Below are 226657 nucleotides of genomic sequence, written 5' to 3' on the forward strand. Positions count from 1 at the left end.
CCGCTGCTCTGCCAGTTGAGCTAGAGGCCCTCAGGTGGTGTGGGGAACAGTGTGTCAGGTTTGGTGGGGGAATGCTTGGTGGGGGTGGGGGGTTGTGGGGGCGTCAGGCACGGTGGTATAGATCGGAATTCGCCGCGGGGGGGGAACCGACGGTGGGTTGGGGGAACGCTGTGCGTGCTGTGTTGGGGGCGGTTGTCCTTGTGCTGGTTGTTGGTGGGTGTGGGGCAGAGGCGGGTGGTGAGCCGGTGCGGGTTCTGCAGGGCAGTGCGTCGCCGATGCGTGCGACTTCGCCTCTGCCCACGTTGCCGACGTACACGACGGGCTCAAAGCCCACGTTGACGGTGACGGCTCGGCCGGTGGTCACGAGCAAGGAAGTCGTGGAGTTGCGGGTGATTCCGTTCAAGAAGAAGACGGTGACGGACGGGTCGTTGGCGAAGGGGGAGACGGCGGTTCGTACGGCGGGGGTGAACGGGACGCGCCGGCTGGTCTATCGGGTGACGTATGTGAACGGCGTGCAGACGGCAAAGACGTTGGTGCGGCAGGAGGTGGCGAAGGAGCCGCGGTCGCAGGTGACGGCTGTGGGGACGAAGGTGGAGTCCCAACAGGCCGGCGAGTGCGACCCGAACTACAGCGGCTGTGTCCCGATCGCCAGCGACGTGGATTGTTCGGGCGGTACCGGCAACGGGCCGGAGTATGTCGCCGGCCCGGTCGAGGTCGTCGGGTCCGACATCTATCGTCTCGATGCCGACCACGACGGGATCGCCTGCGAGTAGCCCGTCAGGCGCGGCGCGCGGTGACGTCGAGGTCCAGTACGACGTCGGGGCGGATCAGGGCCGTCGTAAACGAGTTCCAGTTGGCGTTCCAGGTGTGCCGGTTGATGGTGCGGGACGCCGTGAAGCGGAGCTCGTCGCCGCTGTCGGTCACCTCGAGTGGCACGGTGAGCGGCGACGTGGTCCCGCGGATCGTCAGGTCGCCGGTGACCTCGAAGCGACCCGGCGCGCTCGGCGTGATGGCGGTGGCGACGAACGTCATCGCGGGGTACGTCGGCGCGCCGAAGAAGTCCTGGCGCAACTGGTCGTCGCGACGGCGGTTGCCGGTGTCGACGCTCGCCATCTGGACGGTCAGCCACCCGGACGACGCGGACGGGTCTGCCGCCTCCACCTTCACGGCGCCCTCGAACGTCGCGAAGCGGCCGTGCACCTTTCCGCCCACGCGATGCGCGGCCACGAAGCCGATCCGGGTCCGGTCCGCGTCGAGCACATAGTCAGTCATACCCGGTACGACGAGACAGCACGGTGGACTGTCAGCCGATGACGCCCGTGGTGATGCGCCGCGGGGTGATGTCGAACATCGCGTCCTCGGGCGGATCGGCAACGTACGCCGCGCGCGCCTCCTCCGGCAGGTACTTCTCCACTGTCGCGTTCAACAGGTCGGCGTCGAGTGGAAGGAAGCGCGCCACACCCTGCATGTTCACGTACTTCGCGGTCGCGCCCTCGACCGTCTGGATCGAGAGCGACAGCGCGCCCGTGCCGGTGCGGTGCAGTCTGGTCTTCTTCGACTTGGTCGGAGTCATCACCTGGAACCGGCCGGAGTCAGGCAGGTATCTGAACCAGACCGGTGTCACATGCGGCGACCAGCCGGGGTCGTCGATCGCCAGCACGGCCACCAGCGGCTGCGCCAGGAACTCGGCCATCTCCTCGGTGTGCATGATGCGAAATCCCATACCTCCGACCATCCCAGGCACCACCGACAGCCTGTCGATTTAGGATCTGCCTACATCGACGAAGGGATCGGGGTGCTCACCTATCAGCTGACGTCGCAGGACCTGGCGGACGTCCGGTTCGCGGTGTCGCCGGTCGCGGAGACGGTGCTGTCGCTGCGCGCCCTCCGGGACCCTGGCCGCTTCCCGCTGCAGCTGGCGTGGGTCCGGGCGGTGCAGCCGTACGTCGCGGGGCTCGACTGGGACGTACTGCGATGGCTCGTCAACGACACCATGGGCAGCCCGGACTTCTTGACGCCGCGCCCGTCCTCGCCGCTCACGCAACTTGACGACGAGCTGAACCTGATCGCCGCCGTCGACCAGGCGACCTTCGAGCGGCAGATGATCGCGGTGAACGGCGAGCTGCCCGCGGAATGCACGATCGACAAGGTCGTCGAGGCGCTACGGCAGTACTGGGACGCCGTCATGGCGCCGTACTGGAGCCGTATGCGCACGCTCCTGTCCGCCGACATCAGCTACCGCGGCCACGTCCTCACGCAGCAAGGCACCGGCGCGATGCTCAACGGACTGGGCCCGGCCATCACGTACGCCGACGGGCTGCTGAAGGTGGACCGTGTCGCCGAGCAGAGCCGTACAGAAGACATCGCCGGCCGCGGGCTCGTACTGCAGCCAACGCTGTTCGGCCCGCACGCGGTCATCCCGTTCGATCCCGGCGCCGAACCGCTGCTCGGCTACCCGCCACGCGGTCAGGCAAATCTGTGGTCCGTCGTCGAACCGCCATCGCGGCACGATCTCGCCCAGTTGATCGGTACGCCGAGGGCTCACATCCTCGAGCTCCTCACCCATCCCCGGACGACGACCGACCTGGCCGGCGAGCTGAAGGTGACGCCGTCCGCCGTGAGCCAGCATCTCCAGCTCCTTCGCCGAACCGGTCTCGTCGAGCCGGAACGCACCGGCAAACAGGTTCTGTACCGGCCGACCGAGCTCGCCGCCCTGCTCACCGGCGCCACCGTCGACTGACCCGTCAGCTATAGTCGAACCGTCCGCGGGAGCTCGCAGGGAGTGGGCTGAGAGGGTGACTGGGCTGTCACCGACCGCTGAACCTGAATCGGGTAATTCCGGCGTAGGGAGGAAGCTGTGGAATCGGTCTGGGTGAACGGTACGGCGGTCGACGGGCCGGCCGGCCGGTCTGTCGCCGAGTTGATCGCGGAGTACTCCGATCGCACGACGGGGATCGCGGTCGCGGTGAACCAGAACGTGCTGACCAAGGCCGAGTGGGCCCTGACCACGCTCGAACCCGGCGACCGGGTCGAGATCGTCAGCGCGACGCAGGGAGGCTGACATGGACGACCCACTGGAGCTCGGCGGCCGCACGTACACGTCCCGGCTGATCATGGGGACCGGCGGTTCGGCCAACCTCGAAGTCATGGAGGAGGCATTGATTGCCTCCGGCACCCAACTGACAACGGTCGCGATGCGCCGCCTCGGCACCGGTCACGAGGGTTCGGTGCTCGACGTGCTGAAGAAGCACGGCATCGACGTCCTGCCGAACACGGCCGGCTGTCACACCGCGGCCGAGGCCGTGCTGACCGCGAAACTCGCCCGGGAGGCGCTGGAGACCGACCTGATCAAGGTCGAGGTCGTCGCCGACGACCACCTGCTGCTGCCCGATCCGGTGGAACTGCTCGACGCCGTGGACGCCTTGGTGGCCGACGGTTTCACCGTGCTGCCGTACACCAACGACGACCCGATCCTGGCCCGCCGCCTGGAGCAGGCGGGGTGCGCGGCCGTGATGCCGTTGGCCGCACCCATCGGTTCGGCGCTGGGCATCCGCAACCCGCACAACATCGCGCTGATCGCCGAGGCGGCGAACGTCCCGGTGATCGTCGACGCCGGCATCGGTACGGCGAGTGACGCCGCGCTCGCGATGGAGCTCGGCTGTGCCGCGGTGATGCTCGCGACCCCGGTGACCCGCGCGGAGAAGCCCGCCCTGATGGCCGCCGCGATGCGCGATGCCGTCTCCGCGGGCCGGAACGCGCGGCTGGCCGGCCGCGTGCCGAAGCGCTGGCAGTCGGCGCTGGCGTCGTCGCCTACAACTGGTCTGCCAACGTTCTAGCCTCCGCCGCGTCGACGGCCCGGTCCAGCAGGAGCGCGGTCAGCGACAACGTCAGCTCCTGGTTGGGCTGCAACGTCAACGGCTGCTCCCACGCGAGCGCCGGGCACGCCCCGACGTACTCACGGGATCGCAGGAACCACGGCCACACCTGATCCGGCTGCACCAGCAACAAGCTGACATCGCCCTGGACGAACGCGAGCCACCGACCGACGGATCCGAACGCGGCCTCGAGTCCGTCGCCGGCCGCGCTCAGGACGGTCGTCGGGGCGGAGGGCAGGCGCCAGAAGATCCCGCCGTACCCGGCGCCCTCGCGTCCACACGTCGCCGGGCTGTCGATGCGGATCGAGCCGTAGCGCGCGGTCAGCACGCTGTGCCAGTCAAGGCGCCAGCCGCCGAAGGCGAGTGCCCCGGTGAGGCGCCGGCGTTCGACCAGTTGCGGCCGCCCCTGCTCGTCGTACCAGGTGATGTCGTCGACCAGCTCGCGATCGTCGACGGTCACACCGCGGCTGCGTTGCTGACCGTGGTTCGTGAGGAGGGTCGGGCCTTGACCGCGGACGTAGGTCCGTCCGCCCCAGTGCGAGGTGCCGTTGACCTGGGCGACCGACAGCGAAAGTCCGTAGTGGTGCCGGTGGTCCACCGGGTTGACCTCGGTCAGCGGATGCCCGCCGAGCGTCCGGACCGGATGCAGGTACGGCCGTGGCGCGTGCACCTGCGGCATCCGGCGGCCGAACTCGTACCGCGCGAGCAGCCCCGCTGAGCTCCCGAGCGCGAAGATGTCGCCCTGCTGCTGCCACGTGATCCGGTCGGCCGCGTCGTCCCCGTCCGGCTGCGGCTCCTGCGGCACCGGCCCCGTGCTGGCCCGCACCGCCAAGCGCAGCTCCGGTACGCCGTCGACCGCACCGGACGGCCCCGCGATCGCCGCGTGCAGCCGCTGCCACGCGAGTTCGCCGAGGTCCTTCTGCGGCACCCGGACGGTCGTCAGCGACGGTACGGCGAAGCGCGCCAGCCCGATGTCGTCCATGCCGGTCACCGACAGGTCGACGGGTACGGCGACGCCGACCTCGTTGAGCCGCGCCAGCAGCCCGAACGCGACGAGATCGTTGAACGCGACCACCGCGGTGGCGCGCGACTCGAGCACCCGCTCCACCGCGGCGTATCCGTCCTCGATCGACCAGCCGCACTCGAGCCGGACCAGCTCCAGACCGGGGATCTCCCGCTCGGCGACGTCGAGCGCGCACAACCGCAGCCTGTTGGACGCGCTCGCGGCCGGGCCGGACAGGAACGCCAGCCGCCGGTGTCCGAGGCCGACCAGGTGATCGACGACGATCCGGACGGCGCGGCCGTAGTCGACCACCACCGACGACACCTCCGCCGGGCCCTGGCGGTTGACCAGGATCACCGGCTGCACCTGCGGCAGCAGCTCGAGCAGCTGATCCTCGTCCATCCGCGGCGAGACCATGATCAGCGCGTCGCAGCGCCGCCGGGCCTCGATCGCGATCGCCGCCTCGGCATCCGGGTTCTCGGCGGTCTCGGCGACCAGCACCTTGTAGCCGGCGGCCGCGGACGCGTTCGTGATCCCGCGCAGGATCTGCTGGAACAGCGGGTTGCCGAGGTCCGGCACGACCAGCGCGACCATGTTCGTCCGGCCCAGCGACAGGCTGCGCGCCAGGTCGCTCGGCCGGTAGTTGAGCCGCTCCGCCGCGGCGCGCACCCGGGCGACGATCTCAGGTGCGACACTGAGCCGACCGTTCATCACCCGGGACACGGTCGCCCGCGACACCTCCGCCGCCCGCGCGACGTCGGCGATCGTGATCGAGTCCTTCGGTGTCCGTCCCACCCCCGTATCCTCTCCCGATGGAAACCGGTTTCTCAACCCTCTCGAGCAGATCTCCCGGAGTTTGAGCAAGCGCTTACCGCCGGCAGCCGGACTTCGAGGGTGGACCGGCCGGTGACGCGGATGGCGCCCCGGTGGCGGTCGACGATGCCGGCGGCGATCGCCAAGCCGAGACCGGCGCCGCCCGCGCCGCCCGCACTGCCCGCGCCGCCCGCGCCGCCCGTGTCGCCCAAGTCGCCCGCGCCGCCCGAGTCGCCGATGGTGCGGGTCCGCGCCGCGTCCAGCCGGACGAAGCGCTCGAACACACGCTCCCGGTCCGCGGCCGGGATCCCGGGGCCGTCGTCGGAGACCGTGAGGACGACGACACCGTCCGCCTCGGCGACGCCGAAGCTGATCCCGGTGCGCGCGTGCCGCGCGGCGTTGCTGCCGAGGTTGCGTACCAGCCGGGCCAGTTGCGCCTCGTCGCCGCGGACCTGACCGGCCGACACCGCGGTCGTGTCGACCGCCACGCTCGTTGCCGCGCGCAACGTTTTCGCCTCGGCCAGAACCAGGTCGTCGAGGTCCACCGGCAGATCCGGCGGCGCGGACCGCTGCTCGTCGGAGCGGGCGAGCTGGAGCAGGTCGTCGACCAGGTGCTGCATCCGCAGATCCTCCGCGAGGACCGTGGCGGCGAGCTCGCCGACCCCCGTCCGCTCCGGGTGCGCCAACGCGACCTCGGCGTGCTGCCGGATCGCCGCGATCGGCGAGCGCAGCTCGTGCGAGGCGTCGGACACGAAGCGATTCTGCGACTGCTGCCCCCGCTGGAGCCGGTCGAGCATCCGGTTCATCGTCCTCGCCAGCCGGCCGATCTCGTCGGCGCGCGTCGCCGGAACACGCCGATGCAGCTCGGTCGCGGTGATGGCGTCCACCTCCCGCCGGATCGCCGTCACCGGCGCGAGCACCCGCCCGGTCACCACCCAGGTCACCCCCGCGACGATCGCCGCCATCAGCGGTACGCCGACCACGAGCACCCGGCGTACGAACCGGGTCGAGTCGAGCACGTCCACCAGCGGCCGGCCGACGACCACCTCGCCGCCGGACGGTACGACGGCGGCGGCGAACACGAAGTCCTCACCGTGGCCGGGCGGCTCGACCCTGACGCACCCGGTCCCCGGCGAGGCGAGCCGTGACCCGCCGCCGGTCACGTGCCCGGCGCGATCGATCACCTGCACGATCTCGGTCGACGAGGGTCCGACCACGACTGCGGGGGCCGCGGCGAGCTGAGCCGCGCGGTCCTGGGCGGCCCGGCAGACCTGATCGGTGAGCACCGAGCCGAGCAGCGCGACCAGCACCAACGCGCCGGCCACCAAGGCGAACCCGACGACCAGGACCGCGGCCAGCGTCACCCGGATTCGCATGACGGCACCTCCCTCACGGCTCGGCCAGGCGATAGCCGGCACCGCGCAGGGTCGTGATGAACTGCTCGCCGAGCTTGGTGCGGAGCCGCCGGATGTAGACCTCGACGATGTTCGGATCACCGTCGAACGCGTCGTCCCAGACGTGTTCCAGAATCGTCCGTTTCGACACGACCTGACCGCTTCGCCGGACCAGGAACTCCAGTAAGGACAGCTCGCGCGCCGTCAGAACCAGTTCGTTCTCGTCGAGCCAGGCCTTCCGGGCGGCCGGATCCAGCCGCAGCGCGCCGGTCTGCAACAGGCACGGTCGCTCTGCGGCGCCTCGTCGTACCAGGGCTCGGAGCCGGGCGATCAGGACCGCGTACGAGAACGGCTTGGTGAGGTAGTCGTCGGCGCCGGTGTCGAGCGCGCGCACCTGGTCGGTGTCCGCGTTCCTTGCCGTGAGCATCAGGATCGGTGTCCATACGCGCTCGGCCCGCAAGGTCGCGCAGATCTCGAATCCGTCGACCTCCGGGAGCATCAGGTCCAGGACCACGACGTCGTAGCCGTGCTCGCGGGCGAGCCACAGCCCGTCCGTCCCGGTCAGTGCGACGTCGACGGCGTACCCCTCGGCCTCCAGGCCGCTCCGCAGCCCCGTGGCCAGCCGGGGCTCGTCCTCTACCACCAGCGCGCGCATCACCCACCTCCAGGCGATCCTCCTTCATTGTGGCTGAATCCCCGCTGAATGCACCCGGTTCAGCGAGGGTTCAGCAGCGCGGGCCTAGCGTCGGACCATGGCGACGATCGAGGCGAGCCGGCTGACCAAGCGGTACGGCGGACGCACCGCGCTCGACGGGCTGACCTTCACCGCGGACGCCGGGCAGGTGATCGGGCTGCTCGGGCCGAACGGCGCCGGGAAGACAACCACGATCCGGCTGCTCACGACAATCCTCGAGCCGACCAGCGGGACGTTCGCCGTGGCCGGCGTACCCGGCGACCGGCCCGGCCGGATCAGGCAGCGGATCGGCGTACTGCCGGAGAGCGCGGGCTACCCGGGCCGGCAGACCGGCGGCGAGTACCTGCGCTACGCGGCCCGGTTGTTCGGCCGGAGCCGGCGGGACGCACGGGCAGTCGCCGATCGGTTGCTGACCGAAGGCGGCCTCGGCGACCGTGCGGACGCGCCGATCTCGACGTACAGCCGGGGCATGCGCCAGCGACTCGGGATCGCCCGCGCGCTGGTCAACGATCCCGAGGTCGTGTTCCTGGACGAGCCGGCGCTCGGCCTCGATCCCGCCGGCCAGCGGTCGATCCTCGAGACGATCGCGGACATCGCCGACCACCGCGGCGTGACCGTGGTGCTGTCGACGCACACCCTGGTCGAGGTCGAGCAGGTCTGCGACAGCGTCCTGATCCTCGATCAGGGCAAGCTCCGGGCGGCCGGACCGATCGCGGAGATCGTCGCCGGCACCGGAGGCCTGAGCGCCGCCTTCCTGGAGCTGACCGGTCATGAATGAGTGGAGCGTGGTGGCCCGGCAGGAGAGCCGGGACCTGTGGATCGGCGGCCGCGGACCGGTCTTGCTGTTCGGCTTCAGCGTCCTGCTGAGCACGATCACGTACCTCGCCGCGACCAACCGGGCGATGAACTTCCTCGAGCAGCGTGAGGCGGTCAACCTCACGGCGCAGGTCGGGCTGGCCGTGGGCGTCCTGCTGACTGTCGTGACCAGTGCGGACGCGATCAGCGGCGAACGGGAACGCGGCACCTTGGAAGGGCTGCTGCTCACGCCGGTCTCGCGGCGCGCGATCGTCGTCGGCAAACTGGCGGCCGCGTCGACGATGTGGCTGGGCTGCCTCGTCGTCACACTCCCCTATCTGTGGGTCCTCGGGCACGGGGTCGCCGGCGCGACACAGGCGGCGGTGCTCGCTCTGACCGTCGGCACGCTGGTCGCCGTCGGTCTCGGTGGTGTCGGAATGCTGTTCAGCGGGTGGACGAACTCCAACAAGACCAGCTTGGCCTGCGGATTGCTGCTGCTCCTCGTGCTGTTCGCCCCGACCCAGTTGCCGGCTCTGCCGAAGACAGGCTTCGGTCAGCTGCTGACCCGGGTCAACCCGATCGGCTCGGCGCTGCACTACACCTCGCAGGTGCTCGTCAGTCGTCGGCCGTGGACACATGACCTCAGTTACCTGGCCGCTCCGGTCGTGGTCGCCGTACTCGTCCTCGTTGTCGTGGTCGCCGCCGGGCCACGACTCGTCCGACTCACCGCGGGGTCACGATGATCCTCCTGAGCCTCATCGCCACCGTCGCGCTCGCCAACCCGACGATCACCATGGACCACGACCAGCTGACGGCCCAGATCGGCCAGACGCTCACCGTCGAATCGGTCGTCCGGTCATCCGTCCCGACGATCGCGCACTTGAACGTGGTCAGCCTCGACGGCGTGTACGTCGACCTGGAGGACTGGACGCAGGACGTCACCCAACCGGTGCCCGCCGGGCCGGAAACTCCGGTGGACTGGGAGTTCCAGGCGGTCAACCCCGGCCACATCGTGGTGTACGTCGTCCTGGTCCCCCGCACCGGTCCGCTCGTCGCGGGGCCGCCGGTCCGCATCACCGTGTCGCCCCGCCAGACCCTGGACACCGCGGGTGCGTTGCCGGTCGCGATCGCCGTACCGGCAATACTCGGTACCGTCGTTCTGGCCGGCCGAGCGAGGATAGGGCGACGACTCACGAGGAGGACGACGTGACACTCGACTATCCACAGCCCGAAGGTGTTGCTCCAGGCAACGGGTACAGCCACGTGGTGACCGGAGCCGGCCAGTGGGTGGCGATCTCCGGGCAGGTCGCGCTCGACGCGGACGGGAAGTTCGTCGGTATCGGGGACCCAGGGGCCCAGGCGGAGCAGGTGTTCGCGAACCTGGAGCGCTGCCTGGCAACCGCCGGCGCCACCTTCGAGAACGTGGTCAAGCTGACGTACTTCGTGACCGACATCGGCTACCTGCCCGCGGTCCGCACGGTCCGCGACCGGTACATCCCGGGGCCGAAGCCCGCGGGTACGGCGGTCCAGGTCGCCGCGCTGTTCAGCCCGGACGCGCTGCTCGAGATCGAGGCCTTCGCGATCGTCTAGCGCAGCAGGTCGACCGCCACCCGCGCGGCCTCGCCGATCGCGGCGTCGACGCGCGGCTGGCGGAAGTCGCCGCGGGCGGCGAGCGTGAGGACGGCGATCGCGAACGCCGCTCCGCCGGGCAGCGTGACCACGCCGGCCTCGTGCCGCAACGCACCGAACGTCCCGGTCTTTCCCGCGACACGGACGCCGTCATGCGGGAAGCCGGAGGCCAGCCGGTGCAGGAAGATCTGCCGATGCATCGTCGCCTTGACGAACTCGGTCTGCCCGGCCGACAGCAACTCCCCCGCCCACAGCCGGCGCAGCAGGAAGGTCAGGTCGCGCGCGCTGGCCGCTGACCCGTTCGCCGCCTCGTACACCCCGGCCGGATCGGTGCGGTCGTTGTCCGCGAGTACGGCGAGCGCGGCGTCGGCGTTGTCGGCGCCGGTCCGCCGTTGCAGGTCCCGCAGATTGCCCGCGGTACCCCGGCGGACCCAGGTGTGGCGCAGGCCGAAGGACTCCAGGATCCCGGCCAGCCGGCGCAGCCCGACGATGTCCAGCAGCGCGTCGGCCGACGCGTTGTCCGAGACGGTCGCCATCGACAGCGCCAGATCGCGCAGCGACACCGTCACCGGGTCCGCGAACACGGACAGCCCGGTCGGTCCGGCGGTCCGCTCCGACGGTTCGAGTGTCACGCGCTCACGCGGATCGAGGGCGCCCTCGTCCACCAGTCTGCAGAACCCGGCGAGCAGCGGCAGCTTGTAGACCGAGGCCAGCGGCACGACCACGTCGGCGTCGTGCTCGACGGTCGCTTCGGGGTCGTCGAGCGAGACCGCATGCAGCCAGCCGCGGACGCCGGCGTCGTCGAAGATGCCGCGGATCCGCGCGTTCACGCCGCCAGTGCTTCCGTGAGCTGCGCCATCACGTCGTTCGGTCGCAGGAACGGCGTACGCGTCCTCGACCAGACCAGCCGGAGCCGCAACGGCAGCGGATCGTCGGCCAGTCGATGCCGTGCGACACCCGGTGCGATCAGGGCCGGGTCGGCGGTCACCACGATCGCCTGACCGGCTGCCGCCATCGCCAGCCCGGCGCGCTCGTCCGTCACCACGACCGTGCCGCCGTCCGGCCGGTGCAACGCCAACGTGTCCAGGAACAGGTCCCGGGCCGCCGGCGCCTCGGCCCGCGGCCGGACCGCGACCGGCAACCCCTTCAACTGTCGCAAGGCCACGACCTCGCCACCGACCATCGATGCAGTCACGGTCGACGCCGGCACCAGGGCCCAGGTCGGCAGCAGCGACACCGGGCCGGCCTCCAGACCGTCCAGCACGGCGGGATGCAGTACGGCGGCCAGCGTCAACCGGCCCGTACCGACCTGGTTGACCAGCGAGCTCGTCGGCGCCGTCACCACCGTCACCCGGCTGCCCGGAATGACCGCACCGCAGGCTGCGGCGACCGCCGCGCCCGCCGACGGCGGCACCTCGGGCGCCAGACCGAGCCGGATCTCGGGCCCCTCGGGATCGCGGGCCACGGCCGCCTGGTGCAGCTCCTCGATGGAAGTCAGGGCACGTCGCGCGTACGGCAGCAGCGCGGCGCCGGCGGGGGTGAGCTCGACCTGACCGGCACCGCGTTCGAAGAGCTTCGCGCCGACCAGCGCCTCCAGCCGGCGCAGGCCCTGGGACAGCGGCGGCTGGGTGATGCCGACGACCCGCGCCGCGTCGCCGAAGTGCTGCTCCTCGGCGAGGGCGATGAAGATCTGCAGATGTCTCTCGGTCAGCATGGACCCGACTGACCTGCGGTGATATCTCCAGACAATCGACTCATGCGTAAGAGCATATTCGACATCGCCGAAGCGCTCGCCTTGACTGACCGAAACGAGAGGAGACAGCGTGAAGGTGAGTCGGAGAGGAATGCTGGCAGGCGCGGCGGCGGCCGGAGCCGCGGGCGTGGCGGGCGCGATCGGACTGGAGGGCCGGAGCGACGCGGCAACAGCCGGGCAAGTAGGTGAGGCTGGTCAGGGCCGGGCTCAGCGGGAGCCGGTGGAGCTGACCTGGTTCGGGACGCATGCGTGGCAGATCCGCTGCGGCAAGAGCGTCGTACTGACCGATCCGTGGCTGACCCGGTTCCACACCGGAACGTTCACGCCGGAGGGCGCCGACCCGAAGTCCAAGCTGGTGATCAAGCCCGACGTCATCGACAAGCACCTCGGCGCCGCCGACGCGATCCTGGTGCACCACGGCCACTACGACCACATGGCCGACGTCCCGTACGTCGCAAAGAAGACGCAAGGCACCGTGCTCTGCACGGAGACGCACGCCAATCTGCTGCGGGCGATGAAGACGCCGAACGAGCTGCTGTCACCGGTGCGGGGCGGTGAGTACCTGCCGTTCGAGGGCTTCACGGTCGAGGTGTTCCCGTCGCTGCACTCCTGCGGCGGCAAGCGGCACACCTACGCGTACCCGGGCTACCGGTACGACGTCCCGCCGCGCCCGCGCGTGATCGAGGACCTGGTCGAAGGCGGCACGCTCGCGTTCGTGATCACGATCGGCGGCGTGCGCATCCTCAGCCTCAGCACGGCGAACTTCGACCCGAACGCCCTGCGCGACCTCCAGGTCGACGTCGTCCTCGCGGCACCGGGCGGCGAACCGGGGATCACCGACCGTCTGCTGCGGACGATCAAGCCGGTCACCAGGGTCGTCGCCACGCACTGGGACGACTTCGACAAGCCGCTCGACGAGCCCGGCGTCCCGTGGACCGACCTGACCCCGTTGCGCACCTCGGTCGAGAAGACCGGCGCCGAGTTCGTCGTCCTCGATCACCTGCAGCAGATCACCCTCTAAGAACCTGCCGCGCTGGGAACACCCGCCGGGGTCTAGGAACAAGCTATTGCCTGTTCCCAGACCCCGGCACATGTCGTCAACGCGCAACTCCGCGATTACCCGATCGAGCTGGGGAGGATCTTCTACCTGAATCGGGAAGAAATCCTCCCCAACCCCGGACGACCTCCGTTGCCGACGCATACACAGCAGAGGCGCCGGTCATCTACTGAACTGAGCGTCACCGCCGCGCCTGCAGCCGCATTCAACCGACCAAAGGGCGGACGCGGTAGTGGTAGCGCGAGACGGTCTGGAAGCCGAGGCGGTTGTACAGAGTTCGGGCGGGGGCGTTGTCCTCCAGGACGCTCAGCCAGACCCACTTCGCTCCACGGTCTGTTGCCGCTTGCAACAGACCGTGGATCACCGCGGACGCCAGTCCCCGGCGGCGGAAGTCCTCGTCGACGGCGAGGCAGTAGAGACCGGCGGTGTCGTCGACGAGCGCGAGCCGGCCGATCGCCTGCGCCCGCCGGTCGTCGGCGACCGTCGCGTAGAGCGCGTTCCCGCGGACCAGGATCTCCTCCGCGGCCGCTCGCGTGTCGTCGCCACGGCCGTCGACGCTCCACCAGCAGTCGGTCCAGAGCACGGACGGCGCGGTGGATATATTCACCTCAGGCGTCGTCGGTGCCGGCAGCTTCGCGAGGACGTCGGAGATCGGCGCGCACTGCACCAGCGTCGGGTTGCGGACCTCGTAGCCGCGCGCCTCGAGATGCGCGTCGAGATCGCTCGGCTGGACCGCCGGGCTGATCTGGAACGACGGCCTGATGTCGTGCGCGACATACAGATTCTCGACGTATTCCAAGGCCTTGTCGAGGTCGAACGGCGCACTCGCGGGCAGCACCGAGTTCGCTCGGAGGGTGACCCCGGCGTTGCGCCGGACCAGCCAGCCGTCCAGCTCGGTGCTGTCCGCGGCCTGCCAGCCTTGGTTCATCAGAGCGTCCATACGCGCTTCGGCGATCACTCCACCAAGAGTAGAACCGCCCGGATCGAATTGCAATGAATTGGATACTTATTCATCGGCTGCGGATCTCCGCGACCACGTCCGCGAGCAGATCGATGCCCTCAACAACTTCTTTCCGGGACAGCGAGCCGTACCCGAACACCAGCCCGGCCGGGCCGGCCCCGGAAACCCAGTACGGCGCGAGGCCGTACACCCCGAGCTCACGCTTCAGCGCCGCCTCCCGCAGAGCGTCCTCGCCGAGGTCCGGCGGCAACCACGTCAGCACGTGCAGCCCGGCCGAGACCCCGACCGGCTCGAGCTCCGGCAGCCGCGCCGCCAGCCGCTCGACCAGCGTGTCCCGCAGCGCCCGGTACCGCGGCCGCATCCGCCGCAGATGCCGGTCGAACTCACCCCGCGCCACGAAGTCCGCGAACGCCAACTGGTCGAACACCGGCGACCCGCGATCGTCCATCAGCTTGGCCTGGGCCATCGGCTCGACCAGCCACGCCGGCAGGATCAGCCAGCCCAGCCGCAGCCCCGGCGCCAGCGTCTTCGAAGCCGTCCCCGCGTACGCAACGCAATCGGGCGCGAGTCCTTGCATCGCACCGACCGGCTCCCGGTCGTACCGGTACTCGGCGTCGTAGTCGTCCTCGATCACCAACCGGTCGCCGCGCCCCGCCCACGCCACGAGCGCCGCCCGGGTCTCCGCCGACGTCACGGCCCCGGTCGGGAACTGGTGTGCCGCCGTCACCAGGACGACGTCCGCCCCGGACCGCTCCAGCGCCGCCACGTCGACCCCGGACGTCAGCACCGGTACGCCGACCGTCTCCAGGCCGGCCGCTGCCGCGACCTCCCGGAGATCGTTGTCGGACGGATCTTCGACCGCGAGCCGCCGGCGCCCGGCCGCCGCCAGGACCTGCAGCAGCAACCGCGATCCCTGCGCGAAGCCGTTGCAGATCACCATGTTCTCCGGGCGTGCCGCCGTACCGCGGACCCGGTTCAGGTAGTCGGCGAGCGCGGTGCGGAGCTCGATCGTGCCGCGGCCGTCGATGTAGGCCAGGCTGCGGTACGGCGTCTCGTTGAGGACCCGGCGTATTGATCGGAGCCAGGCGGCGCGCGGGAATTCGGAGACGTCCGGGCGGCTGTAGCGGAAGTCGATCCGCGGCGGGCCGGCAACTGCGGCCGGGGCGGCCGTCGGCGAGACGACGGCGATGTCGGCGACCTGCGTGAACCCGCCGCCGCGGCTGACCAGGTATCCCTCGGCGACCAGTTGCTGGTAGGCCTCGACGACCACGCCGCGCGACAGCCCGAGGTCCTGCGCCAGGGCGCGCGTGGACGGCATCACGGTCTCGGCGCGCAGCAGGCCGGCCCGGATCCTGGTCCGGATCCCGCTCTCGAGCTGCTGGTGCAGCGGCACGCCGCTGTCCCGCTGCAGCTCGACCAGGAGTTCACCGGTTCCGGAACTGGTCCTCATTCGGCTCACAGAACTGGACCTTATCGGCGTACCGCTGCGCTGTCAGGGTTGTGGAACAGACCAAACACCCCAGGAGAGCTGAGATGACCGAGTTTCTGCGCACCGGCGACGCCGGGTACGACGAGGCCCGCACCGTCTGGAACGCCATGATCGACCGCAGCCCGGCCGTGATCGCCCGGTGCGCCTCGACCGCGGACGTCGCCGAGGCGGTGCGCTTCGGACGCGCGGCCGGCCTGGAGATCGCGGTCCGCTGCGGCGGACACAACATCGCCGGTCTCGCGGTCCCCGAGGACGGGCTGATGATCGACCTGACGCCGATGAACGCGGTCCGGGTCGACCCCGACGCGCAGCGGGCGTGGGTGCAGGGCGGCGCGCTGCTGGGCGAGCTGGACAAGGCGGCGCAGGAGCACGGGCTGGCGACCACGGCCGGCAACGTCTCGCACACCGGCGTCGGCGGGCTGACGCTGGGTGGTGGGATGGGCTGGCTGGCACGGCGGTTCGGGCTGGCCTGCGACAACGTCGTGTCGTACGAGGTCGTGACGGCTGACGGCACCGTGGTCCGGGCGAGCGCCGACGAGAACGCCGAGCTGTTCTGGGGCCTGCGCGGCGGCGGCGGGAACTTCGGGATCGTCACGTCGTTCGAGTTCCGGCTGCACCAGGTCGGGACGCGGGCTCTGATCGTCGAGTTCAGCTATCCGCTCTCGGCAGGCTTCGAGGTGCTGCGCGGATGGCGGGAGCTGAACGCCGACGCGCCGCGGGAGGCGACGTTCACCGCGAACATCACCGGGGACTCCCTGACGGTCGGGTACGTGTGGGTCGGCGCGGGCGGGTACGACCTGCTGCCGGCGTTCCGCGCGCTCGGGCCGGTGAGCGACGAGCTGATCGAGGAGACGACGTACCTGAAGCTGCAGACGCGCGACGACAACGTGCAGGGGCACCGCTTCCGGCGGTACTGGAAGGGGCACTACTTCAAGTCGCTGCCCGACGAGGCGATCCGCGCGCTGCTCGACAATCCGGGCGTGGGCGCGAGCCTGCAGGCGTACGGCGGCGCGATCGCCGACATCCCGGCGGACGCCGCGGCGTTCAGCCATCGGGACACGCTGTTCGAGTTCGTCACCGCGACGCGCTGGGAGGACCCGGCCGAGGACGCGGAGCGGATCGCCCGGCTGCGCGGGTACGCCGCGACGCTGGCGCCGTACGCGAGCGGGGCCTACGTGAACACGCTGAACGAGGACCCGATCCAGCGCGCGTTCCCGCCCGCGACGCTGCGCCGGCTGGTCGCGCTGAAGACGGCGTACGACCCGGCCAACGTGTTCCACCTGAACCAGAACATCCGCCCCGGCGAGCCGAGCGCCGAGTCCGCCGCCTGACTGGTACCCCTGGAGGATGGACTTCGAGGCGGTCTTCGCCCACGTCGCCCGGGTGATCGAGGGCGCCGGCGTGGTGATCATGGCCGTCGGGCTCGCCGTCGTGCTGATCCGCTACGCGTACGACGTCGTCCGCAAGGGCTCCGGCAGCTACCAGCAACTGCGGGTGAGTCTCGGGCGGGTCATCCTGCTCGGGCTGGAGATCCTGATCATCGGCGACATCATCCGGACGATCATCGTCGACACGTCGCTGGAGAGCGCGCTCGTGCTGGGGCTGATCGTGGTGATCCGGATCGTGCTCAGCTTCGCGCTCGAGGTGGAGATCTCCGGAACCTGGCCGTGGCGGGCCCGCCAACCCGAACGCGGCATGATGGACACGTGACCAGCCAACACCTTCCCCGCCCCACCACCCCGGTCGAACTGACCCCAGAACTAGCGGCGACGATCGACGAAGCGTTCGCGCGGCGGGACCGGGCCAACATGGGGCCGACGATCGCCTTCTTCGAGAAGCTGCTGACCGAGCACCCGGACAACCCGTACGTGCTCTACGAGGTCGGCGGGTCGTACGACACCGCCGGCGACGAGGAGAAGGCCGTCGGGTACTACGAGCGCGCGCTGCCCGGGCTGACCGGGGAGACCCGCCGCAAGTGCCTCCTGCAGTACGGCAGCACGCTGCGGAACCTCGACCGCTTCGACGAGTCGCTCGCGGTCTTCAAGGACGCCTGCGCGGAGTTCCCGGAATCGGACTCGCTCCGGGTCTTCAAGGCGCTGACCCTGCAGGCCGCCGGACATCAGGACAAGGCGCTCGCGACACTGCTGCTGGTGATCGCGGACAAGGTCGACTCCGCCGAGATCAAACGCTACGAAGCCGCCATCCGCGGCAACGCCGACTACCTGGCCGGACTGGGTTAGGACTTGCGCGCGACGCCGCCGTAGATGGCGTCGCGGATACCGGGCTGGGGGTCCTCCTCGACGCGGCCGCCGGGGACGTGCCAGTCGGCCAGCCGGACGACCCCGGGCTCGAGGATCTCCAGCCCGTGGAACAGCGACGAGATCTGCTCGACCGAACGGAACGCCAGCGTCGGGAACGCGTCCTTGACCTTCGCGAGGAGCTCGGTCACGAGCTGGTCGACCGGGCCGCCGTCGCCCGGGTTGCACGCGTGGGTGATCGCCAGGTAGGAGCCCGGCGGCAGCGCGTCGACGTACTGCCCGGCGATCGCCAGGGTCTCTTCGTAGTCGTGGATGTGGTGCAGCATCAGCGCCATCACCAGCGCGACCGGTTGACCGTCGGCCAGCAGACCCGCGACGGCCGGATCCGCCAGCACCTCGTCGGGCCGGGTGAGATCCGCCGCGGTGAACTGGGTCCGGTCGTTGTCGAGCAGCAGCGCCCGGCCGTGCGCGACCACGGACGGGTCGTTGTCGATGTACACCACCGAGGCGTCCGGGCTGATCTTCTGCGCGATCTGGTGGGTGTTCTCCGCGGTCGGCAGGCCGGAGCCCGCGTCGATGAAGCGCAGCACCCCGGCCTCGTCGGCCAGCCAGGTGATCACCTGGCTGAGCCAGCGCCGGTTCGCCCGCGCCCAGGCCGGTGTCTCCGGCGCGATCTCCATGATCTGCCGGTACAGCTCGCGATCGGATTCGTAGTTGTCCTTGCCGCCGAGGGCGTAGTCGTACACGCGGGCGACGCTCGGACGCGTGGTGTCGATACCGGGTGCGACCAGCCCGCCGTCGTACCTCGGCTGATCCGTCACACTGTCTCCTCGCGTCGGCGGTTCACTTCGAGGGTAACGCACGGAGAGTCAGTGTTTCACCACGACGAGTTCGAACTGTGTTAAAACTCAACACGCACAGGGGTTTCAGCACGCGCAGGCGACGCCGCGCGGTGCGGTCAGCGGGTCGGCCGGCCGCCGTTCGATGCCGTCCGCGGTCTCCACCGGCAGCCCTTCACGGACCCAGTACTCGAAGCCGCCGATCATCTCCTTCACCGAGTACCCGAGCTTCGCGAACTCCAGCGCCGCGCGCGTCGCGCCGTTACACCCCGGTCCCCAGCAATAGGTCACGACCGGGACGCCGTCCGGTACGACGGCCGTTGCCCGCGCCGCGATCTCCCGCGTCGGCAGGTGGACGGCGCCCGGTACATGCCCCTGGTCCCAACTCTCCTGGCTGCGACTGTCGATCAGCACCCACCCGGTCACGCCGGCGCCGATGTCGGAGGCGACATCGGACACGTCTGTCTCGTACGCCAGCCGTTCCGCGAAGTGGGCGACGGCGGCCTGGTCGATCTGCTTGGTCATGGAGCAAGCGTCGACGACCGGGCGACGCGACGACAGTGGCAGAAATGTCCTAGTACATCAAGATTCAGCCACGGCGGATCTTGGATCGCGCCCGGGCCACCTTGATCGCCTGCTTCAGCGTCTCCACGTCGTACGCCCCGTAGTGCCGCTGACCGTTGACGAAGAACGTCGGCGTCCCGGAGACCCCGCTCGTGTCCGCCGACTCGACGTCCTGCGCGACCCGCGCCGCGGCGACGTGCCGCTTCACGTCGTCGTGCAACCGATCGGTGTCCAGACCGAGCTGTTCCGCGTACCCGATCAGGTCCTTGGGCTGGAGGTTCTCCTGGTTCGCGAGCAGCAGGTCGTGCATCTCCCAGAACGCACCCTGCGCACCCGCCGCCTCCGCCACCTCCGCCGCGATCTGCGCCCGCGGGTGGACGTCGGACAGTGGCAGGTGCCGCCACACGTACCGCAGGTCGTCGTCGTGCAGGAGGTCGCGGACGACGGGCTCGGCCATCCCGCAGTACGGGCACTCGAAGTCGCCGTACTCGACCAGCGTGACCGACGCGTTCTCCGGGCCGCGGATGTGGTCCCGCTCCGGATCCACCGGGTCGGTGAGGTCCACGAGCTGCTCCGCGTCGCCGAGCAGCGCCAGCGCCTTCTTCGGCGGCGACAGCAGCTTGGCGGCGCGGAACACCGACCAGGTCAGCGCCGACGCGACGATCACCGCGCAGAGCAGACCGACCTTCGCCTCGGCCAGCTGCGGCCCGTCGAACGCGATCGTCGCGATCAGCAGGGACACCGTGAAGCCGATGCCGGCGATGGTCCCGCTGCCGGCGACCGCGGCCCAGCCGACGCCCGGCCGGATCCGCCCGCTGCTCAGCCGCTCGACCAGCCAGGACACCGTCGTCACCGCGAGCGGCTTGCCGACGACGTACCCGATCAGGATGCCGAGCGTGATCGGCGACGTGAACGCCCGGCCGAGGAAGGCCATGTCGATCGTGACGCCCGCGTTCGCGAGGCCGAACAGCGGGACGATCAGGTAGCTGGTCCACGGGTGGTACAGGTATTGCAGGCGCTCGTTCGGCGAGATCGTCGTGGTCAGACCGACGGTCGCGGACCGCGCCAGCTCCGGGGTGGGCTGCTCGCGGAACAGCCGGAACAGGCCGGTCGCCTCCTCCAGCTCCTCCCGGCCGGGCGAGTACGCCGGCGCCGTCAGCCCGATCGCCAGGCCGGCGACCACCGGATCCACGCCGCTGCGCAGCAGCGCGGCCCACATCAGCACGCCGAGGATCACGTAGATCCACGCCTTGCGGACGCGCAGCAGCGACAGCGCCAGCACAACCGCGAACGCGACGATCGCCGCGGTCAGCGGCATCAGCTTGATGTCCTCGCTGTAGACGACCGCGATCACCACGAGCGCGAGCAGGTCGTCGACGACGAACACCGTGAGCAGGAAGACCCGCACCCGGTCCGGCACACCGCGGCCGACCAGCGCGAGCAGACCGAGCGCGAGCGCGGTGTCGGTCGACATCGCGACACCCCAGCCGTGCGACCCCGGACCGCCGGCGTTGAAGGCCAGGTAGATCAGCACCGGCACGACCATCCCGGTGACCCCGGCGAGCATCGGCAGCACGAACCGGCTGCGTTCGCGCAGGTCCCCGAGGTCGAACTCGCGCCGCGCCTCCAGCCCCACCACGAGGAAGAACAGCGTCATCAGGCCGCTGTTGATCCACTCCTGCAGATCCAGCCGCAGCACGTCGGGCCCGAGCCCGATCGACAGATCGGTCCGCCAGACCTCGTCGTACGTCTCCGGCGACACGTTCGCCCACAGCAACGCCACCACGATCGCGGCCGCGAGCACCCCGGAGCTCCCCGCTTCGGTCCGCAGGAAGGCCCGCATCGGCGCCGCGAACCCCCGCCGCCAGACGGTCCGCCCACTCAACAGACCAGACAAGTCCGCCATGGCGGACACTGTAAACCGCGCCCGCTCCGGGCACCCGCGGCGTCCGGATTTCCGACGTTCGACGGATGGCTAACGGTTCGGGGGGCTTCGGCTGCATTATTGCCTTGCCCTGCCGCACGACATGCCCTGGAGACCCCAGTGACCGAACCCGAGACCGTCAACTCCGCGGACACCTTCGCCCGGCTCGCGATCGAGCTGCACGACGCGCCAGGCGTCGAGGAGACGATCGAGGCCGTGGTGCAGTTCGCCCTGCAGGCGTTGAGCTGTACGTACGCCGGTGTGGTGCTCTCCACCCGGGGTTCGCAGGCCGAGGTCGCCGCGGTCACCGATCCGGTCGTCGCCGACGTCTACGAGCTGCAGATCACCACCGAGAACGGGCCGCTGGTCACGGCGCTGCGCGACCGGACCACAGTGCTGATCCGGGACACGGGCACCGACGACCGCTGGCCGGAGTGGGCGGCGAAGGTCGCCGCGCTGGGAGTACGCAGCGTTCTTGACGTACCGCTGGCGACTGATGATGCAGCGCGACGGACGGTCGGAGTGCTGGGACTGTACAGCCCGGAACCGGACGCTTTCAGCGCCGACGACGAGGCGATCGCGCACATCCTCGCCCGGCACGCGACGGTGGCGGTGGCATCCGCGCGGCACGAGGAGACGATGGCGCAGGCGGTCGACGCGCGGAAGCTCGTGGGCCAGGCGATGGGCATCCTGATGGAGCGCTTCGACGTGGACGGCGACCGGGCGTTCGCGATCCTCAAGCGGTACTCCCAGGACACCAACACCAAACTGCGCGACGTCGCGCAGCAGCTGATCGATACGCGCAAACTCCCGCAGTGACGACAATCTGACACCGTTGTCCGGCCGCCATCTCCGGCGATCCGTTGCATACTGCCAGATGAGCCCGACGCCGGGACTTGTGCGGCCAGTACCGCGGACCGGGTCACGTCCCGGCGTCCCACTCCTCGCTACGGCGCTGGATCACCAGCCAGGGCCTTAAGCTGACGCAATGGGTGAGTGGCAGCCGTTGGCAGGGCCATCGAGGCAGGTCGCTTTGGAGATCCTGCTGGACGGTCCGTTGTCGCGGGCCGAACTGTCACGCCGCGTCGGCCTGTCCCCCGGCAGCCTGACCCGGTTGACGAAACCGATGGTCGAGTCGGGGCTGCTGGTCGAGGTCGAGGCCGGTCCCACCGACGCCCGGGTCGGCCGCCCGTCGCAGCCGCTCGACCTGGACGCGAACGCCCATCACTTCGTCGGCATCAAGCTCACCGGCGACTCCGCGATCGGCGTCCTCACGACGCTCCGCGCGGACGTGCTGGCCAGCGTCGAGCGCCCGATCCCCGACCCGACGCCGTCCGCGGTCGCCGACCTGGTGCTCGACATCACCGACGAGCTGGCCGTCCAGGTGCCGCACGGTACGGCGATCACCGGGCTCGGCGTCTCGCTCGGCGGCCGGGTGGCGAATCGCTCCGAGGTCCGCTGGGCCCCGTACCTGAACTGGGTCGACGTACCGTTCGGCGAGATCCTCGCCGCGCACACCGGCGTCCCGATCGTGGTCGCGAACGACTTCACCTCGCTGACCGAGGCCACGCACTGGTTCGGCGCCGGGCGGAACTCGCACCGCTTCGTCCTGCTCACGATCGGCGCCGGCGTCGGCTACGGCCTCGTCGTCCACAACCGGATTGTCGACAGTCCGGACATCACGCTAGGTCTGGTCGGCCATCACCCGCTGATCCACGACGGCCCGCTCTGCGATCGCGGCCACCACGGCTGCGCGGTCAGCCTGCTGACGGTCGGCGCCGTCACCTCCCAGGTCGCTGCCGCTCTCGGCCGGCCGGTGGGGTACGAGGAGGCGCTCGATCTCGCCGCCAAAGGCGATCCGGCGGCACGCGAGGTGATCGGCCGCGCCGGTCGCGCCTTCGGCAAGCTGATCGCTGCCGCCGCGAACTTCACCACGCCCGAGCTCGTCGTCCTCGGCGGTGAAGGTGTCCGGCTGGCCGAGGTCGCGCACGACGAACTGCTGGCCGGACTGCACGCCGACCGGCACCCGTCGGCCGCCGAGCTGCCGATGGTCCTGCAGCCCGCCGACTTCGGCGAATGGGCACGCGGCGCCGCGGTGGTCGCGATCCAGACCTTCGTGCTGGGTATCGAGTAACTGGCTATTTCTCTCTAGACAGTTACACTGCTGCCATGATGAGGCGATGGCTGGAGGGCTGGCGGCTGTGCCGCGGCCTGGAGCCGGTGATCGAGGACGACGACGCGTACGCCGCCGTACTGCGACTCCCCGGGCGCGACCGTGAACTGTTTGCCCGCACCGACGACCCCGCGACCGTGGACCGGCTCGCGCGCGGCCTGACCGCGGACACCTGGCTGACCGTCACCACGCAGCACGGCGACGAGGTAGCGCGCCGCCTCGCGGAGGCCGGCGCACAGCCGTTCGAGGAGCAGAAGACGCTGATGTCGATCGAGCTGCGCGACCACCCCCGCGCCTCGGCAGAGGTCGAGACGGTCGGGCCTCTGGAGTACGTCAAGGTCGTGGTGGACGGCGTGGTCGCGGCACGGGGCATGGCGGCGATCGTCGGAACCGATGCCGTCATGCACGACATCCACACCGATCCGGCGTTCCGGCGGCGCGGTCTCGGGAGCGTCGTGATGGGCACGCTGGCCGCGCGAGCACTCGATCGCGGTGCGCGGACCGGGCTGTTGATGGCTACCACCGACGGCTACCACCTCTACCGCAAGCTCGGCTGGTCGGCGGAGGCCACGATGGTGACGGCGTCAGGAGCTCCGGACCCGCGCCCGGTGGGCGGCGACCTTGGCGCGGTTCTGACACGCGGTTGAGCAGAACCGCTGGTTTCCGTTCCGGGTCGCGTCGAGGAACAGGTCGTCGCACCGGGCGGCCTCGCATCGGCGGACCCGTGCGGCCTCGTCGCTGCCGAGCAGCATCGCGACGGCGGTGGCGAACTCGGCCAGCCAGCCGGTCGCGTCGTCGGGGCTGCCGAAGTGCAGGTGCCACGGGGCCCCGATCTCGCGGGTCAGCTGCGGCGCGGCCTTGGTTTCCCTGAGCAGCTCGTTCACGAGCTCGACTGCTCGGTCGACGTCGGGGAGATTTCCGAGCGCGTCGTACAGCGTTTTCCCACCGGCGGCGTAGTCGCCGGGATCGACCACGGGCGGGCGGTTCGTGGTCAGCCGCAGGACGGCGTCGACGGCCGCCGCGTCCGGCGGAACGGCCGGACGGCCCTGCCGGTCCGCGGATCCGAAGGCGTTGGCCAGCGCGATCGCGGCGTGCAGTGAGGCCCGCAGATGATCGGTGGCTTCCACCCGTCCAGTATCCCGGTCCGCTCGTCCTTGCGGAGGAGGTGGGTCATACCAGGGTCGTAGGCGGACATCCGTCCGCGCTCCGATGATCGTGATCGTTGCCGGAAACAACAATGACGGTATGCACCTGGTCCAGTCCCGCCGCCGCCCCGGAACCCGGGGGATCACCGGATTGTCGGAGGCCGTCGTCGACCTGTCCGCGGTCCGCGACAATGTCGAGCGTTTCCGAAAACGTGTTCCGCAACAGGTGCTGGCCGTGGTCAAGGCCGACGCCTTCGGGCACGGCGCCGTACCGGTGGCCCGGGCGGCCGTCGAGGCCGGGGCGACCTGGCTCGGGGTGGCGCGGGCCGACGAAGCCCTGCAACTGCGGGCGGCCGGACTGACCGTCCCGATCCTGACCTGGCTGTACGACGCCACCGAACTCGTGCTGCTCGGCGACCTGGACGTGGACGTCAGCGTCTCGACGGTCGCCGAACTGCAGCACGTCGCAGCCATCCCGTCCGTCCACTCCGTGCATCTGAAGCTGGACACCGGATTGCACCGAGCCGGCAGTGCACCTGACCAGTGGATCGAGCTCACCCGAACGGCGGCACACTACGAGGCGCTCGGCGCCGTCACGGTCCGCGGGATCTGGTCGCATCTCTCGCACGGCGACTCCGCCGACGCCGCGCAGAGCATACGGCAACTCCAGCCCCTGCGGACCGGTGTGGGCCTCGCGCACCGAGCCGGTCTGCGACCGGACGTCGTCCACCTGGCCAACTCGGCCGGCGCGCTCACGCTCGACGCACCGGACACGAACCTGGCGCGGATCGGCGCCGGCCTGTACGGCATCGACGAGCTCGGGATCGGGCTGCGGCCGGCGATGCGGCTGCTGAGCAAGCTGACCCAGGTACGCCGGATCCGTGCCGGCGAAGGGGTTTCGTACCGGCACGATTTCGTCGCGGACCGGGACACCACGATCGGCCTGGTCCCGATCGGGTACGCCGACGGGGTGCCGCGGGCCGCCGGACGGCAGGCGAGCGTGCTGTGCCGCGGCGTCCGGATGCCGGTGATCGGGCGGATCGCGATGGACCAGTTCGTCGTCGACGCCGGCGAGCTCGCGGTCGAACCGGGCGAACCGGTGACGATCTTCGGCGACGGCTCCGCGGGTGAGCCGACCGTGGCCGAGTGGGCGGCCTGGGCCGGCACCATCCCGCACGAGATCTACTGCGGGATCGGGTCCCGGGTCCCCCGCCGGTACGAGGAGGGCAGCCGATGAAGGTTGCGGTGGTGATGGGCGGGGCGAGCTCCGAGCACGACGTGTCGCTCGCCAGCGGGAAAGGCATCCTAAAGGCCGTCGAGCTGCTCGGGCACACGGCGATCCCGATGCTGCTCGATGCCCAGGGCAACTGGTCCGACGGGCAGCACGAAGCGATCGAGATCCTGCAGGCGTGCGACGTCACGATCCCCGCGCTGCACGGCGAGGGCGGCGAGGACGGCCGCCTGCAAGGATTTCTCGAGCAGCTGCACGTGCCGTACGTCGGCAGCGGCATCGCGGCCAGCGCCGTCGGGCTGGACAAGCACCTGACCAAGTCCGTCCTGCAGGCGCACGGCATCCCGGTCACGCCCGGCGTCACGCTGCGCGGCGCCGAACTGACCGACGCCGAGGCGGCGCTGCAGAAGCTGAAGGCGGCCGGCCTGGACTTCCCGCTGTTCGTGAAACCGGCGAACGGCGGCTCGAGCTTCGGCGTGGCCCGCGCGACGAACCTGCCGACGTTGCTGGCCGCGATCGCGGAGGCCACCGAGTTCGACGCGCACGTCCTGGTGGAGCGGGAGATGACCGGCCGCGAGATCGACCTCGCGGTGCTGGAGTTCCCGGACGGACGGGTCGAGACCGCGCCGGCGCTGGAGATCCATCCGGACCCGGACCAGCCGTTCTTCACCGCGGCCGCGAAGTACGACAGAGACGCCACGCGGTTCGTCGTACCGGCGCCGCTCGATCCCGAGCTGGCGATGCGGCTGCGGCGGATGGCGATCGACGTGTTCGAGGTGCTCGGCTGCGCCGGGCTGGCGCGGGTGGACTTCTTCGTGCCGCGTGCCGGCGAACCGGTCGTCAACGAGATCAACACGTTCCCCGGTTTCACCCCGGCGTCGCAGTTCCCGCGGATGTGGGCCGCGGGCGGGATGTCGTACGCCGAAGTGGTCGACACCCTGATCCGGACGGCGGTGGCGCGGCCATGACCGTACTGCAGAGCACCGTCCTGCTGAGCGACGACCGGATTACCGGCATCCCTGCGATCGAGAGCGGCGAGCCGCTGGTCGACCTGTTCACGCGGGACGTGCTGACCAGCGGGCAGCAGTTCGCGCGCGAAACGGTCGCGGACCGGCTCGCGCTGGCCGACACGTTCCTGCCGGCCGGGATCCGGCTGCACGTCGTCGAAGGACTGCGGCCGGTCGAGAGCCAGCAGGCGATCTGGGACGGGTACCGCGCCGAGCTCGAGCACCTGCATCCCGGCCTGGACGCGCACGAGGTGGATCGCCTCGCCAGCCGATTCGTGTCGCCGATCGAGGTCGCGCCGCACGTGGCCGGCGCGGCGGCCGACCTGACGCTGGTCGGCGCGCACGGCCCGCTCGACCTCGGTACGCCGATCGACGCGACACCCGAGCAGAGCAGCGGCGCGTGCTTCTTCGCGGCCACCAACATCAGCCGCGAAGCCCGGACGAACCGGTCCCTGCTGGCCGACGTCCTGACCGCGGCAGGCCTGGTCAACTATCCGACCGAGTGGTGGCACTGGTCGTTCGGCGACCGCTACTGGGCCTTCGTGGAGGACCGCCCGAATGCGCTCTACGGGCCCGCCTACAGCCTGGCGTGATAGCTGCTGCCTATGAGTTGATAGGCAGCATTGCTTTGACCGTGCCGCAGTGGCGACGGAATGTTGTATACATGACGAGTGAGGTCGTGGCCGCCGCCCCTGTCCCGGTCCCCGGGCGAGCCCAGCGCGTGCGGGAGCTCGCGGAGGACCTCCGCGGTCTCCGCGGTGCGCTGATACCGATCCTGCACGCGGTGCAGGAGGAGTTCGGGTACGTCGATCAACCCGACGTCGCGGTGATCGCCGACGTCCTGAACCTCGCGGTCGCCGAGGTGCACGGCGTCGTTACGTTCTACAAGGACTTCCGGCGGACCGCGGCCGGCCGGACGACCGTCGCGATCTGCCAGGCCGAGGCGTGCCGCTCGGTCGGCGCGGTCGAGCTCGCCGAGCACGCGCGACGCACCGTCGGCTGCGGCTTCGGCGAGACGACGCACGACGGCCGCATCACCCTCGAAGAGATCTACTGCTTCGGGAACTGCGCGCTCGGCCCGGCGGTGCAGGTGGCCGGCAAGCTCCACGGCCGAGTCACCCCCACCCGCCTCGACGCCCTGCTGGGTGAGGCCCGATGACGCCCCGCCCGGCTCCCGCGCGCGGCGTCACGCGGGTATTCGTGCCGCGGGACTCTGCCGCCTGCTCCGTCGGAGCGGATGAGGTCGCCGAGCGCATCTCCGCGGCCGGTGTGAAGGTCGTGCGTACCGGGTCCCGCGGGATGTTGTGGCTCGAGCCGTTGGTGGAGGTCGAAACGGCCGCGGGACGGGTCGGATACGGGCCTGTTGCGCCGGAGGACGTGGACGGGCTGATCGCGGGTGGGATGCTCGACGGTGCGGGCGCCTCGCTCGGGTTGGTGGAGGAGCTGCCGTGGATGAAGCGGCAGCAGCGGTTGACGTTCGAGCGGGTCGGTGTGGTCGATCCGCTGTCGACCGTGGACTACGTCGCGCACGGTGGGATGGCTGGGCTCCGCGCGGCGCTGGCGTTGTCGCCGGCCGAGGTGGTGGAGACCGTGGTCGACTCGGGGCTGCGCGGGCGGGGCGGCGCCGGGTTCCCGACCGGGATCAAGTGGCGGACGGTGCTCGACGCACAAGCGGATCTCAAGTTCGTCTGCTGCAACGCCGACGAGGGCGACTCGGGGACGTACGCGGACCGGATGCTGATCGAGGGCGACCCGTTCACGCTGATCGAGGGGATGACGATCGCGGCGTACGCCGTCGGCGCCGCGGAAGGGTACGTGTATCTGCGGTCGGAGTACCCGGACGCGGTGGCGACGCTCAGGGACGCGATCGGGCACGCGCGCGACGAGGGCTGGTTGGGGCCGGACATCCTCGGCTCAGGGTTCGGCTTCGACCTGCACGTCCGGGTCGGTGCGGGTGCGTACATCTGCGGCGAAGAGACCTCGATGCTGGAGAGCCTCGAAGGAAAACGCGGCATGGTCCGCGCCAAACCTCCGATCCCTGCTCTGGAAGGGCTTTTCGGCCGCCCGACGGTCGTCAACAACGTGTTGTCGTTGGCAACGATTCCGACGATTCTCGCGCACGGTGCCGCGGCCTACGCGGCGTACGGCACCGGGCGGTCGCTCGGCACCAGCGTGTTCCAGCTCGGCGGCAACGTCGCCCGCGGCGGCATCGTGGAAACCGCTTTCGGAATCACCCTCGGCGAGCTGGTGAACGACTTCGGCGGCGGTACGTCGTCGGGGCTGCCGGTGCGGGCGGTGCAGGTCGGCGGCCCGCTCGGCGCCTACCTGCCGGTCGAGCAGTTCGACCTGCCGATGGACTACGAGGCGTTCGCGGCGGCCGGCGCGATGGTCGGGCACGGCGGGATCGTGGTGTTCGACGAGACCGTGGACATGGCGGCGATGGCGCGGTTCGCGTTCGAGTTCTGCGCCGCCGAGTCGTGCGGCAAGTGCACGCCGTGCCGGGTCGGCGCGGTCCGCGGCGTCGAGACCGTCGACCGGATCGTCGCCGGCGAGAACCTGCAGCAGAACCTGGTCCTGCTCGAGGACCTGTGCGAACTGATGACCGACGGCTCCCTGTGCGCCATGGGCGGCCTCACCCCGATGCCAGTACGCAGTGCCGTCCGCCATTTCGGAGAGGACTTCAACGCATGACCTTGCTCAAGGAACCTGACTTCGGTACGCCGGCCCGCGCCGGAGCCGCGACGACAGAGCTGACCGTCGACGGGGTGACGGTGAAGGTTCCACCCGGTACATCGGTGATGCGGGCGGCGAAGGAGGCGGGGGTCGACGTACCGAAGCTGTGCGCGACCGACAATCTCGAGGCGTTCGGGTCGTGCCGGTTGTGCGTGGTCGAGATCGACGGGGTGAAAGGCACTCCCGCGTCCTGTACGACGCCGGTCCGCGAGGGCATGGTCGTGCGGACCCAGAACGAGCGGCTCGGGAAGCTCCGCCGCGGTGTGATGGAGCTGTACATCTCCGACCACCCGCTCGACTGCCTGACCTGCTCGGCGAACGGGGACTGCGAACTGCAGGACATGGCCGGCGTCACCGGGCTGCGCGAGGTCCGCTACGGCTCCGGTGTCGAGGCCGGCGCCAACCACCTGGATCTGCCGACCGACTCCTCCAACCCGTACTTCGACTTCGAGGCGTCCAAGTGCATCGCGTGCTCGCGGTGCGTGCGCGCCTGTGACGAGGTCCAGGGCACGCTGGCGCTGACGATCGAGGGACGCGGGTTCGACTCGAAGGTCGCGGCCGGTGCCGGGGTGTCGTTCTTCGACTCGGACTGTGTGTCGTGCGGTGCGTGTGTGCAGGCCTGCCCGACCGCGACCCTGCAGGAAAAGTCGGTGGTCGAGCTCGGGATGCCGACGCGGACCGTGCTGACGACCTGCGCGTACTGCGGTGTCGGATGCTCGTTCAAGGCCGAGCTGCGGGGTGACGAGCTGGTCCGGATGGTGCCGTACAAGAACGGCGGCGCGAACGAGGGGCACTCGTGTGTGAAGGGCCGGTTCGCGTTCGGGTATGCGTCGCATCCGGACCGGGTGCTCGAGCCGATGGTCCGGAACACGCTTTCGGAACCGTGGCGGAAAGTGTCCTGGGAGGAGGCGATCGGCTTCACCGCGCGCCGGCTGCGGGAGATCCAGACGGCGCACGGCCAGGGCTCGATCGGTGCGATCACCTCGTCGCGGACGACCAACGAAGAGGTGTACGCGGTCCAGAAGATGGTCCGCGCGGTGTTCGGGAACAACAACGTCGACACCTGCGCCCGGGTCTGTCACTCCCCGACCGGGTACGGCCTGAAGCAGACCTTCGGGGAATCGGCCGGAACGCAGGATTTCCGTTCCGTCGACGACTCCGACGTGATCCTGCTGATCGGGTCGAACCCGACCGACGCGCACCCGGTGTTCGGCTCCCGGATGAAGCAGCGGCTCCGGCAGGGCGCGAAGCTGATCGTGGTCGACCCGCGGCGGATCGACCTGGTCCGGTCGCCGCACGTCGAGGCGGCGTACCACCTCGAGCTCGCCCCGGGCACGAACGTCGCGATCGTCAACGCGCTCGCGCACGTGGTCGTCACCGAAGGGCTGGTGGACCGCGAGTTCGTCGCGAGCCGCTGCGAGGACTTCGAGGCCTGGGAAGCGTTCATCGCCCAGCCGGAACACAGCCCGGAGGCGGTTTCGGAAATTTCCGGAGTGCCGGCCGAGAAGATCCGCGAGGCCGCCCGGCTGTACACGACCGGCGGGAACGCGGCGATCTACTACGGCCTCGGCGTCACCGAGCACAGCCAGGGCTCGACGATGGTGATGGGCATGGCGAACCTCGCGATGGCGACCGGCAACATCGGCCGGCCTGGTGTCGGCGTGAACCCGATGCGCGGGCAGAACAACGTCCAGGGCTCGTGCGACATGGGCTCGTTCCCGCACGAGCTGCCCGGCTACCGGCACGTGTCCGACGACGACGTCCGCGACATCTACGAGAAGTTGTGGGGTACGCCGATCCTGAACGAGCCCGGGCTGCGGATCCCGAACATGTTCGACGCGGCCATCGACGGCTCGTTCAAGGCGCTGTTCGTACAGGGCGAGGACATCGCGCAGTCGGATCCGAACACGCAGCACGTCTTCGCGGCCCTGGGCGCGCTGGAGCTGCTCGTCGTCCAGGACCTGTTCGTCAACGAGACGGCGAAGTTCGCGCACGTCTTGCTGCCGGGGACGTCGTTCCTGGAGAAGGACGGGACGTTCACGAACGCGGAGCGGCGGATCAACCGGGTGCGGCCGATCATGGCGCCGCGGACCGGCAAGCAGGAGTGGGAGATCGTCTGCGAGATCGCCCAGGCGATGGGATACCCGATGCACTACGACTCGGCCGCGCAGATCATGGACGAGATCGCGCTCACCACGCCGACGTTCGCCGGCGTCTCGTTCGCCAGGCTCGACGAGCTCGGGTCGATCCAGTGGCCGTGCAACGTCGAGCATCCCTCGGGCACGCCGATCATGCACGAGGACGAGTTCACCCGCGGCAAGGGACGGTTCATGGAGACCGTGTACGTGCCGACGTCGGAGCGGTCGACGCGGAAGTTCCCGCTGATCCTGACCACCGGGCGGATCCTGTCGCAGTACAACGTCGGCGCGCAGACCCGGCGGACGGCGAACGTCGCCTGGCACGCCGAGGACGTGCTGGAGATCCACCCGCACGACGCCGAGGTGCGCGGGGTGTCGGACGGCGACCTGGTCGCGTTGTCGAGCCGCGTCGGGCGGACCGAGCTGCGGGCGCGGATCTCGGACCGGATGCCGGTCGGGGTCTGCTACACCACGTTCCACCATCCGGTCAGCGGCGCGAACGTCGTCACCACGGACAACTCCGACTGGGCCACCAACTGCCCCGAGTACAAGGTCACCGCGGTCCAGGTCGACCTCGTCCCCGAACCGGTCGCCGACGAGGCCGCCCGCGAGGCAGTCGTTGCCGGGGGCAATCGATGAGCGGCGGCGTGCCGCCGTACGTCCGGCTGGCGAACGAGATCGCCGCCCAGTTCGCCCACCGCACGCCGGACGAGGCCGCCACCGCCATCGCCAACCACCTGAAGGCGGTCTGGGATCCCCGCATGAAACAGGCCCTCATCACCCACGCCAGCTCCGGCGCCACCGACCTGGACCCGACCGCGGCGCTGGCCGCCGAGAAGCTCCAGGCGCCCTCGTGACCCCAGGATCGGCGTCCGGGCTGCGGGATCGGTTCGACAAGCCGGGGCGGGTCGGAGAGGGTGGGCCTGTGGAGGACGGGCGCACACCTGGAGTGAGCCGTGGGCGTCAGCGGCGCGACGACATGCCGTGGGATGTGGCTCGGCAGCTCGCGCATGCCGCGGCGCGGCCCGGTGCCGTGGTGACGCGGACACTGGCCGAGGCCGACGGGTGCGTGCTGGCGACGCCGCTGGTGTCGCCGGTCGCGGTGCCCCCGGTGGATCGGGCCGCCATGGACGGGTACGCCGTCCGCGGCGCTGGGCCGTGGCGCGTGATCGGGCACGTGCACGCAGGGTGTGCGGACTCCGGAGCGCTGGAGGACGGGCAGGCGAAGGGGATTGTCACCGGCGCGGCGGTGCCGGCCGGGGCAACCTCCGTCGTACGGTCCGAGGACGCCGTCGTGACCGACGGGTCGCTCGAGGGGCCGTCGGAGGACGGTCGGCACATCCGGCGCGCGGGCGAGGAGTGCCAGCCCGGCGACCAGCTCCTGCCCGCGGGCGTGGTGGTCGATCCGCCAGTTCTCGGCCTCGCCGCGACTGTCGGCCTCAACCGCCTCACCGTCGTTCCTCGACCGACAGTCGCCGCCCTCGTCACCGGCGACGAACTCGTCCACCGTGGCCAGCCAGGCCCGGGCCGGGTCCGGGACGCCATCGGCCCGATGCTCCCCGGCCTCATCACCCGCTCCGGCGCGGCGCAGGCCGGCGTACGGCATCTGCCCGACTCGCTGGAGGAGCTGGTTTCCGCCCTGCAGGAGACGTCGGCGGACCTCGTCCTCGTCTCCGGGTCGTCCGCCTCCGGGCCGGCTGATCACCTCCGGCCGGCGCTCACCGCGCTCGGCGCCGAACTGGTCGTCGACGGCGTCGCCTGCCGGCCCGGCCACCCGCAAGCCCTGGCTCAACTCCCCGACGGCCGGCTGGTGCTCGGTCTGCCGGGCAATCCGTTCGCGGCCCTCGTCGCGTTCCTGACGCTCGGCGTCGCGGCCGTCCACCGTCTGCGCGGCCTCCCCCTCCCCGTGCTGCCCCAGGTCGCGGTCCCCGGCGGCATCGCGTGCCACCCGACCAGCACCCGACTCGTACCGATCCGCCTCACCCCACAGGGCGCCGTACCCGTCGGCCACGGCGGGGCTGCCATGCTCCGCGGCCCGGCCACCGCCGACGCCCTCGCCGTCGTGGCCCCCGGCCCCGCCGAAGCGATCGCGGCCCGTCTCCTCCCCCTCGACCCGGGATCCCGTCCATGGGCCGGCTGATCGCGCGACGGCCGGTCGTGCGGATCACGCCGGCGGGCCGGCGTTCCCGGCCGGACTCGATCGCGGTCGAGGAGCCGCTCGAGCTTCGCGTCGACGGCAAACCGCTGGCCGTAACCATGCGCACTCCGGGCCACGACGTCGAGCTCGCGCACGGCTTCCTGCACACCGAAGGAGTCATCGGCAGCGTCGACGACATCCGCGACGCGCGGTACTGCGACTCTCTCGACGACGAGGGCCGCAACACGTACAACGTCCTCGACATCGGCCTCGCCCCGGGCGTGCCGGCGCCGGTCACCGGCGTCGAGCGCAACTTCTACACGACCTCGTCGTGCGGTGTCTGCGGCAAGGCCTCGCTCGACGCGGTCCGCACGAAGACCCGTCACTCCCCGGCCGCCGACGACGTCACCATCAGGTACGAAGTACTCGCCGGCCTTCCCGACGCGCTCCGCGAACGGCAGCAGGTCTTCGACCGCACCGGCGGCCTGCACGCGGCCGGTCTGTTCACCCCGGCCGGCGACCTGCTCGTCGTCCGCGAGGACGTCGGCCGCCACAACGCCGTCGACAAGGTGGTCGGCTGGGCGCTGCTGAACGGGCGGATCCCGGCCCGCGGCCTTATCCTCATCGTTTCCGGGCGGACCTCGTTCGAGCTCGCGCAGAAGGCGGTGATGGCCGGCATCCCGGTCCTCGGCGCGGTCTCGGCTCCGAGCTCGCTCGCCGTCGACCTCGCCGACGAGGCCGGCCTGACGCTGGCCGGCTTCATCCGCAACGGCGCCATGAACCTCTACAGCCGCCCCGAGCGGGTAAATGTCGAGTCCGCCGAGGTGCGTACGACGTCCGGGGCATGAACGACTACGGAGTGACCGGTGCGACCACCGGTGTCGAGGTCCTGATCAAGCTGCCGATCCGCGAAGTCTGGTCCGGCATCACCGCGATCGACAGGTACGGCGAGTGGAGCCCGGAGTGCATCTACGGAGCCTGGCTCGAGAAGGAAGCGCGGTTCGAGGCGCGGAACCGGTTCGCGGACGGGTTCGAGACGTACGTGACCTGTACGGTCACCGCCTTCGAGGAGCCGAAACGCTTCGGCTGGGACGTGTACGGCGACGAACCGGTCCCGTTCGCGCACTGGGAGTACGAGCTGGAGGACCGCGGCGCCGCGACGCTCGTCCGGCAGTCCTTCACGCACGGCCCGGGCGACAGCGGGATGCGCTTGGGCGTCGTACAGCATCCGGCCCGAGCAGCCGAGCTCATCCAGGGCCGCCTCGACCAGCTGGCCGCGAACATGGGCTCCACCCTCGCGGCCATGGAGTCAGCGCTCAAAGCTTGACCCTCACGCCACGTCAGGTCCCATAGTCGGTCCCGTGGACGATCACTGGACCGTGGGACGCGTCGCCGACCTGGCCGGCGTGAGCGTCCGGACGCTGCATCACTATGACGACATCGGGCTCGTTCGGCCGTCGGCGCGAACGGCCGCCGGGTACCGGGCCTACTCGGCGGCCGACGTCGAGCGACTGCGAGAAGTCCTCGCCTATCGACGGCTGGGCTTCGGGCTGCGGGAGGTCGGCGAACTGGTCGGCGACCCGTCCACGGACGCGGTCGCGCGCCTGCGCCAACTGCGCGGGCTGCTCGTCGAGCGGCGTGATCGGGCCGACGCCATGGTGCGGGCGATCGACAGGGAACTCGAGACGCGGGCGAAGGGACTGACGGTGACACCGGAGGAACAACTGGAAGTGCTCGGTGCGCAGCTGTACGACGTGATCGGCGGCGCCTACCCGGCGACCCGGCGTACCGAGCCGCGGATCGCCGCGCGGATCTGGCAGGCGCTCGGGGACGCGCAGACGGTGCTGAACGTCGGCGCGGGCACGGGATCCTACGAGCCGGCCGATCGCGACGTGACCGCGGTCGAGCCGTCGGCCGTCATGCGCGCCCAGCGGCCGGCCGGCTCGGCGCCGTGCGTGGCGGCCGCCGCGGAGAGCCTGCCGTTCGACGACGACTCGTTCGACGTCGCGATGGCCGTCTCGACCGTGCACCACTGGGCGGATCCGATCACGGGGCTGCGCGAGATGCGCCGGGTGGCGCGGCGCGTCGTGGTGTTCACGTTCGACACCGACGAGCCCGGCTGGCAGGACCGGTTCTGGCTCACCCGGGACTACCTGCCCGAGTTCGCGTCCGTGCTCGAAGGCTTCCCCTCGATCGCCGGCATGGGCGACGCGATCGGCGCCCGCGCCGAGCCGGTGCCCGTTCCGTGGGACTGCGCCGACGGGCTGTTCGAGGCGTACTGGCGGCGGCCGGAGGCCTACCTGGACAACCGCGTCCGCCGCGCGATGTCGGTGTGGACCAGAGTGGGGCCGGAGGCCGAGCAGCGGGCGGTACGACGCCTCGGCGACGACCTCGCCTCCGGCCGCTGGGCTGAGCGCAACAGCGAGCTCGTCGGCCTCGACGCGGCCGATCTGGGGCTCCGTCTGCTCGTAGCCTGAGTGCTCAGGACGCTTCGCTGGCCGCCTGTGCCGACGGTGTCACCCACAGGCAGTCCGCGGTGCCGGCGTCCACGTGTTGCTGGTAGATGTCGACCTTCCAGGTGATGACGTTGAGGCACTCGTTGAGTTCCTCGATCTGCGTGCGGACATGGTCCTGATGGCTCTTCAGCAAGGCCAGCCGGTCCGCCTCGTTGCCCGATCCCTGCCGGACCAGCTCCGTGTACTTGCGGATGGTGTCGGCGGCATCCCGGACGAGCGGAACTTGATGCACATGGTCAGCCAGTCGACGTCGTCCTCGGAGTAGACGCGGCGCCCGTTCGACTCCCGTCGTACCGGATCCGCGAGTAGGCCCTCCCGCTCGTAGAACCGCAGTGCGTGCACACTCAACCCGGTCCGCTCCGCCACCTGCCCGATACTCAATCCGCCCATGTCCGCACCATAGCTCCGACCTAGATCAACGGCTTCAGCGCGGAGAGAGCCTGCTGTACGTCGGCACGCGTGGTGTAGATGTGGAACGACGCGCGCAGCCGGCCGTCGCGGACGGCGGCGCGGATACCTGCCGCCGCGAAGGCCTCCTGGGCGGCGGGCAGGCTGGTGCTGACGATGGCGCTGTTCGACGGCTCGAGGCCCAGCCCGGCGCGGAACTCGTTCGCCAGCGCGAGGTTGTGCCGGTTGATCGCGTCGACGCCGATCTGCTCGACCAGCTCGAGCGCCGGCGCCGCGCCGACGAAGCTGAACCAGGCCGGCGACTGGTCGAACCGCCGGGCGCCGGGCGCGAGCTCCATCACCGGCCCGTAGTACGAGCCGTGGACGTCACGTCCGGCGTACCAGCCCGCTGCGGACGGCCGGCAGCGTTCCTGCAACCGCGGGGACAGGTACCCGAGGGTGGCGCCCCGCGGCGACATCAACCACTTGTAGGCGTGCACGACCAGCGCGTCGACATCGTCGACCGTGATCGGATGCCAGCCGACGGCCTGCGTCGCGTCGAGCACCACGAGCGCACCGATCTGCTTGCTGGCGGCAACTACCGCGGGCAGGTCCAGGACCACACCGGTCGACGACTGCACCGCGCTGACCGCGACCAGGTCGATGCCTGGCGTGATCGCCGCGACCAGCTCGTCCCCCGGTACGGCGATCACCTCGACGCCGCGGTCGGCGTGCACCTGCCACGGGAACACGTTCGAGGTGAACTCGACGTCGTCGGTCAGCACCTTCGCACTGTCCGGCAACGCGGCCGCGATCGGCGCCAGCGCCGCGGACACCGTGCTGCCGACGAACACGTCCGCCGGGTCCGCGCCGACCAGCCGCGCGAACGCCGTACGGGACCGTGTCGTCGACTCGTCCCACGGCTCCCAGCTCGTCGCACCGACCCGCCAGTCGGACAGCGCCGCCTGCAACGCCTCCCAGGCGGGCTTCGGCGGCAAGCCGTACGACGCGGTGTTCAGCCAGCCCGGCTCGGGATCCCACAGCCCTGCGATGTCCATACGCCCACCCTAGGCCGGACTTGACTTAGACAGCGCTCTAGCTTCTAGCGTTCCGGGCAGCGAACAAAGGAGCTGCACAGATGCGGTATCGCACGTTGGGTGGAACCGGGATCGAGGTCAGTACCCACTGCCTCGGGGCGATGATGTTCGGCGCGGTCGGCAACCCCGATCACGACGACTGCGTCCGGATCGTCCACCACGCACTGGACCAGGGGATCAACTTCGTCGACACCGCGGACATGTACTCCGCGGGCGAGTCCGAGACCATCGTCGGCAAGGCGCTCAAGGGCCGCCGCGACGACGTCGTGCTCGCGACCAAGGTGCACTTCCCGCTCGGCGAGGGCCGCAACCGCAGCGGGAACTCGCGGCGCTGGATCACGCGCGCGGTCGAGGACAGCCTGCGCCGGCTCGGCACCGACTGGATCGACCTTTACCAGATCCACCGGCCGGACCACACCACCGACATCGAGGAGACGTTGTGGGTGCTGAGTGACCTGGTCAGCGCGGGCAAGATCCGGGCGTTCGGGTGCTCGGCGTTTCCCGCGGAGGACATCGTCGAGGCGTACCACGTGTCGGAGCGGCGCGGGTACGGGCGGTTCCGGTCGAACCAGCCGCCGTACTCGATGATGGCGCGCGGTATCGAGCGCTCGATCCTGCCGACCTGCCGGCGGCTGGGCATGGGCGTGCTGACCTACAGCCCGCTCGCCTTCGGGTTCCTGTCCGGGAAGATCCGCAAGAACCAGCCGCTCGACCTGTCCGCACGCGCGGCGCTCACCCCCGACCGGTTCGACCCGGCACTGCCCGCGAACGCGGCGAAGTACGACGCGGTCGAACAGCTGGTCGAGGTCGCCGACGGCATCGGTGTGTCGCTGCCGGAGCTGGCGATGGCCTTCGTCACCACGCATCCCGCGGTCACGTCGGTCATCGCCGGCCCCCGCACGATGGAGCAACTGGAAGGCCTGCTCAAAGCCGCCGACCTGACCCTCGACGACAAGACCCTCGACCGCATCGACGAGATCACCCCACCCGGCACCGACCTCTACCGCGCCGACGCCGCCTGGCAACCCCAATCCCTCACCGACATCACCCACCGCCGCCGCCCACTCGCGGAGCGCTGACCAGCCCGGACCTGGGGAGGATTTTGTACCGCATCGGGCACAAGATCCTCCCCAACTCGCCGTCCTACTTTCCTGACTGGAGGGCTGTCCAGGTGACTGGGCCTACTACGCCGTCGACTATCAGTTGGTGGGTGGATTGGTAGTCCTTGGCTGCGGTTTCTGTTTGGGGGCCGAATTGGCCGTCGATGGCGACCGTTCGGGTCAGGGCTGCGGTGAGGGTTCGTTGGAGGCGGCGGACGTCTGGGCCGGTGGCGTTGAGGCGGAGGGTTGGTTGGGTGCCGGCGGCCAGGAGGGCGGTCCAGGTTTTGGGGCCGATGGCGCCGTCGGCGGGTAGGCCGACCTTGGCCTGGAAAGCCTTCGTGGCGTCCGTTGTCGCGGTGTCGAAGGTGCCGGACGGTTCGTTGGTGCCGCCAAGGAGACACTGCGCGGCCTTCACCGCGGCGCCGGTCGAGCCGGACTGGATCGTCGGGTACGCCGTGAAATCCAGACTGGTACTCGCACACGTCTGCGTGCTGTTCACAAACGCATTCGCGGCCGCCTCACCCTTGCTCACCGCGTCGGCCGCGTTCTCGATCGGAGCCGACGTGACGCCCGGGAAGAGGATGTACGTGACGACCGCACCATCCACCCCGCCGGACGCCGGGTTCGGGTTGATGCCGAGCTGCTGCGCGAGCTTGTACGACCCCTCGCCGATGATCCCGGTCGGCCCCTGATCGCCGACGACGGCGTACGCGACCTTGTCCTGATACACGACCGCGGCCACGGTCGCCCCGCCCACCCCCGCCGTACGGTAGTCCCAGATCGAGCTCGGCAGCGGTACGACGATGAACGGCAGCCCGGCCGAATTCAGCGGCTTGCCGTCGGACTGGTGCCACGACGTGTCCGGCTGGAACGACGGATCGGTGTTCTCGTTGCACTGCGTCGTCCGCTGCCCGTCACAGTCGATGTCGAGGTCCGCGGTCCAGTGCACCGCGTCGCCCGACCGGCAGACCGCGGCGGTCCTGGAACCACCGGAGTCGTGGGCGTACTTCCCGTTCGACAGCTGCGACTCGCACGACGCCCTGGCGCGCAGCTGGTCGGCGGTCGGGCCGGCCAGCTCCTCGGCCTGGGAATCGCGGAGCGGGACCAGCAGCGCCAACCCGGCCAGAGCCAGGGCAAGACAGGCGAAACTCACGCGGCGAACCATCGCAACCTCCGAGGGGCGGAACGGAAGATGAAGGTTTTCGCCCAACACAGTACAGTCAGTGGTTATTAATTCACAGTTCCTGAGCGCGCACCCGGCATGACGTGACTACCGGGTCGACCGCAAGGCGTTCAGGTCCGCGCTCGACACCTGGTGCACCACCCGGCACTCGTTGTCCACGGCGAGCTGTCCGGCGGAAGTCCGGATGAAAGTGATCAGGTAGCGTCCGCACCCGGTGCAGTGCACGATCGCGCGGGACTTCTTGATGCTGATCGGTTCCGTCTCATTGAGCTGGTACCGGCCCAGCGAGGTGATCTCCCCCGTCGTGAGATCGATCGACAGCTCGGCCAGGCATTCGACGCAGACGTGGAGCAGAACCTGACGGCCGTCCGTGACGCGTGGTGGGATGCTCTCACCGCAGCGCGGGCAGGTCAGGGTGCTGAAGGCAGTCCAGACCTGTCGGTCCCCGGCCGTAGTCGGTGAGACAGTTGCCTTCGGCGCCAGAGGCTGAACGGTGCTCGCAGCGGGACGGCGGCTCGGGCCGAACACACTGGCCGGCGTCACCCGGACCGAGTCGTCGGCCGCCAGTTTCGCGGCGACCGTCCCGGCCATCTCGTTGTCCGCGTGCACGGTGAGCCACCGTCGCGCCAACGGCCTCAGAGCCGGGTGCCGCTCGGGAAAGATGTTCCACGAACGCCGCCACAGGTACGAGAACTCCGCCGGCTCGATGTCGGCGTTCATCCGCTGCAGGCCCAGCTGCCAGGCGTGCTCGGTGGGCGACTGCGTCGCCAGGTCGAGCCAGGTCGGCAGCCAGGCGGGAGCGTCCCGGGGTGCGGCCGCCATCGTCTCCCAAAGGGCGTCGACGAGCTCCGGATACTGCTCGGCCGACCTGGCGAGAGCATTGGCCACCCCGAAGCTCCGGTCCTTGCGCATGTCGGCCCGTAACGCGGCCGCGACCGTGTCCATGTCGGTGGGTTCCGCCGAATGCGTCTCCAGCCAGATGTGCCACCACGAGCGTTGCCGGGCATTGCCGAGCAGCCAGGCGTTGACCCCGCCACGAAACGCCGGGTCGTGCAGCAGTTCTCGATTGGGCCCTTCCTCGAGCACGACCCGCCAGAGAAACCCGGCGGTGCTGTCTGCCCCCGTCTGCGCGGCGAACCAGGCACGGGCGAGCTCTGCGACGTCCGCGTCGTCGAGCACCTCGACCACCGCAGCGAAGACCGCTGCCCAACGTACGTCGGTGAACTTGGTCATCAGCCACGGCAGAGCGATCTCGGCAGCACGCCCCTGATCGACGTGCGGGAAGAGATCGAGAAAGACGTGCGCCCAACCCAGCCGGGGTTCGCTCAGCCAGCTGATCACGTCGGCCGTGACCCGTGCCCGGGAACCGGTGGGCAACGTCGCGTTGAGGGCGGCCCGATTGACGTAGCTCGCGCTCTGGGAATCGGGGTTCTCCAGTGCCCACCGCGTGAACTCAGGAGCGAGTACGGCGGCCTGGTCCTCGGAGGCTGAACGCATCACCGGTATGGCCATCTGCCCCCAGCCGGCCACTTCGGACCAGTGCTCCAGCATCCAGGCCGCCGCCCTCGGCGACAGGTCGGCCAGCTCCGCCTCGGACCCGACGAGGAACAGTACCGACATCGTGTGACCCGCGCTGGTCGCGTCCGTCATCAGCCACACCTGGCGATGGCCGACGGCGTACAACTCCGGGTCGGCGCGGTTCGTCCCGAGACAGAGATGGACGTAGACCCGGCTCCAGGCGATGGAGTCCCGGTTCCGCGACAACCACCGCAGGGCAGCGGCGCGGAGTTCGGCAACGCGCACGTAGCGCGGCGGCAGCGGGGTGTAGCCGAAGGACCAGGCCGGGACGGCCGCCTGGTAGAGCGTGGCGAGCTTCTCGACGATCTGCGGGTCGACGGAGGGATCGCGACGCAGGTGCTGCGCGAGCGCCTTCTGCATCGGAGGTCTCGACAGCCTCGGCCAGGTCAGGAGCGCGATCACCGCCACCTCCGACCCGGTCTCGGTCGGATGTGTCGTGAACCAGGCCTCGAGGTTCTTCCACAGATCCAGCGGCAGCATGCCGAGCCGGAGCGCCTCCGCGAAGACGATGCCGTTGCAAGGCCGGACGGCGGACCGCAACCAGGCCAGCGCGATGTCACGACTCGCGCCGCCGATGCCGAACAGTGCCGCCGAGAGCATCGCCAGCGACGGATCGCCGCACAGGCCCTCGACCACGACCTGTTGCGCCAGGCCGACCACCAGCTGATCGGCCGGGCAACTCGAGACCGCGCTGGCCAGCAGGAGCGTCGCGTCGTCGTCGTCGAGATGCTGCTCGACCACCTCGACGAGGACCTTCGTGTGCTGCAGGGTCGCGGGTCTGCCGACGACGGACTGGGCGACGGCCAGCCAGCCTCTGTGCGAGGTGTTGCGCTCAAGGTAGTTCCAGACCGCCTGGTCAGCCTCCGCGGCACGAACCTCCACGAGGGTGGCGAGCAACGCCGGTAGGCCGAACTCATTGCTGGTGAGACCGTTCAGGCGGCTGATCGCCTCAATCAACGGAGACCAGTCCGTGACGCAGCGCCGGTCCTGCTGCTCGATCCTCACCCACAGACTCAGCGACTGGTTGGACAGGCGCTCCGGCTGGACGCTGGAGGCAGCGGTCCGCAGGGCTCCCCGGACCTGGCCGGGCTCGACCCGGTCGTAGCCGAGAGGCGCGGCGACCGGGTTTAGGTACGTCAGCACCTGCTCCAGCAACGGGAGACTCGCCGTACCGGCCGGGTCGGCGCCGATGGCGTCCAGGAGAGCAGCGGTCAGATGGGCACCGCGCTGGTCGTGGTAGGCCTCGGCGGGGAACCACTCCTCGTAGATGAGGTTGGCCAGATGGGGATGGGACAACCAGTAGCCCGGCCTGGTGAGTGCAGGGCGGTCGACGTGCAGGTCCAGGAGGAAGGCCGACAGCGCGTCCATGGACTCCGGAGGCAGCATCCGGAGCGCCGCCGATGGGTACCCGACGTACAGGCGGTTCACCGCCAGCAGCCGGTCGAAGAAGTCGTTCAGGGCGGGGAGGTTTCGGCTTTCAATCCGCTCCCGGAACCGCCGGGCGAAGGCCCGGGTGCCTTCGCCCTTCCACCACTCGAAGAACAGCTGGGCCGGAAGCAGTACGCCGTCCGCTCCGTCACGCGGGACGACGCTCCCGGTGCGGTCCTCGTACCACTGCCGTAGGTGATCGGTGAACTCCTGGCGGTAGGGGTCGACGACGTACCTCTCCATGATCAGCTCGCCGGCGTGGAGGCTGCGGAACAGGTCGTACTGCTCCGACGGCGCGCAGCAGATGAAGACCGGGAGCGAGGTCGGCGACGATGTCTGACGGCGGCGGCTCATCATGTCGAACGCCGTGCGCCACGCCTGGCGTCCGCCGTAGCTGGTCAACGGGTCGTCGACGCCGATCACGATGTGGCGCTGCCGGCTCTCGGGGAGAACCTGTTCGACCGCCGTGCTGAGGTGTTCGCCAACGCTGTCGGGCAGCAGGACGGACACACCGGCCCGGCAGTTCAGGCGGGCAAGGAGTTGAAGCAGCAGGATGCTCTTGCCGGCGCCGGAGGGCCCGGTGATCCAGAATGTCGGCAAGCTGCCGCTGCGGCGGTGGGTGACGTCCATGACCTCGGCGCGATACCACTGCCAGTACGCCTGCTCGATCTCGTCCAGGTCCGAGGCCGGCGCGAAGTACCCGTGCCGTAGGTGATTGAGCGTGGGCTGCTCGTTCACGAGGAAGCCGTTCGTCTGCTGCTCAAGCTCGGCGGGCTCGACGTCGTTAGCCTGCAACATCGTGCCTGCTCGAGGCGAGGCGTTGTCGAAGCAGACCTCGAGCGCCTTGGCCAGGTCGCCTTCCGGAGGTGACAGCAATAGACGCGTCAGGGCTTTGATGGTCGGACCGGGAGCGGCGGTGGTCCACTCGCTGTTCGACAGGCCGGCGAACAGGTGACCGAAAGGATCCTGCTCGGTGCTGATCTCGATGCGGGTGACGACGCCCTGGGCGAGGATCGGGTCGGCGGTCGACCGGACCCAGGCCACGAGCTGCCCAGGCAGGTCGGCGATGTCGACCGATGGTGCGGACAACCGGTACCGGAGCCGGGACACGGTGGCGCCGGGCAGTCGGGTCGTCGCAACCAGGTGGACCGAGAAGAGCTGCTCGAGTGCGGTCACGAGCGACTGCTCGGTCAGTACTGCGGCCGTGCTGAGGTTGTACACCGCCGTACCGGGTGCGATCGCCGGGTCGCGGGTCGCCGCGGGCAGGTCGGCCGCCATCCGGACAAAGTCGGGCGCGCCGAATTCGTCGAACACCGCGCACAACGCCTGGTGGGCCTGGACGGCAAAGGCTCCGCGGTCGGTCAGATGCGCCGGCAGGCGTGGATGGAACGCCACGAGCTCATCGGCCAGAGCGTGCAGATCGTCGATCCAGACCGCACCGGCCCTCGGCGCGGGAATGACCGGGAGCCGCGCCGGATCGTCGACGGCCAGCACGTCCCACCAGGCTCGGGCTCCGGGAACACCCGGACCCCAGCCCGGCCACTCTGGGGTAGGGTCGATCATCGTGACCGGTGTCGCGGCCAGTACCGAGCGGCCAGTCTTGGCCGAGTGCTCGGTGACGAGTGCGATCAGCCGGCCGTCGACGATCAGCGGCGCGCCTGAGATCCCGGACCACTGTGAGCGGACATCAGGCTCACCGATCAGTTCGGGCGGCTGGGCGCTGAGCGTGACGTCCACGAGCCCGGAGTCGGCCGAGGAGAGCAACGACAGCGTGCCCTGGTCGTGGAACGGGTGCCGACGGCCCCCACTGTCCTTGAACGTCGGGAACCCCGCGACCTGAACCTCGGCGAGCGTCCTCAGCTGGCGGGTGTGCCGGTTGAGCCTGGCGATCGGGAATCGATGGCGACCGACGCCGAGACCAGGCACTCGTACAATCGCGAGATCCGGCCCCTTCGTCGGCGAGGGCCCGGCAGGGTCGCCGGACAGCACTGTGTCCTGCGTGACCACGACCTCGAAGGAGGCACGCTGCAGGTCGGTGACCGTGATCGTACGCGCGCCGGCAACGCCGTGCGCGGTCGTGAGAACCACACCCTCCCGGACGACGAAACCCGTCGAGTGACGGTACGGGCCGGGCTGTGCGGCAGTGCCCAGATCGGCGCGTACCTTGACGACCCGGTCGCCGGCCGGCCCTGTCGGCGAACTCGCCACGACTGACCGGCTGTCAGTCGAGCGGGACTTCGCTCAGCCGCTCGACCCGGACCGGCTCGCCGTCACCGTCGACCGGCGGACCGAACTCGATCACGACCTTGTGCGTCGCTTCGCGGCCGTACCCGCCCTCGACCCCGAGCTCGAGGTCGATCACCGGTACCTTGAACCCCGCTTTGCCCTGCCCCTCTTTCGTCACCACGAGTTGGAGCTCCACGCTGACCGACTGGATCGGGAGCTGGACACCGGCCCCGACGGCATTGGCTTGCGCTGTCTGCAGTTCGTTGCGGAGCTCCTCAATGGCATCAGCCAGCCCCAGGTCTTTGCTGTTTCGCACTGCTCCCCCTGACCTCCGGTCCAAACCACAAGCATCGCAGACGAATACGCTCCGTGTCAGGACCCGGGCGGCTCGATCTGCGGCCGGGCCGACCGGATGCAAGAGCCTTGACCTGAAGCTGACCCGAACCTGCCTTTCGGAAATACGCCGGGCGGCCGAGCCTCGCGGCGTCTTTCGCCAAGCAGCAGGACGCGGTCGCGCAGCCGCCGGTGCAGCCGGTCGTCGTACCGACGCAGCTGCCGTCCATCTTGCCGACGCTGACCACGCCGCAGCGCCCGGCGCCGACGTTGAACCGGCCGCCGAAGGGCTCCAAGCCAAACGTGACGGTCACGAGCGGCAAGCTCGGTGTCGTCCCGGGGCCGGCGACGGGTGGCCAGGGGCGGTCTCGAACCGTCGACCTTTACTTCTCAGTTCGACAGCGGTCCACAGCCGTACGCTGGTGGCAGCGACAACTGTCAGGGAGGGCGCGATGAGCTTCGACAGGCCGGGCCTGCCGCATCCGGGTCACGAGCTGGATCCGGCGGTGGAGGACACGCTCCGCGAGGAGGGCGTCGAGCTGAGCGGCGACGAGCCCGACATCCCGGAGCACCCGGGCAGCCGGTCGGCCGGCCCGCAGCCCAACCCGCCGCGGCGCCCGCCCCACGACGCACCCGCCGCCGACTGACCGCCCATGCACCGTGCACTACCGTGGCTGCCCATGACGGGGATGACGCCATGGCGGTGACGATGCGCGACGTCGCGCGCGAGGCGGGCGTGTCCCCGAAGACGGTCTCGAACGTGATGAACGGGTATCCGTACATCCGCGAGGAGACCCGGACCAAGGTGCTCGCGGCGATCGATGCCCTCGGCTACCGGATGAACCTCTCGGCGCGGAACCTGAAGTCCGGCCGGACCGGCGTGATCGCGCTCGCGGTCCCCGAGCTCAGCAACCCGTACTTCGCGGAGCTCGCCGACGCCGCGATCGCCGCCGCCGGCGAACACGGCCTGACGGTGATGATCGAGACCACCGGCGCCGACCGCGAGCGGGAGCTGACCGCGCTCGCGCGGCCCCGCGGGCACCTCGTCGACGGCCTGCTCTACAGCCCGCTCGGACTCGGCCCCGAGGACGTCGACCAACTGCGCACGCACACGCCGATGGTGCTGCTCGGCGAGCGGATCTTCCACGGACCGGTCGATCACGTGATGATCGACAACATCGACGGCACGAAGGCCGTCGTCCGGCATCTGCTCGACCAGGGCCGGCGCAAGATCGCGGTGATCGGTATCCGCCCCGGCGAACTGGTCGGCACCGCGGCGATCCGGTACGGCGCGTACGCCGCGACGCTGCAGGAGTACGGCGTCGCCGTCCCCGAGAAATTGGCGGTGTCGGGCGGGAAATGGCACCGGTCGAGCGGCGCCGACGCGGTGGCGGAGCTGCTCGCCCTGGGGCACGACTTCGACGCCGTCTTCGCCCTCAACGACACCCTCGCGCTGGGCGCGATCCGGGCGCTGGCCGCCCGCGGCGTGCGGATCCCGGACGACGTGGCGGTGGCGGGCTTCGACAACATCGACGAGGCCAGTTACAGCAGCCCGACCCTGACCACGGTCGACCCGGACCGCGTGCACATCGCCCGGACCGCCGTCGACCTGCTGGTCGAACGGATGGCCGGCGACGTCTCCGAGCACCGCGAGATCGTCTCGCCGTACGTGCTCCACACCCGCGAATCCACCCTCGGCGCAAGCTGAGGCCTTGACGGTCCGGGAGCCTCCGGGCATCCTTTCTACACCGATGTAGTACATCGGTGTAGATCCGTGCTCCACTCCGCCTGGAGGACAGATGCGCCCAGACTCCCCTCCCTTCCGTCCCGGGCGTCGAGCAGTACTTGGTGGCCTGCTCGGCGCCCTCGCTCTGACCGGTTGCGGCACCCTCCGCGGCAAACCCAAGGTTCGCGAGTGGAACCTGTTCGGCGGCGGCGACGGTGCCCGCCTGCTGCAGATCCACCAGCAGTACGTCGCCGAGCACCCGGACGTCGCATTCGAGGCCCACACCCTCGCGTGGGGCCCGCCGTTCTACACGAAGCTCGCGATGTCCGCGGCCGGCGGCCGGGCGCCCGAGGTGGCGACCCTGCACCTGTCCCGGCTCAAGGGGTTCAGCCCGACCACGATGCTCGACCCGATCCCGGTCGAGCTGCTCGCCGACGCGGGTGTCACCGAGTCCGACTTCCTCCCGACGTCGTGGAACCGCGCCGTCGTGGACGGCAAGCTGTACGCCGTACCGCTGGACACACACCCGTTCGTGCTCTACTACAACACCGAGATCTGCCAGAAGGCCGGGCTGCTCGAGGCGGACGGCCGCATCAAGACCGTCAAGGGCGTCGACGCGTTCCTCGAGATGCTGAAGGCGGTCAAGGACGTGACCGGCAAGTTCGCCGCGTCGGTCGAGACCACGAACCCGTGGCGGCTGTGGTGGACGTTGTACGGACAGCTCGAGGGCAAGTTCTTCGACGACACCGGCACCCGGCTGATCCTCGACGACGCCAAGGCGCTGGAAGCCCTGAACCTGATGGCCAAACTCGCCGCCGACGGTCTCACGCCGCGGTCGTCCAACTACTCGGCCCTGGTCGCCCAGTTCAGCAACGGCGACGCCGGGCTGAGCTTCAACGGCGAGTGGGAGGTGACGACGTACCAGACCGCCAAGATGCCGTTCAGCATGGCGCCGTTCCCGGTCGTGTACGACGTGCCGAAGTTCGCCGGTGACGCGCACACGTTCGTGCTGCCGCACCAGAGCAACCGGAACAAGGCCGACACCAAGGCCACCGTCGAGTACATCGCCTGGATGCTCAAGCACAGCGCCGACTGGGCGGCCGGCGGTCACATCCCGGCGTACCAGCCAGTGGCGAAGAGCCAGGACTACCTGGACCTCAAGCCGCAGGCGGAGTACCGCAGCGTGGCGCCGGACGTGCTGTTCGACCCGGACGCGTGGTTCAGCGGGTCCGGTGCGCAACTGCAGAACGAGGCCGCCGCGGCGTTCAGCGGCGTGTTCTCCGGTCAGGCGACGCCGAAGGCCGCGCTCGCGCAGTTCAAGGCCGCAACCCAGAAGCTCCTCGACACCCCGTCACCGGTCTAAGGAGTCGGTCATGGCCGTAGAGACACCCTCACGCCTCACCACCGGTACGCCGCCGGCCGCGGCGAAACCGGAGACCGGGCAGCCGTGGAAGGAACGCTGGGGCGGGCTGTTCTTCGTCGCACCGTTCCTGCTGCTGTTCGCGCTGTTCATGCTCTGGCCGATCGTTTCCGGTCTGTGGAACAGCTTCTTCAACACCAGTCTGGCCGGCGTCAAGCACGAGTTCCTCGGCCTGCAGAACTGGCGGGACCTGTTCGGTGACCCCGCTGTCTGGTCGTCGCTGAAGAACACCCTCGTCTTCACCGCGATGAGTACGCCGCCGCTGGTGATCATTGCGCTCGTCATGGCCCTGCTGGCCAACCGGCGCGGCGTGCTGGGCTGGCTGTTGCGCTTCGCGTACTTCGCTCCGTTCGTGCTGCCCGCCACGGTCGTGACGCTGATCTGGGTGTGGATCTACCAGCCCGGGTTCGGCCTGGTGAACGGCCTGCTGACGGCGGGCGGGTTCGCCGAGATCGACTGGCTGAACACCGAGAACCGGGCGATGCTCGCGGTGGTGATCACGACCGTCTGGTGGACGGTCGGGTTCAACTTCCTGCTCTACCTGGCCGCGCTGCAAGGGATTCCCGCCCAGGTCTACGAGGCGGCCGCGATCGACGGGGCGAACGGGCGGCAGCAACTGTTCCGGATCACGCTGCCGTTGCTCGGCCGGACCACCGGCCTGATCATCGTCCTGCAGCTCGTGGCATCGCTGAAGATCTTCGACCAGATCTACCTGATGACCAACGGCGGACCGAACTACGCGACCCGGCCGATCATCCAGTACATCTACGAGTCCGGCTTCACCAGCTACCGGATCGGCTACGCGTCCGCGATCTCGTACCTGTTCTTCGCGGTCATCGTGATCGTCGCGGTGGCGCAGTTCAAACTGTTCTCCGGCCGAGGGGAGGACGCATGACGAGCGCAACGTTGCCAGTAGCAACCAGAACGCCGCGCCGCAGGCAGCAATGGACCTTCCCGAAGGCCGCGAGCGCCGTCGGTGCGGTAATCCTCGCGGTGATCTGGCTGGTTCCCTTGCTCTGGGCTCTCGACACCTCGCTGAAACCGGAACCGGAGACGACCCGGGCGCCGATCACCTGGTTGCCGGAGGCACCTACCACCGGCGCCTACCGGAGCGTGATCGAGCAGGGCGATCTGATCCGCTGGTTCCTGAACAGTACGGTCGTCTCGGTGCTGGTGACCGCGTTGACGCTGGTCGTCTCGGTGCTCGCGGCGTACGGCTTCTCACGAACCACGTTCCCCGGCCGGCGGGTGCTGTTCGGGCTGATCATCGCCGGCATCCTGGTGCCGCCGCAGGTGCTGATCGTGCCGCTGTTCCAGGAGATGACCGGCCTCGGCCTGGTCGACACCTACTGGGGCATCGTGCTGCCGCAGGTGGTCGCGCCGGTGATGGTGTTCGTGCTGAAGAAGTTCTTCGACGGCATCTCCCGCGACTACGAGGACGCCGCCCGGGTCGACGGCGCGTCCCGGTGGCGGATCGTCTGGAGCGTGATGGTCCCGATGTCGCGACCGATCCTGGTCGCGGTCGGCATCTTCACGTTCATCGGGGCCTGGAACAACTTCCTCTGGCCCTTCATCGTGACCACCGACCCGTCAATGATGACGATCCCGGTCGGCCTCGCCAACGTGCAGGGATCGTACGGCCTGCGCTACGCCCAGATCATGGCCTCGGCCGTGCTGGGCGGTCTTCCTCTGCTGATCGTCTACGCCTTGTTCCAGCGCCACGTCGTCCGCGGTGTCGGCGACGCGGGGATCAAAGGCTAGCCGCTGCGGCTGATTCACCACGACAGGAGCCACCTGGTGCCCACTGCCCATCTCACCATCGATCCCGCGTTCACGATCGCGCCCGTGAACCGCCGGACCTTCGGAACCTTCGTCGAGCACATGGGCCGGTGTGTCTACACCGGCATCTACGAGCCCGGCCACGCGACCGCGGACGAGGACGGTTTCCGCAAGGACGTCCTGGAACTGACCCGCGAGCTCGGAGTTTCCGTGGTCCGCTATCCCGGCGGAAACTTCGTTTCCGGTTTCCGCTGGGAGGACAGCGTCGGTCCGCGCGCGGAGCGGCCGCGGCGCCTCGACCTCGCCTGGCACAGCGTCGAGACCAACGAGTTCGGTCTGGACGAGTTCAGCCGCTGGTGCGTCAAGGCCGGCGTCGAGCCGATGATGGCGATCAACCTCGGGACCCGCGGCGTCCAGGAGGCGCTCGACCTGCTCGAGTACGCGAACCACCCCAGCGGTACGGCGCTGTCCGATCTGCGCGAGCAGCACGGCGCGGCGCCGTACGGCATCAAGCTCTGGTGCCTCGGTAACGAGCTCGACGGCCCGTGGCAGGTCGGGCACAAGACGCCGACGGAGTACGGACGGCTCGCGGCGGAGACCGCGCGGGCGATGCGGATGATCGACAAGGACCTCGAGCTCGTCGCCTGCGGCTCGTCGTCGTCGCGGATGCCGCTGTTCGGCACCTGGGAGCGCGACGTGCTGCGGGAGACGTACGAGTTCGTCGAGTACATCTCCTGCCACGCGTACTACGGCAACGACGACGGCGACACCGCGTCGTTCCTGGCGTCCGCGGTGAACATGGACCACTTCATCGACTCCGTGGTGGCGACCGCGGACCACGTCGGAGCAGAACTCAAAAGCAGCAAGAAGATCGGCATCTCCTTCGACGAGTGGAACGTCTGGTACGGCGACCGCTCCCGCCGCACCGACGGACCGGGCGAGGCGTGGGAGGTGGCGCCGCGGCGGATCGAGGACGAGTACAACGTCACCGACGCGGTGGTGCTCGGCAACCTGCTGATCTCGCTGCTGCGGCACAGCGACCGGGTCGGGGTGGCGTGCCTGGCGCAGCTCGCGAACGTGATCGCGCCGATCATGACCGAGCCCGGCGGCGCGGCCTGGCGGCAGCCCACGTTCCACCCGTTCGCGATCACCTCGCGGCTCGCCGCCGGGCGGGTGCTCCGGGTCGAGACCGACTCGCCGCTGGTGTCGACGGCGAAGTACGGCGACGTGCCCGCGGTCGACGCGGTGGCGACCTACGACGACGGCAAGATCGCGCTGTTCGCGGTGAACCGCTCGTCCGAGGGCCCGGTCGAGGTCACCGTCGACCTCACCCGGGCGGGCGTGACCTCACTCGACGAGGCCGTCATCGTCCACGACGAGGACCCACTCGCGACCAACTCGGCCACCCAGCCCGACCGCGTCACGGCCCAGCCGTTCGAGTCCGCCCGGCTCGCCGACGGCAAGCTGACGATTACGCTACCGGCGATCAGCTGGACAGCGCTTTCTTTGTCGACGAACTGAACCTCGGGCCTCAGACTGTGGGCCGTGAGCACACAGTCCGACCTTGCCGAGACGACCCGTCTCGAAGCCTTCAGTGACGGCGTCTTCGCGATCGCGATCACCCTCCTCGTCCTCGAACTGCACAGTCCCGAGCTCGAGGAGGGTGAGCGGTTGTGGCCGGCGCTGCTGCACGAATGGCCGCAGTTCGCGGCGTACCTGACCAGCTTCGCGATCCTCGGCATCATGTGGGTCAACCACCACTCGATGTTCCGCCAGATCCGGCGCGCGGACCGCGGGCTGATGTTCCTCAACCTGCTCCTGCTGCTGTGGGCGACGCTGCTGCCGTTCCCGACCAGCCTGTTCGCGGAGCATCTCGAGGACGAGTCGAGCAACTCGCACGTCGCGGCCGCCGTCTACAGCACGAACCTGACGCTGGCGGCGATCGCGTTCAGCCTGATCTGGTGGTACGTCCTGCGCAACCACCTGGTCGACCACGACATGTCCAAGGCGGAGGTCCGCAAGTCGCTGCTGCGCTACTCGATGGGCACGGTCGTCTACGGAGCCTGCATCGGCATCTCGTTCGTGTCCGCCCAGGTGACCCTGCTGATCGTGTTCCTGCTGGCGCTGTACTACGGGTTCGAGCAGGTCAGGACGCGCGGCGGAACTGCGTGATGTAGATGCCGGGAGCAACCTCTACTTCGCCGACCGTGGCGTAGCCGCGCGACTTGTAGAGGTTGACGGCGGGGATGTTGGCCGAGCCCGTCGACACCAGGCTGACCGCGCGTGGTTCGATCCGGTCGAGGTGATCCAGGAGGGCTCGGCCGTGTCCGCGGCGGGCGTGCGCGGGATCGACGATCAGGCGGTCGATCTCCACGGTGTCCGCCGAGATCTCATAAGCAACCGCCCCGACCAGCGTGTTTCCGTCGTACCGCCCGAGCCAGTGTTCGGTCGACGACATCAGGCCGTCGAGGTCCTCGCGGAGCGGCGGGATGCCGTCGAAGCCGATCAGCTCGGCCTCCACGGCGTACGCGGCGTGCTGGATCGTGAGCAGTCGCTCGGCGAGCGTGCGGTCGGTGACGTCGAGCGGCGTGATCACAGCCGCCAGGTTACGCGGCGGCGAGAATTGCGGTTGTCTCGAGGGACAGCTGCCGAGTAAGTTAGCGCAGCCTAACTTGACTGAAGTGGGGGCTGCTGTGAACGCGAGGGTGTTCCGGGACACGTACGGCGTACCGCACCTGCAAGCCGGGGATCCGCTCGCGTTGGTCTACCTGCAAGGCGTGAACGCCGCGCGGGACCGGGCCTGGCAGATCGAGCTGGAGCGGCGGCGGCACCTCGGGACGAGCGCCGCGTTCCTCGGGGCCGAGGCGGCGGCGTGGGACGTGTTCGCCCGCCAGGCGCGGCTCGCGGACACGGCGCGGCGGTGCTTCGAGTCGCTCGACGACGAAACGCGCGAGTGGGTCACGGCGTACGTCGAGGGCGTCAACCACGGGCTGCCGGGCGGGGCGGCACGCGCGCCCGAGTTCGCGGAGACCGGGCTGACGCTGCAGGAGTGGGAGCCGTGGACGCCGCTGGGGATCTGGCTGGCGGTGCACATCCTGTTCGCCGGCTTCCCTTCCAAGCTGTGGCGCACTCATGTCGCGGCCCAGCTCGGGGAAGCGTCCTTGGAGCTGTTCTCGTCGGAGGGACCGCACGGGGCCGGCAGCAACGGGTGGCTGATCCCGGGGTCGCACACCGCGAGCGGTCAGGCGATCGTGGCGGGCGATCCGCATCGCTTCATCGAGAGCCCCGGCGTGTATCAGCAGATCCGGCTGACCTGCCCCGAGTACGACGTCCTCGGGCTCGCCGTTCCCGGCATCCCGGGGCTCGCACACTTCGGCCACACCGGGTCGGTCGCCTGGTCCATCACCAACGCCATGGCCGACTACCAGGACCTGTACGCCGAACAACTGCGCCGGACCGGGTCAGGAGTGGAGGCCTTGGGGCCGGACGGCTGGCGACCGGCGTCCTTCCACACCGAGGTGGTGGAGGTCGCCGGTGCGGCGCCCGTCGAGGTCGAGGTGATCGAGACCGACCGCGGTCCGATCATCACGCATGGCCCGGAAGGCGCGGAAGGCGCTGCATCGGTCTCGCTGCGCTACCCGCCCCGGGTCACCGGACGGCTCGGGTTCCAGGTGATGCGTCGGTTGCTTCGGGCAACCGGCGTGGGCGATGTGGACGCCGCTTTTGACGAGTGGGTCGAGCCGGTCAACGTCGTACTGGCGGCCGACACCGCGGGTGGGCTGCTGCATCGGACCGCCGGCGTGGTGCCGCGGCGCGAGCGGGCGAACATGCTGCGGGTCGTGCCGGCCTGGGATGCGACGTACGGCTGGGACGGCTGGCACGAGATGGCGCGGGCAGCGGTGGACGGGCCGGCGGTGATGGCGAACGCCCGCGGGCTCGCGACGCCGCTCGGGGTCGAGTTCGCCGCGCCGCACCGCGCCGACCGGATCCGCGACCTCGTGGAAGCCCGAGACGACTGGACGGTCGACGGCATGCCGGGCATCCACCAGGACACGTACCTGGGCTCGGCCGGCTCCCTGCTCGACCTGCTGACCGGTCTCGGCGACCTGTCCCCGCAAGCAGTTGCCCTCCGCACCGAACTGTTCGCGTGGGACCGCCGGATGGACGCCACGAGCACGACGGCCTCGTCGTACGCCGCGGTCCGCAAGGCGCTCGTCACCCGCCTCACCGACCACTTCACGATGCTCGAGAACGCCGACGTCGCCGCGGTCTTCACGCCGTGGATGGAGCCGCTCACCCACGTCTCGTACGCGCTCGAGAACCTCCTCACCACCGACCTGCTGCCGAACGTCGACGTGCGCTGGCTGGCCCGCGAGGCACTGGAAGAGGTCGCCGCCAACAGCCCGCGCCCGCCATGGGCCGAGACGCATCAGCTCGCACCGCTGCACGCGTTGCGCGGTCCGGTGTTCGCGGCGAACGAGACGCCGCTGGACCTGGGCCTGTCCGGCGACCACCACTGCGTGATGTCGACGTCGAGCCTGCCCGGGCTGACGGACGTCTGCATCCGCGCCTCCGCCGCCCGGTACGCGTGGGACCTCGCCGATCGCTCCGCCAGCCGGTGGATCGTGCCGCTCGGCGCGTCCGGCGTCCTCGGCGATCCGCACCACCACGACCAGCTGGCGTCGTGGTTGCGCGGTGCGCTGGTCCCCGCGGAGGGTCCGGCGGCCCGGGAGGATCGCACGTACTCGGCGGCCGTCGACGGGTTCGGGACGGTGCGGATCGAGGAGGCGGATCCGGCGCGCGATCTGGACCTCATCCACGGGTGGGTGACGGCCGAGCGGGCGACCTACTGGGGCATGGGCGCGCTGTCGCGCGACGAGATCGAGGCGACGTACCGCTTCCTGGACTCGGTGCCGACGCATCACGTGTACGTCGTCCGGCTGGACGGCGTACCGGTCGCGCTGCTGCAGACGTACGACCCGCAGGCGGATCCCGCCGGCGCGGCGTACGCCGTCGAGCCCGGTGACCTCGGCGTCCATCTGCTGATCGCGCCCGGGGACGCCCGCGCCGGATTCACCGGTCAGCTGATCGGCGCGCTCGCCCGCTTCGTCTTCGAGCACCTGGGACACCCGCGGATCGTGGTCGAACCCGACGTCCGGAACACCCGCGCGATCGAGCGGTTCCACCGCAGCGGCTTCACTCTCGGCGCGGAGGCGAAGATCGTCCAGCCGGACGGCTCGACCAAGACCGCCCGGTTCGCGTTCCTCGCCCGGCAGAAGCTCCCGGGGTAATCGGTCCCGCCGGAACGGGCGCTTCCCTGGCGTGTGGACGAGTGGTACCGCTGGAGCATGAACCTCTCTGAGAACAAGACCGTCGTGCAGGAACTGGACGAGCTCGGCAACGGCAGCGGTGACCTGTCCCGGCTCGACGCGCTCTGTACGCCGGATCTCGTCAACCACGCGCTCGCCCCACACATGCCGCCCGGGATCGAGGGCACCAGGCAGTTCTTGGCGTCGGCACGCCGAGACCGGTATCCCGGACGCTGGGTGGAGTCGTTCGTCGTCGCCGAGAACGACCTGGTCGTGCAGTTCGGCTCGCGCGAGTTGCACTGGCCCGGCGGCGGGTTCCGCGGTTTCGACCTGCGCGAGGGCTTCTGCACCAGGGACGTCGCGTTCGCGTACCGGCTGCGGGAGGGCCGGATCGCTGAGCGCTGGGCGATCCGGGACGACCTCGCAATGGTCCAGCAGCTCGGTGGCCTCGGGCAGTGACCCAACCACGGTCTCCCGAAACCTCGTGCCGACGAAGCGTCAGTTCTTGACGGCGAGGACGGCGGCGATCAGGCGCTGGTAGTCGGTGAGGTCGTCGGGCTCGCTGGGGTTGCGCCATCGGCAGGCAGGAACCAGGCCGGGGGCGAGCACGGTGAAGTCATCGCCGAAGAGGGCGAGGATCTGGTCGTCGGTGCGCCAGCGGCCGCGGCCGAGCGAGCCTTGCAGGACCTGCTCGAGCTCCTGGCTGCGGGGGTCGTTCTCGCTGCGGAAGTGGCTGATGAAGAGGTGGCTGCCGGAGGCGATCCGGTCCTTCCAGAAGCGGACGATGCCGGCCGGGTCCTCGTCGTCGTTCACATGGTGCAGGGTGGCGCTGAAGATCACGCCGACCGGCTCGGAGAAGTCGATCAGGCGCACCGTGTCCGGATGCTCGAGGATCGCCTTCGGCTCCCGCAGGTCGGCCTGGATGACCGTGGTGTTCTCGTTCTCGGCGAGCAGCGCGCGGCCGTGCGCGAGCACGATCGGGTCGTTGTCGACGTACACCACCTTCGCGTCCGGCTCGTATCGCTGGGCGACCTGGTGCACGTTGTCGGCGGTCGGCAGCCCGCTGCCGAGGTCGATGAACTGGCGGACCGGCGTCGTGGTGACGATCTCGCGGACCGCGCGGATCAGCGCGCCGCGGTTGTCGTAGGCGATCACCCGGGAGCCGGGCAGTTCGTTGATGAACCGGTCGCCGAACGCGCGGTCCACCGCGAAGTTGTCCTTGCCGCCGAGCAGGTAGTCGTACGTCCGGGCGATACTCGGCTTGGTCGTGTCGAAGCCCGGGAACGGCGCGCTCTGTGTCACCTGGTCGTCTGCGTCGGCCATCACCCGGATCCTTCCTGTCGGGACAACCGTCACTCTATGCGACCCGGAAGCCACGCCGCTCGCTGCCCCGGCGCGCGCAACCGTGACTGCGGCTGGTCCGGGCATGCCACAGCGGCCGTCGGACGACAGCCGCTGTGGTCAGGTCGGTGGCCTGGTCTGGCGGGCCCTGCCACCGGTGCGCGTCAGTTGAGCGTGTGCTTCGGTACGTCGCGAACGGCCGCACGACGCTCGTGGACGGTGGATTCGCGCACCGCATGGTCCGGGGTGCGTGGTGCCGGGCAGACCGGGCCGCGACGGATCGGGCCGCCACCCAGCTTCCGGCTCTTCCACTGCTTTTCTTCGTAGTCGTAGTAGGTGTCGACGCCTCCGACTGTCATCCGGTCCTCCCTCAAAACCCCCCGTCCCCTGCTGGCCCATCAACAGTCCGCCACGACCACCCCGGCAGACAAGCGATTCCGGAAATCACCACGGATCAACACACTCGAACGCCGCGTTCTGTTGGAATGGCCTACAAACGTGACCCTTTGGAAAGTCTCAGACGGCCACGATCGCGACGCCGTGACCAGGCAACCAAACCCCGCCGGTAGTCAGGTCTCCGCCGGCGAACGACATCACGAGGTACTTCGGGAGCTCCGCGAGCGGCACGACCGCGTCCGCACCACCGAGGTTCGCCACCACGCGCAGGCTGCCGCGGGACACCACCAGCCAGGCGCCGGCGGGGTCGAACGCGACCTCCGCGGACGCCAGCCGGTCGTCACGGAGCTCGGGCATCCGGGCCCGGAAGGTGAGCAGGTGCCGGTACCAGGCGAGCAGCTCGCGGTGCGGCGCCTCGTCCGGCTCGGACCAGTCGAGCACCGAGCTGCGCCAGGTCTGCGGGTCCTGCGGGTCGGGGATCTCGTCCGCGTCCCAGCCGAACTCGGCGAACTCGTGCCGCCGGCCGGTCCGGACCGCGTCCGCCAGGCCGGGTTCGGTGTCGTCGGAGAAGTCCGTGAAGAACCGCCACGGCGTCGAGGCGCCCCACTCCTCACCCATGAACAGCATCGGCGTGTACGGCGAGGTCAGCACCAGCGCGGCGCCGATCGCGAGCTGCCCCGGGGTCAGGTTCGGCCGGTCGCCGAGCGCCCGGTTGCCGATCTGGTCGTGGTTCGACGTGTAGGCGAGGAACTCGCCGCCGCGGTGGCTGCGCGGATCGACCGGGCGTCCCCAGTCCTTGCCGCGGAATGTCGAATAGCCCCCGTCGTGCAGGAACACCCGCGTCAGCGTCTTCGCGAACACCGCCGGGTCCCCGAAGTCCACGTAGTACCCGAACCGTTCACCGGTCAGCAGGGAGTGCAGTGCGTGGTGGAAGTCGTCGCTCCACTGGGCGGTCATCCCCATGCCGCCCGTGGACACCGGCTCGACCGTGCGCGGATCGTTCAGGTCCGACTCGGCCACCAGCCCCAGCGGCCGCCCGAGGTCCTTGGCCAGCTCGGCGGTCTCGGTCGACAGCTGCTGGAGCAGGTGCGTCGGGCTGTCGTCGACCAGCGCGTGGACGGCGTCCAGCCGCAGTACGTCGAGGTGGAAGTCGCGGAACCAGCGCAGGGCGTTGTCGCAGATCCACCGTCGTACCTCTGCGCTACCGGCGTCGTCCAAGTTGACCGCAGGGCCCCACGGCGTGGAGTGCCTGGTGGTGAAGTACGGACCGAAGCTGGACAGGTAGTTCCCGCTCGGACCGAGGTGGTTGTAGACGACGTCGAGGCACACAGCCAGCCCGGCGTCGTGGCAGCGGTCCACGAACCGCTGCAGGGCTTCCGGGCCGCCGTACGGCGCGTGCACCGCGTACAGGTCCACACCGTCGTACCCCCAGCCGTGTACGCCGGGGAACGCGGCGACCGGCAGCAGCGAGACCACCTCGACCCCGAGCACGGCCAGGTAGTCCAGGTGCTCGGCGGCTGCGTCCAGCGTGCCTTCGAGCGTGAACGTGCCCAGGTGCAGCTCGTAGAAGACAGCGCCTCGTACGTCGCGGCCCGTCCAGCTGTCGTCGCTCCATTCGAAGCGGTCCGCCTCGAAGACCCGGCTGAACCCGTGGACGCCGTCCGGCTGCCACGGGCTGCGCGGGTCGGGGAGCGGGTCGCTGCCGTCGACGGAGTACGCATAGTCGGTGCCGTGGTGCGCCTCGGCCACCTGCCGCTCCCACCAGCCGCCCTCGGCGAAGCGCATCGGGAGCACACCGTCCCGCAGTACCAGGTCCACATTGGTTGCCGCTGGCACCCAGACGCGGAACGTGTGCATGGCTGTCAGCTCCTGACCAGGAGGGCGACCGGGAGGTCCGCGAGCAGATCGCCGATCCGGGCAGCCCCGGTGCCCACTTCACGGCCGGTCAACACGTTCTTCCACCGGCCACTCGGCAGCACGACGGTGCTGTCGCCCCAGCCGCCCAGCCGCTGCAGCGCGGCCGGCAGTCTGGTCGCCACGGTGATGACGGCGTCGCCACGGGCGAACGCGACCGCGTGCCCGTTGGAGGTCGGGAGCGGTGCATAGCTGCCCGCGAAGGCCTCGGGGTACTGCCGGCGGATGCGGAGCGCTCGCGACGTGACAAGCAGCTTCTCGTCGGACAGGTCTTCCGGCTTGCCGCCGTCGTCCAGCCGCTGCAGCCGCTCGATGCGCTCCGTGTAGTCCACCGGGCGCCGGTTGTCGGGGTCCACAAGGGACAGATCGACCAGCTCGGTGCCCTGATACACGTCCGGTACGCCGGGCATGGTCAGCTGCACCAGCTTCTGGCCGAGCGTGGCAGCTCGTACGTAGCCGGTCTGCTCGTCAGCGAAGCGGCGTACCGCGTCGAGCACGGTCTCGTCGTCGAGGACCGCCGTCGCGAAGGCAGCGACAGCCTGTTCGTACTCGTCGTCCGGCGAGGTCCACGAAGTGTGCCGCTTGGCCTCACGGATCGCCTTCAGCAGATAGCCCTGCATGCGGTCCTCAGCGAGCGGTCCGTCGGCCCAGGTGCCGAACAGCGTCTGCCAGAACAGGTACTCCGTGCTGCCGTCCAGCAGGGGACTGCGGTGCTCTTCCGAAAGCCTGCGCCACTCGTGGACCGCCTCCGACCAGACGGCGGGCTGCTCGGACAGTACGCCGAGGCGCGCGCGGACGTCCTCGGACCGCTTGGTGTCGTGGGTGGACAGCGTGGTCATCGTCTTCGGCCAGTCCCGGTTCAACTGGGACGCGTACGCGTGGAGCTCCTCCGGCGTCACACCGAAGTGGCCCGGGTCGCCACCGACCTCGTTGAGCGACGTGAGCCGCAGCCACCGGTAGAACGCGGTGTCCTCGACCCCCTTGGCCATCACCGGTCCACACGTCTGCTGGAAGCGCACGATCAGCTCGGCCCGCGCCTGCTCGTCGACCGTGCTCGTCTCTCGTCCCAGCAAGAGGTGCAGCACGACGTCCAGGGTGGCCTGGCGGTCCTCGTCCAGGTTCGCCCGCGCTCTCTCCGCAGCCCGCTCGACCGCAGCCACCGCCTCGGGCTCCGGCTCTTCTCCCGGTACGACGTACGCGCGGTAGACGTCGAACTGGACCAGCAGCTCCACGACGACCTCGTGGAACGCCCGCCTGGTGTGGTCACGCAGCCGCACGTCGTCCTGGCAGATCCGCGCGAGCAACTCGACCAGGCGATGCACTTCGGCGTACTGGCCGTGCTGAACGATCTCGCGCTTCGCCTCCTCGACCACGGGTCCGAAGTCGGCCGGTGCACCGGTGAGCTCGGAGTGCAGGGCCGCGAGCGGTGCAGCACCAGCAGGGTCGACGAACAGGCCGCCGACGCGCAGCAGAGCGTCGTACCCGGTCGTGCCGGCGCACGGCCAGTCGCGGGGCAGCTGCTCGTCGCCTTCCAGGATCTTCTCCACCACGACCCAGGCACCGCCGGTGCGCTCGGCCAGTCGACGCAGGTAGCCGCGCGGGTCCGCCAGACCGTCAGGGTGGTCGATCCGGAAGCCGTTGAGCTTTCCTTCGTGCAGCAGCGCGAGCAGGAGCTCGTGGGTCGCGTCGAAGACCTCCTTGGTCTCCTGCCGTACAGCAGCGAGCGTGTCGACGTCGAAGAACCGCCGGTAGTTCAACTCCTCGTCAGCGACCCGCCAGTGCGCGAGCCGGTACCACTGCGCGGTGACAAGCTCCGCCAGCGGCAGCTCCTCGGTCCCGGGCCGCAGCGGGTACTCGTGCTCGTAGTACCGCAGTACGTCGCCCTCGACGGACAGCTCGCCGTCCGCGAGCACCTTGCCGATCCGCTGACCCAGCACCGCCATCAGCAGCGGCTGGTTGCCGGCGCCCCAGTCCACGTCGAACCAGTCCGCGTACGGCGAGCCGGGCCCCAGCCGCAGCACCGACCAGAGCGCCGCGTTGAGGCTCTCCGGCGTCGGTACGGCGACGTGGTTCGGTACGACGTCCGCGACAGCGCCCAGGCGGTGCTCGGCCAGCCGCGCCGACAACCGGTCGAACGCCGGCCGGCCGCCCATCGGCTCGGACAGCCGGCTGTGGTCCACCACGTCGTACCCGTGGGTGGAACCGGGCGCGGCCTGCAGGATCGGGGACAGGTACGCGTGGGAGATCCCGAGGCCTGCCAGGTACGGCACCACCGCGGCGGCGTCGTCGAAGCCGAACTCGGCGCGGAGCTGGAACCTGTAGGTGGCCTGCGGGACTCCCCTCATCCGGCCTGCCTCGAACGGGTCAGGACCAGGGTGCTGCGGGCCTCGAGCTGGACCGTGCTGCTCGCGGCGTGCGGGTCCTCGTCCCCGGCGCCGGTCGGGTGCGTCGTGTCGACGGCGACCGTCCAGTGCTCGCCGTACTCCTCCGGCGGCAGCAGGAAGTCGACCGGCTCGAAGTTCCCGTTCAGCAGCACCAGGAACGAGTCGTCGACCACCGGCTCGCCGCGCGGGTCCGGCTCGGAGATCGCGTCGCCGTTCAGGAACACCGCGATCGCCCGGGCGTCGTCGCGCTGCCAGTCGCCGTTCTGCATCTCGGTGCCGTTCGGCGTGAACCAGACCAGGTCACCGAGGCCGTCGATGCCGGTGTCGCCGTGGAAGAACCGGCGCCGGCGCAGCACCGGGTGGTTGTTGCGCAACGTCAGCAGCGACCGGGTGAACCCGAGCAGGTGCTTCTGCGGCTCGTCCAGCTCCCAGTCGATCCAGGAGGTCTCGTTGTCCTGGCAGTAGACGTTGTTGTTGCCGCGCTGCGTCCGGCCGAGCTCGTCGCCGTGGGCGATCATCGGCACGCCCTGCGAGATCAGCAGCGTGGTGAGGAAGTTGCGCTCCTGCTTGGCCCGCAGCCGCAGCACCTCGGGGTCGTCGGTCGGGCCCTCGGCACCGCAGTTCCAGGAGCGGTTGAAGCTCTCGCCGTCCTTGCCGCCCTCGCCGTTCGCCTCGTTGTGCTTCTCGTTGTACGAGACCAGGTCGCGCAGCGTGAAGCCGTCGTGGGCGGTGATGAAGTTGATGCTCGCCAGCGGCCGGCGGCTGTCGTCCTGGTACAGGTCGGAGGAACCGGTCAGCCGGGAGGCGAACTCGGCCAGCGCGTACTTCTCGCCCCGCCAGTAGTCCCGGACCTGGTCGCGGTACTTGCCGTTCCACTCCGTCCACAGCGGCGGGAAGTTGCCCACCTGGTACCCGCCGTCGCCGACGTCCCACGGCTCGGCGATCAGCTTCACCTGGCTCACCACCGGGTCCTGCTGGACCAGGTCGAAGAACGCCGACAGCCGGTCGACCTCGTGGAACTGCCGGGCCAGGGTGGCCGCCAGGTCGAAGCGGAAGCCGTCGACGTGCATCTCGGTGACCCAGTAGCGCAGCGAGTCCATGATCAGCTGCAGCACGTGCGGGTGCCGCATCAGCAGGCTGTTGCCGGTGCCGGTGGTGTCGTAGTAGTGCCGCTTGTCCTCGTCGACCAGCCGGTAGTACGCCGCGTTGTCGATGCCCTTGAACGACAGCGTCGGGCCGAACTCGTTCCCCTCGGCGGTGTGGTTGTAGACGACGTCGAGGATCACCTCGATGTCGGCCTCGTGCAGCGCCTTCACCATCGCCTTGAACTCGGTCACCTGCTGGCCGCGGGTGCCGGTCGACGAGTAGGCGTTGTGCGGCGCGAAGAATCCGATCGTGTTGTAGCCCCAGTAGTTCGACAGGCCGAGCTCCTGCAGATGGCCGTCCTGGGCGAACTGGTGCACCGGCATCAGCTCGATCGCGGACACCCCGAGCTCCTTCAGGTGCTCGACGATCGCCGGGTGCCCGATGCCGGCGTAGGTGCCGCGGATGTTCTCCGGCAGGCCCGGATGGGTCTTGGTGAGGCCCTTGACGTGCGCCTCGTAGATCACGGTCTCGTGGTAGGCGTGGCCCGGCGGGCGGTCGTTGCCCCAGTCGAAGAACGGGTTGGTCACCACCGACAGCATCGTGTGCTCGCGGTTGTCCATCGTGTTCAGCTCGTCGGGCTCGGCGAATCGGTAGCTGAACAGCGACTCGTCGCCGTCGATCTGCCCGTCGATCGCCTTCGCGTACGGGTCCAGTAGCAGCTTCGACGGGTTGCACCGGTGCCCCTCGGCGGGGTTGTAGGGCCCGTGCACCCGGAAGCCGTACCGTTGCCCCGGCTGCACTCCCGGCAGGTACGCGTGCCAGACGAATCCGTCCACCTCGGTCAGCTGCACCAGTTGCTCGGCCCCGTCGTCACCGACCAGCGAGAGGTCGACGCGATCGGCGACCTCCGAGAACACCGCGAAGTTCGTCCCGGCACCGTCGTAGGTGGCGCCGAGGGGGTAAGGACGACCAGGCCATTTCTGCACCTGACGACAGTAGCCACCCCGGCCCCCGGTCACCGCACGGCGGGGTATTTCGGTGTCGAGAATTCACCCGGTAAGGGCTTGCACTCCGCCGCAAGACCCCCGACATCCCAAATTTCGCTCGATTCCGCTAAGCTCTCGCGCTTGTGAGACCGCCCTCCCCTCGGCGGCCAGTCTTTCTGGACTCGACCGGGCGTCGCCGTCGCAGTATCCGAAGAGCAGGCGTGTTCCTCGCCGTACCTACCGTCGGTTACCTCCTGCTCATGGTGAGTAGTTTGCTGGGCGGACCGCGGATGGACACCCCGCTGATCCCCCTCCCCGAAGCCGCGAAGCCCGAGCACCGGCCGACCGCGCCGCCGGCCGAGATCGCGCTCGAGACGCCGCGGCCGACAACCGGGGACAGCCGGACACCGCGAGCCACAGCCACCCCCGCGGCGCCGACCAGCACGCCGACCTCGGGCCCCGCCACGGTCCCGACCGACAGTCCGTCGGTGACGTCGCCGCCCGTGACCGCCGTACCGACCACGGCTCCGACGACCGTGACGAGCACCCAGCCGGGCCGGACCAACTCACCGACCGCGGCGCCGACGGCGACCACGACGCACGGCAACAAGCCGACCGCACCGCCCGGTAAGACGAGGGCGCCGGCCGCCCCGTGAGCCGACCGGGCGCGCGGCGCGCCAAGCAGGTGCCGCTCCGGACGCACTGGATCGTCCTGACGATGTTGCTGGTCTGCCTGGCCGGCATGCTGCTGCTGAACGGCTACACGCACCATATGTACGGAACGGAGGCCGACGGCGCGGTCCGGTCAAGCGGTCCCTCCGGAGCGGTGCCGAAACAGATCGTCAACGGCGGACCGGTCATCGACGCGGGCGACGGCACACCCCGGTCGGTGGCACCGAAAGCACGCACCATCGCGCTCACCTTCGACGACGGGCCGGACCCGGTCTGGACTCCGGAGATCCTGGACGTGCTCCGCAAGCAGCAGGTGCACGCCACCTTCTTCGTGGTCGGTACCGAGGTCGCCGCGCACCCGGACCTGGCCCGCCGGATCGTCGCCGAGGGTCACCAGATCGCGGTGCACACCTTCACGCATGCCAACCTGTCGACCGCGTCCGGGTGGCGGCGTTCACTCGAGCTCCGGCAGAGCCAGCTCGTCCTCGCCGGCGCCACCGGTGTCAGTACGACGCTGCTCAGACCGCCGTACTCCTCCGAGCCGGACGCGCTGAGCAATCGCGACTGGGAGGCGCTCCAGCAGGCCCGCAAGGCCGGCTACCTGGCCGTGCTGAGCAGTCAGGACAGTGAGGACTGGCGGAAGCCCGGCACGCAGCAGGTGATCGCCAACTCGATGCCCCGCAGCACGGCCGGACAGGTGCTGCTGATGCACGACGCCGGCGGCGACCGTACGCAGACCGTCGAGGCCTTGGACAAGCTGCTGCCGCGCCTGAAGGCGCGTGGCTTCCGGTTCGCCACCGTCAGCGACTCGGTCGGCCTGCCGGACCCGACCCGCAAGGCGAGTCTGCTGGATCGCGGACGGGGTCTCGCGGTGATCGGGGCGATGCGGATCAGCGACGGCGTGCTGGCCGTGATCGGCTGGCTGTTGTACGCCGCCGGCGCGCTGAGCGTGCTGCGCGCCATCACCACCGTGATCGCCGCCCGGCGGCACGCGCGGATGCGGAACTGGACCTACGGCCCGCCGGTGACGGAGCCGGTCAGCGTCATCGTCCCGGCGTACAACGAGAGCGCCGGCATCGAGGCCGCGATCCGCTCGCTGGTGGCGTCGGACCACCCGCTCGAGGTGATCGTCGTCGACGACGGTTCGACCGACGGTACGGCGGATCTCGTCGAGCGGCTGGGGATCCCCCGGGTCCGTGTGATCCGGCAGGCCAACGCCGGTAAGCCGGTCGCGCTCAACACTGGACTGCGCGCGGCACGGTTCGAGCTGATCGTGATGGTCGACGGCGACACCGTGTTCGAGCCGGACGCCGTGCGCAAGCTGATCCAGCCCTTCGGGCACCCTGCCGTCGGCGCGGTGTCCGGCAACGCCAAGGTGGGCAACCGTCGCGGGCTGCTCGGCCGCTGGCAGCACATCGAGTACGTGATCGGCTTCAACCTGGACCGCCGGCTGTTCGACCTGGCCGAGTGCATGCCGACCGTGCCGGGTGCCGTCGGCGCGTTCCGCCGTACGGCGCTGGAGCGGATCGGCGGCCTGAGCGACGTGACGCTGGCGGAGGACACCGACCTGACGATGGCGCTGTGCCGGGACGGGTGGCGGGTCGTCTTCGAGGAGAGTGCGGTGGCGTGGACCGAGGCGCCGGCGTCACTTGGCGCCCTGTGGCGGCAGCGGTACCGCTGGTGTTACGGCACGCTCCAGGCGATGTGGAAGCACCGCGGGGCGATGGTGCAGCGCGGCCGCGCCGGTAAGTTCGGCCGCCGCGGGCTGACGTACCTGATGCTCTTCCAGGTTCTGCTGCCGCTGCTGGCACCGGTTGTGGACGTGTTCGCGATCTACGGCCTGATCTTCCTCGACCCGGTTCGCGTCCTGTCGGTCTGGGCCGGGTTCATGCTGCTGCAGTTGGCGATGGGCTTCTACGCGTTCCGCCTGGACGGAGAGCGAGCTGGGCCGCTGTGGACGCTGCCACTTCAGCAGTTCGTCTACCGGCAACTGATGTACCTGGTCGTCATCCAGTCGGTCTTCACCGCACTGGCCGGCACCAGACTCCGTTGGCAGCGCATGGAGCGCTACGGCAGTCTGCAGGCTCCAGTCGTCCGCTAACCTACAGCGATGATCGTTTCACGGAGAGTGCAGGCGGTGCTGTTGGCCGCTGTCCTGCTGGTTGCCACCGCCGGAGCGAAGCCGGTGATCGTCGGCGGGACGGTGGCGAGCACTGCCGAGGCACCGTGGGCGATCGCCCTGAACAACACGCAATCCGCGGCGTCGGGCGGCCGGTACTGCGGGGCCGCGCTGGTGGCGCCGAACAAGATCGTGACTGCGGCCCACTGTATGGACGAGGCGATGTCGACGTACTACGCGGTCCAGGGACGGGCGGACCTCGCCGACGACTCGGTCGGGCGAGTGTCGGAGATCAGCAAGGTGTGGATCCACCCGGGCTACAACACGAAGGACAACCGGTACGACGTGGCGGTGCTGACGCTGGCGCGGCCTTTCACCGGCGTACCGGTGCTGCCGCTCGAGACCCGCGCGCGGGCGGATCGCGCGGGCGCCGTACCGACCGTCTACGGATGGGGCGACACGCAGGAGACCGGGCCGGCCGAGACCCTGCAGAAGGCCGCCGTACCGGACCTCGGCGACAAGACCTGTCTCGCGAACAAGAGCTACGTGTCCAACGGGTACGCCGCCGCGACCAACGTCTGCGCCGGCTACCTCGCCGGCGGCATCGACGCCTGCCAGGGCGACTCCGGCGGCCCCCTCGTCCTCAACGGCCGCCTGCTCGGACTCGTCTCCTGGGGTCAGGGCTGCGCACAGCCCGGCAAGCCCGGTGTTTACGCCGAGGTCGCCGGGGTAGCGCGGGCGCTGCTCCAACAGGTTCGTTAATCAGAAACATACCTGTCGGTACGAGCGTCGATCCGTCACGATCCTGACACGCTCCGAAAACACCATGTCCTTACCTTTCTGGTCAGCTACCCCGTTGCCCAGTGAGGAGAAGGCATGGCGCAGACCAGACGTCAGTTCCTGCAGCAGGTCGGTATCACCGGTGGAGCGGGGGTGCTGTACTCCACCATGTCGGCGCTCGGCCTCACGGGCGTCGCCGAGACACCCGCGTACGCCGCCCCGTCGCGGGCCGATCTCAACGGCCGCGGCACCAAGCACGTCGTCGTTCTCGGAGCCGGGATCGCCGGGCTCACCTCGGCGTACGAGCTGCTGAAGGCCGGCTACCAGGTCACCCTGCTGGAGGCGCGCACCCGCCCGGGCGGCCGGAACTGGACCGTTCGCGGCGGCACCGTCGAGACCGACCTCGCCGGGAACACCCAGCGCGCGACGTTCTCCCCCGGCCAGTACATGAACGCCGGCCCGGGACGGCTTCCGCAGCACCACGTGACACTCGACTACTGCCGCGAGCTCGGCGTCGCGATCGAGCCGTTCGTCAACCAGAACGCCGACGCGTACCTGTACCGCGAAGGCACCAGCAGCCTGTCCAACAAGGCGATCCGGCACCGCACCGCCAAGGCGGACGTGTACGGCTACGTCGCCGAACTGCTCGCCACCGCCGCCGACCAGGGCGCGCTCGACGCCAAGCTGACGGCGACCGACAAGCAGGCGCTGATCGGTTTCCTCAGCAGCTTCGGCTCGATCGGCAACAAGGCGTCCGGCTTCGCCTACACCGGCGCCGACGGGCGGCGCGGGTACACGGTCGAGCCGGGCGCCGGACTGGAAGGCGGCACGACGGCCGCGCCGTACGCGCTGAGCGACGTCTTCGCCAGCGGCGTCGGCAACTACTTCTCGTTCGAGTTCGGCTGGGACCAGGCGATGATGATGTTCCAGCCGGTCGGCGGGATGGACCGGATCCCGTACGCGTTCGAGCGCGCGATCGGCAAGGACAAGATCCGGTACGGCGCCGAGGTGACCGGGCTGACCAACACCGGCTCCGGCGTCCAGGTCACCTACAAGAGCGGCCCGCGGACCCGGATGCTGACCGCCGACTACGCGATCTGCACGCTGCCGCCGCACCTGGCCGCGAAGGTGCCGTCCAACCTGCCGGCGCCGATCATCGAGGCGCTCAAGTACGCCCGGCCGACGAACGCGGGCAAGATCGGCATCGAGTACGGCCGGCGCTGGTGGGAGGAGGACCACCGGATCTACGGCGGCATCACCAACAGCAGCCTCGACACCGTGAACACCTGGTACCCGTCGTACGGCTTCCACGGCGAGCGCGGCACCGTGATCGGCTACTACAACACCGGCGCCAACGCGAACCTGTACGGCGCGATGACACCGGCCGGCCGGCTGGAGCGCGCGCTGATGCAAGGCGCCAAGATGCACGGCGACGTGTACGCGAAGGACGTCAAGGCGTCGTTCTCGGTGAACTGGATGGGCACCAAGTACTCCGAGGCGTCCTGGGTCAGCTGGCCGTCGCAGACCGACGGGATCTACGCCCGGCTGCTCGAGGCCACCGGCAACATCTACTTCGCCGGCGACCACCTGTCGCACGCCATCGCCTGGCAGCACGGCGCGATGGTGTCCGCCCGCGCGGCCGTGACCGCCCTGCACAGCCGGGTGGCGAGCCGATGAAGACTCGCCTGATCGCCGGGGCCGTCGCCCTGGTCGTCTCGTTCAGCGCCGGCGCCGGAACAGCGGCCGGCTGGTGGGACAAGCCGAAGCCGCCGCAGCCCGGCACCGTCGTACCCGCCCTGCCCGCGGGTCAGGCCAACCCGATGATCGCGACCGGTGTCGGCATCGGCGCCAACACACCCGTCTACAAGACCAGCGGCATCGGCCCGTCGGCGCTGAACACCGGCGCTCCGTCCGGATCCGAGGCGGCGTACATCGACACCGCGATCTTCCCCGGCGGGACGCTGCCCGCGGGCGTCACCATCACCGAGGCCCAAGGGATCAACGCACTCCGGCGGATCGGCGAGAACCTCGCCGCGGCCGGGCTGTCGTACGCCGACGTCTACACGATGCGCGTCTTCCTGCAGAACCCGGCCGGCGCGACGGTCGCCGACTTCGCCGGGTGGAACCGCGCGTACCGCCAGTACTTCGCCAACACCGACCTCACCACCGGCGCCTACGTCCCGGTCCCGCTCGGTACGGCGCCGCCGGCGAAACCGTTCGTGGTGAACAAGGCGCGTCCGTCCCGCTTCGCACTGGAGATCGAGAACCTCCCGGTGTCCGGCTGGCTCGTCGAGGTGGAGGTCGACGCCGCGTACCCCCAGCGCTGACACTGGAGGTATGAGCGAGCCAGTTCGTGTGATCAAGGCTGGTGACCTGGTCGCCGCCGACCCGACGTCCGGCATGCTCCGGATGCGAGCCTTCGAGCTCCCGATCCTGTGGGCCGGCCAGGTCATCACCCAGCCCGGTGCGATCTCCGGATGGCACCACCACGACAAGAACGAGAGCAGTCTCTACATCGTCTCCGGCGTGCTGCGGCTCGAATTCGAGGGCTCCGGCGAGTACCTCGACGCAGTCGCCGGCGACTTCGTCCACGTGCCCGCGTTCACGATCCACCGCGAGAGCAACCCCAGCGGCGAGCCGTCGCTGGCGATCATCGCGCGGGCCGGCGGCGGGATCCCGACGGTCAACGTCGACCGTTAATCTGACGAGGTGGCGACGCATGAGCAGGTGACGGTCGGCGTTGTGGGGGCCGAGCAGATCGTGCACCGGATCATGAATCTGGCCCGCGAGCTGGACAACCCCGCGCTGCGGCTCGAGACCGCCGTCTACTCCGACGAGCACGACGCGCACGAGCAGGCGGCGCGGATCGCCTCGCGGGTCGACGCGTTCCTGTTCGCCGGACCGCTGCCGTACGACGTGGCGGTCGCGGGCGGCCTGCCGGTCCCGGCGACGTACGTGCCGAGCGGCGGGCCGGCGCTCTTCTCGACCCTGCTCCGCGGCGTCCTCGAGAAGGTCTTCGACCCGGCCCGGATCAGCGTCGACACCATGTCCCGCCGGGACCTCTCGCACGTGTACGAGGAGATCGGCCTGAGCGCGTCCGGCGTACGGCTGAAGGAGTACACCGGGCCGGAGTCGGCCGGGACGTTCCTCGACTTCCACCGCTCGCTGTACGAGCGCGGCCGGACCACCGGGGCGGTCACCACGGTGCCGACCGTCGACGTCGCCTTGCAGAAGGCCGGAGTACCGGTGCTGCGGATGACGCCGTCGTCGATGACGATCCGGCAGGCGCTGACCACCGCCGTGCTGATGGGCGGCGGCGCGAAGCTCGAGGAGTCCCGGATCGTCACGATGATCGTCCGGGTGCCCGCCGCGTCGCTGCCGGCGCATGCCAGCGCCAGCGCGTACTGGTACCAGGAGCTTCGCCTGTCGCTGCATCGCGAACTGCTGCGCGACGCCCGCCCGATGGACGCTGCCGTGGTGCCGCGTGACGAGCACAGTTTCCTCATCGTCACGACGATGGGCTCGCTGCGACTGGCCACCGACAACCTGTCGATGGCGCCGTTCCTGGACCGGATCTCCGAGGAGCTCGGGATCCGGCTGGAGGTCGGCATCGGGCTCGGTACGTCGACCCGCGAGGCGGAGGTGAACGCGCAGTCCGCCGTCGACAAGGCGGCCGGCGGCGACACCGCGTTCGTGGTCGGACCGCACGGCTTCGTGCTCCAGATCCCCGGCGAGCGGACCCGGACCGCCGAGCGCTCCGTCCCCGCGGACTCCCGGGCGCTGCAGATCCTGGCCACGCTCGCCGAGCAGCTGGAGAACGCGAACGACACCGAGCGGGTGGTCGACGCCGAAAAGGTCGCGGAGCTGCTCGGTGTGACTCTGCGGACCGCGCGCCGGACCTTGAGCACGCTGGTCGACGAGGGACTCGCCTGGCCGATGCCGCCGCCTCGCTCGAGCAAGCTCGGCCGGCCGCCGCGCCCGTACCAGCTACTGGTCGAGAAGATTCCTCGCTAGTTATTACGGACGTCCATAAGAGATATTCAGGCCTTGCCGAAGCTATCTGGCTACGGCAGGGTGGTTCGCGTGCCTCTTCATGCAGTCGCAGTGGTGGACGACCAGGCGGCGACCGAGCGGGCCCACCAGGCGGGTCAGGACGCCTGGTGGGTCTACCTGGCCGAGGTCCTCGGGCATCTTCGGGTGCCTTACAGCTCTCTGGCAGCCAGTGCCGCGCCGCCCGGCGACGTCTCCGTGCTGATCCACGCGACCACGCCTGACACCGGTCCGACCGACGAGCTCGAGCAGTGGGTGCGCGACGGCGGCGCGCTGATCCTCGTCGGCGACCCCGGACCGCTTGCAGTGCTCGCGGGTGTCTCGGCCGACGGTTCGGTGCCGGAGGATCACGTCGTACTCGCGGACAACCCTGTCTGGTCCTCCCGGCCGCCGGTCGCACTGCACGCCGTCGGCGGGAGCCGGCTCCGCGGCAACGACGTCGAGGTGCTCGCCCGCTGGCAGTCCGATGATGCCGCAGCGATCACGCTCCGCTGGCTCGGCGCGGGCGTCGTCCTGACGTACGGCGTCGACCTGTGGCAGACGATCGTCCGGATCCAGCAGGGGTACGCCGTCACCGCCGACGGCCAGCCGGCCGCGGACGGTACGGCGCCGATCGACGACGGCATCCTCAAGTGCGAGGACGGGATGGTGCTCAGCTTCGCCGTGGATCGGGCGATGCCGCCGGGTGAGCCGCCGCTGGATCCGGCGTTCCAGCATGTCTATCCGCCGCCGAGCGCCGTACCGATGTTCGACCAGCCGCAGGCCGACTGGTGGTGTTCGCTGTTCGCGCAGAGCCTGTGGTGGAGCGCCTCGCAGACCGGCGCCGCGGTGCCCTGGCTCTGGTACTGGCCGTCGGGTGTCGACGCGGTCGCCCACATGTCGCACGACTCCGACCAGAACGTCGAGGCGCACGGCCAGGCGGCGCTCGACGCGTTCGCCGAGGCCGGTGTCGAGGTCACCTGGTGCCACGTCTTTCCCGGCGGTTACTCACCGGAGCTGTACGCCGCGATCACCGCGGCCGGGCACGAGAACGCCCTGCACTACAACGCGATGGGCGACGCGGACCTCGCGGTGTGGGGCTGGCCGTTCGCGCGGGCGCAGTACGCCTGGGCGCAGGCCGTCACGGGCACGGAGCAGATCGTCTCGAACAAGAACCACTACACCCGCTGGGAAGGGTGGACGGACTTCTACACGTGGTGCGAGCGGCTCGGCATCCAGATCGACGAGTCGCGCGGGCCGAGCAAGCAGGGCGATGTCGGGTTCACGTTCGGCGCATCCCATGTCTCGTTCCCGCTCGCACCGGTTGCCGAGAGCAATCGACTGTACGACGTCCTCAACCTGCCGCTGCACACACAGGATCTCGCCTGGGCCGGGCATGTCGCCGTCCGGGACGTGATCCTGGACGGCGCCCAGGCGGTCCACGGTGTCGCGCACTTCCTGTTCCACGGGCCGCACCTGCATCTGCGCCCGCCGACCCGGGCCGCGTGCATCGAGCTCGCAGCGGAGGCGCGGCGACGCGGGATGCCGTGGTGGACGGCGACCCGGATCAACAGCTGGGAGCGGAGCCGGCGCGGCGTCGAGCTGTCGGTCTCGCCGCACCCGGACGGCCTGGCAGTGCTGGCACAGTCCGTGGAGGCGGTGCCGGGCGCCGCGGTGCTCCTCGCCGTACCGAATCCCGGGACCGGGCCGGTCGTCAAGGAGGGCAGCGGATCCGCCCGGACGGTGATCCGGTTCGGGCGGCCCTTCGTCGAGCTGACCGCCGATATCGTTGCCGGAGACAACAGATGGGTGATCACACCATGACGTCGTGGCCGCAGTACGGCACGGAAGAGGCCGACGCCCTGCTCGAGGTGCTGAACTCGGGGAAGTGGGCAAGCACGAGCGGCGACGTCGTCGCGACGTTCGAGCGGGAGTTCGCCGCGTACCAGCAGGCCGGGCACGCGGTGTGTCTGGCGAACGGGACGCTCGCCATCGCGGTCGCGCTGAAGGCCGCGGGCGTCGGCATCGGCGACGAGGTGATCGTGCCGCCGTACACGTTCATCGCCACCGCCTCGGCGGCGCTGTTCGTCGGTGCGGTGCCGGTCTTCGCCGACGTCGACCCGGACACCCATCTGCTCGACCCGGTCGCCACCGAGGCCGCGATCACCGAGCGGACCAAGGCGGTCGTCGTCGTCCACCTCGCCGGCCGTCCCGCGGACATGGACGCCTTCACCGCGCTCGGCGCGAAGCACGGACTGACCATCATCGAGGACGCCGCGCAGGCGCACGGCGCGGCGTACAAGGGGCGTGCGGTCGGCGCGATCGGCGACCTCGGCACGTTCAGCTTCCAGAGCAGCAAGAACATCACCGCCGGCGAGGGCGGCGTCGTAGTCACGGACTCTGCGGAGCTGGCCGGTGCGGTGTATTCGCTGGTCAACGTCGGGCGGGTTCCCGGCGGTGGGTGGTACCAGCACGAGACCGTCGGGTACAACCTGCGGCTGACCGAGTTCCAGGCCGCGATCCTTCGGGTCCAGCTCCGTCGCCACCCGCAACTGCAGGAGGTCCGCGAAGGCAACGCGCGTCTGCTCACGGACCTGCTGGAGAAGGCTCCCGGCATCCAGCTCGCCCCCGATGACCCGGCGATCACCGCCCATGGCCGGCACCTCTTCATGCTCCGGGTCCCCGGTCGGCGCGACGCCGTACTCGAGGCCCTCAGAGCCGCAGGCTTCGATCGGGCCTCCTCCGGCTACGTCCCGCTGCACCGCAACGCCGCCGTACTCCGCGAGTCCCAGGCCATCACCACCCGCCTCGGCCAGCCTTACCCGGAACACCCCTGCCCGAACGCCGACCTGGTCTCCACCGACACCATCTGGCTCCCCCAGCCCTACCTCTTGGGCGCCGAAGACGAAACCCGGGCCATCGCGGATACCATCGCCAACGCTGTGAGTTGATCCTTCTCGTCGTGAGGGAGCCGATGGTCATCGAGTTCGAAGCCAAAGTCCTGGACGTCGACCCGCACGTAATCGCCGGCAGAATCCTCGCCCTCGGCGGGCGTCGCGTGGCCGACCGGTTGATGAGGCGCTACGTGTACGACGTCGCGCGGGGTGACGAGTCCCGCTGGATCCGGCTGCGGGACACGGGCGCCGAGGTGACGTTGACCGTCAAGCAGATCGCCCACGACGGCATCGACGGCACCACCGAGACCGAGGTCACGGTCTCTGATTTCGAGACCACCAACGAGCTGCTGCAACAGATCGGCTTCCACCCGAAGTCGTACCAGGAGAACCACCGCACCAGCTTCGAACTGCAGGGCGCGGAGCTGGAGATCGACGCCTGGCCGCTGATCCCGCCGTACCTCGAGATCGAAGGACGCTCCCGCGAACACGTCGTCGAGGTCGCCAACGCGCTGGGCCTCCCCGAGGACCAGCTGACCGGGGAGAACACCATCAAGGTGTACGCCCGCTACGGCATCGACCTGACCACCATCCCCGACCTCCGCTTCTAACCCGCCTGGTCCTGACGGATGGGCAGAACTGCGGAGAGGAGTTGTCGCGTGTACGGGTCCTGGGGCGCACGGAACAAGGAGTCCGTGGTGCTTTCCTCGACCAGTTGACCTTTGTTCATGACGGCTACCCGGTCAGCCAGGCGTTCTACGACCGCGAGGTTGTGCGAGATGAAGAGGAAGGACAGGCCCAGGCGGTTGCGTAGGTCGGTGAAGAGGTCGAGGATCTGGGCCTGGATGGAGACGTCCAGGGACGAGGTCGGTTCGTCGCAGACCAGCAGGTCGGGTTCGAGCGCGAGCGCGCGGGCGATCGCGATGCGTTGTTGCTGACCGCCGGAGAACTGCCGTGGGTACAGCTCTGCATGACCGGTGTTGATGCCGACCAAGTCCAGCAACTCGAGCGCTTTGGCACGGCGGGACTCCTTGGAACCTCGGTCGTGCAGGCGCAGCGGCTCCAACACGTTGCCGATGGCACTGAAGTGCGGGAGCAGCGAGCCGTACGGGTTCTGGAAGACCATCTGCATCCGCGGCCTGAGCTCGCGCAACTCGCGGGCCGGCAGCGTGCCGAGATCGCGACCGTCGAAGCTGACACTGCCCGATGTCGGCGTCTGCAGGCCCATCATCAACCGGGCCATCGTGGACTTCCCGCTGCCGCTTTCGCCCACCAGGCCCAGCGTTTCGCCGCGGTGCACGGTCAGCGACACGTCGTCGACGGCGCGGACCTCTCCGGCGCGGGTCTGGAAGATCTTCGTCACCGATGAAGCGCGAACCAGTTCGTCAGGCATCGACGGCCACCTTCCAGCACGCGGCGTCCCGGCCGGGACCGATGGTCAGGATCTCTTGCTCGGTCGCGCAGCGCGGCAGCTCGGCCCGCGCGCACCGCGGATGGAACGGGCAGCCCTCGGGACGCCGGGACAGGTCGGGCGGGCTGCCGGGAATCGGCCGCAGCGGCAGGTCCCGGCCGCCGACCTCGACGCCGGATCCGAGCAGCCCGACGCTGTACGGATGCCGCGGATCGTCGAGCAGCCGCCCCATCGGCGCCCGCTCGACCACGCGCCCGGCGTACATCACGACCGCGTCGTCGCAGAAGTAGCGCGCGACGCCGAGGTCGTGCGTGATCATGATGACGCCGGTGCCGCGGTTCTTCAGCTCCGCGAGCAGGTCGAGGATCTGCCGCTGGACGGTGACGTCGACCGCGGTGGTCGGCTCGTCGGCGATCAGCAGCGCCGGCTCGGTCACCATCGCCATCGCGATCATCGCCCGCTGGCGCATCCCGCCGGACAGCTGGAACGGGTACGTGCGGATCCGCTTCTCCGGGTCCGGGATGCCGACATCGCCGAGCGCCCGGACGGCGCGCTTGCGGGCCTCGGCCTTCGTGCACAGGCCGTGCCACAGCAGGTGCTCGGTCAGTTGACGCTCCAGCGTCAACGTCGGGTTCATCGCCTCCATCGCGCTCTGGAACACCATCGCGATGTCCCGCCCGCGGACCTTGCGCAGCTCCTTGTCGCCGATCGCCAGCAGGTCCCTCCCGCCGAACAGCGCCTGGCCGCCGGTGATCCGCGCGGTCCGCGGCAGGATGCCCATGACGCTGCGCATGGTGACGCTCTTGCCGCTTCCGCTCTCGCCGACGATCGCCAGCGCCTGCCCACGGCGTACGTCGAACGACACCCCGTCGACTGCGGTCAGCGGCTCGGCGCCGTCGCGCCGGAACGTGGTCCGCAACCCGCGGACGGACAGCAACGCCTCGTCGCTCATCGCTGTTCTCCACTCGGGTCGAAAGCGTCCCGCAGGCCGTCACCGATCCAGGTGAACGCCAGCAGCGTCAGCGCGAACAGCACCGCCGGAGCGACGAGCATGTGCGGCGCGGCCAGCAGGTACCGGCTGCCCTCGCTGATCATCGCGCCCCACGACGGCGTCGGCGGCTGGACGCCGAGTCCCAGCAACGCCAGCCCCGCCTCGGCGGCGATCGCGGCCGGGATCGCGAAGCTGGTGGTGACCAGGATCGGCCCGATCGCGTTCGGCAGGATGTACCGGATCGCGATCGTGGTGCCCTTCGCGCCCATCGATCGGGCCGCCTCGACATACTCACGTTCCTTCAGCGTCATCACCTGCGCACGGACGAGCCGCGCCTGCGTGACCCAGGACGCGATCCCGATCGCGACCACCAGCGCGAAGATGCTGCGGCCGAGCACGGTCACCATCACCACCGCGAACAGGTAGCTCGGGAAGGCGTACATCACGTCGGTGAAGGCCATCAGCAACTGTTCGACGCGCCCACCGAGGTAGCCCGCGAGCAGTCCGATCGCGAGCGCCAGCGCGAGTGCCGTCAGCTCGGCGCCGAACGCCACGGTGAGCGCGGTCTGCAGACCGTAGATCAGGCGGCTGAGAATGTCCCGCCCGAGCAGGTCCGTGCCGAGCAGGTGCCCCGCGGAGCCGGGACCGGCCAGCTTGTGCTGGATGTCGGTCTCCTCGTAGCCGTACGGCGCGATCAGCGGCGCGGCGAGTGCGATGACGATCAGGAACGCACAGAAGACCAGGCTCCCGAACGCCAACCGGTGCTTGCGGAACCGGGACCAGGCCCGCGCCCAGGGTCCGCGCGCCGTCGTACCGCGCTCGATCGGCTCCGGCTCGCCGACGGTACCGACGACGGCCGCTTCGCCGGCGGCCTCGACGCCCTCAGTGGCCGTCATCGGCCCCACCTCCCACGGTGCGGATTCGGGGATCGAGGAGTCCGTAGATCAGGTCCACGACCAGGTTGGTCACCATCAGGATCAGCGCGAAGAACAACGCCGTACCCATCAGCAGCGGCATGTCCCGGCTGGCGGCGGCGTTGGCGAAGTACAACCCCAGGCCGGGGATCCGGAGCAGTGCCTCGACGAACACGGTGCCGGTCATCAGCGCCGCCAGCAGCGGTCCGGCCACGGTGACGAGCGGGATCAGCGAGTTGCGCAGCGCGTGCCGGACGATGACCGTACGCCGCGGGCCGCCTTTGGCGAGCGCAGCGGTGACGTACTCCTCGCGCAAGGTCTCCAGCATGCTCGACCGCACGTACCGCGCCAGCACCGCGGCCGGCCCCAGGCTCAGGGCGAGCACCGGAAGGATCAGGTCCTCCGGGCCGTTCCACCCGCCCGACGGCAACAACTTCAGCGTCGCGGAGAACAGCAGGATCATGAACGCCGCGGTCAGATAGCTGGGCAACGCGTGCCCGAGCGTGACCGCGAACATCGTCGCGTGGTCGCTCTTGCTGTTCTGCCGCAACGCCGCGAACACCCCGACCGGTACGGCGATCAGCAGCGCGAGCAGCACCGCCAGCACCGCCAGCGAGGCCGACACCGGGAACGCCTCCGCGATGATGTCCTGCACGTTCCGGCTGGCGTACTTGTACGACGGCCCGAAGTCCCAGACGACCGCGCCCTTCATGAAGATCAGGTACTGCTTCCAGACCGGTACATCGGCGCCGTACCGGGACTCGAGCTCGCCGACCATCGACTCGGTGCCGACACCGCCGAAGTTGGTGGCCCCGCTGTTCACCCGCTGCAGGTCGGCGAAGTTGCCGGGCGCCAGCTGCAGCAGGGTGAACGTCAGGATCGAGACCGCGACCATGGACAGGACCAGCCGGACCGCCCGCTTGCCGATGTAGACGGCGAGCCCCACGTCAGCTCTCCACGCTCAGCGGCTTGAGGTAGAAGTAGTCCGGATAGGCCCGCAACTGCAGGCCCTGCACCTTCGGCTTGACGGCGTGGAACAGGCTCAGCCAGAGCACCGGCAGGTACAGGTACTGCTCCTCGCGCAGCTTCGCGGCCTGCTGGTACAACCCGAGTCGCTTCGCGTCGTCCGGCTCCTTGGCGGCCTGGTCGACCAGTGCGGCTATGTCCTGCGCGGGCTTCGAGGCGTGCGCGGCGAGGATCGCCTTGAGCTGCTGGGTCTTCTCCGCCGGCTTCAGGTTCTTGTTGTCCTGCACGGCCTGGTACGCCTGCCACTGGTCGCTCGGCAGGCTGATCTCCTGCACGTTCTTCGGCGACCAGAGCGAGCCGACCATCGTCGGCCAGGTCGGCAGGCCGGCGAAGGTGCCGTAGTAGAAGCCGATGTAGTTGCCCTTCTGCACCTGCCAGCGACGCTCGGTGTACACGCCGGCCTCGACGTGGTCGACGCTCGCCTTGATGCCGAGCTGCTTGGTCCAGCTGTCCACCATCGCGTCGGCCAGCGTGGTGTCCGGTACGCCGACGAGGATCCGCACCGGCGGCAGGCCCTGGCCGTTCGGGTAGCCGGCCTCGGCGAGCAGCCGCTTCGCCTCGGCGACATCTTCCTTGATCGCGATGCTGTCGTCCCAGCCGGCGGTCCGGCTGGTCACCAGCGAGACGCCGGGCTGCTGGCCCGGCTGCACACCCGCCAGCGTCTTGCGGTCGAGCGCCAGCGAGAGGGCCTTACGGACCCGGACGTCTTCCATCGCCTTGTGCTGGCTGCGAAGCTTCGCCAGGTAGAGGATGCTGTAGTTCTCGGTCTGCTTGAGCTGCTTCGACAGGTCCGCGTCCTTCTGGAACCGCAGTACATCCGGTCCGGAGAGCTGGACCAGATCGGTCTCGCCGTTCTCGTACGGGACGGTGGCGGTCGCGGCGGCGCTCGGCTCGACCAGGTTGACCTGGATCCGGCCCAGCTTGACGTTGTCGCGGTCCCAGTACTTCGCGTTCGGCGTCAGGATCAGCCGGGAGTTCGCCACCCACTCGGTCACGGTGTACGGCCCGTTGGACACGTAGTTCGGCGGGTTCTGCCAGTCCTTCGGCTTGCTCTCGACCAGGTCCATCGGTAGCGGCAGCATCGCCGGGTGGGTCAGCGCGAGCAGGAAGTCCGGGTTCGGGTTGGACAGGGTCAGCACGAGTTCGTGCTCCCCGGTCGCCTTCACGCCCACCTGCGCCCAGTCGGTCAGCACACCGGCCAGGAAGTCCTGGGCGCCCTTGATGCCGGTGGCGGTCTGATAGCTGTTGGCGCCGAGCGTCGTACCGCCCGCGGAGCCGCCGGCCGGAGTGAACAGCCGCTTGTACGTCCGCTCGAAGTCCTGTGCGACGACCGGCTTGCCGTCCGACCACTGGGCGTTGTCGCGCAACGTGAACGTGTAGGTCAGGTGGTCGTCGGAGACCTTCCACTCGGACGCGACGGCCGGTACGACGCCGTCGCCCTTCTCGTTCTGGGCGACCAGACCCTCGGAGATCCCGCGGCTGAGGATCCACATGCCGTTGGTGATCACCTGCGGGTCGAGCACTTCGACGGGTACGTAGTCGATCTTCAAGGTGGACTGGCCGTCGGCCGCTTTGGAGTCATCACCGAACAGACCGCATCCGGTGAGAGACCAACTGCCGCCGATCGCGGCCAGGGTCAGTCCGGACAGTCGCAGGAAATCACGCCGGGTCTGACCGGCCAGGGGAACCGAGCTCGCAGGCAATGGAGTGCCGCCTTTCTGGCGTCCTCAACTCGACTTATGGCGCGACCGTAGGGCCGTCCGAGCGTCGATGTCAACGCTTTACGGCCATTACCGTAATTGATCCAGACCGGTCCTGCCTGCGCGCGGCCTCCTGGTCAGCTGAAGCGTTCGTACGCCGGCAGCGTCAGGAAGTCGACGTACTCGTCGGCGAGCGCCACCTCCAGGAACAGCGCACGCGCCGCGTCGTACCGCTCCGGCGTGCCGAGTTTGCCGATCTCCTCGTCGGCGATCCGCTCGACCAATTCGGTGCTGACCGTTTCCCCGGTGTCGAGGGTGACCTCGTTGCGGCGCCACTGCCAGATCTGCGAGCGCGAGATCTCCGCGGTGGCCGCGTCCTCCATCAGGTTGAAGATGCCGACGGCGCCGGTGCCGTCGAGCCAGGCGGCCAGGTACTGGACGGCGACGCTGACGTTGCTGCGCAGTCCGGCCTCGGTGATGTCACCCGGCGTGGCCGCGACGTCGAGCAGCTGGTCCCCCGTGACCGCGACGTCCTCGCGGAGCTTGCCGACCTGGTTCGGCTGGTCGCCCAGGACCGCGTCGAAGACCTTCCGGCAGGTCTCGACCATCCCGGGGTGCGCCACCCACGAGCCGTCGAAGCCGTCGCCGGCCTCCCGGGTCTTGTCGGCCTCGACCTTCGCGAACGCCTGCTCGTTCACCGCCGGGTCCTTGCTCGGGATGAACGCCGCCATACCGCCGATCGCGTGCGCGCCGCGCTTGTGGCAGGTCCGCACCAGCAGCTCGGTGTAGGCCCGCATGAACGGCACCGTCATCGTCACGCTGTTGCGATCCGGCAGCTGGAAGTCCGTGCCGCGGGTCCGGTGCGTCTTGATCACGCTGAACATGTAGTCCCAGCGGCCCGCGTTCAGCCCCGCCGAGTGCTCGCGCAACTCGTAGAGGATCTCCTCCATCTCGAACGCAGCCGGGTACGTCTCGATCAGCACGGTCGCACGGATCGTCCCGCGCGGGATGCCGAGCACATCCTGCGCCGTCACGAACACGTCGTTCCACAGCCGCGCCTCGAGGTGCGACTCCATCTTCGGCAGGTAGAAGTACGGCCCCTGGCCGCGGTCGAGCTGCAGCTGCGCGCAGGCGCTCAGGTAGAGCGCGAAGTCGACCAGCGAGCCGGACGTCCGCTCGCCGTCGACGAGGATGTGCTTCTCCGGCAGGTGCCAGCCGCGCGGCCGGACGACGATCGTGGCCAGCTCCGCGTCCGGCTTCAGCGCGTAGCTCTTCGTGTCCGTGCTGAAGTCGATCCGCCGGGTGATCGCGTCCAGCAGGTTCAGCTGGCCGCCGACGACGTTCTCCCAGGTCGGCGTGTTGGCGTCCTCCTGGTCGGCCAGCCACACCTTGGCGCCCGAGTTCAGCGCGTTGATCGTCATCTTCCGGTCGGTCGGCCCGGTGATCTCCACCCGCCGGTCGACCAGTCCCGGGGCGGCGGTCGCGACCCGCCACTCCGGGTCGTCCCGGACGTCCTTCGTGTCCGCCAGGAATCCCAGCGAAGCCCCGGCCGCGATCTCCGCGACCCGCTGCTTGCGGCGCTCCAGCAGCTCGCGGCGCCGCCCGTCGTACGCACGGTGCAGCGTCTCGATCAGGCCGAGCGCGCGCTCGGTGAGGATCTCGTCGTACCGCTCGCCCATCGGGCCGGTGACCTCGACTGCCACTGGGGAACTCCTTAATACTTCGTGATCGGTGATCCGGTCTACCCCGACCGTACTGCGGCGCCGTCAGTCGCGCAGGCGCGGTAGTACGTCGCGGAGGACCTGGGCGTGCTCCTCCGGCCGGGACAGGCCCAGCTTCATCGTGTTGACGCCGAGGTGGGTCGCGCCGAGCTCACGCCAGCCGTCGGCGAACGCCCGCCAGTCCTGTTCCGGCACGGCCCCCAGGGTGAGGCGCGCCTCGATACCGATCGCGGCGGGGTCGCGGCCGGCCGCTTCGGCTGCTTGCCGGATGCGGGCGATCTGGTCGCGCGCCGTCTCGTCCGGCGCCGACTGCGGCATCCAGCCGTCGCCGATCCGCCCGGTCCGTCGCAGTACGGCGTCCGCGCTGCCGCCGAACCAGATCGGGATCTCCCGGCCGGGCAGCGGGTTCAGGCCGGCCTCCTCGATCTCGTGGTACTTGCCGTCGTACGAGATCACCGGATCCGCCCAGAGCCTGCGCAGTACGTCGACCTGCTCCTCCAGCAGGGCTCCGCGCTGCCGGAACGGCACGCCCAGGGCCCGGTACTCGACGTGGTTCCAGCCGATGCCGACACCGAGGCGAAGGCGCCCGCCGCTCAGTACGTCGACCTCGGCCGCCTGCTTCGCCACCAACGCGGTCTGGCGCTGCGGCAGCACGAGCACGCCGGTCACGAGTTCGAGCTCGGTGGTGATGCCGGCCAGATAGCCGAACAGCACGAAAACCTCGTGGAACAAGGACTTGTCGGTGTACCCGGTCCATCCGGGGCGGTTCGCCGGGTCCGCACCGAGCACGTGGTCGTAGGCGAGCACGTGGTTGTAGCCCGCGTCCTCCACGGTCGTCGCCCAGTCCCGCACGACCTTAGGGTCCGCGCCGATCTCGAGCTGTGGAAACACCGCACCGATCTTCATCTCGCTCCCAGCAAGTCGATCAGACCCTGGACGGCGAGCTCGAACGGTTCGGTCGAGTCCGCGGCACGGGCGAGCACGTACCCGCCCTGCAGGACCGCGGCGATCGTCGCGGCGGTCCGCTGCGGGTCGAGCGACTCCGGGAACTCGCCCGCACGCTTGCCGTCAGCAACCACTTCGGCCAGCCGGTCGCGCAACCACGCGAACGTCTCCGCGACCGGCGCCCGCAAGTCCGGATCCGCCACCACGTCGGGATCCGCCGCCAGCCGCCCGATCCGGCAGCCGCGCAGCACGTCCCGCTCCCGCCCGAGGTACGCGCTGATCCGCTCGGTCGCGGTCCCGTCGCCCCCGAGTTGCTCCTCGGCCGCCGCCCGCAGCTCCGCTCCCGACCGCTCGATCGCCACCTTCGCCAGCTCCGCCTTGCCGGTGAAGTGGTGGTACATACTCCCCTGCCCGGCGTCGGCGGCCCGCTGGATCGCCTTGGGCGAGGTGCCGACGTACCCCCGCTCCCACAACAACTCCTGCGTACTGCGAATCAACCGCTCCACCGTCTCCACCCACCTAACTGTACCCAGAGGTACAGTCAGGTGGGCGGGCCGCTCAGCTAACGGTGAGGATCTTGTTGACCGTGTACGCCGGGGCGTGGTCGGCGTCGCCCGGGAAGAAGACGCGGTAGGCGATCTGCCCGCGCACCGCGGGCTTGATCCCGAACGCGTACTTCCCGGAGGTGCTCAGCTTGACCGACGCGATCGACTTCCACACCTTGCTGCCGTACTGCTGCAGGTAGACGGTCTGCCCGGCATGGGCCGGAGTGACGTAGCCACTGAACGCCGTCGTACCGCCGAGGCGGATCGACGCCGGGGACAGCGCGGCCGAGATCACGGGCCTGACCTGGACGGTGACGTCGGCGGTGCGGGTGCCCATCAGCATCTCGTTCCCCGGGAACGTCAGCATGTAGACCGACGACACCAGCGGCTTGTGCGTCAGCGACAGCGTCCCGGTCGACGAGGTCTTCAACGCCGCGAGCAGCGTGAACTTGGTCGAGTTCTTCGGCCGCACGTACACGTTCACCGGCAACCCGGCGTACGCCAGATTGTCGATCCGCAACGTGCTGCCCTTGATCGTGATCGCCCCGCCGTAGTTGAGCAGCGTCGACGTCACGCTGATGCCGGACTTCATCCCGAGCAGCTGCTTGACCGCGATCGGGCTGTAGTGCCCGGTCCGGTCCGTCACCCAGGCCGCATACGTGTACGTCGTACCTTGTGCGAGACCGGTGTTCTTCACCGAGGTCCCGGTGCCCGCAGAGACGAGGGTCCCGGTCGTCGGCGTCGGCGCCTTGCTCCCGACGTTGCGCCGGACGATCACCTGGTCGAGATCGTTGGTCGGCGGGATCTTCCAGGCCAGGTTCGCGGCCAGGTACGTCCCACTGCCGGTGAAGGAGGTCAGCGCCTGCGGTGCCAGGTCGGCCGTGCTGAAGACCGTTCCGAACGACGCCGGTTCGTGGTCGGCGTCGCGCAGGTAGTACGTGCCCTCGATCTTGTACGGCCGGTTGTCGAGCAGGGGCTGCTGCGGGGTGATGGTCGCGGTCCGCGTCGCGGCGTCGTACGTCGTGATCGCGTTCACCTGCTGATCGGTCGTGCCGTCACGCAGCATCACGGTACCTGTGGTCACGGATGCCGCGTCCATGTCCCGCGCGAAGGTCACCGTCGGCTTCACGGACGCCGGCGCACCGGCCGACATGTCGGCGGGGAACACGTCCCGCAGCGGGTACGCCGTACCGGTCGCCACCGCACCGACACCGCTGCTCCCGATGCTCACCGTGTACGACCGGTTGACCTTCGACCCGTTGTAGTTGCGCACGGCCACGTAAATCGTCCCGGCAGGCGCCTTGACGTCTGTCAGCGCGGTCAGCGGGCCCCACTTCGGGCCGGTGTTCGGGTCGACGACCGGGAACTCGTTCTCACCGTGACCGAGGAACTTCAGGTTCGAGTCGTACACGTCGACGACCGGGCCCAGGTTCGCGGAATAGAACCGCTCGTCGAAGGACGGGCCCGCGACCACGGCCCGGACGTCTTGGTCCGAGCCGAGGTCGACCGAGTACCAGTCGACGTCACCCTCGAAGTCGATCGCACCCGTGGCCGAGCCGAACCCGGTCAGCTTCTTGGCGCGGATCGGCTGGTCGTTGCCGTCCGCAACCGCCGGCGGGAAGTCGGCGGCGAAGCGGCCACCCAGGGCCGCGTACGCGTCCAGGATGCCGTGTCCGTAGTACGAGTCGGTACCGCGCGGACCGGCATCCCGGGCGGAACCCTCGAGGCGCTGGGCGACCTGGTCCGGGCTGAGCGCCGGCCATTTGTTCTTCACCAGGGCTGCGACACCCGCGACGATCGGCGCCGAGCAGGACGTACCGGTGCAATACCAGTACGGCAGGTAGTCCGGATCGGTCAGCGCGCGTGAACCGGTGGTCAGGATGTCCCAGCCCGGCGCCGCGATGTCGACCCAGGCGCCGTAGGAGCTGAAGTCCGTCAGCCCGCCGCTCGCGTCGGTCGCCGCGACCGCGACGACCTCCGGGTAGGCCGCCGGGTACTGGAAGTCGGCACTGCCGTCGTTGCCCGCGGCCGCCACGACGGTGACGCCCTCGCTGACCGCGTAGGAGACCGCGTCGTGCAGGATCGGGTCGTCGCCCGCCCCGCCGAGCGACATGTTGATCACATCGGCACCGTTGTCGACCGCCCAGTAGATGCCCTCCGCGACGTCCGCGTCGTACCCGTCGCCGTTGGCGTCGAGCACCTTGACCGGCATCGCCTTCACGTTCCAGCCCACGCCCGCGACACCCTCGACGTTGTTCGCGGCGGCGGCGATGATGCCCAGCGTCATCGTCCCGTGCCCGTTGTCGTCGACGGGGTTCGGGCGGGTGCTGGACACCGCGTTGTAGCCGGGCACCAGGTGCCCCACGAGATCCGGGTGGCCGGCGTCGACGCCGGTGTCGAGGACGGCGACGACCTGGCTGCCGGTCGACTTGGACAGGTCCCAGGCCTGCGGCATCCGGATCGTGTTCAGGTAGGCCGCCTGGTCGGTGCCGTAGAACTCGTCGTTCGGTACGGCGGTCGCGCGGCGCTTGTAGTTCAGCGCGGCGAGCGCGACGTTCGGGTCGGCCTTCAGCTTCTTCAGCAGCTCGGGCGCCGACGCTTCGCCCTTGATCTTCACCACCTTCGAGGACACCGAGTCCTCGGCCGTCGCACCGGCCCGGGCGACCGCGGCCCGACGCGCCGCCGCCGTGGCCTTGGGCTTGAACTTCACCAGCACGGCGTTCGGCTCGAACTCCGCCTTCGCGGCGGCGTGCTTCGCGGCGAAGGGCGGGCGGTACGGATGGCGTGGCTCGGCGGCGGAGCCGGACGAACCGGTCAGCGCCACCAAACCACCGGCCACGACGGCCGCGGGCACGGCCAGGCGCAGCAAACGAGTACGACGGGACAACGGGGACCCCCAAGGGAGCATGTGGGAACCGACCACTTTCGGTCCTTGCCCTAAATCGTTGGCGCGGCCCTCGGCGTTACAGGTCGCCGGATCTATCATCCAGAGGTGTCGACGACGGTGCTCGCCACGAAGCTGTTCCCGCCCGCTCGGCGGTCCGGGCTGGTGGCACGACCGTGGCTGCTGGAGCGTCTGGACGGCGTCCTGACGCCCGGTCATCGGCTCGCCTTGGTGTCCGCACCGGCCGGGTTCGGTAAGACGACCCTCGTCGGTGAGTGGGCCGCGCGGCACGAGCGGGTGGGCTGGTTGTCGCTCGACGACGGGGACAACGCCCTGCCGCGGTTCCTGGCGCACCTCTGGGCGGCCCTGCCCGGTCTCCGGGTCGCACCGCCCGCGGCCGACGTACCGACGGTGGCCGCGCTGACCGCGGTCGTCAACGACTATGCGGACCGGGCCGACGGGCCGACCGTGCTCGTGCTGGACGACTATCACGCCATCGAAGCGCTTGACGTGCACGAGGCGGTGGCGTTCCTGCTCGACCACCTTCCGGATCAGCTGCACCTGGTCCTGTCGACGCGCGCGGACCCGCCGTTCCCGGTGGCTCGGCTGCGTGCTCGCGGGCAGTTGACGGAGATCCGGGTCGACGACCTGCGATTCGCCGAGCCGGAGGCGGACGCTTTCCTCAACGACGTCATGGGGCTGCGGCTGGCCGGGGACGACGTACGGGCCTTGGAAGGGCGGACGGAGGGCTGGGTCGCAGGGCTTCAGATGGCCGCGCTGTCGCTGCGTGGCGCGCCCGACGTCGCAGGATTCATCGACGCTTTCACCGGCAGCCATCGGTTCGTCATCGACTACCTGGCCGACGAGGTGCTGGCTCGGCAGCCTGCCGACGTCCGCGACTTCCTGCTGCGTACGGCGGTTCTCGACCGCCTGACCGGCCCGCTGTGCGACGCGGTCACCGGTCGCACCGGGAGCAGTCAGGTGCTGGACGAGCTGGATCGCGGCAACGTCTTCGTGGTCGCGCTGGATCCGGACCGGGTCTGGTACCGCTACCACCACCTCTTCCGGGACGTCCTGCGAGCCCGCCTGCTCGCCGAACACCCGGAGGAGCTGCCGCGTCTGCATCGTGCCGCGAGCGACTGGTACGCCGCGCAGCACCTGGCCCCTGAGGCAGTACGGCACGCGCTGGCGGCTGACGACCACGAGCTGGCCGGACGGCTGATCGAGGAAGCCCTGCCCGAGGTACGGCGGGCGCGGCAGGACGCCATGCTCCTCGGGTGGATCAGGTCGCTGCCGGAGTCCGTCGTCCAACGGAATCCGGTGCTGTGCATCGCGGCCGCCTGGTCGTCGATGATGGCCGGCGAGCTGGACCGAATGGCGCGTTGGCTCGACGCCGCGGAGGCCGCGCTGCAGGCCGGAGCGCGGGATCCGGAGCTGGCCGCGACCTGGGCGGACACCGAAGATCTGCGGACCGCCCCGGCGATGCTCCTGATCTACCGGGCCGCGCTGGCACAGGCACGGGGCGAGGTGCAGGCCACGGTGGAGTCCGCGCGGGGCGCGCTGGATCTGGCCGCGGCCGAGGACCACTTCGTTCGCGGTGCCGCCGGCGGGTTCCTGGCGCTCGCGGCGTGGGCAGCGGGTGATGTGGAGGAGGCGCTGGCGACGTTCTCGACGGCGGTTCGCGAGCTGCATTCAGCGGGCAACCTGGTCGACGAGCAGGACAGCACGGTGGTGATGGGTGATCTCTGGCTCGCGGCCGGGCGGCCGTCGCGCGCGCGGCAGGGGTTCGAGCAGACGCTGGCGGCGGCGACCCGCAACGGCGAGCCGTATCCGCGGGTCACGGCTGACCTGCACGTCGGCCTGGCCGAGCTCGACCGGGAGCTGGACGATCTCGACAGCGCGGAGGCCCATCTCGAGACCGCGCGGGTCCTCGCCGCGCAGGGCTCGATCACCGAGAACCGGCACCGCTGGTACGTCGCGATGGCGCAGGTCAAGGTCGCGCGCGGCGACTGCACGGCCGCCCTGCAGTTGCTCGACGAGGCCGAGAAGCTGTACCGGCGCGGGTCGTATCCCGAGCTGCGGCCGATCGCGGCGATGCGCGCCCGGGTACACCTCGCGGCGGGCGACCTGGTCGCGGCCGAGGCGTGGGTCCGCGGCATCCCGGACACGGTGTCGTACCTGAACGAGTACGGCCAACTCACCCGGGCGCGGCTCATGATCCGCCGCGGTGAGGACGTACAAGAGCTGCTCGATCGGCTGCACGCCGATGCCGACGGCCGGCGCGCGGGCAGTCTGCTCGAGATCGGCGTACTGCGGGCCCTCGCCCACCAGACGCGCGGCGACCACGCGGCGGCTCAGGACGTCCTGCGCGAGACCTTGGACGCGGCGCCGGAGCCGGAGCAGTACCGTCGTCTGCTTCTCGACGAGGGGCTGGCGACCGCCCAGACCACCTTGATCGAACCGCTGACCGAGCGAGAGCTCGACGTACTGCGGCTGCTCGACACCGAGCTCACCGGTCCGGAGATCGCGCGCCGGCTGTACGTGTCGCTGAACACGCTGCGCACGCACACGAAACGCATCTTCACCAAGCTCGGCGCGACCAACCGCTCGGGCGCCGTACGCCGGGCCCGCGAACGCGGTCTGCTCTAGCTGTCACCACGTGAATCACCACATGTTGTGACGCCGGCTCACCACCTCGCGACCTACGTTCCGAACATCCGCAAGAACAAGCGCGAGCAGGGGGAGTTCGGACATGACCATCACCACCACCACACTGACCAAGGCCTCCGCGGCCGCCGCGGCCGCCGCCGGGCTGACCTTCATCGGCGTCCAGATCGGGCACCCGCACCTGGACCTCACCTCGATCGTGACGACCGAGCTCGCCGTCCGGAACACACTCAAGCTCGTGATGGCGGCGCTGGCGCTGGCCGGGATCAGCGGGTTGTACCTGAGCCAGATCCGCCGCAACGGTCTCCTCGGGCTGATCGGGTACGTCGTCCTCGCCGTCGGCTACCTGTCGATCCTCTGCACCACCTCCGTGTCGGCGTACGTCCTGCCGTCGATCGCGGACACGAACCCCGGCTACGTGCGCGACGTCCTCGAGGCGGCGTCCGGCGGTCACCCGGCCGGCGACATCGGCGCGCTGGCGACGGTGCTGCGCGTGCAGGGATTCGCTTACCTGGCCGGTGGGTTGCTGCTCGGGATCGCGCTGTTCCGCGCCCGGGTGCTCGCTCGCTGGGCAACTGTGCCGCTGGCCGTCGGCGGACTCGTCTCGGCCGCGCTCACCGTGATGCCGGACGCCTTCTACCGCCTGCTCGCCTACCCGAACGGGATCGCGATGATCGCGCTCGGCGTCTCGCTCTGGCGCACCACGACGACGTCGGCGCCGAAGCCGGTCGCGGTGACACGATGAGCGGGTACGCCGCGACGCGGGCGCGATCGGACGCCTGGATCCCCTTCGCGCTGGTGCTGCTCACGATCGTGCCGCTGGTCTCCGGGACGCTCCGCCTGGTGGAGATCGCCGGCGGGCCGGTCGTGATGCCGGACAACCCGCGCGTGGACGCCTCGCCGGCGCCCGTCGTCGTACACGTCGCCGGCGCGGCGGTGTACGCGGTGGTCGGCGCCTTCCAGTTCTCGCGCCGGGTACGCCGTACGCAGATCGGCTGGCACCGGCGCGCCGGACGGGTCCTCGTCGCGGCCGGGCTGCTCGTGGCGGGCTCCGGGCTGTGGATGACGCTGTTCTACTCCGGCGCACCGGGCGGTGCCCTGCTGTGGAGCGTGCGGCTGGTCGTGGCGAGCGCGATGGGGGCATGCGTCGTTCTCGGCTTCGCCGCAATCCGCCGGCGCGACGTCGCCGTACACCGCGCCTGGATGATGCGGGCGTACGCGCTGGGGCTGGGCGCCGGCACACAGGTGTTCACCCAAGGCGTCGGGCAGGCCCTGTTCGGGACCGGCGAGCTGAGCACCGCGGTCTCGGTCAGCGCCGGGTGGGCGGTCAACGCCGCGATCGCCGAATGGCTCATCCGGAGGCGGCGTTGACCATGTACGAACTGAAGGTCGCCGGCCGGCTCGACCCCCGCTGGTCCGGCTGGTTCGCCGACCTCACCCTCGCCCCCGGCCCCGACAGCACCACCGTCCTCCGCGGCCCGATCACCGACCAGTCCGAGCTGTACGGCCTCCTCGCCCGAATCCGCGACCTCGGCCTCACCCTCATCTCGGTCGTCCCTGTCGACTAGCGCCTTTCGCATTCGGCGCCGGATCTCACACGAGTTGGACGAGCGGTTGTTGGGTGGGACCGATAGTCTCGGGCGCCATGAGCATGAGTGTCGCCATTGCGGTGATTACCTTCAGGCGACCTGCTCTGTTGCGGGGGTTGTTGACGAGTTTGCAGGCGCAGGAGCTGCCCGCGGACGGGGATTACGCGATCCGGATCGTCGTGGTGGACAACGACGCGGAGGGGTCGGCCGCGCAGGTGCTGGCGGAGTTCGCCGACGGTACGCCGTACCCGGTCGAGTCCGTGGTGGAACCGGAGCCGGGGATCCCCTTCGCCCGGGAGCGCTCCGTCGAGCTGTGCTGGAACGACGACGCGCTGATCTTCGTCGACGACGACGAGGTCGCCCCGCCCGGCTGGCTGCGGACGCTGCTGGAAGCTTGGGAGTCGACCGGCGCCGACGTCGTCACCGGCCCGGTGAAGGGCCACCTCCCGCCCGGCGCCCCGCCCTGGAACCACTACAGCGACGTCCACGACTCCACCGGCCGGCACACCACCGGCGAGGAGCTCCGCAAGGCGTACACGAACAACACGCTGGTCAGCCGGCGCGTCTACCACGCGGTCACCCCGGGCTTCCACCCCGCGTTCCGCTACACCGGCTCCAGCGACCTGCACTTCTTCCTCCGCGTCCACCGCGCCGGGTTCCGGATCGTCTGGTGCGAGGAGGCCTGCATCAGCGAGGAGGTCCCGGTCGGCCGCACCACGCTGCGCTGGCTGGTCCGGCGTGCCTTCCGCTCCGGCAGCGGGGACACGATCAGCCGCCTGCTGATCCGCCCGGGCGCGATCAGCTACGTCCTGGTGCTGGCCTATGCTTCCGCCCGGGTGATCTCGGCCATCGGGTTCGCCCTCGCCGGGCTGCTGCTCGGCCGGAAGACGCACCTGCTGAAGGCAGTCCGCCGGTTCTTCTCGGGCGTCGGTAGTCTCGCCGGGATAGTAGGGATCAACCATGACGAGTACCGGGAACGGCACGGTTCGGCCGACGGTGGCGGAGCTGTGCGCGGCGATCTGGACGGTGGAGAACGATCTGGATCTGCTCGGGTGGCGGGTCAAGGGGATGCATCCCTGGCCGATCATCCGGATGCGCGTCTTCCATGAGCTGACCCGCCGCACCGGGATCCACGGCGCGTCCCACCCGGTCCGGCGGACGCCGTACGACAAGGCCGCGCTGGTCGGGAAACACGTCGCCGGCATCGTCACCCGCACGCCGTTCCCCGGCCGGTACGACGCGCTCGTCGTACCGCACCCCCGGAAACCGAACGGTGTCGAGATCTACACCGATGAACTCCGGGCCGCGCTCGGCGACCGCGCCCTGATCCTTGACTCCGGGATCAACGGCACCCCGCTGCCGGGCAGCAAGAACCTGGACTTCTTCACCTCCGCCGCCGGCGCGGTCCACCGCCGGACCGCCGACGACCGCGGCATCGCGGACGCACTCGAGAAACTCACCGGTGTCCGGATCCCGGTCGGCGCGCTGCTGGCCCGCGAGGTCCCGAAGCACCTCCGGCTGCGCGCGCTCTACCGCGCGCTGCTCCGGAAGCACCGGATCACGACCGTCTACCTGGTCGTCGCGTACTTCCACCAGCACATCGTTGGCGCCGCCCGCGATCTCGGGATCCAGGTCGTCGAGCTGCAGCACGGCGCGATCAGCCCGTTCCACCTCGGGTACAGCTACCCCGGCCGGCCGGTGGTCGCGGACCAGCCGGACGAGCTGTGGTGCTTCGGGTCGTACTGGACCGACGTCGCGGACCTGCCGGCCGGGATGCGGACCGAGGTGATGGGCGCGCCGTTCCTGCCGAAGCCCGGGCCGAAGGACCAGCGCCGTGTGGTGTTCCTGTCGCAGGGAACGATCGGCACCGAACTGGTGAAGGTCGCGGACGCGGTCGCCAAGGAACGCCCGGACCTGGAAGTCCTGTACCGCCTGCACCCGAGCGAGCGTCCCGCGGACTACACGATTCCGTCCGGCGTGGACCTCTCCACCGGCGGCAGCACGCTGGACCTGCTGGCGACCACGACGTACCAGGTCGGGGTGTCCACCACCGCCCTGTTCGAGGGGATGGCGCTCGGCTGCCGTACGGCGGTCGCGGACCTCCCGGGACACGAGTACCTGGACCCGGCGATCGCGAAAGGCCACGCCCTCCTGATGCAGGACCCGGCGCAGCTCGCCGCGGCCCCGATCTGCCCCGACCCCACCGCGTACTACGCCCCGAGCAACCTCGCGCGGCTCCTCGCCGACTGATCGGTCAGGGCTCGCGGCCGAGGAGTCCGAGCAGGCGGTCCTGCAGCGGAGCGTCCGGCGGCACGGGCACTTCGGCGCCGTATACCTCGATGCCCTCGCCGAACGCGCCCGGCGTCCGGTACTTCGCCATCAGCTCGGGCGGGATCGCGACCGCCGTCGCCCAGAGCCGCTCGAGGTCGACCGGGTCGATCGTCTCGTCCTGCTCGGTGGCGCGCGCCAGGTCCCAGCCGTGCAGGACGAGGTCGTCGGACACCACCTGGTCGATGTGCTGCTCGGTCGTCAGCCGCCCGCTCGGTGTGTCGGTCTCGGTCAGCGCGGCCACCGGATCGTCGAGGACGTCCTCGATCGCGGCCCGGGCCTCCTGGAACGCGGTCAGCGGGTCGTCGGCCGGCTCCAGCTTCCGCGCGACCGGCGTCAGCATCGTCCCGTGCATCGTGACGACATGCTCCACCACGTCCCGCGCGGTCCACTTCGCGCACGGTGACTGGTTCCCCCACTGGTCCGGCTGCACCGCCGCGACCTTCCGCTCGAAGGCCTCGGCCCGCCGCCGGTACCGCTCCGCGATCTCACCCATCTCCAGATGGTGCCGCGCCGCACACACGAGGGGAAGCCCCAGCCGTCGCGCGGCAGCTCGACAGTACGTATACGCCCACTACCGGCGAGCGCCGACCCGCGCACGCCTGGAAGACGGGCGGGTCGGCGGACACCTCCTGTCGAGCTGCCGAATCTCCCCGGGCTGGATGTCGGTGGGGCCTTCTACGGTCTGAGGCATGCGGACGGTGGAGTTGGGGCGGACGGGATTGCGGGTCAGCGAGCTGGGGTTGGGGCTGGCCTCGATCGGGGGGATGTTCGCCGCGGTGCCGCAGGCGCAGGCGGTGGCGACGATCGATCGGGCCTGGGAGCTGGGCGTGCGGCTGTTCGACACCGCCCCGGTGTACGGGTACGGGTTGTCCGAGCAGCGGGCCGGGCTGGCGTTGCGCGGGCGGCCGCGGGGCGAGTTCGTGCTGTGCAGCAAGGTGGGGCGGCTGATCGAGCCGGGCGGCCCGGACCTGCAGCCGATCTGGGCGGAGCCGCCGGCCGGGCTGGGGCCGCGGCTGGACTACTCGTACGGCGCGACGATCCGGTCGTTCGAGGCGAGCCTGGAGCGGATGGGGATCGACCGGATCGACGTCCTGCACATCCACGACCCGGAGCTGGACTTCCCGGCCGCGTCGACCGAGGCCTTCCGGGCGCTCACCGAGCTGCGCGGGCGCGGCACGATCCGGGCGATCTCGCTCGGCGTGAACCACGCCGACGTCGCGGCCCGCTTCCTCCGCGAGACCGACGGCGGCCCCGACATCGTCCTGCTCGCCGGGCGGTACACGCTGCTCGACCAGTCCGGCGCCGACGAGCTGCTCCCGCTGTGCGAGACGCTCGGCATCGCCGTGCTCGCCGCGGGTGTGTTCCACGGCGGCGTGCTCGCCGACACCGCACACGGCGCCCCGAACGGGTACGAGCGCGTCCCGCCAGACGTGCTGCGACGGATCGACGTACTGCGTGAGCTCTGCGGCGCGTACGACGTACCGCTGCTGGCTGCTGCGGCGCAGTTTCCGCTGAAGCATCCCGCCGTACCGGCCGTAGTGGTGGGCGCGCGCAGCCCGCGGGAGATCGCGGAGGTGGCGGCGTGGCTCGATCACGAAGTGCCAGAAGCGTTCTGGGGCGCACTAAGGTCGGCGCTATGAGGTACATGCTGCTGCACAAGACCAACGACAGCCTGGAGGCCGGCAACCCGCCGGATCCGGAGATCCTCGAACGGGCGGACGCCGTTCTCGAGGAGATGCGTCAGGCCGGGGTGCTGGTGCTCGGCGAGGGCCTGATGCCGAGCTCACGCGGCGCCCGGGTCACGTTCCCGACGCCGGGTCAGCCGCGGGTGATCGACGGCCCGTTCGCGGAAACCAAGGAGCTCGTCGCGGGCGTGTCGATCATCCGCGTCGACAGCAAGGAGGAAGCCGTCCAGTGGGCCCTCCGCTTCGCCGAGGCCGACCCGTACACCCCGATCGACATCCTCGAGATCGCGGGCTAGCGCTTCAGGTGCAGGATCGGGTACGGCTTGCCGGTCGAGTCGTGCTCGCTGCGGGACGCGAACCGGAAGCCGTGGTGCTCGTAGAAGCCGACGGCCTGCGGGTTCTGCTCGTTGACGTCGACCGACGTGGCGGCGAAGTGCGCGAACGCGTGCTTCAGCAGCAGACTGCCGCCACCGAGCCGCTGATCTCCATGCCGCCACGGTCGCACCGCGGGCCGTGGGTGTCAGGCGAATTACGGGACGCTGACGCCGTCCTCGGCGGCGACGAGCGAGTCGATCGCCGCGAAGAACCGCGCGATACCGGGCAGGTTCGCGCCCTTCTCGCGGGACGCGGCGAGGTCCTCCGGCGTGGCCCAGTCGACGATGTCCAGCCACTGGTTGTCCGGGAGCTGCACGAGGCGTGCGCCCAGGAACCCGGCGCGGTCGGCCTCGAAGTCCGTCAGCATGTCGGCCCGCGCGGCCAGCAGCTCGTCCGTGCGCTCCGGCAGGACGCGGAAGCGGGTCAGTTCGACAGTGGACATCAAACAGGTCCTCTCAGGTGATGTTGGTCGCGGCCCAGCCGGCGATGTCGTCGTGGCGGATGGCCGCGGCCATCAGGTCGGGAAACTTGTCCGGGGTGCAGGCGAACGCCGGTACGCCGAGCTCCGCCAGCGCGGCCGCGTTCTCGGCGTCGTACGACGGCGAGCCCGAGTCCGCGAGCGCGAGCAGGGCAACCACCTGTACGCCGGACTCCACCAAGGAACGCACCCGCCGCAGCATCTCTTCCCGGATGCCGCCCTCGTAGAGGTCCGAGATCAGCACGAGCACGGTCTCGGCCGGCTTCGTGACCAGCTCCTCGCAGTACGCGAGCGCGCGGTTGATGTCCGTCCCGCCGCCCAGCTGGGTCCCGAACAGGACGTCGACCGGATCGTCCAGCTGGTCGGTCAGATCCACCACCGCGGTGTCGAACACGACCAGCGACGTGCGCAACGTCCGGATCGACCCGAGCACCGCCCCGAACAGCGCCGCGTAGACGACGGACTCCGCCATCGACCCCGACTGGTCGATCGCCAGCACGATGTCCCGCTGCACACTGTGGTTGCGGCGTGCATACCCGACCAGGCGGTCCGGCACGATCGTCCCGAGCGCCGGCGAGAAGTGCTTGAGGTTCGCCCGGATCGTCCGGTCCCAGTCGATGTCGGAGTGCCGCGGCCGCGCCGTCCGGCCGGCCCGGTCGAGAGCGCCGGTCACCGCGGCTCTCGTCCGCTCCGCGAGCCGCGCCTCGAGCTCGGCCACCACCCGGCCGACCACGTCCCGCGCGGTCTGCTTGGTCTCCTCCGGCATCACCTCGTTGAGCGCGAGCAGCGTGGACACCAGATGGACGTCGGGCTCGACCGCGCCCAGCAGCTCCGGCTCCATCAGCATCCGCGTGATCCCGAGCCGCTCGACCGCGTCCCGCTGCATCACCTGGACGACGGTGTTCGGGAAGTACTGCCGGATGTCACCCAGCCAGCGCGCGACCCGCGGCGCCGACGAACCCAACCCGGAGGCACGTTGCGTGCCCGAGCCCTCCTCCGCGTCGTACAACGCCGCCAACGCCGCATCCACGGAGCGGTCCGCGCCCGCCAGCGTCGTACCGGTCTCTTCCTCCGCTTCACCGCCGAGCACGAGGCGCCACCGGCGAAGCCGCTCGTCACTCATGAGACCCCCAGGAGTCGGGCGACCACGGGCAGCGCGGTCGCGGCCAGCTCGGCGTCGAGGTCGTCATCATCGGCGACGACCGCAGCCGCCGGGTCGCTCAGGACGCGGGCCCGGGCGCCGATCGACCGTCGCTCCGGTGCCGCGAACGTGCCGAACGTCCGCCGAAGCAGCGGCAGGACCTCCACGAACGCGTCGTCGGGGATCGCCGCCAGCCACCCGTCCACCATCGCGAGCAGCCGCTCGTCGTGGACCAGCAGCAACCCGCCGCCGGCCAGGAAGCCCTCGACGTACCCGGCCGCGTCCGCCGTCGGCGTACCGGACGACAGCGAACGTCCCAGCCGTAGCGCGACCTCGTGGTCCGGCAGTCTCGACGTGTCCAGCATCAACCGCGTCAGCCGGCCCCGGATCAGCGGCGGCACCGAGGCGCGATCGCTCAAGCCCTGCAACGTGTTGAGCCACTCCGAGCGTATGTCGTCGGCCAGCAGCATCGTCGCGTCCTGGACGCCGTCGATCAGCTCCTGGACGGCGGCCGCCGCGTCCGGGTCCAGCCCGTGCACGGTCCGGGCGAGACCAGCGCACACCCGCGACACCATTCGGCCCGCGACCGAGGCCAGCCCGGCCGTGTCGGTCCCGCGGACGTCGCCGTACCGCGAGGCTCGGGCGAGCGCGGGGAGCGCTGCCATCAGATGCCCGACATCGGCATCGGCCGCCGCCCTGGTGTCGATGCCGCGCAGCAGCGGCGGCAGCGCCTCCGCGAGGTCGGCGAGCAACGACTTCTCCAAGGCCGCCGTGACGTCGGCCAGCGTCGGCGAGTCGGCGTCCTTCAGCATCACAGACGTCGCGGCGCCGAGCACCGTCGTACCGTGGGCGCCGGCCGCGACCAGCTCGACCTCCAGACCCGGATCCCAGGCCAGTCGCCACATCTCCCGGAACGTGCCCTGCGCGCGCCGCTCGTCGGTGGCCGGCACGCCCCACTGCACGCCGAGGATCCGCAGCCGGTGCAGGAGCCTGGACTTGTCCAGGTCGTTGGGCTTGCGCAGGTCGAGCTCGATCACGCGCTCGCTCGGATCCCGCTTCATCCGCAACCGCCGCGCCTGCGCCGCCAGGTCCGCGGCCACCGGCGCCTGCGGCGTCTCCCCCGGCACCGATCCGAGCAGCTCCCCGACGACGGCCTCGCGGGTCACCAGATCCAGCAGTACGTCGTTCCCTCCGCAGAGCACCGCCCGCGTCGCTTCGGTCACCTCGCTGAGCCCGGCGAGTGGACGTTCCCGTAGCGCCGCCAACGTGTCGGCGAGGCGGACCGCCTCGATCACGTGCGCGCTGGACACGGGCAGGTCCTCGTTGCGCAGTACCTCGGCCACCTTGGCCAGCCAGCGGGTCGTGATCTGGTCCGGTGCGGTGAAGAGGTGGTGGTACCAGCCAGGTGACGTGATGCCGGCGCCGTACCCGCTCGCCGCGGCCAGCCGGCCGTGCGTCCACGGCACCCAGGTGCAGGCGACCTTGCGCTTCGGCAGGCCCTTCAGGATCCGCTGGTCGTGTGTTGCCGGAGGCAACGGCAGCTCGAGCGCGGGAACGTGCCAGGCGCCGCAGACCACCGCGATCCGCTCGAAGCCGTCCCGGATCGCCTTACGCAGAACGGTTCTCATGTACGCCTCGCGCTGCGCCTCCCGGCCTCCTGACCGGGGCGGTGGGGCGGGGAAGGAATCAAGCGGAGCTTCCTCGCCGTGCCGCAGCTCCCGCATCGCGTCCGCGATCACCGTGAACGGTTCGGCGCCCCCGCGGCGCGACTCGATCACGTCGTCCCACCAGCGCTCCGGGTCGTCGTACCCGCCCGCCTCGGCCAGTGTCGCCAACGGGTCCATCGACACGGATCGGCCGCCCGCGGAGCCGAACTGCTGCGCCGCGGGCAGGTCGCAGAACCGCACCGGCACCCCGGCCGCCAGCCCGTACCTGATCGCCTGCCACTCCGGGCTGAACACCGCGAACGGCCAGAACGCCGCCCGGGTCGAATCGTCCACCGCGTAGGCCAGCAGCGCGACCGGCGGCTCCATCTCCTCCGACGCCGCCAGCTCGACGATCTTGTCGGCCTCCGGCGGTCCCTCGATCAGGACGATGTCCGGCCGCAGCTCGGCCAGCGCGGCCGCCACCGCCCGCGCCGACCCCGGTCCGTGATGCCGGATCCCGAGCAGGTGAACGGTCATCCGGAGATCTCTCGGCAGGCGCGGTAGAACGGGGCCCAGTCGTCGCGTTCCCGGACCACGGTCTCGAGGTACTCCGACCACACGACGCGGTCCGCCGACGGGTCCTTGACCACCGCGCCGAGGATGCCGCCGGCCACGTCCGTCGGCCGCAGCACGCCGTCGCCGAAGTGCGCCGCGAGGGCGAGGCCGCCGGTGACGACGCTGATCGCCTCGGCGGTGGAGAGCGTGCCGGACGGGGACTTCACCGCGGTCCGGCCGTCCTCGGTGCGGCCGGAGCGGAGCTCGCGGAAGATCGTCACCACCCGGCGGATCTCCTCCAGCGCGTCGTCCGGCTGCGGCAGCTCGAGCGCCGAGCCGAGCTGGGCGACCCGGCGGGAGACGATCTCCACCTCGTCCTCGGCGGAATCGGGCAGCGGGAGGACGACGGTGTTGAACCGCCGGCGGAGCGCGCTGGAGAGTTCGTTGACGCCCTTGTCGCGATCGTTGGCGGTGGCAATGACGTTGAATCCCTTGCGGGCCTGGACCTCCGTAGCCAGCTCGGCGATCGGCAGCGCCTTCTCGGACAGGATCGTGATCAGCGCGTCCTGGACGTCGGACGGCATCCGGGTCAGCTCCTCGATCCGGGCGATCTTCGCGTCCGCCATCGCGCGCTGCACAGGACTCGGCACGAGCGCCGCCTCACTGGGGCCCTGGGCAATCAGCTGTGCGTAGTTCCAGCCGTACCGGATCGCTTCCTCGGCGGTGCCCGCGGTCCCCTGCACCAGGAGGGTCGAGTCGCCGCTGATCGCGGCCGCGAGGTGCTCGCTGACCCACGTCTTCGCCGTTCCCGGAACGCCGAGCAGCAGCAGCGCGCGATCCGTCGCGAGCGTGGCGACCGCGACCTCGATCAGCCGGCGCGGGCCGACGTACTTCGGTGAGATCTCGGTGTCACCGGCCTTCCCGCCGAGCAGATACGTGACTACGGCGGCCGGCGAGAGCTGCCACGCCGGCGGTCGCGGCCGGTCGTCCGTCGCGCGCAGCGCTTGCAGCTCGTCGGCATACTCGACCTCCGCATGCGGGCGCAGTACTTCGTTCATGTGAGCTCCTCGTACATCTCGCGGCGGAAGGTCAGGGTCTCGACGAGGCGGCGAAGCCAGGTGTCTTCCTCGCCGGTCGGTTCGCGGGTGATCGGATGGTCGAGTACGTCGGGCGGCACCGCGCGGGCCGCGATACTGGCGAGGCGGGCCCAGGCGCGATTGGTACCGACCTTGGCGAGCTGGTCGAGAATCATCCGGCCCAGCGGAGCCGGCCACGGTACGGGCAGGCCGCCCACCAACTCGGCGACGTCGACGGACTTGCGCAGTGCGTCGACGGCGCTCGCCCACTCGTTCGGTGGCAGCAGACGGAGCAGCTCGGCCGGACCGCGGCTGCCGAGGTCGGCGTTCGCCAGCAACAACTCCCGCGCCCATTCGGCGGCCCGCCCGGCAGTGTCGTCCGGCTCCGAACCGACGGCGCCCTCGCGGATCGCCGCCTCTGCCCAGCCTGCCTGCAACACCCCGGGCGCGCATCCCTCGACAGGTGTGTGCAACCAGGCGATGTCCATCGCCGCCAGCGGCGTGTTGGCGACGATCTGCTGGAACCACCAGGCCCGTTTGCCGACGCCTTCCGGGTTCTGCGAGTCGAGACCGTCGCGTTCCATCGACTGTGTCATCCGGCGCGGCAGGTCGACCGCGAGCACGCCCTGCGCCGGGGTCAGGTGCGAGTGCAGCCGCTCGGTCATGCGGACGCCGTACTGCGATCCCGGCAAGCGGGCGAGCAGTCGCGCGGCCAGCCGCCGTACCTCGCGGGAACGGTCGTCGAGCACGGACTCCAGGAACTCCTCGTCCGGCAGCGCGAGGTTGTCGGCGAACAACCCGAGGAAGTCGGCGCGCGTACCGGCCGACTCGGCCGGCCAGACCTCGACCAGCGCCGCGCGGGCGGCGGCCGGATCCTGACTGCGGGCGGCGCGCAGCCAGGTCCGCCGCTGGATCGCGTTCCCGTGCGTCCACAGCTCCGGATCGTTGCTCTCAGCAACCGCCGCGTGCAGGAACCGCCATTCGGGGTTGAGTTCCGCGAGCCACCGCGCGCGACGCCCGGCCACGGCGATGACGAGCGGACGGTACTGGGCACGGTTGCGCGCGTAGTCAGCGAGCGCAGGCAGGTGTTCGGGCGGGACACCCCAGCCGTTGTCGTCCGCGGTCCGCAGCCATTCACCCAGCGCGGACGTCTGGAATCCGCCCAGCATCGCGGCCAGTCGTCGCACCGCCCCGGGTCGCGGCAAGGGCCGGTCCTCGCCGGGCGCGGCCGGGAGCGGTTCGAGACCACGCAGGGGTTTGCGACCGGCCCGCTTGTACACGGTCGCGAGCGCGGCGGCGTCGAGCAGGTTGCCGTCGCCGAGGCGCGCCTGGATGTGCTGCGGCAGCTCCTCGAAATGCACCGGCCGCCGGTCGGTGCCCAGCAACGCCGAGCTGACCAGGCCGTCCCAGCCCTTCACGCTGCCACCATCCGATCGTCGCTGGTCACAGGATCACCGGCCGGTCGTCACGCCAGCAGGTCATCGGGCGGAGGCCGGCGCGGTTCCATTCGCCGGCCACGGTGACCGGGTCGCCCGCCGACACGGCCAGCAGCTTCATCGGATCCCACCCCGGCAGCAGTTCCAACCCGTCGCCGGCGCTGTCGACGAGCGCCCAGCCTTCGCCGTACGGCGCTGGGCGGACGTCCCGCAGCACCAGCGGCCAGCGCTCGTTCCACGGGTCGGCGGCGAGGGATTCGACGTACGACGCCAGTGCCTGGCGGACTGTGAGACCAGCTGGACGCGACGCTGGCCGGCGCGGATCGGTCTGGGTCAGGAGGGCGCGCATCGGCAGCGCCCCCGGGTAGAACGAGAGCGCGCCCGGCACGTACTCGCCAGGGCGGGCGGGCAGTGGGTCCAGCGGTCGCCCGGCGGCTGCGAACGTCAGGATCAGCCCGATCCGCCCGGTCGTTGCCCCGCGCAACCATACCCGGCGGACCGTGAGCCGCTCGTCCGGCTCGACCACCCGCCCGAGCATCAGCCAGTCGTCCTTGATCTTCTCGCCGTCCGCGAGCACGCGCGCGGTCTCGGTCGTCCAGCCGATGCGGCTCTGCACGGTGTCGGCGAGGGACGGCGGAAGATCCGCGAGGCGACCGTGCGCGGCGACGACGAGATGGATCAGGGACAGTTCCTCGAGCAGCTCACCCGGCCAGCCGTGACCGCGTCCGACGGCAGCCGCTGCCCGGCGTACCGCTCCTGCCACTCCCGGCGCCTGCGCGTCGACCATACGGGCCGCCAGCCGGCTCAGCTCGGCGTACGCCCGCTGGTCGAATCCGCCGAGGCCCTGCCGGACCTGGTCGTCCAGCCAGCCGGCCAACTCCGCCAGGCCCGCCGACACCCGGTCCGCCCGCCGGGCGGCCCGCTCCTGTGCCGCGACGGGGTCGGCGACCTCGCCCGGCTTCCGCTCCGGCCGCTCGGCACGCTGGCTGATCCAGGTCCGCACCCAGTCCGGCTCGTCCGCCGCAGGCACCTCGCCTTTCGCCCACAACAACAGCAGCCCGAGCGCGTGCTTACAGGGGAACTTCCGCGACGGGCAAGAGCACTTGTACGCCGGGCCGCTCAGGTCCACGCCGGTCTGGTAGGGCTGCTTCCCACTCCCCTGGCACAACCCCCAGACCGCACGATCCGTAGCCCCCGCGCCCGACCACTTCTCCCCCCGAGCCAACCCCTGCCCGGCCTTCACCGACGCGGCATCAGGCGCGAGCCCCACCACCTGCTCCACGTCCCACAACCCCACACCCGCTCCTCACCCGACGCCGTACCCCGAAGCATGCCACCCCACCCCGACAGCCGACCCGCCCGGCCGGTCTCCCGCGGAATTTGCCTGGCCGACCAGCGAAGTTGGGGGTTCCGTACCCTGAGTACGGGTGCAGAACCCCGCATTTGGCTGGTCAGCCAGGCAAATTGGCTGGTCAGCCGAAGGGTTGGCGGTGGTGGGCGTCCTCGGGGTAGCCGTTGCCGGAGGCGGGCGCGTGGGCGGGCGGGAAGGTCTGGTGCGCGGCCTCGCGATCGGGTGGCGCGGCCGGCGGGTGCGGGGTGCTGGAGAGGTTGTCGCGGATCGTGCCGAGCAGGCGGTGCTCGACGGCTTCGAGCTCGGCGATCCGGGCGCGGATCTCCGCTTCCTCGGAGCGAGCCTCGGCCAGCACCTGATCCGCCTCGGTCCGCGCGGCCGTCCGCAGCTGGTCAGCCTCCGTACGCGCAGTTGTCCGCAGCTGGTCAGCGTCCGTCCGCGCGGTCGTGCGCAGCTGGTCGGCCTCAGTACGCGCGGTTTCGCGGAGGTGGTCGGCGGTGCGCTGGCTGGCGCTGAGGACGCTGAGCTCGTACCGGCGGAGCTCGTCGACGAGCTCGCCGGCCGGGCGCTGGGAGTCGAGGATCGCCGCCGCGGGGTGCGGGATGTCCGCATCGGGGAGGGTGTTCTCGAGCGCGGCGATCTGCTGGTCCACGCGGGTGAACAGGTCCGCGACGTCGGTCCGCATCTGCCGGATCGTGTGCGCGGCGGCCTGCACCCGTTCGCCGGCCTCCCGCTCGCGTTCGCGCGCCGTACGCTCCGCCGAGGTGATCACGTCCAGCGCGACGACGGCAGCCCGCTCGGCCGGATCGTCGGAGATCTCCTGGTCCGACGGGGCGCCGGCCTCGCCCTGGTCGTCGTTCCGCATCGCCACCGTCTGTCGCAGCGGGACCTCGCGGATCAACAGCACCGCGAGCAGACTCACCACGGCGGCCCCGGCGGCGATCACGAAGATCCGCCCGGTGGCGTCGCCGTACGCGTGCCGGACGATCTCCTGGATCGGGCCCGGCAACGAGTTCACGTCCAGCAGGCTGCCCGAGCCGCCGGAGGCCGCGGCCGGGCCGAGGTCGCGCAGGTGCTCGGTGATCAGATCCGTCACCCGGGTGGCGAGGATCGCGCCGAGCACGGACACCCCGACCGCGCCGCCGAGGCTGCGGAAGAACGTCACCGTCGCGCTCGCCGCCCCGACCTCGCTGACGTCCACCGTGTTCTGCACCGCGAGCACCAGGTTCTGCATCGTCATGCCCATCCCGATGCCCATGGCAAGCATCCCGAGCCCGACGTACCAGTACGGCGAGGTGTGGTCGATCGTCCCGAGCAGCCCGAGGCCCACGGTCAGGAACAGCGCGCCGATCACCAGGTACCGCTTCCACTTGCCGAACCGGGTGATCAGCTGCCCCGACCCGACCGACCCGAGGAACGAGCCGAACATCATCGGGATCGTCAGCAACCCGGCCTCGGTCGCGCTGTACCCGCGGGCCACCTGGAAGTACTGCCCGAGGAACACCGCGCTGCCGAACATCCCCATCCCGACCGCCACGCTGGCGACGATCGCCAGCGCCGTGGTCCGCTCCCGGACCACCCGCATCGGCACCAGCGGCTCGGCGGCCCGGGTCTCGACCACCACGGCCAGGATCGCGAGCACCGCCGTACCGCCGAGGTACGCGCCGGTCTGCCACGACCACCACGGGAAGTGCTCACCCGCGAACGACACCCAGATCAGCGGCAGGCTGGCCGCGCCCGCGATCAGCACCGCGCCGAGATAGTCCATCCGGACGCGACGCTTCGCCACCGGCAACTGCAGGAACCGCTGCAGGACGATCAGCGACACGACGGCGAGCGGCACGCAGACGTAGAAGCACCACCGCCAGCCGAGCCACGAGGTGTCGACTATCACCCCGCCGACCAGCGGTCCGCTGACGGTCGCGAGCGCCATCACCGCGCCCATGTACCCCGAGTACCGGCCGCGGTTGCGCGGCGGGATCGCGGCGCCGACGATCGCCTGCGCGAGCGCCATCAGCCCGCCCATCGCGAGCCCCTGCAGAACCCTCGCGCCGATCAGGAACGGGACGTTGTGCGCGGCGCCGGCCAGCATCGAGCCGATCACGAACAGGATGATCGCGAGCTGCACGAGCAGCTTCTTGCTGACCAGGTCGGACAGCTTGCCCCACACCGGTGTGGACACGGTCATCGCGAGCAGGCTGGCGGTGACCACCCAGGTGTACTGCGTCTGCGTGCCTTCGAGGTCCGCGATGATCGTCGGCAGCGCGTTGCTCACGATGGTCGAGCTGAGCACCGCGGTGAACAGCGCGGCGAGCAGTCCGGCGAGGATCTCCAGGATCTCGCGGTGCGAAAGCTCGGGGTCACCGGACGCGGCCGGCGGTGGTGCGGCCGGCGCGTCGTCGGCGTACCGCGAGCGGTACCGGGTCGGAGTGGCGCCGGGGGCCGGCGGGGTCTGGGTGGCAGACATCGGTTTCCGTTTCGTACGGCGGGAACGCTACGACCGGGGGCAGCGACGTGCGCTGTCCTCGAGGCGGAAACGGCTGACTTGGGGTCCTCACCCAGCCCGGTATTTGGTTGCGACTACCAACTTTAATCCCGCACCGTCAGCGATCGTGCACCGGGAGCCACCAAAAGTTCCCTGACCAATTATGAGACGGACTCTCCTCGGAACGCGATTTCCACCGTACGATCCGGTGCTTGTTGAGTAATCAACACCCGGCCTCCGGCGGAGCTGTCAGGGCCCGCCGGAGGTCCTCATCCGAACGCCGCTACCAGTACGTCGACGCACTCGGACGACTGCCCCGCCACCGTCAGCAGGTTCCCGGGGGCGGTCCTGGGCGGATTGAGCGGTCCCATCCACAAGGCGCCCTCGGCCGCCTCGCACGCCGTTCCGTACACCACGGTCCACGCCGGCGAACCCGTCGACATCTCCACGACAGCCGCCTCGAAGTCGTCGATCGGCCGCCCGATCCGCGGCTCGAACCCACCCTCCCGACAGGCTGTCAGGAGGTGGTCCTGCAGCCACGGGTCGTCGGGCAACCGCAGCGGCATTCCGGCCAGGTCGATCAGCTTCACACCGTCGTCCGCGCGGTACGCCGTCGGGACCAGCACGGACAGCGGATCGCGCCAGAGCTCGACGACCCGCAGGTCCACGGCCGCGACCTCACCGCGAACGAACGCGACATCCAGATCCCCCGACCGCAGCGCAGTCAGATACTCCACCGTCGACCCGGAGCTCACCTGGATCTCGAGGTCCGGCGTGTGCGTGCGGAGGGTCGCGAGGCCGCGCTCGAGGCGGTCGCGAAGGCCGGGGGCGGTGCCGATGCGCAGTACGCCGGAACGCCCGGACGCCAGCTCCGCGGCCACCTCCGAAGCACGATCGGCCGCGGCCAGGACGGCCCGCGCCTCGCGCACCATTCGTTCGCCGTCGCCGGTCAGCCGCACGTGGCGCGACGAGCGGTCGAGGAGCCGCAGGCCCAGCTCACGTTCGAGTCGGGCGACCTGCTGACTGACGGCCGGCTGCACGATGTTCAGCCGCTCGGCGGCCCGTCCGAAGTGCAGTTCCTCGGCGACGGTGACGAAGTACCGCAGTTGCCGCAGCTCCATCGGACACCTCCGGCGATCACGATCCCTTATCGCTGCACAGCGTAACTGCGTCTGGGTCGGCGGCCGCCGCTTCCGTTGACTGGTGGACATGAGAATCGGACTGTGGATCGACGAAGAGGGCCGGGCCGTCGACGAGATCGGCGCCGCCGCGAAGGCTGCCGAGGACGCCGGCATCGACCGGATCTGGTTCAGCCAGCGGCTCGGGTGGGACGCGCTGACGCTGATCGCGGGCGTCGCGCCGTACACCTCGAGCATCGGGTACGCCGTCGGCGTCGTTCCGGTCTATCCGCGGCATCCGCTCGCACTGGCGGCCCAGGCGCTCAGCGTGCAGGTGCTGACCGGCAACCGGCTGACGCTCGGCGTCGGCTCGAGCCACCCGCACATGGTGGAGGGCATGCTCGGCCTGTCGATGGACGGCCCGGCGGCGTACGTGCGCGAGTACGTCGAGGCACTCGGGCCGCTGCTCGCCGGTGAGCCGAGCGACTATGCCGGCGAGCGACTGACCGCGCGCGGCCAGTTGGACATCGCCGGCGCCGAGGCGCCCGAGCTGATCCTGGCCGCGCTCGGCCCGCGGATGCTGAAGACCGCGGGCGAGCTGACCGCCGGTACGACGACCAGCTGGGCGGGCCCCGAGGTGATCGAGGACTTCATCCGCCCCACGATCGACCGGGCGGCGGCCGCGGCGGGGCGTCCGGCACCGCAGGTGGTCGCGGGCGTCTGCGTCGCGGTCACGGATGACCCGGACGCCACGCGGCAGTGGATCCGCGAGCGGTTCGGGGCCGCCGGTGACATGCCGGCGTACCGCGCTGTCCTGGACCGTGGCGGCAAGGCAGGCCCGGAGGACACCGCGGTGCTCGGTGACGAGGAGACGGTGGCCAAGGAACTGCAGCGCTTCGCGGACGCCGGGACGACGGAGTTCCTCGTCTGCCCGGTCGGGACGGACTCCGAGGTGGAACGGACCACCCGGTTCGCTCTCGACTACGCCGCGGCGCAGCGGTAGCCGTCGCCGAAGTGGATGCCGGGCGACGGGACCGACAGGACCGCCTTCTCGGTCCCCGCCGCGTCCATCGCCGCCAGGTGCTGCCGGACCGACCACTCCGGCCAGCGGGACATCCCGTCCGGCCGGAGGTGGCCCGCCCGCTCCGCCGCCGCGACGTACTCCGGCAGCAGGAAGTGGGCGTGCCGGTCGATCACGCGACCGGATGCAGCAGGTCGTCGAGGCCGACCCGGCGCAGGAACTCCGCGCGGATCCGGTCGGCCACCGCGTTCACCACGATCGCTCCGTCGTCGGACGGGTCGTAGCTGACCCGGAACGGCCGCTTGCCCTTCTCGGTGCCGACCACCTCGGCGATCAGCGTCGCGACCTCAGCGACGTTCGACCACTCCGGCTCGAGCTCGGCCAGTCGCTGACCGACCTGGTCCATCAGTCCGGCGTACTGCGTCTCGTACGCCGCGACCACGTCGGCGTCGGCCGGCGTTCCGCTGTGCAGGAAGTGGTTGGTGCCGTGGGTGAACGCACCCGGGACGACGATCGTCGTCTCGATCCCGAACCGGGCCAGCTCCAGCGCGTAGCTCTGCGCCATGGCGTCCATGCCGGCCTTCGCGGCGAAGTACGGCGCGAGGTACGGCGGGGTGCCGCCCCGGGTGCTCGAACTGCCGACCCACACCACCAGACCGTCGCGCTGCTCGCGCAGTACCGGCAGCGCGGCGCGGTTCAGCCGCTGGGTGCCGACGACATTGGTGTCGTAGAGGTCGAGCAACTGCTCCGGCGTGAAGGCCTCGGCCGGACCGGTGACCATGTGACCGGCGTTGTGGATCAGTACGTCGAACCGCCCCTGCTCGCCGACGACGGTGCGGACCGCCCGCTGGGTGGACTCGTCCGAGCTCACGTCGAGCTCGATCGGCCGGAGGTCGGCGCTGTACTGCTTGGCGTCGGCGGCGGCCGACGCGTTCCGGCCGGCGATGTCGCGCATCCCGGCGTACACGGTGTGGCCGGCGTCGGCGAGGGCCCGGGCGGTCAGGGCCCCGAAACCGCTGGACGCGCCGCTGATCAGAACGATCTTGCTCATGCTGCCGAACCTCCGTTGGCGTAGATGACCTGGCCGTTGATCCAGCGCGCCGGGCCCGCCAGGAACGCGATGATCTCGGCGATGTCCTCGGGCCGGCCGAGGCGCTCGAGCGGCGGCTCGGCGGTGATCCGGTCGATCAGCTCCTGCGGCTTGCCGTTCAGGAACAGCGGCGTCGCGGTCGGGCCGGGGGCGACGGCGTTGACGGTGATGTTCCGGCCGCGCAGCTCGCGGGCCAGGATCAGCGTGATCGCCTCCACACCGCCCTTGCTCGCGGCGTACGCCGAGTACGCCGGGCGCGCGAGCAGCGTCAGCGAGCTGCTGATGTTGACGATCGCGCCGCCGTCCCGAACCCGCCGGGCAGCCTGCTGGTCGACCACGAACGTGCCGCGCAGGTTGGTCCGGACGACCTGGTCGAACACGTCCAGGTCGAGCTCGGCCAGCGGCGCCAGCGGCATGATCCCGGCCGCGTTGACGACCACGTCGACACCGCCGAACTCGGCCTCGGCCCGGTCGAACAGCGCGCTCACCGCGGTCTCGTCGGCCACGTCGGCCTGCACCGCGATCGCGCGGCCGCCGGCCTGCTCGACCTCCTTGACGGTCTGCTCGGCGCCGGCCCGGCCGCCGCCGTACCCGATCACCACGGCGAAGCCGTCGCGGCCGAGCCGGATCGCGGCCTCGCGGCCGATCCCGCTCGATGCGCCGGTCACGATCGCCACTCGTTCAGTCATCGTTCCTGCTCCTGATCTCGATGTCGTGTGCTGCTGACATCTCGATCGTGCGCCGCCGGATGGATCAAATCCAACGAACCAAAACGATGCGAAGATCAATTCTGTTGATCCAAGTCCCGGCCGAGCTCGGTGCCGGGCGGCTGGTTCAGGTGACTGCCCACCAGGCCGAGCAGAGCACGCAGCGCGGCGGTCGGTTTCCGCCGCTTCAACGTCGCCATGTACAGCGACCACTGGAACGTCTCGTCCGCGATCGGCACGGCCCGGAGCGCGTCGACGTCCGCGACGGCGTACGCCGGAAGGATGCCGAGGCCGACCCCGTGGGACAGGAACTGCACGCCGTTCTCGATGCCGATCGCCTCGACGACCACGCGCCGCTCGATCCCGGCGGCCTCGAACTTCTGGTCGATCAGCGTCCGCGTCCCGAAGCCCGGCGGGAAGTCCACGAACGCCTCGTCGGCCAGGTCGGCCACCCGCACCGACCGCCGGCGGGCCAGCCGATGCCCGACCGGTACCGCCAGCACCTGCGGAACCCGCAGCAGCTCCCAGGCGGTCAGCTCGCGCGGCACACTGCCCTGCGCGACGCCGAGGAATCCGACGTCGATATCGCCGTTCCGGAGCCCGACGACGACGCCCGCGGACCCTTCCGGCTCGACCCGCAGCTGCAGCTCGACATTCGGATGCCGGCGGCGGAACTCGCCCGCGGCTGCCGGCAGGTCGATCAGCCCGAGCCCCGGCAGCAGTCCGACGCGCACGCGCCCGCGCATCCCGGCGCCCAGCTCGTCGACGACGTCCCGGGCGCCCTGGACCGCGTCGAGCACGGCGAGCGCCTCCGGGAGCAACGCCGTACCGGCCTCGGTCAGCACCACCCGCTGGGCGTTGCGCTCGAACAGCGTCACCTTCAGGTCCTTCTCCAGCGCGGAAATCGCCGCACTGACCGCGCTCTGCACCACGTGCAACCGGCGGGCGGCCAGCGTGAAGCTCCGCTCGTGCGCCACCGCCACGAAATACTCCAGCTGCCGCAGTTCCACGAGCGCAGTGTGTCAAAAGCTCCGCCCGGTCTCCGACGTACCCGCGAGAGAGAGGATGGACGGATGGATCTTCAGGACCAGGTACAACGGCGGATCGACGAGCTGGCCGGGACCGAGCTCGGTCTGCAGGTCGCGGTGTACCGGCAGGGCGAGCTGGTCGTGGACGCGGTCGCCGGCGACGGCGTCACGCCCGAGACGTTGTACTTCGCCGCGTCCACCGGAAAGGGCGCGTCCGCGACGGTCGCCAACGTGCTGGTGGATCGCGGCGCTCTCGACTACGACCGGCCGATCGTCGAGATCTGGCCCGAATTCGGGGCGCACGGCAAGGACACGGCGACGTTGCGGCACGTGCTGACCCATTCGGTCGGCCTCCCCGCGCTGCCGCCCGGAACGACCCGGAAAACGCTGTCTGAACAGGCGGACCGCCTCGCCGCCGCGGAGCCCTGGTGGGAGCCGGGCACGAAGATGACCTACCACGCCGAGACGTTCGGCGTCCTGGTCGGCGAGATCGTCCGGCGCGCGACCGGCCGGACGATCTCCGACGTACTGCGGGAGGTCCTGACCCCGCTCGGCATCGAGGAAAACGTGTTCTTCGCCCTGCCCGGAAACCAGCGGCACCGGCTCGCACAACTGGTGGAGCCCGAGGGCGCCGAGGAGACGTTCGCGATGCTGGCCGGAATGTTCGAGCAGGTCGTTCCGCGCGCGATGCAGCCGCGGGCAGCGGTGGTCAACCGGCCCGAGCTGCTCGCGATCGAGGACGCGTCGAGCGCGATCCTGACCGCCCGCGGGATCGCCAAGCTGTACGCCGCCCTGATCGGCGAGGTCGACGGAGTGCGACTGGTCCGGCCGGAGGCGGTGCCGGTGATCACCGGGCCGGCACTGGTCGCGCAGGACGAGCTGCTCGGCAATCCGGCGACGCTGGCGCTCGGCTACTCGATCGGGCGGTTGGGGTCGAGCGCCGACGAGAGCCCGGCGACCTTCGGGTGGCCCGGCATGGGTGGCAGCGTCGCCTGGGCGGACACCCGCTCAGGCGTCACGTTCGCATTGACCCGGACGCTGTTCGACCCGAGTGGGTCGGCGTCCGCGATCGAGATCGGTAACTTGGTTGCGAAAGCTCTTTGCTGAAAGCCCTTGTCCGTAAGGGGTTTCAGCTTCGGGACTCGCGGACCTGGTGCTGGTCGATCCAGACGAGATGGCCGTGGTGACTGACGAGAACCTCGTCGGTCCCGGCCGCTCCGGTCCGGCGGCCCAGCTCCTGACCCGCGATCCAGCGTCCGCCGATGCGGATCTGTACGGCGATCGGCCGCGCCGGTGAGGTGGCTACGGGCATGGCACCTGCTTCGTGACAGGGGCGGATGATGGAGGAGAGTGTGGAGGGCTGGTTGCTCAGCCAGAGGCCAGCCTACAACCGCAAGATGACAGACCGTTAGCGGTAACTCGAATTCGTCAGGAGCCACCGTTGGCCAGGCCGATCTTCGTCGTGCAACTGCACGATGCCCGGCGCTTGCACTACGACGTACGGCTGGAGGTGGACGGGGTGCTCAAGTCCTGGGCGGTGCCGCGGGGGCCGTCGCTGGACCCGATCGTGAAGCGGCTCGCGGTGTTCACGAGCGACCACGACCTCGAGTACGCGTCGTACGAGGGCGTGCATCGCGACGCGCAGTACGGCAGCGGTGCGGTGATCGTCTGGGACGCCGGCGTCTACACGAACCTGACCCGCGACGACCGGCAGCAACTCGTCGATCCGGCCGAGGCGATCGACCGCGGACACTTGAAGGTGCAACTGCACGGCGTCAAGCTCAACGGCGCCTGGGCATTCACCCGCACCGGCGGCGACTGGCTGCTGGTGAAGGTGAAGGACGCCGACGCCGACCCGGACCTCGACCTGACCGTCACCGAGCCCCGGTCGGTCCTCAGCGGCCTGACCATCGAGGAGATGGCGGCGTCCTGATCACCAGCCGTCGATGTGCAGGACGTCGTCGAGCGGCTGCCGGGCCGCGGGCTTGAAGCCGGTCCCGATCGTGTACGCCGTCGGGATCAGCACCGTCTGCCGGATCTCCTCGGGCAGCCCGAGCAGCTCGGCCACCTCCTCCTCGTAGGTCAGGTGCAGCGTCGTCCACGCCGTACCGAGGCCACGGGCCCGCGCGGCGAGCATGTAGCTCCACGCCGACGGCAGGATCGAGCCCCACAGCCCGGCCTGGTTCCCGGCCGGCAGCTTCCGCACCTCCAGGCAGGGAATGACCAGCACCGGCACCTGCCCCATCCGCTCGCCCAGGTAGGCCACACTGTCACCGACCCGGCGCTGGACCGGCCCGCGCTCGGGGTCATCGGCGTGCAGCTTGCCCGCCGCGCCCGGTCCGGCCAGGTATTGCTCGACGGCCCGCCGGTAGTACTCGCCGACCGCGGCGCGTTTCTCGGCGTCCGTGATCACCAGCCAGTGCCACGTCTGCCGATTGCTGCCCGACGGGGCCTGCAACGCGATCTCGATGCACTCCCGGATCAGCTCCATCGGCACCGGCCGCTCGAGGTCGAGCCGCTTGCGGACGGTACGGGTCGTGGTGAGCAGCTCGTCGGGGTTCAGATCGAGGGTGTAGGTCACGCCGGACAGTGTGTCAGCAGACGTAGGTGCTGTTGGGGTGGACCTTCTCGCAGTAGCGGACGTGCAGGTGGTTGTCGTGGGCCGGCCACTGCTGCGTCAGGCCCTCGCTGATCAGGGTCGGATCGTTGAACCAGATGTACTTCACATGGCCCGGCGCCGCGGCGCGGACGGCCTGGATCAGCTGGCGGGTAGCGGCCCGGTCGTACGTCGTGGACTCCCAGGTGATGCGCCCCGCGGTGCACTGGCCGTTGTCGGTGCGGATCGGCCAGATGTCGATGTCCATCCCGTTGTCGTGGCTGGCGTGGCCGGGGATGTCACCGCCGTGTTCGAAGCCCGCGTCGCCGTACGGGACCTTGCCTTGGCCGGTGGATGCGAACGAACGAGCCGCGGCTTCCAGCTGCGCTACCGGCGCAGCGGCTGCCCAGTTGGCCGCCGTACCGTTGCCGTCCGGGTCCTGGTCGCACAGGTTCGCGCTGAAGTCGGGGTAGTCGTAGTGCCAGGCCAGATTGCGCCAGGTGATCGGGCCGACGACGCCGTCCGCGCCGATACCCGCGTGCGACTGGAACGACACGACCGCGTCGCGGACCGCCGTGCTGAAGACACCGTCGACCGGGAGGCCGAGGCGGCGCTTCGCGTTCAGCTCGACCTGCAACGCCTTCACCGCCGCGTTGCTGTCACCGGAGCGGAGCGTCGGCGTCAGCGCTCCCCACGTCTGCGGTCCGACGATCCCGTCGACGCCCAGGCCCTTGGCCGTCTGGAACGCCTTCGCGGCCGAGACCGTGGTCGCGCCGAAGACGCCGTCCCCGTCGACGGACTGCCCGGCGTACTGCAGCAGGAACTGGATCGCCTGGACGTCGGCGCCGCGGTTGCCGCTGCTCTGGGTCGGGAAGAAGGCGTTGGCGTAGGCCTGCGCGGAGGCCGGCAGCAGCGCGGTGAGGAGCAGAACGGTCAGGGCGAGCAGAGCACGTCGCATGAGTCCCTCCGGGGCGGGTGAGGTAACTGACTAACGCTCACCCGCCACCATCAGGCAGTTTCTTGCGAATCGCAAGGGTTCACTCGAACGGGGCCGGGTCTCCCGAGCCCACCCGGACCACCTCGGGGCCGTCGTCGGAGAAGTCCACGACGGTGGTCGGCTCGGTGCCCGCCTCGCCCTCGATGACCGCGTCGATCTGGTTGTCGAGCTCTTCCTTGATCTCCCAGCCCTGCGTCATCGGCTCCTCGTGCCCCGGGAGCAGCAGGGTGCTGGAGACCAGCGGCTCGCCGAGCTCGGCGACCAGCGCCTGGGTGACCACGTGGTTCGGGATCCGCACCCCGACGGTCTTCTTCTTCGGGTGCAGCAGCCGGCGCGGGACCTCCTTGGTGGCCGGCAGGATGAACGTGTAGCTGCCCGGCGTGGCCGCCTTGATCGAGCGGAACACCGCGTTGCTGATGTGCACGAACTGACCGAGTTGCGCGAAGTTCTCGCACACCAGGGTGAAGTGGTGCCGGTCGTCCAGGTGCCGGATCGTGCGGATCCGGTCGATCCCGTCCCGGTTGCCCAGTTGACAGCCGAGCGCGTAGCAGGAGTCGGTCGGGTACGCGATCAGCCCGTCCCCACGCAGCAGGTCCACCACCTGCCCGATCGACCGCCGCTGAGGGTTCTCCGGGTGGATGTCGAAATACCTGGCCATGACGGCCGAGCCTACTGGGCGAGGCCGATCGGTGACGCGGTCACCACCAGGTTGTCCTCGTACCCGCCGCGGGAGGCGTCGTACGCGCCCGTGCAGGTGATCAGTACGAGCCGGTGGTCGACGGTCTGGTCGAAGGCGCCGCTCTTCGTCGCGAGCGCGTCCTTCCGGACGGACACGACCGAGACGACCCGGTACGACGCCGTGTGGCCGGAGCCCCGCAGTACGACGACCTCACCGCGCCGCACCTCGGGCAACCGGGCGAAGAACCCGAGCCCCTCGGTCTTGCTGTCGACATGCCCCGCCAGCACCACCGAGCCGAACGGATCACCCGCCTCGGCGCCGCCGTCCCACCAGCCGACGTGCTGTGCCGTCGGCACCTGGAGTTGGCCGGCGACCGTCGTCGCCGGGAGAACGGACGCGTTCGCGCCGCCCGGCAACACGATCCGTTGCGGCACGAAGCGGATCCGCTGGCTCGGAGCCGGCGTGCCGATCCGCCCCGGCGGCGCCGACAGCGGTGTGGTCGACAGCGGTGTGGCCGGCTCGGCGACCGACGGCGGACGGCCGACCGTGAAGCTGAACGTAGCCGTGGGCGAAGGCGTCGCACTGCCCGCCTCGGCCGCACAGCCGGCCAGGGCGAGACAGCACAACGTCGTACACACCAACTTCCGCTTCAGCGACGAACCACCTTCCGGCCGGTGACGACCGCCACGCCGAGAGCGGCGAGGAACACCACGACCCACAGGCCGGACTGGCCGGCGGAGCTCTGCACCTGGTTGAGCCCCGCTGCCTGCCCGCCGGTTCCGGTGTTCACCACACCCGGTTTGTCCGACCCGGTGGCCGGAACCCTGATGGTGCCCAGCGCGACGGTCATCGTCTTCTGCGCCGGGGCGCCGATCGCGAACACCCGGGTCAGGTACCCGGCCTGCACCGGCAGGTCGAGCGGACCCAGAACCACCGGCGACGTCGCGCCGGTCGGCACGATGTCGACCTTGTAGGTGGCGGCCGGAACGACCACGTCCAGGGATTCCCCGTTCGCGACGTTCTGGAACAGCACCTTCCCGTTCACCCGGATGTCGGCCGGACCGACGGCCGCGTCGTGCGCGACCCGCAGACCGCCCTTGTCCTTCGGCACCGCGGTCAACTGGTTCACGTACGTCGTGATCAGCGGCGCGCCCGTCGGCGACACCGGCTGATGGATGACGACGTCCAGGCTCGCCCCGGACCCGGCGGACACCTCGCGCTGGATCACCAGCTTCCCGTTCTGCCGGGCGGTGACCATCCGCTTCCCGGCCGCCACCCCGAACGGCCCGACGAGCTTCCCGCCGGCCACCCCGGTCGCGACCTGACGGCCGTCGACGCTGATGTCCAGGGTGCGCCCCGGCAGGCCCTGGACGAAGTACAGGTTCGCCCCCGCGGCCGCCTCGGCCGGTGCCGTGAGCAGCGCCGGAGCCGCCGCGACGATGACTGCCAGCAGCAGCGGAAGCACCCGCCGAATTACCGGACCATGAATTCTCGAAACACCTGTGTTGACCGCCCGGGATTGCCCGGGCACACTCCGTCCCCGCATTCTTCTCCCCCTCCGAAGTTCATCGGAAAATAGCGTCAAGAATTGCCCGCCCCCGAGAATTGGGGCGTATCGTATGCGGAAGTCCGACCCGATCGCCAGGGGAAACGGTCAGGTCCGTTTTAGGGGGCGGTGGCCGCGTGGCAGGAGAGGGGCGCCCCGGGTTCCTCCCGGCCAGCACATCGGGGGTGGAGGAACCCCGGCGCACCGGCACCAGATACCTGGCGGTGGCCGCGCTGTTGCTGGGGTACGGCGCGATCGCAGCCTGTTCGGGCGGGTCCGTCAAGCCGGCTGCGCCGAGCCCGGGCCTGGGCACCTTGCCGCCGTCCGCCCCGGCCGCCCGGAACACGACGCGGACACCGGGCACCGGGCAGCAGACCGCCGGTATCAAGCTGACCGCCGTGCCGCGCCCGGACGGATCGTTCGACGTCACCGAGAACCTGCTATTGCCCGCGGCCACCGACATTCTGCCGCTGCAGGTGCCCGCGACCGGTGAGCACCTGCCCGGAATGATGGCCCGGACGACGCCGCGGGTGACAAATCTGAAAGTGGTCGCCGACAACCAGTCGGTGCCGCTCGGGAACACCACGCTGACCGCGTCCGACTACATTCCGTTGACGGTCGCGGCGACCCGGATCCAATTGACGTACCGGCTGTCCGGCTCGACGGTGCTGGCCAGCCCGTCGGAGTCGACCCGGGCCGGGGCGGCGATCCGGCCACTGACCGCCGGCGTCGAGAACACGCTGCCGACCGACCTCACCGTCACCAGCGGACTGCTCAACGCGGTCTGCCCGCTGCTGACCGAGACCCGGTGCGCGGTCGGCGATCCGCCGCACCTCGCGATCCGGTCCGGGATCCCGGCGGACAAGGCGCTCGTCGTACTGCAACTGGATCTGCCACGCTGACCGTATGACTGAAGAGCGGATCGCGCTGGGTACCGCGCGGGGCCGGTGGGTGCTGGCCGCGACGGCGCTGGGCTCGGGAATGGCCTTCCTGGACGGGACGGTCGTCAACGTCGCACTGCCGGCGATGGGCGAGGACCTGAACGCCGGTATGGCCGGTCTGCAGTGGATCGTCAACGGCTACATGTTGATGCTTGCCTCGCTGGTCCTGCTCAGCGGATCGCTCGGCGACCGGCTCGGGCGGCGGCGGACGTTCGTGGTCGGAGTGATCTGGTTCGCGGCCGCCTCCGTCGTGTGCGCGATCGCACCGAACCTCGAGGTGATGATCGCGGGCCGCGTCCTGCAGGGCATCGGCGGCGCGCTGCTGACACCGGGCAGCCTGGCGATCCTGCAGACCACCTTCCAGCACTCCGACCGCGGCAAGGCGGTCGGCGCCTGGTCGGGCCTGACCTCGGTCGCGGCGGCCGTCGGTCCGTTCGTCGGCGGCACGCTGGTCGACCGCGGTTCCTGGCAGCTGATCTTCCTGCTCAACGTGCCGCTCGCGCTGGCGACCGTGCTGGTGACGCTGCGCCACGTCCCGGAGACCCGCGACGAGGAGGCCGCCGGCAAGCTCGACATCGCCGGCGCGATCCTGGCGACACTGGGTCTGGCCGCGCTCACGTTCGGCCTGATCAGCGCCGGCGACCACGGGTTCGGCGATCCGATGGTGCTGACCAGCCTGGTCATCGGGGTCGTCGCGTTCGTGGCGTTCGTCGAGGTGGAACGGCGCGGCAAGCACCCGATGCTGCCGTTGAGCATCTTCGCCAACCGCCGCTTCACCGCCGCGAACCTGGTCACCGTCGTCGTGTACGGCGCGCTCGGCACGGCGACGTTCCTCGTCGTGGTCTACCTCCAGACCGCGTTGCACTACTCCGCCCTCTGGGCCGGTGCGTCGCTGCTCCCGATGACGGTCCTGATGCTCGTCCTGTCCGGGTACGCCGGTGGCCTCGCCGACCGGATCGGCCCGCGCATCCCGATGACCGTCGGGCCACTGCTGATGGCGGGCGGCTTCCTGCTGATGTTGCGGATCGACACCGGCACGAGCTACTACAGCGCCGTACTGCCTGCCGTCGTCCTGCTCGGGCTGGGCCTGGTCGCGACCGTGGCGCCGCTGACCGCGACCGTGATGGCGTCGGTCGAGGACCACCACGCCGGGATCGCGTCCGGGGTGAACAACGCCGTGGCACGGACCGGGCAGCTGATGGCGGTCGCGGCCATCCCGCTGGCGGCCGGCATCACCGGCGACACCTATCTCGATCCCGTTGCCTTCCACAACGGATTCGGCCGCGCGCTGTGGATCTCCGCCGGTCTCGCGGCGGCCGGCGGCGCGATCGCGTGGGTGACGCTCGGCGACCGGGACAAGCCGCGCGAACCGCACCTCGTCGACCACCACGTGCATTGCGCACTCGAGGCCCCGCCGTACGCCCAGGCCCGGACGGAGAGCTGATTTGTCGACTTATCGCGCGAGATAGGCCTTGCGGCTGACCGGGTCGAGGCGCTCGATGGCGTAGCGGAGCATGGTGCGCGGCATGCGGGTCGCGTACCGGTCCAGGAAGGCGCGCAGTTCGTCCTCGGACACCCGCTTGCCCGCCTCTCGCAACATCCAGCCGGAGGCCTTGTGCACAAGGTCTTCCGGGTCGTCGAGCACCTCGGCGGCCAGCTGGTAGGTGTCGGCGGTCTGTCCGGCGCCGATGAGATGCAGCGTGGCGACGAGCGCGATCCGGCGTTCCCAGAGCGAGCTCGAGCGAACCAGTGTGTAGAGCGGGTCCCGCGGCTTGTCGAGCAAGTACCCGCCGACGATCTGGGGAGCGCTGCAGTCCACCAGATCCCAGTTGTTGATGTACGGCGTACTGCGCAGGTACAGCTCGTAGATGGCGGCGAGTTCGTGCGGGTCCGCGGTCCGTGGCTTGAGACTGCGGGACGCTCGATCGGCCAGCAGGCAAAGGATCGCGAGGCGATGCTCGTGCACCGGGCTGGTCAGCGCCTGCTCCAGCTCGGGCAGCGGCAGACCGGCCCGCAGGTACGGCTTGAGAATGCCGCGGATGGTCGAGAGCTTGACGCCGACCATCCGGTCGCCGTGACCGTACCCGCCGGGCTGGAGCTGGAAGTAGCGCGCGAGAACCTCCGCCACCGCGGGGTCCGCGGCGGCATCGACCTCGGCGATCAGGCTCGTGGTCGTCAGACCAGCATCCCTCCGGTCGCGCGCAGGTTCTGCCCGGTCATCCAGCGGGCGTCCGGGCCGGCGAGGAACGCGACCACGTCCGCGACCTCGGCCGGCTCGCCCATCCGGCCGAGCGCGGTGATACCGACCAGCGCCTCCGCGGCCGCGGGCGGGTTGTGGTCGTGGAACATGTCGGTGTCCGTCGCGCCGGGCGACACCGTGTTGACGGTGATCGCGCGCGGCCCGTACTCCCGCGCGGCGATCTTCACGAACTGCTCGAGCGCGGCCTTGCTCGCGGCGTACAGCGAGATCCCGGGGCCCGGCACCACGGTGTTCAGCGTCGACAGTGCGACGATCCGGCCGCCGTCGGGCAGCACCTGGCCGGCGCGCTGGATCGCGAAGTACGGACCTTTGACGTTGGTCGCGAACAGCTGGTCGTAGTCCTCGACCGTGACGTCGGCGATCGGCTTCACCAGCGCCTGCGCCGCGTTGCAGACGAAGATATCCAGCGTCCCGGTCGGCTCGGCCGCCCGGGCGAACAGCTCGTCGATCCCGGACAGGTCAGCCTGGTCCGCCCGGACGGCGATCGCCCGGCCGCCGGCCGCCTTGACCTGCGTCACGACATCGGCCGCAGCCGCGTCACTGCTCGCATACGTGAACGTCACCACGGCGCCGTCCGCGGCGAGTCGTCGTACGATCGCGGCGCCGATGCCCCGCGACCCTCCGGTGACCAATGCAGCCTTGCCATCCAGAACGCCCATACCGCTTTGTCTATCACCGTTGTGGGTCCGACGTTTGCTTCAATCCGAAGCGCCTGCAACCGGGAGGTCACGCTCCGGGGTCCATCGGTGGCAGACCCGTTGTGAGGCTCGCACGTTGGGGCATACGGTGGGAGCGCAGGGCAGTTCCATTTCCGCCAGGACCCGCGTTCGTGGCGCTACCCCGGGGGAGAACCCGCGTGACCAGCCACCCAGAGCCGCGGGACGGCGAGATGATCCGCACCACCTTCGACGCGGTCACCGAGGAACTGGCGCCCGGCGTCCTGCTGGTCCGGATGTCCGGCGAGATCGACATCGCGAGCACCGACTTCGCCGCCGAGGCGATCCGCACCGCGGTCGCACCGCCGGCCCGGCTGGTCCTGATCGACGTCTCCGCCGTGACGTTCTGCAGCTCGGCCGGCCTCGGCAACCTCGTCGAGGCCCGCAACCTGGCCGGCGAGCACAACATCAGCCTGGCGCTGGTCGGCGTCGGCCGGCCCGTCGACCGCCCGTTGAGCATCACCGGGCTGGGCGGACAGTTCCAGATCTACAGCACGGTCGACGAGGCACTCGCCCAGCTCTGACCGCGGATGCGGTAGCTTTCGGTGTCTCCGACGAAGGAAAGTCATGGGTGAGCTAGCCAAGATCGTGGTCGTCGTACCGACCTACAACGAGCGGGAGAACCTGCCCGTGCTGGCCGGGCTGCTGTCCGACCTGAACCTGCCCGGCCTGGAGCTTCTCGTCGTCGACGACAACTCCCCCGACGGTACGGGCGACGTCGCCGACGAGCTGGCGAAGGCATCGCCGGAGACGGTCGGCGTCCTGCACCGGACCGTGAAGGACGGCCTCGGCCGCGCGTACGTCGCCGGGATCACCCGCGCGCTCGACGAGGGCGCCGACATCGTCATCCAGATGGACGCGGACCTGTCGCACCCGGCCTCGGTCATCTCGACCATGGTCGAGATGCTGCGCACCACCGAGGCCGGCGTGGTGATCGGCTCGCGGTACGTGCCGGGCGGCTCGGCCGCGGCCGAGTGGGGCTGGCACCGGCGCGCGCTGTCCGCGTTCGCGAACGTCTACGTGAACGCGATCCTGCGGCTGCACGTGAAGGACGCGACGGCCGGGTTCAAGGCGTGGAAGGCGGACACCCTGCGCTGGATCGACGTGGCATCGATCCAGAGCAACGGGTACTCGTTCCAGGTCGAGATGAACTACCGCACGGTCAAGCGCGGCCTGAAGATCGCCGAGACCCCGATCCGCTTCGAGGAGCGCACCGAGGGCGTCTCCAAGATGAGCCTGAAGGTCCAGCTCGAATCCGCCCTGATGCCCTGGAAACTCCTCTTCGGCCGCTCCTAGATCTAGATCGACCGGGCCAGCGAGGCGAGCATCCGGTCGCCGTCCCGGAAGACCGCCTTCTGCGCGTCCTTCCGGGCCGCGACGCACAGCGTGACAGTCACGTTGTGCACCGACTCGACGCCGGTCATCGTCGTACACCGGGCGACCATCGAGAAGACCGTGCCGTCCGGCGCGGTGTAGCGGCCGGAGTAGCTCAGCGCGGCCGCGGCGCCGATGTTCGAGTTCGCCGGGCTGATGGTCCGGACCGGGCTCTGCTTCACGGCCTTCAGCCGGTCGGCCTTGATCAGCGCCCGCGCGACCGCCGCGACCGCGGTCCGCGGGGCGATACCGGCCGGGTTGACCACCGCCATTGCGGCACCGGCCCTGGTCGTCGCGCCGAGCGTGACCGAGTACGTCGTCGAGCGGCTCTTGCGCCAGCCGGCGGCGGGGGCGACGTACACGTCGTCGTACACGAGGATGCCCTTGTCGACGTCCTTCAGCGTGCGCCGCCGTTCCGGAGTCGTTGGCGTGACCGACGGCGTCGTCGGGGCGGTGGTGGACGGACTCGTGGACGGTGGTTCCGTCGACGGGCTGGCTGTCGGGGTGGACACGCCGTCGGTGTAGGTGGCGGTCGGGACCGGGGCGTCGGCTGCCGCGGTGTCGTCGCTGCGGGTCAGGAGGACGACGGCGCCTCCGACGAGCCCGAGCACCACGACAGCCGCGGCTGCGGCGAGCCACGGGCCCTTGCCGCGCTTGGGCGGCTGGTGGTCGCGGTACGGGTCGTACTGCGGGCCGCCGTACTGCGGGGGTTGCGTGCCGTACTGCGGTGGTGGCACAGCGTGCTGGGGCGGAGGGCTGTACTGCTGGGGCTGGCCGTACTGCTGGGGCTGGCCGTACTGCTGGGGCGAGCCGTACTGCTGTGGCTGGCCGTACTGGGGCAGCGGGGCGGTGTGGTCTTGCGGGGCGGTGTGGTCCTGCGGGGCGCCGTACGGGTTGTTCGGGTTCCAGGCAGGCGGTTGCTGATCGCTCACGGGCGAAGGCCTCACTAGATCGTTCAAAAGAGTAGGCGGACCGGTCCCCGAAACCGGCCGCCCGAGGCTACCCCACCCAACCGCGATCGGCCTACGGTCAGCCGTATCCGAGTTCGTGCAGCCGGGCGTCGTCGATGCCGAAGTGGTGCGCGATCTCGTGCACGACGGTGATGTTGACCTCGTCGACGACGTCGTCGAAGGTCTCGCAGATCGCCAGCGTCGGGTTCCGGTAGATCGTGATCCGGTCCGGCAGGACGCCGCCGTAGTAGTGCCCGCGCTCGGTCAGCGGGATGCCCTCGTAGATCCCGAGCAGCTCCGGATCACCCGCCGGCGGCTCGTCCTCGACGAAGACCGCCACGTTGTCGATCAGCGCCGCCAACTCCTCCGGCACCTCGTCCAGCGCCTGCGCGACCAGCACCTCGAAGTCCGCCCGGCTCATCTCGATCACGCTGCCAGCGTAGTGAGTCAGAGCCAGCCCTGACGGGACGCCTGAACGCCGAGCTGGAACCTGGTCTGGGCGCCCAGCGCCTCCTGGAGCCGACCGATCCGGCGGGCGATGGTGCGCTCGCTGACGCCGAACTCGCGGGCGATCGACTCGTCGGTGAGCCCCGCGCTCAGGTAGGTCAGCAGCCGCTTCGCCTCCAGGCTCGGACCGGCCGTCACGTCGTTCAGTTCGGTCCTGCTGGTGATCGGTACGGCGATCCGCCAGAGTGCCTCGAAGATCCGCTCCAGGCCGCCGAGCAGCGGTGAGTCGTGCACGACCAGCGCGACGAACTCGGGACCCCGGCGTACCTCCGTCCACGCGCCGACCAGAGCCCACCGCTCGTCGACGATCGTGATGTTGAGCGGTACGTGCGGGAACACCCGTGCCTGCTCGCCCGCGTCGATGCACTCCTGCACCAGATGCAGCGCACCGGCGTCCTGGAGGACATGCGCTCCGTAGATGACGTCGTACCGAACGCCACGGCGCAGCGCCTCGAACAGGCCCTCCACGATCCGGAGCTCGCGAGCAGCGATGTTGCCCATCGTCATCGCCCGGACCCGCGCCTGGGCGTCGGTCTGGACCGAGTTGAGCACGGACTGCGCGGCGTCGTACGTCGGCAGCACCTCGAGGTAGTCCTGCTTCCCGGCCGCCGTCTTCCAGAGCTCGGTGAGCAGATCGGCGCTCTCACGGGCCAGCGCGGCCCGGCTGATGTGCCGCTCCGCCACAGCGTCCATGGCCAGCCGGGGCGGGCGGACCACCATTGAGCCGTCAGCCCGCTCCACCAGGCCCAGTGCGGTCAGCTCGGCCAGACAGGCCTCGATGTCGCCGTAGCGCGCCGTGAGCGCGTCCGGCGTGCTCCCCGGGTTCTGCAGGAGGTCGAGGTACAGCGTCTCGGCTGGGCCCGAGACACCCAACGCCTGGAGCGACTCCATGCCTCTGTGTACCAGCAGGCGACAGGTTCTCGCCATGCCGGATTCCGACAGGTTCAAGACCTCGTGACGGCCGCGGGCGGCTGCCAATACTGATGCCGCTTTCCCCTCGGTCCCCTAGGAGTGTTCATGAGAAAGAGCTTGATCTGGTCGGCGGTTGCCGCCGTCGGCCTCTCACTCGGGCTGACGGCCCCGCCGGCCTCGGCTGCTGTTGCGGCGCAGACCCTGTCGCCTGAGGTCCAGCAGGTCGTCGACAACCTGCCTGCCATGCGAGAGCGCGCAGAGGCGGTCAGGGCTCAGCTCGGGCTGCCCGACAGCCCGGTCCGGGACGCCCTGCTCGCGGCCATCGACCCGACGCAGTACGAGTGCCCCAGCGCGACGCCTCCAGTGGTGGCGGCGATCACGCCCGACGTCGCGTCGTGGACCTTCGAGCAGCGCCTCGCCGTACTGCACGTGCTGCTGTTCGACATGGCGATGGTGGACGCCGTGTACTTCCCGCAGAGCGGCCCGCTCAGCTACGGCGTACAGGGTGAATTCACTCACACCGTGAACAAGACCTTCGCGAAGCTGAAGGGGTTCTGGGACATCGACTCCAGCGACGTGGAGCTGATGCCGGCGCACGGGCGGATCATGCTCGACGCCGAGCGGAACTACCGGGTGTTCACGGTCCTGTACAAGGCCGACCCGGCCGCCTCACGGGTCTCGGCCGACCTGGTCGCCCGTGAGATGAACAGCGCCGCCCTCGGGTATGGCGACCTGCCGCTGTTCACGTTCAACGCGTACGCCTCTCCGGGCGGCGAGAACACCCCGGGGTACGGCGCCTCGCACCGGCGGATCGTGTTCGGCGACGGCGTCCTGGAGGGCTTCGCGAAGGTCGGACTGAGCGACGTCGCGCCGCAGGCGATCCTGGCGCACGAGTTCGGTCACCAGGTCCAGTACTCCGACGGGCTGATGCGGACCGACCTGCCCGCGCCGGAGTCGTCACGGTGGGCCGAGTTGATGGCCGACGCGTTCAGTGCGTACTTCCTCACACACGCCCGCGGCGAGGCGATGAACTGGAAGCGGGTCCAGGCCTTCGGCCAGATGTTCTACCAGCTGGGCGACTGCGGCTTCACCGCCGCCGGCCACCACGGCACCCCCAACCAGCGAATGCGGTCCGCCCTCTGGGCGTCCGGCCTCGCGGACGCGGCCCGGCCGCAGGGGTTCGTCCTGCCCGCATTGGGCTTCTACAACCTGTTCTCCGCCCAGTACCCGCAGCTGATCGCCCCTGACGCGACCACCTGACGTCGCGCGATCAGCTGTCCGGGCCGGTCAGTCCCACCCGGCCCGGGGCGCCGTACGCCGAGCTCCTCTCCGGCGTACGGCGCCCCTTCAGGAAGTCGTTTTGGAGCCTGACAACATGTCCTCTATGCTTACGGCTGTCCCTGGAGCTTCGGCTCCCGCGGGTCCGAGTCCCCATCGTCTAGTGGCCTAGGACGCTGCCCTTTCAAGGCGGTAACGCGGGTTCGAATCCCGTTGGGGATACGGCCGAAGGCCGGTGCAAAACCTAGCTCGAAGATGCTGTAGGATCATCGAGTCGCAAGGCCCAGTGGCGCAGTTGGTTAGCGTGCCGCCCTGTCACGGCGGAGGTCGCGGGTTCGAGTCCCGTCTGGGTCGCCAGGAGAAGGCGGCGGTGTCCACAACACCGCCGCCGAATTTTCTCCCCGGTCAGGTAGCTCAGCTGGTAGAGCGTCCGCCTGAAAAGCGGAAGGTCGGCGGTTCGAGACCGCCCCTGACCACCACCACCCTCTCCGTCCAGCGGGGAGGGATTTTCTTTTCGGCAGGTATGCGGCGTCTGCGGGCTTGGTGCGCGGCTGTGGGCTCAGGGCTTGATGCGGCCGGTTTCGTAGGCCCAGATGGCGATTTCGACTCGGTTCCGGGCGTTGATCTTGCCCATCACTGCGGTCAGGTGGGTCTTCACGGTGCTGAGGCTGATGTGCAGGTCGGCTGCGATCTCGGCGTTGGTGCGGCCGGTGGCCGCGGCGATCAGGACCTGTTCCTCGCGGGCGGTCAGCGGCTCGACCGGTTGGACTGCCGAGCGGCCGGTCGGTGGCTCGGAGAACGCGGCCAGCAGCCGTGCGGTGATCCTCGGGGCGATCAGTGCGTCGCCGTTGGCGGCGGCGTGGATCGCCTGGACCAGAAGGTCCGGCCCGGCGTCCTTGAGCAGGAATCCACGCGCTCCGGCCTTCAGAGCGCCGTACACGTACTCGTCGAGATCGAAGGTGGTGATCACCACGATCGGCAGCGGGTCAGCGACGCCGGGTCCGGCCAGTTGGCGGGTTGCCGCGATCCCGTCCAGCCCGGGCATCCTGATGTCGAGCAAACACACGTCGGGCCGCAGCCGGCGAGCGAACTCCACGGCTTCCAGACCGTCGGCCGCCTGACCGACCACCTCGATACCGGGCTGGGCATCGAGGATCATCGCGAGTCCGGTCCGGACGAGGTCCTGGTCGTCGGCGACGAGTACCCGGATCGTCATCGGCCGCCCGCCTTTCGGGGCAGCACCACGTCGACGGACCAGCCCCGGTCCGGGTCAGGGCCCGCGGCGAGCGTGCCGCCGAGCAGCGTCGCGCGCTCGGCCATCCCCACCAGGCCGTAGCCTCCCGGGTTCCTCGAGGTCGCTTCCCCGTTGTCGCGGACGGTCAGCTGGACGGAGTCGTCGGACGACGTCAGCCGTACGTCGATGCGCGTCGCCTGCCGGGCATGCCGGACGGCGTTCGTGATCGACTCCTGCGCGATGCGGTAGATCGCTGCGCCGACCGCGCCGTCGAGATCACCGAGGTCGCCCGACACCTCGACCTCCACCCGCGGCCGGTCGCCGGCGCTGCGGGCGAGCTGCTCCAGCTCGGCTACGCCCGGCTGTGGCGCCAGCGCCGCCGTCCCGTCATCACGCAGTACTCCGACCATCGCTCGCATCTCGGCCAGGGTCCGCGTACCCTCCGCCTCGATGACGGCGAGAGCGTCGACCGCCGCTTCCGGGCGGGTGGCCGCGACGGCTCGGCCGGCCTGGGCTCGGATGACGATCGCGGACACGTGATGAGCGACCGTGTCGTGCAACTCCCGGGCCAACAGTTCGCGCTCACGGAGTCGCACCTGGCCCAACTCGCGGTTCCGGGCCGTCCACCGATAGCGGACCGCGAGCCCAAGTGTCGCGGGGAAGAGCAGGAACATGCTGCCGAACGCCGCTTCGGCGTATCCGGTGAAGTCGCTGGCGATTCCCAGCACCAGCGCCACCAGGATGAACACCAGCCCGATGAGGATCTCGCGGCCGGATCCCCAGCGAGCCAGTGAGTACGGCAGCAGCACCACGCAGATCATCGAGTAGAGCCCGAAGGTCGCGTTCCCGGTGACCAGGGTGACGAGGTTGATCACGATGAGGACGCCGAACACGGCGGCCACCACCGTCAACGGACGGGTACGACGCCACAGCAGAGCGCACGCGACGACGACGGCGATCACGATCGCGGCAGGTCTCCACACGACGTCCTCGCGGAACACGCCTTCGAGAACGACCGCCAGCAGCAGGCCGCCGACGAGCACCCAGTCGCGCCAGACCCGCCTGGGTGGCTCGGGCGCTCGCGGCTCGGCCAGCAGCGAGCGGATGGCGTTTCTCAGCATGCCCACAGCGTAGGGACTCAGTGCGCCGAGCGGATCGGCTCAAAGTACGGGACCCGACCTGGCTGTTCGGCCGACGGAAGTCCGGCCCATCGCCCGAGGTGGCGGCCGCCTGTCCGGCCGCACGCTGAACCCAACTCTCGCCGAAGGGATCCATGATGAGGTCGCATCTGTACAGACTGGGCCGGTACGCCGCACGTCGCCCCTGGGTGGTGATCGGGGCGTGGCTGGTTGTCGCCGCGCTCGTGATCGCGGCATCCGGCGCCTTCGGCAAGAAACTGGAGGAGTCGTTCGGGGCGCCCGGCGTGGATTCGCAATCCGCCACCGACCTGCTGTCGGCCGCGGGAGCGGATCAGGCCGGGCTCACCGCGCAGGTGGTCATGACTCCGCGCGACTCGACGTCGACGCTCAACTCGCCTGACCTGCGGACCGCTCTGACCCGGATTCAGTCGGCTGCGGCGTCGTTGCCGCATGTGCTGAGGGCCGGCGATCCCGTCGTTTCGCCGGACGGTCGCGTCGGGCTCATCCGGCTGCAGTACCCGGTACTCGAGAAGCTGGAGCCGAGCGACCTCGAGCAACTCAAGACCCTGGCGGCAGTTGACTCGCCGCTGCGGATCGAGCTGGGCGGGGATCTCTTCTCTGCGTTCGAGCAAGGCCAGGCCGGTCTCGGTGAGGCGGTCGGGTTGATCGCCGCGATGGTGATCCTGCTGCTCGCGTTCGGATCGATCATCGCGATGGGCCTGCCGATCGGGATGGCGGTGTTCGGGCTCGCGCTCGCGATCAGTTCACTGTCCCTGGTCACGTATCTCATCGACCTGCCCAGTTGGGCGCCCGTGCTCGGCAGCATGATCGGGCTCGGCGTGGGCATCGACTACGCGCTGATCATCGTCACGCGGCACCGGGAGTACCTGGCCCGGGGGATGTCGGTCGCGGAGTCGGTCGGGAGTGCGGTCGCGACGGCCGGACAGGCTGTGCTCTTCGCCGGCGGCACGGTCGTGATCGCGATTCTCGGGCTGGTGGTGGCCGGCGTACCGTTCATCACGGCGGGCGGGATCGCGGTCTCGCTGATCGTGCTGACCATGGTGCTCGCTTCGATCACCTTGCTGCCCGCGTTCCTGGGTCTGGCCGGGCACTGGATCAACCGCCTTCGGGTACGGCGGGTGCGGTCGTCGCCTGGTTCGGGTTGGCAGCGGTGGGCGGGGCACGTGTCCAAGCACGCCACCGCGTACGCCGTCAGCGCCACCGTGCTGCTGCTGGCGCTGGCCGCACCCGTGCTCGCACTCCGCGTCGGTACACCCGATGACGGCGCACTTCCAGTGCAACGCACCGAACGCCGGGCCTACGACCTGGTCGCCGCGGGATTCGGTGCCGGTAGCAACGGTCCGCTGGTGATCGCCGTCGACGTCTCGCGCGATCCGGGCGTCGTACAGCCGCTGTTCGACGCCGTCCGCGCCGATCAGGGCATCGCGTCGGTCGCACCACCTGCGGTGAACACCGCGGCCGGTGTCGCAACGCTGATCGCCGTACCGACGACCGGACCGCAGGACGATGCCACGATGACGACCGTCAAGCGGCTGCGCGCGGAGGTCTTTCCTTCGGTCCTGCGGAACAGCCCGGCGAAGGCTCACGTCGGTGGTCAGACGGCGACCCTCGCGGATGTGGGGGCGCGGGTCAACGATCGGCTGCCGTGGTTCATCGGCGCCGTGATCCTGTTGTCCGTCGTGCTGCTCACCGTGGTCTTCCGGTCGGTCGTCGTACCGCTGAAGGCCGCGCTGATGAACCTGCTGAGCATCGGCGCGTCCTTCGGCGTCATCGTGATGATCTTCCAGTGGGGCTGGGCCGCGGACCTGATCGGGCTGGAGTCGACCATTCCGATCCTTCCGTTCATCCCGATGTTCATGTTCGCCGTGGTGTTCGGGCTCTCGATGGACTACGAGGTCTTCCTGCTCACCCGGATCCGCGAGGAGTACGTGCGTACCCATGACAACACCGCCTCGACCATCCACGGCATCACCACCACCGGCCGCGTGATCACGTCGGCAGCGCTGATCATGATCACGGTCTTCGTCAGCTTCTCCCTTGCCGACGACCCAACGGCCAAGATGTTCGGCCTGGGCCTGGCCACCGCGGTCCTGATCGACGCAACGGTCGTCCGGCTGATTCTCGTACCGGCCCTGATGAAGCTGCTGGGCGACGCGAACTGGTGGACGCCGGCTTGGTTCAAGCGCCAGTTGCCCCGGACAGTTGCGCGTCCGAGCTCGGACATGTCCTGGCAGCGATGACAGGATCGACCCATGGTCGCGCTGGAGGGGACATGAAGGCTGTCATCTACGAGAGATACGGGCGCCCCGACGAATTGCGGGTCGAGGACGTCACGATGCCATCGCCCGCCGCTGGGCAGGTGCTGGTGAAGGTCGCGGCGACGTCGGTCAATCTCAGTGATTGGGAGGGCGTTCGTGGATCGCCGTTCTACGCGCGGCTGGGTGGACTGCGCGCGCCGAGACGCCAGACGCTCGGCTCGGACATCGCCGGCTGGGTCGAGGGCGTCGGCACCGGCGTCACTCGGTTCCAGCCAGGTGACGAGGTCTACGGCGACAATCTCCAACTCATGGGCGGCTTCGCCCAGTACGCCGTCGCCTCCGCTTCGTCACTCGCCCCCAAGCCTGGCGGGCTGACGTTCGCCGAGGCATCGACGATTCCGCAGGCCGGCGCGATCGCTGTGCAGGGCACGGTGGGTGCCGCGAAGGGGCGTCGGGTGCTGATCAACGGCGGTGGTGGAGGGTCGGGTTCCTTCGCCATCCAGCTGGCCAAGCGCCTCGGTGCTCACGTGACCGGTGTCGACAACGGCGGCAAGCTCGAGTTCATGAAGGCGCTCGGTGCCGACGAAGTGATCGACTACCGCCGCGAGGATTTCACCCGCGATCACGAGCCGTACGACCTCATACTGGATCTCGTCGCTCACCGGTCGGTGTTCGACTATCGTCGAGCGCTCGCTCCGGGCGGCCGGTATCGGTGTGTAGGAGGATCCATCCGCGCGCTGCTGCGTGTGCTCACGATCGGCGCCGCCGCCGGGCGAGTCACCGGCCGCCGGCTCGGGGTGCTCGTCGTCAAAGAGGGGCCCCGTTACTTCGAGCCGCTGGCCGACCTGTGCGTCGCCGGTGACGTGAGCATCCACATCGACCGCACCTTCACGCTTGACGAGGTACCACAAGCCCTCGCGTACGTCGGCGAGGGCCACGCCCTCGGCAAGGTCGTCGTCACCCAGCCCTGCCGTTCGAGCTGAACGTCGTCACGTGGTGGGGTCTGCAGTGAGAGTCGACGGCCACGCTCTGTCTACCTCAGGTGTGGGTAGAAGGTGAGTCTGGTGCCTGTGGTGGCGTTGATGATGGGGCGGGTGCCTAGGGGGTGGGTCAGGGTAAGGGTGGCTGGTGTGCTCAGGCCGACGGCTCGGCAGGCGACTTGTTTGTTGGTGTGGGATCCGCCGATGAGGACCATGTCGTCGTGCTCGATGGCGTGGGCCCGGAGGTTGGTGTCGCAGGCGCCGTGGTGGAGGTTGAAGGTGATGGTGTTGCCTTCGACCCGGGTGAGTCTGCCGACAACAGGGCCGTCGCGGTCGGGCTCGGTGAGGCCGGGGGGTGGGGTGGGTTCGGCTAGAGGTTTGAGGATGTCCTGAGAGATCGCTACGGCGACGATCGGCCTCGACAAGCCTCGGACGGTGAACGACCACGCAGGGACGGTCGCGCGGCCTCTGCTCGTGTCCACTGCGGTGGTCTTCAAAGAGCCCGCGGTGATCGTGAGCTTGCACTTCGATGCCGGTACGGCGATGTGACCGCAGTTGTCGTACGGCGTCCCGATCGCTTCTGTCACTGCGCGCCGCGGATCGAGAACGGTCGCCGAGACATTCGACCCGTCGCTGAAATCGATGCGGGTGGTGCCGGCTGATGCGAGTTTCACGCCTGGCGCGATGGTGACGTACCCGGCGCCCCACGCGACCTTCTGCTCGGTGGTGTCGAACATGAGGCCCGGCGTGCGGGACGTGTACAGGAAGATCCCCTCGGGAGACGGCGGGATCCCGGCTGCGCGGACGGCTTCCGCGACCACACGCGCGCGGTCGAGGAACGCCCGAGTCGGAGGACCTTGCGGTATCTGCGACGGATCGACCGAGCGAGACGGATCTACCGGGCGAGCCGTTGTCGGCGTTGACGGGCTCGGCGCAGAACTCGCCGCCACCTCGTTCCCGCACGCCGGCAGTACGAGTAGCGCGAGTACGAGCGGACAGAGCCTGATGGGGATCATATCTAGTAGACGCATCGAAGACCCCCAACCGTTGGGGCGATCAGGCCGGCTGCGCCTGGGCACGATCTCCAACTGCTGGATCCAGGTCGCGTCCGATCCACGAACGTACCCGGCCGCCTGCCGGGAGGTTGTGGACAACCTCGGCGCTCGTCGGCTGGGCTCAGAGTAGGCTGAGATCATGCCTGCTCAGCCGATGCAGGACCCACCGGAGGACCCTGGTGAGATCCTCCGCGTGTTGCCGGCGAAGTGGCATGAGCAGTTCCTGTCCGAGTATCACGGGACGCTCGACGCCGCCCACGAGGTGTGGCGTTTCCAGCAGTTACGGGACGTTCTGCATCTCTGGCGGCTGCGGGCGGTCGCGTACTCCGATCCGGCCTTCGAGGAGACGCTGCAGGCCGCTCGCGATGATCGAGGCGACGAGTTCGTCCCGGCCGAGCAAGTGATCCCAGGCTGGTCCGATCGGCAGTGAGCTACCGCGTGGAGTTTCACGCGTCCGCATTGGCCCAACTGCACGGACTACCTCCACCGGCATTCGATGCCATGGTCGAGTGTGTGACCAAGCTGGTTGACGCGCCCTGGGAGACGCAAGCCCTCGAACGAGACGAGCCGACCTTCCGCCAGTGCGTCTTCGGCGGGCTTGGATTGTTGTCCTTTCACATCAACGACAGTCACGAACTGATCCGGATCTTCGACGTGACCTGGTCGGTTGATCGCTGACGGCTCCGCACTCAAGGGTGCAGAGGACCCATCAGCAAGTAGGTCAGCAGCAGCCCCGCCACCAGAGCTGTCAGGACGGCGACCGACAGGTTGCCCTTCGTCCGGCGGCGGGTCGTTGCCGGTCCTGCGGCATCCCGCTCGGCCTGTCCGCGGCCAGGCGGCGCAGGTTGCTGATCTGCGCATCGGGCACCTGCTCAGGTCGTGTCGAACACCCCGTCCGGCTCCTCGGTAGCTCCTGTTCTCCGCGCGTCGCGTGGTTTCAGTTGGCTTCAGGTCGACTTCAGTATTACGGTAGATCCACGGTGTAACTGCGGTCAATCGCCAGTTTGTCAGGAGCAATGGCGATCGGAGCCGTACCAGAGAGCCCCCAGTCCTACGGCGACAACGCCATCGGGTGACCCCCGGCGGCGCGGAGTACAGCGGGCTCGGTGGAGTCAGGTAGAGCGGGGTACCGGATCGGCCGATCCGGCGCCCCCGCAGTTGGTCGACCATTTTCGGGAGTGACAGTGGCCCCCTCTCCAGAGGCCGTACGACTCGCCAGGCGACTCCGGGACCTCCGGGAAACCGCGGGGCTGACCCAGAAGGACGTGTCGCAGGCGCTCAGCGCCGACGTCCGGGTCGCGGTGGCGACGATCAGCTCGTGGGAGTCGCAGAGCAACCCGAAACTTCCCCCCGAGGACCGGCTGCGGTCGTACGCACTGTTCTTCGCGATGTCGCCGACCCTCGAGCGGCTGCCGCGCGAGCAGGACCTGAGCCCGGCCGAGCGCGAGCGCTTCAGCAGCCTGCAGCGGGAGCTGATGACGCTGCGGGACGACGTGCGCCACCAGCAGAGCGGTTCGTCGTCGTCCAACAGCTCGTACACCTTCGACTTCGAGTCCGGCCGGATCACGCTGATCTGCCCGGAGGTGCCCGAGCTCGGCCGTTCGCCGCTCGCCGACGAGGACAACCCGAACCACACCCGGTTGTACAAGTACGCCGACCTCGACGCGCTGATCGAGATGTGGGGGCACGTGCGCGCCTCTAACCCGGAGCTCCGGGTGCGGCACCGGCTGCCGTCCGAGGTGAGCGCCGACCACATGTCCGGCCATCTGATCCTGATCGGCGGTATCGCCTGGAACCGGGTCACCAGCCGGCTGCTGCGGGTCCTCGACAACCTGCCGATCCGGCAGATGTCGGTCCCTGATCTGGCCGACGGCGAGATCTTCCGGTCACGCGACGGTCGTGAGTACCGGCCGCTCTGGGAGGAGCGCAAGGGCGCCGCGGAGGACGACGCGCCGAGCAAGGCCGAGCTCGAGGCGGACCAGGCGCAGGATGCCTGGAAGGGCGACACTCCCCGGGAGCTGGTCGAGGACGTCGCACTGTTCGCGCGGCTGCCCAACCCGTTCAACCACAGCCGGACCATCACGATCTGCAACGGCGTCTACAGCCGCGGTGTGCTGGGCGCGGTCCGGATGCTGACCGACGACGCCGTCCGGGAACGCAACGAGATCTACCTCGCCAACAGATTCCCCGGCGGCGTGTACGGCCTGCTGATGCGGGTGCCGGTCATCAACGGCGAGGCCGTCACCCCCGACCTCGAGATCGAGGACAACCGTCTCTTCGAGTGGTCGCCGGAGGACGAGGACGCATGAGCCGTCGCACCAGACAGATCAAGGCGTCCCATGCGGGCCTGCTCTTCGACGGATCCGTCCCGGTAGCAGCTTCCGCGAACACGCGCCTGGACGCGATCGTCGTACCGGCCGCGCGGCCGGCGTCGGAGCTGCAGAGCGTCATCACGCTGTCCGCCGAGCTGGGCGTACCGCTCGTCGTCCTCTGCAGTCACAGCGCACAGGTCGGGCAGGTCGTCCAGCGGGTGAAGGACACCTTCGGCGCCCAGGCGCTCGTCATCGACGTCCCTCAGGGGTACCGGCCGCCGTGCCCGGCCCCGAAGACCTCCGCCGAGAAGTTCCAGAACGCCTCGGCCGGCCGCGCGAGCGATCTCAGCGCGAAACGCAACATCGGCCTCTTGCTCGGCCGGCTGCGCGGCTGGAACAAGATCATGTTCGTCGACGACGACATCAGGCAGCTCAAGGCGCGGGACGTCCGGCGCCTCACCGGGTACCTGGACCGGCACCCGGTCGCCTCGATGGTCAGCTGGGACTTCCCGGACAACTCGGTGGTGTGCCACGCTCGCCGCCTGGTCGGATCCCAAGACGTGTTCGTCAGCGGTGCGGTCCTCGGTGTGGATCTGCAACGCCCGGAGCTGTCCTTCTTCGCCGACATCTACAACGAGGACTGGTTCTTCTTCGCCCGGCACGCGGCCCGGCGGGCGATACCGAAGATCGGCGAGGTCCGGCAGCTGGAGTACGACCCGTTCGCGGATCCGGACCGGGCGGCCCGGGAGGAGTTCGGCGACCTGCTGGCCGAGGGGCTGTACGCGGCGTTCGAGGGCCAGTCGGGCTCGACCTTCGAGGAGCAGCTGCGGATCGCCATGGAGCCGTCGTACTGGGACTACTTCAAAACCGTCCGGCTGAAGACGATCACCGAGACGCTCGCCGACGTCCGGGCCGCGAAGTCCTCGTTCGACGACATCGAGTACCGCCGCATCGAGAAGTCGCTGGAAACCGCGAAGTCCTGGGCCCTGAAGATCTCCTCGAAGCTGTGTGTGGAGTTCATCGAGAGCTGGCAGGAGGACGAGGAGCTGTGGCAGAAGATGCTCGGCAACCTCCCGGCCCGGCTGAGCAAGCAGGAGGCCCTGCGCCACCTCGGCCTGTCGAACTGGATGTCCTGCGGCTACGGCCTACCGACAGAATCGGAGACGGATCTCGCACCGGCCGGAGTGGTCTTCCAGTAACTGACGTTCGCCGGTGGGGCTGAACCCGAGCCGGTCGTACACCTGGCGTGCGACCGCGTTCGTGTCCAGCACCCACACCCGCCACTCGGTGACGTCGGGTTCGATCGCCGCGAGCTCGGCGAGGACGGCCCGCAGTACGCCGGTCCGGCGATACCGCGGGTCGACCCAGACCGACTCGACATGCCGTTCGTACGCCGGGCGGTCCAGCACCCGCACCGAGCTGGCCAGGGCGATGATCCGCGCCTCGTCGCGGGCGACGACCCATCGCATCCGGGTGAAGCGCTCGCGCCAGCCGTCCTCACCGACCGTCACCTCGACCTCGTAGTCGGCGATGTACGCCGACGGTGAATCCTTCAGGGCCCGGAGGCGCACCTCCCGGGCGATGGGCCAGTCGTCGGCACCGAGCATGGCGAGTTCCAAGGTCCCGGACCCCTTCGGGAGATGGCAACAAGGCATCCATACCAGTGTCGCCGTTTCCCAGGATCACCAAACCGCAACGCGGACAATGTCACATCGGGTGACCGGTTTCCCGGCAGATCACCCGGTCGACGAACGCGTCGACGGACGCATCCGGGTTGTCCGGGAGGTGCGGGGTGACGGCAACCGTGACCTGCCGCCGGGCGTCTTCGGTCGCGAACGAGTAGGCCTGGTACGCGAGGGCGTCACCGTCGTTGCCGTACACCCGGACTTTGCAGGCCGTGTCGTGCCACGAGAGCCCCAGGCCGTACCGGCCGTCCGGAGTGCCCGGCGTCTTCATCGCCTCGAGCAGCCGGGCCGGGAGCAGGTGTCCGCGGAGCAGCGCGGCGAAGAACCGGTTCAGGTCGCGGGTCGTGGAGATCATGTCGCCGGCGGCACCGAACAGCGTCGGGTTCAGTTCGGTGAAGTCGACCAGCCCGCCGTCCTTGGGCACGTAGCCGTGCGGGTGCGGTCCCTTGATGTACGGCGACGTCCCGGGCAGCGTCGTACCGTGCAGCCCGAGCGGCCGGATCAGCCGCCGCTCGATCTCCTCGGCGTACGTCCGGCCGGTGACCTTCTCGATGATCTCGCCGACGAGCAGGTAGTTCGTGTTCGAGTAGTCGTACCGCGAACCCGGCGTGTCGAACACCGGCGGCTGCGCGAGCGCCCGCTCGATCTGCTCGGCCGCGGTCCAGGTCCGGTACTGGAGCGCGTAGAAGTCCGAGCTCGGCGGCATCGGCAGCGTGTCCTTGAAGTCGTACAAACCGCTGGTGTGGTTGAGCAACTGGCGCACCGTGATGTTCGCGCCGTTCGGGACGACGCCCGGCAACCAGCGCTCCACCGGGTCGTCGAGCCGGATCCGCTGCTCGGCGACGAGTTGCAGCACGACCGTGGCGACGAACGTCTTCGTGATGCTGCCGGCCCGGAACCGCCCCGCCACCGGGACCTTCCGCGAACTGCCCAGTTCCGCAACTCCGCTGCTGCCCCGCCAGACCTGCCCGCCGTCCCGCACCTCGGCGAGCGCGCCGATCGCGACAACGCCGTCGAGGCCCCTCTGCAACTCCTGCGGCGAGTTCACCGCAGGAACCACGGCCATCGCCGCAGCTGTCACCAATGCCACCAGCATCCTGATCTCCTCATGTGTCCGTCCGGTCCCCCAAGCCTTCAGCTCAGTGGGCCGCGCACACATCAGGGATCACCCGGTCAGGCGACTACGTAACTCACCCAGTTGTCCAGCAGCCACCCCGGCGGCCTCGACGGCGGCGAGGCCGGCGGGTGTTGCTGGCAGCAACTTATGCGGCGGCGGTGGCTTCGGTGAGCTGCTCGGACGTGGGCTGGAGTTGCGGGGCGGCGAAGGTCAGCAGGATGTTGGCGACGGCGAAGGCGGCGGCTGCGAGCAGACCGCGCTCGTAGCCCGACTGCAGTGCCTGGAGCTGGGTCGCGCCGTGGGTCAGCTCGTTGGTGGTGTGCGTGATCGACAGCGTGGTGACGATCGCCAGACCGAGCGCACCGCCGACCTGGTACATCGCGTTGACGACACCTGACGCCGCACCAGCCTCGGCGGGACGGACCTCGGACACCGCGCTGATCTGACCCGGTACGCCGACACCGATGATGCCGAACCCGAAGATGATCAGACCGGGCAGCAGCTCGGAGCTGTAGCTACCGGTCGCGTCGGCCTGCGACAGCAGAAGCAGCCCGGCGACGCTGAGCACCGCACCGGCGACCTGAACCGTCCGCGTCCCCCACCGCTGCACCAGCTGCGAGGCGAGGACCGCGCCGACGATCGCCGCGCCGCCCATCGGCAGGAAGTGGATCCCCGCGTCGAGCGCACTGTCCCCACGAACCTGCTGCAGGTAGATAGCAGTCAGGAAGAACATCGACAGGAACCCGGCGCCGTTCAGCGCCAGCGACGCGCCGGACACGCTCAACGCCCGCGACCGGAACAACCGCAACGGGACGAGCGGCGCTGCCGACCGGGATTCCACGATCACGAACGCCGCCAGCAGGACGACGCCTGCCGTCAGTACGCCGACAACCTCGAACGAACCCCATCCAGCAGGCTCCGAGCGCACCACACCGTAGACAACGGCCATCAGGCCGGCCGTGCCCAGAACTGCGCCCAGCGTGTCGAAGGTACGGCGACCCGTCGCGTGCCGCACGTCGCGGACGAACACCGGGATCAGCGCGATCAGTGCGATCACGATCGGCACGTTGACGAAGAACACCCACTGCCAGCTCAGCGAATCGACGAGCACGCCGCCCGCGACCACCCCGAGGGTCCCGCCCAGGCCGGCGAGACCGCCCCAGACGCCCATTGCGATGTTGCGCTCACGCCCGTGGGCGAACGTCATCGTCAGGATGGCGAGCGCCGCCGGAGAGAGCAGAGCACCGCCGAGGCCTTGGACAGCGCGGGCGCCGATCAGGAACTCCGGCGAGTTGGACAGCCCGGCGACCAGCGACGTGACGCCGAACAGCACCAGGCCCGCGGTGAACACACGGCGCGGCCCGAGCAGGTCGGCCATCCGCCCGCCGAGCAGCAGGAAGCCGCCGAAGAGCAGCGTGTAGGCGTTGATCACCCATTGCAGGGAGTCGGCGGAGAAGTTCAGGTCCGCCTGGATGTGGGGCAGCGCGACATTCACGATCGTCACGTCGAGCACCACGATGAACTGCGCGAGGGCCAGCACCGCCAGGGTGGCCCAAGGACTGCGTCGCATCGCCGTACCTCATTCACTAAGTCAGGTCTACCCTGTGTTGTCTACACCGTATGTATACGGCGTAAGCTTACGGAGTAGACATTAGGTCTACGGTGTAAACTTGTCAACGTGATCACCAAAGAGCGCCTCGACCCGGACAAGATCGTCGACACCGCGCTGGCCATCGCGGACGACGAGGGACCGGCCGCGATCTCGTTCCGGAAGCTGGCCGCGCAGCACGACGTCACCCCGATGGCGCTCTACCGGCACTTCAAGGACAAGGACGACCTGCTCGCGGCGCTGGGCGACCGGTTGCTCGCGGACATCGTGCTGCCGGAGCCGACCGACGAGCCGTGGGACCGGCAGCTGCACGCGCTGCTGTCCGCGTTCGTCACGGCCTTGCGGGCGCACCCGCGGCTCGCGGACCTGACGCTCGCTCGGATCCTGGTCGCCGAGCCCGGCCTCGCCCTCGCGGAGCGGGCCCTGGAGCTGCTGGTCGAGGGCGGATTCTCCGTCGACGACGCGGCCGAGGTCGGCCGGCAGTCGATCTGCTCGCTGATCGCGCTGGTCACCACCGACCCGATCGTCCGCGAGTTCAGCGACCCGGTGGCCCGTGAGGCGTCACTGCGCCGCAAGCGCGCCGCGCTCGGCGCGCTGTCGCCCGAGCGCTACCCGCTGATCACCGCGTCTGCCGGCTCGCTGATCTGCTCGTCGTCCCAGGAGCAGTACTACGCCGTCGGCATCGACCTGGTCGTCGGCGGCATCCGCGGCGTCCTCGCATAGGGCGTGTGCGCCTGTCGGTTGCGTCACGGGAGGACTACGCTCCGAAGCGGAGCGATACCACTCTCTATGGAGGTACACCGATGGCGGGGAAGTTCGAGCTGTACAAGGACAAGTCCGGTGAGTTCCGGTTCCGCTTGAAGGCCGGGAACGGCGAGGTCATCGCCACCAGCAGCGAGAGCTACGGCACCAAGGCCGCCGCGCTGAACGGGATCGACTCGATCAAGCGGAACGCTGTCGAGGCGAACGTCGACGACCAGACGGACTGACATCCCAAGAAAACAAGGGGGTTCTCCACAGCCTGTGGAGAACCCCCTTCGTCGTCGGAGCGGTCAGAGACCGTCCGCGAACTCGACGCCGCGGACCTCGACACCGAGGCCTTCGATCCCGGCGTCCGGGATCATCGCGGCCAGCTCGCAGGCGCGCTCTCGGGACGCCACGTCGACCAGGTAGTAGCCGCCGAGGAATTCCTTCGACTCCACGAACGGGCCGTCGGTGACGGCCGGCAGCCCGTTGCGGACCCTGACGACCGCCGACTGGGCCGGCTGCTGCAGCGCGACCGTGCTGTGGAACTCGCCGGACGCCTTGATCGTGTCCATGAACTTCTGATGCCCGCTGCCGATGGCCTGTTGCTCCTCCTCGGGCAGCGCGGCGATCACGTCGGGGTTGACGTTCAGGACCAGTAGGTACTTCACGATGTCTCCTTCACCAGCGGCCCCCGGTGTGGGCGCCTCTCAACCATCAGTACGGAGCGCTCCGGCCGATCTTGACATCGGTATAGCGTCACCCCATGTCGCAGCTGAGTCTCACAGATGTCCGGGCCGCGGCCGATCGCCTCGCCGGGGTCGCGCACCGGACGCCGGTCCTCACCTCGCGGACGCTCGACGAGCGGGTCGGGGCGCAGGTGTTCCTGAAGGCGGAGAATTTCCAGCGGATCGGGGCGTTCAAGTTCCGCGGCGCGTACAACGCGATCAGCAGGCTCTCCCCGGAGCAGCTCGCGACGGGCGTGGCGGCGTACTCGTCGGGCAATCACGCGCAGGCTGTCGCACTGGCGGCCCGCCTCGCCGGGACGTCGGCGGTGATCCTGATGCCCGAGGACGCCCCGCCGACGAAGCTGGCCGCGACCCGCGGGTACGGCGCCGAGGTGGTGACGTACGACCGGTACACCCAGGACCGGACCGCGCTGGCTCACGAGCTGGCCGCGGAGCGGGGGCGGCCGCTGATCCCGCCGTACGACCACCCCGACGTGATGGCCGGGCAGGGCACTGTCGCACTCGAGCTGATCGAGGAGGTCGGGCATCTCGGCGCACTGCTGGTCCCGGTCGGCGGCGGTGGACTGATGGCCGGCTGCGCGACCGCCGCGACGCTGATGTCCCCCGGGATCCGGATGATCGGCGTGGAGCCGGCCGCGGGCGACGACCACGTCCGGTCGCTCGCGGCGGGCGAGCGGGTCGAGATCGCCGTACCGCGGACCATCGCGGACGGGCAGGCGGTCTCGGCGCCCGGCGAGCTCACGTTCGCGGTGAACCAGCGGCTGGTCGAGGCGTTCGAGCTGGTCAGCGACGAGGAGATCGTGGCCGCGATGGCGTTCGCGTTCGAGCGGCTGAAGATCGTGCTGGAGCCGAGCGGGGCGAGCGCGCTGGCGGCACTGCTGGCCGGACGGATCCACGGGCTGCCGGAGCGCGTCGGAGTGGTGCTGTCGGGCGGGAACGTGGGGCTGGAGCGCTTCCACGAGCTGCTCGGCAATAGCTGAATGCGCAAGGACTTTAGGACGCCCTGACCACCCTCTGTGCCCGTTGTCACAGAAAGCCACCATCAAATGTGGCGCAGATCACATCAAGGCCCTCATTTGCCGTCTGCGCCCCGCTCAGACGCGCTCAGGACACCTGGTGTTCACCCCGGCTTACTGAGCCGTCAGGGGCCCTCTCAGGCCCGTTTCAGAACGACTCTGTGGATCTGAGGGTTTGCGTCGTGATCCTTCTGTTATACAGTCGTCGGCGGTTCGGTAAACAACACGAACCGCACACGAGTCAACGCCGAGCTCCGCCAGGCTCGTGTGCTCCCCTCGAACAACCATGGCGGAGGTGGGGGACCCAGGAGGTTGGGTCTCGACCGTGAGTGGTCGAAACCCTGGGGTGAAGTCCGCGGGAGCGGACCGGGCTATGAATCCCAGCCCGAACCCGACAGCTAACTTCACAGGCGTCGGGAGACAACCATGCCCGTCACTGCCCGACGGACGTCGCTTCTGCGCGCCGTCAGCCAGACCGCTGAGTCCAGTACCGACCGGCCCACGGGCCGGACCCTGGCAAAGCACCGCAAGCCCACCACCCGTCCGGGGGCGCCCCGGACCGCAGCGGCCGTCCTTTCCGTCGGCCTCGCTGTCGGCGGCGGCGCCGCACTGTCCGTGACGACCACGTCGGCCGCCTCGGCGTCGACCAGCTCCAGCACCGCGACCACCGTGCCGCGTGGATACTGGAGCATCCCCAGCAAGCCCCTGCTCCGGTACGGCGACAAGGGTCCGACCGTCAAGTACGTTCAGAGGGCCCTGCACCTGGGTCCGGACGGATACTTCGGCACCAGCACCGTCCGGGTGCTGAAGAAGTTCCAGACCTCCTGGGGTCTGAAGGCCACCGGCTACACCGACAAGAAGACCTGGGGCCGGCTGACCTGGGCCGCCAAGCACAAGGTGCTCTACGGTCCGCACAGCACGTCGAGCGGCTCCGTCGGGACTTTCCGGGCCAAGGTGCTCCGGGAGGCGGCCAAGCTCAAGGGCACGCCGTACCGCTACGGCGGCACCAGCCCGCGCGGCTTCGACTGCTCCGGCTACACCGGCTACGTGTACAAGAAGGCCGGCAAGAAGCTGCCGCGCACGTCGCGCCAGCAGTACAGCGCGACCAAGCACATCAGCCGCAAGGCCGCCAAGCCGGGCGACCTCGTGTTCTTCCGCAGCGGTGGCGGCGGTGTGTATCACGTCGGCATCTATGCCGGCGGCAACATGCTGTGGCACGCCTCGAAGCCGGGTAAGCCGGTCGCGAAGGCGAAGATCTGGACCAGCAGCGTGGCCTTCGGCCGCGTCTGAGTCCTGACCGGCCGGCGTCCTACCCCCCCAACTGGGCGCCGCCGGTCGTCAGCGTCCTCATCCCCCCAGGCACGCTGACTTCCGAAACCGGCCCGAACCGTCGCCCCCACCCCTCCGACGGATCGGGCCGGTTTCCTGTCTCCAGGTATCGCGCCTACGCCAAGGCTGCGTTCACGGCCGCCAGCAGATCCTTCGGCCGCCGGGCCGGCACCGCCAGCAGCTCAGGAGAGCCCGTACGGCGGACCACGATCCACTGCACGCCGCGCCCCAGCCGGCCCCACGCTCCACCGACGATCCGCACGCCGGTCTCGCCGACGACATCGCTCGCGGTCTGGGTGTTGAGCCTGTCCAGCTGGGCTTTGCTCAGCACGGCTTCGGCCGGATGGGCACCGAACGACCGATCCAGGTCACGCAGGACCAGCGTGTGCTTGCCGACCACCAACTCCTGACGGGTGACGCGGACGTTCCCGTACCGGGCGTGCGCGAAGAAGTAGATCGCCACCGGGAGTAGCACGACGCCGGCCACCAGGAGGACCGGCTGCGCGATCAGACTGCCGATACCGATCAGTGCGAGCGCCGCGACGGCCAGGCCGCCGTACACCCACTGGTTGCCCATGCTCTTGCGATACAACGTCTCGTCCACGGCGCCAACCCTAAGGTCGAGCAGGTGTACGCGCTCTGCTAGCCGTCGAGCAGGCCGGCCTCGTGGGCCAGGATCGCGACCTGGACGCGGTTGGTCGCGTCGAGTTTGACCAGGGCGCGGGACACGTGGGCCTTCACGGTCGCCTCGCTCATGAACAGCTTCCGGCCGATGTCGGCGTTCTGCAGGCCGCGGCCGACCTCGACGAGCACCTCACGCTCCCGCTCGGTGAGCTTGCTGATCCGCTCCTGCGCGGCCCGCTTCCGGTCGGCGCGCGGATCGCCCGCGAAGTGCCCGATCAGCCGCCGGGTCACCGCCGGCGACAGCATCGCGTCCCCGGCCGCCACCACCTTGATCGCCTGCACCAGCTCACGCGGCGGCGTGTCCTTCAGCAGGAACCCGCTGGCGCCCGCCTGCAAGGCCCGGAACACATAGTCGTCGAGGTCGAACGTCGTCAGCACGACGATCTTCGGCGGATCGGGCAGGGCCTGCACCTCCCGGGTCGCGGCCAGGCCGTCCAGCCGCGGCATCCGGATGTCCATCAGCACGACGTCCGGCCGATACTCCTTCACCATCGCGGCGGCGTCCGCGCCGTCCTCGGCCTCGGCGACCACCTCGAGCTCGGCGTCGGACTCCAGGATCATCTTCAGCCCGGCCCGCACCAGCGCCTCGTCGTCCACGATCAGCAGCCGCGTCATCGCTCCCCTTCATCTCCGTCCAGCACCGCGTCGCGGTCCAGCACCACGCCTCCTGGCAGCCCGGCAGCGCCGGGCAGCGCGTCGTCGTCGCGGCCGTCCGGCCAGGGCAGCCATGCTTCCACCCGCCAGCCGCCCTCGGGTGTCGGCCCGATCCAGAGCCGCCCGCCGACCAGCTGCACCCGCTCCCGCAGGCCGACCAGCCCGGCACCCGCACCAGGCAGCAGTGAACCAGCAGCCACCGGCCGGACGTTCGCCACCCTGACCGTCACGCCCTGACCACGAGCGCCATGGACCTGTACGTCGGTCGCGGCGCCGCGGGCGTGCTTGTGCACATTGGTCAGCGACTCCTGCACCACCCGGTAAACAGTGCGCCCGACCGACACCGGTACGTCGTCCGGCAGCGTGACGTCGTACCCCACGGTGACTCCCGCGTCTCGTGAGGCCTTGATCAGCCGCTCGAGGTCCGAGGCCTTCGGAACGGGGGTCAGGTCGGCGCCGGCCACGCTGACGTCGGTCCGCAGCACCCCGAGCACCTCCCGCAGGTCCTCCATTGCCTGCCGCGCGGTTTCGCGGATCAGCCGGGCGGAGCCCTCGACCTTGTCCGGCCCGACGGCCGGGTTCACCTCGAGGCCGCCGGCGTGCAACGCGATCAGCGAGACCTTGTGGGCGAGCACGTCGTGCATCTCCTGGGCGATCCGGGAACGCTCGCCGAGCCGGGCCTGCTCGCTGCGCAACTCGCGCTCGGCCTCGGCCCGCTCGGCGCGGTCCCGCAGCGACGCCATCAGGTCGCGGCGGGCGCCGACGTACGCACCGATGGCGATCCAGGTCCCGACCAGGAACGGCCCCGTGAAGACGGCCACCCAGATCTGGTTCACGTTGCCCCAGCTGTTCAGGACATACGCGGCATACCCGGCGAGGCCGAGGATGGCCAGCGCGAGGTCGCGCCGGCGGATCGCCAGCGTCAGCAGCGCGAGGCCCATCGGGACGAAGATCCCGCCGGTCAGCATCGCCAGCACGGTGACGGCGGTGACGGTCACCGGGAAGCGCCGGCGCCAGAACAGGACGACCGAGGCAACAATGCCGGCGCCCAGCACATACCAGTCCTTGACCGACCAGCCGTTGCCGCCGGACGCGGCCTGCAGCACGATCGTGAGCAGGCTGAAGCCGACGTACAGGATGTCGCGCAGGCGCGGGGCATGCCTGGCCCACCAGGCGTACCACCTCCGCAACCGTCGCATTCCGTCACTGTAGTTCGACGGTCGACGCGATCACGTCCCCCTTCCGGGTGGGTTCCGGAGCCGATCGGACGACTTTCGTAGGGGGTCGGCGCAGCCGCTCGTCCGATGTGCGACCGGGGGCGGAAACGGTTGACTCGTTGCCATGATCACCGTCGAGAACCTGACCAAGCGCTACGGCAGCACCACGGCTGTCCAGGACGTGTCCTTCACCGTTCAGCCGGGCAGCATCACCGGCTTCCTCGGCCCGAACGGCGCCGGCAAGTCCACCACGCTGCGGATGCTCACCGGGCTGACGCCGCCGACCTCCGGCACCGCCACGATCACCGGCAAGCGGTACGCCGACCTGCCGAACCCGGGCCGGGTCGTCGGGGTCATGCTCGACGCCGCCGCGCAGCACCCGGGCCGCACCGGCCGCGAGACGCTGCTGCTGAACGCGAGCCTGCTCGGGGTGCCGAAGACGCGCACCGACGAGATGCTCGAGGCGGTCGGGCTCAGCCACGCCGCGAAGCGCCGCGTCGGTCAGTACTCGCTCGGTATGCGGCAGCGGCTCGGCATCGCGAGCGCACTGCTCGGCGACCCCGCCGTCCTGATTCTCGACGAGCCCGCGAACGGGATGGACCCGGAGGGCATCCGCTGGATGCGCGGGCTGCTCCAGGACTTCGCCGCCCGGGGCGGCACGGTGGTCCTGTCCAGCCACCTCCTCGGTGAGGTGCAGGCGACCGTCGACCGGCTGGTCGTCATCGGCGGCGGCCGGATCGTCGCGAACGGCTCTCTGGAGGAGCTGCTGGCCGGTTCCGGCACGCTCGTCCGCGGCCTCGACCCGGTCGGCCTGAACGAGGCCCTGACCGCCGCCGGGCTGCAACTCGAGCCGCTGTCCGACGGCTCGCTGCGCGTCGACGCCACCGCCGAGCAGGTCGGGCGGGCCGCCGCCGCGGCCGGCCAGATCCTTCTCGAGCTCCGCCAGAGCGACGGCGCCGGCCTGGAGGACCTGTTCTTCCAGCTGACCGCCCAGCCTGTCGCCGCCTGATCACACCTACTTTCTTCTGGAGACCTTCGATGACCACCGTGACCGACGTCGCACCCACGGCGCCCGCCAAGCACCGCGCCGAGGTGGCGACCAGCCTGCCGCCCGCGCGCGGCCAGTCCTTCCTGAAGCTCGTCGCCCTCGAGCTCCGCAAGTCCGTCGACACCCGCAGCGGCCGGGTCCTGATCGCAGCGATCCTGCTGCTGGCGGTCGCCGCGATCGCCTGGCAGCTCACCCACCTGCCGCAGGGGACGGTCGGGTTCGAGGGCTTCCTCGGCGCCGCGTCGGCCGGTCCGATGCTGATCCTGCCGGTGATCGGCGTGATGGCGATGACGTCGGAGTGGACGCAACGCACGGCGCTGACCACGTTCACGCTGTCGCCCCGCCGGGTGCGCGTCCAGCTGGCCAAGTTCGTCTCGGCGGTCGTGCTCAGCGCGGTCGTGACCACGGCCGTCGTCCTGCTCGCGTTCGCCGGTACTGCGCTCGCCGGGGCGACCTCCGGCCGCGGTACGTCGTACGCCGGGCTCGGCGGGCAGCTCGCCGGCGGCTACCTGACCGTCGCGCTGAACGTGGTGATGGGCGCGGCCTTCGGTGCTGTGATCGCGCAGACCGCGGTCGCGATCCTGGTCTACTTCATCGCGCCGACCGCCTGGTCGCTGGCCGGGCCGGCGCTGTTCAAGGACAACGCCAACTGGCTGGACGTGTTCGGCGCGCTCGGCCGGATCGCGGAGCGCGACCTGCACGGAATGGTGCCGGAGACGCTCACCGCGGTGGGGGTCTGGATCGTCCTGCCGACCGTCGTCGGACTGTGGGCTAGCTCACGTCGCGAGGTCAAGTAGCGGTGGTGAGCACGGCGGGGCGAGCCGGTTTGAGGGGACCGGCCCGCCCCGCCTGCTGTGTGATCGGACCTCTGCCCGGGGGCGGTGCGTGTGTCGATCCCTGGCTCCGGGTATCCTTGAACCACGATTACTGACGACTGATCCGTGGGCGCCACGCAGCGTACCCGGTTGACTTGTGCGAGGGGGTCGACGCTATGGGGCGCGGCCGTGCAAAGGCCAAGCAGACGAAGGTCGCACGCGACCTGAAGTACCGCACCTGGGACACCGACTTGGACCAGCTCAAGCGAGAGCTGTCCGGTGAGCAGGGTGGGAACAGTTCTGCGAACGGCGACAACGACGGCGACGACTACGACGCCGACGACTACCACCCCCGTCGGTAAGCATTTCAGCCCGGCTGAGCTGCTCAGTGCCCCTCGGGTGCCTGAGCAGTTCACCGTGCGCCCGACGAACTGACACACAGCACCGCCTGTGGCGGATCGACGATTCAGCAGCCCGAGGCGTCGGACGGCTCCATCGTGACCCGCTCACAGGCGGCCGCTGTGCACCCGGGCTCTACTTGGCGTAGGTGCCTTCGAGCGTGACCGTGCCGCCCGGCGTCGCGGTGACCTCACCGCACACCCAGGCGGGGATGTCGCGGGCTCCCAGTGCCTGGATCGCGGCGTCGGCGGACGACGGATCGAGGACGGCGACCATGCCGGCACCCATGTTGAGCGTCTTCTCGAGCTCGGGCAGCGCGACGTCGCCGAGCAGGCCGACGAGTCCGAAGACCGGCGCCGGCGTCCACGTCGAGCGGTCGATCCGCACGGACAGCTCGTCCGGGATCACGCGCGCCAGGTTCGCCGCGAAACCGCCGCCGGTGATGTGCGACATCGCGTGCAGCGCCTGCTCTCCGCGATGATTCAGTTCGTCGGCGCCGTTCAGCTCCTGGATCAGCTCCAGACAGTGCTTCGCGTACACGCGCGTCGGCGTCAGCAGCACCTCGCCGAGCGTCGTCCCCAGCTCCGGCACGACCCGGTCGAGCGTCCACTTCGCCCGGTCGAAGAACACGTGCCGCACCAGGCTGTACCCGTTCGAGTGCAGTCCCGACGACGCCATCGCCACGACGACGTCCCCCGCGCGCACCCGCTCCGCGCCGAGCACCTCGTCCGCCTCGACGACACCGGTCGCCGCGCCCGCCACGTCGTACTCGTCGGGCTCCAGCAGCCCCGGGTGTTCCGCGGTCTCGCCGCCGACGAGCGCCGTACCGGCCTCGACACACGCCTCCGCGATGCCCTTCACGATCTGCGCGATCGTCTCCGGTACCACCTTGCCGGTGCAGATGTAGTCGGTCATGAACAGCGGCTCCGCGCCGCACACGACCAGGTCGTCGACAACCATCCCGACCAGGTCGAACCCGATCGTGTCGTGCTTGCCGAGCTTCTGCGCGATCGCGACCTTGGTCCCGATCCCGTCCGTCGACGTCGCCAGCAGCGGCCGCCGGTACGACGTCAGCGCGGTCGCGTCGAACAGCCCGGCGAACCCGCCGAGCCCGCCGACCACCTCGGGGCGGGTCGCCTTCGCCACCCACTCCTTCATCAGCTCGACGGCCCGGTCACCGGCCTCGATGTCGACCCCGGCAGCGGCGTAACTCGCGCCTTGACTCACTGTGTTCTCCCTGTTGGGTACGGCGTACTACGGGCGGCTGAGCGCGTCCGCGGCGCCGCCACCGCCGGAGACCGTGGCCAGGCCGTCCGCGTCGGTCACCGGCAGCTCGAGCAGGTGCTTGCCGAGCTGCTCCGGATCGGGCAGCGCGACCGGGTACACACCGTCGAAGCAGGCCCGGCAGAGCCGCTCCTTCGGGACCGTGGTCGCCTCGACCAGACCGTCCAGGCTGATGTACCCGAGCGAGTCGGCGCCCAGCGAGCGGCAGATCTCCTCGGTGTTCAGCCCGTTCGCGATCAGCTCGGCGCGGCTGGCGAAGTCGATGCCGTAGAAGCACGGCCATTTCACCGGCGGCGCGGTGATCCGGACGTGGATCTCCTTGGCGCCGGCCTCGCGCAGCATCCGGATGACCGCGCGCTGGGTGTTGCCGCGGACGATCGTGTCGTCCACCACAACCAGGCGCTTGCCCTCGATCACCTCGCGCAGCGGGTTCAGCTTCAGGCGGATGCCGAGCTGGCGGATCGTCTGGCTCGGCTGGATGAACGTACGGCCGACGTACGCGTTCTTGACCAGGCCGGAGCCGTACGGGATGCCGGACTCCTCGGCGTACCCGATCGCGCCGGGCGTGCCGGACTCGGGCGTCGCGATCACCAGGTCGGCGTCGGCCGGGTGCTCCTTGGCGAGCTTGCGGCCGATCTCGACGCGGGTCGAGTAGATCCGCTGGCCGGAGATCTGGGTGTCCGGGCGGGCCAGGTACACGAACTCGAACAGGCAGCCCTTCGGGTCCGGCTCGGCGAACTTCGTCGAACGCAGCCCTTCGGCGTCGATCGCGACGATCTCGCCCGGCTCGACCTCACGGATGAAGCTGGCGCCGACGATGTCGAGCGCGGCGGTCTCGCTGGCGATCACCCAGCCGCGCTCCAGCCGGCCGAGCACCAGCGGGCGGATGCCCTGTGGATCACGGGCGGCGTACAGCGTGTTCTCGTCCATGAAGATCAGGCTGAACGCGCCCTTGACCTTCGGGAGGATCTTCGCCGCGGCCTGCTCGATCGTCAGGTCCGGGTAGCCGGCCAGCATCGAGGTCAGGATGTCGGTGTCGCTGGACGCACCGTGCTTCGCGTTCGCCTTGGCGTGATCGACGTCGGCGTCCAGACCGAGATCGAGATCACCTTCGCCGTTCAGGCTGGCGGCGAGCTCGCTGGTGTTGGTCAGGTTCCCGTTGTGACCGAGCGCGATCGAGCCGGTCGCCGTACTGCGGAACGTCGGCTGCGCGTTCGCCCACACGCTCGAGCCGGTCGTCGAATACCGGCAGTGACCGATCGCGATATGCCCCCGCAGCGACGCCAGCGTCGCCTCGTCGAAGGCCTGGCTGACCAGCCCCATGTCCTTGTAGACGAGGATCTGACTCCCGTTACTGACCGCGATCCCGGCCGACTCCTGCCCCCGGTGCTGCAAGGCGTAGAGCCCGAAATAGGTGAGTTTGGCAACCTCTTCCCCCGGCGCCCAGACCCCGAAGACGCCACAAGCGTCCTGCGGACCCAGATCCTGCGGGTCGAGTTCATCAGTAAGCCGACCATCGCCACGAGCCACACCCGCAGTCTACGGGACGGCGGACAGGCGGAAGACCAGCGTCTACCAGCAGGTCATCTGGATGGGGGTGCAGGCCGGCAGGTCAGGGCTTGCAGCCGAAGCGGGGATCGCCGTAGCTGCTCCCAGGAAGAGCGTACCGATGGTTACACTAAGCAGCTTCTTGATCACAGTTCGACCTTTCGAAATAATCCGGACCCGACCCTACGTGTCCTAATTGTCGACGCTGTCTGTATATGGTCGGTTCCGACAAGTTCTGGAGGAGAAGGATCGTGCTGGAGCCGCTGGGGGTGGACGAAGCCACTTTCGCGGTCTATCACGCCCTTCTCAGCCACCCAGACAGTACGCCCGAGCAGATTGCCGCGCTAGTAGATCTCTCGACGGTTGAAGTCGAGGGGTTGATGGACAAGCTCCGAAGACTGGAGCTTCTGGTTCCGACCTGGACCAACCCCGAGGGCGAGCACGCGGTCCACCCTCGCGTTGGGCTGACCGGCCTAGCCGAACGGCGCCGTACCGAACTGAACAAGGCGCTTGGCGAACTGAAGGAAGCTGAGGCGTCCGCCGAAGTCATCGCGGAGCAGTACAACGAACTGCTCACCTCGCGAAGCAGCGGCGATGTCGAGGTACTCAAGGGCCGCGCGAACGCATCGCGTCGTATCGAAGAGCTGGCCCTGAAGGCCAAAGACACCTTCTGGGGTCTGGTGCCGGCACACTTCGACGACTCGGTCCCGAAATCCGAGCGATCACCGGACTTCGACCACCTGGGACGCGGCCTGAAGATGAGGACCGTGTACCTGCAGAGCATGACCGCGTCGAAACAGGCGGTGGAGTACGCGTCGACGATGCACAGGCTGGGCGGCGAAGTCCGGGTGACCCCGACGCTGCCGATGCGCCTCCTGATCTTCGACCAGGAGATCGCGGTCATGCCGATGGACCCCGAGAACCCGACCGCCGGCGCGGTCATCCACCGCACCCCCGCCGTCGTCTCGGTCGCCCTCGCCCTCTTCGACGCCTATTGGTCCAGGGCAACAGAAATGTTCGACCCCGACGACCGCGACGACGAGACCCCCCTCACCCCCCACGAAGCCGAAGTACTCCGCCTCCTGGCAGGCGGCGCTAAGGACGAGCAGGTAGCTCGCCTCCTAGGCATCTCCCTCCGCACGGCCCGTCGCATCACCGCCAACCTGTCAGAGCGCCTAGACGCCGCCAGCCGCTTCGAGCTGGGAGTGGCCGCGGCCAAGCGCGGCTGGGTCTGAGCACGACGTTGTTCGAGTCGCTGGGATTGCGCCCGGAAGTCGTGGCGCTGTACCGCTTGTTGCTTCAGCAGCCCGAACTAGCTCGTGCGTCGCGGCTGACCGACCTCGCCCGTCAGTTGGAACTACCGCAAGTGGAGGTCGAGTCGAGGCTCGCCGAATTGCGGCAGTTCGGATTTCTCGCTTTCCGATGGGATGACAGCGGCGAGGAGTACCCGCTGGATCCTGCCGTGACATTCGAGCACCTCGCGGCCCGACGGCAGCAGGACATCACTAAGCTCAACAAGGATCTCGAGAACGATCGGGCCGCCGCCGGGCAATTCACCTCGGACTATCGCCAATTCCTGATCAAGAAATCGAATCCCGACGTCGAGATCTTCGATGGATCCGAGCAAGCCTACCAGCGAATGCAGGCTTTTCGCCCGCAGAAATTCGTTTGGGGCCTCGTTCCGCCTGGACCGATGCCGGCCGTTTCGCGGGAGAGTTTCTCCGACAAAGCACTCTTGGAGAGCGGCGTACAGGTCCGCTACGTAATGTCGGAATCGATGATGAAAACGCGGCCGATCCGCGATCTCATCGGATACATCATCGAACTCGGCGGCGAAGTGCGCATCGCACGGTCGATCCCCTTCAAGTTGGTGATCTTCGATGGCGAGTCAGCAGTGATGGGGATCGACCCTGACGACACATCGGTCGGCGCGGTCGTCCATCACAGCGTGGCTGTGGTGCGACTAGCGATTGAGCTACATCAGTACTACTGGGACCACGCACGAAAGCCATTCGAAATCGAGCCGGTCGCGCTGGACGCTCCAACCGGACAGGAGCTTGAGTTTCTGCGCCTACTCGTCCAGGGAGCCACAGACGAGCAGGTTGCTCGAAAACTGGGGGTTTCGATGCGAACGGTACGACGGATCGCGGCGAAATTGAGTGAGCAAGTTGGGGCTTCGGGGCGGTTTGAGTTGGGGGTTCGGGCGGCGCAACGCGGGTGGGTGAATTAGCCCCAGTCCCAGCCTCGGGAAATCGGCTTCTTGATACGGGACAAAGTGTTTGCTCCTTGTTCGGGGCGGGTGAGAGGAATGGGTGCGCCGCCCGGCCTCTCGGTACCGCAGTCAAACAGAGGGAACGCGTCCCGGGCAACGGACGGCATTGGCCGGGGGAGGTCGTTGGCCAGGTGCGGCCAGGTCTGGAGTACGTCGCGTTCCCTGGGGCCGATCTGAGCGGGACGGGCGTGGGCTGAGCGAGGGCAGGTACCAGTGCGAGGCGGCTCTGGACAGGTGCTGAAACGCGGGCAGCAGGACAGGTGCCGATGGCCTCCAGACGCAGTCCGCAATACCAGGCGCTGCCCGCAGTACCAGGCGTATCCGGCTCTTCATGATTGAGGGTGTGGTCGGGCTGTTTGGTCGCGGCGTTGTGGGTGAGGGAGTGGGTGGGTGCCGGTGTGGTCGACGTGGAAGCGGAATCCGTGCGGGCTCGTCCACTCGATGGCTCCGGTGGGCAGGCGTCGGTTATGCCAGCCGCCGAAGGTTTTGGCGCGGTGGTGGAGCCGGCTTTGCGGTATGAGGTTGTCGACACTGGTCTGGCCCACGCGTTCTGGTGGGCCTGTCCGGTCAGGTGGACCGGTTGCAAGGCCGGTGTGGTCGTATGGCCTGATGTGGTCCTGATCCATCGAGACGGTGGCCTCGGCGCCGCCGTAGGGGAACATGTCCACTGGATGGCACAGTCGGACCCGTTCACGGATCCGGTCCGGGATCTCGTAACAATGGACACTGACCTGGTCGTTCAGATCGATCACCGGCTTCACGACGATCTGGTCGTGGCCGAGCAGCTCGCTCAACTGGCTCGCGAGCAGCGGACCGAGTTCTTCGACCCGGAGCACGCCGGCGCCGGTGGCGAGGGTCTGGTCGGTGAGGTGCACATACAGGATGTGCCGGTTCTGTCGGCCGGTGAAGGCGCCGAGACCGGTGCGGTAGGCGTCGCGCTTGATCGCGGCCAGCCGCACGGCCAGCTTGCCCGCCAGCGCACGCCGCGTGAACCCGTCCTCACCGCCGACTCCACCGTCGGTCAGGTCGCAGGTGAGGTTGGCCACTGCTGTCGCGGTGGCGCCGTCGACCGGCAGGCAGGCTGTGTCGGCCTCGGTGGTGGCTGTGTCGGCTTCGTCGGCGGGTTCCGCTGGGCCCGCGCTGGAGCCGGTGCTGTTGGTGTCACTTGGCTGGGTGCGAGCGAGATGGCGGGCGACCTCGAGCAGTTGGTGGGCCGCGGCGGGGTCGGAGATCCAGTCGATCGCCTTCGCGCGGCGTTCGTCGAGGGTGTCTGTGTCGCCGAGTGCGGCCAGGGCCCGGGCGAGGTCGTCGATGCTGGCGTCGAATCGGATCACAGCGCCCGCGGCGGCACGGACCCAGATCGTCTTGGTGCCGTGGCCGTCCGACTGGGACACGAAGACTCCGCGGGTCTTCGCGGCGGCTTCCGCCTGGGCCCGTGCCTGTTCGGGGTCGGCATCCCACACGGCGGCGGTGACGATGGACTTCAGCTTGCCCGGTGTCACGGTATTCACGATCCGGGCAACCCGCCGGTCCACGATTGCAGCGGCCTCCAGCGACAGCGACAGGCACGCGCGAGCGATCTTGCGGGCGCGCCAACTGAGCGCGTGCCCGGCCAGCACCGCTGCCCACACCCTTGGGAGCCGGTGGCGCAGCGCCAGTGCCTCACCCATCAGCGAGGCCGCGGCCCCACTTGACATGCGTAGGACAGCCCCGAACTCGATCGGCGCGAACTCGGCTACCCCGGGACAGCCCTCACCGCCGTACACCACCAGACGCTCATACCCCGGCAGCGGCTCGTAGCCCTCAACCACCGCGTTGCGGTCGGCGAACGCCAGCGCCGCCCGCAGGATCCCTACCGCGGCCCGTTCTTGGACCTGGGCGTACTCGGCGGCCGCGGCCAGCAGGTCCGTGTCGCCGAGCTCGTCCAGATCATCGAACATGTGTTCTATTCTAGATCACGATCTGGTCTCGGCCAAATCGTTGGAACGCTGAAATCCCTTGAAAACAAGGAGAAGTGGCGGCGGCGCGGACAGCACGTCAGGGTGCCGATGGGCTCCAGACGGAGTCCGCGATGTCAGGCGTCGCCCGCAGTACCCAGGCCCATACCCATACCCATACCCAGTGGCCAGGCCGAGACCTGCACCCGGGCTTGTCTCAGGTATCCCGGGGTCCGCGAGCTAGACGGTTTTCAGGGCGGCCAACAGCTTTGTCAGGGAGTCTCGGGCGTCGCCGAACAACAATGTGGTTTTGGGGTCGTAGAGGAGTTCGTTTTCGATGCCGGCGAAGCCGGGGCGCATGGAGCGTTTGAGGAAGATGACTCGTTGGGCTTCGTCGGCGTTCAGGATGGGCATGCCGTAGATGGGGGCCGACGGGGTGGTGCGGGCGGCGGGGTTGACGACGTCGTTGGCACCGACGACGAGGACGACGTCGGTGGTCTTGAAGTCGCCGTTGATGTCGTCCATCTCGCGGAGCTGGTCGTACGGGACCTGGGCCTCGGCGAGCAGGACGTTCATGTGGCCGGGCATCCGGCCTGCGACCGGGTGGATGGCGTAGTCGACCTTGACGCCGCGGCCCTGCAGTTCCTCGACGAGGTCGCGCAGGGTGTGCTGGGCCTGGGCGACGGCGAGGCCGTACCCGGGCACGATGATGACCTTGTTCGCGTACCCGAGCAGGATCGCGACGTCTTCCGGTCCGGCCGAGATCACCGGCCGGTCGGACGCGGTGCCGCCGCCGAGGGTGGACCCGCCGCGGACGGCGCCGAAGAGGATGTTGAAGACGGACCGGCCCATCGCGTCGGCCATCAGCTTGGTCAGCAACGTACCGGCCGCGCCGACCAGGGTGCCCGCGACGAGCAGCAGCGTGTTGCCGAGGACGTAACCGCCCGCGGCCACCGTCAGACCGGTGAAGGCGTTCAGCAACGAGATGACGATCGGTACGTCGGCGCCGCCCACCGGCAGCACCAGCATGACGCCGATCGCGAGGCCCAGCAGGCACAGCAGTACGCCGACCCACACGCGCGGGTCCGACACCAGCCAGACCGCGAGCGCGACGCCGCCCAGCAACGAGGCGACGAAGAGCACCGGCAGACCGGGGAACGTCACCGGGCGGGTCGTCATCAGCTCCTGCAGCTTGGCGAACGTCACCACCGAGCCGGAGAAGCTGACCGCGCCGACGACGATCGTGAACGCGGTGGCGATCGCCGAGACGGTCGCGTCGGAGGAGATCTCACCGAGCTCGAGCAGCGCGACCAGCGCGGCCGCGCCGCCGCCGACACCGTTGAACAGGGCAACGAGCTGCGGCATCTGGGTCATCTGCACGCGCCGCGAGCCGACCACGCCGCCGACGGTGCCGATCGCCAGCGCGATCAGGATCGGCGCCAGGTGGTCCGGTTTGTAGGCGGCGAACGTGATGATCACCGCGAGCACCGCACCCGCGGCGCCGATCAGGTTGCCGGTGCGTGCGCTGCGCGGCGACGAGAGTGCCTTCAGCGCGACGATGAAGCAGACCGCGGAGACCAGATAGCCGATCTGGGCCCAGGTGGGGATCACTTGTGCAGCTCCTTCTTACGAGCCCCCGGACCTTTGAACATCTCCAGCATCCGGTCGGTGACCACGAACCCGCCGACCATGTTGACGGTCGCGAGCACGACGGCCAGCAGCCCGACGGCGACCACGATCGCCGAGTCGGCAGCGCCGGTGACGATGATGGCGCCGACCAGGATGACGCCGTGGATGGCGTTCGCCCCGGACATCAGCGGGGTGTGCAGCGTCGAGGAGACCTTGCTGATCACCTCGACCCCGACGAACGCGGCGAGGACGAAGATCGTCAGCAACGCGATGGACTCACTCATGCCTGTCCCTCCAGAAGGGCGCGGGTCGGCTCGTGGAGCACGCTGCCGTCGTGGGTGACGCAGCAGCCGCGGACGATCTCGTCCTCGAAGTCGGGGTCGAACGCGGCGTTCCGCGTCATCAGCCGGATCAGGTTGGCGATGTTCTGACCGTAGAGCCGGGACGCGGGTCCGGCCATCTGCGACGGGACGTTCGCCCCTCCCCAGACCAGCGCGTCGCCGATCGTCAGCTCGGTCCCGGCGACGGATCCCTCGACGTTGCCGCCCTGTTCCGACGCGAGATCGACCACGACCGAGCCCGGCTTCATCTGTTCGACCATCGACCGGGTGACCAGCATCGGCGCGGTCCGGCCCGGTACGGCGGCGGTGGTGATCAGGGCGTCCGCGGCCGCGACGTACGGCGTGAGCAGTTCGCGCTGGAGCTGGGCGCGCTCCGGCGTCATCTCGCGGGCGTACCCGCCGGGGCCGTCGAGGGTGCCGAGCTCGAGCTCGATCGGTACGGCGCCCATCGACGCGATCTCCTCCGCGGCGGCCGTGCGGACGTCGTACGCCTTGACGACCGCGCCGAGGCGTTTCGCGGTGGCGATCGCCTGCAGGCCGGCCACGCCGGCGCCGAGGACGAGGACCTGGGCCGGCGGGACGGTGCCGGCCGCGGTCATGTTCAGCGGGAAGAACCGCGGCAGCCGTTCGGCGGCGACGATGGCGGCCCGGTACCCGGCGACGAGCGCCTGTGAGGACAGCGCGTCCATCGACTGGGCGCGGGAGATCCGCGGGATCAGCTCCATCGCGAACGCCGTCAGCTTGGCCCGGGTTGCGGTCCGGACCACGTCTGGCGGGTTCGTCGGCAGGAACGACATCAGCGCCGTACCGGCGTGCAACCGCTGCAGGCGCTCGCGTTCCAGCGGCTGCACCGACGCCACCACGGTGGCCGCGTGGTCGGCGCCCCAGGCCACCTCGGCGCCGGCCTCGCGGTACTGGTCGTCGGAGAACAGCGCCCGCTCACCGGCGGCCGGCTCGACCGCGACCTCGTAGCCGAGCTCGATCAGTTTCGCGACATGTTCCGGCACCAGGGCGACCCGGCGCTCGGCCGGTCTGGTCTCCCGTACGACTGCGATCTTCACTCGCCGAAACCTATGCCAAACACTGGGTCGCCGGAAAGGTGGGTCACGCCTGGTTTGCGAGGTTCTGCAGCAACAGGGCCTCCGCGAGGCAGACCTTGCGGAACTCGGCGAGGTGCAGACCTTCGTCGATACCGTGCGCGCGGGTGTCCGGGTCCTCGACGCCGGTGACCAGGATCGTGGCCTCCGGGAAGGCCTGCTGGAACTCCGCGATGAACGGGATCGACCCGCCCATGCCCATGTCGATGGGCTCGACGCCCCACGCCTCCTGGAACGCCGACCGGGCCGCTTCGTACCCGGCGCCGCGGGCGTTCACGCTGCACGGCTGACCGGTCTGGCCCTCGGTCACGGTCAGCTGCGCGCCCCACGGGACGTTGCGCTCCAGGTGCTCGGTCAGCGCCGCGCTGGCCTTCACCGCGTCGTCGCCCGGGGCGACCCGCAGGCTGATCTTGGCGCGGGCGGCCGGGATCAACGTGTTGCTGGCCTCGGCCACCGACGGCGCGTCGATTCCGACCACGGAGATGGCCGGCCGCGTCCACAGCCGGTCGACGAGCGAGCCCGTACCGGTCAGGCGGACCGAGTCGAGCACCGAGGACTCCGCGCGCAGCCGGTCCTCCGGGTACGTCACATCCGCCGCTCGGGAGGCATGCAGACCGTCGACAGCGACGTCGCCCTTGTCGTCGTGCAGCGTGGCGAGCAGCCGGATCAGCGCCGACAGGGCGTCCGGGATCGGGCCGCCGAACAGGCCGGAGTGCACCGCGTGCTCCAGCGTCCGGACCTCGACGTACGTCTCGACCAGGCCGCGCAGCGAGACCGTCAGCGCCGGCCGTCCGACCTCCCAGTTGCCGGAGTCGGCGATCACGATCGCGTCCGCGGCGAGCTCCTCGGAGTACTCGTCCAGCAGCTGCAGCAGTGTCGGCGAGCCGATCTCCTCCTCGCCCTCGACGAACACCGTCACGCCGACCGGCAGGTCGTTGCCGAAGGCCCGTACGGCGGCCAGGTGCGCCGCGATCCCCGCCTTGTCATCGGCGGCGCCCCGCCCGTACAGCCGGTCGTCGCGCTCGGTCGGCTCGAACGGGTCGGAGGTCCACTGCTCGACCGGACCCGTCGGCTGGACGTCGTGGTGCGCGTACAGCAGTACGGTCGGCCTGCCGGCCGGAGCGGGCTTCTTCGCGATCACCGCCGGCGCGCCGTCGCCGACCCGGACGATCTTGGCCGCAAAGCCCTCCGCCTCGAACAACGCCGCGGTCGCCTCCGCGGACCGCTGGACGTCGGCCGCACGGGCGGGGTCGTAGCTGACCGAAGGGATCCGGATGAGGTCCTCGAGGTCGGCACGGACACTGGGCAGAACGCGGTCGATCGCCGCGGACAGATCGGTCATGCGACAACCGTACGGCGTCCGTTCGGCGAACCGACGCCCAGTCAGCCCTCGCGCGTTACTCATTGGCGATCTACTCTGAAAATCTCGTAGGTTTTCGCCCACAACCGAAGAGGATCACCATGGTCAAGCGCCCCCTTGCCATCGTCATCACGGTCCTGGCCGCGGCACTCACAGCGGCCACGCCGGCGCACGCCGCGATCAGCTGCGACACCTCCACCAGCGGAGGATCGACCTTCTACGACGGACCGTCCGCCTCGTACAAGTACGACGCCCGGTTCAGCAACAGCGCGAGCATTCCCAACCTCGGCACGCACACTCCGCAAGGCGCAGGCACCTGGTACAACTGGGACGGCTCCGGCAAGAACCTGATCCTGATCGCGGCGTACCGCGACGGAGCCGACTCGCAGATCTACGGCATCGACCCGTCCACCGGCTCGACGGTCGGTGTGGTCGCGATCGCCGAGTCCCACGTCGGCGGGATCACCGTGAGCAAGGGCTGGGCGTTCGTGTCCGGCCAAGGCAGCAGTATCCGCAAGTACCGGCTGACGGAGCTGCGGGACGCGTTGAAGGCCGCTGGTACGCCGTACCTCGCACAGGTCGGTACGACGCGCGACGTGGCCGGCTCGTCGTTCATGGGGAGCTACGGGGACTCGTTGTTCTCCGGGACGTTCAACGAGACCGGCCGCGGGACCATGTACGAGTACAAGATCGCCGACGACGGCACGCTGACCACGGTGGCCGGCGCCTGGGAGATCCCGACGAAGACGCAGGGGCTGACGGTCACCGCCAACCACTTCATCTACAGCACGTCGTACGGCCGCGGGAACCGCAGCAACATCTACGTGGTCAAGCGCGGTCAGAAAGACCTGGACGCGGCGGCGCTGAGCTGCTTCCGCGCCCCGAGCATGACCGAGGGCATCACGGAGCTGAACGGGACGGCGTATCTGGTCTACGAGTCCGGCTCGTACCTGTACGCGTCGGACCCCGCCACGCTGAACGTCATCCCCAGGATGCACAAGGCAACCATCTCGTCGCTGACGTCGCTGGTCCCTTAGGAGCCGTACTTCGCGGAGCCCAGCACTTCCTGGCGCTGCTTCGGGTTGTCGTCGCGGACCTGAACCCGAAGCAGGGTCGTGTCGCTCACCTTCTGGTACTGCTCGATGACGGTTGGCACGTCGTTGCAGTTGTATCTGAAGGTGGCGACATCCCCGGACCCAGACGTCTCCGGGGTGCTTCCGGTGCAGCCCTCGGGAGGGGTAGCGGTCGTCGGCAGCTCGGTCGCGTTCACCAGACCTACGAAGACGCCCTCGGTCTTCGGATCGGTCCGCCAGGTCGACGTGTTCGTGCTGACCAGCAGCGACTGGTCACCCGCAGCCTGCTGGCCCCACTGCCGTGGGACTACTACGGACAACTGTCCGCTCTCCACCTTCACCGGGCGTGTGAGGACGTACTGGTAGCCGCCGTAGCCGCCGGCTGCTGCCAGCACGACCGCCGCGAGCACTGTGAGAACACCGGCCCGCCGACCACGCTTGGGCTTCACAGCGACGGTGGACTGGTTTGCGCTGGCTAGTGCGGTGGCTTGGTCGACCGGGCCGGTGGCGGCGGCCGGGGTGGGCATGTCGGCGGCTGGTACCAGGCCTGGTGGGACCTTGCCGGTGGTGTGGGCCTCGCGGAGGGCGTTGAGGAAGCTGTCGAGGTCCGGCCAGCGCTTGTCGCGGTCCGGCTCCAGGGCGCGCCGTACGACGACGTCGATCGCGTCCGGCACGTCCTCGCGCAGGGTGGTCATCGAGGGCGGCGGTGCGTCGATCTGCATCACGGCACCGAGGCTGACGACGCCGTGCGGCGCCTGGCCGGTGAAGGCGGCGTACGCGACCGCGCCGAGCGAGTACAGGTCGGCGCGGTGGTCCAGCCGCTCGCCCATGACCTGTTCGGGAGCGACGTACGCCGGGGTGCCGCCGGGCATCGTGATGCGGGACACCTCGGCGAGCGACTTGCCCAGCCCGAGGTCGGACAGCATCGCGCGGTCGCCGCTCGGGTCGGTGCGGAACAAGACGTTGGCCGGCTTCACGTCGCGGTGCAGGACGCCGCGCGCGTGCAGGTGCTTCAGGCCGCGGCCGACCTGGTTGATGATCCGGACCGCCTCGGCGAACTCGAGCGGGCCGGCCTTGATCCGGTCCGCGAGCGTGCCGCCGTCGGCGTAGGTGAGCACCATGAACGGGCGGCCGTCGTCGGCCTCGCCGATGTCGTGCACGCCGACGACGTACAGCGAGTCGACCCTGCGCAGGAACCGGCCCTCGGCCAGGAACCGGCGGCGGACGTCCTCGTCCTCGACCCAGTTCTCGGACAAGATCTTGACCGCGACCTCGGCGTCGAGTTGCTCGTCGCGCGCCAGCCAAACGGTCGCGAAACCTCCGGCACCCACCCGGCGGACCAGGGAGTACCGGCCGATCCGGGGTGGCTGGTCCATGGCGTAATTATGCTCGATCCGTTCTGCGACCCGTTCGCCGCACCGAACAAACCGGCCGCCCGCGACGTCAGAAGGGCAATTCATGGGGGACGACGGAGGGGGCCCGCCGATGCGGCACACGAACAGGCGGCTGGTGATCCTGGTCAGCGCGATCGCGGTCGCGGCGGTCGCGATCGGCGGTGCGCTCGCGTATCGCACGGGGCCTGCCGAGGCCGAGGGCCTGGCCGCGCCGCTCAGCGGCTCGCCGTCCCCGAGCCCGACGCCCACTCCGGCTCCGACTCCGGCACCGGCCGCGAGCCGCACCCCGATCGTGAGCCGGACGCCGTCCGTGCCGCCGCCGACCGCCAAGACGTCCAGTCCCAGCGCGACGCCCACCGGCCCGACCAAGGTCACGCTGACCGTGGGCAAGCTGTCCGAAGGCCGTGAACCGCAGGTGCCCTACCTCGTCGACCGCGAGGTCCGCGGCGGGTCCGGCTCCGTGGTCAAGCTCCCGGGCACCGGCGGAGTGATCGCACTGGGCCGCCTGGACGCGGATGTGCTCGCGATCGTCCAGGACGGGAACGACGGCACCGAGCTGATCAAGACGCAGAACGAGCAGGTCGTGCGCCGTACGCCGGGTGTGAGCTCGCTGGTGACCACCCGCGACCAGTCGGCGGCGGCCTACGCCGTGGCCCGGATCAGCTCGATGGGCCAGGCGACCAAGGGCGGGATCGTGTACGCCGAGACGATCAGCTCGCTCAAGTCCCTGAAGCTGCCCGACAGCTGGAACCTGCAGGTGCTCGCCTTTGCCGACGGCAAGGTCTACTACCGGGCCGCGAGCAGCGAGGACGGGGCCTGGACCTTGTACTCCTGGACGCCTGGTGCGGCGGCCGGCGTCAAGGTCAAGACCGTGGTCTCACCGACCGCCGTGTCCGCCAACGGCCGGGTCGCCGCGTCGATGGGAACCCTCAACGACAGCGGCAGCTGCTCCAGCATCGTCGAGGTCGGCAGCGGGCGGCAGCTGTTCCGGACCTGCGACAACCAGGTGTCGGGATTCACCCCGGACGGCAAGACGGCGATCGGCGGATCGGCGTACGGCGACGGTTACTGCGACACCGTGCAGGTCGCGCTCGACGTCGCCACGGGCAAGCTGATCCGGGAGTGGAAGGGCTGTTTCCACCAGTCGGTGGCCGAGGACGACCAGCACGTGCTGATCGTGGCCGTGGCCTCCGGAGGCGGCGGCGACCCGGGGACGAAGAGCGCGATCATCCGCTGCGCGATCACGACCGGCGCCTGTGAGTTCGCCACCTCGATCAGCACCGACAAGGCGCTGCGGATCGGCACCTGATCCAACCAACCGGAGCCGTCCGGCGTCGAAGAGGTGGACAGACCGACAACGGACAGGAGCGTGTCGATGCGGCACACGAACAGGCGACTCGTGATCATCGTCGCCGCGATCGCCGTCGCCGCGGTGGCGACCGGCGGGGCACTCGCGTACCGCCAGGGACCGCGCACCGCCGACACCGCCGACGCGGCCCCGCTCTCCAGTTCGCCGACGCAGTCCGCGACCACCGAGCCGACAAGGACCACGGCCACGCCGAAGCCCTCGAGCCCGTCGAGCAGCGCCCCTGCCGGGCCGGTGAAGTCCAAGATCGACCTGCAGAAGCTCACCACGGGCCGGGCACCCCAGATCGCGTACCTGGCCGGCCGCACGATCCGCGGCGGCGCCGGCGGCGACGTCAAGGTCCCCGGAACCGCGCAGATCCAGGAGGTCGCACGGCTGCGCTCGTCGGCCCTCGCCGTGGTCACCAAGGGGTACGGCACCGAGATGCTGACGATCGACTCCGAGGGCAAGGTCACACGGCGGACGCCGGACGTCACCCAGATCGCCACCACCGAGGACAGCACGGCCGCGGCGTACGTCGCGACGCAACTGAAGGACACCGGCGAGGACCTGCCCGGGGCGACCGTCTACGCAGAGAGCGACAGCATCCACAAGGTCACCGTCCCGGGCATCTGGAACACCACGCTGCTCGGCTACCTCAACGGCAAGGTCTACTTCGACGCGTCGACCACCCAGGAGGGCACGAGCAGTCTGTACGAGTGGACGCCCGGTCAACCGGCGGCCACGCTCGTCAAGCCGATCCAGAAGGCGATGGCGGTGTCCAGCGTCGGTACGGCGGGTTCGCTAACCACGCTGTCCGACCAGAACAGCTGCAGCAGCCTCCTGACCGTTCCGACGGGCAAGCGCCTATGGCGCACCTGTGACTACCAGATCGCCGGTTTCACACCGGACGGCGCGACCGCGATCGCCGGCCCGATCTACCAGGACGGGTACGGCAACGGCATCGCGGCGGTGCTGGACGCCAAGAAGGGCACGCTCCTGCACGAGTGGTCCGGCGTGTTCCGGCAGTGGGTCCCGGAGGACGACGAGCACCTCTTGCTGCTTGCTGACACCGGCGAGGGCACCGCGGCGTCGATCGTCCGCTGCACCATCTCGACCGGAGCGTGTGAGTTGGCCACACCGCTCGCCAAGGGCGAGCTGCTGATCGGCGCCTGATCTGCCCTGGGCAGATCATCCTTCGACACAAGGCTCTACGCGGCAGACTGCAGCTATGACAACAGTTGCTGTCCTGGCTGACATCCATGGCGTGCTGCCTGCACTTGAGGCGGTCCTGGCCGAGCCTGATGTCCAGGCGGCGGACAGAATCGTGCTGGCCGGGGACATCGCCAGTGGGCCGCAGCCTGTCGAGACGTTGGATCTGCTGACGAGGCTGGGCGACCGGGCGGTGTGGGTGCGCGGCAACGCGGACCGGGAGCTCGTGGAGATGGCTCGCGGGCAGTTCGACAAGCAGCCGCCCGACGCGGTGAGTCCGTGGGCTGCTGAGCAGCTGAGGCCGGACCAGATCGACCTGCTGGCCGGACTGCCGACGACGGTGACGATCGGGGACGTGCTGTTCTGCCACGCCACTCCGCGCGACGACGAGGAGATGGTCCTGGTGGACAGTCCGATCTCCCGGTGGGCCGAGGTGTTCAGCAGGCTGCCGGACGACGTCAGGACGGTGGTCTGCGGGCACACGCACATGCCGTTCGCACGACAGGTCGACAGGCGGCTGGTGGTGAACGCCGGCAGCGTCGGCATGCCGTACGGCGCCCCTGGTCCGAGTTGGGCGCTCCTCACCCAGGACGGCGTACAGCTGCGCCGTGCACCGCTGGACGCAACCAAGGCTGCGGAGCGGATCGTCAGCGAGTCGACGTACCCGGGACGGGCGGAGTGGGTCGACGAGTACCTCCTGCACACCTACTCCGACACGGAGGCGCTCGAGGCGTTCAGGCCGCGCGCGGAGGCCTGAGCGGATACCGTCATGGAGTGTTCACGCGCCGGCGGAAGCATTTCGGGACTCCGGCCGACAAGGCGACGTACGCGACCCTGCATACCGCCTCGTTGGCCAGCCCGCACCTGCGCGAGGGCCTGACACCCGCCGCGGCCGGCAAGGCCAGCCGTCACCTGAGAGACCTGCTGGGTACGGCGGCCATCGCGATCTGCGACTCCTCCGGCGTCCTGGCGTGGGACGGCGTCGGCGGACCGTACGAGAGCAACCACCGCCGCGACGCCAAGGACCTCGCCGCGGTGACGCTCCGCTCCGGCCGGACGGCAGTCCTGGGTGCGCACGACGTGGCCTGCGGCGACCCTCAGTGTCCGATCCGTGCTGCCGTCGTGGCGCCGATCGTGACCGAGGAGCGCGTGGTAGCCGTCCTGGTCGCATACAGTAACAACACCTCCGCGGCGCTTGTCAGAGCGACCGAGGAGGTCGCCAGGTGGGTCTCCGGTCAGGTGGAGCTCGCAGAGCTCAACAAGGAGCGCACCCGCGCCATGGAGGCCGAGCTGCGCGCACTGCGCGCTCAGATCAGCCCGCACTTCATCTACAACGCTCTCGCGGCCATCGCCTCGTTCGTCCGCACAGACCCGGAGCGGGCGCGTGAGCTCGTGCTGGAGTTCGCAGATTTCTCCCGCTACGCCCTGCGGCGTGGTGGCGAATTCACCACGCTCGCGGACGAGCTCCGCAACGTCGAGCGCTACCTGGTGCTGGAGCAGGCCCGCTTCGGCGACCGTCTCAAGGTGTCGCTGCAGATCGCTCCCGAGGTGCTGCCGGTGGTCATCCCGTTCCTGGTCGTCCAACCGCTGGTGGAGAACGCCGTACGGCACGGATTGGAAGGTACGACGGGGGTCGGCCACATCACGATCCGCGCCCGGGACCAGATCAACGAGGCGGAGATCAGCGTCGAGGACAACGGCTCCGGCAGCGACCCGGAGGTCATCCGGGCGGCCCTGGCCGGCGAGTCGGGCAGTGACTCGGTCGGCCTCGGCAACGTCGACGCCCGGCTACGGCAGGTGTACGGCGACGCCTACGGGCTGGTCGTGGAGACCGCCGTGGACGCAGGCACCAAGGTGACCTTCCGGATCCCCAAATACTCCTCAGGCGTGCATGCCTCGCCGTAGAGTGCTTTGTTTCGTTGACGGTTCTGGCCGGTCGGACTAGCGTCGGCACCATCCCCCCGCTGACATCGACGGGGCAGGCGACGACCGGATCGCCTTGTCTCTCCCCATGGCGATCGCGGCCCGCGGTAGTGGACATTTCCACCGTCGCGCGGTGGAAGATCCTGCAGAAGAGGGGCCCTCATGCCAGGAAACAGGGCAGTCATTTACAAGGGACCAGGCTCCGTGGCGGTCGAGACCATCGACTACCCGACCCTGGAACTCAAGGACGGGCCGGGGGTCAACCCCGCGAACGTCGGCCGGCAGGTTCCGCACGGCGTGATCCTGAAGGTGGTGGCGACCAACATCTGCGGCAGCGACCAGCACATGGTGCGCGGCCGGACCACCGCACCGCCCGGTCTCGCGCTCGGCCACGAGATCACCGGTGAGGTGGTGGAGGTCGGCCGGGACGTCGAGTTCATCAAGACCGGCGACCTGGTGTCGGTGCCGTTCAACATCGCCTGCGGGCGGTGCATCAACTGTAAGGAGGGCAAGACCGGAGTCTGCCTGAACGTGAACCCGGACCGGCCGGGATCGGCGTACGGCTACGTCGACATGGGCGGCTGGGTCGGCGGTCAGGCGGAGTACGCGCTGGTGCCGTACGCCGACTGGAACCTGCTGCGGTTCCCCGACAAGGACCAGGCGATGGCGAAGATCCGCGACCTCGCGATGCTGGCGGACATCTTCCCGACCGGGTACCACGGCGCGGTCACCGCCGGCGTCGGCACCGGATCCACGGTGTACGTCGCGGGCGCCGGCCCCGTCGGACTGGCCGCGGCCACGGCTGCGCTCCTGCTCGGCGCCGCGGTCGTCATGGTCGCGGACCTGCAGAAGGACCGGCTCGACCAGGCACGTTCCTTCGGATGCGAGGCGATCGACGTGTCCCAGGGCGATCCGAAGGACCAGATCGAGCAGATCCTCGGTGAACCCGAGGTCGACTGTGCGATCGACGCGGTCGGGTTCGAGGCGCACGGCCACGGCAGCGACGCCCAGGCCGAGCGGCCGGCGACAGTGCTGAACACCGTCATGGACGTCACCCGGGCCGGTGGCGCGGTCGGCATCCCGGGCCTCTACGTGACCGGTGACCCCGGGGCCAGTGACGACGCAGCGAAGACCGGTTCCCTGTCGATCCGCCTGGGTCTCGGCTGGGCGAAGTCGCTGTCGTTCACCACCGGACAGTGCCCGGTGATGCGGTACAACCGCCAGTTGATGCAGGCGATCCTGCACGACCGGACGCAGATCGCGAAGAACGTGAACGCCACCGTGATCTCGCTCGACGACGCACCCCAGGGGTACGCCGAGTTCGACAAAGGCGCAGCCCGCAAGTACGTGCTCGATCCGCACGGAATGATCAAGTAGCCGGCAGCGCGGCGGGAGCGGGCAGCGGCCGGCTCCCGCCGGCGCCGAGGCTCCGGACCATGACCGAGCGCCTGCCATGACCGAGCGCCTGCGATGACCAGCGACAGCCGGCTGGACCTCGAGTTCGCCTACACGAGCCACGACGACTCGTGCAAGGACCTGTATTCGCCGTACTACTACTGCCGACGGCCACGCGGGCACGACGGCGTACACGCCGCGGGCTTCGGCTCGCACCGGCTGCGTTGGGAACACCATCCCGACCACCCACCGCGCATGCTGACGTAGAGGCCGCTCGTCTTCTAGTGTTCGCTGTATGGCCGACACTCCCCTGCGTGCGCTGGTCGCCGACGACGAGGAGCCTGCCCTGGCCGAACTGGTCTACCTGCTGCAGCAGGACCCCCGGATCGGCCCCATCCGGACGGCCTCGGACGGAGCCGAGGCGCTGAAGATCCTGCAGGACACCGACCTGGACGTGGTGTTCTGCGACATCAAGATGCCCGGTCTGGACGGGATCGACCTGGCCCGGGTGCTCTCGAAGTTCGCCAGCCGCCCGCAGATCGTGTTCGTGACGGCGTACGACGAGCACGCGGTGGCGGCGTTCGACCTGGAGGCCACCGACTACGTGATGAAGCCGGTCCGGCAGGAGCGCCTGGCCGAGGCGGTCCGCCGGGTCGTCACCCAGGGCGCCCCGGTCGGCCTGCAGTCGCCGGAGGAGTCGGACGACGAGGTGATCGCCGTGGAGCTGGCCGGCGTCACCCGGTTCGTGCAGCGCTCCACGGTCCGGTACGTCGAGGCGCAAGGCGACTACGCCCGCCTGCACACCGGCCAGAACTCACACCTGGTCCGCATCCCGCTCAGCACGCTGGAGGAGCGCTGGCGGGACGCCGGGTTCACCCGCATCCACCGGAGCACCCTGGTCGCCCTGCAGCACGTGGACGAGATGCGGGTCGACGGCGGCCGCTGCTCGGTCCGGGTCGGCGAGGACTGGCTCCCGGTCAGCCGCCGGCACACCCGCGAGCTGCGTGACCTGCTGGTCCGCTCGACCTCACTGAAGTGACCTGAGGCCGCGCCGACATGAGTACGCCGGAAGGACCGCGCAGGGTCCGCGTCACCAGCCCCCGGACCAGCGCGGCCCGGCGGCCGATCATGCCCACCGGCACGCGGGAGATCGACGAGCAGACCCGTCTCGGCCAGGTCTACATGCAGTCGCTGATTCAGTCCCAGCTCCGGCTCACGCTGGCCGTCATCGGCGGCGTCGTACTCGTCCTGGGCAGTATCCCGCTGCTGTTCTGGCTGGTCCCGCCGGCCCGCACGCTGTCCGCCGTCGGCCTGCCGCTGCCGTGGGTGATCCTCGGCATCCTGGTGTACCCGGTGGTGTACGTCGCCGCGCGCATCTACGTCCGCAACGCCGAGCGGATCGAGGCCGAGTTCACCGAATTCGTGGGGCGGCAGTAACGATGTCGCCGGCGCTCAGCCTCACCGCGATCGGCCTGGTGGTCGTGGCGACGATCGGGATCGGGCTGTTCGGGCTGCGGATCTCCCGAACCACCAGCGACTTCTACGTCGCCAGCCGCGCGGTCAGCCCGCGCTGGAACGCATCGGCGATCAGCGGCGAGTACCTGTCGGCCGCGTCGTTCCTCGGCGTCGCCGGCCTGGTCCTGGTGAACGGCGCCGACATGCTGTGGTTCTCCGTCGGCTACACCGTCGGCTATCTGATGCTCCTGGTCCTCGTTGCCGCTCCGCTGCGCCGGTCCGGTGCGTACACGTTGCCGGACTTCGCCGAGACCCGATTCGAGTCTGCCGCCGTACGCCGGATCTGCGCCGGGCTGGTGGTCGGTATCGGGACGCTGTACCTGCTTCCACAGCTGCACGGCGCCGGGCTGGCGGTCCAGACGGTCACGGGTGCACCGCCTCAAGTGGGTGCGGCGATCGTCGCGGTGATCGTGGTGATCAACGTGGCCGCGGGCGGCATGCGGTCGATCACGTTCGTCCAGGCCTTCCAGTACTGGCTCAAGCTGACCGCCCTGGCGACGCCGATCTTCGTCATCCTGCTGATGTGGCACCAGCCGGTCGGCGTCCTGGACTCGTTGCACGGAGCCGCCGCCGAATGGGCCGAGCCGTTGTCGCGCGCGGGCGGCCGCGACCACCCGTTGTACGCGACGTACTCGTTGCTCCTGGCCCTTTGTTTCGGGACGATGGGTCTTCCGCACGTCCTGGTCCGCTTCTACACCAACCCCGACGGGCGCGCGGCCCGGCGTACCACCGTCGTCGTCCTGGCGCTGCTCGGGCTGTTCTACCTCTTCCCGCCGATGTACGCCGTCCTCGGCCGGACGTTCGCGCCGGACCTCGTCACGACCGGCGGCGACACCGTCGTCCTCGAGCTGCCCGGCCGGGTTTTCCCTGGTACCACAGGGGATCTGCTCGGTGCGCTGGTCGCGGCGGGTGCGTTCGCGGCGTTCCTGTCGACGTCGTCGGGGCTGACCGTCGCGATCGCCGGAGTGATCGACCAGGACCTGTTGCGCAGTCGGCTGCACCGGTGGACCGGCGGCGACTACGTCGCGGTGAACAGCTTCCGGATCGCGGCGCTGATCTCGATGATCGTGCCGTACCTGGCGTTCACGGTGACCGGGTCGCTGAGCCTCGCGGACACCGTCGGACTCGCGTTCGCGGTCGCCGCGTCGACGTTCTGCCCGCTGCTGGTGCTGGGGATCTGGTGGCGGCGGATGTCGACGACGGGCGCCGCGGCCGGCCTGGTCGTCGGCGGGATCGCGGCCAGCGCGGCCGCGCTGGTGAACGTGGCCGGCGCACCGCAGGGCGGCTGGCCGCGGGCGCTCGTCGGTCAGCCGGCCGCGTGGACGATGCCGCTCGCCTTCGTCACCGTCATCGTCGTCTCCAAACTCACCCCGCACCGCATCCCGGCCGGCGCCGCCCGCTCGATGGTCCGGCTGCACACACCGGAGGCCGTCGACGTCGACCGCGGACTGCCGTCCCGATGAGACCGTTCGTCGTGTGATTCCTACCGCTCACCGCAGTTCAGCGATCCACCGAGCGACTGGTGTGCTCCGCTGAGCGCTCGACGCGCGTTGGTGCTGTCGGGCGCGGCGTGACGCGGGCCACAGTACGGGGCACAGCCGGCTCCAACCGCCCGGCGATCCCACCGTCTTGGAGGTCCCGCGATGAGTGACATGCGCGATCGCGAGCTGACGACGTACCGGGATGTCCAGTTGTCACCGGACTTCTCCGAGTTACGTCGCCGCTTCCGGCGCTTCGTGTTCCCGATGACCGCTTTGTTCCTGGTCTGGTACTTCGTCTACGTCCTGCTCGCCGACTACGCCCACGACTTCATGTCCACCAAGGTCGCCGGCAACATCACCGTCGCCCTGCTGTTCGGGCTCGGGCAGTTCGTGTCGACGTTCGCGATCACGATGATCTACGTCCGCTGGGCCGACCGGCGGATCGACCCGGACGCCGAGAAGTTGCGCCGCCAGATCGAGGGAGAACCGCAGTGACCGCCCCGCTGATGTTGCCGCTGGCAACCGACATCGGTAACCCGACCGTCAACTTCGTGATCTTCGGCCTGTTCGTGGTCGCCACCCTGGCGATCGTGTTCCGGGCGTCGCGGAACAACAAGACCGCGGCCGACTTCTACGCCGGCGGCCGGTCGTTCACCGGCCCGCAGAACGGCATCGCGATCTCCGGCGACTACCTGTCCGCCGCGTCGTTCCTCGGGATCGCCGGCGCGATCGCGCTGAACGGGTACGACGGCTTCCTGTACTCCATCGGCTTCCTGGTGGCGTGGCTGGTGGCGCTGCTGCTGGTCGCCGAGCTGCTCCGGAACACCGGCCGGTTCACGATGGCCGACGTGCTGTCGTTCCGGCTCAAGCAGCGGCCGGTCCGGATGGCGGCCGCGATCTCGACCCTCGGCGTCTGCTTCTTCTACCTGCTGGCGCAGATGGCCGGCGCCGGGGGTCTGGTCGCCCTGCTGCTCGGTGTCTCCGGGCGGACCGGGCAGAGCCTCGTGATCGCGGTGGTCGGCATCCTGATGATCACCTACGTGCTCGTCGGCGGCATGAAGGGCACCACCTGGGTCCAGATCGTCAAGGCGGTGCTGCTCGTCATCGGCGCCGGGATCATGACGATCTGGGTGCTGGCGAAGTACACCTTCAACCTGTCCAGCCTGCTCGGTGCGGCGGTCGACAACAGCCCGGCGGCCGGCGAGAAGCTGCTGAGCCCGGGCCTGCAGTACGGCGCCACGGGCATCACCAAGCTGGACTTCGTCTCACTCGCGCTCGCGCTCGTCCTCGGCACCGCCGGCCTGCCGCACGTGCTGATGCGGTTCTACACGGTGCCGGACTCCAAGGAGGCGCGGCGCAGCGTCAGCTGGGCGATCTGGATCATCGGCATCTTCTACCTGTTCACGCTGGTCCTCGGGTACGGCGCCGCCGCGATCGTCGGCCCGGACGCGATCAAGGCGGCCCCCGGCAAGGCGAACTCGGCCGCGCCGCTGCTCGCCTTCGAGCTCGGCGGCGAGGTGCTGCTCGGGGTGATCTCGGCGGTCGCGTTCGCGACGATCCTGGCCGTGGTCGCCGGTCTGACGATCACCGCGAGCACGTCGTTCGCGCACGACATCTACGGCCAGATCATCAAGAAGGGCCAGATCTCCGGCGACGGCGAGGTCCGGGTCGCCCGCTACACCGCGGTCGTGATCGGCATCGTCGCGATCATCGGCGGCATCTTCGCGAACGGCCAGAACATCGCGTTCCTGGTGGCGCTCGCGTTCGCGGTCGCGGCGAGTGCGAACCTGCCGACGATCCTGTACTCGCTGTTCTGGCGGCGCTTCAACACCCGCGGCGCCCTGTGGAGCATCTACGGCGGTCTGTCCTCGACGATCATCCTGATCGTCTTCAGCCCGGTCGTCTCCGGCAAGGTCGACGCGAAGACCGGCAAGAGCCTGTCGATGATCACCGACACCAGCATCGACTTCCACTGGTTCCCGCTGGACAACCCGGGCATCGTCTCGATCCCGCTGGCGTTCCTGCTCGGCTGGCTCGGCACCGTGACCAGCAAGGAGCAGGTCGACGTCGACCGCTTCGCCGAGATGGAGGTCCGCTCGCTGACCGGCGCCGGCGCCGAGAAGGCGGTCCAGCACTAAAGACCTGTCAGGCAGGCCCTGCTGAACCGACGCGGACCTGCCTGACAGCCCCAATCCATCCGAACCGCGGGCGGCCAGGTAGGCGAGCACCTGACCGCCCGCACTCCTGTCCGGGGCGCGTCAAAGTTTGAACTTGAGGGTCGGCCAGAGCTTGTAGAAGGTTTCGCGCGAGGTGTTCCCGCGGGCCTCTTCGGTGGCATGCAGGCGGCCGAAGGTGAAGGTGTTGCCGCCTTCGGCGTACACCATGAGGGCCAGGTGGTGGAGGAGCTCGCGGGAGACCACCGAGTCCTGGTGTGCGCCGAGGATCTCCTGGACCTCTTCGGCCCGCGCAGCCAGGTCCGCGGCGTCGTCGCCGAGAACGGGTACGGCGGACTCCGCGGCGTACCGCAGTCGCTTGGCGGCCTTGCGGACCTCGTGCAGCTCGTGGTCCTGCTCGGCGACATCCGGCGCGGCCTTCGACCGGCGCACCGCCTTGCGCATCCGCCGGTAGTCGTGCGAGAGCACGTCCCCGATCTGCTTGCTGGCCTTGCGGTCGTCGCCGATCACCGGCGGCTTCGCGACCAGCTCGTCCAGGGCGTCGAGCAGCCGGAAGTACCGCGGACTCTCCAACGCGGTGAGAGCCCCGGCACGACCCTTCTTGTACACCTCACGCAGATGGTCGTCGATCCGCCCCGCGACCCGCCCGATCACCAGCTCGACCGGCTGCTCGGCGACCTCGGCCGCGAAATGCTCGCGCTGCACCTCCGCGTCCCGGGCGACCCCGAGCTCACTGGCCAGCCACTTCAGCTCGGCCCGCAGCGCGTCCCCGGCCTCGCGATCGATCACCGGACGGTACGTCGCCAGGGCCGACCGCAGCCGCCGGGTCGCGACCCGGAACTTGTGGATCGAGTCCGGAACGTCACGCCGTACCTCGGGGTCCCGTTCGCGGATCGCCTTCACCTGCGCCCCGGCGTACGCCCGGAACAGGTCCGACGTCCGCGGCTTCTTCGGCAAGGTCCAGTCGTCGTACGACGGGACGCGGTCGCCGAGCGCCCGGGCGAGCTTGCTCGGACCGCTCGCCGGACGGGCCCCCGCGGCCGTCAGCAGCTCACCTGCGTCCTCGAGCAAGGAGCTCTCGCCGCCGACGAGCTCGACCTCCCACTCACGCCAGGTCTGCGGCTCGCCGCCCTCGACCGTCGCCGTCACGTGGTCGTCGGCGAGCTCGGCGAGGATCGCACCGTCGGCGTCGAGCAAACGATGGACGATGCGCCGGGTCCGCAGCGTCACCACCGGAATCAACGGCCGGTCGCGGACGTGCACGCGGACCGTCCGCAGCACCGCGATCGGCACGGTGCGCGTCGACCGCCCAAGCGGATGATGCACCTCGAGCCGCTCGCCGGACGACACCGGGAACTTCACGTGCCACCCGTCGTCCTCGCCGCCGGTACGCCGGCGCAGGGTCACCTTGTGCGCGGCGAGGTCCAGGTCGGCGGTGTCGTAGTACACCGCGTCCAGGTCGAGCTCGACCGGTTGCGCGACACTCGCGACCCCGGGCAGCTCATGCAACGCCGGGAGGATGACGCTCGCGGCGACGTCGTACTTGGTTTCGATCTCGAGCTGCTCGGTCGGGCCCATGGTTCTTGTTTACCAGGCGTTCATGAACGCGTCCGCAATTCTTCGACCAGTCGTTCCAGATCGCGATCGGTGACGCCGCCCACCGTGGGCCGCAACTGCCTGCGCCGATTGCGATTCAGACCCCAGCAGACCAGGGCGATCAGGACGAGGAAGGCGATCATGTCCGGCCCACTCCCTTGAAGAACGTGTAGTGGAAGGTGCCGCCGGGTTCGGCGGACTTCTCGAGATCGCGGACGCCCGCGGCCCACTCGGCCGCGGTGCGCAGACCGGCCGCGATCGCGCGGTCGCGAACGGACTCGACCATCGCGATGAAGGTCTTGCGGGTGAAGCCGTCGACGAGGTGCGGAAGGGTCTGGTCGGCGTACACGGTGCGCGGCCCGACCTGCACGTCGTCGTACCCGGCCTGCTCCAGCAACGGCTGCAGCCGGCGGCCGATGAGCGAGTCGCCGCCCGCCGCGGCCTGGAGGTCGACGAGGCAGTCGATGACGGCCTGGGCGCGCGGGCTGCGCGGGTGGAAGAAGGCGGATTCGTGATCGCCCTCGATCACCGTGATCGTGCCGCCGGGGTTCAGCAGGCCCCGAAGCCGGACGAGAGCGGCAGCCGGGTCGGCGAGGTGCTCCAGGACGAAGCAGACGAAGACGTGGTCGAACTTCTCGCCTCGCAGGTCGTGGAGGTCCGCGTGCCGCCAGTCGACGGTTGCGTCCGGCGCCTGTTCGGCGACCCGCGCCTTGGCCTGGGCGAGCGAGGCCTCGGAGATGTCGATCGAGACCAGGTCGATGCCCGGGCTCCGGGTGACGAGCTGCACGGTCTGCGCGCCCACTCCGCAGCCGGCCTCGAGGACCCTGCTCCCCGGCGGGTAGCTGGTGCCGCCGTGCAGCAGGTCGGCCAGCGTGCCGGCCTGGTCGGTCAGCCGGCGCGTCTCCGCCGGGGTGTAGCCGTGGACGTAGTCGATTCCCATAGCTCCACGGTCGCGCCACAATGGTCCTGTGAACAGGTCCAATCCGGCGACAAGTGGCAGGTCCAAAGGCGGCGCGGACTTCCTCCAGCTCGACCCCGGTGAGGCGCCGCCCGGCGGCCTCGCGGACTGGCTCACCGAGCGCCTCCGCTCGGCGATCTCCACCGGCCACCTGCCGGTCGGCACCCGCCTCCCCGCGACCCGCACCCTCGCCACCGACCTGGGCATCTCGCGCGGCGTGGTCACCGAGACCTACCAGCGCCTCACCGAGGACGGCCACGTCGCCGGCCGCGGCCGCTCCGGAACGGTCGTCGTCGCGGCGCCCGGCGTGGACAGCTCGACAGGACGTACAGGTCTACGTACATCGGCCCGCCCGCCTGCCGCGCCGGACGTCGAGGGCAATTCGGCCGACACCTCCTGTCCTCCTGCACCGAACCTGCGCGACGCCGGGCTCGACATCTTCGACAACCTGCGGGAGCAGCCGTCGCGGATCGACCTGACACCGGGTGTGCCCGACCTGGCGGCGTTCCCGCGCAGCGCCTGGCTGCGCGCGGAGCGAGCGGTGCTGGCGGACTTGGCCTCGACCGAGTTCGGGTACGGCGACCCGGCCGGGATGCCGACGCTGCGCCGCGCGATCGCGGCGTGGCTGGCGCAGTACCGCGGGATCGCGGCGGAGCCGGAAGACCTGATCGTCGTGGCCGGTGTAGCCCAGGCGATCGGACTGGTGGCGCAGATGCTCGACCAGCACGACGTGCACGCGATCGCGGTCGAGGACCCCGGCTCGCTCGGCTCCCGGCAGCACTTGCAGAACTGGGGCATGCGGACCCCGCCGATCCCGGTCGACGACCGCGGCCTGCGGGTCGACGTACTGCGGGAGTCCGGCGCGAGCGTGGTGATGGCGACGCCGGCGCACCACTTCCCGACCGGTGTCGTCCTGGACGGCGAGCGCCGGCGTGAGCTGATCCGGTGGGCGGCCGACGGCGGGCTGATCATCGAGGACGACTACGACGCCGAGCACCGGTACGACCGCCCGCCGGTGCCCGCGCTCCGCGCCATGCTGCCCGACCAGGTGATCTACACCGGCAGCGTCTCCAAGCTGCTCGCCCCGGCGCTGCGGATCGGGTGGATGCTGGCGCCCTCGCGGTACCAGGAAGAGCTGATCGCCCGCAAACGGCTGGCGGACCTCGGCAACGCGAGCCTGCCGCAGCTCACCCTCGCGCACCTGATGCAGTCCGGCGAACTCGAACGCCAGCTGCGCTTCCTCCGCCGCCGGCACCGCGTCCGCCGCGACGCGATGGTCACCGCCATCCGCAACCATTTGCCTGAGGCAACCATTCACGGCGCCGCCGCGGGGCTGCACCTCACCATCACCTTCGAGACCGGAGACGACACCGCCCTGGCCGCGGCCGCGCTGGACGCCGGGGTCAAGACCCACCCGCTGTCGTGGCACTGCCAGCTCCCGCACCCGCCTGGGTTGGTCCTCGGCTACGCCGCCCGGCACCCGACCGAGATCACCGAAGCCATCGCCACGATCGCGGCTCAGCGGGTGTAGAGCGGGGACATCGCGAGCGCGAACTGGGTCATCAGGTCCGGGTCGACCGCGCGCTCCGGGAGCGGCACCAGGTCGACGAGTTTGTCGTCGCCGACGCGGATCGTGGTCCGGCCGGTGGCGGTGTCGACGTACGCCTCGTCGCCGAGCGGGATCGACTGCGAGGTCGGGGCCTTGCGGATCGGCGCCATCAGCGCCTCGGCGTCCGGCTCCCGGCGGACCGAGGTGGACAGCGCGCTCGCCGGGCCGATCCAGCCGCAGACCAGGTCGCCCACGAGGGTCTCACCGTCGCGCCGGGCCACCGGCGGCGCGCCCATCACCTTCTCCGCCGCCTGCGAACCGCGGTCACAGTCGGGGCGCGTGATCAGCCGCTCGGGTTCGTCCAGCCCGGGGGCCTGACGGGCGACCTCCTGGCCGAGGGCAACGTACTTCGCGAGGGTGGCCTGCGGCCCGGTGAGCTTGTACAGCTTGCCGTCCAGGAGAAACACCACGAACGTGCTCGTCCCGAAGCCGCCCTGCCCGAGCTTGGCGGGCTTGGCGGGCTCGCGCGGGTGTGCGGCGTACGCCTTCTGGGTCGCCGCCAGGGTCGCCGCCGTGGCCGGGAGCACCGACACCCCGACCCGCAGCACCGATGCCTTCGGACCGGTGCCGAGCGTGAACTGACAGACGTCGTACGTCGGGACGCCGAACTCGGCCGGCGGGTTCCTGGGCTGCATGGTCGCGACCGGCACCGCGAGCGCGGTTTGCACCACCGTGGGATCCATCCGCGTGCACAACGTGTCCGCGACCTTGGAGGTCTCGGACGGCGTCGCGGACGGGGTTTCCGATGGCGTCTCCGACGGCGGCGCGCTCGTCGACACCAGCGGCGGGACGCTCGGCGCGGTCTCCGACCCGGGACTTGAGCAGCCCACGAGCAGGACGGAGGCCAGCGCGGAAACGGTCACTACCCGGCGGATACGCATGATGGCAGGAACTCTAACCGGCGGCCCGGAGCTCCCTTTCGCGGACAGCGTGTTCGTCGGTACGGGAGTCGTACCGCCAGAACTCACGCAGCCAGACGGCCGTGGCGACCACGCCGACCACGCACATCACGCCGCCGCTGACGATCGCCGTGCGGACCGTGGTGAGGTCGGCGACGAGCCCGGAGCGGGCCTGGCCGCCGAGCGGGCCGAGCGAGTAGCCCAGCATCTCGATCCCGGCCAGCCGCCCGCGCATCTCGTCGGGGATGGTCTGGTTCCAGATCACCGACCGGAACAGCACCGACACCATGTCGGCCGCGCCGGCCAGGGCGAAGAACCCGATCGCGAACCAGATGTTCGGCGCCAGCCCGGCGATCCCGACCGCGGCGCCCCAGCCGATCGTGGCCAGCACCACCGCCCGGCCCTGGTGGTGCACATGTTTGGCCCAGCCGCTGGTCAGGCTGGCGCACATCGCCCCGATCGCCTCGGCGCTGTACAGCAGGCCGAGCAGCCTCGGTTCCTGCAGGATGTCCGTCGCGAACGCCGGGAACAGCACGATCGGCATCGCCAGGAACATCCCGACCATGTCGACCAGGTACGTCGCCAGCAGGTCCTTGCGGCGGAACGCGTACACGATCCCGCCGCCGATCGCCCGCAGACTGGGCGCCGTGGAGTGATCGCCTGCGCGATACGACCCGAGGCGGGCGTAGAGCAGCGTCGCGAAGACGATGCCGGCCAGCTCGACCGAGAACGCCCAGGTCACGCCGACGGAACCGACCAGCACGCCGCCCAGCGCGGGCCCGGCCAGCTGGCCGACCTGCGAGGTCAGTGAGCTCAGCGCGACCGCAGCCGGGATCTCCTCGTGCTTGACCACCCGCGGCAGGAGTGCCTCCCGGCTCGGCCGCTGCAGCGACGAGGCGACCGCGTTCAGGGCGCCGCAGACGTAGATCAGCCAGACCTGCGGGTTCGGGAGCAGCGTGTTCGCGACCATCAGCGCGGAGATCACGACCTGCGCGAGACCGGTGCCGACGAGCAGCTTGCGGCGCTCCACATGGTCGGCCAGCGCGCCGCCGTACAGGCCGAAGACGACCAGCGGGACGATCGTCACCAGGCCCATCGCGCCGACGGCGAAGTTCGAGCCGGTGAGTTGGTAGAGCTGGTACGGCAGCGCGACGTACCCGACCATGCCGCCGAGGAAGAACACCGACCCCGACACCAGCAGGATGCGGAAGTCGCGGGAACCACGCCACGGAGTCAGATCCACGCGCAACCGGGCCAGCCGCGCGCGAAGACTTGCTGCCACCGCCCCATATTGACAGTTCCGACCGGCCTGGACGAACCTGTTTCATTTTCGGGCCGCGGGGGCGCCGGTTCGTTGCCGAGGGCGTCAATCGAGGGGCAGCAGGGCGGACAGGTCGGTGCGTTCGCCGCTGGCGCGGAGTTTGCCGGTCAGCCGGGCGTCGGGCCAGCTGACGCGGCCGAGCGCCACGTCGATCCACAGCTCCGGGGGCATCTCGATCACCGCGCCCGGCGTCCCGCGGGTGTGCCGCGGGCCCTCGATGCACTGCACCGCGCCGTACGGCGGGACGCGGACCTCGACCGCGTGACCCGGCGCCTTGGCGACAAGACGTTTCAGCAGTTCCTTCGTGAGCAGTTTCAGGTCGGCGCGTTCCGCCGTACCGTCGTTGTAGCGCTGCAAGGCCTGCCGGAACAGGGGGTCGGACAGGGGGTCGGACGTCTCCACGACGTGCCAGCGTACGCGGCAGTTTGCGGAGACGCCCCTCTCGTCAGGGATAATCGGGCCGGAGAGAGGGAAGCGAGGTCGGGATGCTCACGCCCAGGCACCAGGCGCTGCTGATGACGCTGGCGGGAATGACCGTCGGCGTAGCGGTGTTCGGAACGGTCGTCGCCGTGAACGGTGGAAACCCGTTCACCGCCCACGACACGCCCGTGGGCTTCGTGAGTCCGACGCCCTCCGGCACGCCGAGCCGCGGCGACGGCCTGCAGGCCGACGGACTGCAGTACGTCGTGCAGAACTTCGGCACCGACAACGACCCGGTGTCCGCCGAGGTCCCGGCCGGCTGGAAGAGCGCCCAGGACGGCACCCGGCCGAAGTTCCTCGACTCGACCGGTGTCTGGCAGCTCCGGTTCGACACCCGGGGCAGCAAGCAGTCGCCGGACCAGCAGGTCGCGAGCCGTGAGCGCAGCATCGACCAGCCCGGCCTGACGGTGATCAGTCGGGACAACGGCACGCTGATCTACACCTACACCGACAAGAGTCGCGGCCCCCGGATGGGCCTGTCGCGCTGGATCTCGCTCGACAACGGCAAGACGTCAGTCGTCGAGATCACCGTCGGCGGCCGCCCGCAGGACGAGGCCGGCCTGCGCGCCATCCTCCAGCACGCCACCGAAACCATCAAACTCCCGGTGGCCGACGGCGACAACCGCCCCAACTAACACTTGATGTCGGCGGCCGGTGTGTTGCCCTGTACGAGGTAGCTCTCGACGACGTTCTTCACGCAGGCGTTGCCGGACAAGTACGCCGTATGGCCGTCGCCGTCGCGGGTGACCAGGATGCCGCTCTCGAGCTGGTGCGCCAGCCCGACCGCCCACTCGTACGGCGTGGCCGGGTCGCGCGTCGTCCCGAGGACCATGATCGGCTTCGCGCCGGCCGCCTTGATCTGGTGCGGCTTGTCCGTCGGCTTCACCGGCCAGTTGATGCAGGCCACCGATGACCAGGCGAGGAACTCACCGAACCGCGGCGACGCCGCCTTGAACTCCGGCACCTCCGCCTGCAACTGCGCGATCGACGCGGCATCCGGCCGGTCCGAGCAGTTGACCGCGATCTGCACCTCGTTCGAGTTGTCGGCGTACCCGGACGGCTTGCGATCCGTGTACTCGTCGGCGAGCGCGAGCAGCCGCGCCCCGTTCCCGGCGAGGCCGTCGGCGACGGCGTCCTCGAGCCGCGGCCAGAAGTCCTTCAGGTACAGCGGGTAGACCAGGCCGAGGATGACCAGGGCCTGCGTGACCTGCCGCTGCCCGTCGCCGGGGAGCGGGTTCGCGTCGCTGGCCTTGATCAGCTGGTCGATCTTCGCCAGCACCTCGTTCTTGCTGCTGCCGAGCTTGCAGGAGCGCTGCGCACAGTCCTCGGCGAAGGCGTCCAGCGCCTTGTCGAAGCCCTTCGCCTGCGCCATCCCCATCTGCGCGGACGTGATCGCCGGGTCGACGGCGCCGTCCAGCACCATCCGGCCGACGTTCTTCGGGAACAGCTCGGCGTACGTCGCACCGAGATAGGTGCCGTACGACATGCCCAGGTAGTAGAGCTGGGGATCGCCGACGATGCCGCGCAGTACGTCGATGTCGCGGGCCGCGTCCTTGGTGTTCACGTGCGGGAGCAGCTGGCCGGAGCGCTGCTCACAACCGGCCGCGAAGGCCTTGGCCTGCTTGTCCAGGTCGGCGATCTCGGCGGCGTCGTCCGGGCTGCCGTCCGCGGCGATCATCGCGTCGAGCTGGGCGGTGTCCAGGCACCGCACCGGCGTGGACTCGCCGACGCCGCGCGGGTCCCAGCCGATGATGTCGAACTTCCGCAGCAGCGACGACCCGAACAGCATCGGCACCTGCGCCGCGAACTCCTGCCCCGAGGCGCCCGGGCCGCCCGGGTTGATGAACAGCGTGCCGAGCCGGCCGCCGCGGTCCCGGGCCAGCACCTTCCGGGCCCGCAGCTCGATCGTCTGACCGGTGGGCTTGGTGTAGTCCAGCGGGACCTCGATGGTCGCGCACTGCTGGTTCGAACCGCAGCGCTCCCAGTCCGGCTTCTGCTGGTAGTACTTGTCCAGCCCGGCCGGGATCGGCCCCACCGGCCCGCTGGGCGGGTTGCTGCCGACACCAGGCGCCGTACCGTCGCCGGCGTCCTGCGCGCGGCTCGCGACCCCACATCCGCTCGCGAGCACCGCAAGACTTGCCACCAGTACGGTCGACCTGCGGAATCTCACTGCGCGGAATCTCCCTCGTCGTCATGGTGCAGGCGGCGCCGCCGGCGTGGTTTGCGCGCCCGCCGCTCCGCACGGGTCTCGGCGCGCTCTTCGGTTACGTCTTGTGGCGGCGCCGGCGTTTCCTTCGTTTCCGGCGTTTCCCTCGTTTCCGGCGTTTCCCTCGTTTGCGGCATTTCCGGGGTTTCCGGGGTTTCCGGTACGACGGGTGGTGCGTCCGGGGTCGTCGTACCGGAGGCTTCGTACTGCTGTCGCGGCGAGCAGACGTCCGCCCGGCTGCACGCGCACCGCCGTCCCGACGCCGCCAGCCGCACGACGACGGTGTCGCTCGGCACGTTGTGCCCGACCACCACTCCATCACCCGCGGGGGTCTCCACCGCGGACCCGACCGCGGGCGCCTTCGCGTTGAACTCCTGGTACAGCGGGTGCTCGTACTTCAGGCAGCACATCAACCGGCCGCAGGCGCCGGAGATCTTCAACGGGTTCAGCGGCAGGTCCTGGTCCTTCGCCATCCGCACGCTGACCGGTTCGAAATCCTTCAGGAACGTCGCACAGCACAGGTCCCGCCCGCAGGGCCCGATCCCGCCCTGCAACCGCGCCTCGTCGCGCGCACCGACCTGCCGCAGCTCGATCCGCGCCCGCAGCGCGCGGGCCAGATCCCGCACCAACTCACGGAAATCCACCCGGTGCGGCGCGGAGAAATACACGATCACGAGCTGGTCCACATCCGGCCGCCGGTCGACGAAATCGATCCCGACCACCTTCATCGGCAGCCCGTGCTCCCGGATCGTCCGCTTCGCAATCACCCGCGCGTCCGCCCGCCGCTGCCGGTTCTTCTCGTCCCGGTCCAGGTCGTCACCGGTCGCGATCCCGGCGCACAACGGCAGCCCGCCGACGTCCTCGGTCACGTACTGCGGCGCCCACACACACTCCGCAACCTCAGGCCCGTCGTCGGTAGGCACCAACACCTTGTCCCCCACCCGGGGCCGCAGTTCACCCGGATCAAGGTAGTAAAGCCGCCCATACCGCTCGAACGACACCGCCATCACCATACCCACGCCGTCAGAGTACTTCCCACCAGTCACCCGAGCGCCCCACACGGCCGCTTCACACGCTCCCACCTGCCGTTGATCGGCCGGCGAGCCACGGTTCTCGCCGTCACCGTTGACCCCGCCGGGGCGAAACCACAGCTCTCGCCGCCACGCTCAACCCCACCGCGGAGCGAACCACAGCTCCCACCGCCACGGTTGAGCTGCCGAGGGGCGGCTGGCTTGTACTCGCACGCGAGCGGCAGCTCGCAACACCCCGGCGTAGCCGGGAGCTGATGCCCCGGGCGGTAGCCCGGGGTGGGTGGGAACGCGCGGAGCGGGTGCGTTGAGGAGCGGAGCGACGAAGGAAGCGCTCGCGTAGCACGCGTGGGCTCGCCGTACTCCAGCCCGTACTCCTAGCGGTGGCTGTTCTTGACGGTCTTGGTGAGGGGTTCGTCGTCGGGGCCGTATGCGGCGCAGACGACCAGCCTGTCCTCGTCGTTCCAGAGTTGCTTGGTGGGGGTCCAGAAGTACGGTTCGAGTTCGGAGGCCGACGGGGGCTTGCCGACGTAGTTGGTGAACAGGGGCGTGCAGGCGCGGTCGGCGGCCTTGTCGATGCCGTCCTCGCCGGGCCACGGGCCGTCGGGGAGGGTGGCGTTGCCGATGATCTCGCCGTCGTGGTCGGTGGTGCACGGCTGGCGGATGACCTCGTCCTCGTCGCGGCCGGCGTCGTCGAAGCATTCGCCGACGGCCAGGTCGTCGACCGTGACGATCGGGTCGTTCGAGTACGACGGCACCGGGCCGGGCGCGCCGTAGTCGTCGTCGGACGACGAGCCGAACGCGATCACGAGCCCGAACAGCAGCACGTACCCGATCGTCACCAGCGACCCGATCACGAGGCCGGCGATCGCCATGCCCTTGCCTTCTTGCCCGCGCCGTTTGATCTGCACCAGCGCCGCGATGCCGAGTCCGATCGCCACCGGTGCGGCCAGCCCGACGACGAGCCCGCCGAGCCCGGTGACGAGCGAGGCGGTCGCCAGCCCATTCGTCCCACCCGAGCCGCTGTACCCGTAACCGCCGTACCCGTAGCCGTACCCGTACGGCCCCGGAGCCTGCCCGTACGCCGACGGATACTGCCCCGGCTCGTAACCGGCCCCGTACGCCGACCCCTGCTGCCCGTATCCGGTCTGCCCACCCGACGCCTGCCCGTACTGCCCGTACGCCTGCCCACCCTGCGCCGGCCCGTACGACGACTGCCCGTACCCGCTCTGCCCGCCGCCCGCCTGCCCGTACCCGCTCTGGTCGTACGGCGATTGCTGCTGACCAGGCGTCGCCCAAGGCGCCCCGCCCTGCGCACCGGCCGCACTGGCCGCACCGGCCGCACCGCCGTGTGCACCGGACGCACCATTGGCCGCGCCGGACGTCTCGCCCGGTCGCCCGTACGTCGGGAACACCCGGGTCGGATCGTGCGGCCGGTCCTGTGGCCGTTCCGGCTCCTGGCCGTACGGTGGCTGAGTCACGCTGCTACCCCCACTGATCCCCCGCAGGCACTACCGCTGTGATCCGCGCATCGTACCCGTCAGATGGGTCCCGGGCATCCCGACCAGACACAGGACGTTGCCACTAGCAACAGCGCGGTCTTCCAGCACGACGTAGTACATGTCCAGCTCGGACTGCTCGTAGGGCTTCCCGACGAACTCCCGGAACGCGCCCGCGCACTGCTGCGTGGCGACCGTCCCGGTCTGGCCGGTGGACAGGCCGACGAGCGCCGCCTGCACCTTCGCGTACGCCTCGCCGGTGTGCGCCGCGGCGCAGTCGGCGATCCGGACCAGCCGAAGCGCCTTGGCTTCCAGGTCGGCGTCGAAGCACCGGCCGACGGAGACCTGCGAGATCGACACGGTCCGGCCGATGCCGCGCCGGTGCTCGCCGATCAGGTTGAGCGCGACCGCGACGCCGATCGCGATCACCCAGCACAGTGACACCACCAGGGCGCCGTACGCGAGCCGTTTCCCCTGCCCGCCGGCGCGCTTGATCCGCCGCAGTGCGACACCGGCCAGCACGACCGCGATCGGCACCAGCCCGGGCAGACTGGTCGCGAACGCGGCGACGGCGTACCCGTCCTGGCGGCCCTTCGGTGCCGGGACGCCCTCCAGCCAGGACTCGGCCGACGGCAACGACGGCCGTGCCGGCTGAATCGGGGAGGACGGCTGGGTCATGGGCTTCCGTTTCGACAGGGCGCCGAGCGGTCTGCTCAGCTCGGACACCCAGTCATCGGACCCGCTGGTCTCGGTGTTACACCGGCCGCCCAGTTATCGGACGAGGTGATTCACGCCTCAGCGCGCCAGGCGCCGCGGGATCGTGAAGCCGTCGCTGCGGCCTTCGAACAACGAGACCGTCATCGCCTCGAGCGCGACCAACGGCGCCACGTTCGCCTCGATCGCCTCGCGGCTCGTCGCGATCGCCTCGATCCGGCGGACCGTCTGCTCGGCCGTCGTCCGCTGGCTCAACTGTTCGATGTTGCGCCTCAGCTCGGCGTTGATCAGCTCGCTGCCGGCGCCGGTCTGCACCACGAGGACGTCCCGGTAGAGGGCCATCAGGTCGACCAGTGATCGGTCGAGCACATCCCGCTCCCACCGTTTGGCGCGGGCCTTCTGCTGGTCCTCGAGCTCCTTCAGCGCCGCGTTCGCCTCCCGCGGCCGGGCGCCCTTCGTCCCGACCCCGAGCGCCTGCTCGAGCGCGGCCCGTTCTTTCTCGTCGACCTTCTCGGCGCTGGCCTTGGCCTCTTCCTTGGCCGCCTCGACCAGCCGCTGCGCCGCCTTCAGGCAGGCGCCGAGGTCACGCAGCGCGAACGGCACCTCGAGCACCTTGTTCCGCCGCTCGCGGACCGCCTCGTCGCGGGCCAGCGCCCGCGCCCGGCCGATGTGCCCCTGCGCGGCCCGCGCCGCGAACCAGGCCAGGTCCGCGTCCACGCCCATCTTCGCGCTCAGCATCTCCGCGATCGCGGCGACCGGCGGCGTCCGCAGCACCAGCAGGCGGCAGCGCGACCGGATCGTCGGCACAACGTCCTCGACGGTCGGCGCGCACAGCACCCACACGGTCCGCGGCGCCGGCTCCTCGATGCTCTTCAGCAGCGCGTCCGCGGCCTGCTCGGTCAGCCGGTCCGCGTCCTCGACGACCATCACCTGCCACCGGCCCTGCGTCGGGCTCATCGCCGCCCGGCGGACCAGCTCGCGCACCTCGCTGACCCGGATCGAGAGCAGCTCGGTGCGGATCAGCGACACGTCCGGATGCGCGCCGGTGAGCGCCGTACGGCACTCGTTGCACTCGCCGCAGCCCTCGTTGGCGCACTGCAACGCGGCCGCGAACGCCCGGCCCGCGTTCGACCGGCCGGAGCCCGGCGGGCCGGTGATCAGCCAGGCGTGGGTCATCCCGGCGACCGCGGCGCCCGTCTCGCCCCGCAGTACGGCCGCGGCGCCTCCGACGGCCTTGCGCAGTACGGCGACCGCGGGCTCCTGCCCGACCAGGTCGTCCCAAACACTCATAGGCCCACCTTCGGCAGCATCGGTTCCAGTCGGGCGCGGATCTGTTGCGCGATGGCGTCGCGGTCCTGCGTCGCGTCGAGGACCAGGTAGTGCTGCGGCTCGGACGCGGCCAGCTCGAGGAACGCGTTCCGCACCCGCTCGTGGAAGTCGTCGGCCTGCGCCTCGATCCGGTCCCGCTCCGTGAACCGGCCGAGACCGCCCTTCGGCGGCATGTCGAGCAGGACGGTGAGGTTCGGCCGCAGATCGTTGGTCGCCCAACGGTTCACCCGCTCGACGTCGGACAGGTCCAGGTCCCGCCCGGAGCCCTGGTAGGCCAGCGCGGAGTCGACGTACCGGTCGGTGATCACGACCGCACCGGCCTTCAGCGCGGGTTTGATCACCGAGTCGACGTGCTCCGCCTTGTCCGCGGCGTACAGCAGGGCCTCGGTGCGGTGCGAGATGTCGCCGGTCGCCGGGTCGAGGACGATCTGGCGCAACGTCTTCCCGATCTCGGTCGCGCCGGGCTCCCGGGTCAGCAGGACCTGCTGGCCCTGCTCCTCCAGCCACTTCACCAGCAGCGCGGACTGGGTCGACTTGCCCGCGCCGTCGCCGCCCTCGAGCGCGATGAACAGACCGGTCGTCGGGTAGTCGCCACGGGTCTTGCCGAAGCTGCGCCGCACGTCGCGCCAGAACGGCACCCCGGGGCGGTCGTCCATCTGCCGCCAGGCGAGCAGGCCGATCACGCCGGCCAGGATCGCGGCCGCGACCATCGTCATCGAGGCGCCGTTGTACGTCACCGAACGGCCGGCGATCGTCCAGGTCTGCCGGCCGATCGCGCCCGCGGCGAACGGCGCGATCGCCAGCGTGACCGCGAGCACCGTCCGGACCGCCGACTGCACGAACGCGAACGTCCGCCCGCGGACCGCGTCCGGCACCTCGAGCCCGAGCAGTGTGTACCCGGAGACCCACGAGCCGCCGGCGCAGAACCCGAGCAGGATCGCGATCATCGTGGCGATCTCGATCTGCTGGATCAGCGCCAGCCCGGCCAGGCAGATCCCCGAGCCGACCAGCCCGGCCGCGAACAGCCGGCGCCGCGACAGCCCGGAGAAGATCCGCGGCGCGAACCCCATCCCGAGCGCCAGCCCGCCGAACACGGCCCCGAAGAGCAGGCCGTACCCGGGGTCGCCGGCGCCGAGGTCCTCGACGTACGTCCGGCCGAGTCCGATCACGACCGCGCCTGCCGCGAACGCCCCGGAGATGCCGACCACGAGACCGCGGACCACCGGCGTGCCGGTGACGTAGGACCAGCCCTCGACCATGGTCCGCCACAGCGTCGGGTGCTCGTCGTGCTCATGCACCGCGCGGCCGATCTCGGCGACCGACACGATCGCGAACGCCGAGATCACGAAGGTCGCCGCGTTCACGTAGACGGCCAGGTCGATCGAGAAGTCGCCGGCCCAGCGGGTGACCAGCGTGATCGCGGTGAAGATCACCGCGGCCGGGAGGGCCGAGCCGTACGTCGTGATCAGGCTGAGCTGGTTGGCCGCCTCGAGCCGGTGCCGGGGCACCAGGTTCGGCACGCTGGCGTCCTTGGCCGGGCCCCAGATCAGGCTGACGATCTCGATCAGCACGGTCGCGACCAGCAGCCAGGTGAGCGTGCCGACGAGCGGGATCGTCACGAAGAACGCGGCCCGGACCAGGTCGCCGACGATCATCGTCCAGCGCCGGTCGAGCCGGTCCGCGATCCAGCCGGCCACCGGACCCATCACCAGCGCCGGCAGGACCCGCAGGAACAGCACCCCGCCGATCGCGAAGTTCGCCAGCTGGTAGTCGTCGCCCGCGAACGACTTCGCCATCGCGGTCAGTGCCAGCAGCCCGATCCAGTCGCCCAGGCTGGAAAGCCCGAACCCGATCCACAGCCGCCGGAACGCCCGGATGCGCAACACCGCCCGCACATCGTGCGCCGGTGCAGGATCGGTCAACGGGTCATGAACCTCCGGCACACCGCAAGCCTAGTGGGCGGCGTGGACAGCCTCGCGCAGCGCATCCAGCGCCACCTTGAGCTCCTCCTGCGGCAAGAACCCGAACCCGAGCCGGAAGACCCGCGGCTCGTCCCCGAACCAGTCCCCGTCCGCCAGCCGCACCCCCAGCTCACCCGCCGTACGCCGGAACTCGGCCAGGTCCGCCTGCGACCGCAACCGAACCACGCACAAAGCCCCGGCAGAGGGACGAACCCACTCCACAACGTCACTGTTCGCCTGCACCCAGTCCTGGGTGATCAGGAGGTTCTGCTCGAGCCAGGTCCTGCGCTCGGCGAGGATGCGGGGCTCCTGCTCGAAGACCCGCACCGCGAGCGCCTCCGCCACCGGAGACGCGGAGACAACCGTGCTGAACTTCGCCGTCGTCAGCCGCTCCACGAGCCCTGCGTCCGTGCTGATCACCCATCCGATCCGCAACCCGGCCGCCCCGTGGCACTTGGACAACGACGCCACGGACACCACCCTCGGCCCCAGCCCGAGCGCCGTGTCCGCCACCGGATCATCGCCGTACGACGCGGTGCGGTACGTCTCGTCGACCATCAGGTACGCCTCCGGGCAGACCTCACTCATCGCGTCGGCAATCTCGCTCAGGGTCTCCCGCGGAACGGCGACGCCGGACGGGTTCTGCGGCGTCGCCAGGCTGACCAGCCTGGTCTCGGGCGTCAGCTGCGCACGTACGGCGTCCGCGGTCACCCGATAGCCCTCGTCGAAGCTCAGCGGAACAACCCGCACCGACGCCCCGACCGTCTCGAACGCGTTCCGGGTCATCGGGAACTCCGGCGCGGTCGTGACGACCTGACCCCCCTGATCCGCCAGCAGGTACGCGAGCAGGAAGATCCCGTGCATGCCGCCGACGGTGATCACCACGTCCTCCGGCCGTACGCCGTGCCGGTCCGCGATCGCCGTCCGGAGCTGAAGGCCTCCGGCGGCGGTGCCGTAGCCGAGTTCGAGGTCGGCGAGCTCCGGGGTGAGCAGGTCCGCGAGCCGGAGGTCCGGCCCGTAGCTCTCACCGAGGTCGTGCCGGGGTTTCGACGCGGTCAGGGACATGATCTGGTTGCGCGGGAAAGTGGCCATACCGCCATCGTTCTGGGCCGCGGCTGGTCACCCCAGAGCCAATCCGGCAGAATTGGTTCGCGGATGAGACCAATCGAGGTGGTTGACCGGTTGGGCCGCTGGTCGTCCGGCCGCGGCCCGCTCTACGTGCTGCTCGCGGCCCGCCTGCGGCAGCTGATCGACGACGGCGAACTGCCGCCGGGCGTGCTGCTCCCACCCGATCGCGCGCTGGCCGGAGCCCTCGCGGTCGGGCGTACGACGGTGGTCGCCGCGTACGACCTGCTCCGGGCCGAGGGACGGATCGCCCGCCGCCAGGGCAGCGGGACCCGTGTCGCCGGCGTTCCGTCGGACGTACCGGCCGAGGACGCACCGGTCGATCCGATCTTCCTGGACTCGCTGGAAGCACGCGACGACGACGTACTGCTCGCCGTCTGTGCCGCACCGGGTGATCCGCCGCCGCAGCTCGCGGACGCGTTCACGGCGATCGCACCGGAGCTCGGCCGGATCACGGACGACATCGGCTACTACCCGTACGGGCACCCGGAGCTCCGCGCCGCGCTCGCGGACCGCTACACGGCTCGCGGCGTACTCACGGCGTACGAGCAGATCCTGGTGACCAACGGCGGTCAACAGGCGCTCTCGCTGCTCGCACATGCCCTGTTGTCGCCCGGTGACCAGGTGCTCGTCGAGGCGCCGACGTACCCGGGCGCGCTGGAGGTGTTCCGTGAGGAGGGCGCCGTCCTGCGCGGATTACCGGTGGGACTCGAGGGCATCGAGGCGGCGGTCCGGGAGCGGCGTCCGGCGCTCGCCTACGTCATCCCGACGTACCAGAACCCGACCGGCGCGGTGATGTCTGCGCTCGCGCGGCAGCGGGTGGCCGGCGCCGGGATCCCGGTGATCGAGGACGAGGTGCCGGCCGACCTCGGGTTCCCCGGTGCGGAGCGGCCCGTGCCGATGGCGGCGTACGGCGACGCGGTGATCTCGATCGGCTCGCTCAGCAAGAGCATCTGGGGCGGGCTGCGGATCGGCTGGATCCGCGCGGCGCCCCCGCTGGTCAACCGGCTGGCCCGGCTCCGGGCTGTTCACGACCTGGGCGGCAACGTCCCCAGCCAGCTGGCCGCCGTACACCTGCTCCCGCTCCTGGACGGACCCGAGCTGCCTCGCACGCTGAAGGCACGCCACGACCACCTGCACGGTCTGCTCACCGAGGCGCTGCCCACCTGGGAGATCCCGACCGTGACCGGCGGCCAGTGCCTCTGGGTCCGCCTCCCGCACGGCGACGGCGTGTCCTTCGCCCAAACGGCCCTCCGCCACGGCCTGGCCGTCCTCCCCGGCGCAGGCCTCGACGTCACCGACGCAGGCGCCCCCTACATCCGCCTCCACTTCAGAGCCCGCCCCACCGACCTCACCGAAGCCGTCAACCGCCTGAAATCAGCCTGGACCGACTACCGCCCTTCAACCACCCGGATCCACCCCCGCCCATCCATCGCCATCTGAAGGCGGACGTGAGGCACTCACCAACCCGGCCGTCGGGGCGCGACCGGGTTGGTGATGAGCGTGGGATCAACCGGTTGGTGAGTGCCTCAGGTCCGCTTACGCGGTGGTGAAGCGGAGGGTCAGTGCGGCCGGGGCCGTCTTGAGCTTGTCGCGGTCCGGGAGGGCTGGGCCGCAGGCGGCGGTGCCGACGCCGGTCTGGGCGAGGTCGAGGGTGACGTAGGTGGTGTCACCCGGGACCAGGTCGGCGGTGTGCTTCGCGTTCTCCAGGTCGGCCGACGTCCAGTCGCGGACGGTGAGGCCGAAGAGCTGGTCGACGGCCTCGATCCGCAAGCCGTCGAGCTGGGCCCAGCGGGTGTCGATGCGGTGGCCGTTCTCCTGGGGGCGGACGTACGGCGTCTGCAGCTCGGCGACCGTGGCGGCGTACTTGCCCACCGCGGCGGCCTCGCGCGTGTCGACGTACGCCTCGTTCGGGCCGGTGCCGAACCATTCGACCTGCTGGACCTTCGGCAGCTCGAACGTGATGCCGAGCCGCGGCAGCACCTCCGGGAACAGCCCTTCCGGTACGACGCTCAGCTCCAGAACAACTCCGCCGTCCACAGCGGTCCAGCGCCAGGTGCTGCGCAGACCCCACTGCAGCGCCGGCGGCGCGGTGCGCGTCACAACCTCCCAGGCACCATCGCGCTCGCCCTGCGACACGACCCGGTGCTGCACCCGGTGCAACCCGTCCTCGCGCCAGGCCGCCGCGACACCAGGAATCGCGTCGTTGTCGATCGGCGCCCGCCAAACATCCAGCCGAGCGTTCTGCACGCCCGCAACGCTGATCCCGGCAACACCGGCGTCACCGACGGCCGGCGCACCGCTGACCACGCCACCGGCAGCAGCCGGCTCGTCCAGGCGGATCTGGCCCCAAGCGATCCGGTGCCCCGCCTCGGCCCAGGACGTCGCCTCGGTGAGCTCAGCGGTGACCGTCACCCAGGTCTCGGGCTTCGAGGCATCCACCGACGGCAGATCGACCGTGACGGTCTCCCCGGCCGCGATCACCGGAACCGTCAGCGTCCCGGAGTCCACCTGCGAACCCTCGGTCTCCACCGAGTAGCGGAAGGTCAGGTGACCGGTGCCGAGAACCTCGTAGCGGTTGCTGATCGACACCCGGTTGCCATCGGCAACGATACGCAGCGGCTCGATCACCTTGATGTACTCGTGCATACCCGGCGACGGCGTCCGGTCCGGGAACAGCAGACCGTCGCAGACGAAGTTGCCGTCGTGGATCGTCTCGCCGAAGTCCCCGCCGTACGCGTAGACCTCACGCCCGTCGATGGTGGTCCGCAACCCGTGATCGATGAACTCCCAGATGAACCCGCCCTGGCAGCGCGGGTACTTCTCGAACACCTCGCGGTAGTCGACGAGCCCGCCCGGGCCGTTGCCCATCGCGTGGCCGTACTCGCACAGGATGAACGGGATCCCGCGGTAGAGCGAGCTGTCCGCACCGATCTCCGCGCAGCCCTCGGGCGAGGTGTACATCCGTGAGTAGATGTCGACCCACTCGGCCTCGGTGTCGCGCTCGTAGTGCACCGGGCGCGACGGGTCGAGCTCCTTGACCAGGTCGTACATCGCCTTGAGGTTGTCACCCATCCCGCACTCGTTGCCGAGCGACCAGATCACGATCGACGGGTGGTTCTTGTCCCGGTGCACGGTCCGCCGCATCCGGTCGACCAGGTCGTCGCGGAAGCGCTCGTCCATCACCGGGTTCGGCAGCTTCGGCGGCTGCGGCTCGTACCCGAACCCGTGGGTCTCCAGGTCGCACTCGTCGATCACGTACAACCCGTACTCGTCGCACAGCGACAGGAAGTGCGGGTGCGGCGGGTAGTGGCTGGTCCGGACCGCGTTGATCCCGGCCCGCTTCATGATCAGGACGTCGTCCAGCATGTCCTGCTCGGTCAGCGACCGACCCCGGTCGGGGTGGAACTCGTGCCGGTTGACGCCGTTGAACAGCACCCGGTTGCCGTTGACCGTGAAGATCCCGTCGACGATCGCGACGGTCCGGAACCCGATCCGCAGCCGCACCTCGCCGCCCGCGGTCCGCAGTACGGCGTCGTACAGCCGCGGCGCCTCGGCGCTCCACGGCTGCACGCCCTCGACCCGGGTGTGCTCGCCGGTCGGCAGCTCCAGCCCGAGTTCGGGGACGGTCACGGTGCCCGGTACGTCGGACTCGACGAGCAGCGTGCCGGCGCCGTCGACGTGGTCCCACGCGGCCTTGACGAAGACGTCGGTCGGCGCGTCCGGGCGGAGCGCGAGCAGGTTGACCTCGCGGAAGATCCCGGACAGCCACCACATGTCCTGATCCTCGACGTACGAACCGGCCGACCACTGGTGCACCCGTACCGCGATCCGCGCTTCCTTGCCCGGGGCAACCAGGTCGGTGACGTCGAACTCCGACGCGAGCCGGGAGCCGGACGACCAGCCGACCCACTCGCCGTTCACGTACACCGCGAACCGCGAGTCCACGCCCTCGAACCGCAGCACGACCTTGGCGCCCGCGAAGTCCGCCGGCACCGTCACGGTCCGGACGTAGTCGCCGGTCGGGTTCTCGGTCGGCACGTACGGCGGCTCGAGCGGGAACGGGTAGACGATGTTGGTGTACGCCGGCGCGCCGTACCCGTTCAGCTGCCAGTGGCCCGGGACCGCGAGCGTGTCCCAGCCGGAGGTGTCCGGGTCCTTCAGGTCGTCCGGCGCGTCCGCCACGGTCGGGGACAGCCGGAAACTCCAGTCACCCGACAGCGGCAGCCGCCCGGAGTCGTCGTCCAGCCAGGCGCGCGGGGGCAGGACGTTGGCGCCGGAAGCAAAGTCCTCGACGTAGCTGTGGTCATGAGTCACAACTCAGGAGCCTAAGCCCTCCCTGTTCATGAATCCACACCGATCAACAGATATGGACAGCCCTGATCTGATCAGGCCAGGGCTGTCCGGGACTCTCCTAGCCGGTGGTGGCGCTGAAGATGTCGTTGTTGCCGAACGTTGCCGGGCAGTCTCCGAGCGGCCACGGCGCCGGCAGTACGACCTGGCCGGCCGTGGCGGACGCCTGACGCCATGCGTCGATCGCGGGGCAGTCGGCGGTACGGCGGACATCGGTCCACACGCCGGCCCCATAGGTGCGAGTGGCGATGGCATACACGTAGTCGCCGAGGAACTCGTTGTACAGGATCCGGCCCTGCGACGTCCCGCGGGCGTCACCGTCCGGCCCCGAGTAGTCCGTTGTCCAGGCACCTGGCGCACCACCTGCCCCGACCGCCGCACTCTGCAGCACTCCGTGCTCCGGCCGCGGGTTGGCCGTGGTCGTCTGGAACGGCTGCGTGAACGCCTGGGACACGACGTAGATCCGGGCGCCGTTCGGGCTGATGGCCGGAGCGGCGTACGACGTGATGTCGCCGGGCGGCGAGATCGGCGCCGGTGGACTGAACGAGTTCGCGCCGTTGGTCGAGTAGGCGAGGAACGCGTGCTCGTGGTCCGGGCCGTCGCGGCCGTCGACCCAGACGTCGACGATCTCGTTGGTCGCGTCCGCCCCGGTCGGCGCCCCGTTGGCGATGTCGACGCTCGGCATCGCGGCCAGGTCCGTGCGGGCTCCGGCGACACCGTCGATGACGCACCGCCCGCTCACCGGGTCGGTGTGGAAGCACGGATCCGTGATCCGCACGACGTCTCGCGGCTGCCGCCAGGTCTGGCCACCGTCGTACGAGCTGATCACGGTGTGGAAACCGGACAGGCTGGTCCCGCCGAAGTGCGTGAAGAACACGTGGACGACGCCGTGGCTGTCGGTCCGGACAGTGCAGCCGTCGTACGCCCCCTGCTTCGCGTTGGCGATCGCCGGTGCGACCTGGTGCTGCTTCCAGGTGACACCGCCGTCGCGCGACGTCGACACCATCGGCTTCAGCGGGAACGCGTTGCCGCCGCTGAAACTGTGGAAGTCGGAGTAACAGACGTAGACGTTGCCGAAGAACGGGCTCGAGGATGCGTTGTCCGCCCAGACCTGCTCCTTGTCGAGGCCGGAGCTGAACGCCGCGTGCGGCGCCGCGAAGTACGGCCGCGACCAGTTGCGCTGATCGGCGATCCGGGCCGGTGTGACGTTGTCGATGTGCGACACGTTCACCCCGAAGAAACCGTTCTGGCTCGCGCCGGTGTTGCGCATCACGGTATCGGTCAGGTTGGTCGACAGGCTCGAGAAGTACAGCCGGTCACCGTTGGCCCAGGAGAACCCGTTCGGACCGGGCGCCGGGCCGAAGGCGACGCCGGTGTCGCTGCGCGAGCGCAGTCCGTTCTCGTAGTAGTTCGGCACCGTGTGGATCGGTCCGAGGTGCGGGACACACGGCTCGATCGTGGGACTGCAGTCGGCCGCCGTCAGGCCGCGGTACGTCGGCTGGATCCAGGTGTGTCCGCGGTCGAACGAGAAGTGCACCCCGGACAGGCCGACGCCCAGGTTGAAGGTACCCAGCGGGAACGAGCAGGCCGCGTGCTCGGTGGCCGCGAGCCGCGAGCAGGGCTGCATGTCGACCAGGTCGTTGGACCCGGCGGCGAGCACGTCCGCCCGGATCGCGCTGACCGCCAGGGACGGCTCGTTGGACGAGTTCCGCGGGTGAAGGTTGGTGGGACTGGCGACGCTGACGAGAGCGTCCACAGCCGGGGCGGAGTTGGCTGCCGGTACTCCGATCGCGCCGAGCGCCAGAGCAGCTGCCAGGATCAGACATCGTCGCATGGAACGCACGGGGGACTCCTCTCCGCGCGGCCCAGGTCCGGGCAAGCGGAGCGTTCACCACAGGTTTGGCCTGGGCCGTGACAAACGTGTCCGGCGCCAGCGTAAATCCGCGACGGCCCCGCCGCGAAGATGTCGCTCAGGTGTTCTTGGCGCAGTTCTGGCAGACGCCGATCAGGGCCACCTGTTCGGGGGCGAGCTGGAAACCCAGCTCGCGGGCGACCTTCTTGCGGGCGGACTCGAGGATGTCGCCGGGGGCGTCGTACACCGTGCCGCACTCGGAGCAGCGCAGGTGCAGGTGCCGCGGCGCGAGGTCGCCGGCCAGGTGGTACGTCGTCCCCGCCCGGCCGAGATGCACGTGCGTGACCAGGCCGAACTCGCCCAGCGCGTCGAGCGCCCGGTAGACGGTGGCGCGGTGGATGCCCGGCCGGAGTTGCTCCGCCCGCTCGCCGATCTGCTCGGCGCTCAGGTGCTCCTCGGTCCCGGCCAGCACCTCCACGACCGCGAGCCGGGCAGGCGTGACCCGCTCGCCCCGCTCCCGCAACCGCTGCGCGCTGACCTCGACCGCACTCGTCATGGGCGCCGCTCCCTCAGGACTTCTTGGCTGCCGTCTTCTTGGCCGCCGTCTTCTTCGCAGCGGTCTTCTTCGCGGCCGTCTTCTTGGTCGCCGTCTTCTTGGTGGTAGTCGTCTTCTTGGCGGCGGTCTTCTTGGCCGCCGTCTTCTTCGCGGCCTTCTTGGCGGTCTTCTTCACCGGGCCGCGGGCGCGCTTCTCCGCGAGCAGCTCGGCCGCGCGCAGCAGCGAGATGGTCTCCACCGAGTCGTCCTTGCGGAGCGTCGCGTTGGTCTCGCCGTCGGTGACGTACGGACCGAAGCGGCCCTCCTTCACCACCACCGGCTTCTTGGACTCCGGGTCCTCGCCCAGCTCCTTCAGCGGCGGGGCCGCAGCCCGGCGGCCGCGCTGCTTCGGCTCGGAGTAGATCTTCAGCGCCTCTTCGAGGGTGATGTCGAACATCTGTTCCTCGGACGACAGCGACCGCGAGTCCGTGCCCTTCTTCAGGTACGGCCCGTAGCGCCCGTTCTGCGCGGTGATCTCGTCACCGGACTCCGGGTCCTTGCCGACCACGCGCGGCAGCGACAGCAGCTTCATCGCGTCGTCGAGCCCGACCGACTCCAGCGTCATCGACTTCAGCAGCGACCCGGTCCGCGGCTTCGCGCCCTTCGGCGCGTCCTCCGGCAGCACCTCGGTCACGTACGGCCCGAACCGGCCCGCCTTCGCAACCACCTTCAGGCCGGTGTCCGGCGCGTTGCCGAGTTCGTGCTCGACACCCGACGGCTGCGCGAGCAGCTCGTGCGCCTTGTCGACGGTCAGCTCGTCCGGCGGCAGGTCCTCCGGTACGTTCGCGCGCCGCTCGTCCTTGTCCTCGACGTACGGCCCGTAGCGCCCCACGCGCACCACGATGCCGCTGTCGTCGCCGCCGACAGCGAACGTCGACATCTCCCGGGCGTCGATGTCGCCGAGGTCGGTGACCATCGACTTCAGGCCCTCGAGGTCGTCGTCGCCGAAGTAGAACCGGGACAGCACGCCCTCGCGCTGCAGGTCACCGGCCGCGACCTCGTCGAGCACGTCCTCCATCGTCGCGGTGAACGCGTAATCCACCAGCCGGGTGAAGTGCTCCTCGAGCAGCCGGACGACGGCGAACGCCAGCCAGGCCGGCACCAGCGCCTGGCCCTTCTTGTAGATGTACTTGCGGGCCTGGATCGTGCCGATGATCGAGGCGTACGTCGACGGCCGCCCGATCTCCCGCTCCTCCAGCTCCCGGATCAGCGTCGCTTCCGTGAATCGCGCCGGCGGCTTCGTCTCGTGCCCCGAGGCGAGCACCTCGAGCGCGGGCAGGACGTCGCCCTCCTCGACGTTCGGCAGCCGGGTCTCCTGGTCGTCGGTACCCGCGGACGGGTCGTCCGCGCCCTCGACGTACGCCTTCAGGAACCCGTGGAACGTGATCACCCGGCCGGACGACGTGAATTCGCACTGCTCGCCGGTCGATGCGGTCGCGTCGATCCGGATCGAGACGCTGTTCCCTGCGGCGTCCTTCATCTGGGACGCGATCGTCCGCATCCAGATCAGCTCGTAGAGCCGGAACTCGGCACCGCTCAGACCGGTCTGCGCCGGAGTCTGGAAGGTCTCGCCGGCGGGGCGGATCGCCTCGTGCGCCTCCTGCGCGTTCTTCACCTTGGAGGTGTAGACGCGCGGCTTGTCCGGCAGGTACGACGCGCCGTACAGCTCCCGGACCTGGGCTCGGGCGGCGGTGATCGCGGTGTCCGACAGCGTGACGCTGTCGGTACGCATATAGGTGATGTTGCCGTTCTCGTAGAGCCGCTGGGCGACCTGCATGGTCTGCGACGCGGACATGCCGAGCTTGCGGCCGGCCTCCTGCTGCAGCGTGGTCGTCCGGAACGGCGCATACGGCTTGCGGGTGTACGGCTTGGACTCGATCGACCGGACCGTGAACTGCGAGTCGCGCAGCGCTCCGGCCAGCGCGGTCGCGGTCTCTTCGTTCAGATGGACGGTGTTGGCGCCCTTGAGCTCACCCGTCGAGCTGAAGTCGCGGCCCTGCGCCACCCGCTTGCTGTCCACCGAGACCAGGCGGGAACCGAACTGCCGCGGCGTCCGGCTCTCACCGGCGTCCAGGGTCGCGTCGAGGTCCCAGTACGACGCGCTGCGGAAGGCGATCCGCTCGCGCTCGCGGTCCACCACCATCCGGATCGCGACGGACTGCACCCGGCCCGCCGACAGCCGCGGCATGACCTTCTTCCAGAGCACCGGGGAGACCTCGTACCCGTACAGCCGGTCCAGGATCCGGCGCGCCTCCTGGGCGTCGACGAGCGCCTCGTCGATGTCGCGGGCGTTGCCGACCGCGTCCTGGATCGCCTTCGGGGTGATCTCGTGGAACACCATCCGGCGGACCGGGACCTTCGGCTTCAGCTCCTCCAGCAGGTGCCAGGCGATCGCCTCGCCCTCGCGGTCCTCATCGGTCGCCAGGAAGAGCTCGTCGGCGCCCTTGAGCAGGTCCTTGAGCTTGCGGATCTGCGCCTTCTTGTCGGCGGGCACGACGTACAGCGGGTCGAAGTGGTCCTCGACGTTGACGCCGAGCCGGGCCCACGGAAGGCCCTTGTACTTGGCGGGGATCTCGTCCGCCCCGCTCGGCAGGTCGCGGATGTGGCCGAAGCTGGACTCCACCACGTACCCGGACCCGAGGAAGCCGGCGATCATCCGCGCCTTCTTCGGCGACTCGACGATCACCAGACGCCGACCCTGGGATTGAACAGAGCCTGCCGCTGTCTTCGTCCCTGCTGCCCCTGCCACTGCGCTCCCTACTCTCGTCCTGCCGACAACGTCTCGTCCGCGACGTCTGTTCCCCCGAGCACAGACCGACCCCGCCCGAGGACAGGGTAAGGCCGACGGCAACGCGTTTTCTCAACGCACGGTAACCGCTGACGGCCCCTGCATGCCTCCGAGGGTGCCAGAAAGTGTCGAACACCCCACCGTCACCGCGCGTTGCGACACCGCCACAGTGTGCCCAGGGCGACGGCTACGAGCGTACGCCGTCTCAGCGGGCGAAGCGCACTTCCGGGAATTTCGGCGACTCGCCCCGGAGCAGCAGCGCGGGGCGGCGGCGCAGCGTCTGGTCGAAGAACGCGGCCAGGTACTCGCGCTGGGCGAGAACGCTGCGCGCCGGTTTCGCGCTGCCGACGAGGGCCTTCATGACCGAGGTGATGATCGGGTCCTCGCCGTAGATGTCGTGGAACAGCTGGGAGAAGACGAACTGGTAGTCGGTGAACGCCTTCTGCTTGGTGCTCCGCAGGGTCAGGTTCAGCTTGCCGCCGCGCTGAGCCTCCCAGAAAGTGGCCCATGACTTGTCGTAATGGTCCTTGCCCGGATCGGTCCGCTGCGTCTCGGCCGAGCCGAACAAGAGGAACGGCCGGTCCAGTCCGCGCTCCGCGACCTCGCCGAGCGGTCCCTCGAGCCGGTCGTCCTGCAGCGTGCCGTCCAGGTCGACGCCGGCCAGGAACCGCTCGTCCTCGAGCATCGTGGTCGCGGCCGCGTATCCCCCGAGCCCGAACCCGAAGATGCCGGTCTTCCGGAGGTCCAGCGCCGCGGCCAGTCCGCCCGGCAGGTCGGCGCCGTCGGCATCGACGTTCTGGCCGCCGGCGATCCGCTCCAGCTGGTCCAGCACGAACCGGGCGTCCGCGATCCGGGTCTCGACCGCCTTCCGGATCGTCTCCGGGTCGACCGGCTCCGGCGCCGGAGCACTCGGCAGGAACCGTCCGCCCGGGAACTCGACCGGCGTCTCGTGCGTGTGGTCCATCGTCACCACGACGTACCCGCGGCTGACCAGGTCCTCGACCTGCGCGGTGTTCACGAACCGGCTGTATTGATAGCCCGGCGAGAACAGGACGACGGGGTGCCGCAGCCGCTGCACCGGTACGCCGATCCGCGCGTGCGTCTCGGTGTTCGCGAAGTCGAACGACCCGCTGGGCAGCGCGAGCCCGTACTCACCCGTCCACGCGGCGTCCACCTCGACCGCCGTCTTCGGCGGCAGGTACTTCGCGAGCGGCGCCGCGCCGAACGTTCCCGCCGGGTACCAGAGGCTGATCATCAACTCCCGCTGCCCGCTCGGCATGCTCGGGTCCGGGCGCGACCGGTCGACCAGGTGGATCGCGGTCGTCCCGAGCGCCTTGCGCCCGGTCGGCTGCGGCAGCCGGAAGCGCACCGGGTGGAAGTCAGGGTCGCCCTGCGCACGGATCCCGCCGGGCTCGAAGGGGGATGCCTGTGCCAGGTCCGCCAGGGCGCCCGTGACCCCAGCCGCCAAGCCGGCCGTCAGGCCGGCCCTGAGGAGGCCTCGCCTGGTGAGGCTGTGGCCGGTGGGGCTGATGGGACGCGAGTTCGCCATGCGCTCATCGTCATCGGCCCGATTCACCCTGTGATCGCGACACCGTCTCAACTTGATGAAGCTGACCTGATGACAATCCCGATCAGGTGAGCTTCAATGTGCGCATCTTGTTCATTGATGCGTGAAGTGAGGCAGTCGTGAGCATCTTTGTCCGCATGAAACGTTCAGTAGTCGCCTTGGCCTTACTAGCAGGTGCACTTGTGCACACGGCGGGTTCCGCACAGGCCGCCGGCACCACGCTCGGTGACGTCACCGGCTTCTCCGCCGACCAGGCCACGTACACCCTCAGCGCCGGGACGGCGAAGGTCCGGGTCGTCTTTCTCGAGGACGACGTGTTCCGGCTGTGGATGGCGCCGGACGGGAACTTCACCGACCCCGCGACCACCGGCGAGGGCTCGAAGATCGTCACCAAGACCGACTACGGCACCCCGCGGACCTCGTGGCGGGATCGTGGCTCCTACTACTCACTGACGACCGGCAAGATCGAGGTCCGGGCACAGAAGCAGCCGTTGAAGTTCTCGCTGTACCGCTCGAACGGCCAACTGGTGTGGTCCGAGGCCGCGCCGCTGTCCTGGACCGACACCTCCACCACGCAGACCCTCGGCCGCGGCGCCAACGAGCAGTTCTTCGGCGGCGGCATGCAGAACGGCCGCTTCTCGCACCGCGACCAGACGATCAAGATCTCCCGGGACTTCAACTGGGAGGACGGCGGCAACCCGAACGCCTCGCCGTACTACATGAGCACGGCCGGGTACGGCGTACTCCGCAACACGTTCAGCCCGGGCAGCTACGACTTCAGCAGCCCGGTGGCGACAACGCACGACGAGAAGCGGTTCGACGCGTCCTACTTCGTCGGCGACCTCAAGACCTCGCTCGACCGCTACACCGAGCTCACTGGCCGGCCGTTCATGCCGCCGATCTACGGGCTCGAGTACGGCGACTCGGACTGCTACAACCGCGGTCACTACGCGACGGACCCGGACCCCAGCAACGACTGGAAGGTCAACCCGGACAAGGTGACGACGCTGGACGCGGTCAAGGTCGCGCAGCGGTTCAAGGACGAGGACATGCCGGGCGGGTGGATGCTCGTCAACGACGACTACGGCTGCGGCTACTCCGACAACACCGAGTCCGAGCAGGTCGACGGCACCTGGTGGGGCAAGCGGGACATCCCGGCGCTGAAGCAGGCCGGTGACGAGCTGCGGGCGCGGAACATCCAGATGGGCCTGTGGACGCAGTCGAACCTGGACCGGCAGCCGGCCGAGGTCGGCGACGCCGGGGTCCGGGTGCGGAAGCTCGACGTCGCGTGGGTCGGCCCGGGGTACCGGTACGCGCTGACCGCCTGCGACACCGCGCACGACGGGATCGAGCAGTACAGCAACGCCCGCGGGTTCGCGTGGATGGTCGAGGGTTGGGCCGGCGCGCAACGCTGCGCGGTGCAGTGGACGGGCGACCACAGCGGCTCGCTCGACGCCATCAAGTGGCAGATCCCGGCGATCACCGGGTCCGGCAACTCCGGGATCGCCTACAGCGCGGGCGACGTGGACGGCATCTTCGGCGGATCGGCGACGTCGTACGTCCGGGACCTGCAGTGGAAGGTGTTCAACCCGGCGTTCATGAGCATGTCCGGCTGGTCGACCCCGGCGTACAAGCAGCCATGGGCGTACGGCGATCCCTACACCTCGATCAACCGCAAGTACCTGAAGCTTCGCGAGCGGCTGCTGCCGTACTTCTACACCTACGCCGCCGAGGCGCACCGGACCGGCGCACCGCTGAACCGGTCGCTGGTGCTCGAATACCCGACCGACCCGAAGACATGGGACGACACGACCAAGTACGAGTTCCTGGCCGGCAAGGAGTTCCTGGTCGCGCCGATGTACGGCGCGGACGAGGTGAAGAGCGGGATCTACCTGCCCGCGGGCCGGTGGATCGACTACTGGACGGGCCGGGTGTACCAGGGCCCGACGACCGTGAACGGGTACCACGCGCCGCTCGACACCTTGCCGCTGTTCGTGAAGGCGGGCGCGGTGGTGCCGATGTGGAAGTCCGGGATCAACACCGCCGCCGAGCAGCGGCCCGGTGACCCGATCGGCGTCGACATCTACCCGTCCGGCAAGTCGTCGTTCAGCATGTACGAGGACGACCGCGTGACCCGGTCGACCAAGTCCGCCACGCAGACGTTCGCGGTGGACGCGCCGACCACGGGCCGCGGCGACATCACGGTCACCATCGGCGCCAGCATCGGCTCGTACGACGGCAAGCCGACGGCCCGCCCGTACGACCTCACGCTCCACACGGGCAGCGCTCCGCACAATGTCTCTGTCGATGGCAAGCCGGTCAAGTGGACGTACTCGGACGGAATCATCCGCATCCAGACCGCGGCGATTTCCACCGCACGCAACGCCGTCGTCCAGATCAGCGGCACCTCCGCGGTCGGCGGCCCCGACGTGACGAACACCTTCGGCACACCTGAGCTCAGCACACCGTCGCTCTGGAACGCTCCGGGCCAGCCGACCGAGGTGACCGCGACCTTCCGCAACGGCACCGCGACGACCGTGCGCAACGTCCGGCTGGACGTCCAGGTGCCGTCCGGGTGGAGCGTGGCGGGCCCGAACACCTTCGCCTCGGTGGATCCGGGCCGGACCGTGACGACCAAGCTGCAGGTCACGCCCGGCGCCGACGTGAAACCGGCGAGCTTCACGTTGACGTTGAAGGCGTCATACGTTGCTCAGGGCAATAACTACGCGACCAGCGCGACGGGGACGGCGCAGTTGCCGTACGCATCGGTGTCGCAGGCCGCGAACGTGGTCGGCGTGAGCGACGCGTCGACGTACAAGCAGGGCAACTTCGACGGGTCGGGCAACAGCTTCAACGGTGAGGCTCTTGCGGCTGCCGGGTACACGCCGGGCGCGACCGTGAACGTGCAGGGCGCCGACTTCACCTGGCCGAGCGGCGCACCCGGTACGCCGAACCTGGTCAAGAACCAGTCGGCGCCGATCCTCGTGTCCGGCACCGGATCGCATCTCGCTCTGCTGGGTGCGGGCGCCAGCCTGAACGCCCGTGGCACCGTGACGATCATCTACACCGACGGGTCGACGTCCGAGGGGACGTTCCAGTTGCCGAACTGGTGCTGCCAGGACCCGACCACGGGTGGCGCGAAACTGGCCGTCTCGGTCAAGGGGCGGTACACCGCGGCCGGGTTGAGCAACACGACGACGGACTACCGGGTGTTCTACACCGCCGTACCGCTCGATCCCGGGAAGACCGTGAAGGCGATCAAGCTGCCCGGCGGCGGGCTGGGCTTCTTCGCCGCGACGATCGCCGACAAGCCGTTGCCGCCGGCACCTACCGGGGAGAACTGGGTCAGCGACCTGGAGTTCCTCGACTCCACCAACGGGTGGGGGCCGGTCGAGCGTGACCACAGCAACGGCGAGGACGCGGCCGGCGACGGCGGGCCGATCACGCTCGACGGCGTCCAGTACGCGAAGGGGCTGGGCGCTCATGCACCGTCGTCGGTCAGTGTCCGGCTGGGCGGCAACTGCACGAGCTTCACCAGCAAACTGGGCATCGACGACGAGATGGAGGACCGCGGCAAGGTCACCTTCAAGGTCCTGACCGACGGCACCGCCAAGTACACATCGGAACAGCTGACCGGTACGTCCCCGACCGCCACCACCACGGTCGACGTCACCGGCGCCCAGACCCTCACCCTGCAGGTCACCGACGGCGGCGACGGCAACACCAGCGACCACGGCGACTGGGCCGACGCCAAACTCACCTGCAACCCGTAACCCTCGAGCGCTACGTCCGAAGAAGTGGTGAGACGTCGCACCACTTCTTCGGACGTAAGCTCCGGCTCGGCGGGTGGGGTGGGGTGGGAGGATGGCGGCATGCGGCAGTTGACGGGGAGTGTGGTGGAGGGGTTGCGTACGGCGTTCGCCGGTGCGGGGTACACCGTGGACGGGGTGGCCGAGCGGCTCGGGGTGCAGGCGAACGCTGCGCTCGCGCGGAACGAGACTGCGCCGGCGGCCCGGCGTACGGGGTCAGGGGATGCGCTCGACGCGATGATCCGGCTGTTCCTGCTGCAGCGCGCGGTGCCGGAAAACCTTGTGGGCAAGGCGTTTCCGGGTGTTGATCTGGTGGGCCTGGGCGTCGTCGAGCGCAGTGGCGGCGACGTACGGGCGGTTCTCGACATCCGGCCGTTCGCGGAGGACGGGCGGGAGTGGTGGGTGGTTGCCGACCTCACGCCTGGGCTCGACGGGCGGCGGGAGGCGATGCGGTCCGACTACGTGCTCGGCATCGCGCCGGCCAGCCTGAGCCTCATCCAGCTCACCGTCCCGATCAAGGCCGAGCGGGCTCTCGACATCGGCACCGGGTGCGGTATCCAGTCGCTGCACCTGGCGGATCACGTCAACCAGCTGACAGCCACCGACGTCAACCCGCGCGCGCTTCAACTGGCCCGTGCGACGGCGGCCCTCAACCACCTCGACCTCGACATCCGCGACGGCAGCCTGTACGAGCCGGTCCGCGGCGAGCGGTTCGACCTGATCGTCAGCAACCCGCCGTACGTGATCTCACCGCCCGGCGGCGACCTCACCTACCGCGAGACCGGATTCACCGGCGACGCCGTGGTCGAGCAGCTCGTCCGCCAGGCGCCGGACCACCTGACCGACGGCGGCTGGAGCCAGCTGCTCGCCAACTGGACCTGCGTACGCGGCCAGGACTGGCAGGACCGCATCGCCTCCTGGACCGCCGACCGCTCCGCCTGGGCGGTGCAGCGCGAACAGCTCGACCCGTCCGAGTACGTCGAGCTCTGGCTCCGCGACGCCGGCCTGCACGGCTCGCCGCAGTACACGACCCGGTACGACGCGTGGATGCGCTACCTGGACGAGCACGACGTCGAGGCGATCGGCATGGGCTGGATCACCCTGCACAACGTCGAAGGATCGCTGCACGCGGAGTCCTGGCCGTACGAGATCGAGCGCCCGATCGGCCCGCACGTCCTGCACCGCTTCGAACGCCTCGAAGGCCTCCCGGCCGACCTCACCGCGCTGCACCTGCGCGTCGCCGACGACGTCGTGCAGGAGACCGCCGGGCAGCCAGGAGCCGAGGACCCGGCGACGATCGTGCTCCGGCGGCAGCGGGGCATGCGCAGAGCCGAGCAGGTCGACACCGTGCTGGCCGGCTTCGTCGGCGCCTGCGACGGCGACCTGAGCACCGGCCAGATCCTCGCCGCCCTGGCCGACCTGATGGACCGCCCGGTGGTCGACGTCCTGTCGGACTACCTGCCCCAGGTCAGGAACTTGGTCGTGGAAGGCTTCCTGGACTACTGAGCGCCCGCCGGCGCCGGCGCTTCTCGGCGTACATGCGCCGATCGGCCTCGGTCAGCAGCTCGGCGACCGGCGTACCGTCCGTGCTGCTCGCCTGGCCGACGCTCAGCCGCAGCATCGCGAACCACGGCTGCTCCGCGCGTGCCGCCTCGCGATCGGCCGCGCCCTTGATCCGCTCGACCAGCTCGGGCGCACCGCGCTCGTCGGGGTTGTCGAGGACGACGACGAACTCGTCCCCTCCCGCCCGCGCCACGACGTCCTCCGCGCGGCACTGCTCGGTCAGCAGCGTGCCGACCCGGCGCAGGACGTCGTCGCCGCTGGCATGACCGTAGCTGTCGTTGATCACCTTCAGGTTGTCCACGTCGATCGCGAGCACCGCGATCGAGCGGCCGGAGTCCTGCGCCACCGACATCCGCTCGTCGAGCGCGCGCCGGTTGCCCACGCCGGTCAGCGGATCCTCCCGCGCCGCCCGCCATTCGGCGTCGTGCCGGATCGACAGTTCGTGGCTGGCCAGCGCGCTCCGGACGGCGTACAGCCCGCGCAGCCGCTCCGCCCACCATCCGCGACTGATCGCCCGCGCGTACTGCAGCCCGGTCACCGCGCCGGGGTCACCGGACTCCGCGATGATCTGTACGGCGGTGTGCCGGATCAGCGCCTCCACCGGCGGATCGGACGTCGGCGGCAGGTCGCTCGCGGCCCGGTCCGCCGCGTCCATCGCGTCCCCGCCCCGGCCGAGCGCCAGATACGCCTTGGCCAGGTAGGTGCCCGTGATCGCGGCCAGCTCCAGGTCGCCGAGCTTGGCCAGCTGGTCCCGGCAGTCCTTCAGGATCACCGCCGCCTCGTCGGCCTCCGCGGCGTCGTTGCTCGCCGCGAGCCACATCCGTCCGGCGATCGGCCAGTACCCGAGCAGGTCTGCGGCGAGGATCACGTCGACCGCCGCACCCGCCCAGCGGTGCGCCTCCCGGCGGCGTTGCCGGATCTCCTCGTCGTACGACGTGTCGCCGAGCCGCTCGAGCTCGTGCGCCCAGCGCAGATTCGACTCGGCCAGGTTCAGCCGGTTGATCGCCGGCGCCTCGGACAGGCCGAGCGGGTCGTGGTCACCGTCGGCCGCGAGCTCGAAGTGCGGGATGCACAGCTCGTACAGCCGGAGCAGGTCGTAGGCGTAGCCGAGACCGGTGTGCGCCCAGCCGGCCAGGCCGAGGTCCCGGGTCCGCGACAGCGCGTTCTCCGCGGCGACCAGGTCGGCGACCGAGTCACCGCCCTCGCCGGTGCGGATCAGCGTGACGATCCGCAGCGCGATCGCGTTCGCCTCCCAGCCCGGCTCGTCGATCGCGCGGGCGACCCGGATACAGCCGTCGACGGCGTCCAGCGCCTCGACGGAGTCGGTGGCGTGATGTGCCGCGACGGCCCGGACGTACTCCGCGGCGGCCCGCTCGTGACTCGGCTCCGGGCCGAGCTCGGCGAGCAGCGCGTTCAGCTCCAGCGCCGCCTCGGCCGGACTGCCCGACTGCGCCCGCGTCATCGCGTCCGCGATCCGCGTCGTCACCCCCGACGTCTCCCGCACCACACCGCCCGCCCTTCGTCACTTCTTGCGGCGCTTCTCCTCGTACAGACGTTGGTCCGCCCGGGAGATCAACTGCTCCACACCGATTCCTTCGGCCGTCGCGGCGTACCCGATGCTCACCCCGAGCCGACGCAGCCACGGCCTGTCCGTCGTCGCCGCGATCGCGTCGAGGGCGATCCGGATCCGCTCGGCCAGCTGCGCGCCGCCCTTGGCGTCGGGCTGGTCGAGGACCACGAAGAACTCGTCGCCACCCGATCGAACCACGGCATCGGTGGCCCGCGCCTGTTCTACCAGGAGATTTGCCACAACCTGCAGCAATTCGTCCCCGCAGGCGTGCCCGAACGTGTCGTTGACGAGCTTCAGTCCGTCGACGTCGAGCGCGAGCAGCGTCACCGCCCGGCCCGAGTCGCGCGCCGCCGTCAACCGCTCGTCCAGCGCCCGGCGATTGCCCACGCCGGTCAGCGGATCCTGCCGTGCCGCGTGCCATTCGGCGTCGTGCCGGGCCGGCAGATCGTGCACGGCAAGCGCATGCCGTACGGCGTTGAGCGCGCGCTGCCGCTCCTTCCACCAGCTCCGCGCGACCGATCGGGCGTAGGCCAGCCCGGCCACCGCTCCCGGCGTACCGCCCGCCGCCTCGATCTCCGAACGGGTCTGCAGGACCAGCACGTGGGTCGATGGATCGGCCAACGGAATCAGATCGTCGGCGGCCCGGTCCGCGGCAGCCTTGGCCTCGTCGGGTTTTCCCTGCGCCCGCAGGGCCCGGGCGAGGTAGGCGCCGGCGAGCGCGAGCCGCTCGGTCTCCCCCAGCTTGCTGATCTCGTCGCGCAGTTGGGTCAGGTCGTCGACCGCGCGGGCCGGGTCCTCGGCAGTCACGGCCGCAGCCAGCCAGAGCCGGGCGCTGAGTCTCCAGAACTCCTGGGTCTCGTCGTCGACCAGAACGTCTTCGGCCTCCCGCGCCCAGTACGCGGCGGACGCCAGGCGGTCTTCGATCTCCTTTGTATACAAGGGATCGCCGAGCCGCTCGAGTTCGTGCGCCCAGCGCAGGTAGGTCTCGGCGAGGTTCAGGCGGTCGATGGCGAGCGACTCGGCCAGCTCGAACACGTCGTCGTCCAGGCGGGTGGCGAGCTCGTAATGCGGAATGCACAGCTCGAAGAGCCGCAGGACGTCGTACGCGTAGCCCAGACCGGTGTGCGCCCAGGCGGTGAGGCCCGGGTCGTCGGTGCGGTTCAACGCCGCTTCGGCCGCGACCAGGTCGTTGACCGTGTCACCGCCGCGGCCGCTGCGGGCGAGGTTGATGATGCGGATCGGCAGTGCGTTGGCTTCCCAGCCCGGTTCGTCGATCGCGCGGGCGATGTCGATGCAGGCGTCGACCGCCCGGAGCGCTTCGTCCGCGTCACTGGCGTGGTGCGCCGTCACTCCCCGGACGTACTCCGCGGCGGCCGCCTGGTAGCTCGGCGCCCCGCCCAGCTCGGCCCGGATCGCGTCGATCTCCGCGGCCGCCGTCGCATGCCCGCCCGACTGGGCCGCCGTCATGGCAGCGGCGATCCGAACGGTCAGCGGGTCGTCCGCCGCCATCTCGCCATTGCCCATACCGCCGACGGCCCTTCCCTGATCCGTCACCCGCACCTCGGGCCGGACCGCCCATTGTGACCACCTACCCCACATCCTGTCACGACCCGATCAGGCCAACGGCAACCTAGTGCCACGCGAACCGTACTCGGCGTATCGCTTTTCACTTGCTGTCATCGACGCGGCACTGGCTCAAGGACCTGCGTCACCTTAGGGTGAGCAGTCGGGTGCCGAGCGTTCTGGGGGACGCGTTGGAAGATCACATGCGCAGGCTGGACGAACTGGCGGCGGCCGATGCTCGACGAGGCGGCGAGCGGATCGCCTTCGAGCGGGAGTGGGACGAGCTGCTGGCGGAGATCCGGCGCATCGACGGCTTCTCGGGCTTCCTCCGGCCACCGGGCCTGGACGAGCTGCGGCGGGCCGCGATCGGTGGGCCGGTCGTGGTGGTCACGGTCGGCCGGCTGCGGTCCGACGCCGTGATCCTGGCGGCGGATGGTATCGAGCGGGTGATCCAGCTGCCGGCGACGTACGACGACACCGTCGAGGAGGCGCTGCGCTACCTGCAGACCGTTCACGACTTGGAGGTCGCGCGGCAGGTTGCGGCCGAGGCCCAGCGCCCCTTCCTGGACGGCGACCGGTCGATCGCGTCCATCCAGGCGTTCCACGCCGCGGCGGCACAGTTGCACGCCGAGCGGATCCGCGGGGAAGGAACCATCCTCGAGGTCCTCGACTGGCTCTGGACAGCGATCGCGGAGCCGGTCCTCAGGGCGCTCGGACACACGACGACACCCGAGGGCGACACCTGGCCGCGACTGTGGTGGTGCCCGTCCGGTTTGCTCACCGCGATGCCGCTGCACGCCGCCGGGCGGTACGCCGCGGACGCCACCGGCGACACCGTGCTCGACCGGGTCGTCCCGTCGTACACGCCGACCGTCCGGGCGTTGCTCGAGGCAACGAAATCGCCGGTCGGCACGCTCGATCCGGGGCTGCTGGTGGTCGCGGCCCCCGACGTTCCCGGCCAGACTCCGCTCCCCAACGTCGAGCGCGAGGTCGAGCTTCTGACCCGCCTCTTCGCCGGCAGCAGCACGGTCCTGTACGGCGAGGCGGCCACCACGACCGCCGTACGGGCCGAGCTGGGCCGCCATCCCTGGGTGCACTTCAGCTGCCACGGGAACCAGGACGTCACCGACCCGTCGAACGGCGGCCTGATCCTGCACGACGGCACCCTGACCGTGCACAGCATCACCGGCGGCACCTACCAGGGCGAGCTGGCGTTCCTGTCGGCCTGCAAGACGGCGACCGGCGGAGTCGAACTGCCGGACGAGGTCATCACGCTGGCGGCAGCCATCCACTACGCCGGCTACCGCCAGGTCATCGCCACTCTCTGGTCCGTCTACGACCCGACCGCCGCGGATGTCGTCGAGGCGGTCTACACCGAGCTCGCGGGCAACGGCGGCCGGCCGGACAGCACCCGTGCCACCCAGGCTCTGTACCGCGTGGTCCGCCGCTTGCGTGACCGCTACCCGACCAGCCCGAGCGTGTGGATGCCGTTCATCCATCTCGGGCCCTGACCGATCAGCGGCGAAGGAGAGACCGTGACGACAGACGACGCCGTGCGGAACGGACCCGTTCCGTATCGCGAGGTGAGCGAGCCCGGGTACGCCGAGCAGGCCGCCGGGACGTTCGTCATCGAGAACTTCGGAGTCGGTACGTCGCTGCTCGGCGGCCGCTGCCCGCGCTGCGACGCCTCGATCGAGGTCCCGTTGCTCGACGACGTCTTCCGCGGTGATCTCGGCAGCCGGCCGGGCGGCGGGACCGGTGCGCCCGGCGGCATCCGCTCGGTGCCGATCATCTGCACCTGCGCCGAGGCGCACCCCGGCAGGCCCGCGGACCGGGTCGGCTGCGGCGCCTACTGGATCTTCGACGTCCCGGCCGGCTCATGACCGACCGTCCGGCCGCCGGCCGCGCGGCCACACCGGCCGATCTCCGGCGGGCCCAGCAGCTCGACGCGATGCGCCGTACCGAGCTCCTGCGGGTCCGGACAGCGGCGACCCAGTGGCGCAACGGCCTTGCCGGCCTGCTCGTCGCACTGATCGGCTTCAGCCTGGTGAAGGGCCGCTCGGATATCGGCGAGCTCGCCTCCGGGGCAGCCATCGCGGTCGGCCTGCTGCTCCTGCTCGCCCTGGTGGCTGGTGCCTCCGGTGCGCTCTACCTGCTCCGGGCGGCCAACGGTCGGCCATCGGTCGTGCAGGTCAGTACGCTGCCGCCGGGCCCGATCGCGGACCACCGTGAGGCCCAGGACGCCGCACGCGCACTGCGCCGCGGCATCGCGCTCAGCCTGACCTGTGCGGCGCTGCTGACCGCCGCGGTCGCCACAACCTGGTACGGCCCGGCCAAGGACCAGCCGATGGTCGAGCTCACGACCGACAGCGCTGTGCTCTGCGGTGCGGTGATCCGGATCGACGACGGCCAGGTCACGCTCCGGACCAGTGCGGGTGAGCGGCTGGTCGAGCTGGGCAAGCTTCGGGCGATGCGGGCGGTGGGCTCATGTCCCGGCAGCTGATCGACGCGCTGCTCGCACGGGTGGCGCGGTGGGAGCAGGATCCGGCCAGTGACGCCGTACTCGGCCCTGCGGTCGACGACGAGCTGGAGCGGCTGACCGCGCTCCCCGGCTTCCCGCAGAACCTCGAGGCCCGGTACGCGGTCGGACTGGTGCTCTGGTGCCGCTGCATCGCGCTGGGCCCGGACGGCGAATTCGCTCTCAGCAAGGCCGTCGACATGCTCGCACCGATCGCTCATCAGCTGCCGTACGCCCTGCCGGAGGAGCTGCGGCACTGGGTGCGGATCCGCGAAGAGGCCGTCGCGGAAAGTGTCGAGGCGATGCAGGAGGTTGACCGGTACTACGAGTCCAGGAACCTCGAGACCCTCGACCGGGCGATCAGCCTGCTCACCAACGCCGCGCATCGGCTCGACGACACCAGACCCGCCACGGCGACGTTCCTGTTCGACCTCGGGAACCTGTTCTGGATCCGCTATCAGCACACCGGTCTTCCGATCGACCTGTTCATCACGGCCGATGCGATCACCAAGGCGACCGCGGCCGACGAATCGGGGTACCTGCTCGGGCGCGACGGGCTGCTCAACGATCAGGCCTCCCAGGTCTACGCGGTGTGGGAGCGGGACGGCTCACTGGAAACCCTGCAGGCCGCGGTCGACCTGCAACGCTGCGCGTTCCGGCTAGCCACGACGGACCGGCCGTCCCAGGCCGCATCCCTGGCGTATCTGGTGCAGATGGGGTACGAACGCACCGGCCGGCGGGAACTGCTCGACGACGCGATCGCCACGTCCCGGTGGGCGGTGGCTCAGGAGCCGGCGAACGGATCCGCGCTGCTCAACCTCGCCTATGCCCTGACTCATCGCGCCCGCGCCGACCAGGACACAGCGGTCGCGCACGAGGCCGTCGACCACGCACGGCGGGCGGTCGGCGCCGCCCCCGCCGCCCACCGTGGACGCGCGCTGCAGATCCTCGGGAACGCCCAACGCGTCGTCCACACACTCGCGCCCGAGCCCGCGGTGCTCGCCGAGGCCGTGGAGACGCTGCGGCAGGCGGTCGCCGAAACCGATCCGGAGGACCCGGACCACGTTCGGCGGCTGATGGCGCTCGCCGACGCGCTGCGGGCAGCGGCGAGCGACGAGTCCGAAGCTATGGAGGCGGTCGCACTGGCACGACGTGTTGTCGCTGCGACGGCCCCGTCCGCACCGGAATTCCACGTCCGGCGCGCGATCGTCGTCACGGCCCTCGTCAAGCAGCACGAGCTGACGAGGGACGCTGCGGTCCTGGCCGAAGCGGTCAGCGAAGGCCGCGCGGCGCTCGAGGTCACGCCCTCCGACTCGGTCGAGCTGCCCTCGGTCGTCCGCGCCCTCGTCAGAGCGCTCGGCTCCGGCCGGGTCACCGCCGACCGCTCCGCCGTACTCCAGGAAGCCGTCGACCTCGTCCGCGACTGCATCGGCTGGATCGCGCCGTCGCACCCGGAGGCCGACGCGCTGGTCGGCGATCTGGCTGCACTGGAGGCCGACCACGCCGACGCCCAGTTGCTGCGGTACGTCGAGTCGCCCGACGACGCCGCCCTCGACCGGATCATCGCCTCGGCCGAAGCCGGTACGGCGGCAACCAGCACCGCGCTGACGACGCTGTGCGAGGCGCTGCGCCTGCGGTTCGAGGCGTACAGCGAGGTCACCGACCTGGACCGATCCATCGAAGCCGGTCTGCGGGCGATCGACGAGCTCACCGACCAGCCGGAGCCGCTGAGTCGTGCGCAGGTCGCCGTGGGTTTCAGCCTGCGGCTGCGCTACGAGCGGACCGGGCACCTCGCCAGCCTGGACGACGCGATCGAGCTGCTGCGCCGGTCAGCGGCGGCCGCCGAGGCGCAGCCCGGCAGCGCGTTCCTGGCCGCACGGCTCAACATGCTCGGCAACGCGCGGTGGGAGCGGAGTATGCGCGCCCAGGACGCCAGGCTCCTGGAGAGCGCGATCGCCGACCTCCGACGCTCAGTTGAGCTCGGGGCTGCGGCCGGTACCGTCGATCCGGGCCACCTCAGCAACCTCGCACTCGCCGTGCGAACCCAGTACGAAACGACCCACGAGCCGGCGCTGGTGGACGAGCTGGTCGAGATTCTCCAGCGCGCGGTGCGGGAATCCAGGCCGGACAACAACCGGCTGCCGGTGTTCCGGTCGAACCTCGCGATCGCGCTGACCGACCGCTACAGGCGCGACGGGGATCTCGCGGATCTCGACGCCGCGATCGCCGTCCATCACGAAGTCCTCGCCGCACCGACGGCCGGGCCGGCGTTCCGGGCGGGGAGCCGGACGAACCTGGCGCACAGTCTGGTCCAGCGTTACCGGCGTACTGGGGACCGCGCGACGCTGGGATCGGCGTTCGCCGAGTACCGCGCCATCGTCGGCGAGACGTCGCACCCGCCGATCGGGCGCTGCCAGTCGGCCTTCGCGTGGGGTGCGCTGGCGGCCGAGGTGCAGGACTGGGCGGAGGCGCTGGAAGCGTACGCGGCGGCGATCGCCCAGCTTCCGCTCGTGGCTCCACGCTCGCTGGATCGCGCCGACCAGGAACACGGCCTTCGCCAATTCACCACGCTCGGCCCGGACGCCGCGGCCGCCGCCCTCCAGTTGGCCGACGCCGCGAACGATCCGGCAGTCGCCGGCGAGCTTCGCGCCCGCGCCGTCGAGCTCCTCGACCAGAGCCGCGGCGTCCTACTCACACACCAACTCGAGTCCCGCAGCGACCTCTCCCGCCTCCGCACCCACGCCCCCACCCTCGCCACCCGCTTCGAGAACCTACTGGCGCTGCGCAACCAGCCAACTTGATGGATGCGGCCGGACCAGCGAGGTCAGCCGGCGGCTTGTTCGGTGGTGGCGCGGTGTAGCTGGACCGGGAGGGACTCGACGCCGTAGACGATGGAGAAGTCGCGGAAGCGGAGCTGCTCCTCGGGGACGGCCAGGGCCAGGTCGGGGAAGCGGTGCGCGAGCGCGGTGAACGCGGCGCGGAGCTCCATCCGGGCGAGTTCGGCGCCGACGCAGCGGTGCATGCCGTGCCCGAAGGCGAGATGCGCGGCGGACACGGTACGACGGGGGTAGAAGTCCTCGGCGTCCGACCCGAAGACCACCTTGTCCCGGTCCGCACCGGACAGCGACACCGCGACCAGGTCGCCCTTCTTCACCGGGTGCCCGAACAGCTCGTGGTCGTGCCGGGCGAACCGCGGGAACGCGACCTGCACCACGGTCAGGTACCGCAGCAGCTCCTCGACGATCCCGTCGACGGCGCCCGGCTCGTTGCGGATCCGCTCGAAGTTCTCCGGATCACGCAGCAGCACCAGCGTCCCGAGCGCGAGCATGCTGGCCGACGTCTCGTACCCGCCGAGGAACACACCGTCGGCCAGTCCGCCGAGCTCCACGTCGTCGAGCGTGTCGCCCTGGGCGCGGATGATCGACCCGATCAGGCCGTCGCCGGGGTTCACCCGCTGCTTCCGGACGATCTCGAACAGGAACTCCCGCGACTCCGAAGCCGACCCGAACAGCCCGATTCCGCCGCCGGACATGTCGAACCGGGCCGGACCGAGCGCCCGGAACCGGTCGCGGTCCTGCTCCTCGACCCCGAGCAGGTCCGCGATCAGCAGGAACGGCACGTTGAAGGCGAAGTCGGAGACGATGTCGGCGACCGGCCCCTTGGCCTCCATCAGGTCCAGCTGGTCGTTGACGATCTTCTCGATCGCCGGTTCCAGCCGCGCCAGCCGGCGCTTGGTGAACTCCGGCGTCAGCAGCTTCCGCAGCCGGGTGTGGTCCGGCGGGTCGGTGAAGCCGAGGCCGCCGATCCCCTCCGACGGCTTGTTCGGGTCCGAGCCGACCAGCGGCCGGATGTCGTGGCTGTAGTCCTCTTCGTTGGACAGCACGTACTTCGCCTCGGCGTGCCCGCTGACCACCCAAACGTTCAGCCCGAACAGGTGCGCCAGCTTGTGCACCGGCTCGGTCTCCCGGACCGCGGCCAGCTCCGGCACCGGGTCCACCCCGTGCCGGCGCAGCGGCATCGAGACCGCGCTGGGGAACATCCGCATCTTCGACAGGTCGAGACCACCCTTGCGGGTGGACCTGTTGAGGATCCGGCTGCCGACCCAACGCTTCAGGTATGTCGCAACCATGACTTCTACGCGCCCTCTCTCAACTGCGCCCCCAGGCTCTTGTCGGTAAAAGCTAACCTCGCGGGGGGACCAGATCTGATGGTGTTGGCACTACTCCGGTAGTGGCGTTGGCACCACCATGGGAGGGGGCCACGGCATGCCAGCAGAGACATTGTCATGCACAGAGGCTCCGTTGCCACCGGAACCCACCTGTACTGCGCCCCGGACTGTGACATGGCGTCGCTCAGGGAGTTTTCAGGGAAACCAGCGACGAAAGTCGGATGCGCGATCCGTCCGGAGATCGTTGCCTGGACGCTCAGAGGTAGTACGGAGTCACGATCCGGAGTACGTCGGCCAGCTTTGTCTTGACCTGCTCGCGTTGCGGGACCTGTGTGAGTTTCTTCGCATCTCCCACCCGCAGACCGTGATCGGCCAGGACATACACCACCCGCAGCGTCCGGATGGTGTTCGTCACCTCGGGTGTGATGCCTTCGGCCGGCGGGTTCGACAGCGCCCGGATCGCCGGGTCCAGCCATTCCGTGGCATCGCTGCCGCTCAGGTCGGAGCGGGTCAGCGTGGCCGCGAGCGCGTACCCGAGGCGGTCGTCCTCCATGTCGCGCAGCACGTACGACGTCGGCGTCAGTAGCCGCCCGATCCCGAGCCGCAGCATCTGCACCGGCTCCACCGCCTCGTGCAGCCCGAGCGTCCCGAGCAGGTCCGCACCGTGCGCGACCGCGTGCAGCCAGCCGAGCTTCTCGTCGTACCCGCGCAGGTCCTCCTCGCCGACGTACCAGCGCTCGAACGGCGGCACCCAGCTCGGCTCGAAGACCCCGGCCGAGACGATCGAGTCCAGGATCAGCGGAGCGAACGTCCGCGCCTGGATCTCCGGGTCGCCGAACCGCGGCACCATCAGGTCGCCGAGCGCTCGCAACTCGTCCGCGGACAGCACGCCACGCCCGATCCAGGTCGCCAGGACGGAGTACGCGTGCCGGTCCCGGACGACGGGATCCGGCGACCGCAGCATCCCGGCCAGCTCGGCCACCAACTCGCCCAGCGGCCGGCCTTCGGGAACCGCGTCATCGGTGTCGCGCACCTGAGCCCAATCGGTCATGCGCGGCACGGTAGACGTTTGCCGGGCCACCGGCCACCCCAGGACCGGAAAGGGAAACGGCCCGCGGTCCATCCGGAGACCGGATGCACCACGGGCCGTCGCGGCCAGGACCCCTCAGCCCGGCCGGGCCCCTGCCCCGGTCAAGGGCCCCTCAACCTCCGACCGGGGTGGACTTGTCAGGCGTCGCGCTTGCTCGCCGAGAACAACGCGATCGCCATCAGCGCCGCGGCCCAGGCCGCGAAGTACAGCAGCGCCCACCACGGACCCATCGCGTACTGCGCGTCGGCCGGCGGACCGTTGACGCCGAAGTCCTGGCCCTGGTTCAGAAACGAACCGGCGTTCTGGAACGGGGACCAGCGCGACATGTCGTCGCCGACCTTCGGGATCAGGTTGAACAGGTTCTCGACCAGCAGCGGCCACAGGATCAGGATCGCGATCGCACCGGCGCTCTGCCGGATCAGGATGCCGACCGCCACCGCGATCACCGCGGACAGCGCGAACACCAGACCTTGACCGGCCAGCAGCCGCCATTCACCGGCGGTGTTGATGGACAGGTCCGCGCCGTCCTTGAAGATGTTGCCGATCCCCCAGGCGCCGAACGACGCGATCAGCCCGACGAGGGCGGACAGCGCGGCGACCACGGCGGTCTTGCCGAGCAGCAGCGCCGCGCGCTGCGGCACGGCCTGGAAGCTGGTCCGGATGGTGCCGAACCGGTACTCGGTCGTCACCGCCAGCGCGGCCATCACCATCATCACCATCTGGCTGAGCTGCGCTCCGCCCTGGGTGAGGCCGATGGTCACCGGGCCCTCGGAGAAGCCCGCGGCCAGCGCCGCCAGACCGAGCGTCAGCACGGCGGCGACGACCATGCACCACCACGGTGAGCGGGTGGAGAAGAGCTTGATGCGCTCGACTGCGATCACCGACATGTCAGTTGTCCTCCTTCGGACCCGCGGCCACCTCGGCGGCGTCGGGGGCGTCGAGCGACGTCACAGCGGCGATCTCCTCGTGCGCGTGGTACTCGACCGAGTCACCGGTCATCTGCATGAATGCCTGCTCCAGCGAACCGCGCTGCAGCGTCAGCTCGTGCAGCACGATGCCGTGCGCCGCGGCGGCCTCTCCGATCTGGTCGGTGGTCAGGTCGCCTTCGACAAACAGCACCTTGCCCTGGTCCTCGACGTCCTCGATGCGGGTCGCCAGCTGCTGCTGGCTCAGGACGGCGGCGAACTGGTCGAGCTGCGGCGTCCGCACCTTCACCGTCGTACCACTGGCGCGATCGACGAACTCCTGGGTGCTGCTCTGCGCGATCAGCTTGCCGCGGCCGATGACGACCAGTTCCTCGGCGGTGAGCGCCATCTCGGACAGCAGGTGGCTGGAGACCAGCACGGTCCGGCCCTCGTCGGCCAGCCGGTGCATGAAGGTCCGGATCCAGACGATGCCCTCCGGGTCGAGACCGTTCACCGGCTCGTCGAACAGCAGCACCTCCGGGTCGCCGAGCAGCGCGCCGGCGATCCCGAGCCGCTGCGACATGCCCAGCGAGAAGGCCCCGGCCCGCTTGTTCGCGACCGAGCTCAGGCCGACCATCTCGAGCACCTTGTCGACCGATGACTTCGGCAACTTGTTGGACGCGGCCATCCAGGTCAGGTGGGCGCGCGCCGAGCGGTTCGGGTGCACCCACTTGGCGTCCAGCAGCGCGCCGACCTTGGTCAGCGGCCGGTGCAGGTCCCGGTACCGCTGCCCGTCGATCGTGACCTCGCCGGACGTCGGCGTGTCGAGCCCTAGGATCATCCGCATGGTGGTCGACTTGCCGGCCCCGTTCGGGCCGAGGAAGCCGGTCACCTTGCCGGGTTTCACCTCGAAAGACAGGTTGTCAACGGCAACTGTCGTGCCGTATCGCTTGGTGAGGCCCTTTGCCTCGATCATCGCCGTGCTCCTCGTCAGATGGCGTGAAATCGTCCCCGGTCGGGCGGGATGTGTCGTGATGAGATCAGTATCGAGGCCCACCCGGTGCTGAGCATCGGACCCCGGGCGGATCCGGTGTGTCCACCCGTGGGTTGATTCTGCCGTCGGCACCCGAACGGCTGCTATCGGTTAACTCCCTGACCACGACCCCGACGATCCCCCATCCCGCGGGGGAGCACATCAGCCGAAAGTCGACGGCGGGCGTACTTCGGTCGACCGTTGCTGGAAGTGACTACCAAAAGATCAGTCGACCGGAACGCCGTAGAGCACCAGGTTCTGGCTGTAGCGGTGCGCCGCACGGTCGTACGAACCGGTGCAGGTCACGAGCGCCAGCCGGGGCTTCGCCGCGCCCTGGAACAGGTCGGCGGGCAGGGCCTCCTGCTTGTACGTACGGCGCGCCACGATGCGGTACCAGTGCTCCTCGCCGTCGCCGCTCGTCACGCCGACCGTGGCCCCGACCGGCACCTCGGACAGCGCCGCGAACACACCACGCCCGCGGGTGGTGTCCACATGTCCTGCGAGCAGCACGGTGCCGCCGTCAGCGCCCGGCGCCGCACCCGCGGCCCACCAGCCGACGTCTGCGCTCGACTTGGGCACCTGCAGCTGGCCGTCGGCTCCGGTCCCGACCGGCCGCACCGACGCCTCCAGGACACCGGGCAGCTTCAACCGGACAGGCGGTACGGCGGCCTCGCGCTCCGCGGCGGTCTTGCCGGCCGCCGGGACCTTGCCGGTGTTGGCGGGCTGGTCACCGAACAGCATGACCAAACCGGCTCCCAGTGCGATGACTCCGGCCAGGCGTCGCCGTACGGAGATCGACTTGCCGATGAAAAGCAGCACCGCTCCGATGCCGAGCAGGATCACCGCTGCCCGAGCACGGGCCTTCTCCGCATCCGCATGCTGGCCGCCGTCGCCGGTCGGCACCACTGGGGTGACGGACGTGGTCTTGCAGGTGCCTGCCACCAGACGCTGATGCATCTGGAGCACTGGCTTGGCACCCTCCGCCAGTGACTCGACGGCCGGTGACGCGCTGATCGGCAGCTCACCGTTGACCAGCGCCAGGTACTGCTGATGCTCCTGGCGCTGCAGGGCCAGCCAGGCAGCGTCGTACCCGGCTGTCCCGGCTTTGGCCGCGACAGCGTTGAGTTGCTGGCGCTGCGTCGCAGAGGGCTCTGTCGGCAGCAGGATGTTGAGGCGGGTGGCGACGTCGAGCTCCTGCGCCGAGAGCTTGCTGTGGTCGCGCTCGAGCTGCGCGGCTGCCCGTCGTACGCAGGCGGTCTTGCCCTTGGTCGTCGCGGCGTGCGCGGACTCGATGATCGTGAGGTTGATCTGGTGCGCGGCGTTGAGGTACGCGACATCCGGTTGCGGCGTCGCGGCGTTCGCCGGCTGCAGCGCGCCGAGCACGCCCACCGCAACCAGGAGCAGCAGCGCGGGCACCCGGGCGATCCTCACAGGACGACAGTAGAAGAGTCGACGGCCCCGGGTCCAGACATGCGAAACGGCCCGCCGGACAGGCCGGCGGGCCGCTTCGGAAGGTACCGCGAATCAGGCGGCGGCGTTCACCTCGGCCGGCGTGTCGGCGATGACCGACTCCCGGCGCTTGGAGACGAACACGGCGGCGGCCAGGATCACCACGGCCACGACCGCGATGATGATCCGCAGCGCGGTGTTGGTGTCGTCGCCGATCGCCGACATCCCGACGACCGCCGGAGCGATCAGCACCGAGACCAGGTTCATCACCTTGATCAGCGGGTTGATGGCCGGACCGGCGGTGTCCTTGAACGGGTCACCGACGGTGTCACCGATGACGGTGGCCTCGTGCGCGGGCGAACCCTTGCCGCCGTGGTTGCCGTCCTCGACCAGCTTCTTCGCGTTGTCCCAGGCACCACCGGAGTTGGCCAGGAAGACCGCCATCAGGGTGCCGGCGCCGATCGCACCGGCCAGGTAACCGGCCAGCGCCGAGGCGCCGAGGCCGAAGCCGACGGCGATCGGCGCGGTCAGCGCCAGCAGACCCGGGGTGGCCAGCTCCCGCAGCGAGTCGCGGGTGCAGATGTCCACGACCTTGCCGTACTCCGGCTTGCCCGTGCCCTCCATGATCCCGGGGATGTCGCGGAACTGGCGACGGACCTCGTAGACGACCGCACCGGCGGCGCGGCCGACGGCGTTGATGGCCAGACCCGAGAACATGAACACAACCGCGGCGCCGAGGATCAGACCGACCAGCGTGCCCGGGTTGAACACCAGGGCGTCGGCCTCGAACTTGGCGTACTGGTCGCCGAGCGAGGAGCGGATCGCGTCGGTGTAGGAACCGAACAGCGCGGTCGCGGCCAGCACGGCGGTGGCGATTGCGATGCCCTTGGTGATCGCCTTGGTGGTGTTGCCGACGGCGTCCAGTTCGGTGAGGATCTGGGCCGCCTCGCCGTCCACGTCACCGGACATCTCGGCGATGCCCTGCGCGTTGTCGGAGACCGGGCCGAAGGTGTCCATCGCGACGATGACGCCGACGGTGGTGAGCAGACCGCAGCCGGCCAGCGCGATCGCGAACAGCGCGACCACACCGGAGCCGCCGACCAGGAAGGCGCCGTACACGGCCGCCGCGATCACCACAGCGGTGTAGACAGCGGACTCGAAGCCGACCGAGATACCGGACAGGATCACCGTGGCGGCACCGGTCAGCGACGACTTGCCGACGTCCTTGACCGGCTTGTCCTCGGTGCCGGTGAAGTACCCGGTCAGCGCCAGGATGACGGCCGCCAGGACGATACCGATGATGACCGAGATGGTCGCGATCAGCCGCGGGTCGCCGTCGGTCACGGCGATCGACTCGCTCGCGCCGGTCAGGTCCTTGAAGCTGCTCGGCAGGTAGACGAACGCCGCCACCGCACACAGCACACCGGAGATCAGCGCGGAGATGTAGAACGCCCGGTTGATCGTGCGCAGGCCGTTCTCGCCGGTCCGCGGACGGGTCAGGAAGACGCCGACGACGGCGGTGAGCGCGCCGATGGCCGGCACGATCAGCGGGAAGATCAGGCCCTGCTCGCCGAACGCGGCCTTGCCCAGGATCAGCGAGGCCACCAGCATCACGGCGTACGACTCGAACAGGTCGGCCGCCATTCCGGCGCAGTCGCCGACGTTGTCACCGACGTTGTCGGCGATCGTCGCGGCGTTCCGCGGGTCGTCCTCGGGGATGTTCTGCTCGACCTTGCCGACCAGGTCGGCGCCGACGTCGGCGGCCTTGGTGAAGATACCGCCGCCGACCCGCATGAACATCGCGAGCATCGCGGCGCCGAAACCGAAGCCCTCGAGCACGGTCGGGGCGTCACCCTTGAACAGCAGCACGACGAGCGCGGCGCCGAACAGGCCGAAGCCCACGGTCGCCATGCCGACGGTGCCGCCGGTGCGGAACGCGACCCGCATCGCCGGGTTGCGGCCCTCGTCCCGGGCGGCCGCGGCGACCCGGACGTTGGCGCGCGTCGCGAGCCACATGCCCAGATAGCCGATCGCGGCGGAGAAGCCCGCGCCGACCAGGAAGAACACCGAGCGGAAGATCTTCAGCGTGGTCTCGTTGCCGCCGTCGGTGTGGGCCGGCAGCAGGAACAGCAACAGGAACGCGACCACGGCGAAGATCGACAATGTCCGGAACTGCCGGTTCAGGTACGCCGAGGCGCCTTCCTGAACCGCCGCGGCGATCGTCTTCATGTTCTCGGTGCCATCGTTCGCGGCAAGCACCTGGCCCCGGAAGACCATCGCGATGACGACCGCGAGAATCGCGATCACCCCGACAACGATCACCAGTGTGGTGTTGCTCGACGAAAGATCCACCGCTTGTGGAGCAAGCAGCGCGGACATCCGTCCTCCTTGTAGGCAACCCATCCAGGCTTGACGGCCCCCGTCTGCCGCAACCGAAGGGTTGGGGAAATACGACACAGCGCCAGTGGACTGGCGCGGTGGGTTACTCTAACGGGTTCCCGACCAGACCTGACGACAGGGTGGTCTACGCCATACCGGGTCGGCCCGGCAAGACCCCTGCCGGAACCTGGGCGGAACAATCACCGAAAGTAGCGAGGCGGACACCGTTTCGCTTCATCAGATCGCCGAGGCGACGTCCGGGTGGATGTCGAAGACCTTGGTCAGGCCGGTGATCCGGAAGATCTTCAGCAGCCGTTCCTGGGTGCAGACCAGGGACAGGGATCCGTCGTGGGTGCGCACCCGCTTCAGGCCGCCGACGAGGACACCGAGGCCGGTGGAGTCCAGGAACTCCACGCGTTCCAGGTCGATGACGATGTCGTAGACGCCTTCTTCGACGAGCGTGGCGATCTTCTCCCTGAGCTTCGGTGCGGTGTAGACGTCGATCTCCCCCGCAACCTCGATGACGGTTCGCCCGCCCTCGGCGCGCGCGGTCAGCGACAGATCCACTTCAGCCTCCGATCCCATGAACTGCTGCATTCAACCATGTACGGACCGTGAGAAGACCCGTTGCCGAAAACTCTTTCATCTCGCCCACCCGAAGTCGATTCCCCTCCGGAAAAAGCCGCGTGCATCCGCGCGTGCATTCTCAGCGGACTCTCAGCGGCAAGCCCTTGTCCGTGCAGGGCACTACGCTCACCGTATGCGTGCAGGTGGTGAGGCGGCTGCCGTCCTGAAGCGCCTGGCCGCCGGTCGTGACGACCGGTTGACGCATGTCGAGGCGGTGCCGCCACGGCTGGGACAAACGTGTGATTGGCCGCGGTGGGTGCCGTCCGAGGTGCTCGACCAGTTGCGGGACTCCGGCATCACGGCCCCTTGGACCCATCAGGTCGCGACCGCCGAGGCGGCGTATTCGGGCAGGCACGTCGTCGTGGCGACCGGGACGGCATCCGGCAAGTCGCTCGGGTACCTGTTGCCGGCCTTCGCCACGTTGAGCATCGCGCAGGCCGCGTCACCACACCGTCGTACGGCGTCGGTGCTCTACCTGTCTCCGACCAAGGCCCTCGCCCACGACCAGTTGCGCGCGGTCTCGGCGTACACCGTGCCGGGCCTGCGGGCCACGACGCTGGACGGCGACTCGGAGCGGACCGAGCGGGACTGGGCGCGCGACCACGCGACGTACGTGCTCAGCAACCCGGACATGCTGCACCGGTCGGTCCTGCCGAACCATCAACGCTGGGCGCGGTTCCTGGGCTGCCTGCAGTACGTCGTGGTCGACGAGTGTCACCACTACCGCGGCGTCTTCGGTGCGCACGTCGCCGGCGTACTGCGGCGGCTGCGGCGGGTCTGCGCGCAGTACGGCGCCAATCCGATCTTTGTCTGCGCCTCGGCGACAGTGGCCGAGCCGGCGCTGTCAGGTGAGCGCCTGACCGGGCTGCCGATGGCGGAGGTGGTCGAGGACGGCTCTCCACGCGGCGGTATCGCCTTCGGCCTCTGGGAGCCGCCACTGACGGCCCTGCACGGCGAGAACGGCGCACCGGTACGACGGTCCGCCACAGCCGAGGTGGCCGACCTGCTGACCGACCTGGTGGTCACAGGTGTTCGCACGGTCGCGTTCGTCCGCTCGCGGCGTGGAGCCGAGACGGTGGCGATGACAGCCCGGGAGAACCTGGCCGAGGTCGACCCGGCGCTGACGGACCAGGTGTCGGCGTACCGGGCCGGGTATCTACCGGAAGAGCGGCGGCGGCTCGAGGGCATGTTGCAGAGCGGCGAGCTCACCGGCGTCGCGGCGACGAACGCTCTCGAGCTGGGCATCGACATCGCCGGACTGGATGCCGTGCTGCTGTCAGGATGGCCCGGCACTCGCGCCTCGCTGTGGCAGCAGGCCGGTCGCGCCGGGCGCGCCGGCGGGGACGCGGTGGCGCTCCTGATCGCGCGGGACGACCCACTGGACACCTACCTGGTGCGCCACCCGGGCGCCATCTTCGGCCGCCCGGTCGAAGCCACCGTGTTCAACCCGGAGAACCCGTACGTGCTCGGGCCCCAACTGTGCGCCGCCGCCCAGGAGCTACCGCTGACGCCCGACGATTTCGAGATCTTCGGCGAGACGACAGCGCAGGTGATCGCACAACTCGTACGGCAGGGTGCGCTGCGCGAGCGGCCGCACGGGTGGTTCTGGACGCGCCGGGAGCGCGCCGTCGACGCCATCGACATCCGGTCCGCCGGCGGCAAGACGGTGCAGATCGTGGAGGACCGAACCGGTCGCCTGCTCGGCACGGTCGACGGCGGCTCGGCGCATGCGTCGGTGCACGAGGGCGCCGTCTACGTGCACGCGGGCGAGTCGTACCTGGTGCGGTCGCTGGACCTCGAGGAGCACGCCGCGGTCGTCGAGCCCGCCTCGCCCGACTACACGACCTTCGCGCGGGACGTGACCGAGATCAGCATCCTGGCGACCGAGGAGACGTGCACCTGGGGGACGGCGGAGTTGTCGCGGGGCTGGGTCCAGGTGACGAGTCAGGTCATCTCGTACCAGCGCAAGCTGATCGCGACCGGCGACGTACTCGACGAGCAGCCGCTGGATCTGCCCGAGCGCACCCTGCGGACCAAGGCGGTGTGGTGGACGATGCCCGACGCCGCCGTCGAGGCGCTCGGGCTGGCCGACGTACCGGGTGCGGCCCACGCGGCCGAGCACGCGTCGATCGGCCTCCTCCCGCTGTTCGCCACCTGCGACCGCTGGGACATCGGCGGCGTCTCCACCGCCCGGCACGCCGACACCGCCCGGCTCACGGTCTTCGTGTACGACGGCCACCCCGGCGGAGCCGGATTCGCCGAACACGGGTACGCCGCGGCGCGCGAGTGGTTGACTGCGACACGCGAGGCGATTGCACACTGTGAATGTACGGACGGATGCCCTTCGTGCGTACAGTCGCCCAAGTGTGGGAACCAGAACAACCCACTCGACAAGAGCGGCGCGGTGGCGTTGCTCTCCGCATTACTGAGCAGTGAGGCCTGACGAGTCCGGCGGTCTCCGGACGGAGAGGCAGCGTGCCATGGTCGTCCTCGGAGTTGTTCTGATCGTTCTGGCCGTGCTGTTCGGCCTGGGTGTCTCGGTGTCGTCCACTGCTTCGACGACGATGGAGGTGTTCGGCGTCGACTTCGGTGTCTCGGTGCCGACGATCTTCTTCCTCGGCGCTGTGACCGGTGCCGCGCTGATCGCCGGCCTGTGGCTGACGAAGAAGGGACTCGGTCGCGGCTGGCGGCGCCGCAAGGAGATGCGCGAACTGCGCGCCCAGGCGGCGAGCACGCCGAGTAACACCGTCGGCGGGGAGATCACGGAAAGTGACGCCGCTGCCGATGTCCCGCCGCGCCTCGAGGGTTCGCCGGAAGCGCCCGCCGACGAGCGCCTGGCGACCGAGCAGGAGCTCGCGCCGGACCCCAGGGACACCAAACAGCCCCACTGACAACTCTGTTGCCTACGGCATCTTCTAACGCAGTGCGCTACCGGAATCGCAGCGGATTGCCGTAAGATCTCGAACAGTTCACAACGGCGGAACAGCAGCCTCGCATCCCAATGTAGATGCCTTGCGCAACGACGCGTGCCTGGCAGTTAGTTGCCATTGGCATCAAGTTTCGCAAGATCGGCATAACCTCCTCGGTCGCTCCTGTGCCTTACTTGTTGTGGCGTCAACGTCGCGCTGAGTCACTGCCGGCATTCCGGCTCGCGCCACGGGGTCCCGACGACCTGACGCCAAGCGATGGCACGACCTCTGGAGGTTGTCTTGATCATCCGAAAGCTGTTCAGTCGCACCGGCGTGGTGGTGCTCGCGGTCAGCGTGGCGATCGCCACCGCCGTACCGGCCCAGGCCGCGAACCCGGCACCCCGCGGTTCGACGGCACCCGGCGTCACCGTGGGCGTGGCACAACAGATCGCCACCCGCTCCGACACCCGCTACTGCCTGACGTTCGTCGCGGCCGGCAAGGTCCCGATGGCGGTCATGATGGCGTGTGCGCCGGGCAAGGAGGGCAAGACCCAGGAGTGGATCTACACCGAGTCCGGCCAGCTGCAGGTCGCGATGAGCAAGAGCGTCGGTGGCGCCCTTGCCGCGACCGGAGCCTGCCTGGACAGCGGTGCGGACCTGGCCAAGGTTCCGGCGTCGGCTCCACTGCTGGTCCTGCCCTGCCGTGACGGCGACGGCCAGAAGTGGAACTACGACGAGGACACCGGCACGTTCGTGAACGCCGCCAGTGGGCTCGCCCTGACCTCGCTGCTTGGCAAGGGGAAGGCCAAGCAGGCGCAGCCGACCGGCACGATGAGCGCCGCGGGCACGCCGATCCAGGCCTGGAGCGGCCTTCCGGTGCCGAGCCTGGACATCCTGGGCGCGGTACTGGCACTCGTGAACGCGCTGCTGGCGTCGCTGGGCCTGGCCCTGCCGCTGCCGATCGCGGGCGCGGCCGCCAGCTTGCTGTCGCTGCTCAGGCCGCAGGTTCCGATCCCGGCCCAGATGACGGTGCTGCCGAAGCAGATGATGCAACTGGCCCAGAGCTGAGCCGAGGAGGACAGCAACCACTAGCCAACGAGAGGACGGCCGGCCCCGACATCGGCGGGGCCGGCCCCGTGTGACAGCGGTTGTAGAGGGCCCGCGCGGGGCGGCGGGCCGGCG

205 protein-coding genes, 4 tRNA genes and 2 riboswitches (1 of these 211 only partly in view) are annotated in these 226657 nt (G+C 69.9%); of the genes, 104 read left to right on the plus strand and 105 right to left on the minus strand.

The window, feature by feature from the left end; all coding sequences use genetic code 11:
* Positions 1 to 30 (minus strand) — tRNA-Lys (locus tag ACWEOO_RS06875); it reaches 46 nt to the left of the window's first position.
* Between the two features lie 311 nt (positions 31 to 341).
* On the opposite strand from ACWEOO_RS06875, the gene ACWEOO_RS06880 reads away from it, so the two are divergent.
* Positions 342 to 773, plus strand: a complete 432-nt coding sequence (locus ACWEOO_RS06880) for a G5 domain-containing protein (RefSeq protein WP_452142180.1) — start codon at positions 342 to 344, stop codon at positions 771 to 773.
* Positions 774 to 777: 4 nt separating this feature from the next.
* On the opposite strand, the gene ACWEOO_RS06885 is transcribed toward ACWEOO_RS06880, so the two are convergent.
* The gene (locus ACWEOO_RS06885) at positions 778 to 1272 is read right to left on the minus strand and encodes a YceI family protein (protein WP_452142181.1); all 495 of its coding nucleotides are present in this window, start codon (positions 1270 to 1272) and stop codon (positions 778 to 780) included.
* 31 nt (positions 1273 to 1303) lie between these two features.
* Positions 1304 to 1723, minus strand: coding sequence for a pyridoxamine 5'-phosphate oxidase family protein (locus tag ACWEOO_RS06890; RefSeq protein ID WP_452142182.1), 420 nt, complete (start codon positions 1721 to 1723; stop codon positions 1304 to 1306).
* 72 nt (positions 1724 to 1795) lie between these two features.
* On the opposite strand from ACWEOO_RS06890, the gene ACWEOO_RS06895 reads away from it, so the two are divergent.
* From ACWEOO_RS06895 to ACWEOO_RS06905, 3 genes are all read left to right on the plus strand, one after another.
* On the plus strand, positions 1796 to 2740 hold the full coding sequence (locus ACWEOO_RS06895) for a DUF5937 family protein (RefSeq protein ID WP_452142183.1): 945 nt from the start codon (positions 1796 to 1798) through the stop codon (positions 2738 to 2740).
* 15 nt (positions 2741 to 2755) lie between these two features.
* A riboswitch (TPP riboswitch) is annotated at positions 2756 to 2867 on the plus strand.
* The gene (thiS, locus tag ACWEOO_RS06900) at positions 2858 to 3061 is read left to right on the plus strand and encodes a sulfur carrier protein ThiS (RefSeq protein ID WP_363708056.1); all 204 of its coding nucleotides are present in this window, start codon (positions 2858 to 2860) and stop codon (positions 3059 to 3061) included. It overlaps the preceding riboswitch by 10 nt.
* Before the next feature lies 1 nt (position 3062).
* Positions 3063 to 3836: a thiazole synthase gene (locus tag ACWEOO_RS06905; protein WP_355699893.1), complete on the plus strand. Its 774-nt coding sequence runs from the start codon at positions 3063 to 3065 to the stop codon at positions 3834 to 3836.
* Here ACWEOO_RS06905 and ACWEOO_RS06910 read toward each other — a convergent pair.
* Genes ACWEOO_RS06910 through ACWEOO_RS06920 form a run of 3 tightly spaced genes read right to left on the minus strand, consistent with a single transcriptional unit; the run spans position 3811 to position 7740 of the window.
* Positions 3811 to 5673, minus strand: coding sequence for a DUF6807 family protein (locus ACWEOO_RS06910; RefSeq protein ID WP_452142184.1), 1863 nt, complete (start codon positions 5671 to 5673; stop codon positions 3811 to 3813). The two genes, ACWEOO_RS06905 and ACWEOO_RS06910, sit on opposite strands and share 26 nt — an antisense overlap.
* A 32-nt stretch (positions 5674 to 5705) precedes the next feature.
* Positions 5706 to 7067, minus strand: a complete 1362-nt coding sequence (locus ACWEOO_RS06915; protein WP_452142185.1) for a sensor histidine kinase — start codon at positions 7065 to 7067, stop codon at positions 5706 to 5708.
* 13 nt (positions 7068 to 7080) lie between these two features.
* Entirely contained in the window at positions 7081 to 7740 is a 660-nt protein-coding gene (locus ACWEOO_RS06920; RefSeq protein ID WP_359937404.1) for a response regulator transcription factor, read from the minus strand.
* Positions 7741 to 7837: 97 nt separating this feature from the next.
* On the opposite strand from ACWEOO_RS06920, the gene ACWEOO_RS06925 reads away from it, so the two are divergent.
* From ACWEOO_RS06925 to ACWEOO_RS06940, 4 genes are read left to right on the plus strand one after another with little or no spacing between them, the layout of a single operon-like run.
* Positions 7838 to 8557, plus strand: a complete 720-nt coding sequence (locus ACWEOO_RS06925; RefSeq protein WP_452142186.1) for an ABC transporter ATP-binding protein — start codon at positions 7838 to 7840, stop codon at positions 8555 to 8557.
* A complete protein-coding gene (locus tag ACWEOO_RS06930) occupies positions 8550 to 9317 on the plus strand; it encodes an ABC transporter permease (protein ID WP_452142187.1) in 768 nt (255 codons plus the stop codon). Before ACWEOO_RS06925 ends, ACWEOO_RS06930 begins: the two co-directional genes overlap by 8 nt.
* Entirely contained in the window at positions 9314 to 9784 is a 471-nt protein-coding gene (locus ACWEOO_RS06935) for a hypothetical protein (protein WP_452142188.1), read from the plus strand. The genes ACWEOO_RS06930 and ACWEOO_RS06935 overlap by 4 nt, the downstream gene beginning before the upstream one ends.
* A complete protein-coding gene (locus tag ACWEOO_RS06940) occupies positions 9781 to 10164 on the plus strand; it encodes a RidA family protein (protein WP_363708041.1) in 384 nt (127 codons plus the stop codon). The genes ACWEOO_RS06935 and ACWEOO_RS06940 overlap by 4 nt, the downstream gene beginning before the upstream one ends.
* Here ACWEOO_RS06940 and ACWEOO_RS06945 read toward each other — a convergent pair.
* Positions 10161 to 11033, minus strand: a complete 873-nt coding sequence (locus ACWEOO_RS06945) for a serine hydrolase (RefSeq protein ID WP_363708039.1) — start codon at positions 11031 to 11033, stop codon at positions 10161 to 10163. The two genes, ACWEOO_RS06940 and ACWEOO_RS06945, sit on opposite strands and share 4 nt — an antisense overlap.
* A complete protein-coding gene (locus ACWEOO_RS06950; RefSeq protein ID WP_452142189.1) occupies positions 11030 to 11917 on the minus strand; it encodes a LysR family transcriptional regulator in 888 nt (295 codons plus the stop codon). Before ACWEOO_RS06950 ends, ACWEOO_RS06945 begins: the two co-directional genes overlap by 4 nt.
* A gap of 109 nt (positions 11918 to 12026) precedes the next feature.
* Here ACWEOO_RS06950 and ACWEOO_RS06955 point away from each other — a divergent pair, with 109 nt between their 5' ends.
* Positions 12027 to 12977, plus strand: coding sequence for an MBL fold metallo-hydrolase (locus ACWEOO_RS06955; protein ID WP_452142190.1), 951 nt, complete (start codon positions 12027 to 12029; stop codon positions 12975 to 12977).
* 241 nt (positions 12978 to 13218) lie between these two features.
* Here the strand turns inward: ACWEOO_RS06955 and ACWEOO_RS06960 are convergent, their stop codons facing one another.
* Complete coding sequence (locus tag ACWEOO_RS06960; protein ID WP_452142191.1) at positions 13219 to 13971, minus strand: GNAT family N-acetyltransferase; 753 nt, start codon at positions 13969 to 13971, stop codon at positions 13219 to 13221.
* A gap of 52 nt (positions 13972 to 14023) precedes the next feature.
* Positions 14024 to 15424 carry a MocR-like pyridoxine biosynthesis transcription factor PdxR gene (gene pdxR / locus ACWEOO_RS06965; protein ID WP_452142192.1) on the minus strand — a complete coding sequence of 467 codons (1401 nt, stop codon included), beginning with the start codon at positions 15422 to 15424 and terminating at the stop codon, positions 14024 to 14026.
* Between the two features lie 83 nt (positions 15425 to 15507).
* On the opposite strand from pdxR (ACWEOO_RS06965), the gene ACWEOO_RS06970 reads away from it, so the two are divergent.
* Genes ACWEOO_RS06970 through ACWEOO_RS06980 form a run of 3 tightly spaced genes read left to right on the plus strand, consistent with a single transcriptional unit; the run spans position 15508 to position 17703 of the window.
* Entirely contained in the window at positions 15508 to 16794 is a 1287-nt protein-coding gene (locus tag ACWEOO_RS06970) for an FAD-binding oxidoreductase (RefSeq protein ID WP_452142193.1), read from the plus strand.
* Between the two features lie 16 nt (positions 16795 to 16810).
* Entirely contained in the window at positions 16811 to 17173 is a 363-nt protein-coding gene (locus ACWEOO_RS06975; protein WP_363708027.1) for a DUF1622 domain-containing protein, read from the plus strand.
* Positions 17170 to 17703, plus strand: coding sequence for a tetratricopeptide repeat protein (locus tag ACWEOO_RS06980; RefSeq protein ID WP_363708026.1), 534 nt, complete (start codon positions 17170 to 17172; stop codon positions 17701 to 17703). Before ACWEOO_RS06975 ends, ACWEOO_RS06980 begins: the two co-directional genes overlap by 4 nt.
* Here the strand turns inward: ACWEOO_RS06980 and ACWEOO_RS06985 are convergent.
* The 3 genes from ACWEOO_RS06985 to nhaA all read right to left on the minus strand — a co-directional run bounded on the left by ACWEOO_RS06985 (position 17700) and on the right by nhaA (position 21030).
* On the minus strand, positions 17700 to 18542 hold the full coding sequence (locus ACWEOO_RS06985; protein WP_452142194.1) for an SAM-dependent methyltransferase: 843 nt from the start codon (positions 18540 to 18542) through the stop codon (positions 17700 to 17702). The genes ACWEOO_RS06980 and ACWEOO_RS06985 overlap by 4 nt on opposite strands.
* Before the next feature lie 105 nt (positions 18543 to 18647).
* Positions 18648 to 19085, minus strand: a complete 438-nt coding sequence (locus tag ACWEOO_RS06990; protein WP_359937365.1) for a rhodanese-like domain-containing protein — start codon at positions 19083 to 19085, stop codon at positions 18648 to 18650.
* Between the two features lie 64 nt (positions 19086 to 19149).
* The gene (gene nhaA / locus ACWEOO_RS06995; protein WP_452142195.1) at positions 19150 to 21030 is read right to left on the minus strand and encodes a Na+/H+ antiporter NhaA; all 1881 of its coding nucleotides are present in this window, start codon (positions 21028 to 21030) and stop codon (positions 19150 to 19152) included.
* Positions 21031 to 21168: 138 nt separating this feature from the next.
* On the opposite strand from nhaA, the gene ACWEOO_RS07000 reads away from it, so the two are divergent.
* The 3 genes from ACWEOO_RS07000 to ACWEOO_RS07010 all read left to right on the plus strand — a co-directional run bounded on the left by ACWEOO_RS07000 (position 21169) and on the right by ACWEOO_RS07010 (position 23868).
* Positions 21169 to 21867 carry a GAF and ANTAR domain-containing protein gene (locus ACWEOO_RS07000; RefSeq protein WP_363708018.1) on the plus strand — a complete coding sequence of 233 codons (699 nt, stop codon included), beginning with the start codon at positions 21169 to 21171 and terminating at the stop codon, positions 21865 to 21867.
* 169 nt (positions 21868 to 22036) lie between these two features.
* A complete protein-coding gene (locus ACWEOO_RS07005; protein WP_452142196.1) occupies positions 22037 to 23182 on the plus strand; it encodes an ROK family transcriptional regulator in 1146 nt (381 codons plus the stop codon).
* Positions 23183 to 23217: 35 nt separating this feature from the next.
* Positions 23218 to 23868, plus strand: a complete 651-nt coding sequence (locus tag ACWEOO_RS07010; RefSeq protein ID WP_452142197.1) for a GNAT family N-acetyltransferase — start codon at positions 23218 to 23220, stop codon at positions 23866 to 23868.
* On the opposite strand, the gene ACWEOO_RS07015 is transcribed toward ACWEOO_RS07010, so the two are convergent.
* A complete protein-coding gene (locus tag ACWEOO_RS07015) occupies positions 23806 to 24348 on the minus strand; it encodes a CGNR zinc finger domain-containing protein (protein ID WP_452142198.1) in 543 nt (180 codons plus the stop codon). The two genes, ACWEOO_RS07010 and ACWEOO_RS07015, sit on opposite strands and share 63 nt — an antisense overlap.
* Before the next feature lie 118 nt (positions 24349 to 24466).
* On the opposite strand from ACWEOO_RS07015, the gene alr reads away from it, so the two are divergent.
* From alr to ACWEOO_RS07070, 11 genes are all read left to right on the plus strand, one after another.
* On the plus strand, positions 24467 to 25603 hold the full coding sequence (gene alr / locus ACWEOO_RS07020; protein ID WP_452142199.1) for an alanine racemase: 1137 nt from the start codon (positions 24467 to 24469) through the stop codon (positions 25601 to 25603).
* Complete coding sequence (locus ACWEOO_RS07025; RefSeq protein WP_452142200.1) at positions 25600 to 26565, plus strand: D-alanine--D-alanine ligase family protein; 966 nt, start codon at positions 25600 to 25602, stop codon at positions 26563 to 26565. The genes alr and ACWEOO_RS07025 overlap by 4 nt, the downstream gene beginning before the upstream one ends.
* Positions 26562 to 27197, plus strand: coding sequence for a M15 family metallopeptidase (locus ACWEOO_RS07030; RefSeq protein WP_452142201.1), 636 nt, complete (start codon positions 26562 to 26564; stop codon positions 27195 to 27197). Before ACWEOO_RS07025 ends, ACWEOO_RS07030 begins: the two co-directional genes overlap by 4 nt.
* 71 nt (positions 27198 to 27268) lie before the next feature.
* Positions 27269 to 27763 (plus strand): NAD(P)H-dependent oxidoreductase subunit E, encoded by a 495-nt coding sequence (locus ACWEOO_RS07035; protein WP_452142202.1) that lies wholly within the window; start codon positions 27269 to 27271, stop codon positions 27761 to 27763.
* Positions 27760 to 29295 carry a formate dehydrogenase beta subunit gene (locus ACWEOO_RS07040; RefSeq protein ID WP_452142203.1) on the plus strand — a complete coding sequence of 512 codons (1536 nt, stop codon included), beginning with the start codon at positions 27760 to 27762 and terminating at the stop codon, positions 29293 to 29295. The genes ACWEOO_RS07035 and ACWEOO_RS07040 overlap by 4 nt, the downstream gene beginning before the upstream one ends.
* Entirely contained in the window at positions 29292 to 32114 is a 2823-nt protein-coding gene (fdhF, locus tag ACWEOO_RS07045; protein WP_452142204.1) for a formate dehydrogenase subunit alpha, read from the plus strand. The genes ACWEOO_RS07040 and fdhF overlap by 4 nt, the downstream gene beginning before the upstream one ends.
* A complete protein-coding gene (locus ACWEOO_RS07050; protein ID WP_452142205.1) occupies positions 32111 to 32332 on the plus strand; it encodes a formate dehydrogenase subunit delta in 222 nt (73 codons plus the stop codon). The genes fdhF and ACWEOO_RS07050 overlap by 4 nt, the downstream gene beginning before the upstream one ends.
* A gap of 68 nt (positions 32333 to 32400) precedes the next feature.
* Positions 32401 to 33615: a molybdopterin molybdotransferase MoeA gene (locus tag ACWEOO_RS07055; protein ID WP_452142206.1), complete on the plus strand. Its 1215-nt coding sequence runs from the start codon at positions 32401 to 32403 to the stop codon at positions 33613 to 33615.
* On the plus strand, positions 33603 to 34460 hold the full coding sequence (gene fdhD / locus ACWEOO_RS07060; protein WP_452142207.1) for a formate dehydrogenase accessory sulfurtransferase FdhD: 858 nt from the start codon (positions 33603 to 33605) through the stop codon (positions 34458 to 34460). Before ACWEOO_RS07055 ends, fdhD begins: the two co-directional genes overlap by 13 nt.
* Complete coding sequence (locus ACWEOO_RS07065) at positions 34457 to 34939, plus strand: SRPBCC family protein (RefSeq protein WP_452142208.1); 483 nt, start codon at positions 34457 to 34459, stop codon at positions 34937 to 34939. The genes fdhD and ACWEOO_RS07065 overlap by 4 nt, the downstream gene beginning before the upstream one ends.
* A 34-nt stretch (positions 34940 to 34973) precedes the next feature.
* On the plus strand, positions 34974 to 36089 hold the full coding sequence (locus ACWEOO_RS07070) for a MerR family transcriptional regulator (protein WP_452142209.1): 1116 nt from the start codon (positions 34974 to 34976) through the stop codon (positions 36087 to 36089).
* A gap of 4 nt (positions 36090 to 36093) precedes the next feature.
* Here the strand turns inward: ACWEOO_RS07070 and ACWEOO_RS07075 are convergent, their stop codons facing one another.
* Genes ACWEOO_RS07075 through ACWEOO_RS07085 form a run of 3 tightly spaced genes read right to left on the minus strand, consistent with a single transcriptional unit; the run spans position 36094 to position 37573 of the window.
* A complete protein-coding gene (locus ACWEOO_RS07075) occupies positions 36094 to 36360 on the minus strand; it encodes a hypothetical protein (RefSeq protein ID WP_452142350.1) in 267 nt (88 codons plus the stop codon).
* On the minus strand, positions 36255 to 36518 hold the full coding sequence (locus ACWEOO_RS07080) for a MerR family transcriptional regulator (RefSeq protein WP_452142210.1): 264 nt from the start codon (positions 36516 to 36518) through the stop codon (positions 36255 to 36257). Before ACWEOO_RS07080 ends, ACWEOO_RS07075 begins: the two co-directional genes overlap by 106 nt.
* Positions 36519 to 36538: 20 nt before the next feature.
* Entirely contained in the window at positions 36539 to 37573 is a 1035-nt protein-coding gene (locus tag ACWEOO_RS07085) for an aminotransferase class V-fold PLP-dependent enzyme (RefSeq protein WP_452142211.1), read from the minus strand.
* A gap of 80 nt (positions 37574 to 37653) precedes the next feature.
* Here ACWEOO_RS07085 and ACWEOO_RS07090 point away from each other — a divergent pair, with 80 nt between their 5' ends.
* Positions 37654 to 38691 (plus strand): aldo/keto reductase, encoded by a 1038-nt coding sequence (locus ACWEOO_RS07090; protein ID WP_452142212.1) that lies wholly within the window; start codon positions 37654 to 37656, stop codon positions 38689 to 38691.
* A gap of 64 nt (positions 38692 to 38755) precedes the next feature.
* Here ACWEOO_RS07090 and ACWEOO_RS07095 read toward each other — a convergent pair whose 3' ends face one another.
* The 3 genes from ACWEOO_RS07095 to ACWEOO_RS07105 form a co-directional block, all read right to left on the minus strand.
* Positions 38756 to 39865, minus strand: a complete 1110-nt coding sequence (locus ACWEOO_RS07095) for a peptidoglycan-binding protein (RefSeq protein ID WP_452142213.1) — start codon at positions 39863 to 39865, stop codon at positions 38756 to 38758.
* 117 nt (positions 39866 to 39982) lie between these two features.
* Positions 39983 to 45109 carry a trypsin-like peptidase domain-containing protein gene (locus ACWEOO_RS07100; RefSeq protein WP_452142214.1) on the minus strand — a complete coding sequence of 1709 codons (5127 nt, stop codon included), beginning with the start codon at positions 45107 to 45109 and terminating at the stop codon, positions 39983 to 39985.
* A 13-nt stretch (positions 45110 to 45122) separates the two neighbouring features.
* Positions 45123 to 45443 (minus strand): trypco2 family protein, encoded by a 321-nt coding sequence (locus tag ACWEOO_RS07105; RefSeq protein WP_452142215.1) that lies wholly within the window; start codon positions 45441 to 45443, stop codon positions 45123 to 45125.
* A gap of 469 nt (positions 45444 to 45912) precedes the next feature.
* Here ACWEOO_RS07105 and ACWEOO_RS07110 point away from each other — a divergent pair, with 469 nt between their 5' ends.
* From ACWEOO_RS07110 to ACWEOO_RS07140, 7 genes are all read left to right on the plus strand, one after another.
* Complete coding sequence (locus ACWEOO_RS07110; protein WP_355699855.1) at positions 45913 to 46107, plus strand: hypothetical protein; 195 nt, start codon at positions 45913 to 45915, stop codon at positions 46105 to 46107.
* 50 nt (positions 46108 to 46157) lie between these two features.
* Positions 46158 to 47168 carry a LacI family DNA-binding transcriptional regulator gene (locus ACWEOO_RS07115; protein WP_452142216.1) on the plus strand — a complete coding sequence of 337 codons (1011 nt, stop codon included), beginning with the start codon at positions 46158 to 46160 and terminating at the stop codon, positions 47166 to 47168.
* A 91-nt stretch (positions 47169 to 47259) separates the two neighbouring features.
* Positions 47260 to 48549: an extracellular solute-binding protein gene (locus ACWEOO_RS07120; protein WP_452142217.1), complete on the plus strand. Its 1290-nt coding sequence runs from the start codon at positions 47260 to 47262 to the stop codon at positions 48547 to 48549.
* 10 nt (positions 48550 to 48559) lie between these two features.
* Positions 48560 to 49501 carry a carbohydrate ABC transporter permease gene (locus tag ACWEOO_RS07125; protein ID WP_452142218.1) on the plus strand — a complete coding sequence of 314 codons (942 nt, stop codon included), beginning with the start codon at positions 48560 to 48562 and terminating at the stop codon, positions 49499 to 49501.
* On the plus strand, positions 49498 to 50367 hold the full coding sequence (locus ACWEOO_RS07130; RefSeq protein ID WP_452142219.1) for a carbohydrate ABC transporter permease: 870 nt from the start codon (positions 49498 to 49500) through the stop codon (positions 50365 to 50367). The genes ACWEOO_RS07125 and ACWEOO_RS07130 overlap by 4 nt, the downstream gene beginning before the upstream one ends.
* Positions 50368 to 50403: 36 nt before the next feature.
* The gene (gene arfA / locus ACWEOO_RS07135; protein ID WP_452142220.1) at positions 50404 to 51906 is read left to right on the plus strand and encodes an arabinosylfuranosidase ArfA; all 1503 of its coding nucleotides are present in this window, start codon (positions 50404 to 50406) and stop codon (positions 51904 to 51906) included.
* A gap of 24 nt (positions 51907 to 51930) precedes the next feature.
* Positions 51931 to 52557: a TMEM175 family protein gene (locus ACWEOO_RS07140; RefSeq protein WP_452142221.1), complete on the plus strand. Its 627-nt coding sequence runs from the start codon at positions 51931 to 51933 to the stop codon at positions 52555 to 52557.
* On the opposite strand, the gene ACWEOO_RS07145 is transcribed toward ACWEOO_RS07140, so the two are convergent.
* On the minus strand, positions 52532 to 52981 hold the full coding sequence (locus ACWEOO_RS07145) for a GNAT family N-acetyltransferase (RefSeq protein ID WP_452142222.1): 450 nt from the start codon (positions 52979 to 52981) through the stop codon (positions 52532 to 52534). The genes ACWEOO_RS07140 and ACWEOO_RS07145 overlap by 26 nt on opposite strands.
* 85 nt (positions 52982 to 53066) lie before the next feature.
* Here ACWEOO_RS07145 and ACWEOO_RS07150 point away from each other — a divergent pair, with 85 nt between their 5' ends.
* Both ACWEOO_RS07150 and ACWEOO_RS07155 read left to right on the plus strand, forming a co-directional pair.
* Complete coding sequence (locus tag ACWEOO_RS07150; RefSeq protein ID WP_452142223.1) at positions 53067 to 55676, plus strand: GNAT family N-acetyltransferase; 2610 nt, start codon at positions 53067 to 53069, stop codon at positions 55674 to 55676.
* A 57-nt stretch (positions 55677 to 55733) separates the two neighbouring features.
* On the plus strand, positions 55734 to 56153 hold the full coding sequence (locus ACWEOO_RS07155) for an ester cyclase (RefSeq protein WP_452142224.1): 420 nt from the start codon (positions 55734 to 55736) through the stop codon (positions 56151 to 56153).
* 39 nt (positions 56154 to 56192) lie between these two features.
* Here ACWEOO_RS07155 and ACWEOO_RS07160 read toward each other — a convergent pair whose 3' ends face one another.
* The 5 genes from ACWEOO_RS07160 to glgX all read right to left on the minus strand — a co-directional run bounded on the left by ACWEOO_RS07160 (position 56193) and on the right by glgX (position 63801).
* The gene (locus ACWEOO_RS07160; RefSeq protein ID WP_452142225.1) at positions 56193 to 57017 is read right to left on the minus strand and encodes an SAM-dependent methyltransferase; all 825 of its coding nucleotides are present in this window, start codon (positions 57015 to 57017) and stop codon (positions 56193 to 56195) included.
* 182 nt (positions 57018 to 57199) lie between these two features.
* Complete coding sequence (locus ACWEOO_RS07165) at positions 57200 to 57394, minus strand: hypothetical protein (protein WP_355699845.1); 195 nt, start codon at positions 57392 to 57394, stop codon at positions 57200 to 57202.
* A gap of 157 nt (positions 57395 to 57551) precedes the next feature.
* Positions 57552 to 59288 carry a malto-oligosyltrehalose trehalohydrolase gene (gene treZ, locus ACWEOO_RS07170; protein WP_452142226.1) on the minus strand — a complete coding sequence of 579 codons (1737 nt, stop codon included), beginning with the start codon at positions 59286 to 59288 and terminating at the stop codon, positions 57552 to 57554.
* A gap of 5 nt (positions 59289 to 59293) precedes the next feature.
* Positions 59294 to 61690, minus strand: coding sequence for a malto-oligosyltrehalose synthase (gene treY, locus ACWEOO_RS07175; RefSeq protein ID WP_452142227.1), 2397 nt, complete (start codon positions 61688 to 61690; stop codon positions 59294 to 59296).
* The gene (gene glgX, locus ACWEOO_RS07180) at positions 61687 to 63801 is read right to left on the minus strand and encodes a glycogen debranching protein GlgX (RefSeq protein ID WP_452142228.1); all 2115 of its coding nucleotides are present in this window, start codon (positions 63799 to 63801) and stop codon (positions 61687 to 61689) included. The genes treY and glgX overlap by 4 nt, the downstream gene beginning before the upstream one ends.
* Positions 63802 to 64061: 260 nt before the next feature.
* Here glgX and ACWEOO_RS07185 point away from each other — a divergent pair, with 260 nt between their 5' ends.
* The 10 genes from ACWEOO_RS07185 to ACWEOO_RS07230 all read left to right on the plus strand — a co-directional run bounded on the left by ACWEOO_RS07185 (position 64062) and on the right by ACWEOO_RS07230 (position 74906).
* On the plus strand, positions 64062 to 64457 hold the full coding sequence (locus ACWEOO_RS07185; RefSeq protein ID WP_452142229.1) for a hypothetical protein: 396 nt from the start codon (positions 64062 to 64064) through the stop codon (positions 64455 to 64457).
* A complete protein-coding gene (locus tag ACWEOO_RS07190; RefSeq protein ID WP_452142230.1) occupies positions 64454 to 66574 on the plus strand; it encodes a bifunctional polysaccharide deacetylase/glycosyltransferase family 2 protein in 2121 nt (706 codons plus the stop codon). The genes ACWEOO_RS07185 and ACWEOO_RS07190 overlap by 4 nt, the downstream gene beginning before the upstream one ends.
* Positions 66575 to 66583: 9 nt before the next feature.
* The gene (locus ACWEOO_RS07195; protein ID WP_452142231.1) at positions 66584 to 67354 is read left to right on the plus strand and encodes a S1 family peptidase; all 771 of its coding nucleotides are present in this window, start codon (positions 66584 to 66586) and stop codon (positions 67352 to 67354) included.
* A gap of 114 nt (positions 67355 to 67468) precedes the next feature.
* Positions 67469 to 69049: a flavin monoamine oxidase family protein gene (locus ACWEOO_RS07200; protein WP_452142232.1), complete on the plus strand. Its 1581-nt coding sequence runs from the start codon at positions 67469 to 67471 to the stop codon at positions 69047 to 69049.
* Complete coding sequence (locus tag ACWEOO_RS07205) at positions 69046 to 69699, plus strand: Rid family hydrolase (protein ID WP_452142233.1); 654 nt, start codon at positions 69046 to 69048, stop codon at positions 69697 to 69699. Before ACWEOO_RS07200 ends, ACWEOO_RS07205 begins: the two co-directional genes overlap by 4 nt.
* 10 nt (positions 69700 to 69709) lie before the next feature.
* Entirely contained in the window at positions 69710 to 70072 is a 363-nt protein-coding gene (locus ACWEOO_RS07210) for a cupin domain-containing protein (RefSeq protein WP_359937260.1), read from the plus strand.
* A gap of 9 nt (positions 70073 to 70081) precedes the next feature.
* A complete protein-coding gene (locus ACWEOO_RS07215; protein WP_355699835.1) occupies positions 70082 to 71386 on the plus strand; it encodes a hypothetical protein in 1305 nt (434 codons plus the stop codon).
* Positions 71387 to 71455: 69 nt separating this feature from the next.
* Entirely contained in the window at positions 71456 to 73225 is a 1770-nt protein-coding gene (locus tag ACWEOO_RS07220) for a hypothetical protein (protein WP_452142234.1), read from the plus strand.
* Positions 73207 to 74352, plus strand: coding sequence for a DegT/DnrJ/EryC1/StrS family aminotransferase (locus tag ACWEOO_RS07225; protein WP_452142235.1), 1146 nt, complete (start codon positions 73207 to 73209; stop codon positions 74350 to 74352). Before ACWEOO_RS07220 ends, ACWEOO_RS07225 begins: the two co-directional genes overlap by 19 nt.
* An 11-nt stretch (positions 74353 to 74363) precedes the next feature.
* Entirely contained in the window at positions 74364 to 74906 is a 543-nt protein-coding gene (locus ACWEOO_RS07230) for a class IV adenylate cyclase (protein WP_452142236.1), read from the plus strand.
* Here ACWEOO_RS07230 and ACWEOO_RS07235 read toward each other — a convergent pair.
* From ACWEOO_RS07235 to ACWEOO_RS07275, 9 genes are all read right to left on the minus strand, one after another.
* Positions 74903 to 75688 (minus strand): ATP-binding cassette domain-containing protein, encoded by a 786-nt coding sequence (locus ACWEOO_RS07235; protein WP_452142237.1) that lies wholly within the window; start codon positions 75686 to 75688, stop codon positions 74903 to 74905. The genes ACWEOO_RS07230 and ACWEOO_RS07235 overlap by 4 nt on opposite strands.
* Positions 75681 to 76658: an ABC transporter ATP-binding protein gene (locus tag ACWEOO_RS07240; protein WP_363707922.1), complete on the minus strand. Its 978-nt coding sequence runs from the start codon at positions 76656 to 76658 to the stop codon at positions 75681 to 75683. Before ACWEOO_RS07240 ends, ACWEOO_RS07235 begins: the two co-directional genes overlap by 8 nt.
* On the minus strand, positions 76655 to 77593 hold the full coding sequence (locus tag ACWEOO_RS07245; RefSeq protein WP_452142238.1) for an ABC transporter permease: 939 nt from the start codon (positions 77591 to 77593) through the stop codon (positions 76655 to 76657). The genes ACWEOO_RS07240 and ACWEOO_RS07245 overlap by 4 nt, the downstream gene beginning before the upstream one ends.
* Positions 77580 to 78557: an ABC transporter permease gene (locus tag ACWEOO_RS07250; protein WP_452142239.1), complete on the minus strand. Its 978-nt coding sequence runs from the start codon at positions 78555 to 78557 to the stop codon at positions 77580 to 77582. The genes ACWEOO_RS07245 and ACWEOO_RS07250 overlap by 14 nt, the downstream gene beginning before the upstream one ends.
* A gap of 1 nt (position 78558) precedes the next feature.
* Positions 78559 to 80340, minus strand: coding sequence for a peptide ABC transporter substrate-binding protein (locus ACWEOO_RS07255; protein WP_452142240.1), 1782 nt, complete (start codon positions 80338 to 80340; stop codon positions 78559 to 78561).
* Between the two features lie 134 nt (positions 80341 to 80474).
* The gene (aceB, locus tag ACWEOO_RS07260; protein ID WP_452142241.1) at positions 80475 to 82040 is read right to left on the minus strand and encodes a malate synthase A; all 1566 of its coding nucleotides are present in this window, start codon (positions 82038 to 82040) and stop codon (positions 80475 to 80477) included.
* 63 nt (positions 82041 to 82103) lie between these two features.
* Positions 82104 to 82964, minus strand: coding sequence for an LLM class F420-dependent oxidoreductase (locus tag ACWEOO_RS07265; protein ID WP_452142242.1), 861 nt, complete (start codon positions 82962 to 82964; stop codon positions 82104 to 82106).
* Entirely contained in the window at positions 82961 to 83518 is a 558-nt protein-coding gene (locus tag ACWEOO_RS07270; RefSeq protein ID WP_452142243.1) for a TetR/AcrR family transcriptional regulator, read from the minus strand. The genes ACWEOO_RS07265 and ACWEOO_RS07270 overlap by 4 nt, the downstream gene beginning before the upstream one ends.
* Positions 83519 to 83561: 43 nt before the next feature.
* Entirely contained in the window at positions 83562 to 86435 is a 2874-nt protein-coding gene (locus tag ACWEOO_RS07275) for a S8 family serine peptidase (RefSeq protein WP_452142244.1), read from the minus strand.
* Between the two features lie 105 nt (positions 86436 to 86540).
* Between ACWEOO_RS07275 and ACWEOO_RS07280 the strand changes: the two genes are divergently transcribed.
* The 6 genes from ACWEOO_RS07280 to ACWEOO_RS07305 all read left to right on the plus strand — a co-directional run bounded on the left by ACWEOO_RS07280 (position 86541) and on the right by ACWEOO_RS07305 (position 92938).
* Entirely contained in the window at positions 86541 to 89081 is a 2541-nt protein-coding gene (locus tag ACWEOO_RS07280; protein ID WP_452142245.1) for a LuxR C-terminal-related transcriptional regulator, read from the plus strand.
* Between the two features lie 103 nt (positions 89082 to 89184).
* Positions 89185 to 89844: a hypothetical protein gene (locus ACWEOO_RS07285; RefSeq protein ID WP_452142246.1), complete on the plus strand. Its 660-nt coding sequence runs from the start codon at positions 89185 to 89187 to the stop codon at positions 89842 to 89844.
* On the plus strand, positions 89841 to 90470 hold the full coding sequence (locus ACWEOO_RS07290) for a DUF2306 domain-containing protein (RefSeq protein WP_452142247.1): 630 nt from the start codon (positions 89841 to 89843) through the stop codon (positions 90468 to 90470). Before ACWEOO_RS07285 ends, ACWEOO_RS07290 begins: the two co-directional genes overlap by 4 nt.
* 2 nt (positions 90471 to 90472) lie before the next feature.
* Complete coding sequence (locus ACWEOO_RS07295; protein ID WP_452142344.1) at positions 90473 to 90667, plus strand: hypothetical protein; 195 nt, start codon at positions 90473 to 90475, stop codon at positions 90665 to 90667.
* An 83-nt stretch (positions 90668 to 90750) separates the two neighbouring features.
* Positions 90751 to 91797 carry a glycosyltransferase gene (locus ACWEOO_RS07300; protein WP_452142345.1) on the plus strand — a complete coding sequence of 349 codons (1047 nt, stop codon included), beginning with the start codon at positions 90751 to 90753 and terminating at the stop codon, positions 91795 to 91797.
* Positions 91781 to 92938, plus strand: a complete 1158-nt coding sequence (locus ACWEOO_RS07305) for a hypothetical protein (protein WP_452142346.1) — start codon at positions 91781 to 91783, stop codon at positions 92936 to 92938. The genes ACWEOO_RS07300 and ACWEOO_RS07305 overlap by 17 nt, the downstream gene beginning before the upstream one ends.
* 4 nt (positions 92939 to 92942) lie before the next feature.
* On the opposite strand, the gene ACWEOO_RS07310 is transcribed toward ACWEOO_RS07305, so the two are convergent.
* A complete protein-coding gene (locus ACWEOO_RS07310; protein WP_452142248.1) occupies positions 92943 to 93512 on the minus strand; it encodes a TIGR03086 family metal-binding protein in 570 nt (189 codons plus the stop codon).
* A gap of 196 nt (positions 93513 to 93708) precedes the next feature.
* Between ACWEOO_RS07310 and ACWEOO_RS07315 the strand changes: the two genes are divergently transcribed.
* Both ACWEOO_RS07315 and ACWEOO_RS07320 read left to right on the plus strand, forming a co-directional pair.
* Positions 93709 to 94659, plus strand: coding sequence for an aldo/keto reductase (locus ACWEOO_RS07315; protein ID WP_452142249.1), 951 nt, complete (start codon positions 93709 to 93711; stop codon positions 94657 to 94659).
* Complete coding sequence (locus ACWEOO_RS07320; protein ID WP_359937207.1) at positions 94656 to 95000, plus strand: YciI family protein; 345 nt, start codon at positions 94656 to 94658, stop codon at positions 94998 to 95000. Before ACWEOO_RS07315 ends, ACWEOO_RS07320 begins: the two co-directional genes overlap by 4 nt.
* Here ACWEOO_RS07320 and ACWEOO_RS07325 read toward each other — a convergent pair.
* The 9 genes from ACWEOO_RS07325 to ACWEOO_RS07365 form a co-directional block, all read right to left on the minus strand.
* Complete coding sequence (locus tag ACWEOO_RS07325; protein ID WP_452142250.1) at positions 94997 to 95209, minus strand: GNAT family N-acetyltransferase; 213 nt, start codon at positions 95207 to 95209, stop codon at positions 94997 to 94999. The genes ACWEOO_RS07320 and ACWEOO_RS07325 overlap by 4 nt on opposite strands.
* 24 nt (positions 95210 to 95233) lie before the next feature.
* Positions 95234 to 95521: a hypothetical protein gene (locus tag ACWEOO_RS07330; RefSeq protein ID WP_452142251.1), complete on the minus strand. Its 288-nt coding sequence runs from the start codon at positions 95519 to 95521 to the stop codon at positions 95234 to 95236.
* A 13-nt stretch (positions 95522 to 95534) separates the two neighbouring features.
* Positions 95535 to 96680 carry a VWA domain-containing protein gene (locus ACWEOO_RS07335; protein ID WP_452142252.1) on the minus strand — a complete coding sequence of 382 codons (1146 nt, stop codon included), beginning with the start codon at positions 96678 to 96680 and terminating at the stop codon, positions 95535 to 95537.
* Positions 96677 to 98881, minus strand: a complete 2205-nt coding sequence (locus ACWEOO_RS07340) for a DUF5682 family protein (RefSeq protein WP_452142253.1) — start codon at positions 98879 to 98881, stop codon at positions 96677 to 96679. The genes ACWEOO_RS07335 and ACWEOO_RS07340 overlap by 4 nt, the downstream gene beginning before the upstream one ends.
* A complete protein-coding gene (locus tag ACWEOO_RS07345; RefSeq protein WP_359937196.1) occupies positions 98878 to 99957 on the minus strand; it encodes an ATP-binding protein in 1080 nt (359 codons plus the stop codon). Before ACWEOO_RS07345 ends, ACWEOO_RS07340 begins: the two co-directional genes overlap by 4 nt.
* Positions 99954 to 101393, minus strand: a complete 1440-nt coding sequence (locus ACWEOO_RS07350; RefSeq protein WP_452142254.1) for a DUF5691 domain-containing protein — start codon at positions 101391 to 101393, stop codon at positions 99954 to 99956. Before ACWEOO_RS07350 ends, ACWEOO_RS07345 begins: the two co-directional genes overlap by 4 nt.
* A 25-nt stretch (positions 101394 to 101418) precedes the next feature.
* Complete coding sequence (locus tag ACWEOO_RS07355) at positions 101419 to 102708, minus strand: SWIM zinc finger family protein (RefSeq protein ID WP_452142255.1); 1290 nt, start codon at positions 102706 to 102708, stop codon at positions 101419 to 101421.
* A 175-nt stretch (positions 102709 to 102883) separates the two neighbouring features.
* A complete protein-coding gene (locus tag ACWEOO_RS07360) occupies positions 102884 to 105229 on the minus strand; it encodes an MFS transporter (protein WP_452142256.1) in 2346 nt (781 codons plus the stop codon).
* Between the two features lie 287 nt (positions 105230 to 105516).
* Entirely contained in the window at positions 105517 to 106368 is an 852-nt protein-coding gene (locus ACWEOO_RS07365; protein WP_452142257.1) for a LysR family transcriptional regulator, read from the minus strand.
* An 88-nt stretch (positions 106369 to 106456) separates the two neighbouring features.
* Between ACWEOO_RS07365 and ACWEOO_RS07370 the strand changes: the two genes are divergently transcribed.
* Positions 106457 to 107368: a TIGR03564 family F420-dependent LLM class oxidoreductase gene (locus ACWEOO_RS07370; protein WP_452142258.1), complete on the plus strand. Its 912-nt coding sequence runs from the start codon at positions 106457 to 106459 to the stop codon at positions 107366 to 107368.
* On the opposite strand, the gene ACWEOO_RS07375 is transcribed toward ACWEOO_RS07370, so the two are convergent.
* The 4 genes from ACWEOO_RS07375 to ACWEOO_RS07390 all read right to left on the minus strand — a co-directional run bounded on the left by ACWEOO_RS07375 (position 107347) and on the right by ACWEOO_RS07390 (position 110193).
* Positions 107347 to 107562, minus strand: a complete 216-nt coding sequence (locus ACWEOO_RS07375) for a hypothetical protein (RefSeq protein ID WP_452142259.1) — start codon at positions 107560 to 107562, stop codon at positions 107347 to 107349. The genes ACWEOO_RS07370 and ACWEOO_RS07375 overlap by 22 nt on opposite strands.
* Positions 107559 to 108437, minus strand: a complete 879-nt coding sequence (locus ACWEOO_RS07380; protein ID WP_452142260.1) for an SDR family oxidoreductase — start codon at positions 108435 to 108437, stop codon at positions 107559 to 107561. Before ACWEOO_RS07380 ends, ACWEOO_RS07375 begins: the two co-directional genes overlap by 4 nt.
* A complete protein-coding gene (locus ACWEOO_RS07385) occupies positions 108434 to 109165 on the minus strand; it encodes an SDR family oxidoreductase (protein ID WP_452142261.1) in 732 nt (243 codons plus the stop codon). Before ACWEOO_RS07385 ends, ACWEOO_RS07380 begins: the two co-directional genes overlap by 4 nt.
* A 95-nt stretch (positions 109166 to 109260) precedes the next feature.
* Positions 109261 to 110193: a LysR family transcriptional regulator gene (locus ACWEOO_RS07390; protein ID WP_363707865.1), complete on the minus strand. Its 933-nt coding sequence runs from the start codon at positions 110191 to 110193 to the stop codon at positions 109261 to 109263.
* 63 nt (positions 110194 to 110256) lie between these two features.
* Here ACWEOO_RS07390 and ACWEOO_RS07395 point away from each other — a divergent pair, with 63 nt between their 5' ends.
* Positions 110257 to 111318, plus strand: a complete 1062-nt coding sequence (locus tag ACWEOO_RS07395; RefSeq protein WP_452142262.1) for a serine hydrolase domain-containing protein — start codon at positions 110257 to 110259, stop codon at positions 111316 to 111318.
* Positions 111319 to 111340: 22 nt separating this feature from the next.
* Here ACWEOO_RS07395 and ACWEOO_RS07400 read toward each other — a convergent pair whose 3' ends face one another.
* The gene (locus ACWEOO_RS07400) at positions 111341 to 111523 is read right to left on the minus strand and encodes a hypothetical protein (protein WP_452142263.1); all 183 of its coding nucleotides are present in this window, start codon (positions 111521 to 111523) and stop codon (positions 111341 to 111343) included.
* Between the two features lie 129 nt (positions 111524 to 111652).
* Between ACWEOO_RS07400 and ACWEOO_RS07405 the strand changes: the two genes are divergently transcribed.
* Positions 111653 to 112144 (plus strand): DNA polymerase ligase N-terminal domain-containing protein, encoded by a 492-nt coding sequence (locus tag ACWEOO_RS07405; protein WP_359937162.1) that lies wholly within the window; start codon positions 111653 to 111655, stop codon positions 112142 to 112144.
* On the opposite strand, the gene ACWEOO_RS07410 is transcribed toward ACWEOO_RS07405, so the two are convergent.
* The 5 genes from ACWEOO_RS07410 to ACWEOO_RS07430 form a co-directional block, all read right to left on the minus strand.
* Positions 112145 to 112792: a nitroreductase family protein gene (locus ACWEOO_RS07410; protein WP_452142264.1), complete on the minus strand. Its 648-nt coding sequence runs from the start codon at positions 112790 to 112792 to the stop codon at positions 112145 to 112147.
* Positions 112793 to 112805: 13 nt separating this feature from the next.
* Complete coding sequence (locus ACWEOO_RS07415; protein WP_452142265.1) at positions 112806 to 113765, minus strand: penicillin-insensitive murein endopeptidase; 960 nt, start codon at positions 113763 to 113765, stop codon at positions 112806 to 112808.
* 79 nt (positions 113766 to 113844) lie between these two features.
* Complete coding sequence (locus ACWEOO_RS07420; protein WP_452142266.1) at positions 113845 to 114462, minus strand: L-threonylcarbamoyladenylate synthase; 618 nt, start codon at positions 114460 to 114462, stop codon at positions 113845 to 113847.
* Between the two features lie 11 nt (positions 114463 to 114473).
* Positions 114474 to 115121 (minus strand): class F sortase, encoded by a 648-nt coding sequence (locus ACWEOO_RS07425; protein WP_452142267.1) that lies wholly within the window; start codon positions 115119 to 115121, stop codon positions 114474 to 114476.
* A gap of 11 nt (positions 115122 to 115132) precedes the next feature.
* Complete coding sequence (locus ACWEOO_RS07430; RefSeq protein ID WP_452142268.1) at positions 115133 to 115948, minus strand: DUF4397 domain-containing protein; 816 nt, start codon at positions 115946 to 115948, stop codon at positions 115133 to 115135.
* Between the two features lie 266 nt (positions 115949 to 116214).
* Between ACWEOO_RS07430 and ACWEOO_RS07435 the strand changes: the two genes are divergently transcribed.
* Both ACWEOO_RS07435 and ACWEOO_RS07440 read left to right on the plus strand, forming a co-directional pair.
* Entirely contained in the window at positions 116215 to 116931 is a 717-nt protein-coding gene (locus tag ACWEOO_RS07435) for a hypothetical protein (protein WP_452142269.1), read from the plus strand.
* A gap of 4 nt (positions 116932 to 116935) precedes the next feature.
* Positions 116936 to 118414 (plus strand): MFS transporter, encoded by a 1479-nt coding sequence (locus ACWEOO_RS07440; RefSeq protein ID WP_452142270.1) that lies wholly within the window; start codon positions 116936 to 116938, stop codon positions 118412 to 118414.
* A 9-nt stretch (positions 118415 to 118423) separates the two neighbouring features.
* On the opposite strand, the gene ACWEOO_RS07445 is transcribed toward ACWEOO_RS07440, so the two are convergent.
* Together ACWEOO_RS07445 and ACWEOO_RS07450 are read right to left on the minus strand one after the other, a co-directional pair.
* Positions 118424 to 119194, minus strand: a complete 771-nt coding sequence (locus ACWEOO_RS07445) for a DNA alkylation repair protein (RefSeq protein ID WP_452142347.1) — start codon at positions 119192 to 119194, stop codon at positions 118424 to 118426.
* Entirely contained in the window at positions 119146 to 119889 is a 744-nt protein-coding gene (locus ACWEOO_RS07450; RefSeq protein WP_452142271.1) for an SDR family oxidoreductase, read from the minus strand. Before ACWEOO_RS07450 ends, ACWEOO_RS07445 begins: the two co-directional genes overlap by 49 nt.
* Positions 119890 to 120086: 197 nt before the next feature.
* Here ACWEOO_RS07450 and ACWEOO_RS07455 point away from each other — a divergent pair, with 197 nt between their 5' ends.
* Together ACWEOO_RS07455 and ACWEOO_RS07460 are read left to right on the plus strand one after the other, a co-directional pair.
* Positions 120087 to 120470 (plus strand): STAS domain-containing protein, encoded by a 384-nt coding sequence (locus ACWEOO_RS07455; RefSeq protein WP_452142272.1) that lies wholly within the window; start codon positions 120087 to 120089, stop codon positions 120468 to 120470.
* Positions 120471 to 120513: 43 nt separating this feature from the next.
* A complete protein-coding gene (locus ACWEOO_RS07460; RefSeq protein WP_452142273.1) occupies positions 120514 to 121242 on the plus strand; it encodes a polyprenol monophosphomannose synthase in 729 nt (242 codons plus the stop codon).
* A 2-nt stretch (positions 121243 to 121244) separates the two neighbouring features.
* On the opposite strand, the gene ACWEOO_RS07465 is transcribed toward ACWEOO_RS07460, so the two are convergent.
* The 3 genes from ACWEOO_RS07465 to ACWEOO_RS07475 all read right to left on the minus strand — a co-directional run bounded on the left by ACWEOO_RS07465 (position 121245) and on the right by ACWEOO_RS07475 (position 123668).
* Entirely contained in the window at positions 121245 to 122252 is a 1008-nt protein-coding gene (locus ACWEOO_RS07465) for a hypothetical protein (RefSeq protein ID WP_452142274.1), read from the minus strand.
* A gap of 97 nt (positions 122253 to 122349) precedes the next feature.
* Positions 122350 to 122700, minus strand: a complete 351-nt coding sequence (locus ACWEOO_RS07470) for a metallopeptidase family protein (protein ID WP_363707838.1) — start codon at positions 122698 to 122700, stop codon at positions 122350 to 122352.
* A gap of 17 nt (positions 122701 to 122717) precedes the next feature.
* On the minus strand, positions 122718 to 123668 hold the full coding sequence (locus ACWEOO_RS07475) for a hypothetical protein (protein ID WP_452142275.1): 951 nt from the start codon (positions 123666 to 123668) through the stop codon (positions 122718 to 122720).
* Between the two features lie 126 nt (positions 123669 to 123794).
* Here ACWEOO_RS07475 and ACWEOO_RS07480 point away from each other — a divergent pair, with 126 nt between their 5' ends.
* The 4 genes from ACWEOO_RS07480 (at position 123795) to ACWEOO_RS07495 (ending at position 125446) form a co-directional block, all read left to right on the plus strand.
* Complete coding sequence (locus ACWEOO_RS07480) at positions 123795 to 124949, plus strand: hypothetical protein (protein ID WP_452142276.1); 1155 nt, start codon at positions 123795 to 123797, stop codon at positions 124947 to 124949.
* A gap of 167 nt (positions 124950 to 125116) precedes the next feature.
* Positions 125117 to 125189 (plus strand) — tRNA-Glu (locus tag ACWEOO_RS07485).
* A gap of 58 nt (positions 125190 to 125247) precedes the next feature.
* Positions 125248 to 125324 (plus strand) — tRNA-Asp (locus ACWEOO_RS07490).
* Positions 125325 to 125370: 46 nt separating this feature from the next.
* Positions 125371 to 125446: transfer RNA gene (locus ACWEOO_RS07495), tRNA-Phe, on the plus strand.
* A gap of 80 nt (positions 125447 to 125526) precedes the next feature.
* Here ACWEOO_RS07495 and ACWEOO_RS07500 read toward each other — a convergent pair.
* Complete coding sequence (locus tag ACWEOO_RS07500; RefSeq protein ID WP_363707819.1) at positions 125527 to 126183, minus strand: response regulator transcription factor; 657 nt, start codon at positions 126181 to 126183, stop codon at positions 125527 to 125529.
* A complete protein-coding gene (locus tag ACWEOO_RS07505) occupies positions 126180 to 127322 on the minus strand; it encodes a sensor histidine kinase (RefSeq protein ID WP_452142277.1) in 1143 nt (380 codons plus the stop codon). Before ACWEOO_RS07505 ends, ACWEOO_RS07500 begins: the two co-directional genes overlap by 4 nt.
* A gap of 155 nt (positions 127323 to 127477) precedes the next feature.
* On the opposite strand from ACWEOO_RS07505, the gene ACWEOO_RS07510 reads away from it, so the two are divergent.
* Together ACWEOO_RS07510 and ACWEOO_RS07515 are read left to right on the plus strand one after the other, a co-directional pair.
* Positions 127478 to 129601 carry an MMPL family transporter gene (locus ACWEOO_RS07510; protein ID WP_452142278.1) on the plus strand — a complete coding sequence of 708 codons (2124 nt, stop codon included), beginning with the start codon at positions 127478 to 127480 and terminating at the stop codon, positions 129599 to 129601.
* Positions 129602 to 129633: 32 nt separating this feature from the next.
* The gene (locus ACWEOO_RS07515; RefSeq protein ID WP_452142279.1) at positions 129634 to 130602 is read left to right on the plus strand and encodes an NAD(P)-dependent alcohol dehydrogenase; all 969 of its coding nucleotides are present in this window, start codon (positions 129634 to 129636) and stop codon (positions 130600 to 130602) included.
* Positions 130603 to 130652: 50 nt separating this feature from the next.
* Here the strand turns inward: ACWEOO_RS07515 and ACWEOO_RS07520 are convergent, their stop codons facing one another.
* On the minus strand, positions 130653 to 131420 hold the full coding sequence (locus tag ACWEOO_RS07520; RefSeq protein ID WP_452142280.1) for a hypothetical protein: 768 nt from the start codon (positions 131418 to 131420) through the stop codon (positions 130653 to 130655).
* Positions 131421 to 131793: 373 nt separating this feature from the next.
* Between ACWEOO_RS07520 and ACWEOO_RS07525 the strand changes: the two genes are divergently transcribed.
* From ACWEOO_RS07525 to ACWEOO_RS07540, 4 genes are all read left to right on the plus strand, one after another.
* Positions 131794 to 132084 (plus strand): DUF6247 family protein, encoded by a 291-nt coding sequence (locus ACWEOO_RS07525; RefSeq protein ID WP_452142281.1) that lies wholly within the window; start codon positions 131794 to 131796, stop codon positions 132082 to 132084.
* Positions 132085 to 132167: 83 nt separating this feature from the next.
* A complete protein-coding gene (locus tag ACWEOO_RS07530; RefSeq protein ID WP_452142282.1) occupies positions 132168 to 132332 on the plus strand; it encodes a hypothetical protein in 165 nt (54 codons plus the stop codon).
* Between the two features lie 506 nt (positions 132333 to 132838).
* On the plus strand, positions 132839 to 133963 hold the full coding sequence (locus ACWEOO_RS07535) for a helix-turn-helix domain-containing protein (RefSeq protein ID WP_452142283.1): 1125 nt from the start codon (positions 132839 to 132841) through the stop codon (positions 133961 to 133963).
* Positions 133960 to 135165: a hypothetical protein gene (locus ACWEOO_RS07540; RefSeq protein ID WP_452142284.1), complete on the plus strand. Its 1206-nt coding sequence runs from the start codon at positions 133960 to 133962 to the stop codon at positions 135163 to 135165. The genes ACWEOO_RS07535 and ACWEOO_RS07540 overlap by 4 nt, the downstream gene beginning before the upstream one ends.
* On the opposite strand, the gene ACWEOO_RS07545 is transcribed toward ACWEOO_RS07540, so the two are convergent.
* The 3 genes from ACWEOO_RS07545 to ACWEOO_RS07555 all read right to left on the minus strand — a co-directional run bounded on the left by ACWEOO_RS07545 (position 135112) and on the right by ACWEOO_RS07555 (position 138338).
* Entirely contained in the window at positions 135112 to 135585 is a 474-nt protein-coding gene (locus ACWEOO_RS07545; protein ID WP_359937085.1) for a GNAT family N-acetyltransferase, read from the minus strand. The two genes, ACWEOO_RS07540 and ACWEOO_RS07545, sit on opposite strands and share 54 nt — an antisense overlap.
* 88 nt (positions 135586 to 135673) lie before the next feature.
* Complete coding sequence (locus tag ACWEOO_RS07550) at positions 135674 to 136747, minus strand: serine hydrolase domain-containing protein (protein ID WP_452142285.1); 1074 nt, start codon at positions 136745 to 136747, stop codon at positions 135674 to 135676.
* Between the two features lie 166 nt (positions 136748 to 136913).
* A complete protein-coding gene (locus ACWEOO_RS07555; protein WP_359937079.1) occupies positions 136914 to 138338 on the minus strand; it encodes an MFS transporter in 1425 nt (474 codons plus the stop codon).
* A gap of 108 nt (positions 138339 to 138446) precedes the next feature.
* Between ACWEOO_RS07555 and ACWEOO_RS07560 the strand changes: the two genes are divergently transcribed.
* Positions 138447 to 139100, plus strand: a complete 654-nt coding sequence (locus ACWEOO_RS07560) for a TetR/AcrR family transcriptional regulator (RefSeq protein ID WP_359937076.1) — start codon at positions 138447 to 138449, stop codon at positions 139098 to 139100.
* 80 nt (positions 139101 to 139180) lie between these two features.
* On the plus strand, positions 139181 to 139366 hold the full coding sequence (locus tag ACWEOO_RS07565) for a YegP family protein (protein WP_452142286.1): 186 nt from the start codon (positions 139181 to 139183) through the stop codon (positions 139364 to 139366).
* A gap of 63 nt (positions 139367 to 139429) precedes the next feature.
* Here ACWEOO_RS07565 and ACWEOO_RS07570 read toward each other — a convergent pair whose 3' ends face one another.
* Positions 139430 to 139792: a YciI family protein gene (locus ACWEOO_RS07570; protein WP_359937070.1), complete on the minus strand. Its 363-nt coding sequence runs from the start codon at positions 139790 to 139792 to the stop codon at positions 139430 to 139432.
* Positions 139793 to 139887: 95 nt separating this feature from the next.
* Between ACWEOO_RS07570 and ACWEOO_RS07575 the strand changes: the two genes are divergently transcribed.
* Both ACWEOO_RS07575 and ACWEOO_RS07580 read left to right on the plus strand, forming a co-directional pair.
* Positions 139888 to 140850 (plus strand): threo-3-hydroxy-L-aspartate ammonia-lyase, encoded by a 963-nt coding sequence (locus tag ACWEOO_RS07575; protein WP_452142287.1) that lies wholly within the window; start codon positions 139888 to 139890, stop codon positions 140848 to 140850.
* Between the two features lie 271 nt (positions 140851 to 141121).
* Positions 141122 to 141313, plus strand: a riboswitch (cyclic di-AMP (ydaO/yuaA leader).
* Positions 141313 to 142176 (plus strand): C40 family peptidase, encoded by an 864-nt coding sequence (locus ACWEOO_RS07580; protein ID WP_452142288.1) that lies wholly within the window; start codon positions 141313 to 141315, stop codon positions 142174 to 142176. (Overlaps the previous riboswitch by 1 nt.)
* A gap of 154 nt (positions 142177 to 142330) precedes the next feature.
* Here the strand turns inward: ACWEOO_RS07580 and ACWEOO_RS07585 are convergent, their stop codons facing one another.
* The 3 genes from ACWEOO_RS07585 to ACWEOO_RS07595 are packed head-to-tail and all read right to left on the minus strand — an operon-like array spanning position 142331 to position 144752.
* Complete coding sequence (locus ACWEOO_RS07585; protein ID WP_452142289.1) at positions 142331 to 142819, minus strand: hypothetical protein; 489 nt, start codon at positions 142817 to 142819, stop codon at positions 142331 to 142333.
* A gap of 38 nt (positions 142820 to 142857) precedes the next feature.
* A complete protein-coding gene (locus ACWEOO_RS07590; protein WP_359937058.1) occupies positions 142858 to 143514 on the minus strand; it encodes a response regulator transcription factor in 657 nt (218 codons plus the stop codon).
* Positions 143511 to 144752, minus strand: a complete 1242-nt coding sequence (locus tag ACWEOO_RS07595; protein WP_359937055.1) for a sensor histidine kinase — start codon at positions 144750 to 144752, stop codon at positions 143511 to 143513. The genes ACWEOO_RS07590 and ACWEOO_RS07595 overlap by 4 nt, the downstream gene beginning before the upstream one ends.
* Positions 144753 to 144894: 142 nt before the next feature.
* Here ACWEOO_RS07595 and ACWEOO_RS07600 point away from each other — a divergent pair, with 142 nt between their 5' ends.
* From ACWEOO_RS07600 to ACWEOO_RS07610, 3 genes are all read left to right on the plus strand, one after another.
* Complete coding sequence (locus ACWEOO_RS07600; protein WP_355699744.1) at positions 144895 to 145779, plus strand: ABC transporter ATP-binding protein; 885 nt, start codon at positions 144895 to 144897, stop codon at positions 145777 to 145779.
* A gap of 29 nt (positions 145780 to 145808) precedes the next feature.
* Complete coding sequence (locus tag ACWEOO_RS07605; protein ID WP_359937049.1) at positions 145809 to 146615, plus strand: ABC transporter permease; 807 nt, start codon at positions 145809 to 145811, stop codon at positions 146613 to 146615.
* Positions 146616 to 146809: 194 nt separating this feature from the next.
* Positions 146810 to 146995: a DUF3073 domain-containing protein gene (locus ACWEOO_RS07610; protein ID WP_355474918.1), complete on the plus strand. Its 186-nt coding sequence runs from the start codon at positions 146810 to 146812 to the stop codon at positions 146993 to 146995.
* A 172-nt stretch (positions 146996 to 147167) separates the two neighbouring features.
* Here the strand turns inward: ACWEOO_RS07610 and purM are convergent, their stop codons facing one another.
* Entirely contained in the window at positions 147168 to 148259 is a 1092-nt protein-coding gene (gene purM / locus ACWEOO_RS07615; RefSeq protein WP_452142290.1) for a phosphoribosylformylglycinamidine cyclo-ligase, read from the minus strand.
* Positions 148260 to 148286: 27 nt separating this feature from the next.
* Positions 148287 to 149846, minus strand: a complete 1560-nt coding sequence (gene purF / locus ACWEOO_RS07620) for an amidophosphoribosyltransferase (protein WP_359937043.1) — start codon at positions 149844 to 149846, stop codon at positions 148287 to 148289.
* Positions 149847 to 150115: 269 nt separating this feature from the next.
* On the opposite strand from purF, the gene ACWEOO_RS07625 reads away from it, so the two are divergent.
* Positions 150116 to 151099, plus strand: coding sequence for a helix-turn-helix transcriptional regulator (locus ACWEOO_RS07625; protein ID WP_452142291.1), 984 nt, complete (start codon positions 150116 to 150118; stop codon positions 151097 to 151099).
* A gap of 8 nt (positions 151100 to 151107) precedes the next feature.
* Positions 151108 to 152094, plus strand: a complete 987-nt coding sequence (locus ACWEOO_RS07630; protein ID WP_452142292.1) for a helix-turn-helix domain-containing protein — start codon at positions 151108 to 151110, stop codon at positions 152092 to 152094.
* 371 nt (positions 152095 to 152465) lie between these two features.
* Here ACWEOO_RS07630 and ACWEOO_RS07635 read toward each other — a convergent pair whose 3' ends face one another.
* The 5 genes from ACWEOO_RS07635 to ACWEOO_RS07655 form a co-directional block, all read right to left on the minus strand.
* Entirely contained in the window at positions 152466 to 154076 is a 1611-nt protein-coding gene (locus ACWEOO_RS07635) for a DUF222 domain-containing protein (RefSeq protein WP_452142293.1), read from the minus strand.
* A 237-nt stretch (positions 154077 to 154313) separates the two neighbouring features.
* On the minus strand, positions 154314 to 155684 hold the full coding sequence (locus ACWEOO_RS07640; protein ID WP_452142294.1) for an NAD(P)(+) transhydrogenase (Re/Si-specific) subunit beta: 1371 nt from the start codon (positions 155682 to 155684) through the stop codon (positions 154314 to 154316).
* Complete coding sequence (locus tag ACWEOO_RS07645; RefSeq protein ID WP_355699737.1) at positions 155681 to 155986, minus strand: NAD(P) transhydrogenase subunit alpha; 306 nt, start codon at positions 155984 to 155986, stop codon at positions 155681 to 155683. Before ACWEOO_RS07645 ends, ACWEOO_RS07640 begins: the two co-directional genes overlap by 4 nt.
* A complete protein-coding gene (locus ACWEOO_RS07650) occupies positions 155983 to 157104 on the minus strand; it encodes an NAD(P) transhydrogenase subunit alpha (RefSeq protein ID WP_363707768.1) in 1122 nt (373 codons plus the stop codon). The genes ACWEOO_RS07645 and ACWEOO_RS07650 overlap by 4 nt, the downstream gene beginning before the upstream one ends.
* A gap of 43 nt (positions 157105 to 157147) precedes the next feature.
* Positions 157148 to 158482, minus strand: a complete 1335-nt coding sequence (locus tag ACWEOO_RS07655; RefSeq protein ID WP_359937028.1) for a dipeptidase — start codon at positions 158480 to 158482, stop codon at positions 157148 to 157150.
* A 119-nt stretch (positions 158483 to 158601) separates the two neighbouring features.
* Here ACWEOO_RS07655 and ACWEOO_RS07660 point away from each other — a divergent pair, with 119 nt between their 5' ends.
* A complete protein-coding gene (locus ACWEOO_RS07660) occupies positions 158602 to 159537 on the plus strand; it encodes a hypothetical protein (protein WP_452142295.1) in 936 nt (311 codons plus the stop codon).
* Here ACWEOO_RS07660 and ACWEOO_RS07665 read toward each other — a convergent pair.
* Positions 159534 to 160949: a serine/threonine-protein kinase gene (locus ACWEOO_RS07665; protein WP_452142296.1), complete on the minus strand. Its 1416-nt coding sequence runs from the start codon at positions 160947 to 160949 to the stop codon at positions 159534 to 159536. The two genes, ACWEOO_RS07660 and ACWEOO_RS07665, sit on opposite strands and share 4 nt — an antisense overlap.
* Positions 160950 to 161058: 109 nt before the next feature.
* Between ACWEOO_RS07665 and ACWEOO_RS07670 the strand changes: the two genes are divergently transcribed.
* The 11 genes from ACWEOO_RS07670 (at position 161059) to ACWEOO_RS07720 (ending at position 171976) form a co-directional block, all read left to right on the plus strand.
* Positions 161059 to 162276 (plus strand): hypothetical protein, encoded by a 1218-nt coding sequence (locus ACWEOO_RS07670; protein ID WP_452142297.1) that lies wholly within the window; start codon positions 161059 to 161061, stop codon positions 162274 to 162276.
* 66 nt (positions 162277 to 162342) lie between these two features.
* The gene (locus tag ACWEOO_RS07675) at positions 162343 to 163488 is read left to right on the plus strand and encodes a hypothetical protein (protein WP_452142298.1); all 1146 of its coding nucleotides are present in this window, start codon (positions 162343 to 162345) and stop codon (positions 163486 to 163488) included.
* Positions 163489 to 163543: 55 nt separating this feature from the next.
* On the plus strand, positions 163544 to 164281 hold the full coding sequence (locus ACWEOO_RS07680; protein WP_452142299.1) for a metallophosphoesterase family protein: 738 nt from the start codon (positions 163544 to 163546) through the stop codon (positions 164279 to 164281).
* 17 nt (positions 164282 to 164298) lie between these two features.
* A complete protein-coding gene (locus tag ACWEOO_RS07685; RefSeq protein ID WP_452142300.1) occupies positions 164299 to 165429 on the plus strand; it encodes a histidine kinase in 1131 nt (376 codons plus the stop codon).
* 180 nt (positions 165430 to 165609) lie between these two features.
* On the plus strand, positions 165610 to 166824 hold the full coding sequence (gene fdhA, locus ACWEOO_RS07690; protein WP_452142301.1) for a formaldehyde dehydrogenase, glutathione-independent: 1215 nt from the start codon (positions 165610 to 165612) through the stop codon (positions 166822 to 166824).
* Between the two features lie 93 nt (positions 166825 to 166917).
* Complete coding sequence (locus ACWEOO_RS07695; protein ID WP_452142302.1) at positions 166918 to 167109, plus strand: hypothetical protein; 192 nt, start codon at positions 166918 to 166920, stop codon at positions 167107 to 167109.
* A gap of 28 nt (positions 167110 to 167137) precedes the next feature.
* Entirely contained in the window at positions 167138 to 167881 is a 744-nt protein-coding gene (locus tag ACWEOO_RS07700; protein ID WP_452142303.1) for a LytR/AlgR family response regulator transcription factor, read from the plus strand.
* A gap of 17 nt (positions 167882 to 167898) precedes the next feature.
* Complete coding sequence (locus ACWEOO_RS07705; RefSeq protein WP_452142304.1) at positions 167899 to 168279, plus strand: hypothetical protein; 381 nt, start codon at positions 167899 to 167901, stop codon at positions 168277 to 168279.
* A gap of 2 nt (positions 168280 to 168281) precedes the next feature.
* Complete coding sequence (locus tag ACWEOO_RS07710) at positions 168282 to 169820, plus strand: sodium/solute symporter (RefSeq protein WP_355699724.1); 1539 nt, start codon at positions 168282 to 168284, stop codon at positions 169818 to 169820.
* 180 nt (positions 169821 to 170000) lie between these two features.
* A complete protein-coding gene (locus tag ACWEOO_RS07715; protein WP_452142305.1) occupies positions 170001 to 170333 on the plus strand; it encodes a DUF485 domain-containing protein in 333 nt (110 codons plus the stop codon).
* Positions 170334 to 170344: 11 nt separating this feature from the next.
* Positions 170345 to 171976, plus strand: a complete 1632-nt coding sequence (locus tag ACWEOO_RS07720) for a solute symporter family protein (RefSeq protein WP_363708095.1) — start codon at positions 170345 to 170347, stop codon at positions 171974 to 171976.
* Between the two features lie 120 nt (positions 171977 to 172096).
* Here ACWEOO_RS07720 and ACWEOO_RS07725 read toward each other — a convergent pair whose 3' ends face one another.
* The 3 genes from ACWEOO_RS07725 to ACWEOO_RS07735 are packed head-to-tail and all read right to left on the minus strand — an operon-like array spanning position 172097 to position 174548.
* A complete protein-coding gene (locus ACWEOO_RS07725) occupies positions 172097 to 173590 on the minus strand; it encodes a CYTH and CHAD domain-containing protein (RefSeq protein ID WP_452142306.1) in 1494 nt (497 codons plus the stop codon).
* Between the two features lie 20 nt (positions 173591 to 173610).
* The gene (locus tag ACWEOO_RS07730; protein ID WP_452142307.1) at positions 173611 to 173751 is read right to left on the minus strand and encodes a hypothetical protein; all 141 of its coding nucleotides are present in this window, start codon (positions 173749 to 173751) and stop codon (positions 173611 to 173613) included.
* The gene (locus ACWEOO_RS07735) at positions 173748 to 174548 is read right to left on the minus strand and encodes a methyltransferase (RefSeq protein ID WP_452142308.1); all 801 of its coding nucleotides are present in this window, start codon (positions 174546 to 174548) and stop codon (positions 173748 to 173750) included. The genes ACWEOO_RS07730 and ACWEOO_RS07735 overlap by 4 nt, the downstream gene beginning before the upstream one ends.
* A gap of 28 nt (positions 174549 to 174576) precedes the next feature.
* Between ACWEOO_RS07735 and pdxR (ACWEOO_RS07740) the strand changes: the two genes are divergently transcribed.
* Entirely contained in the window at positions 174577 to 176097 is a 1521-nt protein-coding gene (gene pdxR / locus ACWEOO_RS07740; RefSeq protein ID WP_452142309.1) for a MocR-like pyridoxine biosynthesis transcription factor PdxR, read from the plus strand.
* On the opposite strand, the gene ACWEOO_RS07745 is transcribed toward pdxR (ACWEOO_RS07740), so the two are convergent.
* The 3 genes from ACWEOO_RS07745 to ACWEOO_RS07755 form a co-directional block, all read right to left on the minus strand.
* Positions 176085 to 177056, minus strand: coding sequence for a hypothetical protein (locus tag ACWEOO_RS07745; protein ID WP_452142310.1), 972 nt, complete (start codon positions 177054 to 177056; stop codon positions 176085 to 176087). The two genes, pdxR (ACWEOO_RS07740) and ACWEOO_RS07745, sit on opposite strands and share 13 nt — an antisense overlap.
* Before the next feature lie 13 nt (positions 177057 to 177069).
* Positions 177070 to 178356, minus strand: coding sequence for an MFS transporter (locus ACWEOO_RS07750; protein ID WP_452142311.1), 1287 nt, complete (start codon positions 178354 to 178356; stop codon positions 177070 to 177072).
* 84 nt (positions 178357 to 178440) lie between these two features.
* On the minus strand, positions 178441 to 178797 hold the full coding sequence (locus ACWEOO_RS07755; RefSeq protein WP_355699716.1) for a sterol carrier family protein: 357 nt from the start codon (positions 178795 to 178797) through the stop codon (positions 178441 to 178443).
* Positions 178798 to 178880: 83 nt separating this feature from the next.
* Here ACWEOO_RS07755 and ACWEOO_RS07760 point away from each other — a divergent pair, with 83 nt between their 5' ends.
* Complete coding sequence (locus ACWEOO_RS07760) at positions 178881 to 179510, plus strand: hypothetical protein (protein WP_452142312.1); 630 nt, start codon at positions 178881 to 178883, stop codon at positions 179508 to 179510.
* Here ACWEOO_RS07760 and ACWEOO_RS07765 read toward each other — a convergent pair.
* The 7 genes from ACWEOO_RS07765 to ACWEOO_RS07795 all read right to left on the minus strand — a co-directional run bounded on the left by ACWEOO_RS07765 (position 179507) and on the right by ACWEOO_RS07795 (position 188704).
* Positions 179507 to 181045: an alpha/beta hydrolase gene (locus ACWEOO_RS07765; RefSeq protein WP_359936969.1), complete on the minus strand. Its 1539-nt coding sequence runs from the start codon at positions 181043 to 181045 to the stop codon at positions 179507 to 179509. The genes ACWEOO_RS07760 and ACWEOO_RS07765 overlap by 4 nt on opposite strands.
* On the minus strand, positions 181042 to 182094 hold the full coding sequence (locus ACWEOO_RS07770; RefSeq protein ID WP_452142348.1) for a PSP1 domain-containing protein: 1053 nt from the start codon (positions 182092 to 182094) through the stop codon (positions 181042 to 181044). Before ACWEOO_RS07770 ends, ACWEOO_RS07765 begins: the two co-directional genes overlap by 4 nt.
* A gap of 392 nt (positions 182095 to 182486) precedes the next feature.
* On the minus strand, positions 182487 to 183590 hold the full coding sequence (locus ACWEOO_RS07775) for a DUF4190 domain-containing protein (protein WP_452142313.1): 1104 nt from the start codon (positions 183588 to 183590) through the stop codon (positions 182487 to 182489).
* 30 nt (positions 183591 to 183620) lie between these two features.
* On the minus strand, positions 183621 to 184286 hold the full coding sequence (locus tag ACWEOO_RS07780) for a DUF4190 domain-containing protein (protein ID WP_452142314.1): 666 nt from the start codon (positions 184284 to 184286) through the stop codon (positions 183621 to 183623).
* 117 nt (positions 184287 to 184403) lie between these two features.
* On the minus strand, positions 184404 to 185612 hold the full coding sequence (locus ACWEOO_RS07785) for a DNA polymerase III subunit delta' (RefSeq protein ID WP_452142315.1): 1209 nt from the start codon (positions 185610 to 185612) through the stop codon (positions 184404 to 184406).
* A complete protein-coding gene (gene tmk / locus ACWEOO_RS07790; protein ID WP_452142316.1) occupies positions 185609 to 187594 on the minus strand; it encodes a dTMP kinase in 1986 nt (661 codons plus the stop codon). Before tmk ends, ACWEOO_RS07785 begins: the two co-directional genes overlap by 4 nt.
* A gap of 9 nt (positions 187595 to 187603) precedes the next feature.
* Positions 187604 to 188704 (minus strand): pyridoxal phosphate-dependent aminotransferase, encoded by a 1101-nt coding sequence (locus ACWEOO_RS07795; RefSeq protein WP_452142317.1) that lies wholly within the window; start codon positions 188702 to 188704, stop codon positions 187604 to 187606.
* Between the two features lie 63 nt (positions 188705 to 188767).
* On the opposite strand from ACWEOO_RS07795, the gene ACWEOO_RS07800 reads away from it, so the two are divergent.
* Positions 188768 to 190180, plus strand: a complete 1413-nt coding sequence (locus tag ACWEOO_RS07800) for an aminotransferase-like domain-containing protein (RefSeq protein ID WP_452142318.1) — start codon at positions 188768 to 188770, stop codon at positions 190178 to 190180.
* Between the two features lie 96 nt (positions 190181 to 190276).
* On the opposite strand, the gene ACWEOO_RS07805 is transcribed toward ACWEOO_RS07800, so the two are convergent.
* The 5 genes from ACWEOO_RS07805 to ACWEOO_RS07825 all read right to left on the minus strand — a co-directional run bounded on the left by ACWEOO_RS07805 (position 190277) and on the right by ACWEOO_RS07825 (position 199874).
* The gene (locus ACWEOO_RS07805) at positions 190277 to 193054 is read right to left on the minus strand and encodes a glycoside hydrolase family 2 TIM barrel-domain containing protein (protein ID WP_452142319.1); all 2778 of its coding nucleotides are present in this window, start codon (positions 193052 to 193054) and stop codon (positions 190277 to 190279) included.
* Between the two features lie 97 nt (positions 193055 to 193151).
* On the minus strand, positions 193152 to 194924 hold the full coding sequence (locus tag ACWEOO_RS07810) for a sialidase family protein (RefSeq protein ID WP_452142320.1): 1773 nt from the start codon (positions 194922 to 194924) through the stop codon (positions 193152 to 193154).
* Between the two features lie 136 nt (positions 194925 to 195060).
* Complete coding sequence (locus ACWEOO_RS07815) at positions 195061 to 195498, minus strand: Fur family transcriptional regulator (protein ID WP_359936938.1); 438 nt, start codon at positions 195496 to 195498, stop codon at positions 195061 to 195063.
* 13 nt (positions 195499 to 195511) lie between these two features.
* Positions 195512 to 198223: a type I DNA topoisomerase gene (topA, locus tag ACWEOO_RS07820; RefSeq protein WP_452142321.1), complete on the minus strand. Its 2712-nt coding sequence runs from the start codon at positions 198221 to 198223 to the stop codon at positions 195512 to 195514.
* A gap of 307 nt (positions 198224 to 198530) precedes the next feature.
* Complete coding sequence (locus ACWEOO_RS07825) at positions 198531 to 199874, minus strand: alpha/beta hydrolase (protein WP_452142322.1); 1344 nt, start codon at positions 199872 to 199874, stop codon at positions 198531 to 198533.
* A gap of 200 nt (positions 199875 to 200074) precedes the next feature.
* Between ACWEOO_RS07825 and ACWEOO_RS07830 the strand changes: the two genes are divergently transcribed.
* On the plus strand, positions 200075 to 203665 hold the full coding sequence (locus ACWEOO_RS07830) for an NPCBM/NEW2 domain-containing protein (protein ID WP_452142323.1): 3591 nt from the start codon (positions 200075 to 200077) through the stop codon (positions 203663 to 203665).
* Between the two features lie 99 nt (positions 203666 to 203764).
* Complete coding sequence (locus tag ACWEOO_RS07835) at positions 203765 to 205207, plus strand: DUF7059 domain-containing protein (protein ID WP_452142324.1); 1443 nt, start codon at positions 203765 to 203767, stop codon at positions 205205 to 205207.
* Here the strand turns inward: ACWEOO_RS07835 and ACWEOO_RS07840 are convergent.
* Together ACWEOO_RS07840 and ACWEOO_RS07845 are read right to left on the minus strand one after the other, a co-directional pair.
* Positions 205170 to 206750, minus strand: coding sequence for a diguanylate cyclase (locus tag ACWEOO_RS07840; protein WP_452142325.1), 1581 nt, complete (start codon positions 206748 to 206750; stop codon positions 205170 to 205172). The genes ACWEOO_RS07835 and ACWEOO_RS07840 overlap by 38 nt on opposite strands.
* Positions 206751 to 206786: 36 nt before the next feature.
* A complete protein-coding gene (locus ACWEOO_RS07845; RefSeq protein WP_452142326.1) occupies positions 206787 to 208388 on the minus strand; it encodes a diguanylate cyclase domain-containing protein in 1602 nt (533 codons plus the stop codon).
* A 212-nt stretch (positions 208389 to 208600) separates the two neighbouring features.
* On the opposite strand from ACWEOO_RS07845, the gene ACWEOO_RS07850 reads away from it, so the two are divergent.
* Genes ACWEOO_RS07850 through ACWEOO_RS07865 form a run of 4 tightly spaced genes read left to right on the plus strand, consistent with a single transcriptional unit; the run spans position 208601 to position 213716 of the window.
* A complete protein-coding gene (locus ACWEOO_RS07850) occupies positions 208601 to 209908 on the plus strand; it encodes a CHAT domain-containing protein (RefSeq protein WP_452142327.1) in 1308 nt (435 codons plus the stop codon).
* A gap of 24 nt (positions 209909 to 209932) precedes the next feature.
* Positions 209933 to 210280: a hypothetical protein gene (locus ACWEOO_RS07855; RefSeq protein ID WP_363707693.1), complete on the plus strand. Its 348-nt coding sequence runs from the start codon at positions 209933 to 209935 to the stop codon at positions 210278 to 210280.
* The gene (locus tag ACWEOO_RS07860) at positions 210277 to 210900 is read left to right on the plus strand and encodes a hypothetical protein (RefSeq protein WP_452142328.1); all 624 of its coding nucleotides are present in this window, start codon (positions 210277 to 210279) and stop codon (positions 210898 to 210900) included. Before ACWEOO_RS07855 ends, ACWEOO_RS07860 begins: the two co-directional genes overlap by 4 nt.
* A complete protein-coding gene (locus ACWEOO_RS07865) occupies positions 210885 to 213716 on the plus strand; it encodes a hypothetical protein (protein WP_452142329.1) in 2832 nt (943 codons plus the stop codon). Before ACWEOO_RS07860 ends, ACWEOO_RS07865 begins: the two co-directional genes overlap by 16 nt.
* Positions 213717 to 213739: 23 nt before the next feature.
* Here ACWEOO_RS07865 and ACWEOO_RS07870 read toward each other — a convergent pair whose 3' ends face one another.
* From ACWEOO_RS07870 to ACWEOO_RS07900, 7 genes are all read right to left on the minus strand, one after another.
* Positions 213740 to 215044, minus strand: a complete 1305-nt coding sequence (locus tag ACWEOO_RS07870; protein ID WP_452142330.1) for a cytochrome P450 — start codon at positions 215042 to 215044, stop codon at positions 213740 to 213742.
* 295 nt (positions 215045 to 215339) lie between these two features.
* Positions 215340 to 216134: a DUF2785 domain-containing protein gene (locus ACWEOO_RS07875; protein ID WP_452142331.1), complete on the minus strand. Its 795-nt coding sequence runs from the start codon at positions 216132 to 216134 to the stop codon at positions 215340 to 215342.
* Between the two features lie 176 nt (positions 216135 to 216310).
* Positions 216311 to 217060, minus strand: coding sequence for a hypothetical protein (locus tag ACWEOO_RS07880; RefSeq protein ID WP_359936893.1), 750 nt, complete (start codon positions 217058 to 217060; stop codon positions 216311 to 216313).
* Between the two features lies 1 nt (position 217061).
* Positions 217062 to 218054, minus strand: coding sequence for an ABC transporter ATP-binding protein (locus ACWEOO_RS07885; protein ID WP_452142332.1), 993 nt, complete (start codon positions 218052 to 218054; stop codon positions 217062 to 217064).
* Positions 218055 to 218336: 282 nt separating this feature from the next.
* Positions 218337 to 219542, minus strand: coding sequence for a DUF4142 domain-containing protein (locus ACWEOO_RS07890; protein ID WP_452142333.1), 1206 nt, complete (start codon positions 219540 to 219542; stop codon positions 218337 to 218339).
* Between the two features lie 93 nt (positions 219543 to 219635).
* Positions 219636 to 221939 carry a sodium-translocating pyrophosphatase gene (locus ACWEOO_RS07895; RefSeq protein ID WP_452142334.1) on the minus strand — a complete coding sequence of 768 codons (2304 nt, stop codon included), beginning with the start codon at positions 221937 to 221939 and terminating at the stop codon, positions 219636 to 219638.
* A gap of 237 nt (positions 221940 to 222176) precedes the next feature.
* Complete coding sequence (locus ACWEOO_RS07900) at positions 222177 to 222524, minus strand: STAS domain-containing protein (RefSeq protein ID WP_452142335.1); 348 nt, start codon at positions 222522 to 222524, stop codon at positions 222177 to 222179.
* Between the two features lie 175 nt (positions 222525 to 222699).
* On the opposite strand from ACWEOO_RS07900, the gene ACWEOO_RS07905 reads away from it, so the two are divergent.
* The 3 genes from ACWEOO_RS07905 to ACWEOO_RS07915 all read left to right on the plus strand — a co-directional run bounded on the left by ACWEOO_RS07905 (position 222700) and on the right by ACWEOO_RS07915 (position 226543).
* Positions 222700 to 225009 carry a DEAD/DEAH box helicase gene (locus ACWEOO_RS07905; RefSeq protein WP_452142336.1) on the plus strand — a complete coding sequence of 770 codons (2310 nt, stop codon included), beginning with the start codon at positions 222700 to 222702 and terminating at the stop codon, positions 225007 to 225009.
* Positions 225010 to 225046: 37 nt separating this feature from the next.
* On the plus strand, positions 225047 to 225457 hold the full coding sequence (locus tag ACWEOO_RS07910; RefSeq protein WP_363707672.1) for a hypothetical protein: 411 nt from the start codon (positions 225047 to 225049) through the stop codon (positions 225455 to 225457).
* A gap of 318 nt (positions 225458 to 225775) precedes the next feature.
* A complete protein-coding gene (locus ACWEOO_RS07915) occupies positions 225776 to 226543 on the plus strand; it encodes a hypothetical protein (protein WP_452142337.1) in 768 nt (255 codons plus the stop codon).
* Positions 226544 to 226657: the final 114 nt, after the last annotated feature.

This window comes from Kribbella sp. NPDC004138, from assembly GCF_053603655.1.

Excerpts from the sequence above, each read along its gene's own strand:
- ACWEOO_RS07645 (WP_355699737.1), bottom strand. The coding sequence starts at position 155,986 with ATGAGTGAGTCCATCGCGTTGCTGACGATCTTCGTCCTCGCCGCGTTC.
- ACWEOO_RS07900 (WP_452142335.1), bottom strand. The coding sequence starts at position 222,524 with ATGGGATCGGAGGCTGAAGTGGATCTGTCGCTGACCGCGCGCGCCGAG.
- ACWEOO_RS07115 (WP_452142216.1), top strand. The coding sequence starts at position 46,158 with ATGGCGGTGACGATGCGCGACGTCGCGCGCGAGGCGGGCGTGTCCCCG.
- ACWEOO_RS06890 (WP_452142182.1), bottom strand. The coding sequence starts at position 1,723 with ATGGGATTTCGCATCATGCACACCGAGGAGATGGCCGAGTTCCTGGCG.
- ACWEOO_RS07080 (WP_452142210.1), bottom strand. The coding sequence starts at position 36,518 with ATGGGCGGATTGAGTATCGGGCAGGTGGCGGAGCGGACCGGGTTGAGT.
- ACWEOO_RS07480 (WP_452142276.1), top strand. The coding sequence starts at position 123,795 with ATGAGAAAGAGCTTGATCTGGTCGGCGGTTGCCGCCGTCGGCCTCTCA.
- ACWEOO_RS07550 (WP_452142285.1), bottom strand. The coding sequence starts at position 136,747 with ATGCTGGTGGCATTGGTGACAGCTGCGGCGATGGCCGTGGTTCCTGCG.
- ACWEOO_RS07505 (WP_452142277.1), bottom strand. The coding sequence starts at position 127,322 with ATGCTGAGAAACGCCATCCGCTCGCTGCTGGCCGAGCCGCGAGCGCCC.
- ACWEOO_RS07050 (WP_452142205.1), top strand. The coding sequence starts at position 32,111 with ATGAGCGGCGGCGTGCCGCCGTACGTCCGGCTGGCGAACGAGATCGCC.
- ACWEOO_RS06905 (WP_355699893.1), top strand. The coding sequence starts at position 3,063 with ATGGACGACCCACTGGAGCTCGGCGGCCGCACGTACACGTCCCGGCTG.
- ACWEOO_RS07670 (WP_452142297.1), top strand. The coding sequence starts at position 161,059 with ATGCGGCACACGAACAGGCGGCTGGTGATCCTGGTCAGCGCGATCGCG.
- ACWEOO_RS07330 (WP_452142251.1), bottom strand. The coding sequence starts at position 95,521 with ATGTCCACTGTCGAACTGACCCGCTTCCGCGTCCTGCCGGAGCGCACG.
- ACWEOO_RS07870 (WP_452142330.1), bottom strand. The coding sequence starts at position 215,044 with ATGGTTGCGACATACCTGAAGCGTTGGGTCGGCAGCCGGATCCTCAAC.
- fdhF (WP_452142204.1), top strand. The coding sequence starts at position 29,292 with ATGACCTTGCTCAAGGAACCTGACTTCGGTACGCCGGCCCGCGCCGGA.
- ACWEOO_RS07195 (WP_452142231.1), top strand. The coding sequence starts at position 66,584 with ATGATCGTTTCACGGAGAGTGCAGGCGGTGCTGTTGGCCGCTGTCCTG.
- fdhA (WP_452142301.1), top strand. The coding sequence starts at position 165,610 with ATGCCAGGAAACAGGGCAGTCATTTACAAGGGACCAGGCTCCGTGGCG.
- fdhD (WP_452142207.1), top strand. The coding sequence starts at position 33,603 with ATGGGCCGGCTGATCGCGCGACGGCCGGTCGTGCGGATCACGCCGGCG.
- ACWEOO_RS06925 (WP_452142186.1), top strand. The coding sequence starts at position 7,838 with ATGGCGACGATCGAGGCGAGCCGGCTGACCAAGCGGTACGGCGGACGC.
- ACWEOO_RS07555 (WP_359937079.1), bottom strand. The coding sequence starts at position 138,338 with ATGCGACGCAGTCCTTGGGCCACCCTGGCGGTGCTGGCCCTCGCGCAG.
- ACWEOO_RS07340 (WP_452142253.1), bottom strand. The coding sequence starts at position 98,881 with ATGACCGTTCACCTGCTCGGGATCCGGCATCACGGACCGGGGTCGGCG.
- ACWEOO_RS07850 (WP_452142327.1), top strand. The coding sequence starts at position 208,601 with ATGCGCAGGCTGGACGAACTGGCGGCGGCCGATGCTCGACGAGGCGGC.
- ACWEOO_RS07315 (WP_452142249.1), top strand. The coding sequence starts at position 93,709 with ATGCGGACGGTGGAGTTGGGGCGGACGGGATTGCGGGTCAGCGAGCTG.
- ACWEOO_RS06975 (WP_363708027.1), top strand. The coding sequence starts at position 16,811 with ATGGACTTCGAGGCGGTCTTCGCCCACGTCGCCCGGGTGATCGAGGGC.
- ACWEOO_RS07600 (WP_355699744.1), top strand. The coding sequence starts at position 144,895 with ATGATCACCGTCGAGAACCTGACCAAGCGCTACGGCAGCACCACGGCT.
- ACWEOO_RS07500 (WP_363707819.1), bottom strand. The coding sequence starts at position 126,183 with ATGACGATCCGGGTACTCGTCGCCGACGACCAGGACCTCGTCCGGACC.
- ACWEOO_RS07290 (WP_452142247.1), top strand. The coding sequence starts at position 89,841 with ATGAGCGGGTACGCCGCGACGCGGGCGCGATCGGACGCCTGGATCCCC.
- ACWEOO_RS07415 (WP_452142265.1), bottom strand. The coding sequence starts at position 113,765 with ATGCGACGTGCTCTGCTCGCCCTGACCGTTCTGCTCCTCACCGCGCTG.
- ACWEOO_RS07010 (WP_452142197.1), top strand. The coding sequence starts at position 23,218 with ATGATGAGGCGATGGCTGGAGGGCTGGCGGCTGTGCCGCGGCCTGGAG.
- ACWEOO_RS07590 (WP_359937058.1), bottom strand. The coding sequence starts at position 143,514 with ATGACGCGGCTGCTGATCGTGGACGACGAGGCGCTGGTGCGGGCCGGG.
- nhaA (WP_452142195.1), bottom strand. The coding sequence starts at position 21,030 with ATGGCGGACTTGTCTGGTCTGTTGAGTGGGCGGACCGTCTGGCGGCGG.
- ACWEOO_RS07695 (WP_452142302.1), top strand. The coding sequence starts at position 166,918 with ATGACCAGCGACAGCCGGCTGGACCTCGAGTTCGCCTACACGAGCCAC.
- ACWEOO_RS07085 (WP_452142211.1), bottom strand. The coding sequence starts at position 37,573 with ATGGACATCGCAGGGCTGTGGGATCCCGAGCCGGGCTGGCTGAACACC.
- ACWEOO_RS07245 (WP_452142238.1), bottom strand. The coding sequence starts at position 77,593 with ATGACGGCCACTGAGGGCGTCGAGGCCGCCGGCGAAGCGGCCGTCGTC.
- ACWEOO_RS07660 (WP_452142295.1), top strand. The coding sequence starts at position 158,602 with ATGGTCAAGCGCCCCCTTGCCATCGTCATCACGGTCCTGGCCGCGGCA.
- ACWEOO_RS07380 (WP_452142260.1), bottom strand. The coding sequence starts at position 108,437 with ATGAGCAAGATCGTTCTGATCAGCGGCGCGTCCAGCGGTTTCGGGGCC.
- ACWEOO_RS07365 (WP_452142257.1), bottom strand. The coding sequence starts at position 106,368 with ATGGAGCTGCGGCAACTGCGGTACTTCGTCACCGTCGCCGAGGAACTG.
- ACWEOO_RS07235 (WP_452142237.1), bottom strand. The coding sequence starts at position 75,688 with ATGCCTGACGAACTGGTTCGCGCTTCATCGGTGACGAAGATCTTCCAG.
- ACWEOO_RS07885 (WP_452142332.1), bottom strand. The coding sequence starts at position 218,054 with ATGATCGAGGCAAAGGGCCTCACCAAGCGATACGGCACGACAGTTGCC.
- ACWEOO_RS07720 (WP_363708095.1), top strand. The coding sequence starts at position 170,345 with ATGTTGCCGCTGGCAACCGACATCGGTAACCCGACCGTCAACTTCGTG.
- ACWEOO_RS07285 (WP_452142246.1), top strand. The coding sequence starts at position 89,185 with ATGACCATCACCACCACCACACTGACCAAGGCCTCCGCGGCCGCCGCG.
- ACWEOO_RS07715 (WP_452142305.1), top strand. The coding sequence starts at position 170,001 with ATGAGTGACATGCGCGATCGCGAGCTGACGACGTACCGGGATGTCCAG.
- ACWEOO_RS07420 (WP_452142266.1), bottom strand. The coding sequence starts at position 114,462 with ATGGCCAGGTATTTCGACATCCACCCGGAGAACCCTCAGCGGCGGTCG.
- ACWEOO_RS07040 (WP_452142203.1), top strand. The coding sequence starts at position 27,760 with ATGACGCCCCGCCCGGCTCCCGCGCGCGGCGTCACGCGGGTATTCGTG.
- ACWEOO_RS07770 (WP_452142348.1), bottom strand. The coding sequence starts at position 182,094 with ATGGTGATGGCGGTGTCGTTCGAGCGGTATGGGCGGCTTTACTACCTT.
- ACWEOO_RS07360 (WP_452142256.1), bottom strand. The coding sequence starts at position 105,229 with ATGTCTGCCACCCAGACCCCGCCGGCCCCCGGCGCCACTCCGACCCGG.
- ACWEOO_RS07635 (WP_452142293.1), bottom strand. The coding sequence starts at position 154,076 with ATGTTCGATGATCTGGACGAGCTCGGCGACACGGACCTGCTGGCCGCG.
- ACWEOO_RS07595 (WP_359937055.1), bottom strand. The coding sequence starts at position 144,752 with ATGCGACGGTTGCGGAGGTGGTACGCCTGGTGGGCCAGGCATGCCCCG.
- ACWEOO_RS07875 (WP_452142331.1), bottom strand. The coding sequence starts at position 216,134 with ATGACCGATTGGGCTCAGGTGCGCGACACCGATGACGCGGTTCCCGAA.
- ACWEOO_RS07710 (WP_355699724.1), top strand. The coding sequence starts at position 168,282 with ATGTCGCCGGCGCTCAGCCTCACCGCGATCGGCCTGGTGGTCGTGGCG.
- ACWEOO_RS07905 (WP_452142336.1), top strand. The coding sequence starts at position 222,700 with ATGCGTGCAGGTGGTGAGGCGGCTGCCGTCCTGAAGCGCCTGGCCGCC.
- ACWEOO_RS07110 (WP_355699855.1), top strand. The coding sequence starts at position 45,913 with ATGAGCTTCGACAGGCCGGGCCTGCCGCATCCGGGTCACGAGCTGGAT.
- ACWEOO_RS07305 (WP_452142346.1), top strand. The coding sequence starts at position 91,781 with ATGCGCGTCTTCCATGAGCTGACCCGCCGCACCGGGATCCACGGCGCG.
- ACWEOO_RS07675 (WP_452142298.1), top strand. The coding sequence starts at position 162,343 with ATGCGGCACACGAACAGGCGACTCGTGATCATCGTCGCCGCGATCGCC.
- ACWEOO_RS07880 (WP_359936893.1), bottom strand. The coding sequence starts at position 217,060 with ATGTCGGTGATCGCAGTCGAGCGCATCAAGCTCTTCTCCACCCGCTCA.
- ACWEOO_RS07130 (WP_452142219.1), top strand. The coding sequence starts at position 49,498 with ATGACGAGCGCAACGTTGCCAGTAGCAACCAGAACGCCGCGCCGCAGG.
- ACWEOO_RS07005 (WP_452142196.1), top strand. The coding sequence starts at position 22,037 with ATGGGTGAGTGGCAGCCGTTGGCAGGGCCATCGAGGCAGGTCGCTTTG.
- ACWEOO_RS06950 (WP_452142189.1), bottom strand. The coding sequence starts at position 11,917 with ATGCTGACCGAGAGACATCTGCAGATCTTCATCGCCCTCGCCGAGGAG.
- ACWEOO_RS07525 (WP_452142281.1), top strand. The coding sequence starts at position 131,794 with ATGCCTGCTCAGCCGATGCAGGACCCACCGGAGGACCCTGGTGAGATC.
- ACWEOO_RS07155 (WP_452142224.1), top strand. The coding sequence starts at position 55,734 with ATGAACCTCTCTGAGAACAAGACCGTCGTGCAGGAACTGGACGAGCTC.
- ACWEOO_RS07025 (WP_452142200.1), top strand. The coding sequence starts at position 25,600 with ATGAAGGTTGCGGTGGTGATGGGCGGGGCGAGCTCCGAGCACGACGTG.
- ACWEOO_RS07265 (WP_452142242.1), bottom strand. The coding sequence starts at position 82,964 with ATGAAGATCGGTGCGGTGTTTCCACAGCTCGAGATCGGCGCGGACCCT.
- ACWEOO_RS07810 (WP_452142320.1), bottom strand. The coding sequence starts at position 194,924 with ATGCGACGATGTCTGATCCTGGCAGCTGCTCTGGCGCTCGGCGCGATC.
- ACWEOO_RS07565 (WP_452142286.1), top strand. The coding sequence starts at position 139,181 with ATGGCGGGGAAGTTCGAGCTGTACAAGGACAAGTCCGGTGAGTTCCGG.
- ACWEOO_RS07730 (WP_452142307.1), bottom strand. The coding sequence starts at position 173,751 with ATGATCGCCTTCCTCGTCCTGATCGCCCTGGTCTGCTGGGGTCTGAAT.
- ACWEOO_RS07345 (WP_359937196.1), bottom strand. The coding sequence starts at position 99,957 with ATGAACGAAGTACTGCGCCCGCATGCGGAGGTCGAGTATGCCGACGAG.
- ACWEOO_RS07210 (WP_359937260.1), top strand. The coding sequence starts at position 69,710 with ATGAGCGAGCCAGTTCGTGTGATCAAGGCTGGTGACCTGGTCGCCGCC.
- ACWEOO_RS07825 (WP_452142322.1), bottom strand. The coding sequence starts at position 199,874 with ATGGCGAACTCGCGTCCCATCAGCCCCACCGGCCACAGCCTCACCAGG.
- ACWEOO_RS07035 (WP_452142202.1), top strand. The coding sequence starts at position 27,269 with ATGACGAGTGAGGTCGTGGCCGCCGCCCCTGTCCCGGTCCCCGGGCGA.
- ACWEOO_RS07745 (WP_452142310.1), bottom strand. The coding sequence starts at position 177,056 with ATGCGTATCCGCCGGGTAGTGACCGTTTCCGCGCTGGCCTCCGTCCTG.
- ACWEOO_RS07895 (WP_452142334.1), bottom strand. The coding sequence starts at position 221,939 with ATGTCCGCGCTGCTTGCTCCACAAGCGGTGGATCTTTCGTCGAGCAAC.
- ACWEOO_RS07605 (WP_359937049.1), top strand. The coding sequence starts at position 145,809 with ATGACCACCGTGACCGACGTCGCACCCACGGCGCCCGCCAAGCACCGC.
- ACWEOO_RS07090 (WP_452142212.1), top strand. The coding sequence starts at position 37,654 with ATGCGGTATCGCACGTTGGGTGGAACCGGGATCGAGGTCAGTACCCAC.
- ACWEOO_RS06935 (WP_452142188.1), top strand. The coding sequence starts at position 9,314 with ATGATCCTCCTGAGCCTCATCGCCACCGTCGCGCTCGCCAACCCGACG.
- ACWEOO_RS07160 (WP_452142225.1), bottom strand. The coding sequence starts at position 57,017 with ATGGCCGACGCAGACGACCAGGTGACACAGAGCGCGCCGTTCCCGGGC.
- ACWEOO_RS07475 (WP_452142275.1), bottom strand. The coding sequence starts at position 123,668 with ATGGAGTCGCTCCAGGCGTTGGGTGTCTCGGGCCCAGCCGAGACGCTG.
- treZ (WP_452142226.1), bottom strand. The coding sequence starts at position 59,288 with ATGCACACGTTCCGCGTCTGGGTGCCAGCGGCAACCAATGTGGACCTG.
- ACWEOO_RS06990 (WP_359937365.1), bottom strand. The coding sequence starts at position 19,085 with ATGACCAAGCAGATCGACCAGGCCGCCGTCGCCCACTTCGCGGAACGG.
- ACWEOO_RS07575 (WP_452142287.1), top strand. The coding sequence starts at position 139,888 with ATGTCGCAGCTGAGTCTCACAGATGTCCGGGCCGCGGCCGATCGCCTC.
- ACWEOO_RS07705 (WP_452142304.1), top strand. The coding sequence starts at position 167,899 with ATGAGTACGCCGGAAGGACCGCGCAGGGTCCGCGTCACCAGCCCCCGG.
- ACWEOO_RS06885 (WP_452142181.1), bottom strand. The coding sequence starts at position 1,272 with ATGACTGACTATGTGCTCGACGCGGACCGGACCCGGATCGGCTTCGTG.
- ACWEOO_RS07120 (WP_452142217.1), top strand. The coding sequence starts at position 47,260 with ATGCGCCCAGACTCCCCTCCCTTCCGTCCCGGGCGTCGAGCAGTACTT.
- ACWEOO_RS07300 (WP_452142345.1), top strand. The coding sequence starts at position 90,751 with ATGAGTGTCGCCATTGCGGTGATTACCTTCAGGCGACCTGCTCTGTTG.
- ACWEOO_RS06920 (WP_359937404.1), bottom strand. The coding sequence starts at position 7,740 with ATGCGCGCGCTGGTGGTAGAGGACGAGCCCCGGCTGGCCACGGGGCTG.
- ACWEOO_RS06970 (WP_452142193.1), top strand. The coding sequence starts at position 15,508 with ATGACCGAGTTTCTGCGCACCGGCGACGCCGGGTACGACGAGGCCCGC.
- ACWEOO_RS07725 (WP_452142306.1), bottom strand. The coding sequence starts at position 173,590 with ATGGGCCCGACCGAGCAGCTCGAGATCGAAACCAAGTACGACGTCGCC.
- ACWEOO_RS07735 (WP_452142308.1), bottom strand. The coding sequence starts at position 174,548 with ATGGGAATCGACTACGTCCACGGCTACACCCCGGCGGAGACGCGCCGG.
- ACWEOO_RS07865 (WP_452142329.1), top strand. The coding sequence starts at position 210,885 with ATGTCCCGGCAGCTGATCGACGCGCTGCTCGCACGGGTGGCGCGGTGG.
- ACWEOO_RS07700 (WP_452142303.1), top strand. The coding sequence starts at position 167,138 with ATGGCCGACACTCCCCTGCGTGCGCTGGTCGCCGACGACGAGGAGCCT.
- ACWEOO_RS07400 (WP_452142263.1), bottom strand. The coding sequence starts at position 111,523 with ATGCCCGTAGCCACCTCACCGGCGCGGCCGATCGCCGTACAGATCCGC.
- ACWEOO_RS07815 (WP_359936938.1), bottom strand. The coding sequence starts at position 195,498 with ATGACGAGTGCGGTCGAGGTCAGCGCGCAGCGGTTGCGGGAGCGGGGC.
- ACWEOO_RS07510 (WP_452142278.1), top strand. The coding sequence starts at position 127,478 with ATGAGGTCGCATCTGTACAGACTGGGCCGGTACGCCGCACGTCGCCCC.
- ACWEOO_RS07240 (WP_363707922.1), bottom strand. The coding sequence starts at position 76,658 with ATGAGCGACGAGGCGTTGCTGTCCGTCCGCGGGTTGCGGACCACGTTC.
- ACWEOO_RS07450 (WP_452142271.1), bottom strand. The coding sequence starts at position 119,889 with ATGGGCGTTCTGGATGGCAAGGCTGCATTGGTCACCGGAGGGTCGCGG.
- ACWEOO_RS07780 (WP_452142314.1), bottom strand. The coding sequence starts at position 184,286 with ATGACCCAGCCGTCCTCCCCGATTCAGCCGGCACGGCCGTCGTTGCCG.
- ACWEOO_RS07320 (WP_359937207.1), top strand. The coding sequence starts at position 94,656 with ATGAGGTACATGCTGCTGCACAAGACCAACGACAGCCTGGAGGCCGGC.
- pdxR (WP_452142192.1), bottom strand. The coding sequence starts at position 15,424 with ATGAGGACCAGTTCCGGAACCGGTGAACTCCTGGTCGAGCTGCAGCGG.
- ACWEOO_RS07680 (WP_452142299.1), top strand. The coding sequence starts at position 163,544 with ATGACAACAGTTGCTGTCCTGGCTGACATCCATGGCGTGCTGCCTGCA.
- ACWEOO_RS07370 (WP_452142258.1), top strand. The coding sequence starts at position 106,457 with ATGAGAATCGGACTGTGGATCGACGAAGAGGGCCGGGCCGTCGACGAG.
- ACWEOO_RS07385 (WP_452142261.1), bottom strand. The coding sequence starts at position 109,165 with ATGACTGAACGAGTGGCGATCGTGACCGGCGCATCGAGCGGGATCGGC.
- ACWEOO_RS07200 (WP_452142232.1), top strand. The coding sequence starts at position 67,469 with ATGGCGCAGACCAGACGTCAGTTCCTGCAGCAGGTCGGTATCACCGGT.
- ACWEOO_RS06915 (WP_452142185.1), bottom strand. The coding sequence starts at position 7,067 with ATGCGAATCCGGGTGACGCTGGCCGCGGTCCTGGTCGTCGGGTTCGCC.
- treY (WP_452142227.1), bottom strand. The coding sequence starts at position 61,690 with ATGAGGGGAGTCCCGCAGGCCACCTACAGGTTCCAGCTCCGCGCCGAG.
- ACWEOO_RS07580 (WP_452142288.1), top strand. The coding sequence starts at position 141,313 with ATGCCCGTCACTGCCCGACGGACGTCGCTTCTGCGCGCCGTCAGCCAG.
- ACWEOO_RS07125 (WP_452142218.1), top strand. The coding sequence starts at position 48,560 with ATGGCCGTAGAGACACCCTCACGCCTCACCACCGGTACGCCGCCGGCC.
- ACWEOO_RS07310 (WP_452142248.1), bottom strand. The coding sequence starts at position 93,512 with ATGGGTGAGATCGCGGAGCGGTACCGGCGGCGGGCCGAGGCCTTCGAG.
- ACWEOO_RS07225 (WP_452142235.1), top strand. The coding sequence starts at position 73,207 with ATGGGTGATCACACCATGACGTCGTGGCCGCAGTACGGCACGGAAGAG.
- ACWEOO_RS07785 (WP_452142315.1), bottom strand. The coding sequence starts at position 185,612 with ATGAGTGTTTGGGACGACCTGGTCGGGCAGGAGCCCGCGGTCGCCGTA.
- ACWEOO_RS07760 (WP_452142312.1), top strand. The coding sequence starts at position 178,881 with ATGCTCACGCCCAGGCACCAGGCGCTGCTGATGACGCTGGCGGGAATG.
- ACWEOO_RS07440 (WP_452142270.1), top strand. The coding sequence starts at position 116,936 with ATGACTGAAGAGCGGATCGCGCTGGGTACCGCGCGGGGCCGGTGGGTG.
- ACWEOO_RS07860 (WP_452142328.1), top strand. The coding sequence starts at position 210,277 with ATGACCGACCGTCCGGCCGCCGGCCGCGCGGCCACACCGGCCGATCTC.
- ACWEOO_RS07065 (WP_452142208.1), top strand. The coding sequence starts at position 34,457 with ATGAACGACTACGGAGTGACCGGTGCGACCACCGGTGTCGAGGTCCTG.
- alr (WP_452142199.1), top strand. The coding sequence starts at position 24,467 with ATGCACCTGGTCCAGTCCCGCCGCCGCCCCGGAACCCGGGGGATCACC.
- ACWEOO_RS07795 (WP_452142317.1), bottom strand. The coding sequence starts at position 188,704 with ATGGCCACTTTCCCGCGCAACCAGATCATGTCCCTGACCGCGTCGAAA.
- ACWEOO_RS07665 (WP_452142296.1), bottom strand. The coding sequence starts at position 160,949 with ATGGACCAGCCACCCCGGATCGGCCGGTACTCCCTGGTCCGCCGGGTG.
- ACWEOO_RS07335 (WP_452142252.1), bottom strand. The coding sequence starts at position 96,680 with ATGAGTGACGAGCGGCTTCGCCGGTGGCGCCTCGTGCTCGGCGGTGAA.
- ACWEOO_RS07540 (WP_452142284.1), top strand. The coding sequence starts at position 133,960 with ATGAGCCGTCGCACCAGACAGATCAAGGCGTCCCATGCGGGCCTGCTC.
- ACWEOO_RS07655 (WP_359937028.1), bottom strand. The coding sequence starts at position 158,482 with ATGACCGATCTGTCCGCGGCGATCGACCGCGTTCTGCCCAGTGTCCGT.
- ACWEOO_RS07295 (WP_452142344.1), top strand. The coding sequence starts at position 90,473 with ATGTACGAACTGAAGGTCGCCGGCCGGCTCGACCCCCGCTGGTCCGGC.
- ACWEOO_RS07800 (WP_452142318.1), top strand. The coding sequence starts at position 188,768 with ATGAGACCAATCGAGGTGGTTGACCGGTTGGGCCGCTGGTCGTCCGGC.
- ACWEOO_RS07205 (WP_452142233.1), top strand. The coding sequence starts at position 69,046 with ATGAAGACTCGCCTGATCGCCGGGGCCGTCGCCCTGGTCGTCTCGTTC.
- ACWEOO_RS07460 (WP_452142273.1), top strand. The coding sequence starts at position 120,514 with ATGGGTGAGCTAGCCAAGATCGTGGTCGTCGTACCGACCTACAACGAG.
- ACWEOO_RS07395 (WP_452142262.1), top strand. The coding sequence starts at position 110,257 with ATGGATCTTCAGGACCAGGTACAACGGCGGATCGACGAGCTGGCCGGG.
- ACWEOO_RS07165 (WP_355699845.1), bottom strand. The coding sequence starts at position 57,394 with ATGACAGTCGGAGGCGTCGACACCTACTACGACTACGAAGAAAAGCAG.
- ACWEOO_RS07835 (WP_452142324.1), top strand. The coding sequence starts at position 203,765 with ATGCGGCAGTTGACGGGGAGTGTGGTGGAGGGGTTGCGTACGGCGTTC.
- ACWEOO_RS06930 (WP_452142187.1), top strand. The coding sequence starts at position 8,550 with ATGAATGAGTGGAGCGTGGTGGCCCGGCAGGAGAGCCGGGACCTGTGG.
- ACWEOO_RS07185 (WP_452142229.1), top strand. The coding sequence starts at position 64,062 with ATGGTGAGTAGTTTGCTGGGCGGACCGCGGATGGACACCCCGCTGATC.
- ACWEOO_RS07030 (WP_452142201.1), top strand. The coding sequence starts at position 26,562 with ATGACCGTACTGCAGAGCACCGTCCTGCTGAGCGACGACCGGATTACC.
- ACWEOO_RS07515 (WP_452142279.1), top strand. The coding sequence starts at position 129,634 with ATGAAGGCTGTCATCTACGAGAGATACGGGCGCCCCGACGAATTGCGG.
- ACWEOO_RS07610 (WP_355474918.1), top strand. The coding sequence starts at position 146,810 with ATGGGGCGCGGCCGTGCAAAGGCCAAGCAGACGAAGGTCGCACGCGAC.
- ACWEOO_RS07910 (WP_363707672.1), top strand. The coding sequence starts at position 225,047 with ATGGTCGTCCTCGGAGTTGTTCTGATCGTTCTGGCCGTGCTGTTCGGC.